192 protein-coding genes, 3 tRNA genes and 1 pseudogene (1 of these 196 only partly in view) are annotated in these 201,381 nt (G+C 67.9%); 69 read left to right on the forward strand and 127 right to left on the reverse strand.

Annotated features, from left to right (window positions below):
• Positions 1–1,006, forward strand: the 3' portion of a protein-coding gene (gene dctP, locus JFC09_RS09950) for a TRAP transporter substrate-binding protein DctP (protein WP_198393856.1). The gene continues 275 nt to the left of window position 1, outside the view; only the last 1,006 of its 1,281 coding nucleotides appear in the window; the start codon falls outside the window, past its left edge; the stop codon is at positions 1,004–1,006.
• Between the two features lie 96 nt (positions 1,007–1,102).
• Positions 1,103–1,816 (forward strand): sulfite exporter TauE/SafE family protein, encoded by a 714-nt coding sequence (locus JFC09_RS09955; protein WP_198393857.1) that lies wholly within the window; start codon positions 1,103–1,105, stop codon positions 1,814–1,816.
• A 90-nt stretch (positions 1,817–1,906) separates the two neighbouring features.
• Here the strand turns inward: JFC09_RS09955 and JFC09_RS09960 are convergent, their stop codons facing one another.
• The 5 genes from JFC09_RS09960 to JFC09_RS09980 all read right to left on the reverse strand — a co-directional run bounded on the left by JFC09_RS09960 (position 1,907) and on the right by JFC09_RS09980 (position 7,080).
• Positions 1,907–2,515: a TetR/AcrR family transcriptional regulator gene (locus JFC09_RS09960; RefSeq protein ID WP_198393858.1), complete on the reverse strand. Its 609-nt coding sequence runs from the start codon at positions 2,513–2,515 to the stop codon at positions 1,907–1,909.
• 396 nt (positions 2,516–2,911) lie between these two features.
• On the reverse strand, positions 2,912–3,595 hold the full coding sequence (locus JFC09_RS09965) for a YczE/YyaS/YitT family protein (protein ID WP_198393859.1): 684 nt from the start codon (positions 3,593–3,595) through the stop codon (positions 2,912–2,914).
• 136 nt (positions 3,596–3,731) lie between these two features.
• Positions 3,732–5,162: an MFS transporter gene (locus JFC09_RS09970; RefSeq protein WP_198393860.1), complete on the reverse strand. Its 1,431-nt coding sequence runs from the start codon at positions 5,160–5,162 to the stop codon at positions 3,732–3,734.
• 233 nt (positions 5,163–5,395) lie between these two features.
• Positions 5,396–5,824, reverse strand: coding sequence for a hypothetical protein (locus tag JFC09_RS09975; protein WP_198393861.1), 429 nt, complete (start codon positions 5,822–5,824; stop codon positions 5,396–5,398).
• 41 nt (positions 5,825–5,865) lie between these two features.
• The gene (locus JFC09_RS09980; RefSeq protein ID WP_332839727.1) at positions 5,866–7,080 is read right to left on the reverse strand and encodes a benzoate/H(+) symporter BenE family transporter; all 1,215 of its coding nucleotides are present in this window, start codon (positions 7,078–7,080) and stop codon (positions 5,866–5,868) included.
• A 95-nt stretch (positions 7,081–7,175) separates the two neighbouring features.
• On the opposite strand from JFC09_RS09980, the gene JFC09_RS09985 reads away from it, so the two are divergent.
• The 3 genes from JFC09_RS09985 to JFC09_RS17080 all read left to right on the forward strand — a co-directional run bounded on the left by JFC09_RS09985 (position 7,176) and on the right by JFC09_RS17080 (position 9,591).
• Positions 7,176–8,501 (forward strand): NAD(P)/FAD-dependent oxidoreductase, encoded by a 1,326-nt coding sequence (locus JFC09_RS09985; RefSeq protein WP_198393863.1) that lies wholly within the window; start codon positions 7,176–7,178, stop codon positions 8,499–8,501.
• 99 nt (positions 8,502–8,600) lie between these two features.
• The gene (locus JFC09_RS09990; RefSeq protein ID WP_198393864.1) at positions 8,601–9,191 is read left to right on the forward strand and encodes a type IV toxin-antitoxin system AbiEi family antitoxin domain-containing protein; all 591 of its coding nucleotides are present in this window, start codon (positions 8,601–8,603) and stop codon (positions 9,189–9,191) included.
• Positions 9,192–9,360: 169 nt separating this feature from the next.
• The gene (locus tag JFC09_RS17080) at positions 9,361–9,591 is read left to right on the forward strand and encodes a hypothetical protein (RefSeq protein ID WP_408610965.1); all 231 of its coding nucleotides are present in this window, start codon (positions 9,361–9,363) and stop codon (positions 9,589–9,591) included.
• Here the strand turns inward: JFC09_RS17080 and JFC09_RS10000 are convergent.
• Positions 9,485–10,873: an FAD-binding oxidoreductase gene (locus tag JFC09_RS10000; RefSeq protein ID WP_198393866.1), complete on the reverse strand. Its 1,389-nt coding sequence runs from the start codon at positions 10,871–10,873 to the stop codon at positions 9,485–9,487. The genes JFC09_RS17080 and JFC09_RS10000 overlap by 107 nt on opposite strands.
• Before the next feature lie 311 nt (positions 10,874–11,184).
• Between JFC09_RS10000 and JFC09_RS10005 the strand changes: the two genes are divergently transcribed.
• Positions 11,185–11,613 (forward strand): Ltp family lipoprotein, encoded by a 429-nt coding sequence (locus JFC09_RS10005; protein ID WP_332839728.1) that lies wholly within the window; start codon positions 11,185–11,187, stop codon positions 11,611–11,613.
• Between the two features lie 89 nt (positions 11,614–11,702).
• Here the strand turns inward: JFC09_RS10005 and cutA are convergent, their stop codons facing one another.
• The 4 genes from cutA to JFC09_RS10025 form a co-directional block, all read right to left on the reverse strand.
• Entirely contained in the window at positions 11,703–12,119 is a 417-nt protein-coding gene (cutA, locus tag JFC09_RS10010) for a divalent-cation tolerance protein CutA (protein WP_198393867.1), read from the reverse strand.
• A gap of 176 nt (positions 12,120–12,295) precedes the next feature.
• On the reverse strand, positions 12,296–13,897 hold the full coding sequence (locus JFC09_RS10015) for an acyl-CoA synthetase (protein ID WP_232483394.1): 1,602 nt from the start codon (positions 13,895–13,897) through the stop codon (positions 12,296–12,298).
• A 75-nt stretch (positions 13,898–13,972) separates the two neighbouring features.
• Positions 13,973–15,724 carry a class I adenylate-forming enzyme family protein gene (locus JFC09_RS10020; protein WP_198393868.1) on the reverse strand — a complete coding sequence of 584 codons (1,752 nt, stop codon included), beginning with the start codon at positions 15,722–15,724 and terminating at the stop codon, positions 13,973–13,975.
• Positions 15,725–15,749: 25 nt separating this feature from the next.
• Entirely contained in the window at positions 15,750–16,895 is a 1,146-nt protein-coding gene (locus JFC09_RS10025; RefSeq protein WP_198393869.1) for an acyl-CoA dehydrogenase family protein, read from the reverse strand.
• A gap of 228 nt (positions 16,896–17,123) precedes the next feature.
• Between JFC09_RS10025 and JFC09_RS10030 the strand changes: the two genes are divergently transcribed.
• The 11 genes from JFC09_RS10030 to JFC09_RS10080 all read left to right on the forward strand — a co-directional run bounded on the left by JFC09_RS10030 (position 17,124) and on the right by JFC09_RS10080 (position 30,727).
• Positions 17,124–17,918: a TIGR03084 family metal-binding protein gene (locus JFC09_RS10030; RefSeq protein ID WP_332839729.1), complete on the forward strand. Its 795-nt coding sequence runs from the start codon at positions 17,124–17,126 to the stop codon at positions 17,916–17,918.
• On the forward strand, positions 17,908–19,866 hold the full coding sequence (locus tag JFC09_RS10035; protein WP_198393870.1) for an acyclic terpene utilization AtuA family protein: 1,959 nt from the start codon (positions 17,908–17,910) through the stop codon (positions 19,864–19,866). The genes JFC09_RS10030 and JFC09_RS10035 overlap by 11 nt, the downstream gene beginning before the upstream one ends.
• On the forward strand, positions 19,863–21,047 hold the full coding sequence (locus JFC09_RS10040) for an acyl-CoA dehydrogenase family protein (RefSeq protein WP_198393871.1): 1,185 nt from the start codon (positions 19,863–19,865) through the stop codon (positions 21,045–21,047). Before JFC09_RS10035 ends, JFC09_RS10040 begins: the two co-directional genes overlap by 4 nt.
• Entirely contained in the window at positions 21,044–22,639 is a 1,596-nt protein-coding gene (locus JFC09_RS10045) for an acyl-CoA carboxylase subunit beta (RefSeq protein WP_198393872.1), read from the forward strand. Before JFC09_RS10040 ends, JFC09_RS10045 begins: the two co-directional genes overlap by 4 nt.
• A gap of 5 nt (positions 22,640–22,644) precedes the next feature.
• On the forward strand, positions 22,645–24,768 hold the full coding sequence (locus tag JFC09_RS10050; RefSeq protein WP_198393873.1) for an ATP-binding protein: 2,124 nt from the start codon (positions 22,645–22,647) through the stop codon (positions 24,766–24,768).
• A complete protein-coding gene (locus JFC09_RS10055; protein ID WP_198393874.1) occupies positions 24,765–25,637 on the forward strand; it encodes an enoyl-CoA hydratase-related protein in 873 nt (290 codons plus the stop codon). Before JFC09_RS10050 ends, JFC09_RS10055 begins: the two co-directional genes overlap by 4 nt.
• 101 nt (positions 25,638–25,738) lie before the next feature.
• Positions 25,739–26,344: a TetR/AcrR family transcriptional regulator gene (locus JFC09_RS10060; protein ID WP_198393875.1), complete on the forward strand. Its 606-nt coding sequence runs from the start codon at positions 25,739–25,741 to the stop codon at positions 26,342–26,344.
• 127 nt (positions 26,345–26,471) lie between these two features.
• The gene (gene dctP, locus JFC09_RS10065; RefSeq protein ID WP_198393876.1) at positions 26,472–27,743 is read left to right on the forward strand and encodes a TRAP transporter substrate-binding protein DctP; all 1,272 of its coding nucleotides are present in this window, start codon (positions 26,472–26,474) and stop codon (positions 27,741–27,743) included.
• 354 nt (positions 27,744–28,097) lie between these two features.
• Positions 28,098–29,234: a carboxylate-amine ligase gene (locus JFC09_RS10070; RefSeq protein WP_332839730.1), complete on the forward strand. Its 1,137-nt coding sequence runs from the start codon at positions 28,098–28,100 to the stop codon at positions 29,232–29,234.
• A gap of 213 nt (positions 29,235–29,447) precedes the next feature.
• A complete protein-coding gene (locus JFC09_RS10075) occupies positions 29,448–30,011 on the forward strand; it encodes a TetR/AcrR family transcriptional regulator (RefSeq protein WP_198393877.1) in 564 nt (187 codons plus the stop codon).
• A 26-nt stretch (positions 30,012–30,037) separates the two neighbouring features.
• Positions 30,038–30,727 carry a hypothetical protein gene (locus tag JFC09_RS10080; RefSeq protein ID WP_198393878.1) on the forward strand — a complete coding sequence of 230 codons (690 nt, stop codon included), beginning with the start codon at positions 30,038–30,040 and terminating at the stop codon, positions 30,725–30,727.
• A gap of 79 nt (positions 30,728–30,806) precedes the next feature.
• Here JFC09_RS10080 and JFC09_RS10085 read toward each other — a convergent pair whose 3' ends face one another.
• From JFC09_RS10085 to JFC09_RS10095, 3 genes are all read right to left on the reverse strand, one after another.
• Positions 30,807–33,734, reverse strand: a complete 2,928-nt coding sequence (locus tag JFC09_RS10085; RefSeq protein WP_198393879.1) for a penicillin acylase family protein — start codon at positions 33,732–33,734, stop codon at positions 30,807–30,809.
• Between the two features lie 208 nt (positions 33,735–33,942).
• On the reverse strand, positions 33,943–35,328 hold the full coding sequence (locus tag JFC09_RS10090; RefSeq protein ID WP_332839731.1) for an MFS transporter: 1,386 nt from the start codon (positions 35,326–35,328) through the stop codon (positions 33,943–33,945).
• Between the two features lie 125 nt (positions 35,329–35,453).
• Positions 35,454–37,169, reverse strand: a complete 1,716-nt coding sequence (locus JFC09_RS10095) for an AMP-dependent synthetase/ligase (RefSeq protein ID WP_198393880.1) — start codon at positions 37,167–37,169, stop codon at positions 35,454–35,456.
• Positions 37,170–37,376: 207 nt separating this feature from the next.
• On the opposite strand from JFC09_RS10095, the gene JFC09_RS10100 reads away from it, so the two are divergent.
• A complete protein-coding gene (locus tag JFC09_RS10100) occupies positions 37,377–38,129 on the forward strand; it encodes a PAS domain S-box protein (protein WP_198393881.1) in 753 nt (250 codons plus the stop codon).
• 100 nt (positions 38,130–38,229) lie between these two features.
• On the opposite strand, the gene JFC09_RS10105 is transcribed toward JFC09_RS10100, so the two are convergent.
• The 3 genes from JFC09_RS10105 to JFC09_RS10115 form a co-directional block, all read right to left on the reverse strand.
• A complete protein-coding gene (locus JFC09_RS10105) occupies positions 38,230–41,616 on the reverse strand; it encodes a molybdopterin-dependent oxidoreductase (RefSeq protein WP_198393882.1) in 3,387 nt (1,128 codons plus the stop codon).
• 48 nt (positions 41,617–41,664) lie between these two features.
• Positions 41,665–43,098, reverse strand: coding sequence for a short-chain fatty acid transporter (locus tag JFC09_RS10110; protein ID WP_198393883.1), 1,434 nt, complete (start codon positions 43,096–43,098; stop codon positions 41,665–41,667).
• Positions 43,099–43,162: 64 nt separating this feature from the next.
• Complete coding sequence (locus tag JFC09_RS10115; protein ID WP_198393884.1) at positions 43,163–44,089, reverse strand: ornithine cyclodeaminase family protein; 927 nt, start codon at positions 44,087–44,089, stop codon at positions 43,163–43,165.
• Positions 44,090–44,349: 260 nt separating this feature from the next.
• On the opposite strand from JFC09_RS10115, the gene JFC09_RS10120 reads away from it, so the two are divergent.
• The 3 genes from JFC09_RS10120 (at position 44,350) to JFC09_RS10130 (ending at position 45,923) form a co-directional block, all read left to right on the forward strand.
• On the forward strand, positions 44,350–45,009 hold the full coding sequence (locus tag JFC09_RS10120) for a GntR family transcriptional regulator (RefSeq protein ID WP_198393885.1): 660 nt from the start codon (positions 44,350–44,352) through the stop codon (positions 45,007–45,009).
• Positions 45,010–45,225: 216 nt separating this feature from the next.
• Complete coding sequence (locus tag JFC09_RS10125; RefSeq protein WP_198393886.1) at positions 45,226–45,366, forward strand: hypothetical protein; 141 nt, start codon at positions 45,226–45,228, stop codon at positions 45,364–45,366.
• A 56-nt stretch (positions 45,367–45,422) separates the two neighbouring features.
• Positions 45,423–45,923 (forward strand): mycothiol transferase, encoded by a 501-nt coding sequence (locus tag JFC09_RS10130; protein WP_198393887.1) that lies wholly within the window; start codon positions 45,423–45,425, stop codon positions 45,921–45,923.
• A 13-nt stretch (positions 45,924–45,936) separates the two neighbouring features.
• Here JFC09_RS10130 and JFC09_RS10135 read toward each other — a convergent pair whose 3' ends face one another.
• The 5 genes from JFC09_RS10135 to JFC09_RS10155 all read right to left on the reverse strand — a co-directional run bounded on the left by JFC09_RS10135 (position 45,937) and on the right by JFC09_RS10155 (position 49,821).
• The gene (locus tag JFC09_RS10135) at positions 45,937–47,442 is read right to left on the reverse strand and encodes a sodium:solute symporter family protein (protein ID WP_198393888.1); all 1,506 of its coding nucleotides are present in this window, start codon (positions 47,440–47,442) and stop codon (positions 45,937–45,939) included.
• Positions 47,439–47,717: a hypothetical protein gene (locus JFC09_RS10140; RefSeq protein ID WP_198393889.1), complete on the reverse strand. Its 279-nt coding sequence runs from the start codon at positions 47,715–47,717 to the stop codon at positions 47,439–47,441. Before JFC09_RS10140 ends, JFC09_RS10135 begins: the two co-directional genes overlap by 4 nt.
• Positions 47,718–47,935: 218 nt before the next feature.
• A complete protein-coding gene (locus JFC09_RS10145; protein WP_198393890.1) occupies positions 47,936–48,229 on the reverse strand; it encodes a hypothetical protein in 294 nt (97 codons plus the stop codon).
• A gap of 71 nt (positions 48,230–48,300) precedes the next feature.
• Complete coding sequence (locus JFC09_RS16910; protein ID WP_198393891.1) at positions 48,301–48,741, reverse strand: class I adenylate-forming enzyme family protein; 441 nt, start codon at positions 48,739–48,741, stop codon at positions 48,301–48,303.
• A 33-nt stretch (positions 48,742–48,774) separates the two neighbouring features.
• Positions 48,775–49,821 carry a class I adenylate-forming enzyme family protein gene (locus JFC09_RS10155; protein ID WP_198393892.1) on the reverse strand — a complete coding sequence of 349 codons (1,047 nt, stop codon included), beginning with the start codon at positions 49,819–49,821 and terminating at the stop codon, positions 48,775–48,777.
• Positions 49,822–49,891: 70 nt separating this feature from the next.
• On the opposite strand from JFC09_RS10155, the gene JFC09_RS10160 reads away from it, so the two are divergent.
• From JFC09_RS10160 to JFC09_RS10190, 7 genes are all read left to right on the forward strand, one after another.
• A complete protein-coding gene (locus JFC09_RS10160; protein WP_198393893.1) occupies positions 49,892–50,542 on the forward strand; it encodes a TetR/AcrR family transcriptional regulator in 651 nt (216 codons plus the stop codon).
• A gap of 56 nt (positions 50,543–50,598) precedes the next feature.
• Positions 50,599–52,299, forward strand: coding sequence for an acyl-CoA dehydrogenase family protein (locus JFC09_RS10165; protein ID WP_198393894.1), 1,701 nt, complete (start codon positions 50,599–50,601; stop codon positions 52,297–52,299).
• 97 nt (positions 52,300–52,396) lie between these two features.
• On the forward strand, positions 52,397–53,383 hold the full coding sequence (locus JFC09_RS10170; RefSeq protein ID WP_198393895.1) for a hypothetical protein: 987 nt from the start codon (positions 52,397–52,399) through the stop codon (positions 53,381–53,383).
• 198 nt (positions 53,384–53,581) lie between these two features.
• The gene (locus tag JFC09_RS10175; RefSeq protein WP_332839732.1) at positions 53,582–54,790 is read left to right on the forward strand and encodes an MFS transporter; all 1,209 of its coding nucleotides are present in this window, start codon (positions 53,582–53,584) and stop codon (positions 54,788–54,790) included.
• Positions 54,791–55,027: 237 nt separating this feature from the next.
• Positions 55,028–56,320 (forward strand): TRAP transporter substrate-binding protein DctP, encoded by a 1,293-nt coding sequence (dctP, locus tag JFC09_RS10180; RefSeq protein WP_198393896.1) that lies wholly within the window; start codon positions 55,028–55,030, stop codon positions 56,318–56,320.
• A 181-nt stretch (positions 56,321–56,501) separates the two neighbouring features.
• Entirely contained in the window at positions 56,502–57,893 is a 1,392-nt protein-coding gene (locus JFC09_RS10185) for an amidase (RefSeq protein WP_198393897.1), read from the forward strand.
• Between the two features lie 170 nt (positions 57,894–58,063).
• The gene (locus JFC09_RS10190; RefSeq protein WP_198393898.1) at positions 58,064–58,525 is read left to right on the forward strand and encodes a hypothetical protein; all 462 of its coding nucleotides are present in this window, start codon (positions 58,064–58,066) and stop codon (positions 58,523–58,525) included.
• Between the two features lie 210 nt (positions 58,526–58,735).
• Here JFC09_RS10190 and JFC09_RS10195 read toward each other — a convergent pair whose 3' ends face one another.
• The 4 genes from JFC09_RS10195 to JFC09_RS10210 are packed head-to-tail and all read right to left on the reverse strand — an operon-like array spanning position 58,736 to position 63,258.
• Entirely contained in the window at positions 58,736–59,890 is a 1,155-nt protein-coding gene (locus JFC09_RS10195) for an NAD(P)/FAD-dependent oxidoreductase (protein WP_198393899.1), read from the reverse strand.
• Positions 59,887–61,368, reverse strand: coding sequence for a sodium:solute symporter family protein (locus JFC09_RS10200; protein ID WP_198393900.1), 1,482 nt, complete (start codon positions 61,366–61,368; stop codon positions 59,887–59,889). Before JFC09_RS10200 ends, JFC09_RS10195 begins: the two co-directional genes overlap by 4 nt.
• Entirely contained in the window at positions 61,365–62,561 is a 1,197-nt protein-coding gene (gene solA / locus JFC09_RS10205) for an N-methyl-L-tryptophan oxidase (protein WP_198394072.1), read from the reverse strand. The genes JFC09_RS10200 and solA overlap by 4 nt, the downstream gene beginning before the upstream one ends.
• Entirely contained in the window at positions 62,551–63,258 is a 708-nt protein-coding gene (locus JFC09_RS10210; RefSeq protein WP_198393901.1) for a GntR family transcriptional regulator, read from the reverse strand. The genes solA and JFC09_RS10210 overlap by 11 nt, the downstream gene beginning before the upstream one ends.
• Positions 63,259–63,482: 224 nt before the next feature.
• On the opposite strand from JFC09_RS10210, the gene JFC09_RS10215 reads away from it, so the two are divergent.
• Complete coding sequence (locus tag JFC09_RS10215) at positions 63,483–64,406, forward strand: CPBP family intramembrane glutamic endopeptidase (RefSeq protein ID WP_332839733.1); 924 nt, start codon at positions 63,483–63,485, stop codon at positions 64,404–64,406.
• Here JFC09_RS10215 and JFC09_RS10220 read toward each other — a convergent pair.
• From JFC09_RS10220 to arsB, 6 genes and pseudogenes are all read right to left on the reverse strand, one after another.
• Positions 64,396–65,013, reverse strand: coding sequence for a class I SAM-dependent methyltransferase (locus tag JFC09_RS10220; RefSeq protein ID WP_332839734.1), 618 nt, complete (start codon positions 65,011–65,013; stop codon positions 64,396–64,398). The two genes, JFC09_RS10215 and JFC09_RS10220, sit on opposite strands and share 11 nt — an antisense overlap.
• Positions 65,010–65,552 (reverse strand): hypothetical protein, encoded by a 543-nt coding sequence (locus JFC09_RS10225; RefSeq protein WP_198393903.1) that lies wholly within the window; start codon positions 65,550–65,552, stop codon positions 65,010–65,012. The genes JFC09_RS10220 and JFC09_RS10225 overlap by 4 nt, the downstream gene beginning before the upstream one ends.
• A gap of 115 nt (positions 65,553–65,667) precedes the next feature.
• Positions 65,668–66,069 (reverse strand): VOC family protein, encoded by a 402-nt coding sequence (locus tag JFC09_RS10230; protein WP_198393904.1) that lies wholly within the window; start codon positions 66,067–66,069, stop codon positions 65,668–65,670.
• Between the two features lie 76 nt (positions 66,070–66,145).
• Positions 66,146–67,444 (reverse strand): NAD(P)-binding domain-containing protein, encoded by a 1,299-nt coding sequence (locus JFC09_RS10235; RefSeq protein ID WP_232483469.1) that lies wholly within the window; start codon positions 67,442–67,444, stop codon positions 66,146–66,148.
• 21 nt (positions 67,445–67,465) lie between these two features.
• Positions 67,466–67,834, reverse strand: a pseudogene (locus tag JFC09_RS16455) (arsenate reductase ArsC); the annotation flags it as partial.
• Entirely contained in the window at positions 67,831–68,946 is a 1,116-nt protein-coding gene (arsB, locus tag JFC09_RS10240; RefSeq protein WP_198393905.1) for an ACR3 family arsenite efflux transporter, read from the reverse strand. The gene arsB and the pseudogene JFC09_RS16455, both read right to left, overlap by 4 nt.
• An 83-nt stretch (positions 68,947–69,029) precedes the next feature.
• Between arsB and JFC09_RS10245 the strand changes: the two genes are divergently transcribed.
• Complete coding sequence (locus tag JFC09_RS10245; protein WP_198393906.1) at positions 69,030–69,386, forward strand: ArsR/SmtB family transcription factor; 357 nt, start codon at positions 69,030–69,032, stop codon at positions 69,384–69,386.
• A gap of 5 nt (positions 69,387–69,391) precedes the next feature.
• Here the strand turns inward: JFC09_RS10245 and JFC09_RS10250 are convergent, their stop codons facing one another.
• Complete coding sequence (locus JFC09_RS10250) at positions 69,392–71,185, reverse strand: glycoside hydrolase family 15 protein (RefSeq protein ID WP_408610960.1); 1,794 nt, start codon at positions 71,183–71,185, stop codon at positions 69,392–69,394.
• 183 nt (positions 71,186–71,368) lie between these two features.
• Between JFC09_RS10250 and JFC09_RS10255 the strand changes: the two genes are divergently transcribed.
• Positions 71,369–72,724 (forward strand): glucose-6-phosphate dehydrogenase, encoded by a 1,356-nt coding sequence (locus JFC09_RS10255; RefSeq protein ID WP_198393907.1) that lies wholly within the window; start codon positions 71,369–71,371, stop codon positions 72,722–72,724.
• A gap of 14 nt (positions 72,725–72,738) precedes the next feature.
• Here the strand turns inward: JFC09_RS10255 and JFC09_RS10260 are convergent, their stop codons facing one another.
• Positions 72,739–73,581: a PhzF family phenazine biosynthesis protein gene (locus JFC09_RS10260; protein ID WP_198393908.1), complete on the reverse strand. Its 843-nt coding sequence runs from the start codon at positions 73,579–73,581 to the stop codon at positions 72,739–72,741.
• Between the two features lie 68 nt (positions 73,582–73,649).
• Positions 73,650–74,024, reverse strand: a complete 375-nt coding sequence (locus JFC09_RS10265; RefSeq protein ID WP_232483396.1) for a VOC family protein — start codon at positions 74,022–74,024, stop codon at positions 73,650–73,652.
• Between the two features lie 18 nt (positions 74,025–74,042).
• On the opposite strand from JFC09_RS10265, the gene JFC09_RS10270 reads away from it, so the two are divergent.
• Positions 74,043–74,927, forward strand: coding sequence for a helix-turn-helix domain-containing protein (locus JFC09_RS10270; RefSeq protein ID WP_198393910.1), 885 nt, complete (start codon positions 74,043–74,045; stop codon positions 74,925–74,927).
• Between the two features lie 26 nt (positions 74,928–74,953).
• On the opposite strand, the gene JFC09_RS10275 is transcribed toward JFC09_RS10270, so the two are convergent.
• The 5 genes from JFC09_RS10275 to JFC09_RS10295 all read right to left on the reverse strand — a co-directional run bounded on the left by JFC09_RS10275 (position 74,954) and on the right by JFC09_RS10295 (position 80,600).
• On the reverse strand, positions 74,954–75,499 hold the full coding sequence (locus tag JFC09_RS10275) for a CPBP family intramembrane glutamic endopeptidase (RefSeq protein WP_198393911.1): 546 nt from the start codon (positions 75,497–75,499) through the stop codon (positions 74,954–74,956).
• A 17-nt stretch (positions 75,500–75,516) separates the two neighbouring features.
• Positions 75,517–77,178, reverse strand: a complete 1,662-nt coding sequence (gene ggt, locus JFC09_RS10280; RefSeq protein WP_198393912.1) for a gamma-glutamyltransferase — start codon at positions 77,176–77,178, stop codon at positions 75,517–75,519.
• A gap of 59 nt (positions 77,179–77,237) precedes the next feature.
• Positions 77,238–77,492, reverse strand: a complete 255-nt coding sequence (locus JFC09_RS10285; protein WP_198393913.1) for a hypothetical protein — start codon at positions 77,490–77,492, stop codon at positions 77,238–77,240.
• Positions 77,493–77,516: 24 nt separating this feature from the next.
• Entirely contained in the window at positions 77,517–79,151 is a 1,635-nt protein-coding gene (locus JFC09_RS10290; RefSeq protein WP_198393914.1) for an L-lactate permease, read from the reverse strand.
• 162 nt (positions 79,152–79,313) lie between these two features.
• Positions 79,314–80,600 (reverse strand): dipeptidase, encoded by a 1,287-nt coding sequence (locus tag JFC09_RS10295; protein WP_198393915.1) that lies wholly within the window; start codon positions 80,598–80,600, stop codon positions 79,314–79,316.
• 139 nt (positions 80,601–80,739) lie between these two features.
• Between JFC09_RS10295 and JFC09_RS10300 the strand changes: the two genes are divergently transcribed.
• On the forward strand, positions 80,740–81,795 hold the full coding sequence (locus JFC09_RS10300; protein WP_198393916.1) for an alcohol dehydrogenase: 1,056 nt from the start codon (positions 80,740–80,742) through the stop codon (positions 81,793–81,795).
• A 60-nt stretch (positions 81,796–81,855) separates the two neighbouring features.
• Here JFC09_RS10300 and JFC09_RS10305 read toward each other — a convergent pair whose 3' ends face one another.
• Positions 81,856–83,019, reverse strand: coding sequence for a hypothetical protein (locus JFC09_RS10305; RefSeq protein WP_198393917.1), 1,164 nt, complete (start codon positions 83,017–83,019; stop codon positions 81,856–81,858).
• A gap of 97 nt (positions 83,020–83,116) precedes the next feature.
• Positions 83,117–84,040, reverse strand: coding sequence for a VOC family protein (locus tag JFC09_RS10310; protein WP_198393918.1), 924 nt, complete (start codon positions 84,038–84,040; stop codon positions 83,117–83,119).
• A 131-nt stretch (positions 84,041–84,171) separates the two neighbouring features.
• On the opposite strand from JFC09_RS10310, the gene JFC09_RS10315 reads away from it, so the two are divergent.
• Positions 84,172–85,230, forward strand: coding sequence for an ATP-binding cassette domain-containing protein (locus JFC09_RS10315; RefSeq protein WP_198393919.1), 1,059 nt, complete (start codon positions 84,172–84,174; stop codon positions 85,228–85,230).
• Positions 85,231–85,352: 122 nt separating this feature from the next.
• Here the strand turns inward: JFC09_RS10315 and JFC09_RS10320 are convergent, their stop codons facing one another.
• Together JFC09_RS10320 and JFC09_RS10325 are read right to left on the reverse strand one after the other, a co-directional pair.
• Complete coding sequence (locus tag JFC09_RS10320) at positions 85,353–86,021, reverse strand: response regulator transcription factor (RefSeq protein WP_198393920.1); 669 nt, start codon at positions 86,019–86,021, stop codon at positions 85,353–85,355.
• Between the two features lie 32 nt (positions 86,022–86,053).
• Positions 86,054–87,406: a sensor histidine kinase gene (locus JFC09_RS10325; RefSeq protein ID WP_332839735.1), complete on the reverse strand. Its 1,353-nt coding sequence runs from the start codon at positions 87,404–87,406 to the stop codon at positions 86,054–86,056.
• A gap of 189 nt (positions 87,407–87,595) precedes the next feature.
• On the opposite strand from JFC09_RS10325, the gene JFC09_RS10330 reads away from it, so the two are divergent.
• Positions 87,596–88,480, forward strand: a complete 885-nt coding sequence (locus JFC09_RS10330; RefSeq protein WP_232483398.1) for a DUF4352 domain-containing protein — start codon at positions 87,596–87,598, stop codon at positions 88,478–88,480.
• A 227-nt stretch (positions 88,481–88,707) separates the two neighbouring features.
• Here the strand turns inward: JFC09_RS10330 and gatB are convergent, their stop codons facing one another.
• The 3 genes from gatB to gatC are packed head-to-tail and all read right to left on the reverse strand — an operon-like array spanning position 88,708 to position 92,060.
• Entirely contained in the window at positions 88,708–90,189 is a 1,482-nt protein-coding gene (gatB, locus tag JFC09_RS10335; protein ID WP_198393921.1) for an Asp-tRNA(Asn)/Glu-tRNA(Gln) amidotransferase subunit GatB, read from the reverse strand.
• Positions 90,190–90,208: 19 nt separating this feature from the next.
• The gene (gene gatA, locus JFC09_RS10340; RefSeq protein ID WP_198393922.1) at positions 90,209–91,753 is read right to left on the reverse strand and encodes an Asp-tRNA(Asn)/Glu-tRNA(Gln) amidotransferase subunit GatA; all 1,545 of its coding nucleotides are present in this window, start codon (positions 91,751–91,753) and stop codon (positions 90,209–90,211) included.
• Position 91,754: 1 nt separating this feature from the next.
• Positions 91,755–92,060: an Asp-tRNA(Asn)/Glu-tRNA(Gln) amidotransferase subunit GatC gene (gene gatC, locus JFC09_RS10345; RefSeq protein WP_198393923.1), complete on the reverse strand. Its 306-nt coding sequence runs from the start codon at positions 92,058–92,060 to the stop codon at positions 91,755–91,757.
• 324 nt (positions 92,061–92,384) lie between these two features.
• On the opposite strand from gatC, the gene JFC09_RS10350 reads away from it, so the two are divergent.
• Together JFC09_RS10350 and JFC09_RS10355 are read left to right on the forward strand one after the other, a co-directional pair.
• Positions 92,385–92,762 (forward strand): DUF485 domain-containing protein, encoded by a 378-nt coding sequence (locus JFC09_RS10350; RefSeq protein WP_198393924.1) that lies wholly within the window; start codon positions 92,385–92,387, stop codon positions 92,760–92,762.
• On the forward strand, positions 92,759–94,384 hold the full coding sequence (locus JFC09_RS10355) for a solute symporter family protein (protein WP_198393925.1): 1,626 nt from the start codon (positions 92,759–92,761) through the stop codon (positions 94,382–94,384). Before JFC09_RS10350 ends, JFC09_RS10355 begins: the two co-directional genes overlap by 4 nt.
• Positions 94,385–94,500: 116 nt before the next feature.
• Here the strand turns inward: JFC09_RS10355 and JFC09_RS10360 are convergent, their stop codons facing one another.
• From JFC09_RS10360 to JFC09_RS10385, 6 genes are all read right to left on the reverse strand, one after another.
• Positions 94,501–94,947, reverse strand: a complete 447-nt coding sequence (locus JFC09_RS10360; protein WP_198393926.1) for a hypothetical protein — start codon at positions 94,945–94,947, stop codon at positions 94,501–94,503.
• Positions 94,948–95,023: 76 nt separating this feature from the next.
• Positions 95,024–97,429: an NAD-dependent DNA ligase LigA gene (gene ligA, locus JFC09_RS10365; RefSeq protein ID WP_198393927.1), complete on the reverse strand. Its 2,406-nt coding sequence runs from the start codon at positions 97,427–97,429 to the stop codon at positions 95,024–95,026.
• 21 nt (positions 97,430–97,450) lie between these two features.
• A complete protein-coding gene (locus JFC09_RS10370; protein ID WP_198393928.1) occupies positions 97,451–98,659 on the reverse strand; it encodes a uroporphyrinogen decarboxylase/cobalamine-independent methonine synthase family protein in 1,209 nt (402 codons plus the stop codon).
• Positions 98,660–98,762: 103 nt separating this feature from the next.
• Positions 98,763–101,171: a prolyl oligopeptidase family serine peptidase gene (locus JFC09_RS10375; RefSeq protein ID WP_198393929.1), complete on the reverse strand. Its 2,409-nt coding sequence runs from the start codon at positions 101,169–101,171 to the stop codon at positions 98,763–98,765.
• A gap of 37 nt (positions 101,172–101,208) precedes the next feature.
• The gene (gene mnmA, locus JFC09_RS10380; protein WP_198393930.1) at positions 101,209–102,393 is read right to left on the reverse strand and encodes a tRNA 2-thiouridine(34) synthase MnmA; all 1,185 of its coding nucleotides are present in this window, start codon (positions 102,391–102,393) and stop codon (positions 101,209–101,211) included.
• Positions 102,390–103,766, reverse strand: coding sequence for a cysteine desulfurase family protein (locus JFC09_RS10385; RefSeq protein ID WP_198393931.1), 1,377 nt, complete (start codon positions 103,764–103,766; stop codon positions 102,390–102,392). Before JFC09_RS10385 ends, mnmA begins: the two co-directional genes overlap by 4 nt.
• 121 nt (positions 103,767–103,887) lie before the next feature.
• Here JFC09_RS10385 and JFC09_RS10390 point away from each other — a divergent pair, with 121 nt between their 5' ends.
• Both JFC09_RS10390 and JFC09_RS10395 read left to right on the forward strand, forming a co-directional pair.
• Positions 103,888–104,238 (forward strand): hypothetical protein, encoded by a 351-nt coding sequence (locus tag JFC09_RS10390; protein WP_198393932.1) that lies wholly within the window; start codon positions 103,888–103,890, stop codon positions 104,236–104,238.
• Positions 104,239–104,333: 95 nt separating this feature from the next.
• Positions 104,334–104,861 carry a hypothetical protein gene (locus JFC09_RS10395; protein ID WP_332839736.1) on the forward strand — a complete coding sequence of 176 codons (528 nt, stop codon included), beginning with the start codon at positions 104,334–104,336 and terminating at the stop codon, positions 104,859–104,861.
• A gap of 22 nt (positions 104,862–104,883) precedes the next feature.
• On the opposite strand, the gene JFC09_RS10400 is transcribed toward JFC09_RS10395, so the two are convergent.
• The 5 genes from JFC09_RS10400 to JFC09_RS10420 form a co-directional block, all read right to left on the reverse strand.
• The gene (locus JFC09_RS10400; RefSeq protein WP_198393933.1) at positions 104,884–105,903 is read right to left on the reverse strand and encodes a hypothetical protein; all 1,020 of its coding nucleotides are present in this window, start codon (positions 105,901–105,903) and stop codon (positions 104,884–104,886) included.
• Entirely contained in the window at positions 105,900–106,571 is a 672-nt protein-coding gene (locus tag JFC09_RS10405) for a hypothetical protein (RefSeq protein ID WP_198393934.1), read from the reverse strand. The genes JFC09_RS10400 and JFC09_RS10405 overlap by 4 nt, the downstream gene beginning before the upstream one ends.
• A 10-nt stretch (positions 106,572–106,581) precedes the next feature.
• Entirely contained in the window at positions 106,582–107,607 is a 1,026-nt protein-coding gene (locus tag JFC09_RS10410; RefSeq protein WP_198393935.1) for a tetratricopeptide repeat protein, read from the reverse strand.
• A gap of 102 nt (positions 107,608–107,709) precedes the next feature.
• Positions 107,710–109,485, reverse strand: coding sequence for a hypothetical protein (locus JFC09_RS10415; protein ID WP_198393936.1), 1,776 nt, complete (start codon positions 109,483–109,485; stop codon positions 107,710–107,712).
• Between the two features lie 92 nt (positions 109,486–109,577).
• Positions 109,578–111,983, reverse strand: coding sequence for an MMPL family transporter (locus JFC09_RS10420; RefSeq protein WP_198393937.1), 2,406 nt, complete (start codon positions 111,981–111,983; stop codon positions 109,578–109,580).
• 100 nt (positions 111,984–112,083) lie between these two features.
• Here JFC09_RS10420 and orn point away from each other — a divergent pair, with 100 nt between their 5' ends.
• Positions 112,084–112,698 (forward strand): oligoribonuclease, encoded by a 615-nt coding sequence (orn, locus tag JFC09_RS10425; protein ID WP_198393938.1) that lies wholly within the window; start codon positions 112,084–112,086, stop codon positions 112,696–112,698.
• A gap of 105 nt (positions 112,699–112,803) precedes the next feature.
• Here orn and JFC09_RS10430 read toward each other — a convergent pair whose 3' ends face one another.
• On the reverse strand, positions 112,804–113,730 hold the full coding sequence (locus tag JFC09_RS10430) for an SCO6745 family protein (RefSeq protein ID WP_198393939.1): 927 nt from the start codon (positions 113,728–113,730) through the stop codon (positions 112,804–112,806).
• A gap of 150 nt (positions 113,731–113,880) precedes the next feature.
• On the opposite strand from JFC09_RS10430, the gene JFC09_RS10435 reads away from it, so the two are divergent.
• On the forward strand, positions 113,881–115,629 hold the full coding sequence (locus JFC09_RS10435; protein WP_198393940.1) for a hypothetical protein: 1,749 nt from the start codon (positions 113,881–113,883) through the stop codon (positions 115,627–115,629).
• A 93-nt stretch (positions 115,630–115,722) separates the two neighbouring features.
• On the forward strand, positions 115,723–116,397 hold the full coding sequence (locus JFC09_RS10440) for a hypothetical protein (protein WP_198393941.1): 675 nt from the start codon (positions 115,723–115,725) through the stop codon (positions 116,395–116,397).
• 132 nt (positions 116,398–116,529) lie between these two features.
• On the opposite strand, the gene JFC09_RS10445 is transcribed toward JFC09_RS10440, so the two are convergent.
• Positions 116,530–116,605 (reverse strand) — tRNA-His (locus JFC09_RS10445).
• 313 nt (positions 116,606–116,918) lie between these two features.
• On the opposite strand from JFC09_RS10445, the gene JFC09_RS10450 reads away from it, so the two are divergent.
• The 4 genes from JFC09_RS10450 to JFC09_RS10465 all read left to right on the forward strand — a co-directional run bounded on the left by JFC09_RS10450 (position 116,919) and on the right by JFC09_RS10465 (position 121,039).
• On the forward strand, positions 116,919–118,733 hold the full coding sequence (locus tag JFC09_RS10450) for a hypothetical protein (RefSeq protein ID WP_198393942.1): 1,815 nt from the start codon (positions 116,919–116,921) through the stop codon (positions 118,731–118,733).
• A gap of 167 nt (positions 118,734–118,900) precedes the next feature.
• Positions 118,901–120,034: a hypothetical protein gene (locus JFC09_RS10455; RefSeq protein ID WP_198393943.1), complete on the forward strand. Its 1,134-nt coding sequence runs from the start codon at positions 118,901–118,903 to the stop codon at positions 120,032–120,034.
• Between the two features lie 103 nt (positions 120,035–120,137).
• Entirely contained in the window at positions 120,138–120,473 is a 336-nt protein-coding gene (locus JFC09_RS10460) for a hypothetical protein (protein ID WP_198393944.1), read from the forward strand.
• Entirely contained in the window at positions 120,470–121,039 is a 570-nt protein-coding gene (locus JFC09_RS10465) for an isochorismatase family protein (protein ID WP_198393945.1), read from the forward strand. Before JFC09_RS10460 ends, JFC09_RS10465 begins: the two co-directional genes overlap by 4 nt.
• A 177-nt stretch (positions 121,040–121,216) precedes the next feature.
• Here the strand turns inward: JFC09_RS10465 and JFC09_RS10470 are convergent, their stop codons facing one another.
• Together JFC09_RS10470 and JFC09_RS10475 are read right to left on the reverse strand one after the other, a co-directional pair.
• Entirely contained in the window at positions 121,217–121,354 is a 138-nt protein-coding gene (locus JFC09_RS10470) for a putative transporter small subunit (RefSeq protein WP_198393946.1), read from the reverse strand.
• Positions 121,351–123,039 (reverse strand): sodium:solute symporter family transporter, encoded by a 1,689-nt coding sequence (locus tag JFC09_RS10475; protein ID WP_198393947.1) that lies wholly within the window; start codon positions 123,037–123,039, stop codon positions 121,351–121,353. Before JFC09_RS10475 ends, JFC09_RS10470 begins: the two co-directional genes overlap by 4 nt.
• A gap of 523 nt (positions 123,040–123,562) precedes the next feature.
• Between JFC09_RS10475 and JFC09_RS10480 the strand changes: the two genes are divergently transcribed.
• A tRNA-Lys gene (locus JFC09_RS10480) sits at positions 123,563–123,635 on the forward strand.
• A 213-nt stretch (positions 123,636–123,848) separates the two neighbouring features.
• Here the strand turns inward: JFC09_RS10480 and JFC09_RS10485 are convergent.
• Together JFC09_RS10485 and JFC09_RS10490 are read right to left on the reverse strand one after the other, a co-directional pair.
• Positions 123,849–124,142, reverse strand: coding sequence for a GroES family chaperonin (locus JFC09_RS10485; protein WP_198394067.1), 294 nt, complete (start codon positions 124,140–124,142; stop codon positions 123,849–123,851).
• Between the two features lie 61 nt (positions 124,143–124,203).
• Positions 124,204–124,491, reverse strand: coding sequence for a DUF3618 domain-containing protein (locus JFC09_RS10490; RefSeq protein WP_198393948.1), 288 nt, complete (start codon positions 124,489–124,491; stop codon positions 124,204–124,206).
• Between the two features lie 132 nt (positions 124,492–124,623).
• Between JFC09_RS10490 and bcp the strand changes: the two genes are divergently transcribed.
• Both bcp and JFC09_RS10500 read left to right on the forward strand, forming a co-directional pair.
• Entirely contained in the window at positions 124,624–125,097 is a 474-nt protein-coding gene (gene bcp / locus JFC09_RS10495; protein WP_198393949.1) for a thioredoxin-dependent thiol peroxidase, read from the forward strand.
• Positions 125,098–125,130: 33 nt separating this feature from the next.
• A tRNA-Leu gene (locus tag JFC09_RS10500) sits at positions 125,131–125,215 on the forward strand.
• A gap of 25 nt (positions 125,216–125,240) precedes the next feature.
• Here the strand turns inward: JFC09_RS10500 and JFC09_RS10505 are convergent.
• Positions 125,241–126,614, reverse strand: a complete 1,374-nt coding sequence (locus JFC09_RS10505; protein ID WP_198393950.1) for a class I SAM-dependent methyltransferase — start codon at positions 126,612–126,614, stop codon at positions 125,241–125,243.
• A 67-nt stretch (positions 126,615–126,681) separates the two neighbouring features.
• On the opposite strand from JFC09_RS10505, the gene JFC09_RS10510 reads away from it, so the two are divergent.
• Positions 126,682–127,077, forward strand: coding sequence for a universal stress protein (locus tag JFC09_RS10510; RefSeq protein ID WP_198393951.1), 396 nt, complete (start codon positions 126,682–126,684; stop codon positions 127,075–127,077).
• Between the two features lie 92 nt (positions 127,078–127,169).
• Here the strand turns inward: JFC09_RS10510 and sucD are convergent, their stop codons facing one another.
• Positions 127,170–128,069, reverse strand: coding sequence for a succinate--CoA ligase subunit alpha (gene sucD, locus JFC09_RS10515; RefSeq protein ID WP_198393952.1), 900 nt, complete (start codon positions 128,067–128,069; stop codon positions 127,170–127,172).
• Between the two features lie 25 nt (positions 128,070–128,094).
• Positions 128,095–129,264, reverse strand: coding sequence for an ADP-forming succinate--CoA ligase subunit beta (gene sucC / locus JFC09_RS10520; protein WP_198393953.1), 1,170 nt, complete (start codon positions 129,262–129,264; stop codon positions 128,095–128,097).
• 241 nt (positions 129,265–129,505) lie between these two features.
• Here sucC and JFC09_RS16915 point away from each other — a divergent pair, with 241 nt between their 5' ends.
• Both JFC09_RS16915 and JFC09_RS10530 read left to right on the forward strand, forming a co-directional pair.
• The gene (locus tag JFC09_RS16915) at positions 129,506–130,156 is read left to right on the forward strand and encodes a MarR family winged helix-turn-helix transcriptional regulator (protein WP_198393954.1); all 651 of its coding nucleotides are present in this window, start codon (positions 129,506–129,508) and stop codon (positions 130,154–130,156) included.
• A 116-nt stretch (positions 130,157–130,272) separates the two neighbouring features.
• A complete protein-coding gene (locus JFC09_RS10530; protein WP_198393955.1) occupies positions 130,273–131,157 on the forward strand; it encodes a hypothetical protein in 885 nt (294 codons plus the stop codon).
• 91 nt (positions 131,158–131,248) lie between these two features.
• Here the strand turns inward: JFC09_RS10530 and JFC09_RS10535 are convergent, their stop codons facing one another.
• From JFC09_RS10535 to JFC09_RS10555, 5 genes are all read right to left on the reverse strand, one after another.
• Positions 131,249–131,809: a hypothetical protein gene (locus tag JFC09_RS10535; protein WP_198393956.1), complete on the reverse strand. Its 561-nt coding sequence runs from the start codon at positions 131,807–131,809 to the stop codon at positions 131,249–131,251.
• A gap of 16 nt (positions 131,810–131,825) precedes the next feature.
• Positions 131,826–132,986, reverse strand: coding sequence for an adenosine deaminase (locus JFC09_RS10540; RefSeq protein ID WP_198393957.1), 1,161 nt, complete (start codon positions 132,984–132,986; stop codon positions 131,826–131,828).
• 32 nt (positions 132,987–133,018) lie between these two features.
• Positions 133,019–134,338 carry a BMP family ABC transporter substrate-binding protein gene (locus tag JFC09_RS10545; RefSeq protein ID WP_198393958.1) on the reverse strand — a complete coding sequence of 440 codons (1,320 nt, stop codon included), beginning with the start codon at positions 134,336–134,338 and terminating at the stop codon, positions 133,019–133,021.
• Between the two features lie 3 nt (positions 134,339–134,341).
• Positions 134,342–135,640, reverse strand: a complete 1,299-nt coding sequence (locus JFC09_RS10550) for an amidohydrolase (RefSeq protein WP_198393959.1) — start codon at positions 135,638–135,640, stop codon at positions 134,342–134,344.
• A 141-nt stretch (positions 135,641–135,781) separates the two neighbouring features.
• Entirely contained in the window at positions 135,782–136,894 is a 1,113-nt protein-coding gene (locus JFC09_RS10555; protein WP_198393960.1) for a mannose-1-phosphate guanylyltransferase, read from the reverse strand.
• A gap of 276 nt (positions 136,895–137,170) precedes the next feature.
• Between JFC09_RS10555 and sdhC the strand changes: the two genes are divergently transcribed.
• The 6 genes from sdhC (at position 137,171) to JFC09_RS10585 (ending at position 142,982) form a co-directional block, all read left to right on the forward strand.
• Positions 137,171–137,554: a succinate dehydrogenase, cytochrome b556 subunit gene (gene sdhC / locus JFC09_RS10560; protein WP_198393961.1), complete on the forward strand. Its 384-nt coding sequence runs from the start codon at positions 137,171–137,173 to the stop codon at positions 137,552–137,554.
• Complete coding sequence (locus tag JFC09_RS10565) at positions 137,554–138,006, forward strand: succinate dehydrogenase hydrophobic membrane anchor subunit (RefSeq protein WP_198393962.1); 453 nt, start codon at positions 137,554–137,556, stop codon at positions 138,004–138,006. Before sdhC ends, JFC09_RS10565 begins: the two co-directional genes overlap by 1 nt.
• Positions 138,007–138,031: 25 nt before the next feature.
• On the forward strand, positions 138,032–139,792 hold the full coding sequence (sdhA, locus tag JFC09_RS10570; RefSeq protein ID WP_198393963.1) for a succinate dehydrogenase flavoprotein subunit: 1,761 nt from the start codon (positions 138,032–138,034) through the stop codon (positions 139,790–139,792).
• Complete coding sequence (locus JFC09_RS10575) at positions 139,792–140,586, forward strand: succinate dehydrogenase iron-sulfur subunit (protein WP_198393964.1); 795 nt, start codon at positions 139,792–139,794, stop codon at positions 140,584–140,586. Before sdhA ends, JFC09_RS10575 begins: the two co-directional genes overlap by 1 nt.
• A 210-nt stretch (positions 140,587–140,796) precedes the next feature.
• Positions 140,797–141,702: a hypothetical protein gene (locus tag JFC09_RS10580; RefSeq protein ID WP_198393965.1), complete on the forward strand. Its 906-nt coding sequence runs from the start codon at positions 140,797–140,799 to the stop codon at positions 141,700–141,702.
• A gap of 35 nt (positions 141,703–141,737) precedes the next feature.
• On the forward strand, positions 141,738–142,982 hold the full coding sequence (locus JFC09_RS10585; protein WP_198393966.1) for a D-alanyl-D-alanine carboxypeptidase family protein: 1,245 nt from the start codon (positions 141,738–141,740) through the stop codon (positions 142,980–142,982).
• Here JFC09_RS10585 and JFC09_RS10590 read toward each other — a convergent pair.
• Complete coding sequence (locus JFC09_RS10590; protein ID WP_332839737.1) at positions 142,951–144,006, reverse strand: App1 family protein; 1,056 nt, start codon at positions 144,004–144,006, stop codon at positions 142,951–142,953. The genes JFC09_RS10585 and JFC09_RS10590 overlap by 32 nt on opposite strands.
• A 59-nt stretch (positions 144,007–144,065) precedes the next feature.
• Positions 144,066–145,085 (reverse strand): tryptophan--tRNA ligase, encoded by a 1,020-nt coding sequence (gene trpS, locus JFC09_RS10595; RefSeq protein WP_198393967.1) that lies wholly within the window; start codon positions 145,083–145,085, stop codon positions 144,066–144,068.
• Positions 145,086–145,320: 235 nt separating this feature from the next.
• On the opposite strand from trpS, the gene JFC09_RS10600 reads away from it, so the two are divergent.
• On the forward strand, positions 145,321–147,570 hold the full coding sequence (locus JFC09_RS10600) for a carbon starvation CstA family protein (RefSeq protein ID WP_198393968.1): 2,250 nt from the start codon (positions 145,321–145,323) through the stop codon (positions 147,568–147,570).
• The gene (locus JFC09_RS10605) at positions 147,570–147,857 is read left to right on the forward strand and encodes a CstA-like transporter-associated (seleno)protein (RefSeq protein WP_198393969.1); all 288 of its coding nucleotides are present in this window, start codon (positions 147,570–147,572) and stop codon (positions 147,855–147,857) included. The genes JFC09_RS10600 and JFC09_RS10605 overlap by 1 nt, the downstream gene beginning before the upstream one ends.
• Positions 147,858–148,017: 160 nt before the next feature.
• Here JFC09_RS10605 and JFC09_RS10610 read toward each other — a convergent pair whose 3' ends face one another.
• The gene (locus tag JFC09_RS10610; RefSeq protein ID WP_198393970.1) at positions 148,018–148,842 is read right to left on the reverse strand and encodes an exodeoxyribonuclease III; all 825 of its coding nucleotides are present in this window, start codon (positions 148,840–148,842) and stop codon (positions 148,018–148,020) included.
• Between the two features lie 185 nt (positions 148,843–149,027).
• Between JFC09_RS10610 and JFC09_RS10615 the strand changes: the two genes are divergently transcribed.
• Entirely contained in the window at positions 149,028–149,516 is a 489-nt protein-coding gene (locus JFC09_RS10615; RefSeq protein ID WP_198393971.1) for a GNAT family N-acetyltransferase, read from the forward strand.
• 72 nt (positions 149,517–149,588) lie between these two features.
• On the opposite strand, the gene JFC09_RS10620 is transcribed toward JFC09_RS10615, so the two are convergent.
• The 6 genes from JFC09_RS10620 to JFC09_RS10645 form a co-directional block, all read right to left on the reverse strand.
• The gene (locus tag JFC09_RS10620) at positions 149,589–150,317 is read right to left on the reverse strand and encodes an IclR family transcriptional regulator (RefSeq protein ID WP_198393972.1); all 729 of its coding nucleotides are present in this window, start codon (positions 150,315–150,317) and stop codon (positions 149,589–149,591) included.
• Between the two features lie 9 nt (positions 150,318–150,326).
• Entirely contained in the window at positions 150,327–151,532 is a 1,206-nt protein-coding gene (locus tag JFC09_RS10625) for a CaiB/BaiF CoA transferase family protein (protein WP_198393973.1), read from the reverse strand.
• The gene (locus JFC09_RS10630) at positions 151,529–152,812 is read right to left on the reverse strand and encodes a TRAP transporter large permease (protein ID WP_198393974.1); all 1,284 of its coding nucleotides are present in this window, start codon (positions 152,810–152,812) and stop codon (positions 151,529–151,531) included. The genes JFC09_RS10625 and JFC09_RS10630 overlap by 4 nt, the downstream gene beginning before the upstream one ends.
• Positions 152,809–153,438, reverse strand: a complete 630-nt coding sequence (locus JFC09_RS10635; protein ID WP_198393975.1) for a TRAP transporter small permease — start codon at positions 153,436–153,438, stop codon at positions 152,809–152,811. Before JFC09_RS10635 ends, JFC09_RS10630 begins: the two co-directional genes overlap by 4 nt.
• Before the next feature lie 4 nt (positions 153,439–153,442).
• Entirely contained in the window at positions 153,443–154,573 is a 1,131-nt protein-coding gene (locus tag JFC09_RS10640; RefSeq protein ID WP_232483400.1) for a TRAP transporter substrate-binding protein, read from the reverse strand.
• 95 nt (positions 154,574–154,668) lie between these two features.
• Positions 154,669–155,349, reverse strand: coding sequence for a FadR/GntR family transcriptional regulator (locus JFC09_RS10645; RefSeq protein ID WP_198393976.1), 681 nt, complete (start codon positions 155,347–155,349; stop codon positions 154,669–154,671).
• An 88-nt stretch (positions 155,350–155,437) separates the two neighbouring features.
• Between JFC09_RS10645 and JFC09_RS10650 the strand changes: the two genes are divergently transcribed.
• Positions 155,438–156,604 (forward strand): acyl-CoA dehydrogenase family protein, encoded by a 1,167-nt coding sequence (locus JFC09_RS10650; protein WP_198393977.1) that lies wholly within the window; start codon positions 155,438–155,440, stop codon positions 156,602–156,604.
• Between the two features lie 139 nt (positions 156,605–156,743).
• On the opposite strand, the gene JFC09_RS10655 is transcribed toward JFC09_RS10650, so the two are convergent.
• The 10 genes from JFC09_RS10655 to JFC09_RS10700 all read right to left on the reverse strand — a co-directional run bounded on the left by JFC09_RS10655 (position 156,744) and on the right by JFC09_RS10700 (position 168,391).
• Positions 156,744–157,670: a bifunctional methylenetetrahydrofolate dehydrogenase/methenyltetrahydrofolate cyclohydrolase gene (locus tag JFC09_RS10655; RefSeq protein ID WP_198393978.1), complete on the reverse strand. Its 927-nt coding sequence runs from the start codon at positions 157,668–157,670 to the stop codon at positions 156,744–156,746.
• Positions 157,667–158,953 carry a serine hydroxymethyltransferase gene (gene glyA / locus JFC09_RS10660; protein ID WP_232483401.1) on the reverse strand — a complete coding sequence of 429 codons (1,287 nt, stop codon included), beginning with the start codon at positions 158,951–158,953 and terminating at the stop codon, positions 157,667–157,669. The genes JFC09_RS10655 and glyA overlap by 4 nt, the downstream gene beginning before the upstream one ends.
• 130 nt (positions 158,954–159,083) lie before the next feature.
• On the reverse strand, positions 159,084–160,028 hold the full coding sequence (locus tag JFC09_RS10665; protein ID WP_198393979.1) for a CPBP family intramembrane glutamic endopeptidase: 945 nt from the start codon (positions 160,026–160,028) through the stop codon (positions 159,084–159,086).
• 156 nt (positions 160,029–160,184) lie between these two features.
• Positions 160,185–161,363, reverse strand: coding sequence for a phenylacetate--CoA ligase family protein (locus JFC09_RS10670; protein WP_198393980.1), 1,179 nt, complete (start codon positions 161,361–161,363; stop codon positions 160,185–160,187).
• A 12-nt stretch (positions 161,364–161,375) separates the two neighbouring features.
• A complete protein-coding gene (locus tag JFC09_RS10675; protein ID WP_198393981.1) occupies positions 161,376–162,218 on the reverse strand; it encodes an ABC transporter ATP-binding protein in 843 nt (280 codons plus the stop codon).
• On the reverse strand, positions 162,215–163,411 hold the full coding sequence (locus tag JFC09_RS10680) for an ABC transporter substrate-binding protein (protein WP_198393982.1): 1,197 nt from the start codon (positions 163,409–163,411) through the stop codon (positions 162,215–162,217). Before JFC09_RS10680 ends, JFC09_RS10675 begins: the two co-directional genes overlap by 4 nt.
• Before the next feature lie 122 nt (positions 163,412–163,533).
• Entirely contained in the window at positions 163,534–164,595 is a 1,062-nt protein-coding gene (locus tag JFC09_RS10685; RefSeq protein WP_198393983.1) for a branched-chain amino acid ABC transporter permease, read from the reverse strand.
• A 3-nt stretch (positions 164,596–164,598) separates the two neighbouring features.
• Positions 164,599–165,471: a branched-chain amino acid ABC transporter permease gene (locus JFC09_RS10690; protein WP_198393984.1), complete on the reverse strand. Its 873-nt coding sequence runs from the start codon at positions 165,469–165,471 to the stop codon at positions 164,599–164,601.
• Entirely contained in the window at positions 165,468–167,519 is a 2,052-nt protein-coding gene (locus JFC09_RS10695) for an AMP-binding protein (protein WP_198393985.1), read from the reverse strand. Before JFC09_RS10695 ends, JFC09_RS10690 begins: the two co-directional genes overlap by 4 nt.
• Positions 167,516–168,391, reverse strand: coding sequence for an ABC transporter ATP-binding protein (locus tag JFC09_RS10700; RefSeq protein ID WP_198393986.1), 876 nt, complete (start codon positions 168,389–168,391; stop codon positions 167,516–167,518). The genes JFC09_RS10695 and JFC09_RS10700 overlap by 4 nt, the downstream gene beginning before the upstream one ends.
• Before the next feature lie 283 nt (positions 168,392–168,674).
• Between JFC09_RS10700 and JFC09_RS10705 the strand changes: the two genes are divergently transcribed.
• Both JFC09_RS10705 and JFC09_RS10710 read left to right on the forward strand, forming a co-directional pair.
• Positions 168,675–169,457, forward strand: a complete 783-nt coding sequence (locus JFC09_RS10705) for an IclR family transcriptional regulator (RefSeq protein ID WP_198393987.1) — start codon at positions 168,675–168,677, stop codon at positions 169,455–169,457.
• Positions 169,450–171,333 carry an AMP-binding protein gene (locus JFC09_RS10710; protein ID WP_198393988.1) on the forward strand — a complete coding sequence of 628 codons (1,884 nt, stop codon included), beginning with the start codon at positions 169,450–169,452 and terminating at the stop codon, positions 171,331–171,333. The genes JFC09_RS10705 and JFC09_RS10710 overlap by 8 nt, the downstream gene beginning before the upstream one ends.
• A 141-nt stretch (positions 171,334–171,474) precedes the next feature.
• Here the strand turns inward: JFC09_RS10710 and JFC09_RS10715 are convergent, their stop codons facing one another.
• On the reverse strand, positions 171,475–172,257 hold the full coding sequence (locus JFC09_RS10715; protein ID WP_332839738.1) for a LysE family translocator: 783 nt from the start codon (positions 172,255–172,257) through the stop codon (positions 171,475–171,477).
• Between JFC09_RS10715 and JFC09_RS10720 the strand changes: the two genes are divergently transcribed.
• On the forward strand, positions 172,247–172,420 hold the full coding sequence (locus JFC09_RS10720; RefSeq protein ID WP_198394073.1) for a hypothetical protein: 174 nt from the start codon (positions 172,247–172,249) through the stop codon (positions 172,418–172,420). The two genes, JFC09_RS10715 and JFC09_RS10720, sit on opposite strands and share 11 nt — an antisense overlap.
• 49 nt (positions 172,421–172,469) lie before the next feature.
• Positions 172,470–173,396, forward strand: a complete 927-nt coding sequence (locus JFC09_RS10725; protein ID WP_198393990.1) for a LysR family transcriptional regulator — start codon at positions 172,470–172,472, stop codon at positions 173,394–173,396.
• 167 nt (positions 173,397–173,563) lie between these two features.
• On the opposite strand, the gene rplQ is transcribed toward JFC09_RS10725, so the two are convergent.
• The 6 genes from rplQ to infA form a co-directional block, all read right to left on the reverse strand.
• Positions 173,564–174,154: a 50S ribosomal protein L17 gene (gene rplQ, locus JFC09_RS10730; RefSeq protein WP_198393991.1), complete on the reverse strand. Its 591-nt coding sequence runs from the start codon at positions 174,152–174,154 to the stop codon at positions 173,564–173,566.
• Between the two features lie 42 nt (positions 174,155–174,196).
• Positions 174,197–175,195 (reverse strand): DNA-directed RNA polymerase subunit alpha, encoded by a 999-nt coding sequence (locus tag JFC09_RS10735; RefSeq protein ID WP_198393992.1) that lies wholly within the window; start codon positions 175,193–175,195, stop codon positions 174,197–174,199.
• 170 nt (positions 175,196–175,365) lie between these two features.
• On the reverse strand, positions 175,366–175,773 hold the full coding sequence (gene rpsK, locus JFC09_RS10740; RefSeq protein ID WP_198393993.1) for a 30S ribosomal protein S11: 408 nt from the start codon (positions 175,771–175,773) through the stop codon (positions 175,366–175,368).
• A gap of 33 nt (positions 175,774–175,806) precedes the next feature.
• Complete coding sequence (rpsM, locus tag JFC09_RS10745; protein WP_198393994.1) at positions 175,807–176,175, reverse strand: 30S ribosomal protein S13; 369 nt, start codon at positions 176,173–176,175, stop codon at positions 175,807–175,809.
• A gap of 207 nt (positions 176,176–176,382) precedes the next feature.
• A complete protein-coding gene (gene rpmJ / locus JFC09_RS10750; RefSeq protein WP_198393995.1) occupies positions 176,383–176,496 on the reverse strand; it encodes a 50S ribosomal protein L36 in 114 nt (37 codons plus the stop codon).
• A gap of 79 nt (positions 176,497–176,575) precedes the next feature.
• A complete protein-coding gene (infA, locus tag JFC09_RS10755) occupies positions 176,576–176,797 on the reverse strand; it encodes a translation initiation factor IF-1 (protein WP_019159374.1) in 222 nt (73 codons plus the stop codon).
• A 268-nt stretch (positions 176,798–177,065) separates the two neighbouring features.
• Between infA and JFC09_RS10760 the strand changes: the two genes are divergently transcribed.
• Positions 177,066–178,253, forward strand: a complete 1,188-nt coding sequence (locus JFC09_RS10760) for a hypothetical protein (RefSeq protein WP_198393996.1) — start codon at positions 177,066–177,068, stop codon at positions 178,251–178,253.
• Here the strand turns inward: JFC09_RS10760 and JFC09_RS10765 are convergent.
• The 30 genes from JFC09_RS10765 to rpsL all read right to left on the reverse strand — a co-directional run bounded on the left by JFC09_RS10765 (position 178,222) and on the right by rpsL (position 199,043).
• The gene (locus JFC09_RS10765) at positions 178,222–179,166 is read right to left on the reverse strand and encodes a hypothetical protein (protein WP_198393997.1); all 945 of its coding nucleotides are present in this window, start codon (positions 179,164–179,166) and stop codon (positions 178,222–178,224) included. The genes JFC09_RS10760 and JFC09_RS10765 overlap by 32 nt on opposite strands.
• 100 nt (positions 179,167–179,266) lie before the next feature.
• Complete coding sequence (locus JFC09_RS10770; protein ID WP_198393998.1) at positions 179,267–179,617, reverse strand: META domain-containing protein; 351 nt, start codon at positions 179,615–179,617, stop codon at positions 179,267–179,269.
• A gap of 222 nt (positions 179,618–179,839) precedes the next feature.
• Positions 179,840–181,558 (reverse strand): S1 family peptidase, encoded by a 1,719-nt coding sequence (locus JFC09_RS10775; protein ID WP_198393999.1) that lies wholly within the window; start codon positions 181,556–181,558, stop codon positions 179,840–179,842.
• 155 nt (positions 181,559–181,713) lie between these two features.
• Positions 181,714–182,538: a type I methionyl aminopeptidase gene (map, locus tag JFC09_RS10780; RefSeq protein WP_198394000.1), complete on the reverse strand. Its 825-nt coding sequence runs from the start codon at positions 182,536–182,538 to the stop codon at positions 181,714–181,716.
• Complete coding sequence (locus JFC09_RS10785) at positions 182,538–183,107, reverse strand: adenylate kinase (protein ID WP_198394001.1); 570 nt, start codon at positions 183,105–183,107, stop codon at positions 182,538–182,540. The genes map and JFC09_RS10785 overlap by 1 nt, the downstream gene beginning before the upstream one ends.
• 119 nt (positions 183,108–183,226) lie before the next feature.
• Positions 183,227–184,528, reverse strand: a complete 1,302-nt coding sequence (gene secY / locus JFC09_RS10790; protein ID WP_198394002.1) for a preprotein translocase subunit SecY — start codon at positions 184,526–184,528, stop codon at positions 183,227–183,229.
• Between the two features lie 268 nt (positions 184,529–184,796).
• A complete protein-coding gene (gene rplO / locus JFC09_RS10795; RefSeq protein ID WP_198394003.1) occupies positions 184,797–185,252 on the reverse strand; it encodes a 50S ribosomal protein L15 in 456 nt (151 codons plus the stop codon).
• A 1-nt stretch (position 185,253) separates the two neighbouring features.
• On the reverse strand, positions 185,254–185,436 hold the full coding sequence (rpmD, locus tag JFC09_RS10800) for a 50S ribosomal protein L30 (RefSeq protein WP_198394004.1): 183 nt from the start codon (positions 185,434–185,436) through the stop codon (positions 185,254–185,256).
• A complete protein-coding gene (gene rpsE, locus JFC09_RS10805; RefSeq protein ID WP_332839739.1) occupies positions 185,436–186,104 on the reverse strand; it encodes a 30S ribosomal protein S5 in 669 nt (222 codons plus the stop codon). The genes rpmD and rpsE overlap by 1 nt, the downstream gene beginning before the upstream one ends.
• Positions 186,101–186,481, reverse strand: a complete 381-nt coding sequence (rplR, locus tag JFC09_RS10810) for a 50S ribosomal protein L18 (protein ID WP_198394005.1) — start codon at positions 186,479–186,481, stop codon at positions 186,101–186,103. The genes rpsE and rplR overlap by 4 nt, the downstream gene beginning before the upstream one ends.
• 2 nt (positions 186,482–186,483) lie before the next feature.
• A complete protein-coding gene (rplF, locus tag JFC09_RS10815; RefSeq protein WP_198394006.1) occupies positions 186,484–187,020 on the reverse strand; it encodes a 50S ribosomal protein L6 in 537 nt (178 codons plus the stop codon).
• Between the two features lie 19 nt (positions 187,021–187,039).
• Positions 187,040–187,438, reverse strand: coding sequence for a 30S ribosomal protein S8 (rpsH, locus tag JFC09_RS10820; RefSeq protein ID WP_198394007.1), 399 nt, complete (start codon positions 187,436–187,438; stop codon positions 187,040–187,042).
• A gap of 64 nt (positions 187,439–187,502) precedes the next feature.
• Positions 187,503–188,072: a 50S ribosomal protein L5 gene (gene rplE, locus JFC09_RS10825; RefSeq protein WP_198394008.1), complete on the reverse strand. Its 570-nt coding sequence runs from the start codon at positions 188,070–188,072 to the stop codon at positions 187,503–187,505.
• On the reverse strand, positions 188,072–188,437 hold the full coding sequence (gene rplX, locus JFC09_RS10830) for a 50S ribosomal protein L24 (protein WP_198394009.1): 366 nt from the start codon (positions 188,435–188,437) through the stop codon (positions 188,072–188,074). Before rplX ends, rplE begins: the two co-directional genes overlap by 1 nt.
• A 2-nt stretch (positions 188,438–188,439) precedes the next feature.
• Positions 188,440–188,808: a 50S ribosomal protein L14 gene (rplN, locus tag JFC09_RS10835; RefSeq protein WP_198394010.1), complete on the reverse strand. Its 369-nt coding sequence runs from the start codon at positions 188,806–188,808 to the stop codon at positions 188,440–188,442.
• Positions 188,809–188,950: 142 nt separating this feature from the next.
• Positions 188,951–189,229 (reverse strand): 30S ribosomal protein S17, encoded by a 279-nt coding sequence (rpsQ, locus tag JFC09_RS10840; protein ID WP_198394011.1) that lies wholly within the window; start codon positions 189,227–189,229, stop codon positions 188,951–188,953.
• Positions 189,229–189,480 carry a 50S ribosomal protein L29 gene (rpmC, locus tag JFC09_RS10845; protein ID WP_269770497.1) on the reverse strand — a complete coding sequence of 84 codons (252 nt, stop codon included), beginning with the start codon at positions 189,478–189,480 and terminating at the stop codon, positions 189,229–189,231. Before rpmC ends, rpsQ begins: the two co-directional genes overlap by 1 nt.
• A gap of 2 nt (positions 189,481–189,482) precedes the next feature.
• Positions 189,483–189,899 carry a 50S ribosomal protein L16 gene (rplP, locus tag JFC09_RS10850; protein WP_198394013.1) on the reverse strand — a complete coding sequence of 139 codons (417 nt, stop codon included), beginning with the start codon at positions 189,897–189,899 and terminating at the stop codon, positions 189,483–189,485.
• 3 nt (positions 189,900–189,902) lie between these two features.
• Positions 189,903–190,727, reverse strand: coding sequence for a 30S ribosomal protein S3 (rpsC, locus tag JFC09_RS10855; RefSeq protein ID WP_198394014.1), 825 nt, complete (start codon positions 190,725–190,727; stop codon positions 189,903–189,905).
• Positions 190,727–191,107 carry a 50S ribosomal protein L22 gene (gene rplV, locus JFC09_RS10860; RefSeq protein WP_198394015.1) on the reverse strand — a complete coding sequence of 127 codons (381 nt, stop codon included), beginning with the start codon at positions 191,105–191,107 and terminating at the stop codon, positions 190,727–190,729. The genes rpsC and rplV overlap by 1 nt, the downstream gene beginning before the upstream one ends.
• A gap of 44 nt (positions 191,108–191,151) precedes the next feature.
• Positions 191,152–191,433, reverse strand: coding sequence for a 30S ribosomal protein S19 (gene rpsS / locus JFC09_RS10865; RefSeq protein WP_198394016.1), 282 nt, complete (start codon positions 191,431–191,433; stop codon positions 191,152–191,154).
• Between the two features lie 15 nt (positions 191,434–191,448).
• Positions 191,449–192,285, reverse strand: a complete 837-nt coding sequence (gene rplB, locus JFC09_RS10870) for a 50S ribosomal protein L2 (protein ID WP_198394017.1) — start codon at positions 192,283–192,285, stop codon at positions 191,449–191,451.
• A 31-nt stretch (positions 192,286–192,316) separates the two neighbouring features.
• The gene (gene rplW, locus JFC09_RS10875; protein ID WP_198394018.1) at positions 192,317–192,619 is read right to left on the reverse strand and encodes a 50S ribosomal protein L23; all 303 of its coding nucleotides are present in this window, start codon (positions 192,617–192,619) and stop codon (positions 192,317–192,319) included.
• The gene (rplD, locus tag JFC09_RS10880) at positions 192,616–193,290 is read right to left on the reverse strand and encodes a 50S ribosomal protein L4 (RefSeq protein ID WP_198394019.1); all 675 of its coding nucleotides are present in this window, start codon (positions 193,288–193,290) and stop codon (positions 192,616–192,618) included. The genes rplW and rplD overlap by 4 nt, the downstream gene beginning before the upstream one ends.
• Positions 193,291–193,293: 3 nt before the next feature.
• A complete protein-coding gene (gene rplC, locus JFC09_RS10885; protein ID WP_198394020.1) occupies positions 193,294–193,968 on the reverse strand; it encodes a 50S ribosomal protein L3 in 675 nt (224 codons plus the stop codon).
• A gap of 10 nt (positions 193,969–193,978) precedes the next feature.
• Positions 193,979–194,287, reverse strand: coding sequence for a 30S ribosomal protein S10 (rpsJ, locus tag JFC09_RS10890; RefSeq protein WP_009379191.1), 309 nt, complete (start codon positions 194,285–194,287; stop codon positions 193,979–193,981).
• A gap of 399 nt (positions 194,288–194,686) precedes the next feature.
• A complete protein-coding gene (tuf, locus tag JFC09_RS10895) occupies positions 194,687–195,880 on the reverse strand; it encodes an elongation factor Tu (RefSeq protein ID WP_198394021.1) in 1,194 nt (397 codons plus the stop codon).
• A 124-nt stretch (positions 195,881–196,004) separates the two neighbouring features.
• Positions 196,005–198,110: an elongation factor G gene (fusA, locus tag JFC09_RS10900; protein ID WP_198394022.1), complete on the reverse strand. Its 2,106-nt coding sequence runs from the start codon at positions 198,108–198,110 to the stop codon at positions 196,005–196,007.
• Between the two features lie 85 nt (positions 198,111–198,195).
• Positions 198,196–198,669, reverse strand: coding sequence for a 30S ribosomal protein S7 (rpsG, locus tag JFC09_RS10905; RefSeq protein ID WP_198394023.1), 474 nt, complete (start codon positions 198,667–198,669; stop codon positions 198,196–198,198).
• On the reverse strand, positions 198,669–199,043 hold the full coding sequence (gene rpsL, locus JFC09_RS10910; RefSeq protein ID WP_198394024.1) for a 30S ribosomal protein S12: 375 nt from the start codon (positions 199,041–199,043) through the stop codon (positions 198,669–198,671). Before rpsL ends, rpsG begins: the two co-directional genes overlap by 1 nt.
• A 400-nt stretch (positions 199,044–199,443) precedes the next feature.
• Here rpsL and JFC09_RS10915 point away from each other — a divergent pair, with 400 nt between their 5' ends.
• Complete coding sequence (locus JFC09_RS10915) at positions 199,444–200,169, forward strand: DUF1707 SHOCT-like domain-containing protein (protein WP_198394025.1); 726 nt, start codon at positions 199,444–199,446, stop codon at positions 200,167–200,169.
• A gap of 55 nt (positions 200,170–200,224) precedes the next feature.
• Positions 200,225–201,250 carry a 6-phosphofructokinase gene (locus tag JFC09_RS10920; RefSeq protein ID WP_198394026.1) on the forward strand — a complete coding sequence of 342 codons (1,026 nt, stop codon included), beginning with the start codon at positions 200,225–200,227 and terminating at the stop codon, positions 201,248–201,250.
• Positions 201,251–201,381 lie beyond the last annotated feature (131 nt).

The following is a 201,381-nucleotide window of genomic DNA, read 5'->3' on the forward strand; positions in this document are numbered from 1 at the left end:
GATCGAGGTCGAGATCGTCTACGGGCAGGCCATCGCCTCATACACGGAGGTGATCGACGCACTATCTGATGGGCGGGTCGACATCGCCCACACGGTGCCGGCCTATCTCCCTTCCGAGTTCCCGGCCTACAACGAGCTCATGAGCTTCTCACAGCTGGCCCCGACATCGCCTCTCGTCGGGGAGATGGCCACGAACGCCATGCTCAGCCAGTTGGCGTGGGAGAACGACGCGGTGCTCCAGGAGTTCGAGGACAAGGGGCTCGTACCACTCACACCTCAGGTGAACAGCGGCGACTTCTTCTTCGTCTGCAATCCTCAGAACGCAGAGAACTCCACGGCGGACGACTGGCAGTCGCGACAGATCCGGATCGGCACGCAGGACAGCGAAGCCGCAGTGCGCGACATGGGAGCGAACCCCGTCTCCCTCGAGTACGTCGAAGCGTTCGAAGCGCTGCAGCGGAACACAATCGACTGCACGATGACACAGCTCGGCTCGGCGGCGGTCTTCGGTGTCACAACCGTCGCGCCCAACATCAGCTACCTCACCGAAGGATCGTTCGCCGGCCGCGCTGCCGCCGCCCACCTGGGAGGCACCGGGTTTTCCAACCTTCCGTTGGCGTATCAGCAGATCGTCTTCGACGCGCAACCCGACTACTTCGCCCTGTGGAACCAGCACCTCGCGGATTCGAATGTTATGGCGGTAGAGCAGGCGAACGAGAACGGCGGGACGATCACCGCGCTCCCGGACGAGGTACAGAACACGATCCGGGACTCACAGGCCGGTGCGATCGTCGACACCGGTGATTCGGAAACGATCACTCAAGCGATCGCCAGCGACCCAGAGGCGATCGGAGAATCGTGGATGTCCGTCGCTGATGAGATGGGATACGCCGACGGTGGGGACCTGCAGTCGATCGGCGACTGGTACTCACCGGACGACTATGACTTCCTCCCCTACGCGACCAAGATCTACGAAGACGTCTTCCTGCCACACCGCCCTGAGTGAGCAGCCTGCCGGGGTGAGCAGTCACCCGACTGACGCGTATCGTGTGGTCATCCATCCGGTGCGCGTCAGTCGTGTGCCATGCAAGGAGCACACACTGTGATCGAGTTCGTCGTCATCGGGCTCGTCGTGCTCTGCGCTTCCTGCCTGCAGGGGTCCATCGGGTTCGGGCTGGGCATGATCGCCGCTCCCCTGCTCGTCCTGGTCCGGCCAGATCTCATCCCTACGACGATCATCCTGTTGGCGATCAACATCTCCGTCTTCGCATTCTTGAGGGAGCGCCACAACGTCGACTGGTCGATGGTGCTCTGGGGATCCATCGGCCGGATCCCAGGAATCATCGCCGGCACGATCGCGGTGGCCACGTTCTCCCAGACCGGCCTGTCACTGACACTCGCCTCGATCGTCCTCATCGGTGTCGCGTTCAGCCTCATCGGCTGGAAGCCTGCTCCGCACCGCCGGAACGTGGTCGTCGCGGGATTGTTCTCCGGACTGTTCGGCACGTCGACAGGCATCGGCGGTCCACCCATCGCCCTCGTCATGCGATCCGTGGAAGCCTCCGCCGCGCGGGCGACCATCAGCGCGTACTTCGTCGTTGGCAGCCTCATGTCGCTCACCGGCCTGGCGATCGGCCGTCAGCTCACCCTCACCCACGTGGCATACGCCGCGGCCTGGGCTCCGTTCATGATCGTGGGCATCGCCCTGTCGTCGATCGTCATCAAGAGGGCGAGCACCCGCGCCCTGCACGCACTCGCCGCAGGCGTCGCCGTCCTGGGTGCACTGTTCGTCATCGGACAGGCGCTCGTGAGCTAAGGAGCGTTGTTGGGCGGGGTTCAGGTGAGGTGCAGCTTCAGCTGAGCGGGAGGCTCAGCGGGCTCCGAGGCTTACGACAACTCCGAGCTCTCAGTCAGGCCTACGCATCTCCACGATGAGCTTCGGGGTGGACGAGGGCCTCTGGCTGGGCGGCAACGTGTCGATCACCTGGTCGACCATCGGCTGGACGAACAGCGTCCCCAGCTGCCGCACCATCGCCGCGACGATCTGATCCGTGCGATCACGGTCCGAATAAGCCAGGCCGTGAGCCCGCATGTCGTCCACGCTGTCGGACACGAGCTCCGTGAGCTGACGCAGCAGCGTGCCACCGGGGTACGGGTGGAGGAATTCCCGCCGCATGTAGTCCTGGATGTGGGGCGTCTGCTCCAGCATCGCGACGACCTCCACCTGGCGGTCGTGCGCAGTAGCGCCCTTCTCCCCCGCGTTGTCCTTCGCACGCTCGATCGCGTCAGCGAACTGGCGGACGATCCACCGCTCCAGGTCGTCCCGCAGCCCGTTCTTGGACCCGAAATGGTGGGGAATGAGACCGACGGTGACCCGGGCCTCGGCGGCAACGGCGCGCAGCGGGGTCGCAGCGACCCCCTGGGTCGCGAACAGGCGCAGAGCAGCGGAGCGGATACGCTCCACGCTGGCCAGGTCGCCGGTCTGCGGCGCCTCGTCCTGCGTCTTCCCGACCACAGCCGTCCCTCCATCCGTCACACGATGCTCCGAGAGATTCTGCCACGAGTCGCGCGGCCGGTGAGCCGGGGCTGCACGGATGTTCAAGAGCCTGTGACGCACGTCGCTGCGATCGGGTGACACGCGTGTCGCTGGTTCACCGCGTCCGCCGTGAGCACACTGCCCACGGCGGACGCAGCACCTGGGTCAGGTCAGCATGGCGATGATCGCCACGATGATGATCAGTCCGATGATCCCGCCGGGAATCCAGATCTTCATGGTTACCTCCTTCATAGAACGCGCCCACAGAAGTGGCCACTGCTCCCCAGCGTAACGAAGATCAAGGATCCTTGTGGATATTCAGTTGCAGATCGGCGCGTGGAATCCTACGGGGTTCCACGCTCACCCGACGCGAGCTCACGCCTCGCTGGTGGCGACCAGGCGGGCGTTCGCCTTCTCCACGGAGCTGACGGGCTCGAGCAGCCGGATGGTCAGCTGCACGACGAAGCCCACGCCGATCGCGGCGGCCACGGTGCCCTCTCGCACTCCGGCGAGCCCGTGGGTGAAGATCAGGGCGATCGCGACGGAGACGAGGACCAGCGTCGTGTCGAACTGCACCTTCATCGCGCCGAACAGCAGAGGCCGCTTCACTCCGAACCGTCGGATGAGCGTGTCGCTGAGCGCGAGGATCAGCCCTTCGCCCGCCAGTGGAACAGCCTGTGCCTTCACCTGGAAGGCCACGCCGACGCCCACGACCACGATGCCGATCGCCACCAGCAGCCACTGCTGCCAGTACGTGGAGTAGGTGACGTCCCGCAGGAGCCACAGCGCGGCGTCATTGAGGAGGCCGAACACCACCACCACGGGGATCTGCAGCAGCTGCACCGGCTTGAACCGCCTGCGGAGGACGAGGATCTGCAGGGCGACGAAGACGAGGTTCATGAGGATCATGAGCGTACCGACGCTCAGGGGCGTCAGCTCGCTCACCACGTACGGCAGGCTGGAGATCGGCGTGGTGCCGAGGTCACTGCGGATCGAGAAGGCGATGCCGATCGACATGAGACTCAGACCGAGCCCCAGGACGACGTAGCGCAGCGTCATGTCGACGACTCGATTCCTGCAGAACACACAACCTCCGAAAGATAGACACCCGCCAGTGGGCGGCGGCAACAAAAAATCGCCGATCGATGTCGGCGAGAACCCGGGTGTATTTCAACCCTCAACTACATCGACTGTATCAAGGCGCGTTTTGCAGACGGCGGGTGGGGCCCGTGGACAGCCACACGAGCACTACGCACACCAGCGCAGCGACGGCACCGGCCGCGAAGGTGGTGAGGAAGGCGGAGAGGACCGGAACCTCGGCGCCGTCGACGTTCACGACCTGGGAGGCGAGCACCATCCCGGTGACCGTCGCACCGGAACTGGTGCCGATGCTGCGCATGAGCGCGTTCACCCCCACCGCGGAACCGGTAGCCTCCCGCGGGACCTCCGCGATGATGAGCGTGGGGATCGCCGCATACGCCACCGCCACCCCCACGCAGGACACGGTGCTGGCGAGGATGAAGTGCCACACCTGGTCGTGCCAGACGAACGCGACGCCGTAGCCGGCCGCACCCACGAACGCACCCACGCACGTGGAAACGCGCGCCCCGTACCGATTGGTGATCCGCGCCCCCACGGGAGCGGCGGCCATCATCGCGAGCGACGCCGGCACCAGTGCCATGCTCGCGTCGAACATCGTGAGCCCCAGCCCCGCCTCCGTGTGCGCGGGCAGCTCGAGGATCTGCAGGTAGGCGACCTCCATGACGAAGAAGGAGAAGCCCAGCGCGACGGCACCCAGGTTGGTGAGCAGGACGGGGCGGCGGGAGAACTGGCGCAGGTCGACGATCGGTTCGTCGATGCGCATCTCGAAGACGACCCACAGCGCGAGGACGACGATGCCAGCTGCGACGACGCCCACGGTGAAAGGTGAGGTCCAGCCCCAGACGGGGCCCTGTGAGATCGCGATGAGGATGCCGGACAGACCGACGCCGAGGCCGAACGCACCGATGAGGTCGACCCTGCGGCCCGTGCCCGGTGAGTGCGGGACGGTGAGCCACACGATGGCGAGGTTGAGGACGCCGAGAGCGGCGGTGGACCAGAAGAGCGTCTTCCAGTCCCCCACCTGGACGATCCACGCGCTGAGCGGCAGGCCGAGCGCTCCGCCGAAGCCCAGGCTGGCGCTCACGAACGCGATGCCGGTGACGCTGAGCTTGCGGTCCGGCAGGTCGCCCAGGATGGAGATGCCCACGGCGATGACGCCCATGCTGATGCCCTGGAGGGCTCGGCCGACGAGCAGCCACCACAAGCCTTGCGACAGTGCGGCGATGAGGGAGCCGAGGATGAGGAGGGCGACGAGGGCGAGGAGGATCCGGCGTTTGCCCCAGAGGTCGGCGAGGCGTCCGGAGATCGGCGTCGTGACCGCGGCGGCGACAAGGGAGACGGTCAGCACCCAGGCGGTGGCGCTGCGGGTGGAGTCGAGCAGCTCCGGCAGGTGGTTCTGGATGGGGACGACGAGCGTCTGCATGAACGACACGCTGGTCGCGGCGATGGAGAGGGCGACGACGACGGCCCACGGGGTGGTGGGGAGCGGGGCGTCCGGTGTCGAGGGGGCTTTGGGGTCACGCACGCGGCATCATCATCCGAATGCAGAGGGTTCCCATGACGCGAGCATATCCATGCTGGTGATCTGGGTGAAGAAGTGTCTCGTGGGTGGGGTGGCTGGGTGGAAGCCGATCACAACAGCCGCACCTCGCGCCGGATGTCATCGTTAGCGCGAGGCGTCAGACTGCCGTGGCGCGCTTCTCCCTCGCCGTCGACCAGTGGCATGCGGGAACCATGGGGCCCTGGACGACAGTGGGGTCAATCCTCGCAGTTGGAACAGCCTCTTGTCTCCGGGACCTCGGTGAAGCAGGTGTCGCAGATGCGTCGCTGACGCTCGACGGTGCGGGTCTCATGGGAGTGGCTCTTGTACCCGCTGCTGACGGGGTGTGTGATCCCCCAGAGGCCGATCCGGCTCTCGCTCTGCCACGGCGGAGCGTCCTCCGATGCGAGATCGCCCAGCGCCGAACGTGCTTCGTCCTCATCGGTGAAGCCGTTCGTCCACCCGTAAGCAATGTGCAGGTCAGGGCCGTCACCCGCCCTTTCCGCCGTGATGAAGGTCCGGGCTGGCCGGTACGCGGCGATACCCACGTGCGTCGTCACCTCACGGATCACCGCATCGTTCTCGTGGGGGATGGCGAACTCTTGCGTCGCGTCAGCAAGTGAGGCGAACTGGTATGCGGTGTCCATCTCCTCAGACTACGGTGCGCCCAGCCCTCCGCCGACCACTCTCAGCTGTTCGCCCGACGCCCCACCCGCAGCACACCCCGCACCACCAGGCCCGCGACCAGTGCCCAGAACGCGGAACTCACTCCCCCGATCGCGATGCCGGACGCGACGACCGCGAAGGTGACGACGGCCGGCAGGAGGTCTGCGGTGTCCTCCAGCGAGGCCTTCAGCGACGACGCGAACGTCCCCAGCAGCGCGAGGCCCGCGACGGCGATGATGACACCCTCGGGTGCAAGAGTGACGAGTGTCCCGAACGCCGCCGCCCCGATTCCGATGAGGATCGCGAGGAACCCCGAGGTCACGCTCGCGATCCAGCGACGGGCGCGGTGCGGCCCCGCCTCGGGCCCTGCTGTCAGTGCTGCGCTGATCGCGGCGAGGTTGATGCCGTGCCCACCTGCTGGCGCGGCAACGACCGACCCCACACCGGTGAGCACGATCGCGCGGCCCCACGGCACGTCATAGCCCAGCCCCTTCATGACAGCCATCCCGGGGACGTTCTGGGACGCCATGGTCACGAGGTACAGCGGCAGCGCCAGGCCGATGACAGCCTGCACGGTGAACTCGGGAGCGACGAATTCGAGGCGGGGAACGACGGAGGCGACATCGAGCTCGGCGTCTGTTGTGACGACGTGGAGCACGACGACGGCGGCCGCCACGAGGAACGCAGCCGGCACCGCCCAGCGCGGGAAGAACCGCACGCCCACCAACCAGACGAGCACGACGGGAACGACACCGGCAGGGTTGGCGACCGCTCCCGTGATCGGTCCCAGGCACAGCTGCAGGAGCACGCCCGCGAGCATCGCCTGCGCGACCGAGGTGGGGATCCGCGCGATGAGCGCACCCAACGGCGGCACCAGCCCCGTGAGGACGATGAGCACGCCGGCCACCAGGAACGCCCCCACAGCGGCGGGCCAGCCGCCTTCGACGGCCCCCGTCGTCACGAGCAGCGCGGCGCCGGGCGTCGACCACGCGACGGTGATCGGCATCTTCGTCCACCACGCGAGGATGACCGTCCCCACCCCCATGAGGACGGTGACGGACATGAGTCCGCTGGACGCCTGCGCCGGGGACGCACCGACCGCCGTGAGTCCTGCGAGGACGACGACGAACGAACTGGTGAACGCGACGAGTGCGGAGACGATCCCCGCACTGATCGGCTGGGCGAGGGACGGTGATTCCCGTGGCTGTGGGGCCTCGTGGGCTAGCTGGCTCGACACGAGCCGAGTCTCCCACAGCCGTGATCGTACGATGAGGGCGTACTCCCGCATCGCCGGCGTCGTCGATGCTTCGGACAGTCAGGAGGGCCGCATCCATGGACACCGGAACCACGCACCACTCCCCTGCTGGGGCGCAGCGGACGGGTGAGAGCGCGCGACGGACGGGAGGACGCGCACGGCAGGTGGACCGGCGTCACGTCGCGGTGATCGGCGGTGGCGTCATCGGGCTGGCGAGTGCCTACCGCTTGGCGCAGGCCGGCTTGGACGTGACGGTGCTGGAGCGCGATGCGATCGGCCAGGGCGCCTCGTGGGGGAACGCAGGCTGGATCGTGCCGACCCTCGTCCAGCCGTTCAACGCGCCCGGTGTCGCCACGGACGCGGTGAAGACGTTCTTCAAGCGCGACGGATACGCGGCGCTCAGCCAGGTCCCCACGCCCCGTCTGGCGCTGTGGGGACTGTCGTTCCTGCGGCACAGCAGTGCGGCACGGAGCGATCGGTCCCTGCGGGCACTGGCCGCGATGGCGCACGACACCGCCGAGGCCACCGGCACCTTGGCAGAGGAACTGGGCTTCGAGATCCACCGGACCGGTCTCCTCATCCCCTTCGCGTCGCAGGAGGGCCTCGACCAGCAGGCCGTGACGCAGACGCAGCTCGAGGAGCTGGGCTACAAGGGACGCACCGAATGGCTGGATACCGGACAGCTCGCTGCGCGCGAACCGTCGCTGAGCAGTGGTTTGGCGGGTGGGCTGCACCTGCTGGACGAGCTCACGGTGCGACCGGATTCGATGACCGCGGGCCTGGCGCGCGGGTTCGTCGCAGCCGGCGGCGAGCTGCGCGAACAGACGCGTGTGAGCGGTCTCCACGCGGAGGCGGGAGGGCACTGGAAGGTGAGGACGGCTTCAGGCGCGGACTTGCTGGTCGACGCGGTGGTGGTCGCGGCGGGCGAGCACTCGGACGTGCTGCTGAGGCGAGCCGGTGCGCGTGTCCTCCTGCAGTCGGGCCGCGGGTGCAGCGTGACGCTACCGGGGACCATCAGCCTCAATCAGGCGGTGAAGCTCGCCGAGGTGATGGTCGCCTGCTCACCGTTCGACAACGGCAAGGTGCGGATCTCCGGGACGTTCGACCTGGTGGGCAGGGACGCGTCCACGAACCGTGCGCGCATGCAGCACGTCCTCGACGCGGCGACCCCGTACCTGCCCGGCCTGGCCGACGTCGACCTGGAAACGACCGAGGTGTGGAGCGGCCCCCGGCCCGCCACACCGGACAGCGTGCCCGTCGTGGGACCGGTGGGGAAGAAGCCGGGGCTGTACGCGGCGACCGGACACGGGACGTTGGGGATGACGCTGGCCGCGGGGACGGCGGCGACGATCGCGATGCACGTAGGGCGGCTGATGCGGAGCCGGGGTGTGCGGGTGGGGTGAGGTTTTCCTGACATCAACCATGTGCCACGACACTGGCGACACCACCCCGCAGGGATATAATCCCTACACAGGCGCCGATAGCGTGTAAGGATTATATCCATGAGGGCTGTAGACGAGACTTTGCCGTCAACTTTCACGACGAAAGCGGCGCGTGCACTGGGGGTACATCCGCGCGACCTGTACGCCTGGCGAGATTCAGGAGAGATTGTGGAGCTCTCGCGCGGTGTCTTCCGTCGCGCCGACGCACCACCAGCGTCGCACCCGGATGTGCTGGCGATCGCACACCGCACGCCGCAGGCCATCGTGTGCTGTATTTCGGCGGCAGCGATTCATGAGTTGACCGACGAGATGCCACCCGAGGTACAGATCGCAGTACCGAAACGCTCACACACCCCCGTGATCGACTATCCACCGGTCACCGTATTCCGCTTCGACGAGTCTGCATTCGAGCTGGGGTTGTCGTCGTTCGAAGCGGGACCAGGCGAGGAAGTAAGAATCTACGATCCGGCACGCACCGTCGTCGACCTCATGCGCCTCCGCCACCGGTTCGGCGAGCCCACCGCGCATGCCGCTCTTAACCGGTATCTGGCCTCCTCCGAAGCGCGACCGTCATTGCTCCTGGACTATGCAGAGCCGCTTGGGACGTTTGGTTCAGTGCGTCTTGCCCTCGACATAGCGAGTGCTCGATGAGCCGGCCGACGCGCGATACGGCGGCAGGACGTGCGTACCTAGATCTACAAAACCGTGCTCGCCAGGAAAGCGCGGTACACAGGAACTCCTGACGATGTACATCGTGGAACGGTGGCTCGCACGCTTGTCCACATCGCCCTACGCGGATGACTTCATTCTCAAAGGTGGAATGTTGCTTGCGTCCTTTGGAAGCCGCCGTCCCACTGTCGACGCTGACGCGCTCGCGAGGAATATGGCTTCCGACCAGACATCCGTATCCCAGCGAGTCGCCCGAACGCCCTTGAGACCCCACGTCAGATCTCTGCGAGCATCTTCCCCGGGTTCAGGATGCCTCGCGGGTCCAGAGCTTCCTTCACTGCGCGCTGCGCCCAGCGGGAACCCTCGTCCAGCTCCTTCGTGAGCCACCCCTTCTTGAGGTAGCCCACGCCGTGCTCGCCGGTGATCGTGCCGCCCAGATCCAGCCCGATCTGCATGATCTCCTCGAACGCGGCTTCTGCCGTCGCCGTCTCCTGCGCATTGCTCGCGTCGAAGAAGACGGACGGGTGCGTGTTCCCGTCCCCCGCGTGCGCGACCAACGCGATCGTGAGACCTGTCGACCTCCGCAGCGCGTCCAGCCGATCACAGAACTCCGGCATCGCCGCCCTGGGGATGCACACGTCATCCAGCAGCTGGCCCCCACCGTGCGCGTGCGCATAGTGCTCGTACGCAGGCTGGATCGACCTGCGAGTGGCGACCAGAGCTGCGGAGTCCGCCGGATCGTCGGAGACGGCGACGTCCAGGGCGCCTGCGGCCTCGGCGACGGTTTCGAAGGACGCGAGCATGTCCGCAGCCTCCGCAGGCGACTGATCGAACTGGACCAGCAGCATCGACCCCGCGTTCTCGTCCAGGCCGAAGTCGCCGTAGGAGTTGAGCATGTCGAGGCTCGCGCGGTCCAGGAACTCGAAGAGGCTGGGCTGACCGCCAGCGGCCATGAAGTCCGCGACCGCCTGCAGGCCGGAACGCTCGTCCGGGAACACCGCGACAGCCGTGACGGGATCCGGCATGAGCGGGATGAGGCGCAGGGTGGCCTCGACGACGATGCCCAGCGTGCCCTCGGACCCGATGAACAGCCCGCGCATGTCCAGACCGGCGACGCCCTTCGCGGTCTTCGGGCCGAACGTCGTGAGCGTCCCGTCGGCCAGCACCACATCGATGCTGCGCACGAAATCACGAGTGACCCCGTATTTCACGCAGCACAGACCACCGGCGTTGGTCGCGATGTTGCCACCGATCGACGAGATCCCCACAGACCCCGGATCCGGTGGATACGACAGATTGAACGGACGCAGATGATCTTTGAGGTCCTGATTGATGATCCCCGGCTGCACACGGACGGTGCGCTCCGAGGTGTTCACCTCCAGCACGTCCTTCATCCCGGAAACACTCAGCAGGATCGCACCGGGAATCGCGTTCGCTCCGCCGGAGATCCCACTGCGCGCGCCCTGCGGGACGATCGGGATCCGGCGCTCGTGGGCGAACCGGATCGTGACCTGCACGTCGTCGACAGTCTTCGCCCGCACCAGCGCGATCGCACCGTCATGAGGACAGAAGAGCGCCTCGTCCTTCGAGTGCGCGGCGACCACATCCGGGTCGGTCGTGAGCGCGCCGTCAGTCAGTCGAGCCGCGAGTGGCTGCAGGTCCATGAGTCTCCTTCACGTGGGGCTCGTCCCATTGTCCACCCTGGCCTGCGAGCACTCGGCGGGTGTCACGGGCTCCGCTCTGTGCCTCCCTCACAACACACAATCAGGAAATTGAACTTTCTACCGTATACTCGTATCACTCTTCCGAGAATAGGCGGTGTGGTCCGATTCTCGTTTCGATTCTCTTGGACAGGAATCCCCCATTGACTATGAAAACCCTGATCGGTCTGGGTTCCCTCTCTCTTCTCGCACTGGCAGGCTGCGCCGGGACTGACGCTGCGTCACAGATGCCCGCCCCCGTTGAAACAGTCACGGTGACAGTAGAAGCAGAGCCCGCCCCCACTGTCACGGTGACGGTGGCACCACCGGAACCAGCAGCGGACAATGAGTCTGAGAATGTCGCTGCGGAAAGCGCGAAGTCTTCTAGTGGCGAAAAGGCGACGTCGGATAGGGACGAATCGTCCGGGCAGCGGAATGCGCGCAAATCTGCCGAGTCCTATTTGGAGTACAGCGCCTTCTCACGTCAGGGCCTCATCGAGCAGCTCGAGTACGAGGAGTTCAGCCGTGCGGATGCCGAATACGCCGTCGATTCCCTCGACGTCGACTGGTCCGAGCAGGCCGTGAAATCCGCAGAGTCCTACCTCGAATACAGCTCCTTCTCCTTGAGCGGCCTCATCGACCAGTTGGTCTATGAGGGATTCACTCAGTCACAGGCCGAACACGGAGCCAACCAGGCCTACTGACCGCCCGGCCTGGTTCGCGTCGCGACGCCTCGACACTTCCCTCCCTCAGCGCGAGTATTCGCAAGAAGAGAGACGTTGACTCCTGCCCCTCACTCAGCCGGTTGCACGCTCTCCTGGATCCAGGCCAGGTACGACTCGCTGCCGTCCGTGATCGGCTGGACGATGTATTCGGGCTCGTCGTACGCGTGCGTCTTGTCGATGTGAGCACGCAGCGGGCCGGCGGCGGCCTCGGCGGTCGTCTTGAAGGTGAGCAGGAACTCCGGATCACTGTGCACCTTCCCCTCCCACCGGTAGAAGCTACGCACAGCAGAGACCTGCACACACGCGGCAAGACCCTGATCGACAGCGGAAGACGCCAGCGTCTCCGCTTCGTCCCGCGACCCCACGGTCGTCTGCGCGGTGACGCACGCGGGGCGGTACTGCGTCGACGAATCGAGCGGGCTCCGGTCAGCAGGATGTGGCACGTTCTGCTCGGAAGGTGTCGTGGAGGGCATCGGCGTCGTCATGGTCTGCTCCCATCAATCACGGAATCGGCGGTTCGCACCACTCCCATTGTCCCAGCCCCGCTCGCACAGCGGGAGAGCCTCACGGCCACCAACACGCAGTCCGTGGCTTCTGAGCCGCGGACCGCACCGTCTGAACTGCGGTCCGCAACGTCTGGGCCGCGGACCGCACCTACGCCTCAGCGATGGACCTGCCCGGACGACCCAGCATACGAATCGCGCAGCACGTTCTTCTGCACCTTGCCGGTCGCCGTGCGAGGCAGTTCAGCGCGGAACCGGTAGGACTTGGGGACCTTGAAACCCGCGAGCTCGCGTCTCGCCCGCTCATCGAGGGCACTCGCCAGCTCATCACCGGGTTCATCCGTGCCGTCCACGACGACGATCGCGGTGACCGCCTCACCCCAGTGCGAATGCGGCACCCCGATGACGGACACATCCAGCACCCCGGGATGACGGATGAGCACCTGCTCGACCTCGACCGGGTAGACGTTCTCCCCACCGCTGATGATCATGTCCTTCTTCCGGTCGACCAGCGTGTAGAACCCGTCTTCGTCGACCCGCGCCATGTCACCGCTGTAGAACCAGCCATCACGGAACGCTTCCGCAGTGGCCTCCGGCTTGTTCCAGTAACCGGCGAACACCTGAGGGCCGCTCATGATGAGCTCTCCCACTTCCCCCTGTGGCACGTCCCTCCCGTCCGGGTCGACGATGCGGAAGCTCATGTGCATGGCGGGCCTGCCGATCGACCCGGAGTGCTCTTCCGCGTCCTCCGGTGTCATCCCGGAGGCGATGGGTGCCGTCTCCGTCATCCCGAAGCCCTCGGAGAACCGCAGTCCCGCCTCCCTCAGCTCATCGAGAACCGGCAGCGGGCAGGGCGCACCACCGGACTTCGCCTCGTTGACGGAGCTCAGGCGGAACTGCTGCGGGACGCCCGCGCGCACGATCGCCGACCACATCGTCGGCACAGCGAACGCCTTCGTCACCTGGTGCTCCTCCACGAGCCTGCCCCACTGCACAGGGTCGAACCGCTCCGTGATGATGTTCGTCCCACCCCAGTACAGGAGGGGCAGCGTGTACACGCCCAACGCTCCGATGTGGAACAGCGGGGCCACCGCGAGGCTCACGTCCGACTGGCTGAGGCCCACACCGCTCGCGTTGTGCTGGATCGCGTTCCACAGCGTGTTGCCGTGGGTGAGCATCGCACCCTTGGGCCGGCCCGTCGTCCCGGACGTGTACATGATCATCGCGACGTCGCCCAGGTCGTTGACGGCTTCGACCGCGTCCTCTGACTCCGCCGCCACCGCGTCTCTGTAGTCGTTGGCCACGCCCCGCGCCCGCTCATCGGCCGTCGCCACGACGACGACTTGTTCGACGGCGGTGTCCCGGGCCGCTTCCTGTGCGACAGGCAACAGGTCCGTCGAGGCGAACAGCAGGGTCGCCCCGCTGTCGGAGAGGATGTAGGCGAGTTCTGGAGCGGCGAGCCGCGTGTTCATCGGCACGCTCACCGCACCCGCCTTCGCGATGCCGACGAGGATCTCGAGCATCTGCGGCGAGTTGAGGGTGAGCAGCGCGACGCGGTCGCCCGGTCGCACGCCCTGCGCCCGCAGGTGGCGCGCAGCCGCGTTGGTCCTGCGCTCCAGTTCGCCGAACGTCGTCTGCTCCCCCGTGTCGCCGTCGATGAGCGCGATGCGATCCCGCGACCGGAGGGCGTGGATCCCAGTCCACATGTCGAATGTGAATGAGTGATTGGCACTCACATGGTGCATGGCTTCGTTGCCCATGGAACTCCTTCGTCCCGTGTCCATCAGTGGTGTCACAGCGGTGTTTTCGATCAGCAGTGGTGTCGATCAGTGGTGTCAGAGCTGCCCGCGCAGCTGGGCCTTCCGGATCTTGCCCGTCGTGGTCTTCGGCATCGCGTCGACGAAGAGGACCCTCTTCGGAGTCTCGAAGCCGGCCAGGTGGGCGCGCGCGTGGGCGAGGATGTCCGCCTCGAGTTGTGCCTTCGCAGAGTCCGACCCGGCACCGGAAGCCCCGTCTTCAGGAGCCCCCTCACCGGCAGCTCCCTCACCAGCAGCCCCTTCATCCCCTTCTCCTGGGAGCCGGTCGGTCACGACGACTGCCGTGACCGCCTCGCCCCACCGATCGTCAGGGACGCCGATGACGGTGCACTCGAGGACCCCCGGCGCGGAGGCGACGACGCGCTCCACCTTCACCGACGACACGTTCTCCCCACCGGATTTGATGATGTCCTTGAGCCTGTCGACGAACCAGACGACACCCTCCTCGTCCTGGTGGCCCAGGTCGCCGCTGTGGAACCATCCGCCGGAGAACGCATCCACGTTCGCGTCGGGACGGTTCCAGTAGCCACTCATGACGTGCGGTCCCCGGTAGACGATCTCCCCGACCTCACCGTGGGGCAGCAGGTTGCCATCGGCACCCATGATCGCCGTTTCCACGGTGGGCAGCGGAGGCCCCCACGATTCCGGCTTCGTGTGCTGGTGGACCCTCCACTGGCGGACCGTCGCCGGCACCACCTCGGTCTGTCCTGATCCCATGAGGATCGCCGCGCGCGGCATCATCGCGGACAGGTCATCGAGCAGGTCCTGCGGCATGGGCGCCATCGCGTACGACGCGGTCGTGATGCTCGTGAGGTCTCGCTCGTGCGCCTTCTGCGCCTGCTGCAGCGCCCGCCACATCATCGGCAGCCCGACCATGGTCGTCGCCCTGTGCCGTTCGATCTGCTCGAGGACGCGTACCGGGTCGAATGGGGTGACGAGCACGATCGTGCCGCCGGCGAACAGCGTCGTGAGGCACAGCGCGTTGAGCGCCGTCACGTGGAACATCGGCAGCACGTTGAGCAGGACCGCGTGGTCCTCTCCCCACCGGTGCGGTGACAGGAGCGCATTCGACAGGCACGCGATGACAACGGCGCTGTGCCTGGTGAGGACGCCTTTCGGCTTCGACGTCGTGCCGGACGTGTAGAGACACTGCGCGGTGTCCGCGTCGTCGATGAGCACCTGCACCCGGCCGCCGGGCACACGCACCGGAGTCGCAGCGAGGCCCGCGAAGTCGACGACCTCGGTCGCGGCGAAATCCGTCGCCGAGGCCCCCTCCGGTCCCACTGCCGACTCCCCTCCCGATCCTGCCGGGCCCGGCGTGTATCCGTCCCTCACGATGACGGTCTCAAGGCGCACGCCCTGGATCGTCGTGGTGCGCCGCAGGAGCGGCAGGAACGCCGCGTCGGCGACGACGGCGTCGCTGCCGGAATCCTCGAGCAGCCACGCGAGGTCCTCCGGTGTGACGGCGAGGTTCACCGGCATGGCGACGAGACCGGCTTTCACGATGCCGAAGTAAGCGACGAGGAAATCCGCCGAATTGCCCATGAGGATCGTGATCGGGGCACCGCGTCGGTGCCCCTGGTCCAGCAGGGCCTGGGCGAACGCTTCCGAGTGCGCATCCAACGTCGCGTAGTCGACACGGTGCTCGCCGTCGATGACCGCGGCCCGCGCCGGGTGCAGCCGTGCGACCCGATGAAGCGCGTCGCCCAGGGTGTTGCGCGTCGCGAGGTTGAGCTCGAGCGCATCGACGTCGTCTGTGGGTGCTCTCATGCCAGTCCTTCCCTCTCGATGTCCTTCACACCCGGAACCCGTCCTGGCGTGCGAGCACCTGGAGCATCACCTCGTCAGCGCCTCCGCCGATCGACGTGAGACGGGTGTCGCGGAAGAACCGCGCCGTCCAGTTCTCCTCCATGTAGCCCATGCCGCCGTGCACCTGGACGGCGAAATCGGCGACCTTCCGCAGCAGCCTTCCCGCCGTGAGCTTGCCGACGGTGACGTCGCGGACGACGTCCTCGCCCGCGGCGATCTTCTCGACCACCTGACGGTTCAGCGCGCGCAGCAGCTCGACCTCCGCCGCCAGCTCCGTGAGCGTGAAGACGAGGTACTGACGGTCGGCCAGGGGCGAGCCGAACACCTCCCGCGTGTGCATGTACTCCCGTGTGCGCTCCAGCGCACGCGTGCACGCCCCGACGCTCCCGGCGCACGCAGAGAACCTCTCGACGACGAACTGCGACATCTGCTGCTGGAACCCGCGACCGATCTCCCCGATCGTGTTCGCGACCGGCACCCGGACGTTCTCCAGCCGCAGCTCCGCGGTGTCGGAGGACCGGTTGCCCAGCTTGTCGAGCTTCCGCACCACCTCGAACCCCGGGCTCGGGCGAGGCACGATGATCTGGCTCATCCCGCGGTGCCCGCCCTCGTCACTGGTGCGCACCAGCATGCAGTACCAGTCGGCCTGCGTGCCGTTCGTGATGAATGTCTTCTCACCGGAGATCACCCAGTCGTCCCCGTCGCGGACGGCCGAGGTGGCGAGCTTCGCGACGTCCGATCCCGTCCCGGGCTCCGTCACCGCGATCGCCGCGACCGCCTCCCCTGCCAGCGCGGGCACGAGGAACTGCTGCTTCTGCTCGTGGGTGCCCAGGTCGTGCAGCGACGGGGTCGCCATGTGGTTCTGCACAGCGATCGCCATGTTCACCCCGGCGATGCCCCCGCGGCTCAGCTCTTCGGAGGCGATGAGGGTGTAGGTGAGGTCCGCGCCCTGCCCGCCGTACTCCGGGTCGTAGTTGAGGCCCAGCAGACCCTGTTCCGCAAGCTTGGGGAACAGCTCGTGCGCGTCGAAGAAGCCCGCGTCCTCCCACTCCTGCGCGTGCGGGGCCATCTCCGTCTCCACGAACCGGCGCGCACTCGCCCGGAAGACGTCCTTGTCCTTCTGGTCGCTCATGGGGCTCCTCTCCCCGGGACACAGCTGCGCCCCGTCCGATGCCGTGATCCGAGCCACATCGCCCGGCTGCACTCTCGAAGCCTAGAGCGACGAAAGAACAAAAGCAATCACGCTTGATTCTTTTTCCTCGGTGTGGAAACCTGAAGTTCCTCGCCGCGGTCGGTGCGTCGCGAACACGACTCGTCCACCGGCTCGCCGCAGTCAGCTCACCGCAGTCAAGGAGGACATGTGGACGTCGCAACCGCGCTGGACCTGCTGGAACAGGAGACCGCTGGTCTCGATGCCGTCGTCGCAGCCACGGACGACGACGCGTGGGCCCTGCCCACCCCCTCCCCCGGATGGACCGTCGGCCACCAGATCGGACACCTGCACTGGACGGACTCCGTCGCTCTGCTCGCCGTGACGGACCCGGATGCCTTCGACCGTGCGGCGCAGGCCATGCGACCCGGCGCGGTGGACGACCTGGCGGCGGAACAGGCGAAGCGCCCTCGCGCGCAGCTCCTGGCGGACTGGCGACGCGACCGCGACGGGCTGCACCGCGCGCTCAGCGCCGCGGACCCGGCGGTCAAGCTGCCGTGGTTCGGTCCACCCATGCGCCCGATCACGATGACGACCGCACGCATCATGGAGACGTGGGCCCACGGACTGGACGTGTGCGACGGGCTGGGCGTCCGGAAGGAGCCCACCCCGGCGCTGGCCGCCGTCGCGCGGATCGGATACCGGACGCGTGCCTTCGCCTACACGATCAACGGGCGCGAGGTCCCGGAGACGGACGTCCACGTGCGACTCGACATGCCGGACGGATCCGTCCTGGAGTTCGGGGAGCCCGATTCGCCGCAGCGGATCACGGGCACCGCGGACGCGTTCTGCCGTGTCGTCACGCAGCGCCGCAACATCGCGGACGTCGCCCTCGACATCACGGGTGAGGACGCCGCCGCCTGGATGGACATCGCGCAGGCGTTCGCGGGCGGGCCGTCTGCCGGCCCCCGACCAGGAGAAAGGGTCCAGCCCCATGACCAGTGAGACCACGACCGCAGGCCGTCACCCGGAAGGCGGCACGCGCAGCGTCCGGATCGGCAACGCCTCCGGCTTCTACGGCGACCGGCTGTCCGCGATGCGCGAGATGCTCACGGGCGGGCCGCTCGACGTGCTCACCGGGGACTACCTGGCGGAGCTCACGATGCTCATCCTCGCCCGCCAGAAGGCGAAGGACCCGGACGCAGGATATGCGCGCACGTTCCTCAGCCAGCTGCGGGAGAACCTCGGTCTGGCCCTGGAGAAGGGCGTCCGCCTGGTCGCCAATGCGGGCGGCATGAATCCGGAGGGGCTCGCCCGCGCGATCGAGGCAGTCGCCGCGGAGCAGGGTCTCAGTGCCACGGTCGCGTGGGTCGACGGCGACGACCTCACGGAGGATGCGGATCGCCACGGGTGGGGCAGCCCGCTCGCGGCGAACGCCTACCTGGGCGGCTTCGGGATCGCACGAGCACTGGCGGAGGGTGCGGACGTCGTCGTGACGGGCCGCGTCACCGACGCCGCGGTCATCTCCGGCTCCGCCACCTGGTTCCACGGGTGGGGTCGGGACGACCTCGACGCGCTGGCGGGCGCGACCGTCGCGGGGCACATCATCGAGTGCGGGGCCCAGGCCACCGGTGGCAACTTCGCGTTCTTCACGGAGATCCCCCGCATGACCCGGCCCGGCTTCCCCCTTGCGGAGGTCGCCTCGGACGGCAGCTGCGTCATCACGAAGCACCCCGGCACGGACGGTGCCGTCACCCGCGAGACGGTGACCGCCCAGCTGCTCTACGAGATCCAGGGAGCCCGGTACGCCGGCCCCGACGTCACGACGCGGCTCGACACCATCACTCTCCGTGACGACGGCCCCGACCGGGTGCTCGTGTCCGGTGTCCGCGGTGAAGCGCCGCCACCGGATCTCAAGGTGTCGATCAACGACATCGGCGGGTACATCAACACCCTCACCTACCTGCTCACCGGCCTGGACATCGAAAAGAAGGCGGCGATCGCCCGCGAGCAGTTCGAGGACGCACTCACCGTCGACCCCGAATCCATCACCTGGAACCTCGTCCGGACCGACCACACGGATCCCGCCGTACAGGCCATGGGCGTGGCCCGTCTGGAGGTCGTCGCCCGGGACCCCGACCGCCGGAAGGTCGGACGGGCCTTCAGCAACGCCGCCGTCCAGACGGCGCTGTCCGCCTACCCGGGACTGCACACCGGCACGCCTCCCAGCGAGGGCCAGGTCTACGGGCGCTTCACCGCGGGGTACGTCCCCCAGGACGCGGTGCCCCACCAGGTCCACCTGCCCGACGGCCGTGTCCTCGACATCCCGCCACCCACCCGCACCCAGCCGCTCGCCCCCGTCGAGGGGGCAGAGCACGTCTCCCCCGCCTCGGCGGCGGAGACCGGTGGGTCACGGGCCGCAGCGGCGGAGACAAAGGGGGCGGACACCTCGGCGACCGCGACCGAGGCGGCCCAGACCACGGCGGCGAACACGGCCCGCGAGGACAGCGGGGCTGGGGCCGGGACGGTCCGGGTTCCGCTCGGCCGGGTGCTGGGCGCGCGCAGCGGCGACAAGGGCGGGAACGCGAACCTGGGCGTGTGGGCGCGCGACGACGCGGGCTGGGAGTGGCTGTCCACGTTCTTCACGGCGGATCGCCTGCGCGCGCTGCTGCCGGAACTCGCCGGCTGCGACATGACGGTCCTGCACCTGCCGGCGCTGCGGTCGATCAACGTGGTCGTCCACGGCCTGCTGGGCGAGGGCGTCGCCTCGAAGGCGCGCTTCGACCCGCAGGCGAAGGCGCTGGGCGAATGGCTGCGCAGCCGGTGGGCGGAGGTGCCGATCGCCCTCGTGCCCCCGGAGCACCTGCCCCCGGCCCACCTGCCCACAGAGCACCTGCCCCACGACGCCGCGAACACTCACTCGACCGACACCGACCAGGAGACACACTCATGACGGCCACCACCACGGACCACGCCTCGACGGTCTGGGAGAGCGACGAGCTCACCGCACTGCGGGAGACGACCACCCGGTTCGTGCGCACGGAGATCCTCCCCCACCAGGACGACTGGGAGCGGAAGGGGATGCTGCCGCGCTCCCTGCACCGCACCGCCGGCGACCTGGGACTCCTGGGTGCCTCCTTCCCCGAAGAGGTCGGCGGAGGCGGGGGCGGGCCCCTCGCCGCTGTGACGATGGCGGAGTCGATGTTCGAAGCGGGCGCCTCCGGCGGCACGCACGCCTCCCTCTTCACCTCCGGCATCGCGCTGCCCCACATCATCGCGGGCGGCGACCAGGACCAGATCGACCGCTGGGTGAAGCCCACGCTGGCTGGTGAGCTCATCGGGTCGCTCGGCATCACCGAACCCAGCGGCGGGTCCGACGTGGGCCGCCTGCGGACCCGCGCCGTCGTCGACCCGGACGATGACACTCACTACCGCGTCACCGGCGAGAAGACGTACATCACCTCCGGGGTGCGCGCGGACTTCGTCACGACCGCGGTGCGCACCGGCGGGCCCGGATCCGCAGGGATCTCCCTGCTCGTCGTGGAGAAGGGCACCCCCGGCTTCGAGGTGGCGAAGAAGCTGGAGAAGCTGGGCTGGCACGCGTCCGACACGGCCGAGCTGGTGTACGACGACGTGCGGGTGCCGCGCAGCAACCTCGTGGGTGTCGAAGGCGGCGGCTTCGCCCTCATCTCGCAGGCGTTCGTCTCCGAACGGCTGGGGCTGGCAGTCAACGCCTACTCCTCCGCGCAGCGGGCGCTCGACCTGGCGCTGCAGTGGTGCCGCGACCGCGAGACGTTCGGCAAGCCCCTCATCGCCCGCGACACCATCCAGCAGACCCTCACGACGATGGCGATGCGCATCGACGTCGCCCGCACCTACACCCGCCGCCTGGCGGAACGCTGCGCGAACGGCGAGACGGACGTCGTCGCCCACGCCTGCTTCGCGAAGAACACCGCGGTGGAGACCGCCAGCTGGGTCGTCGACCAGTCCCTCCAGCTGTTCGGGGGGCTGGGCTACATGCACGAAACGGAGATCTCCCGGCTCTACCGGGACGTCCGCATCATGGGGATCGGCGGCGGCACCGTCGAGATCCTCAACCGACTGGCCGCCAAGCACCTGGGGTACCTCTCATGACTGTTCTCACCAGCACACTCAGCACCACCGACGACGGCTTCACCGCTGCGCGCGCCGCGATGGACGCGAAGCTCGAGGAACTGGGGCGCGAATTCGACACCCTCCGACAGGGTGGGGGCGAGAAGGCCCTCGCCCGCCACCGCAAGCGCGGCAAGATGCCCCCGCGGGAACGCATCGAGAAGCTCGTCGACCGGGACACGCCGTTCCTCGAGCTGTGCCCCTTCGCCGGCTGGGGCACCCGCTTCCAGGTGGGGGCGAGCATCGTCGGCGGCATCGGCACGATCAGCGGTGTCGAGTGCATGATCGTCGCGAACGACCCCACCGTGCGTGGTGGGACCTCGAACCCGTGGACGATGCGCAAGACCCTCCGGCTCAAGGAGATCGCATACGAGAACCGGCTGCCTCTGGTGTCGCTCGTGGAGTCCGGCGGTGCCGACCTGCCCACCCAGAAGGAGGTGTTCATCCCGGGTGGTGCGAACTTCCGGGGGCTCGCCGAATTCTCGAAGGCGGGCATCCCGACGGTCGCCGTCGTGTTCGGCAACGCCACCGCGGGCGGTGCGTACGGACCGGGCATGAGCGACCACATCGTGATGATCGACCAGCGGTCCAAGGTGTTCCTCGGCGGTCCCCCGCTCGTCAAGGCCGCCACGGGTGAGATCTCCGACGACGAATCGCTGGGCGGTGCACAGATGCACGCCCGCGTGAGCGGTTTGGCGGATCATTTCGCCCAGGACGAGGACGACGCGATCCGGCTCTGCCGCGACGTCGTCGCCCGCCTCAACGTGGCGAAGGCAGGACCGCGGCCGGACGGCGTCGTCGAACCCCGCTACGCGGAGGAGGAGCTCCTGGGCATCGTCCCGGAAGACCTCAAGGTCCCCTTCGATCCGCGGGAGATCATCGCCCGCGTCGTCGACGACTCCGACTTCGACGAGTTCAAACCGCTGTACGGCTCCTCGCTGGTGACCGGCTGGGCGCGCATCCACGGCTATCCCGTGGGGATCCTCGCGAACGCGCAGGGAGTCCTCTTCAGCGAGGAGGCGCAGAAGGCCACGCAGTTCATCCAGATCGCGAACCGCCAGAACACGCCGCTGCTCTTCGTCCACAACACGACCGGCTACATGGTGGGTGCCGAGTACGAGCAGGGCGGCATCATCAAGCACGGCTCGATGATGATCCACGCGGTGTCGTCGTCGACGGTCCCCCACCTGTCGCTGCTGGTGGGGGCGTCCTACGGCGCCGGCCACTACGGGATGTGCGGGCGCGCGTTCAACCCGCGCTTCCTCTACGCGTGGCCGTCCGCGAAGTCCGCCGTCATGGGGGCGGAGCAGTTGGCCGACGTCGTCACGAGCGTCGCGAAGGCGTCCGCAGCAGACCGGGGCATCCCGTTCGACGACGAGGCGAACGACGCCCGCAGGCTCGCGATCGAGGAGCAGATCGACGCGGAGTCCATGCCGCTGTTCCTGTCCGGGCAGATCTACGACGACGGGGTCATCGACCCGCGCGACACCCGCACGGTGCTGGGCCTCTCCCTGTCCGCGATCGCGACGACCGCGATCGAATCGGACAGGTCCTACGGAATCTTCAGGATGTGACACAGATGGTTGCGACAGACACGACCAGCAACACCGGCCGGCGCACACCCGCCGCGCCTCGACCGATCCGCTCCGTCCTCATCGCGAACCGCGGTGAGATCGCCCGGCGCATCATCGCGACCTGCCGTGCGCAGGGCATCGCGACCGTCGCGGTGTGCTCCGATGCCGATGCCCGGGCACCGCACGTGCGGGAGGCCGATTCCGTTGTCCGACTGCCCGGCGACACCCCCACGGAGACGTATCTGCGGGCGGACCTCGTCATCGCCGCCGCCCGGCGGTCGGGGGCCGATGCCGTGCACCCCGGCTACGGGTTCCTGTCGGAGAACGCGGAGTTCGCCCGCGCCGTCCAGGACGCGGGGCTCACCTGGATCGGCCCGTCCCCGGAGTCGATCGAGGTCATGGGGTCGAAGGCTCGGTCGAAGGAGCTCATGCACGACGCCGAGGTCCCGGTCCTGGAAGCGCTGCGGCCCGAGGACGTGACTGCCGACCACCTGCCGGTGCTCGTCAAGGCGTCCGCGGGTGGCGGCGGCAGAGGCATGCGGGTCGTCGAGGATCTCGACCTGCTGGAGGAGACCATCGAATCCGCCGCCCGTGAGGCCGCTTCCGCGTTCGGCGACCCGACGATCCTCTGTGAGCGCTACCTGCCGCGCGGTCACCACGTGGAAGTCCAGGTGTTCGGCGATCATCACGGCACGGTGTGGGCGATCGGCGAGCGCGAATGCTCCCTGCAGCGCCGCCACCAGAAGGTCGTCGAAGAGGCACCCTCGCCGCTGGTCGAGCGGGTGGGCGGGGACATGCGCGAACGGCTCTTCACCGCGGCCCGCAACGCCGCGGCCGCGGTCGACTACGTGGGCGCGGGCACCGTCGAGTTCCTCGCGGACGAGAACGGCGAGTTCTACTTCCTCGAGATGAACACGCGCCTGCAGGTCGAGCATCCGGTGACGGAGTGCACGACGGGGCTGGACCTCGTCGACCTGCAGCTGCGAGTGGCGTCCGGTGAACCCCTTCCGGAGGCGCCACCAGCCTCCCACGGGCACGCGATCGAGGTCCGTCTCTACGCGGAGGACCCGGATGCGGGCTGGCAGCCGCAGAGCGGACCCGTCCACACCTTCGACGTGCCCCGCGTCCGTGCCCGCTTCGAGCCGCTCACCGCACCGGGGATCCGGGTGGATGCCGGGGTCGAGGCCGGATCCGTCATCGGCACGGACTACGACCCGATGATCGCGAAGGTCATCGGAGTGGCACCGGACCGTCGGCGCGCATCCGCGCTGCTGGCCGCAGCACTGGCGGACACGCGTTTCGACGGGCCCACGACGAACCGGGATCTGCTGGTGCGGACCCTGCGGGACGAGGAGTTCCTCACGGGGGTGACGGACACACAGTACTTCGGTGACCACCCGGAGGTGTTCGCTCCCCTGGCCGACGACAGCGCGGTCGCGCTGAGTGCCCTTGCCGCTGCACTCGCCCAGGCGGAGGCCGTGCTGGACGGTGCAGGTGAGCACCGGGAGCCGGGGCGGCAGGCGCTGCACGACGCGACGCTGGCTGCGAATCCCCGACCGCGCATCCGCGGGTGGCGGCTGTTCCAGGACCAGTGGCGCATCCGCGAGTTCACGCACGGCGAGCAGACGATCACCGCGTCGTACCGGTGGGAGCGCACCGGCTACACCGTGGACCCCACGTGCCTGCCGGTCGGGATCGAGACGGTCAGCGTGGGCGATGCGGGGCCGGATGTGGTGGTTCTCGAGGTCGACGGGGTCGCCCAGCGGTTCACGGTGACGCGGGGCGGGGAGGACGTGTTCGTCGGTTCGCCCCGGGGCCATGTCGCTCTGCGGGAGGAGCCGCGGTTCGTCGAGCCCGGCGCGGCGAAGGCACCCGGCAGTCTGCTGTCCCCCATGCCCGGCACGGTGCTGCGGGTGGCCGCGACCGTCGGGGCAGAGGTCGCGGAGGGCGATCCGCTGGTGTGGATCGAGGCGATGAAGATGGAGCACACCATCCGCGCCGACCGCGACGGGGTCGTCACGGAATGCCCTGTCACGGCCGGTGAGCGGATCGATGCGGGCGTGACACTCGTCGTCATCGAAGCAAACGGTGACGGGGAGACCGACGAGGCGCAGGAGGCCGTGGCATGACGGACAATCCGGTCCTCACAGACCTCGACGAGCGGGGGCGCCTCACCCTCACCCTCGACTCCCCGTCCAACCGCAACGCGCTGTCGCCCGAACTGATCGGCGGTCTGCGCGACGGGTTGGCCCGCGCGGACCAGGATTCGGACGTCCGCGTCGTCGTCCTCACCCACACCGGCACGACGTTCTGCGCGGGCGCCGACCTCAAGCGCAAAGGTGCGAAGGCACCGGCGGGTGGCGGAGATGCCTCCACATCCGAGGGAACCTCGGGAACGGGGACCTCGGGAACTCCGTCCGGTGGGGGCTCGAACACCACCTCCGGTGGGGCGGCGAAAGCCGGCTCCGGTGGGGACGCGATGGTGGGCCTGCTACGGGCGATCCTCACGTGCCGAGTGCCCGTCATCTGTGCGGTCGACGGGCACGTGCGGGCCGGTGGCATGGGGCTGGTGGCGGCGTGTGACTTCGTCGTCGCCTCGACCTCGGCGTCATTCGGGCTCAGTGAGGTGCGGATCGGGGTGGTGGCCGCCATCGTGTCGTCCGTGGTGTGCGAGCGCATCGGCACGCGCACCGCGGCGGACTGGATGCTCACCGGACGGACCGTGAGCGCTGAGGACGCCGGGGCGGCGGGCTTCGTCACGGTCGTCTCCGATCCGACAGCAACAGTGGTCGACGACCTGTGTGACCAGCTGTCCCGTGGTGGACCGGACGCGCTCGCAGGGACGAAGACGATCACGTCCGCGCCCCTGCTGCGACGGTTGGACGCGGAGGCGGAGGCGATGAGTGCGCTGTCTGCACGGCACTTCGCCTCTGCCGAGGCGGCAGCGGGCATCCGTGCTTTCGCAGCGAAGGAGCCACCACCATGGCATCCGCAGTGAGAGGCGCGGGGCGCGGCACGGGTGCGGAAGACCTCGGCGTGAGTGCTGAGGACCTTGGGCCACAAGGCCCTGGCCCGGAGGCCGAGGCTTACGATGGTCGGATGACCACATCCAGGCGGGAGCCCAAGCAGGATCGATCGCGCGAGACCCGCCGCAAGATCCTCGAATCGGCCGTCCACTGCCTCGCGACGTACGGCTGGCAGGGTGCGACGATGGCCGTCGTCGCCGACCACGTCGACATCAGCCGTGGCGCGCTGCAGCACCATTTCCCCACGCGTGAAGACCTCATGCTCGCGGCCATCGACCACGTGGCCGAGCAGCGGGACAAGGACCGCCTCCAGTACGACAGCACGACCCCGGAGGGCAACGACCGGATCGACTACGTCGTCGACATGCTCATCAACTACTACTCGACCGACGCGTTCAAGGCAGCACTGCAAGTGTGGGTCGCCGCCGCAACCGACCCTGCGCTCCGGGAGCGGGTCATCCCCCTGGAGACCCGTTTTGCCCGCGCAGCGTACCGGCATGCGGTCGAATTCCTCCGGGCGGACGTGTCCGACGAGAGGACGCACCGCCTCATCCAGTCGACGATGGACCTGGCCCGTGGACTGGGGCTCGCGGACGTCATCACGGACGATTCCGCGCGCCGCAACAAGATCGCGCAGTTCTGGAAGAGCGAACTGGCGACGATCAAGACGCTCGACTAGGCGGACGAGGACCGGCTGAGCTCGAAAGCCACCTCCCTCCCGCACGTCGACCCAAGCTTCCCCACCGTGGGGCGGCATCGAGATACAGCGGACAACGATGTCCGCGCACCACCTCGAAAGGATCACAATGAAGAGATTCCTGACCGCGGGAGCAACGGCTCTCACCCTGTCGCTCGTCACCGGATGCGCCGGCGGAGTGCTCCCTTCAGGCGGAGACGACGGAGCCAGCGGCGGTGGGGACGGCCTACCCTACGGCGCGTCGAAAGAGGAGTTCCAAGAAGCGCTCAGCGACATGGACCCCGTGACGCTCACGTTCCAGGCGAGCAACTCCCCCACGACCCCCACCGCCGACAAGGAACGGGCGTGGGCGGAGGCCATCGAGGAGTGGTCGGACGGGAAGATCACGATGGATGTCGTCCACGGCCAGCCCATCGCTTCCTACGGGGAGGTCACCACAGCCGTCGCGGATGGTCGTATCGACATCGGCCTCGAGATCCCGATCTATGAACCAGCCGAATACCCCGCGATCAACGATCTGGTGAGGCTCTCCTCGACAGGTGGATCCGGCGCGACTCTGCCGGAGATGGTGAACGTGGCAGCCAATCAGGACGTCGCGTGGAACACTCCCGAAATAATCGAGGATTACGAGAGCAAGGGTGTTTCGGTCCTCGTCCCGGTCGAGTTCGAGTACGCGAACACCCTCATGTGCAGCAGTCCCGTCCGCACGATGCCGGAGCTGAAGGGCAAATCGATCCGAGCCGGTTCTTCGTCGGACGTGACCATCACGGAGTCCCTCGGCGCGACCCCGGTGTCGATGGATTACACGGAGGTCTACGAGGGACTGCAGCGCAGTGTCGTCGACTGCGTGATGGGCGGCCTCAAGATCGGCACCCAGTTCGGATACTTCGAAGTCGCACCCGAAGTGACCAACCCGCAGTCCGGAGCATTCGGGCGCAACCCGACGTCCGTCATCGCCGGAGGCACATGGGACACGCTCCCGCTGGCGGCCCAGCAGCTCATCTTCGACCGGCTCGACATCTACCTGCACGGCCACTACACGACCAGCACGGACTTCAATGTGAATGCTGTGGACGCGATCAACGAGCAGGGTGGTGGCTTCCACACGCTCGACGACGCATCGCAGTCGGCCCTGGAGGAGGCGAAGGGTGAGCTGCGGGATGAGGTCGCAGAATCCAGCGCACTGGACGGGGCTGAACTCACGACGGACCTGGACGCCGCGTTGGAGAAGTGGCGCTCGGTGGCACTGGACCTCGGCATGGAGGAGTTCGACGACTGGGCTGAAGTCCACAGCTACATCGAGGAGAACGGCGACATCGATCCGCAGGAGTTCGTCGACGAAGTGTCGTCGCAGCTGTACAGCCAACACCGACCCGAGTGAGGGGACATGCGTGAGTGAGGTGGCTCCGAGCTGAGTGAGTCGACTCTGACGTGAGCCGGTCGGCACCGACCCGAGCGGACCGATACCGACCTGAGTGAGTCGAGTCTTCACAGGAGACGAGGACTCTGCGGCGTGGACGATGGCATTCCATCGTGCACGCCGCAGTCGTCGTTGCAGTCGTCGTTGCAACCGTCGCCGCAGCTGTCGTTGCAGCCCCCCTGCTATCTGCACGACGCGCGGACCTGATGCGCGACCACCACGGCAACCCAGCCGCAGTTTCAACAAGATACGTTGCCTAGCTTGGTAGCTTTTCGCATAAGATCGAGTCACTGGTCGTATTCATCGTGCGCCTGAGTGGCGCGGCAGGAGGGCACGCCCCATGATCCACCGCGACACATCGGCCGTGAGGTGAGCGCGTTCGGCATCGAGGAGGAGTTCTTCCTCTACGACCGCCGCACCGGCCTGCCCGCAGCACCGTCGCACGACCACGTCTCAGCATTCACTGAGATCACCGCTGGTGGTGGTTGCACGTCGACGGAATGGCTGGCCTGCCAGATCGAGACGTCCACGCCGGTCCTCCACGACGGCACTGCGGCGCTGGAGTCGCTGCGAAGCTTCCGCAGCGCTCTCACCGCAACCGCCGACGGGTTCGACATGGACGCCGTCGGCATCGGCACTGCACCTCGCATTCCACGCGAGCGAGCCACGGTGACTGCGAACGAGCGCTATGACCGCTTCGTCGCGCTGGCCCCCGGCTTCGCGGCGGATCAGTACATCAACGGCATGCACGTCCACGTGAGCATCCCCGACCGTGACACCGGAGTGCGTGCCCTCAACGGCCTGCGCCCCTGGCTGCCCGTCCTGACAGCCCTGGGAGCGAACTCGCCACTGTGGCGCGGACAGGACAGCGGCTTCGCCAGCTGGCGAGCCATCCACTACAGCCGATGGATGGCCAGCGGGCCACCCCCGCACTTCGAGGACGCACGCGACTATGAGGCCCGGGTTTCCGCGCTCCTCGAATCCGATGTCGTCTTCGACCGCGGCTGCCTCAACTGGCTGGCCCGTCTGCCCGAGCATCTACCCACACTCGAGGTTCGCGCCAGCGACGTGCAGCTCCAGGCGGACGACACCGTCACCCTGGCGCTGCTCACTCGCGCTCTCGTCGAGGCGGCGATGGACGCGCCTCCGGTGACGCACCCGATTCCCGCGGAACGACTCGACATCGCCCAGTGGCAGGCGGCGCGGTACGGGCTGGACGGCCGGCTCTTCGACCCGGCTCGCTGCGCATCACTCCCGGCAGCGGACGTCGTCTGGAGCCTCTTCACTTACGTGCGGCCCTACTTCGCAGATGCCGACGAGGAGTCGCTCGTGCGAGCCGGCCTGGATCGCTTCCTCTCCCACGGAACGGGCGCTGCCCGACAACGCGCCGCGTTCAGCTCCGAAGGCATCGACGGCGCCCTCCGCTCTGCGGCTGCCGCGTTGACCTCCTGACACGGTGGCCTGACCGGCAGGCGGAGGCCTCCGACTGTCTTGTCTAGTCAGTCGTCTCAGCCCACCCCTGCACGCGGCTCACGCGCACTCTCGCAGCGAAGATGAAAGCTCGCCCCCTTGCACTTTCGAGGCTAACGGGATTAGCCTTTGCGCTATGGGCATGAACAAACGGGTGCAGTGCAAAGCGATCACTCGTGCGAGGACTCAATTCTGATGGCTCGCGCAGGTCTCACCCGCGACGCAGTCGTCGACATCGGCCTGTCGATCGTCGATTCCTCCGGGCCGGAAGCTCTCACTCTCACAGCCGTGGCCGACCGCGCCGGCGTCGCGCCCCCGTCGCTCTACAAGCACGTGGCAGGTCTGCCCGTCCTGCGATCACTCCTGGCGGTCCGGGTCCTTGACGAGATCACTGCAGCTCTCACAGCGGCCACCATCGGGCGCAGCGGAGCTGACGCGGTCGCATCCCTCATGCACGCCTACCGCGACTATGCGGCGGGACACCCCCACCGCTACGCGTCCGTTCCCGCCGACCCGCTGCACGATCCCGCTCTCCGCGAGGTGGCCGGCCAGCAGCTCACCGTTGTCCGGACAGTCCTGGATGCCTGCGGAGTAGCCGATTCCGACGCAGTCCACACCATCCGTGCACTGCGCGCCACCGTGCACGGCTTCGCTCACATCGAGGCCGCGGGCGGGTTCGGTCTCGAGGAGGACGTGGACATCAGCTTCCGCCGCATGGTCGATGTATTCGTGAGGGCGATCCCCGGCCTCACCACCTGATCCACCCCACACGCCGAGGAGCAGTGATGGCCACATCCACTTCCACCCGCCGCACTACCGCAGTCCTGCTCATCACCGCTGGACTCCTCTTCGCGGCATTTCCCCTGTTGCGCCCGTGGGCGGACAAGGGTGGCACCTTCCCAGGTCTACTCGACGCGATGGCGTCGCCCCTGTGGGTCGCGGCGCACCTGGGAGGGGCATTCGCATTCGTCGCTCTCCTCCTTGCCGGTCACGGGATCAGGGCACTCCACCCGGACACCCGGGGTTCGCGGGCCGCGAGATTGGGCGTCGCCGCGCTGACGGTGGGGACCGGAGCGACGCTGCTGTTCTACGGCGCGGAGACCTTCGCGCTCCATGCCATCGCAACGTCCCCGCCGCTACAGGCAGATACGCTCATCTCCGCCGTCCGTGAAGGACCGGTACAGCTCACTGTGTTCGGCCTCGGGCTGCTGCTGGTCGCGGCAGGAGGGGTGCTCCTGGCGGTCGCAGTGTGGCGCGGCGGGCGTCTGCCTCGGTGGAGCGCTGTCCCACTCGCCGTCGCGGTGGGGCTCTGCTTGCCGCAGTTCTTCGCGCCGCCTGAAGTCCGCATCGCGCACGGAATCCTCACCGCAGTCGCCGCGATCTGGCTTGCGAGCATCCTCCTCCGCCGGGTCCCCGCGTCGCCCCCGCCGCCACCTACACAAAACTTCGCCAGCTACAGGGATATAACACTGTAGGTGGCGAGCGCGGTTGCAGCTGGCGAACAAAGGCGCAGGTAGCGCGGCAGGCACCCGCACGCCAGCGGCCGCGCCAACCTCACGGTGTGAGTGTCAGCCGGTCCTCCATCGCCTGGTCGACCGCGTCGACGGAGTACGCCCACCGGTACTGCTCGCCCCGCGTCCACCCGTCTGCCTGGTCCGTGTAGTGGTCGTGGAACGCGTGGCCGCTCTGCCCCGTGAGGTTCTGCCATGTCGAGGCGTCCCAGTCGGAGACGTCCACGACCATGCGCAGTGACGGCACGGTCGTCGTCGCGTACCCCTCGTCCAAGTCCCACCCTGTCGCGTTCACCACGCCGGATCCGCCGCCGGTCTCATACGGTCCGCGGTTGAACAGCGCTTCCAGGGGCTTGATGCCGCTGGTGCCGAACGTCCCGTGCGTGAGCGGCAGCGCGTGCAGCTCTCCCCAGTTCCAGTCCCCCGGGTCCTTCCCCTGCAGATCCACAAGCTCCTCGTGGGCATCCAGCGCCGCCGTGCGCAGCAGCTCCTCGCGATCCCCGCCCCACCACGGGCTGGAGTCGTCCTCCAGCTGCTGGGCGAGGAACACTGCGAACCGCGACTGGTCGTCCCGCGCAATGGTCGGTTCCTGCGGCGGCTCGTACGCCTCTGCGGTCGCGGGGTCCCCCAGGTCCTCGTCCTCCGCATCAGGGTCCACGACCGTGCCCTGTGTCTCGATCATCGCCGCAGTCACCCGGTCCCACAGCACGTTCGCGTAGGCCGCAGCCGCCGAATCCTCATCGTTCTGCCCATTCCAGTTCGCCAGGAGGTCGAGTGCCTTCCGCGTCCCCTCGTCGCCAGCGTCCATACCTTCGTACGCGCTCTGCAGGGATTCCGCCGCCGGGAACTGGTTGTCCATCTGGATCGTCGCCAGGTCCGAAGCCGTCACGGGGCCGGTCTCGATCTGCTTATCCAGCAGTTCCACGATCCGCGCCGCGCGGTACCCGTAGTCCCAGTCGCGGCTGAGGAAGTGCTCGTAGTCGTCGGTCACGATCGCGTTGTTCGCGGTGACGATGTACCCGGAGTCCGGGTTGTACACGACGGGCTGCTCCTCGAACGGGATGAAGCCCTGCCAGTCGTAGGCGCTGTCCCAGCCCGGCTGCGGCAGCCAGCCGTCTCCCTCACCGCGGATGGGCAGCCGTCCGGGCGCTTGGTAGCCGATGTTGCCGTCGGTGTCCGCGTAGATGAGGTTCTGCGCCGGCACGTCGAATTGGGATGCCGCGTGCCGGAAGTCGGAGAAGTCTTCTGCCAGGTTGAGGGAGAAGATCGCCTGTGCGGTCGTCCCGGCGTCCAGCGCGGTCCACCGCAGGCTCAGCGCATACTCGCCGTCCGTGAGCGTCGGATCCGTGTCCGTCCCGTTGTCCATCGGGACGGGGTCGTCGCCCGAGGCCGGATCCAGCGGCCGCTCCTCCGCCCCCTCCGTGACCCCCACCCGGGGGGCGAGGGCGATCTTCGTGAACTCGGGTGTGAGGCCGGAGATGATCGGCCCGTGGCCCGTCGATCGGACCTCGAGGTCGATGTCGTCTCCTCCTGCGACGGTGATCGTCTCCTGGCGGGTCTCGAACGGGACGGTCTCACCGTCACGCAGGTAGCCGTCGTCGCTCACCCGTTCGACGTAGAGGTCCGCGACGTCCGTCGTGAGGTTCGTGAAGCCCCAAGCCACCTGCTGGTTGTGGCCGATGACGATGCCGGGCAGTCCGGAGAAGCTGTACCCCGCCACGTCGAAGGGGCATTCGTCGTTCACCTCTGCACACCGCAGCTGCATCTGCGTCCACACCGATGGCAGTGAGGCGCCCAGATGCGGGTCGTTCGCCAGCAGCGGCTCACCCGTGTCCGTGTGCTCACCGCCGACCACCCACGAGTTCGAGCCGATCCCCTCCCCCGCGCCGCCCACCAGAGCATCGACCTGTGTGAGCAGCTCGGTGAGCGCTGAGGTGTCGACGTCGAGTGCCGACAGGGCCTGGAGGTCAGCCGTAGTCTCGTCGTCAGACTCGGAGCTCGCGTTCTCGGAGTCCGGTGCGTCCTCGGAACCGGCAGTGTCGTCAGTGGTGGCGTCGTCGTCCGAAATGGCGTCGCCCTCCGCGCCGGCCTCGCCCTCCGCGCCGGCTTCGTCTTCGGAGCCGGCCGGGGCCTCGGCGGCGGTGTCGTTCGTAGGGGCAGGCAGGTCGGCCTCCGCGATCCCGGAGCCGTCCGGGTCGTCGGCCATGATGACCGGGTGGTCGTCGAAGGGGTACGCGGGGTAGAGCTCGGCGAGCCGGTCTGTGTCGAGGTTCTGGCCCAGCAGCGCGCGGGCGGTCTCGTCCTCGATGTTGGTGCGCAGGTCCCAGGCCATCGCCTTCAGCCAGGCGACGGAATCGGCCGGCGTCCACGGCTCCGGTTCATACCCGCGGTTCTGCAGGCCCAGCACGGTGTACTCGAAGGCGAGCGCCCCGCCCTTCCGCTCCTCGAGGTAGGCGTTCACCCCGGCGGCGTACGCGCCGTAGTAGCCGCGCACGTCGTCCGGCAGTGCGTCGACCTCTTCCTGCGCGGTGCGGTGCCAGCCCAGGGTGCGGAGGAAGGAGTCGGTGCCGACCTGCGCCTCGCCGAACAGCTCGGACAGGCGGCCGCTCGTCATGTGCCGGCGGAAGTCCATCTCCCAGAAGCGGTCCTGCGCGTGGACGAAGCCCTGGGCGCGGAAGAGGTCGTCCGTGGATTCGGCGGTGACCGTGGGGATGCCGTGGTCATCGCGCTGGACGGTCACGTCGCTCTGGAGACCCGCGACCGTGATCTGCCCGTCGGTCTGCGGGAAGGCACGCATGACGGACCAGGTGACGAAGCCAGTGACCACGAGGGCGACGACGACCAGCGCCGCGAGGGTGCCGAGGAGGATCCGCTTGAGACGGGAGCCTCGGGAGCGTGCACGCGGTGGGGCTGTGGAACCGGTGGGCGGCTGACTGCTCGACGTGTCCTCCGACGTGCGACGCTGCGCCATACCGCGTTCCTCCACTGTGAGTTCCTGCGCTGAAAGGTCCCGCGCTGGGGAGTGGTCGACATCACAGCGCGTCCTGTCACTGTAGCGGCTGGTGAGCCGCCTTACGTGCAGTGGTCGGTGTCTGTGTGCGCAGTGGAGCCGGGCAGAGGCTCAGAGGAGGCGCAGCGCGGGAGCCCTGATCAGACCGGGGCCCGCGCGGGGCCGGGGCTCAGGCGGTGATCGTCTTGTCAGTGCGGTTGAGCACCAGCGTGATGACGCCGGCGATCGCCATCGCCGCACCCACAGCCCACATGCCGGCGTTCGATGTCCCGGTCCAGTCCGTGAGGATGCCCGTGACGTACGGCGCGAGGAAGCCCGCGGAGTTGCCGATCGTGTTGATGAGAGCGATCCCCGCGGCCGCGGCGGCGCCGGTGAGGAACGCCTGCGGCAGCGGCCAGAAGCACGGCAGCGCACAGCAGATCGCCATGCACGCGATGGTCACCGCAATCATCGTGGTGAACGGCGACGTGAGGTACAGCGCCACCGCGATGGCGACCGCACCGACGAACAGCGGTGCCGCGACGTGCCACACACGCTCCCCCGTCGTGTCACCGTGCTTCGCCCACAGGAACATCGCCACAGCACCGAACGCATAAGGGATGGCGGTGATGAGCCCGACCTGCACGAAGGAGTAGTCGGTGCCGAACCGCTCCGAGAACCCGTCGATGATCGTCGGGAGGAAGAAGCTCAGGGAATACAGGCCGTAGACCGCCCCGAAGTACACGAAGCCCAGCGCCCACACGCGCGGCTGGGTGAGCGACTTGGCCACGGAATGGGTCTGGGTCGTGCTGGCGGTCTGGGCGGCCTCGGCGTCCATGGTGTCCTGCAGCCACTGCCGCTCATCGGCCTGCAGCCACTTCGCGTCCTTGGGACGCTCCGTGAGGTAGAAGAGGCACATTATGCCGAGGATGACGGCGGGGATGCCCTCGATGAAGAGCATGAACCGCCAGCCCGCGAAGTCCGCGAAGAAGTCGTTGCCGAACTGCACGAGCCACGTGGACACGGGTGCGCCCACCACACTCGACAGCGGGATCGCCAGGAGGAAGAGGGCCGTCGCCCGCGCCCGCACCGTCAGCGGGAACCAGAAGGTGAGGTAGAGGATGACGCCGGGGAAGAACCCGGCCTCCGCCACACCCAGCAGGAACCTCACGACGTACAGCCAGAACGGGCTGGGCACGAACGCCATGAGCGACGCGAGCAGACCCCAGCTGATGAGGATCCGGGCCAGCCAGAGGCGAGCACCGAACCGGTTGAGCGCCAGGTTCGACGGCACCTCCAGGAGGAGGTACCCGAAGAAGAAGATGCCCGCCGCGAACCCGAACTGCGTGGCGGTGAGCCCCAGCTCCTCGTTCATCCCGCCGGGACCGGCGATGCCGATGTTCGTGCGGTCCAGGTAGTTGATGAAGTACATCGCGACGATGAACGGGATGAGGCGCAGGGTGACCTTGCGCATCACCCGCTTCTCCATCGCCCTGTCCGTGCCCGCGTGTGCGGCGGACTGCGGGGACGAGGCGCCGTGCGCCTGCGGGGAATCAGCGGACGGGCTCGCTGCCACGGGGTTTCCTCTCGATCACTGACGGTCCCGACTGGGCTCCGAACGAGCGAGTATAGCGTCAGTGACCGCCCCCACAGCAGGGCGTCTTGACGGGCGTCAGGTCAGGCGTCAGCTCGGGCGCCGGGTCAGGCGTAGAGCTCCTCGATCTGTGCCGCGTAGAGGTCGTCCACGACGTGGCGGCGCACCTTCATGGTGGGGGTCAGTTCGTGCCCCGGCCGCCATGGCTGCGGCAGGATCGTGAACTTCTTGATCTGCTCCACCCGTGCGAGCGTCGCGTTCGCCCGGTCGACCTGCTCCTGGACCCGCCGCTGCAGCTCCGCCTCGTCGAGCTCCGCCGCCTGCGCGGGGTCCGCCACGATCAGTGCGACGTTGTAGCGGCGGCCGTCACCGATCACCGCGATCTGCTCCACCAGGTTCCCGGCGGAGCGGACTGCCATCTCGATGGCGGTCGGCGCCATGTTCTTGCCGGCCGCGTTGATGATGATCTCCTTCTTGCGGTCGATGATCCAGAGGAACCCGTCCTCGTCGACCCGACCGATGTCGCCGGTGTGCAGCCAACCTGCGTCGTCGATCGCCTCCGCGGTCTTCTCCGGTGCACCGCGGTAGCCCTTCATCACCTGGGGGCCACCGATGAGGACCTCGCCGTCGTCGGCGAGCGCGACCTCGACCGTGTCGAGCGGACGCCCGACGCTGCCGGGGCGCAGCGCGTCCGGCGTGTTGACCGCGACGCCGCAGGAGACCTCGGACATGCCCAGCATCTCGCACAGCGGCAGTCCGAGTGTCCTGAAGAATTCGATGACCGCCGGTGGGGTCGGGGCCGCACCGGTGACGACCCACGCGGCCCCGTCGAGACCGAGCTTGGCACGCACCGCCTCCCCGACCGCGGGATTCGCCCGGGCGTCTGCCTGCAGATCGCCGTCGTACCCCGCTTCGAGTGCCGCCTTGAACTTCTCCCACACACGGGGAACGGCACCGAACAGGGTGGGGCGCGTCTGGGCGACCGCCGGGGCGACGGCAGCCATGTCCGCCACACTGGTGAGGGTGTTCGCATACGTCATGAACGCCGAGTAGTGGGAGGTCCACCGGTCCGCGACATGCGCCGCCGGCAGGAAGGAGACCTGCCGGCCCAGCCCCGGCAGCGGCATCGCCGTGTGCACGCCCTGCAGCTGGACCAGCATGCCCCGGTGCGTGAGCTCCACACCCTTGGGCGCCCCCGTGGTCCCCGAGGTGTAGATGAGTGTCAGCACGTCGTCGGGTGCGATCTGCTCGATGGTGGAGAAGTCGAAGTCGGTGCCCGTGGCCGCGAGTTCGGTGACGAGGCTGCCGGTCACGAGCTCGCCGCCATCCTGGTCGATCAGCAGCAGCTTTCCGACCGACGGGACGCCTGTGAGGGCCTCCTGCAGGGAGGGGAGGAAGACCGATTCGGCGACGACGACCTCGGCGCCGGAATCCGTGAGGAGGAAGGCGATCTGTTCGGGAGCCGAGGTGTTGTAGATACTGAACGGCACCGCCCCGAGCATCATGGCTGCTGCATCCACGACGTGGAACTCCGGGCGATTGCGGAGCATGAGCGCAACCGGCTGACCTCGACGGACGCCCAGCTCGCGCAGCTTCTGCACCACCGCACCGATGCGCGTAAGGGTCTCCCCGTACGTCCACTCCTGGCCCGTTTCGTGCGAGCGGAGGGCCACGTGATCCGGGACCGTGCGTGCTGTCGCGACGAGGACCTCGGCCATGGTGGATGCCTGGCGCAGCCCGTCAGCGATCGCCACGACGGTGAAGCGATCAGACGCTGCGGCGGAGCTGGGCGAATCAGAGGGGGTCACAGAGGGGTGGGTCACAGAAGTTACTCGCTTCCTCGAGAGTACGGTCGTCACCCCATCTTCCAGTGCGCCTGCGCGCAGCGGCCACCCCCGGAGGTCGCCGGGTGACACCCGAAGGGGTGGCAGTGCGCACGAGGCAACCAAAGCGGGAGTGGTTCGACGAGTGGGCGGCTCGTCGAACAGTGACCACAGAGGCCCCGATCCCCGATCGAGTAAGTTGACGGTGTGACTGCCTCCGACCGCCCAGCCCTGGATTTCCGTGATCTCCTGGCCCGGCTGGCCGATGTCGTCTACGCCGTCGACATCGAAGGCCGCTTCACGTATGTGAACCCGGCAGGAGCGCGCGTGTTCGGACGCAACGCCGACGACATCGTGGGACAGCACTTCTCCCTCGTCGTGGAACCCGACTCCCTCAGCGACACCGCAGAGCATTTCCGACGTGGCATCGAGGGGCCGGACACGAACCCCTTCTTCGAGACGCTGATTCTGCGCCCGGACGGCGACACCCGCGAGCTCGAGATCCACGCCGGCAGTCTCTACCACGACGGGACGCTGATCGGGCGCCAGGGTGTCGGCCGCGACATCACCGAACTGCGACGCCTCCAGGAGGAACTCGCGGAGAAGACGAGCCGGCTCGCGATGCTCGAGGACCAGCAGCGGGCGGCGATGGACGCCTACCGCCGCCTCAACCTCATGGCGGGCCAAGTGGCGAGCGACCCGGCACGGGCGGAGCGCGCACTCGACGCGGTGGAGGCCTCACTCCGCGTGGAGGCTGCCCGCTGCCTGGGACTGCAGGACGATCTGGAGATCATCCGCCTTGTCGCCGACGGCCACTCCAACCAGGAGATCTCCGAGCAGGTACACCTGAGCGTCCACACCGTCAAGGACCGGGTGAGCCGCATCGTCACCGCGCTCCGGGCACGCAGCCGCGCCGGCGTTGCCTCCCGCGCGGCGGAAGCCGGCCTGCTGCGACTCTGAGAGTTTTAAACGGCTCTCAGGGCCCACGGGGAATCTCTAGCCCCGGCCCAGAAATGACCCTCCCCGCACTGAGTACCGACGGTTCCACCGCGCACTTCGCTTACACGTCGAGCGTCACATCGCCGATCGGCACGGCAATGCACGTGAGACAAACGTCGTCCGCAGGTGCTTCACCCATGTGTGCCACCGAACCCTTCAGAACACGGACCGCACAGCTCTCACACTGTCCCACCCGACAGCCGCTGGGAAGCCGGTGACCATGCCGTTCGGCAGAATTGAGGATCGTCCCGTCGGCTGGCTCCCAAATCATGGCTGAACCATCGCGAAGCCGCACCTCCGCGGGCTCAAGATGGGGCGGCACCTCCACGGTTGACTGGAAGTCCTCGCGGAACACGTCGAACCGCGGAATGCCCCGCGCCACCGCGGCTTCCGTCGTCTGATCCATCATCCCGCTCGCCCCACACAGGTAGACCAGTGGCCGGTCCTGTGCATCCAGCGCTGCCGCGGAACCATCGGTGTCGCTCCACGTCGGGCGACCGGGAATGTCGTACTCGACGCCCTGAATGTCGTTGGCGAGCGGCTGCGAATACCAGGTGGTGGTCGACAACTCAGGCAGCGAGTCCTTGAGCGCTTCAACTTCCTCCCGGAACGGATGCTCACTGGAGTTCCGGAACACTTGCAGCAGCTTCACCGCCGGTGGCCGGTCCACCACCTCCCGAAGCGTTCGCAGATAACCGATGAAGGGAGTGATACCCACTCCCCCGGCGACAAGTACGACCGGCCGGTCTCCGGTGAGCGGCGGCGTGAAGGTCCCCTGTGGCTTCTCCAACCAGAGCCGGTCTCCTACTCGGACATCGTCATGGATGAAGCCGGAGACCACACCGTCAGGAACTCGTCGCACCGCTATATCGAAAGAGTCCTCTCGGCTCCCACCACGCGTCACGGAATACGCCCGCGCGGGGGCATCCTCATTCGGTGCCAGAAGCACATGCTGTCCGGGCCGGAACCCTTGTTCGAGAGCCCCACTCACAGGCACTATCGTCAGTCCCCGCACGGACTTTGATTCCGTCCATGCTCGAGCGACCTCCACCTCTTGCTGCCCGAACCAGTTCCCCTTGCTCCGTGGCTCATCCTTGCGCAGCTCGCAGGCGACTGCCCGCAGCGGAACGGAACCACTCGTGGGGTCGTGTTCGTCATCGCTCAGCACTGCATTGATATTGAGCGTCCCCTCGCCTGAAACGGGGGTCCGGGGAAGACCCAGCGGAGGACAGTCCTCCCACCATCCGAAGTCAGCAAGCACGACTGTGGGGTGTAGGTCGTCGTCCACCCGCACCCGAGCACTCGTTGTACCAGTCTCCGTCTCCAAGATCGCCCAGTCGCCCTCGACCAGGCCACGCTCCTGCGCCAGCTGCGGACTTACGTCGAAGTGCGGGTCCGGCGCGCGCCGCCTCAAGGAGGCCACGTGCCGATGTGACGTATGAACGTATACACCATTCTTGTGAGTGGACAGCACCAGAGGAAGAGGCCCCCCGGTCACGCCGCCGGAGCGGCCGGTCGCAAGGGGTTCGATGAAGCTGGGCAACGGACGATATCCATGCTCCAACAGCTGCTCCGAGTAGAGCTCGACGCGCCGGGTGGGAGTTGCGAACCCCTCAACCGACCCGTCCTCCCGTCGTGCAGCATACTTCTCCCGGGACGTCTCCTGCGGCAGACGCGCGAAGCGCTTCCCCTCCGCAAGCCCCTCCACCGTCAGCCCCGTAGGTTCGAGATGCCAGTTCCACCCCGCCCACACATCACCGTCGAAGAATTCGTCCGCCAGCCCGAGCTTCTCCGCCAGCGCGATTGCGATCTCGTAGTCAGGCTTCGTATCACCCAGTGACGGCAACATCTGCGGGCGGAACTGTACGTACTCCACCGCTTCCTGTGTGATCTCGAAACCAACTCGCAGCGCGTCTCGCTCCCACGGGGTATTCGCCGGCAGCACATAGTCGGCCATTTCCGCAGTCGGGTTGAGGAACATGTCGACATGCACATAGAGCTCCAGAGCCTCGAGCGCCTTCCGCGTCCGGTCGCCATCAGCCTGAGAGACCATCATGTTGTTCCCGAAACTCATGAGGGCTCGCACGCGGTAAGGAACAGCTTCCAGGACCGCTCTGCAGAAATGACGAGCCGTCACCCACCCCAGTCGCGGAGGCCCAAGCGGAAGCTCGTTCAGCCCCAGAGCCTTCACCTGCTGTTCATGCGGAAGATCCGAGTACGGCGACAACAGGTTCACCGGCGGTGGCTGGAGCCACAGGTTCCCACCACGCCGGTCACACGCACCCAGGAGTGCATATAGCGTCGCAATACTCCTCTCCGTCTGTGTCGCGTTGGAATGCTGCCCTACCCCCGTCCATGAGTGGTAGGCGACCTTGCGCTCATTGCTCAGCAGTTCGTAAAACTTGCGCAGCGAAGACTCATCGATCGTGGTTGCACTCGCAACAGCTTCAACAGTCCACGGGGAGCAGTGAGCCTCCAGCAGAGCCAACGCCGGTCGGGCCGTAACCACAGCTCCTTCACGGTTCGTGAGCGTGACGGAACCCGTGAGATGCACCTCACGGGAGCGGGGCAGCACCTCTGTCGGATCGTACGGCCTCGCTCCCTCACTGTCGGACACGACGAACGCTCCGGAAGGTGCGTCCTCCCAGACATCCTCCGCGCGTAGGAAGAGACCGGTTGCGTCATCCACCAGCATTGGAGCGTTCGTCCACGACCGAACGAAGCCCGAGTCGTAGCGCTCTGTCTCCAGCAGGTGACGGATCGCACCCAGTGCGAGGGCGGCATCGGTCCCGGGCCGCACTCTCAACCACAGATCTGACTGCTGGCCGCTACCTGCCTTCTTGGGGTCGATGACCACGACTTTCGCACCCCGTGCCCGAGCCTCCGCGATCCGACTGGCCTGGGCGAGCCAGGTGCGGGCAGGGTTGTGGCCCCAGAGGATGATCGTCTCCGCCTCGTCATAGTCGGGAGCGCCTGCACCCCGACCAAAGGTGAGAGCGTGTGCGTAATCCTTGTGCCACCCGCAGATCTCCACCGCATAGACGAGATTGGGGCTGCCGAAACGGCGGACCAGTCGCTCGATCCACTCGACACTGTCCACGATCGGGGTGCCGGACGGAGTGGTGGACGCGAAGGCGACCGATTCCGCGCCCGACTCCAGCTTGATTCGCTGGAGTCGACCGGCAATGTCCGTGAGTGCTTCGTCCCAACTGACCTCTTCCCACCCCGGATCCTCGCTGCCGCGCGGCTGTGTTCTGCGTAGTGGGGTGGTGAGGCGTCTAGGACTGCCCACGATCTCCGGGGCGGCCCGCCCCTTTGCGCACAACGCACCTCCGGATGGGTGCTCCGGCAGCGGCTGCACGTCCACCAGCCGTCCGTCCTCAACTGTGTTGAGAGAGCCGCACCGAGACCGGCACAGCGTGCAGTAACCGGCGAACTGTTGCGTCATCACGTCACCCTAACGTCGCGTCATGAACAGACTCAGAGAAGAACAGCATCAGAAGAACAGCGGTGCCACGAGGAACGCAGCCGAACCTATGGCAGCCGTCACCAGGAAGAAGATGATGAGGAAACCCATGATGTGACGGAACGACAATCCGCACAGTGCCAGTAGGGGCAGCGCCCAGAACGGTTGTAGCGCATTCGTCGACATGTCGCCCCAGATGTAGGCGATCGCGGTGAGATCCAGCGGCACATTCAGCGCCTGCGCCGCCTCTCCCAGATACGGCGCTTCCAGCGCGAACTTGGATCCCCCAGAGGGGACGAAGAAGTTGAGGATGCCCGAATACCAGTAGACAAAGATCGGATAGGTGAACTCGTTCGCGATCGCCGCGAAGAAATTCGCTATCCGCTCGCTCAGACCGGACGCCACGATCATGCCCAAGATGCCTGCGTAGAACGGGAACTGCAGCAGAATGCCCCAGACGAAGGTCCCTCCGGTACGCGCTGCGGTCAGCAGCGCCTTGGGAGTTCCGTGCATAAGGACGCCCACGAAGATGAAGATGAAGTTCACGGAGTTCAGCGTCAGCCCGTTGAGAATACCGTCCTCCAGTGAACTGAAATAGAGCACGCAATACACGAGACCCAGAATGCCGACCAGCATGTTCACCCAGCGGGAGTTCTCGATGATCTCCACCGGGCTGCGACCCGCCTTCACCGCGTCGGACTTTGTCTTGCGGGCGGCTTCGTCCTCTGCGAACTCCGCAGCAAGCGTCTCCCGCAGTTCTCTGGGCGCGCTCACGGTCTCACTCGGGGACGGCTGCAGGCGGACAGCGGTGATTGTCCACGCGATGATCGTCGCGGCGACCAGAATGAGGCTGAACGGGGAGAATACCGTCTGACTCATGGGGATGAGACCGAAGTAGTCCTCCGCGAAGTGACCGGGCGTGGCGAGCAGCAAACCGACCGAGGACGACATACCCGCATGAAACGTACCTGCCATGCCCAGGTACGCGGCGGCAACCAGCAACCGGTAGTCGGCCTTCGTGTTCCGCGCTGCGTAGTAGCGCACCAGGATTCCGGCAGCGATGAGACCGATCCCCCAGTGGATCCACATGAGGATCATGCTGGTCAGTGCCACTGTGGCAACGGTCCGGAGCGGGCCAGCCTCCCGATCTGCAACCCAGATGAGGAGTCGGCGCAGCGGCGGCGAACTCGCCACCACGTACCCGCTCAGCAGCATGAGAGCCATCTGCATGCCGAACTCCAGGAGGTCCCAGAAACCGTCCCCCCATCCACGAATGATCGTGTCCGCCTTTTCGAGGCCAAAGCCGCCGGGGGTAAGGAAGAACGACAACAGTCCCGCGACCAGTGTGAGGAGGACGACGATGACCCACGGATCCGGGATCCACCGGGTGCATACGTCACTCAAGAAGGTGGAGAACCGGTCCAACGGCTTCTTGGGATACTTCTCTTTCGCTGCTGTCTTCATGAAGAGTCCTTACGTCATTGTGAGGTGAAGCAATGGTCCTGATCAGGTGAGGTGTCGGTCGTCCTCAGCCTGCAACCGCATTGCTGGCAGAGCGTTCGAGGATCCCAAGTGCCTTCGCGGCTTCGACGGCGACCGCGACATCGGCCCACGCTTCTCCCACGCCCTTGAACAGTCGGGGGCGGCTTGTCTGAAGGAACCCGCCGTCGAGTATGTCTGCTAGCTCGCCGTCGATCGCTTCGTCATGCGGTACTCCGTCCCGGTACGCCAGGATCACGTCACCGGCCTCTGCGAACGCAGAGGCTCTCGTTTCAACGATCACCGAGGCTCGTCGCACCAGTGCAGTGTCGACCTCGCGCGCTTCCGGAGAGTGCGATCCCATGGCGACGACGGTGGCACTGTTTCCTACTAGAGAGGAGTCGAACAGCGGAGTGCTCGTGGAGGTGCAGCAAGCGATGACGTCAGCGTCGGCCACGCGGCTCGCCGCACCAAGCTCTGCGCTGAGCCCCGATGCTCGGATTCGTTCCACCAGCGCCTGCCCGGGCTCTAGTGACCGCGCCACCACCGTCACCTTCGTGAGAGGTCGTACCGCACGGATCGCTTCGACGTGCCCACGTGCTTGTGGTCCTGAACCGAAGACAACGAGATGGGATGCATCCTCGGGTGTCAGATGACGCACGGCGAGCGCGGACAGAGCGGCGGTCCGCAGCACGGTGAGACCCTCTGCGTCGAGGATCGCGCGCGGCTCGTGCGTCGCACCGTCGTAAAGCATCATTAGTCCCTGGATCCGCGGCATTCCCCGCGCAGGATTCCCCGGGGAGACGGAGGCAAGCTTCACCCCCAGATAGTCGTCCACCAGCGACGGCATATAGAGCAAGTGGCCGTCGGGCAGTTCAGTGTGGGTGCGCAGAGGAGTGTGCGCCGTCGCGGTGCCGGTCAGCAGCGCCGATTCGAGAGTCTCGACAGCGGTGCGGTACGACACTGCATCATGCACTTCAACGGCGGTGACAAAGGGAAGTACGGACAGATCACGCATTGCTCGAAGTACCTCTCTGATGCTTCTACTCGACAGGGGTAATGTGTTACCGGTTACCGGCCATCGAACACGCGGGTGTGACGTGAGTCAACCAGTGCGCGGATATTCTCATCATGTGGAGAACACCCACTCCGCCTCGGACAAGCTCGTGATAGAGCGAGCAGCAGCGGCATAAATGCTAAGAACGCCAGACGAGAAGGACGGCCCGAATGATCCCTATGGCAGCGATCGAACGCGACGACAGCTTGCGAGACAAGGCGTTGCGGGTGCTGCGGCAAGGAATCGTCTCCGGTGAAATCCGGACCGGCGAGCTCTATTCGGCAACTGCGGTGGCCCGCCGCTTGGGGGTCTCAGTGAGTCCGGTCCGCGAAGCGATGCTGACGCTCGTAAATGCAGGGATCATGGAAGCCGTGCGCAACCGCGGGTTCCGGGTTGCAGAGCTCAGCCAAGAGGACCTCGACGAGATCTTCGAGATCCGCCTGCTCCTCGAAGTACCAGCCGTATGCGCACTGACGAACTGCGACCTCTCTGAGGAACAGGAGCACCTGGACGAACTCGTGCGTGCAACGGAGACCTCTGCAGAAGCTCAGGACGTCAACACTTTCCTAGCAGCAGATCGCGAATTCCATCTGACGCTCATCCGGTTGCACGGCAACAAGCGCCTCGTGGCGACGATCGCCGACCTCAGGGATCAGACCCGACTCTACGGGCTAATGGAAACAGCAGAGCATTCCTTGATCGAAGCGGCGAAAGAACATCGCACGATCCTGGAGGCCCTGCTGGCCCGCGACGCGCCGCTCGCGCAGCGCCTCCTCACCACACACCTGGGCCACGTGCGCAACGAGTGGGCCAGCCCAGCGGAGATCAGACACGGCTGACTAGAGTCGGCGCCCTGGCCCCGCACCCGCAGGATCCCCCGTGGGGCGGTTTCGATGCGACAGAGCGGCCCTGCAACTACTCGCAGCACCTGCACCCTCCACCTCGCCTTCGCCAGGTGACGAGCGAGAAGATAAGCTTGGCCCGACTGCGGATCTCGCGTTTCTCCACCACCGCGCGCCGCCCGTGCCGCGCATCTGACCGAAAGGGGAGTCCCCATGGACACCAGCATCCACGTCATCATCTCCGTCCTTGGCCTCACCGCCATCATGTTCGCGCCGGTCGTCGCCATCCTCCTGCTTCCGAACATTGAGAAGTCGTACCCGCGCAACCGCCACGACGGTTCACTCAAGGAGTGATCGGCCCCGGCCGCAGGGGGTAGCGATCACCCCGGTCAGAGGCGCACACTGTCCGCATGGACTCACGCGACCTTCTGACCGACCTCGCACAGCGCCCCCTCCAGGAGCTCGACCACTTCTGGGACTCCCTGGACGCCTCCCGGCTCAACGAGCACCCGGCAGGGCACCCGAACTCGATCGCCTGGCTCGTCTGGCACACCGGACGGGAGATCGACGTGCAGGTGGCCGACGCCTCGGGCAGCGACCAGGTGTGGACCCGGGGATGGTCGGACCGGTTCGATCTGGGCGTCGGTGACGACGACCTGGGCCTCGGTCACACGGAGGAACAGGCGCGCGCGATCATCGTCGACAGCAAGGATCTGCTGCGCCGCTACCTCGCTGCGGTGACCGACGAATCCGTCGACTACCTGGGCGGCCTCACCCCCGACGACCTGAGCGAGGTCATCGACGACAACTGGGACCCGCCCGTCACTCGCGGGGTGCGGCTCATCAGCGTCTACGCGGACGCACTCCAGCACATCGGCCAAGCCGCCTACGTCGCCGGCACGAAGGGCTGAGCCGACTGCCCGATCAGGCCTTGTGCTCCGGGTCCGGGTCGTCCCACCGCTCGCGGGCGAAATCGTGATGACGACGGCGGATCTTCACCAGCAGTGACGTGTTCCGGGGCTTGGTGAAGGGGCTGACCACGCAGAAGACCACGATGTTGAGCAGCAGCGCCAACAGCTCCACACCACCCACCGCGAATGGTCCCGGCGCCCACTGCGGGACGGCCGTGAACAGAGCCAGCGCGGCCAGACCCACAATCAGACCCGACGTGGCACCGACAACGCTCGCCCGCTTCCAGAACAGCGCCCCGACAGTGGGGACGATGACCTGAGCAAGACCGCCGAATGCCACCAGCCCGATCGTCACGAGCAGGCCCGGGATGTACAGCGTCATCACGTAGGCGATCGCGGAGAACACCAGGATCGCCCACCGACCCACCCAGACCTTCTTCCTTTCGGGAAGGTCCTTCTGGATGTATCGATTGTGGAAATCCATCGTGTAGCTGGCGCCCATGGCGTGGACCTGCGAGTTCGCCGTCGACATCGCGGCACCCGCCCCGGCCGCGATTACGATCAGTGCCAGGAGCATCGGCGCGTACTCGAACAGCAGCAGCGGAAGCACCTGGTCCGCGTTCTCGATGTCCGGCATGAGGATGGTGCCGGAGTTCCCCACGAGCATCGATCCCATGTACGCGATCGCCATGAGTCCCACGAGGAACGGCATGAGGTCGAACAGCCGCGGGCTCTTCGTCGCATACATGCGCGTCCACATCTGCGGTCCCATGAGCGCCCCCAGCGGCGTGATGAGGAACATCGTGATCCACGTCATCCACACGCCGTCGCCCAGGATGAGATTGTCCGGCTGCACCTGCTGGATCTCGTCGAACATGGTGCCCATGCCGCCCACGTGCCCCACCACGACGATGCCTGCGGCGATGAGGCCCAGGAAGATCGTCACACCGTAGAAGATGTCCGTCCAGGCGACCGCCCGCACACCGCCGGCCCAGACGTAGATGATGATGACGAGGTAGAAGAGCAGGCCTCCCAGCCAGAACGGGATCAGGTCACCTGACGCCACTTCCAGCAGGTAGGCGCCACCGGTGAGCTGGATCTGCAGGTGCGGGAGAGTGAAGACGAGGATGATGATCGCGATGAACGTTGCGAGCTTCGGTGAGCCGAAGAGGTCTGCGAAGAAGTCACGGGCGGTGATGTAGTCCCCCCGCTTGCCGTGGAACCAGACGCGCTTGCCTATCCAGTAGTACATGACGCCGAAGAAGATGTTCCAGACCAGCGCGGTCCAGAACAGCGGGCCGTCCAGGTAGAAGCTCGCGTTGGAGCCCAGGAACGCGAAGGCGCTCCACCAGGTGGCGGTCACCGTGAAGAACACGGCGATCGACCCCATCGCCCGGCCCTGGACGAAGTAGTCGTCGGTGGTGGACTTCGCGAACCGTGAGGCGACACCGCCGATGACCAGGGGGATGACGAGGAAGAACCCGATGACCACGGCGCCGAGGATCTGTTCGGTGCTCATGCCGTGTCCTCCCGCTCGTCAGCTTCGTCTTCGAAGGTGTCGTCGAGCTCCTCCGGTCGAGGTCTGCCCCACCGGGTCCGGTAGGCGATCAGCAGCACCACACAGAGGAAGCCCCAGATGAGGACGTTGAAGCCGTAGATGAACGGCATGCCGAAGATCCGGGGTTCTGCCACGTCGTGGTAGAAGAGGATGCCGGGGAACTGCACGGCGGCCAGGCCCACGATGATGAGGGTCCACAGCGTGATGGTGAGTGGTGTCGGAGTCTTTCTGCTCATCTCAGTGAATCCTTCGCTGAGGTGCGACGCAGTGGACACCGCTGCGGTCCTCCAGCCGGGGCGCCCTACCCGAGCAGTGGCACTGCGCCGTGCACGCGGACGGGTTGCCACCCACCCTAGGCTCAGCGTCAAGAGGCAAGCAGACCTGCGCTCATCGGGCAGGGCGGGGCGGGCCCCGTGGTCGCGCGGGCGAAGCCTTCTCAGCGCCCGAGGCTCACTCAGTAGTCATGACCTCGCGCGGCGTACTCGTCGATCGCACGCTTCGCTTCGACGAGACCGGCACCGGTCACCTTCCGGTACTCCTTGATGGCGTGGATGAGCTGGCTCTCCCCCACGAGCCGACGGACTTCGGGCGTCAACCCCGGATCCGCCGTGTCACGGATCGCCTCCACCTCGTGCGGGGACAGGCCTGCCTGCACAGCCAGACGCTCGACGAGCGCCTCGAGCGTCCCCACCCGACGGATGAGCTCCTCGATGCGGTCGTGGGCGTCGGAATCACGGAAGAACGACATGGCTCCAGGATTTCACACCGGCTTGCCCACGGGCCCGCAGCGCCTCCACTCCACGCACCACGACCTCTCGCTCACTCCCCCGCGGCGACCTCCCGCAGCTTGTGCTTGAGCAGCTTGCCGGACGGGTTGCGGGGCAGTGCTTCTTCGAGGACCACCGTGCGCGGCACCTTGTAGCGGGCGAGTTTCGTGCCGACGAACTCCTGCAGTCCCTCCGTTGTGAGCGCCTCGCCTTCCGCACCGTCGGCCGGTGTCACGAACGCGACGACCTGCTCGCCCCACTCCGGGTCGGGTTTGCCCACGACCGCCACGTCGGCCACACCCGGGTGGGTGGCGATCGCCTCTTCGACCTCCAGCGAGAACACGTTCTCCCCGCCCACGATGATGACGTCCTTGAGGCGGTCGACGACGTAGTAGTACCCGTCCTCGTCGACGCGGGCGATGTCGCCCGTCTTGTACCAGCGGCCTTCGAACGCCGCTGCGGTGGCGTCCGGATTGCCCAGGTACTCCTTCATGGTCGTGTCGGACAGGAACCAGATCTCGCCGGACTACCCCGGTTCCGCATCCGTCCCGTCGGTGGTCACGACCCGCATCTGCACGCCGATCATGCCGGCCCTGCCGATGCTGCCGGGTTTCACCAGCTGTTCGTGGGGGCGCAGCACGCTGCCGCTGGGGCCGGTCTCCGACATCCCGAACAGCTGGAAGTGCTCACCAGGCTGGTACGACTCGATGATCTTCCGTGTGCCCGCCGCGTCGATGGGTGCACCGCCGAACGTCCAGCGCCGCATGGTGGAGAAGTCGAAGTCCGCGAAGTCCAGCCCGTGGGCGGCCGCAGCCCGCAGGGGTGCGAGGTAGGCGACGGTGGGCCCGAAGAACGTCGTGATCCTCTCAGCACCGATGAGCGTGAGTGTGTCGATCGGGTGGTACTCCTTCTGCAGGACGACCGTGCCGCCCATGAGCAGGACGGGCAGCAGGCAGACGTTGAGCGGTGCGGAATGCCAGATGGGCATCGCGATGAGGATCCGCTCGTCCGTTTCGTAGCCCAGGTTGAGGGAGATCTGGGTCGCCAGCCGCACCAGCGAGTCATGCGTGTGCACGCAGCCCTTGGGCGCGCTCGTGGTGCCCGATGTGTAGAGCACCTCTGCCGCCGCACGGTCGTCGTCGTGGGTCTCCCCCCACGGATCCGCAGCCGCCAGCAGCGCGTCGAACTCCCCGTCCGGCACGGTCCTCACCCAGTCGACATCCGGCGCGCCGGCCCGGGCTGTCTCCGCCAGTTCCCCGCTCACCACGCCCACCGTCGCCCCGCTGTGGCCCACGGTGTACTCGACTTCCGGGACCTGCAGCTTGTGGTTGACCGGCACGAACGCGGCACCCAGCATCCACGCGCCGAAAGCGGTGAAGACGAACTCCGGTTCGTTGTACGTCATCGCGGCGACGGTGTCGCCGGACTTCACGCCCCGGTCCGCCAGCAGGCCCGCCGCCTTCTCCGACGCGGCGACCAGCTCCTCGTACGACCAGCGATTCTCCCCGCTCACCAGCGCTTCCGCCTGCGGTGCTCGTGTCGCCGTGGTGCGCAGCATCGTGCTGAGCTTCATTGCTCTCCCCCTGTATCCGGTGTCACACTGTTGTCATTGAACCACGATTCAAAGCTTGGCGGAGAATCTGATGGCAAGGGGGCCTTCGAGCATCATGTACCGGCAGACGGACGCGACCCGGCAGAACGCCGTCCAGCGTGAACGCGCTATCGCAGAAGCCGCCCGCGCCCTCGTGACGGAATCCGGCTTCGCCAGTGCCACGATCAAGTCCGTCGCCGCCCGCGCCGGCTGTTCGGCGGGCCTCATCTACTCGTACTTCCCGGATCGCGACGCCCTGCTGCGCAGCGCGTTCACCCACGCCTCCGGCCACGAACTCGCCGCCGTCACCCGCGCGCTGGAAGACGCACCCACCACCGCCGAGGCCGTCGCCGCCCTCGTCGACACCTTCCTCACCCGCGCATTCGCCGGTGCGCGGCTGGCCGACGCCCTCCTCTTCGAGGCGCTGCCGCCGGCCGTCGAAGCGGAACGGCTGCATTTCCGTGCCGGATACGCCGCCGCCATCGCCCGCCGCCTGCGCCGGGAGGAGGCGCCGCCGCTGCCCGCGCAGGACACGTCGCTCACCGCCCGCGCCCTGGTGGGTGCGCTGTCCGGGTGCCTGCAGGAGCCGATCCACGATTCCGGGCGCACCCGCTTCGACCCCGCGGAGGTACAGGCCCTCGTCCACCGGATGACCGGCTTCTGCTTGGCAGCGGTGGGCTTCGCGTCCCTCCACTCACCCTGACCCACCAGCCCGCCCGCATTCTTTCCGTCATGCTGACCCACCCGAAAGGACCCCCGATGACCACGCACACAGTCCTCAACCAGTCCGCTCCCCGCACCGATGTCGACGAGTACGCGACGAACACCGCACTCGTCGAAGCCGTCACCGCGCTCGCCCCCGACGCGGACACCGACGAGCTGCGCCGCATCGGTCGTCTGGTCGGCAGCGCCTCCTTCCAGCACGACGCCGCGGTCGTCCACAAGGTCACGCCCCAGCACTCCAGCCACGACCGGTGGGGACACCGGGTGGACGACGTGGAGTTCCACCCCGGCTACCACCGCATCATCGATGACGCGCTGACCGCCGGCGCGCACTCCCACGCGTGGGCGCATCCCGGGCCGGGGGCGAACGTCGAACGGGCCGCCCGGTTCATGCTGTTCAGCCAGATCGAGCCCGGGCATGCCTGCCCCGTGTCGATGACCCATTCCGCCGTCGCCGCACTCAAGGACACGCCCCATGCGGAATTCTGGCTGCCCCGACTGCTCGACACCTCCTACGATCCCCGCCTCGTCGACGCCCACGACAAGCAGGCGGTGACGTTCGGGATGGCGATGACGGAGAAGCAGGGCGGCTCCGACGTGCGCGCCAACACGACGTGGGCAGTGCCGGTGACCGGGACCTCGGCGGCGGGGGCACCGATGGGCTTCGGAGGGGTCACCGACGGCCACCACCTGCTCACGGGGCACAAGTGGTTCTGCTCCGCGCCGCAGTCGGATGCGTTCCTCGTGCTCGCGCAGCGCGAGGAAGGGGTCAGCTGCTTCCTGGTGCCCCGCATCCTGCCCGGGGGCGAGCGCAACGCGATCCGCATCCAGCGGCTCAAGGACAAGCTGGGCAACAAGTCGAACGCGTCCAGCGAGATCGAGCTGGACGAGGCGCACGGCTGGCTGGTGGGCGACCCCGGCCGGGGTGTGCGCACCATCATCGAGATGGTGAATCGGACGCGGCTGGACTGCATCCTCGGGTCCGCTGCGGGGATGCGGCAGGCCGTCGCCGAGGCCGTCTGGCACGCCCAGCACCGGTCCGCCTTCGGTGCGACGCTGGTGGATCAGCCGCTCATGCGGTCCGTGCTCGCGGACCTGCAGCTGGAAGCGGAGGCCGCCGCGTGGACCGCGGTGCACCTGGCTCGCGCGCACGACGACACAAGCAAGGATGATGCGGACTTCCGCAGGATCGCCACGGCGGTCGCGAAGTACTGGATCTGCAAGCGGGGGCCGGAGCACGCGTACGAGGCACTCGAGTGCCTGGGCGGCAACGGGTACACGGAGGACTTCCCGCTGGCCATGCGGTACCGGGAGCAGCCGGTCATGGCGGTGTGGGAAGGGTCCGGCAACGTCATCGTGCTGGACGTCATCCGGGCGATGGCGAAGGACCCGGCGAGCGCGAAGGCGTTCCTCGCCTACCTGGAGACGGGGCGCGGGCGGGTGCGCGCCTACGACCAGGCGTTCGAGCGGCTGGCGGCGGAGCTGACGGACGCGTCGCAGGTGGTGGCCAGCGGCGACGCGGCCGCAATGGCCCGGCTGCAGGGCGGAGGTCGGGTGCTCGTGGAGCGGATGGCGCTGCTGCTGAAGTCGGCGGTGCTGCTCGATCATGCGCCGGCGGAGGTGGCGGAGTCGTTCGTGCTGGCGAGGCTGGGTGAGGACCGGGGCCGAGAGTACGGCGCGCTGCCCTCCGGTGTGGCGGTCGACGTACTGGTGGAGCGCGCGATCGGGGCGGCGTGAGGCTGGCAATCCACTGACAACGAGCGGTTTCGCACCACCACGCAGCCCACAACGCTCCATGCTGGGGAGAAGGCCGATAACTTCAAGGGAGGCTGTCATGGATCAAACGTTGATCTGGATCATCGTCGCGATCGTGGTGCTGTTGGCCATCATTGTGGTGCTGTCGGTGGTGTTCAGGAAGCGCGACAAGAAGGTCAACCGCGTCAAGGCGCAGGAGATGCGCGAGGCCGCGCTCGCCCGCGACGAGCAGCTCAAACGCGAAGAGGCGAAGGCGTCCGAAGCGGATGCGGCGGCTCGCAAGGCACGCGCGGAGGCGGACGAGAAGTCCGCACGCGCGCAGCGACTCGAGATGGACGCGCAGGACAGCGGCCACGAGGCGGAGCATCTTCGCCATGAGCAGGACGAGAAGCTGCGCCACGCCGACAAGATCGACCCCGACATCAACACCAACAAGCACGGCGAGCGCGTGAGCGGTGCACCCGCTCCCGGAGCGCCGGGTGCAGGCGTGGGCGCCGGTGCGGCTGGTGCGGGTACAGCTGGTGCAGGCGTGGCTGGTGCCGATCACCATCGGGGAGACGGAGTCCCTCCGACGGGCGAGCCTCATGCCGGGGATGCCCCGAGGCAGCACGCACCGGGTCGGCACGCGGGACCGGCTGCGGACCCGCAGGGCGACCAGCCGTACGTCGCTCAGCAGCCGCAGGGACACCAGCCCGTCCCGGCGCAGCAGCCTGTGCAGGGGCAGCCGCCCGCGCAGGGCCAGCCGCCTGAGCAGGGGCGGCCCGTTCAGGGTCAGCCAGCGCAGGGTCAGGCGTACCCGGCCGAACCGGCACCGCAGGACCAGTCGTACGTCGACCAGGTGCCGCCGGAGGGTCAGCAGGTGCAGGGGCAGCAGCCCCCGCAGGCGCAGCCGATGCACGGGCAAGAGCCACAGCGAGCGCCGATCGATGATCCGTCGGGTGACCGGCTGGAGCGCGGTCATACCCCGCCGCAGGAGGGTCAGCCCGGCCACGGCTCAACGGTGCGACCTGACGATGTCGATCCCACCGCTCCTCCGCAGGATCCGAACCTGCCACCCCAGCGGTGACAGCAGACCGCTGACGGCACAGCACACCGGCGCCGCCGCTCCGACCGGAGCGGCGGCGTCGGTTACTGCTGCGGACGTCTCTGCGGCCTCGGCGGGTGTCTCCCCCGGTGACACGGCCACGCGAGTGCTGACGGGGTCGTGATAGGAAGAAACTGCCGGGTGTGATCTCAGCGGAGAGATCGTGGCATCCTGAGGCCCGTGAGCACGAAGGACCTCGGTCCCGGCGTCCTCCAACACACAAGTGAGCTGACCGTGGACCCCCACCGCCTGTCGGGACTGCGCCTGGGCACCCTCGCCTTCGCGCTGTTCGTCGTCGGCACGAACGCGTTCGTCGTGGCCGGGGTGCTGCCGGCGATCGGCGATTCGTTGAGCGTCACGCCCACGCTCGTGAGCTACGCGATCAGCGCCTACGCGATCCTCGTGGCGGTGCTGGCACCCGCGTTCTCCATGCTCCTCGCCCACATCCCTCCGGAGCGGGTCATGGCCGCCGGCATGCTCACCTTCGCGGTGGGCACCGGCGTGTCCGCGATCGCCCCCACGTACCTCGTCTTCTTCATCGCCCGCGCTCTCGCCGGCGTCGGTGCCGCCGCCCTCGTCCCCCTCGCCACAGCACTCGCGCCACGCCTGGCGGAACCGGGCAGGCAGGGCCGGGCGATGGCGGTCGTCGCGTTGGGCTTCACGCTCGCGGTGGCCCTGGGCTCCCCCGTCGGCACGGGGCTGGCCGAGATCACGAATTGGCGGGTCGCGATCGGAGGCCTTGCAGTCCTCGGCGCCGTCCTGGGTCTGACCATGGCCACGCTGCTGCGGGGCGTTCCGACGAACCCGAAGGTGTCGCTCGCCGCACGCATGAGGGTCCTCGCCGACCCCCGCGTCGTCATGGGAGTCATCGCCATCATGATGATGATCATGTCGTTCAACCTCATCTACGTCTTCAGCAGTGAGGTGACCTCCGCGGTGACCGGCGGGGACGGTGCGATCCTCGCGCTCCTGCTGCTGGTCTTCGGGCTGGCCGGGGCGGTGGGGAACCAGCTGGGCGGCTGGCTCATCGACACGTGGGGTGACCTGAGGACGATGCGGATCGCGCTCGTCGCCGAGATCGCCGCGTTCCTCCTCATGCTCCTCACCCTCGAATCGCTCGCCGGAACCGCCCTCGTCTTCGCGCTGTGGGGCGTGTCCGGGTTCGCCTCCGTCGTCGCGCTGCAGCACCGTCTCGCGTCACTCCGCCCCGAGCACTCCGCCATCGTCCTGTCCTGGTACTCGACGGGGATGTATGTGGGCATCTCCCTGGCTCCTGTCATCGGAGCCGCTGTCCTCCTGAGCCACGGACCGCTGGGACTGGCCGTGAGCGCCGCTCTCGCCGCCGCGGTCGCGCTCGTCATGACCGTTCCGGTTCGCTCACGCAGCTGACCGGAGCCGAGGCCGACTGGAGCCAGGGTCCAAACCGCGCCTCGAAGCCCATGCGCCGAGGTTCCCCAACAGTCCCCGCCCCTCGTCCCATAACGGCCGAACGACTCTTGACGAACCCTTATCGAGCGTTCAAACTTTTACCTACACGGCCAGGAATGGGCCGCGAGTGTTGCCTGCCCGTCATAGATGACGAGCGACAACACCTCACGAACGCAGACAGGACAGGAATCAGAGGCGATGAAGCACTCAACGGTTTCCCGGCGCGGAATACGCGCACTGGCAGGTGCCGCAGCAATCGCGGTCGTGGTCTCAGGATGCGCGGGCGGTGCCGGCGGCGGTTCCTCCGCCGGCGGTGACGGCGGTTCGGGCGAAGGGTACGAGTACGGAGCGACCCCGGAGGAGATCCAGGCGGTCTTCGAAGACATCGACCCGCTCACCATCCGGTACCAGCCGTCGGCGCAGTCGTCGCAGGGCATCGACGCCTACCGTTCGGAGGCGTTCATCGAGAACCTCGAGACGCTGTCCGGTGGCAAGATCACAGTCGACACGACGTACGGGCAGGGCATCGCCGGCTACACGGAGCTGCCGGACGCCCTGGTCGACGGACGCGTGGACATCGCCTACATGCTCCCCATCTACCAGCCGGACCAGTTCCCCGTCTTCCACGCGTGGGTGACCGGCACGACCCTCACGGGCGCCTCCCCGCTGGTCGACGAGCTCGCGGCCAACGCGGCGATCGGCGAGCTGACCTGGAACGACGACCAGCTGCTCGATGAGTTCCGCGACACCGGCATCGAGCCTCTCAACGTCTTCAACTCCGCAGGTGCCGTCGTCGCCATGTGCAGCAGCGAGCACGTGAGCGCGGACGACTGGGACGGCAACCAGGTGCGGGCCTCGTCCCAGGCACAGATCTCGCAGCTCAACGCTCTGTCGGCATCACCGGTGTCACTCCAGTACACGGAGACCTTCGAAGCGCTGCAGCGCGGGACGGTCGACTGCACCCTGTCGACGACGCTCGCAGCAGAGGCGGCAGGCTTCCTCGAGGTCGCACCCCACATCGCCTACACGACGGACGTGACCTTCGCGCGCGGCCCCGGCGGCGTCTTCGCCGGCAGCGCGTGGGACTCGTGGCCGCTTGCGGTCCAGCAGCTGGTCTTCGACTCCATGCAGGACGAGTTCATCCAGTCCCGTCGCGGTGACCTCGATGCGAACTCCGTCGCAGCCGAGGTGGTCCGCGAGCAGGGCGGCTCCTTCGAGGAGATGGACGACGACATGCAGGAGGAGCTCAAGGAGGCCTCGCAGGGCCTCGTCGAGGACGACGTCGCGGACGGCCTCCTGCCCGACGGCTCTGCCGACGCGATCCCCGAATCCGTCGACAAGTGGCGGGGCATCGCAGAGGAGCTGGACTACGAGGACGCCGGCACCTTCGCGGACTACGACGAGTGGTACCCGATGGACGATCTGGACTACCTGGTCCCGTTCGGCGAGCGCTACTTCGAAGAGGTCATGCTGCCTCACCGCCCCAGCTGACACCCGGTGTCTCCCCGCCCCCTTCCGTGTCGCACGTCACTGCTAGCATCGGCTCCACAGGCTGTTCCAGCACCGACTATTCCGGCAAGGGGACTCGTTGCAGCGGACGCGTGTGCGCCACGGTGGATCTGGGGCACACACGCACGACAGCGCGGGTGCCCAACGTCGATGAAAGGGCATCGTGGACAACGACGTCGCATACCTGGAGATCTCCGGACTGTCCGAACTCATCCGCTCGCGTCAGCTCACGTCGACGGAGGTGACGGCGGCGCTGCTGGAGCGGATCGACTCCCTCGATCCTCGCCTGCTGTCCTATGCGGTCGTCACCGCGGAGCGGGCACTGTCCGACGCCGCAGCCGCGGACGCGGAGATCGCGCGCGGCCACTGGCGGGGGCCCCTGCACGGCGTTCCGATCGCGCTCAAGGACCTCGTCCACACAGAGGGGATCACGACGAGCGCCGGCACCACGGTCCACAAGGATGTCGTTCCGGAGAAGGACGGAACCGTCGCCGCGGGTCTGCGTGCGGCAGGGTCCGTGCTGCTGGGCAAGGTGCGGATGACGGAGGGCGCGTTCTCCGCCCACCACCCGGACCTCCCCACCCCTGTGAACCCGTGGGCAGAGGACACGTGGTCAGGGGTCTCCTCGAGTGGCTCCGGCGTGTCCGTCGCCGCGGGGCTGAGCTTCGGCACACTCGGCTCGGACACCGGCGGGTCGATCCGCCTGCCGTCAGGCGCGAACGGCGTCACGGGGCTCAAGCCCACGTGGGGGCGGGTGAGCCGCGCGGGGATCTTCGACCTCGCGCCGAGCATGGACCACATCGGCCCCATGACCCGCAGCGCGCAGGACGCTGCACTCATGATGACGGCCATCGCCGGGTGGGACCCCGCCGACCCCACGTCGTCCACGCGTCCCGTCCCTGACTACGCAGCGCACCTCCGGCTCGACCGCTCCCCCGTCGTGGGAATCGACCGGGAGCTCAACTCGCTGTTCGATCCGGAGACGCAGTCGATGCTCGTGTCCGTCGAATACGAGCTGCGCGATCTGGGCTGGCGCATCGTCGAGGTCGATACCCCTGACTTCGTCCCCGTCGCCGCGGACTGGTCCGCCCTGTGCGGCGTGGAGACCGCACTGGTCCACGACGAGACCTACCCCTCGCGCAAGGACGAGTACGGCCCGGTCCTCGCCGGACTGATCGAACTGGGACGGTCGCTGTCCGCCATGGACCTGGAGCGCATGTCGCAGCGGCGCCGCCGGTTCACGGGCGCGATGAACCGTCTCATGGACGACATCGACATCCTCCTGCTGCCGTCGATCGGCAAGGCCTCACCCAAGATCGCGGATCTGGAGAACCTCGCCGCGGGCACAGAGCTGTTCGAACAGGTGACCGTGCCCACCGCGCCGATCGACATGTGCGGCCTGCCCTCCTTGACTCTGCCGTCGGGGTACACGGTCCGAGACACACCGCTGGGCGTCCAGTTCGTGGGCCCCGCCTTCGCCGAGGCCGCCCTCCTCGCAGCGGGCACCGCCTACCAGCAGGCCACCGACCACCACCTCCGCCGACCGCCAGTCTGATCAGGCCTGACCTGTCCTGTACCGGACTGTTCTGATCGCAGCGGAGGCACACGTAAGGCGGGGCGTCAGGTATACATATGATTATGGGACTATCAGCCGCTCGCCCGTCACGCTGGAGCGTGCCGCATCCCAGCGATCCGACGATCACGTGCAACATCCATCGTCGGGTCATGGACGGAAGCCTCGACGATGCTGCTGCGCTGCTCGCGCAGATCGGCACGGCGGATGACACGGTCTGGCCGACGTGGCGGTGGCCTGCCCTGCTGCTGGACAACGGTCTGACCGTCGACAGTCTGGGCGGCCACGGTTCGGTGCGCTACCGGGTCGCGGAGGTCGAATCCCACCGCGTGCGATTCGTCTTGACGAGCGCCGGCCCCTTCGAGGGCGAGCACACGTTCGCGCTGGCACAGCCGCAGCCGGGGAAGGTGGCGTGGATGCACCACCTGGACGTCAGCTCGTCCCTGCCGGACTGGGCCCTCCGTGTGGTCGTGAGGCTGCACGACGGGCTGATCGAGGATCTCTTCGACAACGTCCAGGCCCAGCTTTCCGGGAAGCCACTGCGTCCTCGCCCCTTCACGCCCCAGTACGCGCTGCTCCAGCGGCTGTACCGGACCTTCGACAAAGAGCGGTGACAGAGCCGCACGAACGATCACGTAAACGGGTGCGCCTCAGCTCCTGCACCGGGCGTGGACTCGCCCTCCCTCTCTCACCCCTCAACAAAGCACCTACGTCCGCGTACAGGACACCCTCAACACCTACGTCCGCGTTCGGGACCGTTCTGAACGTGAAAGCAGGTCCAGTACGCGGACGTAGATGAAGGTGTCAGTGCCGGAGCTTGCGCGTCACTGCCTGCCGATGAAGTAGTCGAAGTCCGCGGACTCCACCGCGCCACCGGAGAAACGCGACGGTCGGAAGTCCGCGAGCAGTGCGGATTCGCGCCCCTCGAGCTCCTCCACCGTGAGGCGTCCGAACAGCGGCCCCAGAGTCATCCCGGAGTGCGTCACGACGGCATACACCTTCCGTGCCTCGTCGAGGAATCCGACGATCGAGTGCCCGTCCTCCGGGAAGCTGCGCCCGGAGTAGATGACCTTCTCCATAGCGACTGGCCTTCCGAAGAGGCTTTCGAGCTCCTGCTCCATGACGGCGGCGACCTCCGCGAGCATCTGCGGGTCCTCGCCTTCTGCAACACGCTCCTCGATGCGCGCCACCTGCACCCACATCCGGCCGTCGTGACGGGGCCGGACATTCACGCGGTCGGAGATGATGATCCGCTGCAGGGGAATGTCCACGGGCTTGGTGAGACCCAACAGGCTGTGGGTGCGCGTCGACTGTTCCGCCAGGTCCGCGACGGGGATGAACATCCCCGAGGCCGCCGCCAGCTCCCGCGACCACGAACCGGTGGCGACGACGACCGAATCCGCTGCGATACGGCTCCCGTCGGAGAGTTCCACTCGAGCACCGGACTCGTCCGAGTCGATGCGGACGACTTCCGCGATCCGCGGTTCGACTCCACGGTCGGCGAGGACTCGCAGCAGCTCCTCCCCCAGCACGTCGTTGTCCAGCCACGACTCCTCCGGGTAGAAGAGTGCTTCATCCAGCTCGTCCGGCCACTGGACCGTGGGTTCGAGCTCACGGAGGCGAGCGCGGTCGACGGTCTCGACGGGGTAGCCCATTCCGTCCGCATCACGGACGCGCTTCGCGTACGTGTCCGGGCGCGTCTCACCGAAGTCCACCAGCAGGTTGCCGGAGGGATGCAACCAGGTCCGGTCGGACGGCAGATGCGCCTGCAGATGCTTGTGCTCCTCCAGGCCCTCGCGGTTGATCCGGTAATAGGACTCGGGGAACTTGTTGTTCGCGTTGAGCCAGGCGAACGACCGATGGCTCGCGCCGGCGAAGGGAGCTTCCTTCTCCAGCAGCACCACTTCGTGTCCGCGTTCCGTGAGGGAGTATGCGGCGGTCAGCCCGAGGATGCCTGCCCCGATGACGATGGTCTTCATGCCTGCTCACCTTCCTGAGCGCTGAGGCGCTCCGTCGACTGCTGAGGTGTCCCGTCGGGAGCGATGCCGCCCTCGATGCGCACGGGCTTCCAGATCGCCAGCGCGATGAAGTAGGCGACGGCACTCGCCACGATGCCGAACACCGCGTACGGCACAGTCGTGTCCAGGATGTGGGCGACACCGCAGCCCACAAGGCCCACGCCCATCGACGCGAACGACACCTGCACCGGGATGCGGAAGCGCTTCGCCACGATGATGCCGACCAGCATCGGCACCGCCAGGATCGATGCCGAATAGGCGTACGTGGCCACCAGCCATTCGAGCGCCTTGGGGTAGACGATCGCGAGGATCGCCGCAACGGCTGTGACACCGACGGTGCACCAGCGCGACACTGCGATCGTCTGCTTCTGCGTCGACTTCTCCTTGAGGAACGCACCGCGGAGATCGTTGATGAGGTTGGCGACCACGGACTGCAGCGCCGAACCCGTCGTGGAGACGATCGTGGCCATGAGGAACGCGCCGTAGAGGGCGAGCAGCCACGTCGGAACCTGTGTGAGGAACCATCCGGCGGCCAGTTCGCGCCCGTCCTCGCCCAGCGTCGGGTTCATCGCGCGGACGGAGACACCGATGAAGAAGGCGTACACACCTGCGATCGTCACCATGACAGCACCCAGGTACAGCGACGACCGTGCGTCCTTGCCCGACTTCGAGGCGAACACGCGCTGGTAGTAGAGCTGGTTGGTGAGCGTTCCGGGAACGATCGCGAAGAACCACAGGACGATCGTTCCAGCGCCGGCCAGTGTGAGGCCCTGCGGCATGGTGAAGAAGTCGTCCGGTACGCGCTCAACGACTTGCCCCCAGCCTCCGGCGCTGATGACGGCGTAGACGGCGATAACGATGGAGGTGCCGACCATGAAGACGCCGAAGAAGAAGTCCGACCAGGCCACCGATGTGAGTCCGCCCGGCAGGACGAACAGCAGGCTGACGATCGCCATCGCGACGATGAGCGGTGTGAAGGCGATGCCCGTCACTTCGCTGAACAGGCTCGCGAAGGCGACGAACTGGGTGGCGAGCCATCCGAACGGCACGAGGATGACGGCGATCGCGACGATCGACAGGAGCATCTTGTTCTGCCCGTAGAGGCGGGTGAAGACCTCGGGGATCGTCGAGAACCTGCCCTTGCGGAGCCAGTTCGCGAACATCGCGATGATGAGCATGCCGGCGACGACGAACAGTTCGTACCAGAAGACCGACAGGCCCCACGCGTAACCGATGCCCACGTGTGCGACGAGGACACCACCACCCACGGCGGTGGCGTACTGGGTGAAGGCGACGACGTACATGGGGAGGCTGCGCCCACCCACCAGCCAGTCTTCTTCCGTGTTGTTCTTCTTGCCGACGTAGAAGGAGATCCAGGCGCCGATGCCCAGAACGATGAAAGCGGTGGTCGTGATGAGTGCGATGGTGCCCAGGTTCATGTTGCAGCTCCTGTGCTGAAGCGGGACGGGTCCATGATGGCGAGTGCATCAGGGGACGTACCGGTGGCGACGAGGTCGGCGACGACGGAGCCGACCATGGGTGAGAATTTGAAGCCCTGGCCGGACATGCCCACTGCCAGTACGATCCGGTCATCGACGGGGCTGGTGCCCACGATGGGGGCACCGTCGGGGGTGAAGCCCTCCGTCCAGGTGGAGACACGGATGGCGGTGGGGTCCAGGTGCGGCATGAGGCGTGCGACGGCGGCCTCGGCGGAACGGATGGAGTCCGGCTCGATGAAGCGCGGCAGCTCGTCCACGGAGCTCAGATGCGGCCACCGGAGGTGGTGGGGCAGGATCTTCACGCTCGCGCCGTCAAGGCATGGGAAGCAGGAATAGCCTCCCTCCGGGTGTCGGCGGATGGCGATCGGCATGTTCGTCGGCTGGTGCATGTCGAGGTCGCGGACGGGATACCATCCGGCGACCAGTTGCGTGGGGCGGATCAGTGAGGCGTCGAACCCTGACAGTTCTTCTGCCCAGGGCCCCGTCGCCACGACGACCGAGTCGAAGAGCGAGGCGCCCTCTGCCGTGTCGACCGCGACGGTTCCTGCCAGCGGCCGGATGTTGAGGACTCGCGTGTACGTCCGGTACTGCGCGCCGTGGCGGATGCCCTCGTCACGGGCGGCGAGGACAGCGAGCTCGGGGCGGAAGACTCCGGCGCCGGGGTCGAACACCCCCACTTCGTCGTCGTCGACCCCGTACTGCGGGAACTCCTTCCGCATGGCGGCGGCGTCGAGCACGCGGTGCTCCAGGTCCTGCTCACGGGCACGGTCTGCGACGGCCGCGACATCCGGGTGATCCGGGTGTCCGATCGTGAGGCCGCCGCACCATTCGAGGACCCGGGTGTCCTGTTCCGATTCGAGCTCGAGCCACATCTGGCCCGACTTGCGGAGGAACTCGACGTATTCGGGGCCCTCCTTGTAGATGGTGCGGAAGATGCGTGATTCGCCAGCGGAGGCCCCGCGATCGTTGGGGGTGTTCCACTGGTCGAAGACGGTGACGTCGTGACCGCGCTTCGCGAGCTGCCAGGCCGCCATCGTGCCGATGATTCCGGCTCCGATCACGGCGACGCGCTTGGACGAGGCAGCGCTCGACGACTGCGAACCGGTGTGTGATGACTGAGTGTCAGTGCTCAATCTGGGTGACCTCCAGTGTGAGTTTGGTGGGGTGGAAGAGCATCTCGAGACGCTCGATCGGCAGGCCGTTGCCGGTGTGGAGCGTTCGCATCTGCCGCACGACGGGTGTCGTCGTGTCCAGGCCCAGATGTTCCGCATCCTCTGTCGACAGGTGGGTCGCGGAGAGGACGCTCGAGGCGTGGAGCTGCTCGATCCCGATGGATGTGTAGTAGGCCGCGGTGGTGAGCGCGGCGAGGTCCTCGTTGAGGATGTTCGGGGCGAGCGCCAGGTTGAGGACGCAGCGTTCCACGACGATCCCGGCGGAGAAGCTGTCGAGTTTGATCCGGACGAGCTCCGCGATGGGAGTTCCCGCGGGGAACAGGTCTGCGGAGAGAGGGTGATTCTCCGCTGCGACCACCCTCGTGCTGACGACCCGGTGGAGACCTTCGACCTCCGGGCCGTCGGTGGACGCGCGGAGCAGGCGCAGCAGACTGCTGCGCAGTCCCGTGGACGCGACAACGGTGCCGGAACCCCGGCGCCGTTGCACCAGGCCCGTCTCGACGAGCTTCGACATGGCGGTCTGCACCGGGTTGCGGCTGACCGCGAAGCGCTCCATGAGTTCACGTTCGGTCGGCAGGCGGTCGCCTACCTGCAGCCGACCGCTGTGGATCTCACCTTCGATCCACTCGCGGATCTCGACATGCTTCGCCTTGGACATGAGTGTGAGCGTAGACACACACTGTCATCATGGCAACATTCAAGTTGACATGTCATTTAGGTGCAGCCTCTCATGGGACTGTGATCAGGGGCGTGCCGGTGGGAGCTCACTAGGCTGCAGGGCCGCTACGCGTCCGCACCCGCGTGACCGCTACGCTGGACGTTTCGTGTGCCTCGACGTCGGATGAGAGTGGCTCTTTGGAGTGTGAAGATCGACCGGATCGCGTGAGAACCACCCCCTGGCGGGCCCTCGCGGTCTTCGTCCTCGTGTCCTTCGGGCTGGCCTGGCTCACCATCCTCCCTTTGTGGCTCACGGAGACCGACGGCCCGACGTTCAACGCTCTGGCCGCCGTGCTGCCCTCCGTCATGATGTTCGCCCCGCTCGTCGCGACGCTCGCGGTGGTCTTCCTCGTACGGGTGCCGCGCAGTGAGCGACTGCGATTCCTCGGCATCTGGCCGCTGCGCCCCGCGAAACGCGTGGTGTGGTTCATGGCCGCCGCGGCCGTCGCGCCTCTCCTGCTCGTGGCCGCAAGCATCAGTGTCTCGTCACTGTTCGGCTGGATCCAGATCGACCTCCTCCAACTTTCGGGAGTGCAGTCGCTGCTCGATACCCCAATGGACGAATCAGAGCTGCGACAAGTGCTCCTCCTGCAGATCACAGTGGTCCCGTTCGCGGCGGTCTTCAACGCCTTCCTCGCCTTCGGAGAAGAGATCGGGTGGCGAGGGTGGCTGGTACCAGCACTTCGCCCTCTGGGCCTCTGGCCCGCACTGCTGCTCAGCGGCGTCGTCTGGGGGCTCTGGCACGCACCGATGACACTGCTGGGCCACAACTTCGATCAGCCCAACCTTCTGGGCGTGACGCTGATGACCATCGGCAGCATGACATGGGGCGTCCTCTTCGGCTGGCTGCGCCTGCGCTCCGGCTCGGTGTGGCCGGCAGTCCTCGCACACAGCGCACTCAACTCGTCGGGCGTGCTCGTGCTCATGCTGGCGACCGCAGGTGTCCCGCTGAACATGGCGCTCGTGAATCCCTTCGGACTGTCCGGCTGGATCGTCGCCGGGGTGGTTGTCATAGCCCTGGCTCTCGCCGGCCAGTTCAGGCATGAGCCACAACTCAGGCCAGAGCGACTCGCTGCAACTACGGACTGACCGACCCGAGAACCCCTGAATTGCGGCGCGCGATGACCGCACCATGAGGGCGGTAACCCGAGCCCGTGCGGGTGTGTGCCTCACTGACGGTGAAACCAACTGCCTCGAGTTCGGCAACCAGGGAGGTCATCGGCCAGTAGTACGCCGTCGTCACCGCGTGGTCGAATGCCTCGAGAGAGGAACCGACGAAGAATCCGATGATCAAGCTTCCGTTCGGCCGCAGCACCCGAGCGAATTCTTTGAGCGGAACCCGTATGGAAGTCGACTCATGATGAATGAGGGAGTACCACGCAAGCACGCCTCCCACACTCCCCGCCGTCACTTCGAGACTGTCGAGCGATCCGACATGGAAGGAAAGGCGAGGATACGCAGTCCTCGCATGGTGGATGAAGGCGGAGACCTGGTCAACGCCGTGAACGGTGCAGCCGCGTTGGGCGAGATGAGCGGTCCAATGGCCGGGGCCGCAACCGACGTCGAGTATCGTCCCGTCGATCTGGTCGGCCCACGTGTCGACGAGGTGCCGATCAGCTGAGTGGACGCTTTCCATCGAACCCAGAAGTGACGTGTACTCACGTGCGCGGTCTGCGTACGCCTGCTGAACGGTCACTTCTGCACATCCAGTCTTCGGGCGCTCTCGCTCACGACCTGCCACCACGTGAGCGCACCCACCACGCAGCCCATCATGACGCGCGGCAGTGGAACCTTGAGCTTCCGAAGACCACGTTCGGCCTTCTCATCGACCCAGAACCCCACCGCCATCGCCCCTGAGCTCAGAGTCCCGACTGCGGCACCACCTGTCGCAAAAACGATCGCTCTCGCACGAGGACTCAGGGACGAGAGTCCACTACCGGTCTTCGGCGGCCCCTGGGCATCCGGCTCAGCGACCTCGTCGCTCTCCGTATTCTCCTCCGTCGCGCCTTCCACACTCTTGCGCTCCTCGCCGACCTGCGGGAGAGACTCCGGATTGGCGGCGACGTATCCGAATCCGATCGCGCCGACCACCGGTGGTCCCCAGATGAGCGTGCGCCGCAGCCACAGGGGATACGTGCGTGCAGGAATCAGCGTGAGTGCCCCCACGAGGGCGGACTGCCCCCATGGACCGCTGAGCAGGCGACTCGCCTCGCCTGGAAGGCCGCGGTGGGTCATACCGGCCACACTACAGAAGCACTGGAGAATTCGGCCGACCCCGAGTGAGCCGAGCTCCACGTCTGCTGGTCTCCGAATGAGATGCGCAGAGTGCACCTCGCCCCGTCGTACTCGACTACTGGGGTCGAGGCGCGAAGACCCGGAACGGGTTGCCGTCCGGATCGCGCATCGCAATCCACCGGACGCCACTCTCCTCATGCTCGGACACTCGCACTGCCCCTAGATCCTGGGCGCGGTCCGCGACGGTCGCCCACAGCTCTTCGTCAGCGAGAGAGAGGTCCAGGCCCACCCGCCCGTGAGAGGAGTCGTCCAGCCGGTCTGCCTGTTCGAACATCCACGTGACCGCCCCGCGCTCATGGTGGAAGTCCAACATGGCGAACTCGTCCGATGCCCCTTCCGCGAGCGGAAGGCCCATGAGCTGCCCCCAGAATGTGGCGAGCGCTATCGGGTCCGTCGTCTGGAACGAGTACATGCCGACGACTGGCCACTTCACGCTTCCGGGGCCTGCCTCAATCATGTGCGCCTCCTGGTTCCGTTCGTGGTCGTTCGCGCTCCATGCGACGACGGTACGGCACATCGGCTGTTCGACGACCTCACTCACACCCCGGAGCGCACGACGCCACGGGATCAACGCTGCACACACCAGTCTCCGGAAGACTCAGCTGCACCGCGTCTGCGGCCTCACGGTCCCCCGCCAGCGCAGCAGCGATCGACCGCACCTGTTCGTAGCCGGTCGCCATGAGGAACGTCGGAGCCCTCCCGTAGCTCTTCATCCCCACGATGTAGAAGCCCTGCTCGGGGTGCGACAGGACACGCTCCCCATGAGGTTCAACGCTTCCGCAGGAATGGAGTTCGGGATCGATGAGCGGCCCCAGCCGTCGTGGCGCCTCCACCGCAGGATCGAGTTCGAGCCGCAGTTCAGACACCATCGACAGGTCGGGACGGAACCCGGTGGCGGGAACGACCCGGTCCACCGTCAGAGACTCAGAACCGTCCGCGCCGTCTGCGATGACGCGAAGCCGGTCACCTGCAGATTCGAAACCGGTGATGACGAACTCTGTGCGGATGTCCACGATGCCGGATTCCACGAGTGTGCGAAGGCGTGCACCCAGTGCACCGCGGGCGGCGAGCTCGTCGCGCTCCTCCCCGCCGTACACGGACGTGACATCTGCGGTCCGGAGTGCCCACGTGATCCGCGTGCCCGGTTCCTCCTGCGCCAGCGCAGCGAGGTCCAGCAGCGTGTTCGCCGCCGAATGTCCTGCGCCGACCACCAGCACGTGACGGCCGGCGACTACGCTCCGGTCCTTGCCTCTGACATCCGGCAGCGGCTGCGTGATGAGGCCGCGCGCCACTGCCTCCGCCTCTCCCTGCGCGGGCAGGCCGGAACGCCCCAGCGGATTCGGCCGCTCCCACGTGCCGGAAGCATCGAGGACGCTGCGCGCCCGCACGTCATCGATGGAACCGTCGGGACGCACCGTGCGCACGAGGAAGGGCGCCGCCTCACGGTCCGCACTGCGCGTCTTGTCGATGCCGTCCCGTGAGACCGCGACGACACGTGTCCCGGTGCTCACAGCCTCACCCAACGCTGTCGCGAGTGGATCCAGATAGTGCTCCGCCAGCTCCTGGCCCGTCGGCAGCACGTCCAGATCCGGCTCCTCCCAGCCATGCGCGCCCAGCAGTCGCCGGGCGGCGTCATCGATGTTGTAGCGCCAGGGAGAGAACAGCTGGACATGGCCCCACGCACGCACGGAGGCCGCCGCAGTGTCGCCCGCTTCGACGACAAGAGGAACGAGACCGCGTTCCCGGACGTGCGCTGCGGCCGCCAGCCCCACGGGCCCCGCGCCGATGATCAGGACAGGCAGCTCGTCCGAGTCCGTCGTGTTCGGGAGCAGCTCTGAGACCAGCTGTTGGACACGGGACTTGATGTCGTCGCGCACCCGGCGGACGTCTTCGATGCCCTTGCCCGCCGGATCGGCCAGCTCCCAGTCCTCGTATCGGGTGCCGGGGAAGATCGGGCAGGCATCGCCGCAGCCCATGGTGACGACGACATCGGAAGCCCGGACGGCCTCGGCGGTCAGGATCCTGGGAGCAGCGGTGGTGAGGTCGATGCCCTCCTCCGCCATCGCCTCCACAGCGACCGGATTGATCTTGTCGGCGGGTTCAGAGCCCGCAGAGCGGACCTCGATGCGATCACCGACGAGCGCGCGCAGGTAGCCCGCCGCCATCTGGGAACGGCCCGCGTTGTGGACGCAGACGAAGAGGACACTGGGCGCAGCGGTCATGATCGGACTTCCTGGGTGGAACGGTGCGGGACGGTCGGGTCGTTGCGGAAGAGCTTCGGTCCCAGCCACAGCGCGACGTACACGAGCCCCACGAGCACGGGGACTTCGATGAGCGGGCCCACCACACCGGCGAGCGCCTGGCCGGACGTGATGCCGAAGGCACCGATCGACACGGCGATCGCCAGTTCGAAGTTGTTGCCGGACGCGGTGAACGCCACGCTGGTCGACTTCGCGTAGTTCAACCCCACCGCCCTGGCGATGAGCAGGCTGATACCGAACATGAGGACGAAGTACAGCAGCAGCGGCACCGCCATCCGCGCCACATCGAGCGGCTGCGAGGTGATCGCCTCCCCCTGCATCGCGAACAGCAGCACGATGGTGAACAGCAGTCCGTAGAGCGCCCACGGGCCGATCCGCGGCAGGAACGTCTCTTCGTACCAGCGCCTGCCCTTGGCCCGCTCCCCCAGCACCCGGGTGAGGAAGCCTGCCAGCAGCGGGATGCCGAGGAAGACGAGCACCGATGCCACGATCGCCCACACGGAGAATTCCGCCGAGGTCGTCTCCAGTCCCAGCCACGACGGCAGCACCTGCAGGTAGAACCAGCCCAGAGCACCGAACGCGACGACCTGGAAGACGGAGTTGAGGGCCACGAGCACCGCGGCGGCCTCCCGGTCACCGCAGGCGAGGTCGTTCCAGATGAACACCATGGCGATGCACCGAGCGAGGCCGACGATGATGAGGCCGGTGCGGAACTCCGGAAGGTCCGGGAGAAACACCCAGGCGAGCGTGAACATGAAGGCGGGGCCGACGACCCAGTTGAGTGTCAGCGACAGGATCATGAGGGTCCGGTCCCCTGTCACCCGGTGCGTCTCGTCGTATCGCACCTTCGCGAGCACCGGATACATCATGACGAGCAGACCGATCGCGATCGGCACGGAGATGCCGCCGACCTTCACGGCGTCCAGGGCCGCATCGAGTCCGGGCACGAACCGCCCCAGCAGCAGTCCCACTGCCATCGCGGCGAGGATCCAGACGGCCAGCCACCTGTCCAGGAACGACATCTCCTGGGCGACCGGCCCCGCGGATCGAGCAGTCGTCGCTGCATTGCTCATCGGATCGAAGCCCCTTATATCGATGAATGTCTATGGATCAGAGTAGAACCATACATCGATGAGCGTCAATGTATGATGCGGGCATGAGCACATCGGTGGAGAGCAGACGACCCGGCGTCGGGACAGCACCCGAATGCTGCGCGATCGACGGAGAGCCGCTGGATGCCCCGGACGCGGAGCGGATCGCAGGTCTATTCAAGGCGCTGGCAGATCCCACACGACTGCGAGTGATGTCGCACGTGGCAGCCCAAGGCTGTGATTCCGTGTGCGCCTGCGATCTGATCGATGTCCTCGATATCAGCCAGCCCACCATCAGCCACCATCTCAAGAAGCTTGTCGAAGCGGGCCTTCTGACACGGGAGCAGCGCGGCCGGTGGGCTCACTACACCGTGGTGCGCGAAGCGTTCGCGGAACTGTGCACGTTCCTCTCGCTGGACTGACGCGCTCAGCCACCCGACTCGGGGTGGATTCCTTCGATCGCGTCGACGGCGCGGATGAACCCCAGGTGGCTGAATGCCTGCGGGAAGTTCCCCGCCAGTCGGCCGCTCGCGGAATCGTACTCCTCGGCGAACAGCCCCAGGTCCGTCGCATAGCCGGCCAGCCGATCCAGCAGGGCCTCCGCCTCGTCCCCGCGTCCCGTCAGTGCGTACTGCTCCACCAGCCAGAACGAGCACATGAGGAACGAGAACTCGTGCCCCGGCAGTCCGTCGAGGCCGGATTCCGTGCGATAGCGCCGCACCATCCCGCCGTCGTCCAGCAGGTCCCGCTCGATGGCGGCGACCGTCCCCAGGAAGCGCGGGTCGTCGTGACGGACCAGCCCGGTGTTGGGCAGTCGCAGGAGGGAGGCATCGACTTCCGTGTTCGAGTACGTCTGCGTGAACGTGTTCGCGTCCTCGTCGTATCCGTGCTCGAAGATCTCGTCGCGCAGCCGGTCCCGCAGACCCTTCCATCGTTCGATCGGACCGTCCAGACCGTGTTCCTCCACTGCTCTGAGGCCCTGATCGAACGCGGCGAACATCATCGCGCGACCGTGCGTGTAGAGATCGGCCTTCCCGCGCATCTCCCAGATGCCGTGGCCCTTGCGGTCGAGGTTGCGCTCGACGAAGCTCAGGAGGTTCCTCTGCAGAGCCCACGAGTACTCGTCCTCCTCGACCCCCGCGTCGCGCAGCGCTGCCAACGCCATCATGACCTCACCGACGACGTCCGCCTGGTACTGGTCGTAGGCCCCGTTGCCGATCCGCACGGGGCGGGAACCCTCGTAGCCCGAGAGGTGCGGCAGCTCCGACTCCGCAAGGTCGCGCTCCCCGGCGATGCCGTACATGATCTGGATGTCGTCCGGGTCGCCCGCGACTGCCCGCAGCAGCCAGTCCCGCCAGTGCAGCGCGCCCTCGGTGAAGTCGTGGGTCACCAGCGTGTCGATGGTGAGCGATGCGTCGCGCAACCACGTGAAGCGGTAGTCCCAGTTGCGCTGTCCCCCGAACTGCTCCGGCAGCGAGGTCGTCGGTGCCGCCACGATGCCGCCGGTGGCTTGGTCAGTCAGGGCTCGCAGCACCAGGAGGGAACGCAGCACCAGTCGATCGTGCCGCGTGCGGACCTTCACCTGCGACGACCAGTCCTGCCAGTAGGCCACCGTCCGGTCGAGGGCCTCCTGCGGATCAGGCGGCTGCGGCGGATCGCGGTGAGAGCGGTGCCAGGTGAGCACCCAGTCCTTCGTGTCTCCCGCGTCCAGGTGGAAGACGCCGGTCAACCGGTCGGACACCGCACCCCGGTAGTCGTCGGGCTGGCTCTGGCCGCTGGTCTCGTTGCCGCGCTCCCGGTCCCGCGCCCGCCGCTCCTGCCATGCGCTGTCGGGGTGCAACTCCGGACCGGTGAGCAGCAGCGCGTCGGGTCCCGCGACGGACAGCAGCCCCGTCGCCCCCTCGCCGGTCGCCACTTTCCGCGTCCAGGGCTTGGCCCGGTTGTAGTCGAAGCGGATCCGCAGATCGTGCTCGATCTCGACGTGTCCTTCTGTGCAGCTCACGCGACGGATCAGCTCCGCGTGCTCGTCGCTGGGCGGTAGGAAGTCCGTCACCACCGCTGTCCCGGTGGGTGTCCGCCACGTCGTCTCGACGACCATGGTTCGCGGCAGGTATCGGCGGGATACCACCTCCCCGTCGGGTGCGCAGATCTGCCAGCGCCCGTCGTCGGGGGTCCCCAGCAGCGCAGAGAACACCGCCGGCGAATCGAAGCGGGGAAGCACAGCCAGTCGATGCTGCCGTGGCGCGACAGCAGCGGACCGGTCCGCAGGTCGGACAGCAGCGCGTAGTCCTCCAGCGGCACCGATCCGGGTTCACTCGTCTGCTGTCCCATCAGTACATTGAAACAGGCTCCGCCGGAGTTCGAAAGGGTTCACATCCGCGGAAGACCGCAGTAGGGTGCCGGAGTGGACAGCTTAAGGAACCTTGTCATCCTCGGAGCCACCGGCGATCTGGCGTCGCGGTTGCTGCTGCCCGGCCTGGGCACCTTGCTGGCGTCTGATCCCGATCGTCGCATCACGGTGATCGGCGCGTCCCAGCAGCCCTGTGACGACTGGTCGGACATCGTCCGGAACGCGTTCGCTTCCGCCGAGGCCGCCGGACCGGCCGTCGACCACGCCCAGGAGACCACCCGGTTCGTCCACTGCGATGTCACGGATGCAGAAGACCTCGCCTCGCTCGTCGCGGGCCTGGAGACTCCTGCGTGCTTGTACTTCGCACTCCCTCCTCGAGTGACGATGAAGGCTCTGGACGTGATGGCCGGCATCGACCTGCCGGACTCCTTGAGTCTGGCGCTGGAGAAGCCCATCGGGTACGACCGCGCGTCTGCGGAAGAGCTCAACCGGCTGGCCGCGCGTCTCGTGACCGAAGACCGCACCTTCCGCGCCGACCACTTCCTCGGCCTTCCCGCCGTGCTCAACTTCGTCGGGCTGCGCTTCGCCAACCGGATCGTCGAACCGCTCATGAACCGCGAACACGTCGAGTCGATCGAGATCGTGTTCGACGAGACACTCGGCCTGGAGGGCCGCGCGGGCTACTACGACAGGAACGGTGCGTTCCGGGACATGATCCAGTCCCACCTGCTGCAGGTGATGGCACTCGTCATGATGGATCCGCCGTCCACGTTCGACCACGTCGAACTGCCCGCTCTGGCCGCTCACGTCCTGCGCTCGACCTCGATCTGGGGCAACGACCCCGCACGTTCCGTGGTGCGCGGTCGCTACACCGCCGGTCGTGTGGGCGGGAGGGAGCTCCCGGACTACGTGTCCGAGGACGGCGTCGACCCGGCACGCGAAACGGAGACGTTCGCGCAGGTCACCCTCGAGGTCGACACGTGGCGGTGGAGTGGAGTCCCGGTCACGCTGCGATCCGGCAAGGCGATCGGAGCGCCGCGCCAGGAGATCATGGTCCGGTTCCGCCCTCCCCCGCACGAGTACGCGCAGTTCCCCCACGACGGCCGTGTCCCGGAGAACGTGCTGCGCATGCAGTTCGACGACGAGCAGCTGACCTTCGAGGTCAACATGGGCGGGCCGTTCGATTCGCGCGGCATGACCCGGGCGACCCTGCAGTCGGACATGGGGAGACCAGGGCGGTCGGCCTACGGCAGTGTGCTGCGCGGGGTCCTCGACGCAGACCCGACGTTCAGCGTGCGCGGCGACGGCGCGGAGCAGGGGTGGCGGATCGTCGAGGAGATCCTCGCGCACATCGAGGACGGGGTCGTTCCCCTCCAGGAGTATGAAGCCGGCGGTCCAGGCCCGGTCTGACCGTCATCCGGCTGTCAGAGGTCTGCCGTTCCGGAGAGCACCACGTCGGCGTGCCCTCCGACCCACAGGGTCCCGCCCTCACTGCTGATGTGCACGCGCCCTCGTCGTCCCATCGCAGTTCCCTGTGCGGCTCGATACGGCGCGTGAGCTCGTCCGGACGCGATGAGCCATTCCGCGGCTGCGGCATTGAGGCTGCCGGTCACCGGGTCCTCCCGCATCGGGCCGTTCCCGTCGGTGAAGAACGCCCGCAGCTCGAACTGTGCGTCCGACTCCGCGTCGTGCGGGCCGATGACGCCGATGTCCCAGGCGCCGGCGTGGGCGGATGCATCTGGCCTCAGCTCGAGGACGGTGCGCGCACTGTCGAGGAGGACCCCCACCCAGCCGGGCCCGTTGTCCAGCCATTCGGCGTCGACCACGCGTTCCCGGTCGACCCCGAGGACGTCGATCACACGGTCGAGCAGGTCCGCGTCCACGTGTCCTGAACGGATGCGCGGCGGTGCGCCGAAAGCGAGGACGTCGTCGTCGATCCGCACGGAGATGAGGCCCGCGTCGCACTCCTGGACGACGACACCGGGAGCGATGGGAGCGCCTCCGGCATCCAGCCACGCGCGTGCGGTTCCCAGAGTGGGGTGCCCGGCGAACGGGAGTTCCCGGTTCAGCGCGAAGATGCGGACACAGTAATCGGCTCCGGGGGCTGAGGGCGGGAGGACGAAGGTGCACTCCGACAGGTTCGACCAGACGGAGAAGCGCCGCATCGTCTCCTCGTCGATCCCCTCCGCATCGAGGACGACCGCCACCGGGTTGCCGGTGCAGGCTCCCGTACCGAACACATCGACCTGTCTGAACGCACGTTCCATGAGCTCAGCCTACTGGCCGCCGCCAGGCACCCGTCGCCCGTGGATGCTCACCGGTCGGCGGCCGCCCCTCACCGCCACGCGGAGGCGTTCGTGAGGCAGAAGGGATGCCCCGCCGGGTCGAGGAGGACGATCCATGTCTCTCCCGGCTGCTGCGCCGGTCGTTCCGCTCCCAGTTCCATGAAGCGGGCTGCCGCTGCCTCGAGGTCGTCGACGGCCAGGTCGAAATGGAATTGCTTGCGGCCCGCGTCCGGCCATGCTGGCCGCTGATAGTCGGGGATCCTTCCGATGCCCAGTGCGTGAGAGGGCCCGGTGAGCATCGCGTAGTCGTCGTCGAGGTGGGCGACCGGCCAACCGAGCACTGCGGACCAGAAGTCCGCCATCGGCTTCGTCGCCGGAGCGTCCAGGGTGATCATGGCGAGTTCCGCCGTCTGTGTGTCCGTCATGCCTGCCATACTTCCGGCATGCCCACCGGCGAGGATTGGACGAACGCGACACCGTCGCAGATGTTCGGCCGCGTCCTGCGGCCCGACGAACTGCTCACCCGCACGACCTACGGGCAGGCTGCACCGGACCAGCGGCTGCGCCGATGGGTCGAGCGCTACTGGTCCGTGCGCTGGGAACTTGCGGACGACGAAGTCTTCCACGCCTCCACCCTCGACGAACCGGCCGTCAACATCACCGTCGAACGCGGCGGAGTGCACCGTGCAGGCACGTGCGGGAGCGATGCGCACCCGACCGCGGGGTGCGGGGCCGGCGTCTGGGTGACGGGGCCCGTCAGTGCTGGGCGCTTCGACGTGAGCCTCACTGCCACAGGTGGCGTCGTGGGCGTGAAGTTCCGAGTGGGAGGGATCGCAGCGTTCCGCGACCACGACCTCGGCGGCATCCGGGACCGGACGGTTCCCGCGTCCGCGTGGTTCGGCGTCCGGGCTCCCGACCCGCAGCTGCCGCTCGACGCGGAGAAGGCCGCGCCGTATCTGGACTCGTGGTTGCTGGAGTGGGGACCGGGCGACCCTCCGGGCTTCGACCGATTCCTCCGCGTGCTCGATCTGCTCGCCTCACCGGAGATCACGACGCTGTCCGTACTGGCGGAGCGTACGGGTCAGAGTGTCCGCACCCTCCAGCGGCTCATCGGCAGGTTCACCGGGATGGGTGCGAAGAGGATGCTCGTGCGGGCCCGCGTCATGGATGCGGTGGCGGCGATCGACCGGGACGATCCCCGCGACATCGTCGACCTGGCGATGGACCTGGGGTGGTTCGACCAGCCCCACTTCATCCGCGACTTCCGCACCATCACGGGCGAGACACCCGGGCGGTATGCGCAGCGCACGCGCTTCCGGGAACAGTGAGCAGACACGTCTTCAGCTCGCCCGCGTCACGCCACCAGGAGACCGACCACGATATTCACCACGGCGTGCACGGCGACGCCCGGGAGGATCGAGCCGCTCGTCCAGCGCAGCCATCCCAGCAGCCACCCGGTGACGAACTGGAGGACGAGCAGCGGCCACAGGCTCCCGTCGAGGGCGAGCAGCACGGTGTGCGGCAGGAGGAACACCACCGCCTGCAAGAGGTTGCCCCACCCGAAGCCCAGCCGGCGCATGAGCACGCCTCCCACCAGCCCCCGGAAGAACACCTCCTCACCGGCCGCCCGCAGGACCGCCCCGATGAGGGCGAGCCCCGAGGCGGCGGTCGCGATCGTGACCGCGGGGTCCGACAGCACGTCTGCCGGCACAGTGCGGACGACCACGACCGCCGCGCCCAGAAGGGGAACGGCGACCAGCGCCGCACGCCCGTAGTCCCTGCCCGTCCCGGTTGTCGCACCGACCCGTGACAGCGCTTCGGCCAACGGGAGCTGCCACCTCCGCACGCAGATGAGGAGGTAGAGCACCGCCGGCATGCAGAACAGCAGGAGTTCGAGCATGCTCGAAGGCTATCGGCTCAGTGCCCGACCGCCTGCCCGTCGCCGCGCGGGTCCGCTCCGCCCTCGTACATGCCTGTCGCCGGGTACCGCCGGATCGCCGCCGCATGCCCCAGCGTCCCGTCCCACTCCGGGGTGATCGCGACCGGCTGCCCGCGCAGCGTGAGTTCACGGACCACCTCCGGAGCGATCCGCGCCTCCAGCTTGAGGTTCGAATCGGAGACGCCCCACGTGCGGCCGTACAGCCAGCGCGGCGCCTCGATCGCCTGCTGCACGTCGAAGCCGTAGTCGATGATCCGCGTGAGGACCGCCGCCTGCGTCTGCGGCTGTCCTTCACCGCCCATCGTGCCGTAGGCCAGCACGGGCTGCCCGTCCTCCAGCACCATCGCGGGGATGATCGTGTGGAACGTCTTCTTGCCCGGCTCCAGCGTGTTCGGGTGCGTCGCGTCCAGGGAGAAGAACGAACCGCGGTTCTGCGGGATCACCCCGGTCTCTCCCGCGATGATCCCGGAACCGAAGTCGTGGTACGGCGACTGGATGATCGACACCATCATGCCGTCGGAGTCCGCCGCCGCGAAGTAGACGGTGTCACCGGTGGGTGCCGTCCTCTCTGCTTCGTCCCCGTAGCGCAGGCCCGGTTCCACGGACGCTCCGTCGAGTGCCCGCTCCAGGCTGATGAGCTCACGCCGCTGGTCCGCGTACTCCTTCGACAGGAGCGTCTCCAGCGGGATGTCGACGAAGCCGGGATCCGCGAGCCATTCGTCGCGGTCCGCGAACGCCACCTTCACGGCCTCGACGATGAGGTGGTAGTAGTCGGCGCCCCCTTCCGGGATCGTCGACAGGTCGAAGCCCTCGAGCAGGTTGAGGATCTGCAGCGCGGACATCCCCTGTGTCGCCGGCGGCAGCTGGTAGACGCTCCGGCCCCGGTACGTCGTGGAGATCGGGTCGACCCACTGCGCGCGGTAGCCCGCGAAGTCGTCAGCGCACAGCGGGGACCCCTGCTCCTGGAGCGCGGTCGAGAAGGCGTGTGCGAACTCCCCTTCGTAGAAGTAGCCGCGCGCACCGCCCTCGGCCAGGCCCCGCAGTGTGGCGGCGAGCGCGGGCTGCTGCAGGATCTCCCCTTCGCGCACCGGGGTCTCCCCGCTGGCGAACACCCCTGCGATCTGCGGATCGTCCTTCAGCAGCTGCCAGTCGGCGGCGATCCAGTCCGCCAGCGACCGGGTGACGGCGACGCCGTCCTCCGCGAGCACGATCGCGTCGTCGAACAGGTCCCGCCACGGCAGCCTGCCGTAGCGTTCGTGGGCTTCCCGCCACCCGTCGACGGCGCCGGGGACCGTGAGCGCGGCGTAGGCACCGCGCATCGGGATGCGGTCGACGTGTCCGGCCTGCCCGTAGAAGTCACGGGTCGCGGCCGCCGCAGACGGACCGTTCGCCTCGAGCGCTTCCACTCCGTCGACGGGTCCACCGGCGAGCAGCATGAAGCAGTCGCCTCCCAGCCCCGCCATGTGCGGGTAGGCGACCGCGAGCACCGTGTTCGCCACGATCGCCGCATCGACCGCAGACCCGCCCCGTCGCAGCGCCGCGTTCCCCGCCTCCGAGGCGAGGTGGTGGGGACTCGTCACGAGCCCCCGCTTCGCGAGGACCGGCGGTCGTCCGGTGCGGGGTCCTGCATGGTGTGCCATCGAATGCTCCTTCTCTCTGCCGTCTGTTCTCAGTCTTCTGGTCTCAGTCGTAGTCTGGCTCAGTCGTCGTCGGGTGAGTCGGGGTCCTCGTCGTCGGTGCCCGTCAGCAGCCGCTGGATCGGCAGCAGGACGATGCCCACGGCCAGGCATACCAGCCCGGCCCACAGCAGGCCGGCACCCGGGCCCGAGGCCCCGGCCGGGACCTCGGCGGAGGCACCTGCCGTGGTCCCCGCGCTGATGAGGGGCAGCGACACGAGCAGGAGCACGAAGGAGACTCCCAGGTACATCGTCTTGTTCAGCACGAGCGCGCGCACGGTGGGTCCTTTCGTCCGGGGCGATCAGAGGTAGGCGAGGGCGACGGTGACGGCCCCGGTGACGGCGAAGGCCGCAGCCGTCCACGGCAGCGTCTTGCGCATGATGATGCCCTCCTTGCCGTTGATCCCCGCGGTCGATGCGCCCATGACGATGTTGGCAGGTGCGATCGCGTTGCCCAGCGCACCCCCCGCGGACTGTGCGGCGAGGATCGTGGAGACCGGCAGCCCCTTGATCTGCGCGACGTTCACCTGCAGGTCGGAGAAGAGGACGTTCGACGAGGTCGACGAGGAGGTCGCGAACGCACCGACCGCGCCGATGCCGTTCGCCAGGAACGCGTACACCGCAGCGGGTGCCACCGCGGACAGGCCCAGGGCGAGCGTCTGCGTCTGACCCGCATGATTCATCATCGACGCCATGACGAGGAAGGTGACGATCGGGACGGACGCTGGGATTGCGGTGATGAGGAGGCTCACCAGCGTGCTCCTGTCCTTCACCGCAAGCCCGGCCTGCCAGGTCCGCTCGTAGCCGCGCCGGACGAAGAGCACCCACGTGACGACGGCTGTCACCAGCAGTCCCGCACCGGGATGCGCCAGTGGGGCGAGCGCGGAATAGGTGTCCTGAGCCTCTGTGACGACGCCGAAACCGGTCGCGGTCCCCGGGAACGGGAACCCCACCGTGAACCGCCCCAGGACGTCCGCCACCGGGCCGATGAGCGACGTGGCCGTCGCGATGGCACTCAGCAGGATGTAGGGGAAGAACGCCGTGAGCGTGCTCATCGGCGGCACACTCCGCGCGGTGTCCGCACTGAGTCCGGTGTGGGAGACGGACATCGCGGGGCGACGCACGATCGACTCCGCCGGCTCCGCGTACCGCCTCCACCGGGACAGCGGGAACAGCGCGATGAGCGCCGCCGTCGCCGGCAGGAACGCGCCCAGCGCCGGATCCACGAGCACCGCGGGGAACTGACCCAGCGCCTGGATCCCACCGATGATGAGGACCAGGGGCCACCCGTGCTTGACCGCCTCCCAGCGGCCGTACATCCACACGACGGTGAACCCGCCCATGAGCGCCTGGAACGACAGCATGAGGGACGATTCGAGAGCCGTCGCGAGGATCGTCGACTCGTCCAGCTGGACGACCTGCAGGGTCGCGAGCCAGCCGACGCCCAGGGTGCCGAAGAACTTGGCCCAGATGTGGGCGATGATCGGGATCGCGACGGCGTAGATCGGCTTCACGCCGAAAGCCACGAGCAGCGGGGCGACGATCGCGATCGGGGTGCCGAACCCGTCGACCGCCTGCAGGAACGAGGTGAACACCCAGCCCAGCGCCACGATGATGAACAGCTCGTTGCGGCTCATCGCGGTGATGCCGCGCCGCATCGACTCATAGCCGCCGGCGCGCTTCATGACGTGGAACAGCAGGAGTGCCGGCCAGATGACGAAGAGGATGGACACCGCGTCCCAGACACCCTTCGCACCGGCGACCCCCAGCGTCTCGAGCGGTGCGCGGAAGAACAGCAGCGCGATGCCGGTGACGACGATGACACCCATGGCGCCCGCCTGCTGCGCGCCCCAGCGCAGCTGGATCATGAAGAAGGCGAGGGCGGCGATCGGCAGTGCGGACAGCACCCAGTGGAAGAGATCGACGGGCAGCTGCACGGCGTGACCACTCTCCGTTCGGGGGCTGGACTCTGAGGCGTCTCAGAGTCCTGAGGACGCGCACAGTCAGCAGGCTGTACGGACGACAGCCCCATTCGAGCAGATATGAGAACCATTCGTGGGAGAGTCCGGACCGTGGACCTCACGGACCCTGAGGCACCCTCACACGTCCGAGGCGCCGTCCTCCACCGCGCGCATGACCCGCAGGACGTTGCCGTGGGCCAGAGCCTCGAGGTCGTTCCGCGACCATCCGCGATCGGACAGCTCATGCAGCAGGTCCTGGTAGCAGGACACGCTCTCGAGCCCCACCGGCAGCGACGCCGTCCCGTCGTAGTCGCCGCCCAGTCCGATCCGGGTGATGCCCACGGCCTCGCGCGCGGCCTCCAGGTGGGCGACGACCTCGTGCAGCGTCGCCTGCGGCTCGGGGTGAGCCTCCTCCCAGGCCGCCAGCCGGGCGGCGGCAGCGGGTGGGACCTCGGCGTCCGTGTCGCCGTAGGCATAGTCGACGTGGTTCGCGGCGTTGTCGGCCCTCACCTCGTCGCACGTCTGACCGGGGCGCGGTGCGCGTGGCATGTGGTACGGACGAGTGACGCTGATCGGACGGTCCGGATCATCGATGCCCAGGCCGATGCGGACCTGTGCCCGTTCGCGTGTCCACTCCAGCAGCGCCGGCGACACGAACGCCGGCACGAAGGTGAGGCCGAGGACGGAGTCGGTCGCAGCGATCCGCTCCAGCACGCGGTCGGTCACGTTGCGCGGGTGCGGGTTCACCGCCTGGACCGACGAGTGGGTGAAGAGGGTCGGTACGCGGGACGCTTCGAGGGCATCCAGCTGTGTGCGCTCGTTCGTGTGCGACAGGTCGACCATCATGCCCAGACGATTCATCTCCGCGACGACCGCGACGCCCTCCTCCGTGAGACCACGCGGCGACCTCCCGCCCGGCGCGCCCGGCAGCCCGTCGACCTCCGCCTGCGTCTCGTAGCCGCCGGTCGCCGCGGTCGCCCAATCGAGGTCGTCGTTGTGGGTGAGCGTCATGTACCGGGCCCCCAGGTGGAACATCTGCCGCAGCACCGCGAGCGATTCGGCGATCGACTGCCCGCCCTCCAGCCCGATGAGGCTCGCGATGCGACCCGTGGCGAAAGCCGCTTCGACATCGGCGGCGGTGTGCGCTGCCTGCAGGAACTGCGGGTAGGCGTCCGTGAGCCGGTGGACCGCGTCGATCTGCTGCAGAGTCGCGACGACCGCGTCCTCCTGCGGGATGGACGACGGCACCCACGCGGACCAGAACTGCGCGCCCACTCCGCCGCGCCGCAGCCGCACGAGGTCGGTGTGGAATTCCTCCCGCTCCCTGTCCAGCCCGCTGACGTCATAGCCGGCCCGCTCCCGCAGCGCGAACGGCAGGTCGTTGTGGCAGTCGAGGATCGGGATCGGAGCAGTCGTGTCGAGCATGCTTCGAGTGTAGATCTCCGCCGCACATCAATACCGGTCAAGGCAATAATGAACGAGGCCACCATGGCAACTTCTGCATGAAAGTCGTGCACAATGGCATCAACCATCCACGAGGTTCTCGACGACGAGGAGTCGCTTGATGAAGGTGTTCGCCGCCACAGGCCCCGATGCCCCGCTGCAGGAGCAGGAGGTCAACTCACCCATCCCCACCGGTCGTGAAGTACTCGTCCGCGTGACCCGCAGCGGTGTCTGCCACACGGACACGCACAGCCACGCTGGCGGCTACGACCTGGGCGGGGGCGGCTGGCTGTCCATCGCGGACCGAGGCCTGAAGTACCCCGCTGTGTTCGGCCACGAGATCGTCGGTGAGGTCATCGCGGTGGGCCCGGACGCCACTGATGTGCGCCCGGGTGACAGCCGGATCGTCTTCCCGTGGATCGGCTGCGGAACCTGCAGCCGGTGCGTGAGCGGGAGCACGAACCTCTGTGCGACCAGCCAGGCGATCGGCGTGTTCCGCTGGGGCGGTTTCGCGACGGAAGTGCTGGTCCCTGATTCCGACTACCTGGTCGACCATGAGGGGCTCGACCCCAGCTGGGCTGCGACGCTCGCCTGCAGCGGGCTCACGTCGTTCGCCTCGGTCCGCCGCGTCCTGCCGCTCACGGACGACGAAACGGTCGCGGTCATCGGCACCGGCGGGGTGGGGCTCGCCGCCATCGCTCTCCTCTCACGCATGACGCGGGCACGGATCGTCGCCGTGGACGTCTCCGACGCGAACCTGGAGAACGCCGCACGGCTGGGCGCGCACGTGACAGTGAACTCGAGGAACCTGGACGGTGCAGGTCTGGCCGAGCACCTGGGTGGGCCGGTCCAGGCGATCGTCGACTTCGTGAACACGGGCGACACCTTCTCCTTCGCGCTGGCGTCCGTCGCGAAGGGCGGCACGATCGTCCCCGTCGGCCTGTTCGGCGGCAGCACTCCCCTGTCGACGGCGCTGCTGCCGCTCAAGGCCGTGTCGATCATCGGGAACTACGTGGGCAGTCTCGAGGACCTGCGCGCGCTCGTGGAGATGGCGAAGGCGGAGGATCTGCCGCGCGTCCCCATCACGGAGAAGCCGCTCTCCCTCGAGAACACCGTCGACAGCCTCGCGGCACTCAACAGCGGAACGGCGACGGGGCGGACAGTCCTCGTGGGCTGATCGGCTCCGCCCCGTCACGCAGCGCTCAGTCACACAGCGCTCAGTCACGCAGCAGTGTGCTCAGCTGCCGTCGTCCCTGCGGTGCTTCTCCCGCTTACCATCGCGCGTGCGGTCGAAGTACGCGTCGACGCGGGTCGCGGGGTCAGCCTCTGCGGTGAGCGCGGCGGCCCCTCCATACTGCGCCGAATCCGCCGCGCCCGCAGCGGATGCCTTCTGGATCTGGGCGTCGAGATCGTCGAACTCCTCCGCCGTCTCGTCCAGCTCCGCCAGGAGGCGGGCGATCGATTCCGCGTGGGACTCCGCTTCCATGTTGAGGTCCCGGAACTGCGCCCCGAGCGTGTCATCACCGGCGGTGCGGGACACGATGTCGAGGACGCGCTCGCCGATCTCCCGGGTGCGCTCCGAGTGGTCCAGTGCGATGAGCTGGGCGTCGAGTGCCCGCAGGTGTTCGAGGTATTCGTGCATCGCCATCACGCGGTCCGCGATCGATTCGAAGGCCTCAGCCAACCGCCCCAGATAGGCCTGGACACGGTTGGCCTCCGTCCCGTCGCGCATCGCGTCGAGCTCCGTGCGGACCTGGACGAGCTCCGCCAGTCGCACGCCGATGCCTGCGACCATGTCGTCCAGGTCGACGCGGGCCACGTGGTCGGTGAGGATCGGGTGCGTCCACGCGCGGGTGGACGCGATGCGGGTCGCGAGCATGACGGAGAGGTGGAAGAGTCGCTGCTCGTCCGTGTCCTGACCGTGCTTCACTCCCGCGACGAAGCCCAGGGTCTGCGGGGTGATCCACCGTGCGGCGCGGGCGCTCTCGCGGTCCTTCCGCGACAGCCGCTTGGGGTCGCGCATGTACTTGGTGCCCGTCACCGCACCGGTCACACCCGTCCCTGCTGCGAACAGACCCGTCGTGATGACACCGCCGGTCGCGACGTCCCCCGTCAGCCAGGAGATCCCGAACGTGCTGAGCCCGAAGATACCGGTGGTCGCCGCCCCCGCACCCGTGAGGACACGGAAGACGACGTTCGATCGGATGAGATTGCGTGCCTCGCCCGGCGTGTGCAGGAGGCGGGAGTACGTCGCCTGCCGGGATGCCGGCAGTTCGTAGCCGCGCGCCTCCCACGTCCGGATGACGGAGTCCGTGACGGAATCGGGCACGAGGATGCGGTACACGGGCAGACGACCCGCGCACAGCTGCCGCCACAGTCCCTTCCACGGGTGACGTGCCATCGGTGCACTCCTCTGATATCGGTGACACACAGCGTAGTGAGTCAGGCTGGATGAACGATTGGAGCGTGCGGGCCGAGCCCGCGCCGCCAAGCGCCTCCTACCCTCCCCGCAGCTCCGCGATGTCGATCTTCTTCATGCCCATGAGCCGCTGGTACGCACCGGGGGCTGCCAGCAGGTCGTCGAGGTCCGCCGGGACGATCTGCCAGCTCACCCCGTAGGCGTCGCGGCACCAGCCGCACTGCTCCCGCTCCGGGTCCGTGGACAGCACCGCCCAGAGCCGGTCGATCTCGTCCTGGTCGTCTGCCCTCACCATGAGGGAGAAGCCCTCCGTGAACGTGAACGGCTGGTCCACCCCGGAATCCATCGCGGTGATCCACGGATCCTTCCGAGGCCCACCGGAACCGCGCCCGAGGCGGAACTCGGAGAACATGTACGCCCCCTCCACAGCCGGTCCGGTCTGCGTCGGATAGGTCGCGACCGTCCCGACCTCCGACCCCGGGAAGAGGGAGGTGTAGGTGGCGACGGCCTCGGCGGCGGAGTTCTGAGCAGGACCGCAGAACAGCAGCGAGGGGACGAGGGACGGCCGCGGAGCGGAATCCGGCGGGGTGAGGAAGAGCTGCCAGCTCACCCCGTACCGGTCCTCGACCCACGCGTAGCGGGCGGAGAACGGGTACTCGTCCAGCGGCATGAGCGTGGTGCCGCCCTCGACCAGCCGATCGTGCAGCCCATCGAGGTACCCACGGGGGTCTTCGGCGACCGCGTCGTCCACGTGCACCATGAACCCCGCGGCCGGGTTGGGGCGGAACGTGTCGTCCGCGTTGATGAAGGCGACGCGGCAGCCGTGGATCTCCAGCTCGATGCCGAGTACGGCACCGGCGAACGACGCCTGGAAATCGGCCGGCCCCTCCGTCGGATAGTGGGAGCGGGAGACTTCGCGCACGTCGCGGAAGGCCTCCGTGTAGAAGTCCGCAGCCTCTGCCGCCGTGCGGTCATGCCAGATGTGCGGGGTGATCGCGTGCATGCCTCAAGTGTGCGCCTCCGCGCGGACTGCGGGAAGGGGGATAACCCTCCATCACGCATCGTTCGCTTTTCGTATACCCTGGCAGGAGTACCCCCCCCACCAGCACTCGACCGATGTCCACTCTCCCTCGAGTGCCTGCTGACCCTCACCCGCGGAAGGGACCGACTGTGCGCAGCGCGATCATCGTCGACCGGCTCACCAAGACATACCCGGGACAGACAGCCCTGGATCCGGCGTTCTACGCCCTGGGAGCCGTGTCGTTCGTCGTGCCGGAACGCACCACGTTCGCGCTGCTCGGCAGGCCGGGAACAGGGAAGACCACGGTGATCGGCTGTCTGTCCACCCGCATCACCCCCACGTCCGGAACCGTGCAGGTGGGCCGTCACGTGGTGAGTGTCGACGACCGCCGCATCCGCAGGGAGGTCGGGGTCGTGGCGCAGGAATCGCAGTTCGACCCCGCGCGCACGGTGTGGGAGAACCTGCTGCTGTCTGCGGAGCGGCAGGGGTATTCGGGCCGCAGCGTCCAGCGACGGATCGAGCAGCTGTGCGGTGTCCTCGAGATCATGAGCGTCCTCGACCGGCGCTTCGGGAACCTGCCGGTCGGGTTCAGACGGCGCGCGGACATCGTCGGCGCACTCGTCCATGACCCATCCATCGTCCTGCTGGACGAACCCACCGCGGGTCTGGACTCCGACGCTCACGACGGCATGTGGGACGCGCTGCGTCGCCTCACCGTCGACCTGGGGCTCACGACCGTTCTCACGACCCGCGACGAGACGGATGCGGACCGCGCGGACGTCACCTTCGACCTCTCCGCGGATCCGGCGGCGGCAGCCCGTAACGCCGCGGCAGCGCAGGACATCGCCCACCCGGTGACGCCGGAGAGGGAGCAGGCAGCGGTGCAGCAGGTGGGCGAAGCCGAGCACACCGGTGATGAACTGCGGCTGCTCCTGCACGACCCCACCGCTCTGTCACTCATCGCGTCGTACGACATCACCGCCCGCGGCGACATCTGGGTGCTGCCGGTGCGCGACTGGGCTGAGGCCCGTGACGTGCTGCGCATGCTGGACGGGGCGATCACCGACTTCGACTTCGTCCCCGGCACCACGCAGGTCCCCACCGGATCGCGGGAGCGCGCCGCGTCCGGGTCCGTGGGCAGGCACTCGCACCTGCGCGCCGTCACGGCCTGACACGCTGACCGAAGCCCACCCTCCGGGCAACCCAGTCTTTCGGCAGATCCCATCCTTCCGGGCGACCCACCCTTTCGGTGGATCCCACCCTCGGGACGGCCCTGCTCAGTCGAGCAGTCCCGTCAGTCGAGCAGTCCCGCAAGCGCCACCAGCACGGCCACTCCCACGCGATTCGGTGCGTCGGTGCGCGTCATGATCCGTCCGAGGTGGGTCTTCACCGTCGCCTCACTGGCGTACGTGGCCTCCGCGATGTCGCGGGTGCTCATGCCCTGCGCGACCAGGATCGCCATCTCCCGTTCGCGCGCCGTCAGGAGAGACAGCCGCTCCACCGCGTCGAACCGACGCGTGCTCGTCTGCGCCACGCGGTGGGCACGGATGAGGCCCGTCGTCGCACGGGGCGAGACGAACCCGTCCCCGCCGTGGATGGTCCGGACCGCTTCCTTCAGATCGTCCGGAGCGATGTCCTTGAGGATGTAGCCCGCGGCACCCGCCTCCAGTGCGCGGAACACATAGTCTTCCGCGTCGAAGCTCGTGAGGGCGACGACCTGGGGCGGGCGCGGCATGTTCGTGATCCTGCGGGTCGCTTCGATCCCGTCCATCACCGGCATCTGGATATCCATGAGGACGACGTCCGGGAAGTGCCGCATCACGCTCTCCAGCGCTTCCGCCCCGTTCGCCGCACTGCCGACCACTGCGATGTCGTCCGCAGTGGACAGGATGTGCGTGAGCCCCGTGCAGACCAGATGGTCGTCATCGACGACGAGGACACGGATCGACTGATCGGATGGCATGACCCCACAGTAGGACAGCCCACGGACACGGTTCAGACGTGTCCAGCACGCTCCGTGAACGGAGGCAGCCGCACGTCGACGACGAAGGAGTCACCGCGCGGGCCGATGGACACCTCGCCGCTGACCATCCGGACCCGCTCCTCGATGCCGATGAGCCCCATCCCGCCGCCCGATCCGGTCAGGTCGCCCAGAGCCTCCTGCTCCGGGACGGACGGGTTGCTCACGAAGATCCGTGCGCCGTGCTCCGCGCTCACCCTCAGGTCCACCGTGATCGGGCGGCCGGGAGCGTGCTTCATCGCGTTCGTGAGCGATTCCTGGACGATCCGGTAGACGGTTCGGCTCAGCAGTGCAGGGGCCCGATCGACGTCTTCGAGCACGATGATCGCGGTGACATCCGGCCCGGTGGACCGCACCGACGCGATGAGGTCGGGCACCGTCCGCAGCGTCGCGAGTGCCGGCGTGGTGTCGGTCAGCACTGTTCGTGTTGCGCCCGCTGTCCCATCACGGACTCCGCTCACCAGGTCCCGCAGATCCTCGAGTGAGGCCTTCGCCTCCTTCCGCACCGCCGCAGCCGCCTCTGCCGCCCGCGCGTCGTCACGGGAGACTTCGAGCGCCCCGCTCTGCAGAGAGATGACGGACAGGCGGTGCGACAGCGTGTCGTGCAGTTCCCGCGCGAGCATCTGGCGCTCCGACTGGCGTGCGAGCTGCACCGTGAGTGCTTCGCTGCGCTCCGTCTGGTGGGCCGCGACTGCTTCCACGGACCTCATCCTGCGGGTGCGCCGCACCAGATACCCCACGCCCACCGCAATCCCCAGTGCGACGGCACCGCTCACGATCGTGAGCACGTCGATCGCCAGCGCAGTCTGGGGCGAGAACACATGGGCATCCGGGCCGGTCAGCGCCACTCCTTCCGGAGCGACCAGGAACGCGAACGGGTTGTACCCGGGTTCGCGCACGCATGCCCGGACGACAGCCCAGACCACGACGGCCGCCCCGGTCGCGGTCGCCGCCGTCGCGGGGCGACGCGGCAGCCTCACGACCGCGTGGAACACTCCCACGAGCAGGAGGAGGACGTCCCCACCCATCAGTCCGCACACCGCGCCCGCGATGAGTGGCACCAGCGGCCAGCGGGTGCGGACGAACACGGTGAGCCACAGCATCCAGACGAGGAGGAAGACGATCGCGCCGACCCCCGACAGCTCACCGGACTCGTCCATCGCGCCGGGCACGCCGATCAGGGACAGGGATCCGACGAGGACACCCGACACGTACACGAGCAGCCCGATCACGATGTCGAGGGCGATGCGCAGCGCCCTGCGGCGGTCGTGGCCGCGCATCCGCTGCCCCACCGCCGTGAGTGCTGTCGCTGGAGTCTCTGAGTTCACGCTCTCACCGTAGCGGGGCGCACAGACACGCACGTCAGCCGAACAGGTGGGGCCGTGAGGCTCCTGTTCATCCTTTCGGCGTGACCGGTCCACCCGTTCGGACGACGCGGGGGCACGCTCCTTCGACGGAGGCTTGTGGTGTCACGACGAGAACGTCGTCGTATCCACCCTTCACTCCCGAGGAGCATCATGACGCAGCCCCATCCGCACACCCCGCAGCCCGGCCAGCCGCACCAGCAGGGCCACCCTCAGCAGCACCCACAGCCCGGGCGCCCGTACCCGGGAGATCCGTCGAGCCAGCCGCAGCAGTCCGGCCAGTACCAGTACGCGCAGGCACAGCAATACGGCCAGCCCGGGCACCCCGGACTGTACGGCCAGGCCGGACACCCCGGGCACCCCGGTCAGCCCCAGCAGTACGGCCAGCCGGGTCAGCCGGGCCAGTCCGCACCCACTCCCCCTGCCGGGAAGCCTCGGAAGCCGCTGTGGAAGCGCTGGTGGTTCTGGGTCCTCGCGATCATCGCGCTCATCGTCGTCGTGAACATCGGAGGCGGCGGTGACGAATCGCCGGCCCAGGACTCCGCAGACTCCGCCGGAGCCGCCTCGGACGCCGACGAAGCCGACGATTCCGGCGACGGCGAGGCGGCAGCGGACGATGCGGACGCCTCGGGCGCGGACTACGGGCTCGGCGACGCCGTCGCCACCGGCGACTGGGAGATCACCGTCTCCGACGTGCAGGACGGTGTGAGCGAGGTGGGGGATGAATATCTCGGCACCACCGCGCAGGGTCAGTTCGTCCTCGTGGACATCTCCGTGAAGAACACGGGCAGCGAACCCAGCTACTTCTTCGACGGCGACGTGAAGCTCAAGGACGACGACGGCAACAGCTACTCATCGGACTCCGAAGCGGGCATCTACGCGGCATCGGACAACGACGTGGTGCTGATCGAGGAGATCAACCCGGGCAACACCGCCTCCGGACTCATCGTCTTCGACGTGCCGGCGGACGCATCGCCCAACGTGCTCGAGTTCCAGGGCGGGATCTTCGACACGCCGGCAGCCGTCGCGCTGGACTGATCCGGCACCGCACCGGACCGCCGCGCCGGTGAGGGAACAACCGGCCGGATGGCTGTCGTACCGCTGAGTAGTGGTTTACGCTCAGCGAACCCACCCGGAACAGTGCCGCTGAATCACCGGGCGGACCACGGATCGAGGCCGGGGTGAGGAGCTTCCAGGAAGCTGCTCCTCACCCCGGCCTCCTCGCGTGCGCCGTGATGCCGGCGAGCTCAGCGGTGCCGGCGCACTCAGCCGTTGATGCGCGCCATGATGAGCTCGCGGGCCTTGCCCGCGTCGGCCTGACCGCGGGTGGCCTTCATGATCGGCCCCATGAGAGCACCGATCGCCTGCATCTTCCCGCCCTTGATCTTCTCGACCACGTCCGGGTTCTGCGCGATCGCGTCGTCGACCGCCGCTTCGAGAGCACCCGTGTCCTCGACGATCTGCAGGCCGTCGGCCTCCATGACCTGCGCGGGAGTCCCGCGGCCCTCGAGCACACCGGCCAGCACCTTGCGCGCCAGCTTGTCGTTCAGCTTCCCGTCGTCGATCAGCTTCTGCAGCTCCGCGACGCTCTCCGGGGTCGTGAGGCCCGCCGCGTCGACGTCCTGCTGCTTGGCGAGGCGTGCGATCTCACCCATCCACCACTTGCGGGCGGCGTCGGGTGTGGCACCGGCGACGACCGTCGCCTCGACGGGGTCCAGCAGACCGGCGTTGATGATGTCGCGCATCTCCAGGTCGCTGATACCCCACTCGCCCAGCAGACGACGACGGCGTGCGGCCGGCAGCTCCGGCAGTCCGGCCCGGATCTCCTCCACCCACTCGCGGGACGGGGCGACAGGCACCAGGTCCGGCTCCGGGAAGTAGCGGTAGTCGTCCGCGTCGGACTTCGGCCGGCCCGACGACGTCGACCCGTCCGCCTCGTGGAAGTGGCGGGTCTCCTGCAGGACCGAACCGCCGGCGTCCAGGATGTCCGCCTGACGGGCGATCTCGTAGCGGACGGCACGCTCGATCGACCGGAACGAGTTCACGTTCTTCGTCTCCGTGCGGGTGCCCAGCGGGGCGTCTGCGTCCGGCCGCAGCGACACGTTGATGTCCGCGCGGACGTTGCCCTGCTCCATGCGGGCCTCGGACACGTCGAGCGCCCGGAAGATGTCCCGCAGCGTGCGCACATAGGCGGCTGCGACCTCGGGCGCGCGATCGCCCACCCCCAGGATCGGGTGGGTGACGATCTCGACGAGCGGCACACCCGCACGGTTGTAGTCGACCAGCGAGTGGTCCGCGCCGTGGATACGACCCGACGTCCCGCCCACGTGGGTGTTCTTGCCCGCGTCCTCCTCCATGTGGGCTCGCTCGATCTCGACGGGGACGATCGTGCCGTCCTCCAGTTCGACGTCGATGCGGCCGTCGAAGGCGATGGGTTCGTCCGCCTGCGAGGTCTGGAAGTTCTTCGCGAGGTCCGGGTAGAAGTAGTTCTTCCGCGCGAACCTGCACTCCTGGGCGATCTCGCATCCCAGTGCCAGGCCGATCCGGATGGCGTACTCGACCGCCGTCCGGTTCACGACCGGCAGTGCACCGGGAAGCCCCAGCGACGACGGCGTCGTGTTCTCGTTCGCACCCCCGCCGAACGTGTTCGGCGCGGCGTCGAACATCTTCGTCGCGGTCCCCAGCTCGACGTGCACCTCGATGCCCAGAGCCGGATCGTACTTCGCGACTGCTTCTTCGTACTTCATGTCAGTCTCCTCCCCGGCCTCAGGCGCTCGTCGTCGTGGGTGATCCGGCTGCCGCGTACTCCGTCGGCACGCCCGCCCACACGGGCGTGCCTGCAGCGTCGGTGACCAGCGCCTCGATCGCGGATCCCACCTCGTAGAGGCGGGCGTCCTCGCGCGCCGGGGCCAGCAGCTGGAAACCCACGGGCATCCCGTTCGCCAGGCCGGCCGGCAGGCTCATGGCGGGGATTCCGGCGAGGTTCGCCGGGATCGTCGCCGCATCTCCCAGGTACAGGGCCATGGGGTCGGAGGCGTCCTCCGACCCGAACGGCAGCGCCGTCGTGGGAGCGGTGGGCGTGACGAGCACGTCCACCTGCTCGAACGCTGCGGCGAAGTCCCGCTGCACCAGGGTGCGGACCTTCTGCGCGGAGCCGTAGTAGGCGTCGTAGTAGCCGGCGGACAGCGCGTAGGTGCCCAGCAGGATGCGGCGCTTGACCTCCGAGCCGAATCCGGCTGCGCGGGTCGCGCTCATGACGGTCTCCGCGGTGACGGGGCCGGTCTCCGGCTCCACCCTCAGGCCGAACCGCATCCCGTCGTAGCGGGCGAGGTTCGAGGACGCCTCCGACGGCATGATGAGGTAGTACGCGTCCAGGGCGTACGCGAGCGACGGCATGTCGACCTCGACGATCTGGGCGCCCGCGGATTCCGCGAGGGCCAGCGCCGCGTGGAACGCGTCCCGCACGTCCGCGGCGTAGTCGTCCGCGGACAGCTGGCGGACGGTGCCCAGGCGCTTGCCCTTGAGAGATCCGTCGCGGACCCCCGCTTCGACGGCGGCGAGGAGGTCCGGCACCGGGTCGGTGAGCGACGTCGAATCCTGGGCGTCGTGCCCGGCCAGCAGCTGGTGCAGTGCCGCCGCGTCCGCGACGGTGCGGCCCATCGGGCCCACCTGGTCGAGGCTGGACGCCATCGCGACGACGCCGTAGCGCGACACGGAGCCGTACGTGGGCTTCACACCCACCGTGCCGGTGAAGGCGGCAGGCTGGCGGATTGATCCGCCCGTGTCCGTGCCGACGGCCAGCGGGGCCTGGAATGCTGCCGCCGAGGCCGCAGCACCTCCCGAGGACCCGCCCGGGACCGTGGTCGTGTCCCACGGGTTGTGGGTCGGGCCGAACGCCGAATGCTCGGTCGTCGAACCCATCGCGAACTCGTCGAGGTTCGTCTTGCCGAGCACAGGCAGGCCGGCGTCCTTGATCTTCGTGTAGACCGTCGCGTCGTAGGGCGGCACCCAGTCCTCGAGCATCTTCGACCCCGCGGTCGTGCGGATGCCGGCGGTGACGACGACGTCCTTGACGCTCACGGGGACCCCCGCGTACGGGTGGAGTGCCTCACCTGCGGCACGCTTGCGGTCGACCTCCGCGGCCGTGGCGAGCGCCGTGTCCGGGGTGACGGTGAGGAAGGAGCCCAGTGCTGCGTCCGTGGCGTCGATGCGGTCCAGATGGGAGCGGGTGACGTCGGTGGCCGAATAGTCGCCGGCACGCAGTCCGGCGGCCAGCTGGGCTGCGGTGAGTCGTGTGAGATCTTCCGTCATGTCAGTCCTCCCCCAGGATCTGCGGGACGAGGAACTTCCCGTCCTCGGACGCGGGGGCGCCGGACAGCGCCTGCTCCGCGGTGAGGGGGGTGCCCACGACGTCGTCGCGGAGCACGTTCTTCAGCGGCATGGGGTGGCTGGTCGCAGGCACGTCGTCCGTGGCCACCTCCGCCACCCGTGCGACGCTGGCGAGGATCCGGTCCAGGTCCCCTGCCGTCTTCTCCAACTCTTCGCTGGTCATGGCGATCCTGGCGAGTTCCGCCAGGTGCTCGACCTGTCCAGCGGTGATCGCGGCCGTGTCAGCCATCCCCACCCTCTCTCCTACGATTTCGTACCGCCTGCCAGTCTACGACGGGGGCGGCCAGGCTCCTGCACTGCCGGACGAACCCCGTGGTCACACCGGCCGCTTCCCCTCCCCGTCGGTAACTTATGTCCTATTCCGACATTCTCTGATCCCACGAGCGCATAAAGAGACTCCCGTCACTTACGATGGTCCGGACCGGTGCACCTCGCACCGGGCCTCTGAGGCCCCGACAGCCCTGTCATCAGCGGTGACACCCTGCGTCCGCAGGGAGTCCCGCACGACGGGCTGCGAGACCCGGGAGGTTTCCGCCGATCGCACGGAGGGGAAATGACTCACGACGGTCCCGCGCAGAGCAGCGCGCCGCATGAGGATGAACCACAGGAACCACAGGGCATCGACTATGTCGCTGTGAACGAATCCGCGGCATTCGTCTCGCTGAAGAAGACGCAGAGGAGCTTCGTCTTCCCGATGGCCGCCTTCTTCATCATCTGGTACGCCGCCTATGTCCTGCTGGGCGCCTACGCCCATGAGTTCATGGCCAAGCCCGTGTTCGGGTCCGTGAACATGGGGATCGTGCTCGGCCTGCTCCAGTTCGTCACGACGTTCGCCATCACGAGCATCTACGTCGTCTTCGCGAACAGGCGCCTGGATCCTGCGGCCCAGGCGATCCGCACCGAACTCGAAGGGCAGGAGGCCACCTCATGAACACCCCCCTGATCTGGGCCGCCGACGCCCAGGAGACACCGGTGAACAACCCGGTCCTCAACATCTCGATCTTCCTGGCGTTCGTCGTGGTGACGCTCGTCATCGTGTTCCGGGCCAGCCGCAACAACAAGTCCGCTGCGGACTACTATGCGGCCGGACGCTCCTTCACCGGGCCGCAGAACGGCTTCGCGATCGCCGGTGACTATCTGTCCGCCGCATCGTTCCTGGGCATCGTCGGGGCGATCGCGGTCAACGGATACGACGGCTTCCTGTATTCGGTCGGGTTCCTCGTCGCCTGGCTGGTCGCCCTCCTGCTCGTCGCGGAACTCATGCGCAACACCGCGAAGTTCACGATGGCGGACGTGCTGGCGTTCCGCCTCAAGCAGCGGCCCGTCCGCATGGCGGCCGCACTCACGACGCTCGCCGTGTGCTTCTTCTACCTGCTGGCACAGATGGCCGGAGCCGGAGGCCTCGTGTCGCTGCTCCTGGGCATCGATTCGAAGGTGGGCCAGTCGCTGGTCATCGCGGTCGTGGGCGTCGTCATGATCATCTACGTGCTGGTGGGTGGCATGAAGGGCACCACCTGGGTGCAGATCATCAAGGCGTTCCTGCTGATCAGCGGCGTCTTCATCATGACGATCTGGGTGCTGTGGCTCAACGACTTCAATTTCTCCTCCGTGCTGGACGACGCTGTCGCGAACTCCATCGCGGATCCGCCGGAGGCACTCCTGGCACCCGGCCTGCAGTACGGCGCGCTGCCCATCGACTTCGTGTCGCTCGCAATCGCACTGGTCCTCGGCACCGCCGGGCTTCCGCACGTGCTCATGCGCTTCTACACGGTGCCCACGGCCAAGGAAGCGCGTCGCTCCGTCGTGTGGGCCATCTGGCTCATCGGCATCTTCTACCTCTTCACCCTGGTGCTGGGCTTCGGTGCCGCCGCCATGGTGGGGTCGGAGACGATCGTCAACGCCCCGGGCGGCGTGAATTCGGCCGCGCCGCTGCTCGCTGCAGTGCTCGGCGGTCCGGTACTGCTCGGCATCATCTCCGCGGTCGCGTTCGCCACGATCCTCGCGGTCGTCGCGGGTCTCACGATCACGGCCGCCGCGTCGTTCGCGCATGACATCTACTCGAACGTCATCCGCAAGGGCGTCATCGATTCGAAGTCGGAGGTGAAGGTCGCCCGTCGCACGGTGCTCGTCATCGGCGCCGTGTCGATCATCGGCGGCATCGGGGTGCAGGGCCAGAACATCGCGTTCCTCGTGGCCCTCGCGTTCGCCGTGGCGGCGAGCGCGAACCTGCCGACGATCCTGTACTCGCTCTACTGGCGCCGCTTCACGACCCGCGGGGCGGTGTGGAGCATGTACGGCGGACTCATCTCGTGCATCCTCCTCATCACCTTCTCCCCCGTCGTGTCCGGTTCCGAGACCGCGATGCTGGGCGCGAACATCGACTTCGTGATCTTCCCGCTGAAGAACCCGGGGATCGTGTCGATCCCGCTGGGCTTCCTGCTGGGCTGGATCGGCTCGCTCACCGACAAGGGTGTGGAGAGCAAGAAGCTGGCTGCGGAGATGGAGGTGCGCTCCCTCACCGGTCACGGTGCCGAAGCGGCCGTCGAGCACTGACGGTCCGCTGACGCGGGCGGCAGCGCCCGCCTGACAGGCGAAAGAACAGAGCTGCGGTCCCTCCGGAATCATCGGAGGGACCGCAGCTCTGTTCTCGAGTCGCGGAGCTCTCTGCGTCAGACGACGTCGGCGCGGCGCTCGCCGCGGATGTAGGCGCCGAGGTCCTCGCTTACGCGTTCGGCTGCCGCCCACGAGATCTCGCCGGCTTCCGCCGCCGAGAGGAGCTCGGCACGGACCCCGTCCGCCCGCGCCCCCGCATCGAGGGGCGCTGCATCGATAGCCGCAGCGTCGGCGGATGCAGCGTGGGCGATCGTCGTGTCGGCGGCACCTGCGGTCGCCGTGTGGAGGCGTTCGGCGTCGGTCAGTCCCGGGTAGGAGCCGAATTCGTCCGTGGTCCCGGCAGTCGCGGCGCGCGCGTCCGGGGTGGCACGATCACCTTCCGCGGTGGGCGGTGCGACGTCCGCCGGCGAGTCCCGGAGGGACGTCTGGCCCAGTGCTGCAGCGCCGATCGTCGAACCGACCGCCAGCGCAGCGGAGAGGATCAAGCGGGTCCCGATGTTCATGACCCCTACTCTTCCACTCGAATCTGAACCTCCGACGACGTGGACCTGTGCGCAGCCTGTGTGGTTCAGGTCACCGTCAGGTGTCGTCGGCTTCCGACGCCTTGTCAGCGGCCTCGGAGGCCTCGTCACCGGCTTCCGCACCCGTGTCGCCTTCCCCCGGGCCGTCCCGCAGCAGCGTGACGAACGACTCCTCGTCCAGCACGGCCACGCCCAGCGCTTCGGCCCTCGTGAGCTTCGATCCCGCGTTCGCTCCGGCCACCAGGAAGTCCGTCTTCTTCGAGACGGAGCCCGACGATCTGCCGCCTGCCGCACGGATCGTCTCCGCGATGCCGTCGCGGGTGAAGTGCTCGAGCGATCCGGTCGCGACGATCGTGAGCCCGGCGAGCGTCTGTGCCTGCGCGGCATCGACGGCCTCGTCCGCGACGGCGTCCTCGACACCCTCCGCCGAGGCCGCAGCGGCTCCCACGCCCCCCGCCCCTCCTGCTGCAGCGGCCGGGCCGGTGACGTCGTCGTCCATGACGACTCCGGCCGCCTCCCAGCGGTCGACGATCTCCCGGTGCCAGTCGACCTCGAACCAGTCGACGAGGCTCTGGGCGATCACCTCACCCACCCCTTCGACGACGGCGAGCTCACCCAGCTCCGCCGCACGGATCGCCTCCATCGACCGGTACGCAGCGGCGAGTTCGCGAGCGGCGGCCGGCCCCACGTGGCGGATCGACAGGGCGACGAGGATGCGCCACAGCGGTGCTCCCTTCGCCCGCTCCAGCTCCGCGAAGAGCGTCTCCGTGTTCTTCCGGGGCCGCGACGGCGCCTTGAGCTCCCCCATCCGCGCCTTCGTCGTGTAATGCTCGGGCCGCGTCCAGAAGTAGGGGACGAGCTCCGTGCGCTCCTCGCCGTCCTTCCGCACGGTCTGGAACGTGCGGACCCCGGCCACGCCCTCGGGCGTGAGGTCGAAGAGGAACGCTTCGGAGGTCAGCGGGGCGGCCGTCGTGTCGGCGAGCTTCCGCGCGGTCTCCGTCTCCGCGTCCCAGTCGGTGTTCTGGACACCGTCGAATTCGTCGGGGGCGGTGAGGGCGTAGGCGGCCTTCTCCCCCAGCGCTTCGATGTCCAGCGCGGATCGGGACGCCAGGTAGATGACGCGGTTGACGAGCTGCTCGGGGCACGAGCGGGCGTTGGGGCACCGCAGGTCCTTGTCACCCGCTTTCTGCTCGTAGAGCTCCGAACCGCAGGCGGGGCACGTCGTCGGCATGACGAACGCCCGCTCCGACCCGTCGCGCTGGTCCGCGACCGGGCCCAGCACCTCCGGGATGACGTCGCCGGCCTTCCGGATGACGACGCGGTCGCCGATGAGCACGCCCTTGCGCTCCACCTCGTGCGCATTGTGCAGGGTCGCACGCTCCACGGTGGAGCCCGCCACCAGGACAGGCTCCATGACGGCGAACGGCGTCACCCGGCCGGTGCGACCCACCTTCACCTGGATGTCGAGCAGCCGGGTCGTCACCTCCTCCGGCGGGTACTTGTACGCGATCGCCCAGCGGGGTGCGCGCGACGTGTATCCCAGCGCCGCCTGAGTCGCGAGGTCGTCGACCTTGATGACGACCCCGTCGATCTCGTGCGACACGGAGTGGCGGTTGGTCCCGTAGTGCTCGATGAACTCCTCGACCTGCTGCGCAGATTCGCACACCCGGTAGTACTCGCTGATGGGCAGTCCCCAGGACCGCAGCTGCTCGTACACCTCGGACTGCGCGGACGGTTCCGGGTGGGTGTCGTCCGCAGGAGTCCACGCGGCGATGCCGTGGACCAGCATCCGCAGCGGTCTGCGCGCTGTCACCTGCGGGTTCTTCTGCCGCAGCGATCCGGCGGCCGCGTTGCGCGGGTTCGCGAACGGCTTCTGCCCGGACTCCACGAGGCCCGCGTTGAGCTCCGCGAACCGTTCGACGGGGAAGAACACCTCACCGCGGATCTCCACCTCCTTCGGTGGTGCGTCCGTGTCGAGGTGGACCGGCACGTCGTCGAGGGTCCGGACGTTCGGAGTGATGTCTTCACCGGTCGTCCCGTCGCCGCGGGTCGCCGCGCGGACCAGTTCGCCGTCGCGGTAGAGCAGGTTGACCGCCAGTCCGTCGATCTTGAGTTCCGTGAGCCATCGCGTGCCGTCTGGCACGGCGTGGCGCTCACGGGAGAACCAGGTCCGCAGCTCGTCGAGGGAGAACACGTTGTCGAGCGAGTACATGCGCACCAGGTGGTCGACCGCGTCGAACGTCGTCGTGTCGACCGCGCCGCCCACGTGCTGCGTGGGCGAGTCCGTCTTCGCGAGCTCCGGGTGTGCCTGCTCGATCTCCTCGAGCTCGACCACCAGCGCGTCGTAGTCCGCGTCCGGGACCGTCGACGCGTTCTCCTGGTAGTACTGCTCGCGCAGCTCCTCGATGCGGGCCGTCAGCTCGTGGACCCGCTGCGCCAGGCCTTCGGTCTCCGTGGTGGTCATCGGTTCGTCTCCTCGCCGTTCTCAGCCCGCCTGGTCCGCGAATGCCCTGGCGAGAGCGCCGGCCATCCGCACGTGTGCGCGGCTGCTCGCTCCTGAAGCGGTCTCCGGAAGCAGGGGATCGCTGCCGGTGGGCAGTTCCTCCCCCGTGAGGATACCGAAGCCGGCCAGCCCCGACCGAGCCATCCCGACCCCGGTCCACGGCTGCGCGACCGCCTCCACCCAGCTCGCGACGGACTCCGGCGCCGAGGCGGCAGTCGCCGGCACCCGCAGCCACAGTCCCCGTCGCTCCTCCGTCCAGGCCGCGATCCGCTCCCACTGACGGATCCGCGCGGCGGTCACCTCCGACGAGGAGCTCACGGGCACCGCCAGCTGCGTGAGGTCCGCGTCTGCAGCGAGGTCCGTGTGGGCGACGTCCTTCCCGGAGATCCGGACGGTGCCCACGGTGGGCAGCGACAGGATCGTGTGCGGGCCGGTCCTCTGTGCGACGGAGCGCAGCGCGGCGACGACGTGGGTGTCCGGGATCGCCGGCAGCGCGCGGAAGCCGGACACCGTCGGCACCGTCCCCGTGAGGATCTGGTCGAGGTCGTCCTCGACAAGGCGGATGCGCGCCTTCTCGAGCGGGTCCTCGGACCAGGCGGGGACCACACCGCCGGTGGCAGCCCCGTTACCGGTGGAGGCCTCGCGGCCGGCGAGGGCCTCGGAAAGCGAGGGGGCACCGGCACTGAAGGGGGCCTCGGCGACGGTCTTCGCGATCTTCTCCCGCAGCTCCAGCAGGCCGTGGGTGTAGGACTGGATGACGTCGCGGCGGGCGCCTGAGTCGCGCAGCACCGGGGAGCCGTCGGGCAGCCCCAGGCGGCGCACCAGCGTCCACGGTCCGGGGACGGACAGCAGCACCGGCAGGTCGGAGGACTCCGCGTACTCGCCCAGCGCGTCGAGGGCGCGGCCCAGGCGGGACTGCTCGCGCCGTGCGTCCAGCGTGCGGGCGGCCGTCGCTGCGCGGGACCCCAGCAGGCGCCAGCCGGCCGGTCCGATGTCCGCGGGCAGTCCCGGCAGCAACTGGGTCGCCAGGCCGAGGCTGTCGCACGCCCACCGGGTGCCGCCGGCCGCCGGTCCGCTCATGAGGGGGAACGGCAGGAGACCCTGTTCGTCAGCCGCGAGCGTCGCGCCGCGGGACGCCGCTTCGCGCGGGTCCTCCCCCGCCCAGACACCCGTCGTCGATGCACGTGTCATCTCGTCCTCCTCGTCATCCGAACGTCGAACCTCACCGGAGCGCCCAACCTCACTCGGGCGCCGATCCCCAACAGAGCACCGCCCGTCACCGGCGCACCGATCCTCACCGGAACATCGACGGCCCGTACCCACCGCGTCCGCGTCCCTGCAGCCGCACCGGCGGCACGTCGTGCGGGAGGAAGCCCATGATCTTCGCGTAGAACCCGAATTCGGCGGTGAGCACGTCCCCCTCCACCTCCGCGGAGGTGAAGCCGTGGCCCTCGTCCGCGTAGAACCGGCACACGTAGGGGGTGCCGTTGCGCTCCAGTGCGTCGATGACCCGCCGCGTCTGGACGGGGTGGACGACCGTGTCGTGCTCCCCCTGGAACAGGGCCACCGGCACCGTCATCCTCTCCGCACGGCTGAGCGGCGACCGCTCCCAGTGGAGCGCCTCCGTCCCCGGCGTGGGTGCGACAAGGCTGTGGCTGTAGTGCGATTCGAAGCGTGCGGTGTCCCGCGCGAAGTCCAGCAGGTCCGCGACCCCGTACTTGCTGGCGCCGCACACGAACACGTCGGACAGGGTGAGCGCGCACAGCACCGTCCACCCGCCGGCGGAGCCGCCGCTCACGGCGAGCCGCGCGGGGTCCGCGAGCTCCGCCGCCGCCAGTCCGTTCGCGACCGTGACGACGTCCTCGACATCGGCGACACCCCACTGGCCGTTGAGCGCCACCCGGTAGGGGCGGCCGAACCCGGTCGACCCGCTGTAGTTCACGGCGGCCACACCGACGCCCCGGGACGTGTAGAACGCGGCGAGCGCGCTGGCCGCCGGCATCACCTGGTCCGTGGGACCGCCGTGGACGAACACGACGTACGGAGGCCGCTCGTTCGGGGGCCCCTGCACCTCCGGGTTGAACGGCGGATAGACGATCGTGTGGACACCGTCGAACGACCACAGCTCCGGTGTGGGGTACCAGGGGCTGATGTCGGTGGTGTCCTCCTCGAGGGCCATCGCACGGAGCTCACCGGAGGGGACGTGGTAGGTGTACAGCCCGCTCACCCGGTGCCCCGCCCCGCCCACCACCAGCGCCGTCGACGTGGCGGTGTCGAAGTCCTGCAGGCGGATCCAGTCCAGCGGGCACGCCAGGTCGCGCACGTCACCGGTCCGCGGATCCGCCCACAGCAGGGTCGAGCGCACGGACCGGTTCTCCGCGAGGATCCGCGACCCGTTCGACACCGGCAGGTACCAGCGCGAGCCGAGCTTCCACAGCGGCCCGCCGATCTCCCCCGTGAGCGCCGTCGAGGTCTGCACGACGGTCGACGGCAGTTCGGCGTCGCTCGCAGTCGTCGCGAACGCCTGGTTCTCCGTGTGCTCGCGGGAGCGAGGACGGACGCAGACGGTGGTCTCCGGCGGCGGCACCCCGGGCTCCCCGCACGCGCGGCGGTACGCGGAGGGCGCGTCGAGGGTGACGATCGTCCACCGCCCCGACGAATCCTCGGTGAAGGACAGGGTCCTGCCCGACAGCCACTCCGGCTGCAGCGACGACACGTCCGCACGGTGCCAGATCCGGTGGACCGGGCCCGAAGGGTAGAGCGTCTGCCGCAGCGGCGGCACTGCGGGACCGGCCGCAGCGGCCTGGGTCGCGGAGGCCCGAGTTCCGGAGGCAGGGGTACCGGAGGCCTGGGCCGCGGAGGCGGGGGTCGCCGGGGAACCGGTGGGCGCCTCGGCGGCGGGTCCCACGCGGACCGCGAACAGGTCTTCGGTGGTGACCGGCACGTAGGGCTGCGGGTTGACGGCGACGGCGTAGAGACCGGTCTCGTCCCACGGCATGTGGGGGCGGTCCCAGCCGACGCAGACCAGCAGCGTCCGATCCGGCGACAGCCGCGGCCAGGCGACGAAATCCGCGGGCGCCTCCATGAGGATCCGGGGTTCGACGGGCGCCTCGATGCTCCACTCGTCGACCTCCCCGTCCAGGTCGACCTCGACGATCGACTGGGTGACGCGGGTCCGGGCACCGCTGTGGTCGTGCTCCTCACGGACCGCCAGCAGGACACCCTGCGACACCGTGAGGTCGCCGTACCGCACATCCCCGTCCGTGTCCGGGGTGATCCGCCGCCGCTCGGAGACGAGGCGCCGGCCGTCGTCTGCCGTGAAGCGCTTGCCTCCCACCCCGCTCGAGGCCACGATGAGAGCCACCTGCTCCCCCGTGAGGGTGAAGATGCTCTGGCTGTCGTTCTCGACGAACACCAGCTGACCCGTGTCCGGGACGACCGTCCACGAACCGCCCCCGTACTCGTTGACGCGGGACGTGACACTCAGACCCAGACTCGTGATCTGCACCCGCTCCGCCGGGTCGTGGAGTGGTGCCCAGAACAGCACGAGCGCGCCGCCCTGCTCCGACACCAGCTGCGAGTACCAGACGCCGGGAACCCCGTCGACGGAACCGAACCTGCCGCGGGCGATCGGCTTGCCCCCCACCGCTGCGGCGACATCGACGGGAGACTCCCACGTGCCGTACGGTGCGGTCCGCTTCATGCCCCCGTCTCACTCACACAGCGCGGTCCCCGCCCGGTCATGCCCTGGCCCGATTGCGCGCACGGTCGATCGTCGCCTGGCCCAGGACGCGCGTCCCGCGGTAGACGACCATCGTCTGACCCGGCGCGACACCGTGCAAGGGCTCCTCCACGCGGACGCGCAGCACCTGCCCCGCAGGCCTCGGTCGCGGCACGACGGGCCCCAGCGGGTCGGTCTCCGCCTCCGGGACGTCCGTGCGGACCTCGCCCAGCCAGACGCGTGCCGGCACAGGATCGGCGTGCGCGCGGATCTGCACCTCGCAGTCGATGCCGGAGTCCTCGGTCTCGCCCATGTCCGCGGGTGCGGGACCCGCCCACGAGGTGCGGATGCCTTCCAGCTCATCGACCGCGAGCGCTTCCTGCGGGCCGACCGTCACGGTGTTCTCGACCGGGTCCACTCCCAGCACGTACCGCGGCTTCCCGTCCGCGGAGGGACGCTCGATGCCGAGCCCCTTGCGCTGGCCGACGGTGTACGTCGTCGCCCCGTCGTGCTCGCCCAGTGTCTGGCCCTCTTCGTCCCGGATGAGGCCGGGCCGCATCGGGATCTTGTCCGTGAGCCAGGCCTTCGTGTCCCCGTCCGGGATGAAGCAGATGTCGTAGGAGTCAGGCTTGTTCGCCACCGGGAACCCGCGCTCCGTCGCCTCCGCCCGCACGTCCGCCTTCGACGCGGATGCGCCGATGGGGAACAGGCAGTGCGCCAGCTGCTCCGGCGTGAGGACGCCCAGGACGTAGCTCTGGTCCTTGTTGAGATCCGCGCCCCGGTGCAGCTCCGGTGTGCCGTCCTCCGACGGGAGGATCTCCGCATAGTGCCCCGTCGCGACCGCGTCGAAGCCCAGGGCGATCGCCCGGTCCAGGAGCGCGGCGAATTTGATCCGCTCGTTGCAGCGCATGCACGGGTTGGGGGTGCGACCGTTCGCGTACTCCGCGATGAAGTCGTCGACCACGTCCTCCTTGAAGCGCTCGGAGAAGTCCCACACGTAGAACGGGATCTCCAGCATGCCTGCGACGACGTGGGCATCGCGCGAATCCTCGATCGTGCAGCAGCCGCGCGAACCGGTCCGCAGAGTGCCCGGCATCCGTGAGAGCGCGAGGTGGACCCCCACCACGTCATGCCCCGCGTCGACGGCGCGTGCGGCCGCGATCGCGGAATCCACACCCCCGGACATGGCGGCGAGAACCTTCATCCTGCACCTCCCGGCGCTGTGTTCGTGTCTGCGGCGGATGGCCTCATCCCCGACTGCGGTCTGCGTGTCTCCGCACGCTCGCCGGAGTGCCCTGGCACTGCCGGGGCGGCGGCATCGGGCGTCTCCGCCCAGCGCGGCGATGCGGATACCATACCCGCCCTCCGTGAACGGGTCACAATGTCGGGCAGGACGTCCAGCAGCGCGTCGATCTGCTCGACCGTCGTGTCCGGCCCCAGCGAGAAGCGCTGTGTGGAGCGCGCCTGGTCCTCGTCGAAGCCGCACGCCAGGAGCACGTGGGACGGGCGCGACACCCCCGCCTGGCAGGCGGAGCCCGTCGACGTCGCGAATCCCGAGGCGTCCAGGAGGAAGAGGAGCGAGTCGCCTTCGCAGCCGGGGAACACCACGTGGAGGTTCCCCGGCAGCCTGCCCGCGCGGTCCGTGCCCGTGTGCTCAGTGCCCGTGTGCTCGCCGTCGGGATCGTCCGTTTCCGTTCCTCCTGCTCCCGTGAGGATCGCGTCGGGGATGCGGCTGCGGATGCCCCCGGCCAGCCTGTCCCGCAGGTCGGCCATGCGGGCCGCGGTCCCGTCGGTGATGTGTGAGGCGGCGAGTTCCGCGGCCGCGGCGAAGGCGGTCGCCCCGGCGACGTCGAGCGTCCCGGAGCGCACGCTGCGCTCCTGTCCCCCGCCGTGCAGGATCGGGACCGGCGCGAGGTGTCGTCCGAGCACCAGCGCTCCCACCCCCACCGGGCCGCCCACCTTGTGCGCCGACAGGCTCATCGCGTCGACCCCGAGCGCCCGGAAGTCCAGCGGGATCTGGCCGAGCGCCTGCACGGCGTCCGTGTGGACCGGGATCCCGTGAGCCCGTGCATGGGCGACCACGTCCTCCAGCGGCTGCACCGTGCCGATCTCGTTGTTCGCGAGCATGACGGAGATGACACTCACTGCTGAGGGGTCCTCATCGACGGCGTCCCGGAACGCCTGCACGTCGAGCTTCCCCTGCCGGTCGACGGGCAGCCAGACGACGTCGACACCCAGGGACTCGAGGTGCTCAGCAGGTTCGAGGACCGCGTGGTGCTCGATGGTGGAGACCAGGACGCGGGGGCGGCTGACCCCCTGCGCGTTGCGCGCGGCGTGGATGCCCTTGAGGGCCAGGTTGTCCGCCTCCGTCCCGCCGGAGGTGAGGACGACCTCCGCGGGTTCGGCACCCACCGCGCGGGCGATCCGACCGCGGGCGGCTTCCATCCGCATCCGGGCAGACTGGCCTTCTGCGTGCAGGGACGACGCGTTGCCCACCCTGCGCAGTTCGTCTGTGTACGCGGCGAGGACCTCGTCGTGCAGGGGCGAGGTGGCCGCGTAGTCGAAATAGGTGCGCACTGCAGAGGATTCTATCGAAGCGGCACGGATGTCGTTCTCAGGGCGCACGCCGGCGGCTCAGGGCGCGCACCGGCGGCAGGGGCGCAGCCGCCTGTCAGGAGCGCCCACGTAGAATGTTCGCGTGATTCCGGAACTCACGTACGCGCTCATCGGCTACTCGGTGCTGCTCGCCGTCGTCTCGCTGATCCTCGCCCTGCGCAATCGAGCTGCGGGGCGGTGGACACTCGTCGGGACGGCGCTGCTGCTCGTCCTGCTGCTCGTGCAGACAGTCGTGTCGATCGTCCTGTGGGGCCAGTCGCCGGACACGGACGGGATCCTGTTCTTCGGCTACCTCCTCACCGCGCTGCTGCTGGTGCCGCTCGCCGGAGCGTGGGCGTACGCGGAACTCACGCGCTGGGGCCCGGCCGTGCTCGCCGCAGCGGGCGCGACGGTCGCGGTCATGCTCGAACGGATGGATCAGATCTGGATGTGAGGCGCGAGCCCGCTCTCACCTCTTCGCACACGACGGGTTCGCACATGACGGGCTCACACCGGACGGCAGGCCCGTTCAGGACGGAAAGGCAGGACGTGGCACACGATCACGACTCAGCGCACCAGCCCTCGAGCCCTCCCCGGTCGACGCGTGAAGCCCGCGCGGCAGTGCGGGCGGAGCGTCAGGCGGCGCGTGCCGCACGGTCACCCTACTCCGCGATCCACACCGGCCCCGGCCGTACGCTCACCGCCGTCTACGGGCTGCTCGCGTTCGCGGCGATCGGACGCGCCACCTACCAGCTGCTGCTGAAGTTCGACGAAGCGCCGTTCGCGTACTCGCTGTCCGCGATCTCCGCCGCCGTCTACATCCTCGCGACGGTGTGCCTGGTGATCGGCACGCGGGTGTCCCACCACCTCGCCGTGGCCGCGTGCGTCTTCGAGGCCGTGGGCGTGCTGGTGGTCGGGACGCTCAGCTTCACGCACCCGGAGTACTTCGCGCACGACAGCGTCTGGTCGACGTTCGGCCTGGGCTACGGATTCGTGCCTCTGGTCCTCCCGTTCATCGGCCTCTGGTGGCTGGTGCGAGTGCACCGGCGCGTGGCAGCCTCGGCCACCGCGGCCTGAGGCCCGCGGCGGCCGCGAGCGGTCAGCCGTCGCCGGCTTCTTCGGCCTCGCCGCCATCGGACTCGTCGCCGTCTCCATCGGCCGTCGAGGACGACAGCATGAACCAGCCCGGTGAGAACACGGACACGTCCGTGTCCTCGGTCGTGATGAGCATCGGCTGGGCCACTTCGATGGAGATGACACTCCCGTCCGCGTCCGTCGTCATGACGGCCTCGATCTCATCGCCCAGATCGACGAAATAGGATTCCGGCACGTCCACGGTGACCGTGCAGCGGATCTCCGCGAGGCTCACCCCGCCGCCCTCCGTCGCCAGCGCGTGGTCGCCCAGCGCCATCCCGTCGTAGGGGGCGCACTCGACTCCCAGGTCAGAGAACCCCGTGTCGTCGGCTCCCAGCTCTCCCACATAGTCGCGGAAGTCCTTGAAGCCCGCGTCCTCGAAGTCCGGGGCGCCGTCCGGGACGTCCCCGGACGACAGGTACTGGACCGCCTGCACCACCACGTCGTCCGCGGCGCTGGTGTGCGCTTCGGGAGCAGGTGCGACGGCACCGGACTCGTCCGCGAGGATCGTCGGCTGGGCAGAGGACGGGACGAAGAGCGCGTTCGCGACCTTCCAGTCCTCGGATGCGGATTCGCGGCGGACCAGCAGCGCCTGCACGTCGTCCGATTCGTCGTCGTCCGCAGGAGTCGCGAACGCCATGAACCACAGCGGGTACTCCTTGAAGACGGGACCTCCCGCGACGACGTCCGTGTAGTTCGATGCCCCCAGCGTCGTGTCCGTCTTCTCTGCGATGAGCATCTCCGCACGTGTGCGCTCCAGCAGGGGGCCGGTCTGCAGCGCTTCCAGCTCTTCCGGGGAGTCGCGCAGCGCTTCGTCGAGTTCCTCCGCGTACGTCGTGAGGAATGCCCCGGCGTCGCCTTCGCGCACGGCGGGGCGTTCGTAGGGGGTGAGCTCCGGCCGCGACGGCTGCGGGATCTCCGCGCAGCCGCTCAGTGCCAGCCCGCATGCCAGCCCGCCCGCCACGAGTGCTCTCATCCTCGTCATACCGCGACCTCCCGTCCCGCACCACGGGCGGCGCTCTTCGTCCTGCGGCCCTTGGGCATCGGACGGAAGCGGCCGAACCACCAGCGCAGCAGATAGAACGCGCCCATGCCCAGCAGAGCGACGGCCCCTGCGAATCCGGCCAGTGCGAGCCCCAGCACTTCGCGGACGTCCATCGAGAGCGTCACCTGCGCACCGTCGAGTGTTCCGTCCTCCTCCGCCGGTGACACGACGATGATCTGGGGGTCCGCGTCGAGGTCGAAGGTGTGGCTCACCGAGGTCCCGGTGTCCGTGTGCGTCCACCAGTCACGGGTGGGTGCCGGACTGACGGGTGCGGGATCCCCGGCGACGGCCCGGTGGATCGCCGTGCGCGGGAAGTCGACGTCCGTGATCTCCTCGTGGGCGACACCCGTGAGGAAGTCGTCGACGTCCACGCCGTTCGCCGTCCCGAGGAACAGCTCCTGGTCCGATTCGACGGTGAGTGTCGCCTCCGTCTTCTCGAAGGGGACGATCGCCTCGTCGAGCACGATGGCGTACGCGCCGTCACCCACGGAGAAGGGTTCGGTGCTCGTCACCTCGCCGGTGCCGACGACGGACAGCGCGGAGGCGGACAGCGCCGCCAGGACGATTCCCGCCGCGCTGCAGAGCGCGCCGATGGCCACACGGATCATCGCGGATCCCTCAGAACAGTGCTCGCATCAATCGGCCACGGGCCTTCACGACCCGGGGGTCCTCCCCGCCGACCACCTCGAACAGGTCCAGCAGGCGCAGCCGCAGCCGCTCCTTGTCATCGGGTGCCGCGCCGGGCAGGAGCCCCAGGAGGCGGCTGAAGGCGGCGTCCGCCTCCCCCTTCGACAGCTCGACGTCCGCGGCCTGCAGTGCCGTGTCGATGTCCTTCGGATCGTCGACTGCCGCGGCGAGCACGGCTTCCGGGTCGAGATCCGCGGTCCGCTTGAGCATGTCGACGCGCACGAGTCCCAGCTTCGCATCCGCGTCCGCGGGGGCCTCCGCGAGCGCTGCGCGATAGAGGGCGGCGGCACCATCCAGGTCGCCGGCCTCCAGTGCCGCGAGGGCCTCCGGGTGGGCCGGAGCCGGTTCGGGTGCTTCCGCACCGCCCGCAGGGACTGCGGTCTTGGTCATGCCCTGCTGCGCGGCGACCTGAACGACCTGGTCGAGGACCTGACGGATCTGCTGCTCCGGCTGCGCCCCCTGGAAGAGGGGTGCGGGCTGTCCCTTGAGCAGGGCGACGATCGTCGGGATCGACTGGACGCCGAACGCCTCCTGGATGCGGGGGTTCGCGTCGACGTCGATCTTCGCGAGCACGAGCTTGCCGCCATAGGACTCCACGACGCGTTCCAGCACGGGGCTCAGCTGCTTGCAGGGCCCGCACCATTCAGCCCACAGGTCGATGACGACGGGCACCTCGTTCGACAGGGCGACGAGGTCCTCGAACTGTGCTTCGCCGATGTCGAACACGAGCCCGGGGACACCGATCGCGTCGGGCGGGAGGGTGCCGCCCGCGGGCGCTCCGGTGCCTCCCCGCCCGTCGGACTGCGCTGCTGCCGGGGCGCTGCGGGATCGGACGGCGGACAGGTCGAGCCCCTGCTGGGCGCCGGAGGGCGCCTGGCCCTGCTGATCGAACGCACCGGGCTGGCCACCGCCGGCGGGGCCCGGCTGAGCGGCGGGATCATGTGGTGACTGTGTCACGGATGCCTCTCCTCTTCGTGGAACGGAATGGGCTGTTCGTGCGATGGATTCTGTGCGGGTGGGGAACCGGTCCGTGCGGACGAGTCCGGGCGCGCGGCCCTGTCACCCGTCGACCAGTTCCGCGCCGGTGAAGACCTCGTTGACCCCCACCATCCTGATGGGGTCGTCCTCCCCGGACGGGACCACCCACGTCACGACGACCGTACTGGTCTGTCGCAGATCGTCGGACGTCGAGGATTCCCCGATCACATCCGACGCGGGTTCCGGGATCGTGAGCGATCCGGTGGTCGATTCGGTGCTGTCGGGAGTGATCGTCGATTCTGCTTCGATGACGCCGGTGACGATCGCGCTTCCGTCTGCGGCGGCCATCGCGGTGAGCTGCGAGTCGTCGCCCTTGTACGCGAACGACACCTCCGCACCCCCGGATGAGAGCGCTTCACGCTGTTCGGACTGGTTGGAGCGCACCTGGGTCGCGAAGGCGTCCTCCTCGAACGCGTCCGCGCTGTCGGAGTCCTCCCCCTTCTTCAGCACGTCCGCGTAGGCCTTCGCGATCTCGTTCGGCGCCAGCCGGTAGCCCTCCGCCTCCGGTTCGATCAGCTCGGAGCCCTCACGCGGATCCGCGACCTCGGGGATCTCAGCACCGGGCTGGAGCACGGTCTGCGACCACACGGTGTAGTCGGAGCGGGCGTCGGACTGGGCGAGGATCAGCAGCTGTGCGTTCTCCGACTCCTCGTCCTGGACGATGACGGAGGTCGCACGCGGCCACATGTCCGTCGCCGCCGTGTGGTTGACGAGGACGTCTCCGGCAGCGACCGCGGGTGGCAGGGTGAAGTCCTCCGCGGCCTCCTTCACGTCGTAGGCGGCGGTCCGCTGCGCGAGGAAGGGACCGGATCCGCGCGCTTCGAGGGCGTCCGCGTCGAGTTCTTCGTCCGCCGTGCTCACGGTGTCGCGGATGCGGTCGAGGATCGTGCCCATCTGGTCGTCGGTGACCGCCGGCCCGGCTTCCGTGGGTGCCGGTTCGGGGTCCGGCTCCGGCAGTTCGGGTGCCGCACAGCCGGCGAGCGCGATGATCGGGACGATCGCGAAGGCCGCCCCGGTCTCCGCCAGCTTGCGGCGCCGCTCCTGACGTGCGCGGCGACGGTCCGCTTCGCGCTTGGCGCCGCGGTAGGAGAGGACTCCCACACCTGCACCCACCAGAACGATCACACCGCCGGCGATGAGGAGCGGCAGGGCCCACGGGGTCGACGAGTCGTTCGGCCATGTGACCGAGATGTCCGCAGCGGCCGGCATCTCACCGTCCGTGCCGATGACGAACGCGGTGCGGCCCGCGTCCTCGTCGAACTCCCAGGTGACAGTGCCCTCGCCGGTTTCCGTGGTCTCCCACAGATCCGCGTCGCCGGGAGTGGGGACGGTCGCGAGCTCCGCCGGGTCGACGTCAGCGTCCGCGTCCTCCTCAGCCTCCGCGTCATCAGCGGCTTCGTCCGCGTCGGCCGGCGCGTCGGTCGCGTCGTCGGCCGGCGCCTCGGCGTCCTGTGCGCCTTCCCCACCGGTCGTCGTCCGGGCTTCGAGCGCGGTCTCGTCCGCGAGTCCCACGATCCGGGTGACGTCCGATGAGCCGACCCAGGCGTCCGCGTCCTCCTTCGTCGTCCGGGAGATCGTGATCTCCTGGTCCGTCTCCGGGGCCGTCGCGGTGAGGGTGGCGGGAGTGTCGTAGAGGTTGAGCACACCCGGTTCGATGACGACGACGGGCCCCGGGTCGTCCAGCTGCACGCTGGCCGTGCGGGTGTCGTCCGGCGCCCACACGGTCTTCTGCAGGACACCGAACATCCCCGTGATCAGTCCGATCACGATGATCACGGCTGGCAGCACGTAGCGCACGCGGGTCCCTTCGTCGACTGCGGGAGGATCGGATCCCCTCGAAACACACCGAGTCTAGCGAACAGCGCCGGCTTCCCGCTCGGAGTGGCCGGTCAGGAAGTCTTCGCGGTCCGGTCAGGTCGTCCCGGCCACCACACGCGGGGCCCGACGTCGTACACGAGTGCGGGCACCAGCAGCGTGCGCACGACGAAGGTGTCCAGCAGCACGCCGAACGCGACGATGAATGCCAGCTGGGCGAGGAACAGGATCGGGATGACGCTGAGCGCCGCGAAGGTCGCCGCGAGGACGACGCCCGCAGACGTGATCACTCCCCCCGTGACGACGAGCCCCCTCAGCACGCCGTCTCGGGTGCCGTGGTGGAGGGTCTCCTCCCGCACCCGCGTCATGAGGAAGATGTTGTAGTCGATGCCCAGTGCGACGAGGAACACGAAGCCGTACAGGGGAACCGCCGGATCCGCCCCCGGGAAGTCGAAGACGTGGTTGAACACCAGCGCGGACACACCCATCGCCGTCCCGAACGACAGGACTGTCGTGAGGATGAGCAGCACCGGAGCGAGCACGGCCCGCAGCAGCAGCATGAGGATGACGAGGATCACGACGAGGATGACCGGGATGATGAGGTTCCGGTCGTGCACCGCGGTGTCGTTCGTGTCGACGGCGGTGGCGGTCACACCTCCCACCATCGCGGATCCGGCGGAGTCGTGCAGGTCGGCCCGCACGTCACGGACGACCTGTTCCGCCGAGGTCGAATCCGGTGCCACCGTGAGCGTCGCCTCGAGCAGGACCTGACCGTCCGAGACGGTCGGCTCGAGCGGTGCCTCCATCGCGCCCTCCGGGGCACCGTCCGGGGCGCCGTCCGGGGTACCGTCCGACTCGTCTCCCGCGGCCCCGCCTGGGCCACCCGCCGGTTGCTCGACGTCGCCGTCCGCCGTGATCGGGAGCGTCCCGGCCGGCGCATCAGCCGAGGCCACGGACACCGAATCGATGTCGTCCTCGTCGTGCAGAGCACGCGCGGCGGTGGCGGCATCGGATTCGTCGACGAGCACGTAGAGCGGGGAGCCCGCGCCGGCCGGGAAGTGCTCGCCCAGCCGGTTCTGGCCCTCACGTGCGTCCGATGCGCCCAGCACCAGGTCGGACTGCGGGACGCCGTCGGCCTTGAGCTGTGGTACGAACGCCGCTCCGATGATGAGGACGACGGTCGTGGCGATCCAGACCGTCCGCGACCGTCTGCTGACCAGCCGCGCCGAGGCCGCCCAGACCCCGTGCCCCAGATCCACCGCCGGTCGGTGGCTGTGTCGGGTCTCTCTCGCCGCACTTCTGTCGCCTGCGTCCGCGTACAGGACGCGGATACGGCTTGCCGCACGCCCGGTACGCGGACGCAGGCGGCCGGAGTGGTCGGTGGTGGAGTGGTCGGTGTCGGACTGGTCGGTGGTGGACTGCGCAGCCGACTCAGTCGCATCGACGAAGCGCGGGACCCGCGGCCAGAAGGCGGCGCGCCCCATGAGCGTGAGCACCGCCGGCAGGAAGGTGAGGGCGGAGGCCATCGCGAAGAGGATGCCGATCGCGGCGACGGGTCCCAGCGAGCTGTTCGACTTGAGGTCCGACAGCAGCAGGCACAGCAGGCCCGCGATGACGGTGCCGCCGGAGGCCAGGATCGGTTCGACGGACCCACGGACCGCCTCACGCACCGCGTCCCACACGGACAGCGTCCGGGTGAGCGCTTCGCGTGCGCGCGCCGTCACGAGCAGCGCGTAGTCGGTCGCGGCACCGATCACCAGGATGAAGAGGATCCCCTGCGTCTGCCCGGACAGCAGGAGCACACCGGCCTTCGCCAGCCACCAGACGGTCAGCAGCGCGACGCACAGGGCGAACATCGACGTGCCGAGCACCGCGAACGGCAGCAGCGCCGACCGGTAGACCAGGAGGAGGATGACGAACACCGCGGACAGCGCGACGATCAGCAGGAGCCCGTCGATGCCCGCGAACCCGGCGGCCAGGTCCGCGGAGAATCCGGCCGGTCCGGTGACGAGCACGTCGATGCCGGCCGGGACCTCGGCGGTCAGTGCCTCGTCCAGTGCGGTGACGGCCTCGCCCGTGTCCGCGTCCGCGTCGAGGGGGATGAACGCCTGCGCGGCGACCCCGTCCTCGGAGGGGATCGGGGGCGACGCTCCGTCGATGACGGACGGGACGGCGTCCACAGCGGTGTCGACGGCCTCGGCGATGGCAGCCAGGTCCTCGTCGTCCAGCGTGTCCTCGGAGACGAACACGACGACCGCGGGCAGTGCGTCGTCCTCCGTGAAGTCCCCCTGCCGGTTCTGCACGACCGTCGCCTCGGACGATTCGGGCAGGTACGCGGTGCGGTCGTTGGACGACACCTCGTCGACCTTGCCGAAGTAGGGTCCGCCCACGCCGGCGCCGGCCAGCCAGACGAGGACGAGCAGGGCCGGCAGCAGCACGCGCAGCCATCCGGGTACGCGCGTGGAGCGAAGGAAAGACATAGACCTCACACTATGCCCAGGTGCCCTGTCAGCGGTGTCGTCGTGGCCGTCGGACGGCACGGGTCGGGACCGCGCGATCGTCACCGCATAGGATCGCCCCATGGCTTCCAACAGAATCGTGTGGATCGACTGCGAGATGACCGGACTCGACCTGGAGGTCGACGAGCTCGTCGAAGTGGCGGCGATCGTCACCGACTTCGATCTCACCCCCCTGGACGACGGCATCGACATCGTCATCCGCCCCTCGGACCGCGCACGCGACAACATGGGCGACTTCGTCACGAAGATGCACACGGACTCCGGCCTCATCACGGAGCTCGATTCCGGCACGACCGTGGAGGACGCGCAGGAGAAGGTGCTCGCCTACCTCCGCACGCACGTCCCGGAAGCCGGGAAGGCACCGCTGGGAGGAAACTCCGTGGGGACGGACAAGGCGTTCCTCGCGAAGCAGATGCCGCAGATCGTCGAGCACCTGCACTACCGGATCCTGGACGTGTCGACCATCAAGGAACTGTCCCGCCGCTGGTTCCCCCGCGCCTACTACCAGTCGCCGGAGAAGACCGGCGGTCACCGCGCGCTGGGCGACATCCAGGACTCGATCCGCGAACTCGCCTACTACCGCCGGGCTGCGTTCCGCCCGAAGGAGCCGACGTCGGAGGAGGCCCGCACCATCGCCGCCGAGGTCGCGGCCGCCTACGCGCCCGCGCAGGACTGAGCGGGACGGTCGGGTGACACCGGCCGGGTGACCAGGCCCGTCGGGGACGGTGCCGGTCAGGTGGCTGTCCCCGACAGGGGGCCAGGCCCGTGCCGGGCCCCCGCCTCAGCGCTTCGCGTCGCTCCCGTGGCCGAACAGGCGGGACGGCAGCGCACCGGATCCCAGCACGAGCTTCGCGACGACCTTCGCGTCGTTCGCCAGTGCGGCGAGCGCGTCATCGTCCAGGTGCGCCCACGCTGCGGCGACTGCCGCGTCCGTGCGCGTCTCCGCCTCCTCCTTGAGGGCGACGCCCGCATCCGTGAGGTGGGCGGCGTCGTCGGGTTCGGTGAGCAGACCCCGTTCGGTGAGGGCTTCGGCCGCCACCCGCCATTCCGCTTCCGTCCACCCGCGTGTCTTCCGCATCGACCAGGGGTAGAAGGAGCGACCCGTCGCGCTGTCGAGCACGATCGCCTCGAGCCCGTCGAGCCCCATCGTCACGAGCGCGGCGATGTGCGCATCGCCGCGGCACTCCCGCAGCAGGGTGGTCGACGTCCACAGGTCGAGCATCGGCTGCAGAGCGGCATCCGCTGCGCGGACCGACTGCAGCGCGTTCACGTGCGCGGCGTACAGCGGTCGACCGCTCAGCGGCTGGGCGTCGTGGACGGGCCTCAGTCGTTCGACGATCCGGGTCGCGAGCTCGTCGATCTGCGTCCGATCCATGCCGGTGCCGGCGAGCCCGTCCGATGCGAGGATCTGCCCGCTCATCGCCTCCACACCGGCCATCCGGGCGGCTGTGGCCTGGTCGGGTCGGACGTAGTCCCAGCACGCCGGGACGTGGGAGGCGACGTAGGCGGGCGCGTAGTTGAAGAACGTGGCGACGACGAGCTCCGCGGACGCCGTCCCCAGGGGTGCGGACCGCTGGACCAGGTAGTGCGCGTCCTGGGGGATCCCCGCCCCGGAGAGCGCTTCCGCCATCGCCGGGGCGAAGTACGACGCGGAGTGGAAGGTGTCCAGGCGTTTCGTCACGGAGCGGACGAGGGAGTCTCGAGTCATGTGTCGACCCTATCCGTCGCGGTGAGGCCCGTCACATCCCCGCGCGGCCCTACACTGTCCGATGGACCCTTCATACGATATTCCAATGATGCGGTCGCCGTGCCCACACCCGCAGCCCATGACCCCGCAGCCGATGAGGTGCCGAACAGCATGCAGAAAGCGACGATCACCGTCTCTGAAGGACGGTTCCCCGAAGCTCACTTCGACGGTCGCCGCACCCCGGAACCCACGATCGGCTATGCGCTCACCCGGCTCGCAGAGGAGGCCCGGACCCGGAACACGCGGATCCGCGTGGAGGTCGAGGACGGGCTCACCCGCCTCCTCCTGCTCATCGAGGCGGACGGACGCCTGCACGTGCAGACGCCCGTGCCTCCGCGGCCCGCGTTCCCGCCGCCGCCCGGTCACGCTCCGCCACGACCACGGACCTCCGACTCCGCCTCCGCTGCGACGGAGCGGCTGCCGCTCACGGAGATCCCGTCACCCCTGCGGGACCCGGAGGCCTTCCCGTCGACCCGCGACCGGACGTTCAGTCCCGACGGATCCCTCTCCCCCGCTCTCACCCCACCGCGGCCGCTCACCCCGCCGCTGTCGAAGATCCCTGAGATCCCGGATGCCCGCCACGCCTACCCGGACGTGTCGCTCGCAGCACCGATCCGGTCCTCGCTCACAGAACCATCGGAGCCTTCCGAGTCGCTCCCTGAGACGGGAGGCAGCATGGCGACGGCCCTGCGGGGAGGCAGGCGCCGGTGGCCACTCATCGCCGCGATGACGGCCGCTGCGCTCCTCGCCGGCAGTGCGGTGCTGCTGCTCACCCGCCCGGACGCGGCTCAGCGGGATGCGCCGGCGGACGACACGGTCGCCGACCGGGGGCCTTCAGTGGTCCTCTCGCTCGCCCCCTCGGTCACCGAAGGGGATCCGGCGGAAGGCCCCTCGGGAATCCCCGGACTCGACACCGAGCAGTGGACGCGGCCCCTCCCAGCGGGCGCCTCCGTCACCCCGACCGCAGAAGGACTGCTCGTCCTCGACCGCGGGGACCTCACGGTGGTCGACAGCGCGACCGGGGACGCGCGCTACACCGCACGCGTGGAGGATCCCGTCAGCTTCGTCGCCGACGCCTTGGTGGACGACACTCCCGCACTCGTCTGGAGGGCATCCGACACGGTGTGGGCACTGCAGGACGGCGCGGACGACCCCCTCGAGTACACGATCGCCGAGGACGCGGCGATCTCCGCAGCCGGGACCGCCGTGCTCGTCCGCGACGGCGAGGAGCTCAGCACGCTGGGCGCGGACGGGCTCGTCGACCTGCCCGCACCGCCGGAGGGCCACACCCCCATCGCGGTCGACGGCACCACCCTCACGAGCGGCTCCCTCGACGGGTCGGCCGTCCTCGCCGAACCCGGCCAGGACGATACGACACACCTGCAGCTGTCCCCACCGGGGAAGGACTTCGTCCTCGACGAGTGGAAGGCGGCCGGCCACGGGCTGGCCGTCACACTGTGGTCCAGGTCCGGCACGGAGGACCCCCGCATCGCCGTCCACAGCCTCGTGGACGGTTCGCTGTCGGCCGCTGCCGCCGCGCCCGCAGAGCTCGTGTCCGACGCGGACTGGGTCGTGGGGCAGGGAGATGCACTGGGCACGCTCGGCCCCTACGTCTTCGATCTGGACACGGGCGAGCTGCTCATCGACGGCTCCGCGGACGCCCTCACGTTCAGCACCGCACATGACGACCTGGTGATCGGCACGGGAGACGACGAGACGATCGTCGTGACGGGAGCACTCACCGGCTCTCCGGTCTCCCACGCCACGGGCGCGGACCTCGTCACGGTCTTCGGAGAGCCGGGGACTGCAGTCGTCCGCACGGCAGACGCCCTCGAGGGGTACACGGACGAGGAGGGATGACGCCCTGACCGTTCGGTACGATAGTCGGCGGGTGCGGTTGCGCCCCGTTCACCGCACGGTGTCAGTCCAGGTCATCTGAGGAGGCAGTTCGTCATGGCACGTCGCCGCAGCTCCCGACGCGGGGTGAGCCTCGTCGTCCCGCTCGCCGTCCTGCTGCTGGCACCCACCGTCCCCGCTGCCGCCCACCCGGTGGTCCCCGCCCCGCAGACGGAGGCGCTCTCGGTCGACCTGGGCGGGTCCGACCAGAACCCGGGGCGCGATGCGGACGATCGCGTGGAACTGGGCGGAAGCGACCGGAACGACCGAAACGATCCGCCCGACAGCCGACCGGATCCACCACCGGCGCCTCAGCCGGCTCCGCCCCCGCAGCCACAGCCGCAGGAACCGGAACCCGTCTTCACGGCCCACCCGGATCTGCCGGAGGGCAACGCCGGGTCGGCGGAAGCGGTTCCGTCCGTCGATGGCGACGGGTGGCTGCCCACCGAGGCCCCACCACAGGCCGCCGCGGTCGACACGACGCAGAGCCCTGCAGGATCGACCTCTGCACCGACGGCGTCGGCGGCGGCTTCGCCACCGGACGGGAAGTCAGGTGACAACCCGATCGGCACAGCTGCGGACGCGGACGATCCCACCGCCTCGGGCTCCGCCACCGAGGCCTCGGCGGCCTCTGTCCTCCTGCGCTGGGGCGGTGCAGTGGCAGCAGCCGTCGTCGCGGCGCTGGGGGTCCTGGGGCTCGCGCTGCTGCGCGCGCGGCGCAGCGCTGACTGAGAGCCGCTCGTGGGCGATGGAGAGTCCTGCCGCTGAATGAGGGCCCCGCGGCTGAACGACGGCTCCGCGGCTGAATGCGAAACGCCCCGAACCGGCAGTTCGGGGCGCCTCCGATGTCCTGAGACATCGCAATGGGGTGGCTAACGGGACTTGAACCCGCGGCCCCCGCGACCACAACGCGGTGCTCTACCAACTGAGCTATAGCCACCATCGTGCCTGCGCGCAGGCAACAGAGAAGAGTCTAGACCCTCTCGACGCAGTTCGCCAATCCGAAGTCGGTCGTGTCCACCGGCTGTTCCGGACGGCGTCGGAACGGGACCTCACGGCCATCACGACCACCGCCTCGTGCGTCCTGTAACTTTTCGGACTCAGTGCACCCGCGAGTGCGGCTCCGCCCGATCCGTGCTCCTAGACTGGACCCCGCTGACGACAGGGACACTGACACGCCCGGTCGTCCAGCCCGCGCGGCTCACGACCGGAGCGCGCCACTACCCCTTTGGAGTCAGAAGGTTCCGACTGTCATGCATCACGCGAGCATCACCGTGGCGCCCGATCGAAGCGCCCAGGTGACTGTCGCCGGCCAGAGCACGGATCATCCCGATCTGGGGTCGGCGATCGCACAGCTGACCCGCTTGGCCCGAACCTCCTCCACCGAGGTCTCCGTCGCTATCGCAGACGGATCCGCACTGCGCGCTCTCACCGTCACCTCCGACGGCGCCGTCACGTCGACAGGACCGCAGCCCGTCGTGAGCGATGCACAGGAACCGACCACCCCGGCAGCACCGGAGAAGCCCCCCGAAGCCGATCCGGGGACCGCACGGGAGGCGGAACCGGAGACCCAGCCGGACACGGACACCCCCACACAGCCGCTCGCCGCACCCGACGCGCAGGCATCAGACGCCGCCGGTGTCGACGAGAACGGGACGGACCCCACGGACGATTCCGGTCCCAGCTACCCGATCGGCACTCCCTATTCCGGGCCCGTCCCCCCGCATGCGCCTTCTCCGTCCTGGCAGGTCGACAGGTCCGAGCCCACGGGAGCGGACGCGGCACGGCCGAACGGTCGCGACCCCTCACCGGCGGCCAGCACACCCACGAGTGCAGGCGGGCGCCCGGCACCTGCGAAGCAGCCCGGCACGCCGGCGGCAGGGCGCAGCACGCCTCGACGGCGAGCGAAGAAGGCCACCGCACGCCTCACAGTGCCCAGCATCGTCCTCATCGCGCTCCTCGTCCTCGCAGGAATCCTCTTCTTCCTGCCGAACTTCATCGGCACCCCGTCCTCGGACACCTCCAACCCCACACAGAACTCGCAGGCCCCCACCCGGGCGCCGCTCACCCTCGCCGACTCCCCCACCCCGGTGCCCGGATACGTGTCCCAACCGGCGTGGGAAGCCGGCGTCCCGCAGAGCGCATCGGTGACTGCGACCTCGCGCGGGGTGCTCGTCGTCGACGGAGAGGAGCTCACCGTCATCGACACGACCGACGGGTCCGTGCGGTACAGCGGTGAGTACGACGAATCGATCACGTTCGCGGCGGACACCCTCATCGACGGGAAGAAGGCACTCGTCTGGCAGTACGACAGGACGGTGCAGGCACTCTTCGACGGCGAGTCCCGACCGGTCGAGTACGACCTCCCCGCAGACGCCCGCCTGTCCTCTGCGGGAACGTCGGTGCTGATCCGCGAAGGCAACGCCCTCAGCACTCTGGGCGAGGACGAACTCATCCCCGTCCCCACACCCACCCCCGGCTCCACCCCGATGGCCCTGGACGGCAACGACCTCATCAGTGCCCCGTTCGACGGGCCCATCGTCCGCACGAACATCGTGAGCGGTGACGAGACGGAGGTCGAACTGGAGAGCCCGGGCGACGGGCTCGAGATCAAACTGTGGAAGTCGGCGGGACACGGGCTCGCGATCAGCGTGTGGGGCGACCCGGGCGCAAGCGCCAACAGCGGGCACCGTCTCCAGCTGGTCGTCCACAGCTTGGAGGACGGCGCGGTCACGTCGATCAACGAGGTCTCCAGCGCAGACATCGGGGAGGCATCGTGGACCCGCGGTCAGGGCTACGCCCTCGCATCGATCGGCCCCTACCTGTACGACATCTCCACCGGCCTCCTCGTCATGGACGGGACGGATTCGGGGATGCAGTTCGGAGAGCCGCGGGGCGACCTGGTCCCCGGCACACTCGAGGGGAAGCCGGTCATCGCATCGGGTCTGCTCTCCGACGCGCCGACCGCGTTCTCGACCAACGTCGACCTGCTCGCGGTGACCGACGATGCACGGTTCGCGATCACGCGCACCGGCGCAGACCGCATCACCGCGTATCCTGCGGGGTGAGCGAAATCATCCGGTCGGCCAGCGAGCAGCCGCTGAAGAGGAGGCCCGTCCGGTGTCGCACTCCCCCTGATTTGTACGAATTGTCCACTCGCTGATCGCGCAGACATGCACCGCCTGGATAGGATGGCGTCGTCGCATCGGCTCAGCCGCCACAGAAGGTCCTCGCATTGCCCACACCCCTCTTCGCACGCACGGCGATCGCCGCTGCCGTGACGGTCGCGCTCATCGGCGCACCGGTGGCAATCGGCGCACCCGCTTTCGGCGCGACCACGGAGGCCGCCCCGATGCAGCCCGCCCCTGCGGCGTCAACCGACTCCACGGCATCGACCGACCCCGCGGACGCCCCTTCGACACTCCCGGCCGGACCGTTCTCGGTCCGCAAGGCGACAGCAGAGGACACGTTCGCACTGTTCGACGGTGAAACCCGCTTCAGCCCGGACGATCCTGACTTCGACCACGACGACATCGTCATCACGCTTCCGGAGATCGACGGCGAGGACCGTGACTTCGTGCTCGTGCCCGGGAGCGCACTCCACCTCGTCACCGACGGTGGGCACGAGCCCTATGCCCCCGGGGCCCACGGGAACGGCGACCGCACATTCGCGTTCGACGTCGCAGAGGACGGCACCATCGGCGAGGTGACGGAAAAGTCCCCCGGCCCCGGCGAGGACGGGGACGACGATGAGAACGGCGACGGCGGATCACCGCCCCCTTCGCCCCAGCCGACTGACCCCGGTCCCAGCCCGGAGCCCACACCCACCGGCACGCCTGACCCGACGCCCGACCCCACACGGAGCCCTTCCCCCACTCCGACTGACGATCCCGGCGACGACGGCGACGACGACGGCGATGATGGAGACCAGGGCGACAGCGGAGACGACGATTCCGGGTCCGACGACGACGGCTCCGGCGACTCCGGGTCCGACGACGATTCCGGGTCCGGCGATGACCTGACGGACGACCCGTCGACGGGGAACGGCTCTGACGGCAGCGGCGGCTCGTCCGATCCCGGCCCCACCGGTGCTCAGGACTGGGTGCCCACCGCACCCAGGCGCCCCGACTACACGGATCCCGTCCCCCAGCCGCCCGGGGCTGACGGCGATGATTCGATCACGCCCGACAACGACGGACCCGTCCCGCAGCCGGGCGACGACGACGGGACGGACGACATCGCGACCGATTCCGCTGCGGACGACGACAGCGGCGCGGCGATCCCGTGGCAGATCGCCGTCGTCGTGGGCATCGGCGCCGCCGCGATCGGCTTCATCCTCCTCGTCGCCGGACGCCGTCGGGCCGACTGATCCGACGAAGTTCCCGTACCGTGTGAGGTGTGGGAGGCTCCGTGAGCTCCCGTCGTCCATGACGGTGCCGCACTGTCGGCACCACCGAACGGAAGGGAACACCATGACCGCTAAAGGCACGTTCGTCTACGGCCTCGACAAGGAGAACTCCCTCGCGCTGAGCTTTCCGGCGCAGGAGGCGAAGTCCCTCGAGGAAGTGCTCTTCGAGGAGTTCGATGCCGGCCGTGGGGTGCGCGTGACGTTCCATGTCATCATCGGGAAGGCGTCCGGGTACCGCACGTTCTACCTCACGGCGGCATCGCCCCTCCATTTCGCATACGCCGACCAGGACGAAGTCGAAGCCGACGGGACGCTGCTGGCCCGCTTCCGCACTGCGATCACGGAGAAGCGCGCACTGCACTTCCCAGTGGAGCGGATGCCGGAAGAGGAGCCCGCATGACCACGGGGGCTGCTCTGCTCATCGTCGACGTGCAGAACGATTTCACTGAAGGCGGCGCCCTGGGTGTCGACGGAGGGAAAGCGGTCGCCGCCGGGATCTCCCAGCACCTCGCGCAGCACGCCGCGGACTACGACATGATCATCGCGTCCCGCGACTGGCATGACGCGGACAACGACAACGACGGTCACTTCGCCCCGGGCGAACCGGACTTCGTGACGAATTGGCCCGTGCACTGCGTCGCCGATACTGCAGGAGCGGAGTTCGACCCGGGACTCGACACCACGCCGATCACTCACCATGTGAAGAAGGGCCAGGGCGCTCACGGGTATTCCGCTTTCGAAGGGGTCACGGATGACGGCGCGACACTGGCGGAGCTGCTGACCGACGTCCGGCGCGTGGACATCGTCGGCATCGCCACAGACCACTGCGTCCGCGCGTCCGGACTCGACGCCCTCGGCGACGTCGCTGACGTGCGGATCCTCACCGCTCTCGTCGCCGGGGTCGCCGCGGAGCCGTCGCAGGCCGCGCTGGCGGAACTCGCCGCCAAGGGCGCGACGATCGTCTGAGCGCGTCACGGTCGGGCGCCGACGACATGGTCGAGCGCAGATATCTCGTTCGACGGAGCGCTCTCCCGTCGACGCATACCTGATCGTCGCTGATTGCTGTAGAAGACATGAAGGGCGGGGCCACGGATTCTGTGGCCCCGCCCTTCATGGTGTGCCCGGGCGCTCAGGAGAGGGCACTCAGACGAGTGTCTCCCCCGCGTCCCTGGCTTCCTTCCAGTCCTTGAAGAACCCGCGGGCCAGGACCACGCCCGTGGCCGCCACGAGGGCGGGCCAGACGAGTGCGTAGGCCGTGAGTGCGATCGTCGTGGTTGTCATGCCTTGTCCCCCTGGTCTGCGGTTTCGCTGATGATGTGGGCGTCCTCGTCCGATTCGTCGAAATCACCCGTGCGCTTGCGGATGAGCGCGAAGTCGAAGTCCTCCTTCTGCCGGTACGACATGAAGAAGCAGACGAGGGTGCTCACTGCGTACGCGACGAGTGATGCGCTGAGCGTCGCGTAGTCGTGCAGGAACCCGATGACGAACGGGGCGGACAGCAGGAAGGCGGCTCCCGCGACGATCTTCGCGACCCGCAGGCCGAAGAATCCGAACGACATGAGGCCGAGCACCACTGCGATGCCGACTGCGGACAGCACATCGACGAGGATCCCGATCGGGCCCACGAGCGGGATGAGCTCGAACCGCACGGGGATGAATGCCACGAGTGCCGCGATGACGGCCACCGTGAACGCCTTGTTGGTGACCTTGCCCCAGTAGAAGCTCGCCAGCACAGGGAAGACCAGTGCTCCCCACAGCGCGCCGACGAACACCAGCAGGTCGAGGATGTTCAGCTGCAGACTGGCGAACGCGACAGCGATGGCTGATGCTGCGACCATCGTCCCGCGCCCCACGAACAGCATGGTCTTCGGGCTCGCCTTATCCTTTCCGGCGACGTTCTGGCCGTAGACGTCGGCCATCATGATCGACGAGAGGGCGGAGAGATCGGAGTCGGCTGTCGACGACAGGGCACCGATGATCATGACGAAGAACAGTGCGAGGAGACCGGCCGGCAGATAGCTCGCCGCCATCTCCGGGATGATGTTGTTGACGTCGCCACCGGTCGGCTCGAAGCCCAGGTAGAGGGCGAGGACTCCCAGCATCCCCACGCCGATCACCATCGCCCCGTAACCCACGGTCGCAGTGATGAATGTGGGCTTGATGAGGTCCTCACGGACTGCGAAGAGTCGCTGCGCGATGGTCTGGTTGCCGATCGCGTAGGCGAGGACGGCCGCGATGTACGGCGCGCCCTGGCCCAGGAACGCCTCGCTGGAGAAGAAGTTGCCCTGCTGCGGCGTGAGGTTGTGGGCACCGGTCTCGAACGCCGCCGGGAAGTCCGCGGCGAAGAAGATGAACGGCACGATGACCGCGACTGCTGCGAACATCGCCATCACCTGGACGAAGTCGGTGAGCACCGAGGCGCGGAAGCCGGACCACAGCGTGTAGAGCAGGACTCCGCCGGCCACGGCGATGACACCCTGGATGAAGGTGAACGGCGACAGCATGGAGATCAGCACGCCACCGGCGATGAAGTTGGACATGAGGCTGATGACGCTGCCGACCACGTTCGATCCCGCGAGCATGAGCTGACTCGAGCGGCCGTGGCGGGCGTACATGACTTCAGCGATGCTGTGCGCCTTGGGAGCGACGCTGCGGATCCGCCTGCCGAAGGGGTAGATGAAGAGGATCATGAGGGCTCCCCAGAGCCCGTAGTGGATCGGCCCGGAGATTCCGTACTCGTAGCCGGATGCGGCCGACGCGTACATCGACGAGGCCCAGATCCAGGTCGCAGTCATGCTTGCCGCAGAGACGCCGAAGCCGATCCGGTTGCCGGCGGTCATGTATTCGTCAGCGTTCTCCTGCTTCTTCCGGATCGATCGCGAGATCAGGTATGTCCCGCCGTAGAAGAGCACGAGCAGAAGTAGAACAGTGAGGGCGCCGAACTGCACCGAAGTGGAATCGTTCACGCGCCACCTCCTTCATAGACGTCGGGTGAGAATCGTGCGCTGACCGGACATCCGGCAGCGCTCAGTCCTGCACGTCCCGTCCCGCGGGGGCGTCATCCGCGGAAGGATTCATATGACGCGCAACAGAGCCCCTCTGTCGATCAACCACGTCCTCTCGTTCTCCCCCGCGTCACGCGGACCGTCCACCCCCGGGCAGGTGATTGCAGCAGGAGTGTGCGGGCACACTCCCGTCCCGGTCTTCTGTAGTGCTGATCGGCGCCTGCCATGGGCGTGGCTCTACAGGCGATGAGGCCTGGAGCTCTCCGATACAGGTCGCTGCGACCGTGCCGATCACAGCTGACCCTCATACAAACTGTGAGCCGACTGAGAAATGGCTCACAAGCGAGCACCGTATCACGCCTGGTGAGAGGGGGCGACGCGGAAGCCCGCGCATCTCTCACCGTGAGACGCACCACTCTTCGCAGAGACAATCGGATTCGAGTTGGCACTTGGCCAGGGGGTGGGTATAGTTATCTCTCGTTGCGCACCTCTAGCTCAATCGGTAGAGCAACTGACTCTTAATCAGTGGGTTCCGGGTTCGATTCCCGGGGGGTGTACAAAACAGCCGCCGTCCGACACAGTCGGGCGGCGGCTTTCTCGTTCTTCCGCTGCGGCTCCCCGCTCTTCCAGCGGAGAGGGGACATGCGGAAAGGGACTCGCCACCAGGTTCGATTCCTGGTGGCGAGCCCCTTCAGCTGTCATCCGGCTGACGCCTCACCGGCCTGTTGTCTCATCAGCCCCGCACGATCCGGCCAGCGTCCTTCACCATGTCAGAGGTACATCCCGGTCGACTCGTCCGTCGTGGGCTCTGCGATCGCGTGCACGTCCCGTTCCCGCAGCAGCAGGAACGCCGCGCCCTCCAGCTCCACCTCCGCCAGCTCTTCCGGGTCGAAGAGGATCGAGTCGCCGATCTCCACCTGGCGCACAAGAGGGCCTGCTGCCGCAACGATCCCCCATGCGAGCCGCTTGCCCACTGCTGCAGTGGCGGGGATGACGATGCCGGCTGAGGACTTCCGCTCCCCCGTCTCCTTGTCCGGCTGGACGAGGAGACGGTCATGGAGCATGCGGATGCGCACATCCGGCGCGCCCGCGGATGCTGCTGTCTCCGATCCCTGTGAGCTCAGGTCAGGCACGCTTGCCCCGGGTCGAGACGAGCCCGATAGCCGCCACCGCCACGAGGAGGCATCCGCCTGCCAGCGCCAGACGCTCCGTCTTCGGCTGCCCCTCTTCGTCGATGACGAGGGACTTCGCGGAATCTGCTGCACGCGCCGTGAGCGCCTTGGGGTGCAGCCGCCCGACCAGTTCATCGATCCCGGCAGCGAGCCTCTGCTCACGCAGTCGGATCGATTCGACGAGCTGGTCGCGCGAGGCGTTGTCGACCGTCACTTCCGAGGTGTACACGTTCGTGGACATGCGCTCACTTCCTCACAGGCAATGATGTTCACGGCGCACTGTGCGCCTCCCACACCGAGCCTACCGCGTCCCCGCCTCGCAGTAGGGTGGGAGCCGAACAGACACGCCTGCACACATGAGGAGAAGAGATCCATGACGCGCTTCGAAACCGGCGATGCCGCACCCGACTTCACACTGCCGGATGCGCAGGGCAACGAGGTGAGCCTGTCGGACTTCCGCGGATCCCGTGTCGTCGTGTACTTCTACCCTGCCGCGATGACGCCTGGATGCACGACCCAGGCGTGCGATTTCCGCGATTCGCTCGATGCGCTGAGTGCGGAAGGCATCACGGTCCTCGGCATCTCACCGGACAAGCCGGAGAAGCTCGCCACGTTCGCGGAGCGCGACGGTCTCACGTTCCCCCTCCTGTCCGACGCGGACAAGTCGGTCATGACGGCGTGGGGCGCGTTCGGTGAGAAGAAGAACTACGGCCGCATCGTGCAGGGGGTCATCCGCTCGACGATCGTCGTGGACCCTGAGGGCACGGTCGAGATCGCGCAGTACAACGTGCGGGCGAAGGGTCACGTCGCACGCCTGCGGAAGCTCCTGGGCATCGACGACGCCTGAACGCTGAGGCCACTGTAGAATCATCGCCGGAGCGCGCGTGTGGCGGAATTGGTAGACGCGCTGGATTTAGGTTCCAGTGTCTGAGGACGTGGGAGTTCGAGTCTCCCCACGCGCACCACAGCGATGTCGAGTGGCCGGAGATGTCAGGCCGCCGGAGCGGTCCCGGTGAGGACTGTGAACCGTCGATCACGGGCCCATTGCTCCACGTCGATCAGACGGTGCTGCAGGTGCGACCGGTAGCGAAGGTGCGAGTTGTGCACCACGACCAGTCGACCGCCCGGCGCCACGAGTTCCGCCGCATTGCGGATGAGCGCGTGCGCCGTCTCCGTCGTCACGGTCGCCCCCTCGTGGAACGGCGGATTCAGCGTAACGAGGTCGAAGGAACCCGCGACGAAGTCCCTCGGGGCTGTCCCCCTGCTCCCTCCCGATGAAGTCCTCCACGGCAGAGGCGTCGTCCCATCGAGCTGCGCCAGGGCCGCCGGGTCCTCGCCGGGGCGGACTGACGCCACCGTGAGAGCAGTCGAATCGACGGCCGCCTGCGAATCATCGACTCCGTGCAGATTGGCTTTCGGCAGCAGCGCCCCGAGTGCCGCGAGCAGCCATCCGTTGCCGCAGCCGAGGTCGAGCACACGCATTCCTTCGCCTGCGTGCCCGGCGTACCGATGGGCGACTGCCCGCACGAGCAGCCGCGCACCCGGATCGACACTCGCTCCGCCGAACGTCCCCGCGAAGGCACTCACCCGGATCTCCGGCACCGCCTCCGCAGGCGAGGTCGCAGTCGCCTGCGCGGGCACCTGGGGGCTGCGGCCCGCGGACCCCGCAGAGGAGTCCGCTGCGCGCTTCTTCAGACCACTCGCGACGAGGATGCGGGACTTCGCGCGACCGGGAGACACATGCACGTCGGCATGAGTCTCTCCGAGCAGTCGGTTCATCCGCGGGCTCATGTGCTTCTCCCGCCCCACGACGACGACTTCGGAGGCCTGCCTCCCCACGACCCGCAGGTACTCCCGCAGAACGGCGAACTGCTTGGGCGAATCGATGATGACGCGGAGCCCGGGAGCCTCACCGCCCTCACCGACCGTCCGCGACGGGGCCTCTGCAAGAGCTGCGACGGCCTCGGCCGGGCTGTCACAGAAGCGCACGGCGTCCCGCAGCGTCGCGGGGAGCACCTCGACCGCTTCCCTGCACGCCGCGGTCGCCGCGGCGGAATCCCCGGCCACCGCCACGCTGGGCGCACCGGTCAGCACCGCGGCGAGGACCAGCCCGCCCTCAGGATCGCCCAGCACTGCGGTGGGCGGGGACACGGGAGCGGGAGCTCCGCTCGCGGGACCGGCGACGACCGGCCGTCCTGAGACATCGAGCAGCCCCATTGCCCGTCCCAGCAGGTATTCCTCCACGATCCGGGCGTTCGCGTGACCGCGCGGCCAGTCGGATGACCACCGGGTGAGCACCGTGTCGGCTTCCGCCCACGGACCTTCGAGAACCGATGAGTATTCCGACAACAGAGACGAAAGCATGAAACGGAGTCTACGTGCTTATAGGCTGGGGCAGATCGACCGATTCACGCACTCATAGGAGAACAGCATGACCATCCTCGTCGGATTCACCCCCACTCCCGCCGGCCGGGCCGCGGTCGATTTCGCCATCGAGGAGGCCCAGCTCCGCGGGACCAGCCTCATGGTGGTCAACGCGGGCATCGGCGAACAGCGCGAGGAAGCGGGTGTCGCGGGCAAGAAGCAGCTCGACCAGGTGCAGTTCACGTTGGAGAACTCCGGTGTCGACTTCGAGCTCGTCCAGCATCTGCGCGGCAACGATGCCGCGGAGGAGCTCCTCGCGATCGAAGCGGACAATCCGGACATCAGCCTCATCGTCATCGGGTCGCGCAAGCGCTCCCCCGTCGGGAAGCTCATCATGGGCTCCACCGGGCAGCGCGTCATCCTGGGCGCAGGCGTTCCCGTCGTCGCAGTCAAGGCGCCGTGACGGGCAGACCGGTTCCGTGACAGACGGAGGCCCGCGGAACGCTCTGCGTTCCGCGGGCCTCTCGCGTCCCTCCTGGGGGACGCGACCGTGCGTCAGGCTCCCAGGAGCTCACGCAGCAGCTGAGCGGTCTCCGTGGGTGTCTTGCCCACCTTGACGCCAGCGGCTTCGAGCGCTTCCTTCTTCGCCTGCGCGGTGCCGGACGAGCCGGACACGATCGCGCCGGCGTGGCCCATCGTCTTGCCTTCCGGAGCGGTGAAGCCCGCGACGTAGCCTGCGACCGGCTTCGTCACGCTCTCCTTGATGAAGTCCGCAGCGCGCTCTTCCGCGTCGCCGCCGATCTCACCGATCATGACGATCGCTTCGGTCTCCGGATCCGCCTCGAACGCTTCGAGCGCGTCGATGTGCGTCGTCCCGATGACGGGGTCGCCGCCGATGCCGATCGCGGTGGAGAAGCCCAGATCCCGCAGCTCGTACATCATCTGGTAGGTGAGTGTTCCGGACTTCGACACGAGGCCGATCTTGCCGGCCTTGGTGATGTTCGCCGGGATGATGCCCGCCAGGGACTGTCCGGGGCTGACGATGCCCGGGCAGTTGGGACCGATGATCCGGGTCTTGTTGCCCAGCTCCTGAGCGTGGGCCCACAGAGCTGCGGAGTCCTGGACCGGGATGCCTTCGGTGATGATGACGAGCATGCCGATGCCCGCGTCGATCGCTTCGAATGCCGCGTCCTTCGAGAACGCGGGCGGCACGAACGCGACGGACACGTCCGCACCGGTCTTCTCCATCGCCTCTGCGACGGAGGCGAACACCGGGAGTTCGACATCCGCACCGTTCGCGTCCTTGTGCGCGACGGTCGTTCCCGCCTTGCGCGCGTTCACGCCGCCGACCACGTTCGATCCAGCGGCGAGCATGCGGGCCGTATGCTTCGTGCCCTCACCGCCCGTGATGCCCTGGACGATGATCTTGGATTCCTTCGTGAGGAAAATCGCCATTGTTCTAGTCAGTCCTTTCGAAGGCTCAGCGGCTGGCCGCGAGCTCAGCGGCCTTGTCTGCGCCGCCGTCCATGGTGTCGATCTGGGTGACGAGCGGGTGGTTCGCCTCATCGAGGATGCGGCGCCCCTCTTCGACGTTGTTGCCGTCGAGCCGGACGACGAGCGGCTTCGAAGCGGAATCGCCCAGGATCTGCAGGGCCTTGACGATGCCGTCGGCCACTGCGTCGCAGGCTGTGATGCCACCGAACACGTTGACGAAGACGCTCTTGACCTGGTCGTCCCCCAGGATGACGTCGAGGCCGTTCGCCATGACTTCGGCAGAGGCACCGCCGCCGATGTCCAGGAAGTTCGCCGGCTTCACGCCGCCGTGGCCCTCACCGGCGTAGGCGACGACATCCAGCGTGGACATGACGAGTCCCGCGCCGTTGCCGATGATGCCGACTTCCCCGTCGAGCTTCACGTAGTTGAGGTCGAGCTGCTTCGCCTTGAGCTCCAGCGGATCCTCTGCATCGATGTCGCGCAGTCCCGCATGGTCCTCGTGGCGGAATTCCGCGTTCTCGTCGATCGACACCTTGCCGTCGAGTGCGACGATGTCGCCCGCCCCGGTCTTCACGAGCGGGTTCACCTCGACGAGGGTCGCGTCCTCGCCCTGGAAGACGTCCCAGAGCTTCACGAGCACGGGGATGAGCTTGTCGGTCGTCTCCGCATCGAAGCCGGCCGTCTCCGCGATCTCGCGTGCCTTCGCGTCGTCGATGCCCGTCAGTGCGTTGACGGCGACCTTCGCGAGTGCCTCAGGGCGCTCGACGGCGAGTTCCTCGATGTCCATGCCCCCTTCCTTGGAGCACATGGCGAGGTAGGTGCGGTTCGCGCGGTCGAGCAGGATCGAGAAGTAGTACTCCTCCGCGATGTCCGCGCCTTCGGCGATCATGACGCGCTTGGTGACGTGGCCCTTGATGTCGAGGCCCAGGATCTCGTCCGCGCGCTGTGCGGCTTCATCCGGGCTGTGGGCGAGCTTGACGCCACCTGCCTTGCCACGGCCGCCGATCTTGACCTGGGACTTCACGACGACTGTTCCGCCGCCCAGTTCTTCAGCGCCCTTCTTCGCGTCTTCGGGGGTGTCTGCGACCTTCGCCCGGAGCACGGGCACTCCATGCTCCTCGAAGAGGTCACGGGCCTGATACTCGAAAAGATCCACGTATCTTCCTTCGTGTGTTGTGGCACCGACGGCCGTCGCGTTCCCGCGACTGCGCCGGGGTTCCGTCTGCGGTTTGAAATCCAGGGGTCTCAACCACAGGCCAGTCTAAACCTCTTGTGAGTCCTCTGAGTGTGGGAAGGGCGACAACCGGACGACAACCGGCGGGTAACCGACGCCAGCGACACGGCCGGGGAGGATCGCTTTCACACAAAGAATCTTGACTTCAAGCTATCCTTGAAGCATGGAAGAGGAAATGGACGAGGTCGACCGGATCGTCGCGGCGTGGCGCGACGTGCGACCGGACATCGACGTCACGCCCATGCAGATCCTCTCCCGGGTGACGCGCCTGTCCCGCCAGCTCGACCGCAAGCGGAAGGCGGTCTTCGCCTCCCATGGGCTCGAGACCTGGGCCTTCGACGTCCTCTCCTCACTGCGCAGGGCCGGCGACCCCTACCAGATGTCGCCCTCCGCGCTGACCGTCGAACTGCTCGTCACCTCCGGCACGATGACCAACCGGATCGATCGCCTCGCAAGCGCCGGCTGGGTGTCCCGGCAGCGGGATCCCGGCGACCGGCGGGGCGTGCTCGTCCAGCTGACGGCGGAGGGCCGCCGCAAGGTGGACGACGCACTGTCGGATTTCCTCGATCTCGAGGCACAGATGCTCAAGGCACTGGACGACACGGAATGTGCGTCGCTTGCGGACTCGCTCCGCCATCTCGTGGCGAGCGTCGAAGCAGTCGACACCTTCTCCCGAGAGGACGCAGGCGAGGGCGTTGCGGACGCACGGTCGGACGCTTCCCCACTCGCAGGTCCGCCCGTCGTGGACCCCGCTGCCGTGGCGGCCAGCCGCGTGCAGCGGAGCGCTTCGGCACGCTACAGGGACTCCGCCTGAGCCGAAGCCGCGACACTCCGGCCTCGCCGACACCGGCGGCCTCCGGCCCGTTCGCGGGAGCGCGCCGTAAACTGGCGACGACAGTCCTCCTCTTCCCCGACCCGAGGATCCACGCCATGCCCTCTGTCCTGCTGCCGCTCCCCCGCCGTCGCCCCACCCTGCTCGGCACCGCCGTGTGCACAGCCCTCAGCGCGGTCGTCCTCACCACCGGCTGCCAGGTGGTCGACGGCGAACGACCGGTGGAGACGCCATCCGTGTCCCCCGAGGACGTCACGGCGGTCCCCACCCCCTCAGACCTGGACGTCGCCCCCGTCATCGACGTGAGCCCGGGTGGCCCACAGGAGACGGACCACGTGTGGCGCGGGCTGTCGGAGGCGGCGGAGGCCGGGACGCACGCATACGTCCACGCGTGGGTCCACACGTACCAGGACGTGCCGGACGACGGCGAGGCGACCCTCACCCCCGACACACCGGACAGCGTGAGCATCACCGTCGACGACGCCTCCGCCATCACCGAGGGCCAGTCTGGCTTCTACCTGTTGGACGCGACCGTCGAGGTCGAGCAGTTGGGCGCTTCAGCTTTCAGCCTCACGGTCCTCGACACGGACACGCGCTCGGAACTGCTGCCCAAGGGCCCGGATGACAAGGGTCGCTGCCAGTCGAACGACGCGAACGAGCGCATCCAGGCAGCCTCCCAGACACTGGCCGATGTCATCCGGGAGGACGATGCCGAACAGCGGGAGCAGCTGCGTCTTCAGTGGGGTGCCTCGCCGGCGGTGTGGTGGGGCATCCAGCGCACCGCGCTGACACTGGCGGATTCCGACGGGGACGCCGCGGGCGATTTCCTCTTCGAGGCGTGCGAGCCCTACCTCAGTGACGAGGACGACACCTCGGAGGATGGCTCCGCAGACGACAGCTCTGACACGGACGCGACAGACGACGGATCCACGGACGACGAGGACGGCAGCGGAGACGAGCAGGGCTCACTCACCGACGGCTGACGAGGGCTCCCCTCCGAGGCCGGATCCCTTCTTGGGCCGGCTCCGCTGCCGGGTGCGGACGCCACCATCTCCTGTCGGACGGCGCCGCCCCTCACCACCTCTTGGGCGGTGGTGCGGGTGCCGACGGGTGCGCCGCGTGGTAGGCGATACCGGTCTCGAATGCCTCGATGAACGACGGGCGGAAGATCGCGTAGGCGAAGACGATCCCCGGCACGATGGTGGCGAGCCCCAGGAGCGGTCCCGATTCGAACGTGGAGAACCCGAACAGGGCCTGCAGCACCTGCCACGCGACCGCGGCGGGCCGCGACCACCGGTGCATCATCCACAGGGACCGGGCGACGGCGAGCATGCCGGCCCCCAGGATCGCGAACATCACACACAGTGCGATGAGCGACGTGCCGAGTTCACCGCCGGTCCGGGACATGAGCATGAACGCGACTGCGCAGCCCAGCAGCGCGAGAGCTTCGAGCAGGACGACGCCCACTGCGGCGAAGAGCGCGACGGGGCGGCGCGGCAGCGAGTCCGGTGGCGCGGACGCATCCGCGCCTGCGGCCGCCGCGGGGCCGGAGTCGGGCTCTTCCGCGCCCGCGCGCCCGTCCCCTTCCGCGCCGGTTGCCTCGATCGGCTCCTCTGGTTCTTCCGGCCTGGTCACGGGTGTGCTCGGCCTCTCACAGGTGTGCCCGGGCGAATCCCGGCACCAGCTGTTCGTCGATGATCGCCTCGCGGATCCCGTACGGGAGGAACGCGGAGCCCAGCGCGGTGACGGTCACCCATTCCAGGTCGTCGAGCGTCCATCCCGCCTGGTCGACGAGCAGCCGCATCTCACGTGTCACGCTCGTCGCGGACATGAGGCGGTTGTCAGGGTTGACGGTGACCGCGTAGCCCAGCTCCTTGAGTCGGGTCACGGGGTGGTCGGCGATCGATGTCGCGGCGGCGGTCTGCAGGTTCGACGACGGGCACAGTTCGAGGGGGACCTGCTGATCGAGGATCCAGGCGGCGACGAATCCGAGGTCCGGCGCCGTCTCCACCCCGTCGCCGTCGACGTCGCCCATGACCCCGTCGACGGCTGCTGCGGCGGCCCACCCCGCGATGTCCTCCGTGATCCGCACGCCGTGGCCGATCCGCTGCGTGTGGCACACGTGCAGCGCTTCGTGGATCGAGGCGATGCCGTCGGCCTCGCCCGCGTGGATGGTGACGGGGAAGCTCGCACGGTGCAGGAGGTCGAACGCCTCCAGGTGTGCTGCGGGCGGGAAGCCTGCTTCCGGTCCGGCGATGTCGAAGCCGACCACGCCCGCGTCGCGGTGACGCAGCGCGAGCTGGGCGATCTCCACGGACCGGTCCGCCTGCCGCATCGCGGTGACGATCTGCCCGGCCTGGATCGACTTGCCGGCCTCTGCCGCGAGCCGGACCCCGTCGTCGATGCCGGCCTGCACCGCCTCGACCGCGCCGTCGAGCGTCAGCCCGCTGCGCAGGTGCTGTTCGGGGGCCCACCGGGCTTCCGCGACGACAACGCCGTCCGCCACCTGGTCGAGCACCCACTCGCGTGCGACGCGCTCCAGCGCGCCTGCGGTCTGCATGACCGCGAGCGTCTGGTCGAAGGTCTCGAGGTAGCGCGGCAGGTCACCGGAATCCGCGGATTCGGAGAACCATGCGCGCAGCTCCTCCGGGTCCGTCGAGGGCGGTGTGTGTCCGACCTCTGCGGCGAGTTCGATGATCGTCGCGGGGCGCAGGCCGCCGTCCAGGTGGTCGTGCAGCGACACCTTGGGCAGGTTGAGGATGGGGTCATCGGCGTCGACTCCCGCAGGAGTCGGAAAGAGTTCAGGATCCACAGTCCCAGCCTACCGGAGCGGTGGCCGTCGGCTCAGCCGTCGTCCTCGTCACCCGCGTCGTCGAGCAGTTCCTTCCCGTCCGCGATCGTGCGCCCCAGCCCCGTGATGGAGCCCAGCACCCCGTCACTCGCGACGACGTCGACGCCGCCGTTGTCGAGGTCGCCCACGGCGGCCCGCGCCCGCACCTCGAGGCCCCCCACGAGTTCCGGCACCGCGTCCTCGCCGCCGTCCCCGTCCGCGTCGGCCCACTGCACGAGCTCTTCGGGGTCCCCGCCGTCGCCCGGCCAGCCCGTCAGCACCGCGCGCATGCCGAGGCCCACGTCGGGGTCGATGGAGGCGATCACCTGGTGGCGGACCGGTCGGGGAAGCGTCTTCGACCCGTCGGACCCGTACCAGATGAGGACGGGCAGCTCGGATTCCTCCGCCGAGGCCCCCTCCGGTTCCCCGTCCGCCGCACCTCCGTCCGCCGCACCTCCGTCCGCGGGACCGCTCAGATCCTCCGCTCCACCGTGCGCTGCGCCGTCCGTGTCGTCGGCCGCGTCCTTCGCACCGCCGACGTCATCCGTTGCGTCCTCGTCGTCTGCTTCCTCCTCCTCCGCGAGCGTGCCGATGCGGTCGGCCACCCCCTGCGGTGAGGCCGACCCGAAGGGCACCAGCACGTCCGCATCCGCTGCGATCGCGGCGTCCGCCCAGTCCTGGCCGGCCGCCACCGTGTCCTCGAGTGTGCGCGGGGCGGTCGCGCCCGCTTCGACGACGGCCACCTCGCCGTCCAGCTGGTCGGCCCGGGCGCGCACGCCTTCGTCGAAGGCGGTGAGCAGCTCCTCCCCCGCATACTGGCCGGCGGCGACGGAGACCGCCACGGTGCCCGTGCGTGTAGCGCTGGCCGCAGTGAAGCCGGCGAGGAACGCAGCCTCGCGCAGGTCGAAGTCGACCGTCAGGACGTTGTCCGGCAGCTCGATGTCCACCCCGGCGCCCACCGCGAGGAAGGCCCGGTCGGGGTTGTCCGCGGCCACCTGTGCGAGCGCCCCGGAGCCGCCGGGGCCGATGAGTGCCGTGAGTGTGCAGGCTTCCGCCGCGTAGCGTTCGAGCGCTGCCTGCGTCTGCGCCGCGGTGCTCACCCGCTGGGCACTGGTCGTGTCGACGCCCCCCTGCCCCGCCGCGTCCCGGATCTGGCCGAGGACTGCCGCGCCGACGCCCGCGTCCTGGAACCCGGCAGGAGCGGACACCGCGCACGCGGAGGTCCGGACGATGCCGGGCGGTTCAGCCTCCGCGTCGCCGCAGCCGGCGAGCGCCGCGACGAGTGCGACGACGGTGCCCGTCGCGCTCCAGCGGATCCCGGTCTGCGACAGCACGACTCAGGCCAGGTCCGCGGACTGCAGCGGCACGTGCCCGGGCGCGGGAGCCGGCGCGGCCGGGGTGGAGACCCCCGCCTCGGCGTCGGTCTCCGTCGGGGCGGCGCCGTCGTCGGCGATCGCACGCAGCGCGACCCCGCAGAACACCTTCGCGCCCGTGAGGATCGCACGCTCGTCGACCACCAGGTCCCCCTGGTGCAGGTCGTACGTCCGCCCACCCGGCGTCCGTGTGCCCAGGCGGATGAGGGCTCCCGGGGTGTGGGCGAGGTACCACGCGAAGTCCTCCCCGCCCATCGACTGCGGGGTGAGCTGGACGGTATCCGGACCCAGCACGTCCCGGACGGCGGCCTCGGCGAGCGACACCTCCGCCTCCGTGTTCACGACGGGAGGGACACCGCGGCGGTGATCCAGGTCGACGTCGACGCCGTACGGCCCGGCGATCCGGTCGACCAGGTCGGGCAGCACCTCGGCGACCTGGTTCCAGCCGTCCACGTCCAGACAGCGCAGGGTGCCCGCGAGCAGCCCCGTGCTGGGGATCGCGTTCGGCGCGTGGCCGGACTCGATGTGGCCCCAGACCAGCGAGATGGCGTGACGGGGGTCGATGAGCCGCGACAGCGTCGCCGGCAGGTCGGACGCCAGCCGGCTCAGCGCATAGACGAGGTCCTCCGTGAGATGCGGCCGCGACGTGTGGCCGCCGTGACCCGTGAGGCGGATCGTGACCGTGTCGCCCGCGGCGGTGATGGGGCCGATCCGCGACCCCACACTCCCCACGTCGACGTTCGGGTCGCAGTGCAGGGCGTAAGAGCGACGCACCCCATCGAGCACGCCCTGTCCGATCATCGTGAGCGCCCCGCCCGGCGTCACCTCCTCCGCCGGCTGGAAGATCAGCCGGACCGTCCCGCCCAGCCCACCGGGCGCCTCCCGGTGCAGCCGCTCCAGCGCGAGCGCCGCCCCCAGCAGGGCGGAGAGGTGGACGTCGTGGCCGCAGGCGTGCGCGACCTCGGGAACGGTGGACGCCCACGGCAGGCCGGTGCGGTCCTCCAGCGGCAGCGCATCGATGTCGGCACGCAGGACCGCGGCGATCGGACCCGTGCCGATGTCACAGATGAGGCCGGTGGGGGTGACCGACAGCGGCGACAGCCCTGCGGCCCGGAGACGGTCCCCGATGACACGCGTCGTCCGGTGCTCCTCGAAGGACAGCTCCGGATGCGCATGGACGTCGCGTCGGAACGCGATCAGCTCGTCCTCGAACTCCGCGAGGAGCTGACCGATGCCTGGGGTTGCCGGCTCACCGACCGTCACGTACGCCTTCTTCCCACACCTGCGCCGGGCACGTCCTGCACGGCGGTGCACTCACGATCCCCCGGACGGGGACGCACCCCGCGTGGGAACGCATCCGCCACGGGGACGAAACCTTCGATTGGGCCACGAGTCTACTGGCGCTCACAGGAGCTCGCCGCGACCCGCCTCCGCGACACGCGCCACGGCCTTCTTCACCTGCTGCGCGTGCGCCCGCGACGTCACGAGCAGCGCGTCCTCCGTGTCGACGACCACGAGGTCCTCGACGCCCACCAGCGCGACGAGCCGCCCCGTCTCGGACAGGACGACGCCGCGCGAATCCACATCGATCACGTCGATGTCCTCACCGATTGCGGACACCCCCGTCTGCTCCCCCGGGACCGGCTGGCGCAGCTTCGCGACGGAGTCGAAGTCACCGACGTCGTCCCAGCCGAAGTCGCCCGGGATGACGATGACCCGTCCCGCCGCCGCCGCGGGCTCCGCGACGACATAGTCGATGGCCACCTTCTCCAGCGTGGGCCAGACCTCGCCCAGGACCGCGCCCCGATCCGCCGTGTGCCACGCGTCCGCGATCCGGGTGAGTCCCGCATGGAGGTCCGGCGCCCGCTCCGCGAGGAAGTCGACCAGCACTGCCGCCTTCATGATGAACATGCCGGCGTTCCAGCGGTAGCCGCCCGAATAGGCATACGTGCGCGCGGTGACAGCGTCGGGCTTCTCCACGAACGCGGCGGCACGGCGCGCGGTGGGCGCCCCCTCCAGCCGGAGCAGCTCGCCGGTCTCGATGTAGCCGTAGGCGGTCGCCGGATACGTGGGGGTGATCCCGACCGTCACGATGTCGCCGGTCTGCGCGGCGGCGGCCACGGCCTGCTGCACGACGGACAGGAACTCCTCCGTGTTGGTGATGGAGTGGTCTGCGGAGAACGACCCGATGACCGCCTCCGGGTCCTCCCGCTGCACCAGCAGCGCGGCCAGACCGATCGCAGCTGCGGAGTCCTTGGGCTCCGGCTCCGCCACGACCCGGTCCGGCAGGAGGTCGGGCAGCTGCTCCCTCACCGCGTCCACGTGCGCCCGCCCCGTCACCACCCACGTGTGCGCAGGGTCCACCAGACCCGCAGTGCGCTCCCACGTTGCCTGCAGCAGCGTGCTGCCGGTGCCCAGGATGTCGTGGAGGAACTTGGGACGTGCGACCCGGGAGACCGGCCACAGCCGCGTGCCCGATCCACCTGCGGGGATGACTGCGTGGAAGTTCGTCTTCATCCGGCCCATTCTTGCCGATATCCGTCCTGATCGCCCGCAGCGCGGCTGTGTACTGGCCCACTGCACACCGCCCCGCCTGCGCATTCAGACACGAGGATGTTCCCTAAACCGATGGTGAAACCAATCCTCTCGCACCGCGGGACGGCGACACCACCCATTCACAGGGAAAATGGAGACTGTGAGAAGCTGAGTGGGCTTGCGATTGGCGCAGTCCGCCGTCGCGGCGTACTTTTCACAGGTACACAACAGTCCGCAATCCACACTGGAGGATGCCCCGTGGCCAAGGCCTCAACTGGCACTCTGTATCGCGGAAGAGAAGGCATGTGGTCGTGGGTCGCGCACCGAGTGACCGGCGTCGGAATCTTCTTCTTCCTGCTGGTGCACGTGCTCGACACAGCACTCGTTCGCGTATCCCCGGGGGCCTACAACGCAGTCATCGACACGTACAAGTCCCCCCTCATGGCGTTCGGTGAGGTCGTCCTCGTGGGGGCCATCGCCTTCCACGCGTTCAACGGCCTCCGCGTCGTCGCCGTCGACTTCTTCAAGGGCGGAACGAAGCACCACAAGACCCTCTTCTGGGTTGCGATGGGCCTGTGGCTCGTCGTGATGGTCGGCTTCCTCTGGCGCCACATCCCGAACTCGCTGGGAGGAATGTTCTGATGAGTGCCCCCACCATCCCCGCACCCCGCGCGGGCTACCAGCGGTCGAAGGCCAAGGGCTCCAACTTCGAAATGGGCGCGTGGCTCTTCATGCGCCTGTCCGGCATCATCCTGGTCGTCCTCATCTTCGGCCACCTCATCGTCAATCTGTGGCTGGGCGACGGAGTCCACCAGCTGGACTTCGGCTTCGTCGCCGGCAAGTGGGCGAGCCCCTTCTGGCAGATCTGGGACCTCACCATGCTGTGGCTCGCGATGATCCACGGCACCAACGGAGTCCGCACGATCATCCTCGACTACGCGGAGCGTCCTGCCACGCGCATGACGCTGCAGATCGTCCTCTACGTGGCGTCGGCCGTCGTCATCGTGCTCGGCACCCTCGTCATCTTCACGTTCGAGCCGTGCCCCGCTGGTGCCGACCCGAGCCTCCTCCCCTCGATCTGCGAAGCCCTCTGAGGCGCCCTAAGGAGTTCTGACACCTATGCAGGTACATGAGTACGACGTCGTGATCGTCGGCGCAGGCGGCGCCGGCATGCGCGCGGCCATCGAATCCGGCCAGCGCGCACGCACGGCGGTCCTGACGAAGATCTACCCCACCCGGTCCCACACCGGCGCGGCGCAGGGCGGCATGTGCGCGGCCCTCGCGAACGTCGAAGAGGACAACTGGGAGTGGCACACCTTCGACACCGTCAAGGGCGGCGACTACCTCGTCGACCAGGACGCGGCAGAGGTCATGGCCAAGGAAGCCATCGACGCGGTGCTCGACCTGGAGAAGATGGGCCTGCCGTTCAACCGCACGCCCGAAGGCAAGATCGACCAGCGTCGGTTCGGCGGCCACACGCGCGACCACGGCAAGGCTCCGGTGCGCCGCGCCTGCTACGCCGCGGACCGCACCGGCCACATGATCCTCCAGACGCTCTACCAGAACTGCGTCAAGCACGGCGTCGAGTTCTACAACGAGTTCTACGTCCTCGACCTCATCATGACCGAGGTCGACGGGGTGAAGACCGCTGCGGGCGTCGTGTCCTACGAACTCGCCACCGGGGAGATCCACATCTTCCGGGGGAAGTCGGTCGTGTTCGCCACCGGCGGCTTCGGCAAGATCTTCAAGACGACGTCGAACGCCCACACCCTCACGGGTGACGGCGTCGCAGTCACCTACCGTCGCGGGCTGCCGCTCGAGGACATGGAGTTCTTCCAGTTCCACCCGACGGGCCTCGCCGGCCTGGGCATCCTCCTGTCGGAGGCTGCGCGCGGTGAGGGCGGTGTCCTCCGCAACGTGGACGGCGAACGCTTCATGGAGCGCTACGCCCCCACGATCAAGGACCTCGCACCCCGTGACATCGTCGCCCGCTCGATGGCGAACGAAGTCCGTGAAGGCCGCGGCTGCGGGCCCAACAAGGACTACGTCCTGCTGGACCTCACACACCTCGAGCCCAGCCACATCGACGAGAAGCTGCCCGACATCACGGAGTTCGCCCGCACCTACCTGGGTGTGGAGCCGTACACGGAGCCCGTCCCGGTGTTCCCCACGGCCCACTACGGCATGGGCGGCATCCCGACGAACGTCGAGTCGGAGGTCCTGTGGAACAACACGGACATCGTGCCGGGCCTGTACGCCGCCGGAGAGACGGCGTGCGTCTCCGTGCACGGCTCGAACCGCCTGGGCACGAACTCGCTGCTCGACATCAACGTGTTCGGCAAGCGCGCCGGCATCGCCGCGGCGAAGTACGCGGAGACCGCGGACCTGCCGGAGCTGCCGGAGAACTCCGAATCGTTCGTCGTCGACATGATCGAGAGCCTGCGGACGTCCGACGGGCCGGAGCGCATCGCGGACATCCGTCGCGATCTGCAGGAGACGATGGACGCGAACGTCCAGGTGTTCCGCACCGATGACACGATGCGCGAAGCCCTGGACATCATCGAGGGGCTTCGCGAGCGCTACAAGAACATCGGAATCCAGGACCGCGGCAAGCGCTTCAACCTGGACCTCCTCGAAGCGGTCGAACTGGGCTTCCTGCTCGAGATCGCAGAGGTCGTCACGGTTGCGGCGATCCACCGCAAGGAGTCCCGCGGCGGACACTTCCGCGAGGACTTCCCGGACCGGGATGACGAGAACTTCATGCAGCACACGATGACGTACAAGGACGCGGACTCCGAGGCGGAGGGGATTCCCGGTATGCGCCTCGAATGGAAGCCCGTCGTCATCACCCGTTACCAGCCGATGGAGCGTAAGTACTGATGTCAGACACCACGCAGACCGCAGAGCCGGCTTCCAAGGTCGACCTCCCCGCACACCTGGGGGGCGGCGGCGGAGAGATCCCTTCGTTCGACTGCACCTTCCGCATCGCGCGGTTCGATCCGGAGAAGGATCAGGAGGCGCACTGGGAGGAGTACACGGTCACGATGCACGGCACCGACCGTGTGCTCGACGCCCTCCACAAGATCAAGTGGGACATCGACGGCTCCCTGAGCTTCCGTCGTTCGTGCGCCCACGGCGTGTGCGGCTCGGATGCCATGCGCATCAACGGCCGCAACCGCCTGGCGTGCAAGACGCTGCTCAAGGACCTCGACACGTCGAAGACCATCACGGTCGAGGCGATCAAGGGCCTTCCGCTGGAGAAGGACCTCATCGTCGATATGGAGCCGTTCTTCCAGTCGTACCGCGAGATCATGCCGTTCCTCATCCCGTCCGGCAACGAGCCCACGCGGGAACGGCTGCAGTCGCAGCACGACAGGGCGATCTTCGACGACACGACCAAGTGCATCCTGTGCGCGTCGTGCACGACGTCCTGCCCCGTGTACTGGACCGATGGCCAGTACTTCGGGCCGGCGTCGATCGTGAACGCCCACCGCTTCATCTTCGACAGCCGTGACGACGGCGGTGACATGCGACTCGAGGTCCTCAACGACCGCGAAGGCGTGTGGCGCTGCCGGACGACGTTCAACTGCACCGACGCGTGCCCCCGTGGCATCCAGGTGACGAAGGCGATCGCAGAGGTGAAGCAGGCGCTGCTCAGCCGCACCCTCGGCTGACAGACGATTCGCCCCGGCGTCGCGCACGATGCCGGACAGCGTTGAGGAGGGGCGGTTCCACTGCGGTGGAACCGCCCCTCCTCTCGTGTCTCCGCATGACGGTCCCGCCTCCGGATGACGGCCAGATTCCCGCACTGCCGTGCGGTTCCGGGATATCCTGCTCGTATCCGTGGCCGCCACCACGCGGCCGCTCTGCCCCGGGAGGCGACCATGTCGCGCGGTCTCACTCATCTCATCGGCGGTCTCGTCGCGGTCATCAGCGGCCTGGGCAGCTTCGCTCTCCTGGCGATCGGAGGGCAGCGCCTGCTGCAGGCCTACATGCGCCTCGACCTGGGATCGACCGTCGCAGCCACAGGTGTGGGCTTACAGATCGCGGGGACCGCACTCCTCGTCCTCGCCGTGCTGACCGCCCGTTGGACACCGGTCGGACTCCTCTGTCTGGGCACTCTCGGCCTCGCCACGCTCGCCGCCTCCGCATTCCCCCTGGCCCTCTACTCGGCCGCCGCGAATCTGCCCGCGATCGCGTCCTCACCCCTCAATCTCACCCTCGTCGGCGTCCCCCAAGTGCTGGGTGCTGTCATGGGCGGGACGGGGCTCGCCATCCTCCTCCAGGGGCACGGGCGACACTCACTCCGCACCGGCCCCGCAGGTTCCCGCCCCTCCCAGTCGGGAGCCGGCACGCACGTCATCACCGCCGTCGCAGCCCCGATCCTCTTCGTGGCGGGTCTCCTGCTGCTGCTCCGTGGCGTCTCCGGGGCGATGCGCTCCGTGCAGATGCTCATGGAGTCCAGTCCTCTCTGGCTGCTCGCGATCGCAGGCGGGCTCGTCCTCCTCCTCGCAGCCTGCTTCACGGTCCGCTGGTCGCCCTTCTCACTCATCCTGCCCGCCCTCATCGTCGCGATCTTCACAGTGGTGTCGTTCCTGCCCCGCGCATTCGGGTACGTCCTGGAGGTCGCCGTGCAGGGACTCGGCACGTTCCTCGTCCTGGGCGGGATCCCGACAGTCGTCGTCCTCGCAGCCTGCTCCTTCGTCGCGATCTCCCACTGGACGCGGGGCCGACGCACCGCTCGCAGCGCCACACCCGTCTTCCAGCCGACTCCCGGGACCGGGCGATAGGACCGCCGGACCCTGTCGGCCGTATCCTGTTCCCCATGACAGTGCGCGACAGACTTCGAGCAGCCGTGCCCGCAGGGCTGCTGACCCTGCTGATGGTCGTGGGCCTCGGACTCGCTCCGGTCCAGCCTGCCACCGCGCACGAGGCCGCCGCACCGACCGCGGTCACGCCGCTCGCCGACACACAGCAGGTCGCCACGCAGCCGGTCGTCGCGCAGCCGGAACCGTCCGAATCGGCCGTCTATGACCCCGGTCCCCTGACGGACGGCTCCCCGGCACCGGAGCCAGCGGCCCTGTCCTGGATCCTCGCGGACCTCGACACCGGGGAGGTGCTCGCCGCGCACGAACCAGAGCTCGAGCACGCCCCCGCGTCCACGATCAAGCTGCTGAGCGGCCTCGCGCTGGTCGACGTCCTCGACGACCCGGACGCGACACACGAGGCGACCTATGAGGACATGACCGTCGATGGCACGAAGGTCGGGCTGCTCCAGAAGAACGAGTACACGGTCGACGAACTCTTCCACGCGATGCTCATGAGCAGCGCCAACGATGCCGCGCACGCGCTGGCGGATGCGGCGGGCGGCCAGGACGAGGCGGTCGCGCTCATGAACGAGAAGGCGGCGGACCTCCAGCTCACCGGGACGACCGCGGGCAACACGTCCGGCCTGGACGTCGACGATCAGGTGACCACGGTGGCAGACCTGCTGAGGATCGGCCGGGCCGTCCTCGAGGACGAGTACCTCATGGACGTCCTCTCGACGACCGAATACGACTTCCCGGGCGCCGTGAATCCGGACACGGACGAGAAGCTGCCGGGCTACCCCATCCAGAACCACACGCGCATCGTCGGCGAGGTCGACGGCGGGCTGGGGCTCAAGAACGGGTACACGAGCACCGCGGGCGGATCATTCGTCGCGGTCGTCGAACGCGACGGCCGCAGGCTCGCCTCCGCGGTCCTGGGCGGGGAGACGATGACGCGGGCCGGCGCTGTCGACCTCATCGAGTGGGGCTTCGCGCAGTCGGAGCCGGACCCCATCGGCGAGGTGTCGTTCGAGACCGCCGCCGAGGCCGCGGAGACAGCCGCTGCACGCGACGCGCAGGCGCAGGAGGAGACGACCGCGGCCTCGGGCGAGGATGTGGAGGCTGCGGCGGAGGACAGCAGCGCCGGGGCGGACTCCTCGCTGCCCTACCTCCTGCTGGCCGCCGGCCTCCTGCTGGGGGCCGTGACCGCACTGCTCACATGGCGCAGGATCAGAAGCCGGAGAGGATCCCGCGCTCCGTGAGCTTCGAGGCGAGCCCGGCACCGTCGGAGGCGTAGATCCACGGAACGCCCTGGCCGCGTCCGGTGCGCCGCGAGCGGCCGCCCGCCCACACGGCCTCACCGGAGGTGAGCTGCCGGATCGCGACGGCGGCGACGTTGTCCGGGTGGTTCTCGACGAACTCGCCGTAGACCTCCTCGTCGTGCTGCCCGTCGTCGCCGATGAGCAGCCACTTCATGTGCGGCAGCTCCCGCGCAAGGCGCTCCAGGGAGTTGCGCTTGTGCTCGACGCCGCTGCGGAACGCACGCGTGGTCGTGGGGCCCCAGTCCGTGAGGAGGAGCGGACCGTCGGGGTAGAGGTTGCGCGACAGGAACCGCTTGAGAGTGGGCGCCACATTCCAGGCGCCCGTCGACAGGTAGATGATCGGTGAGTCGGGGCGCAGATAGGTGAGGCGATCGTAGAGGACCGCCATGCCGGACACCGGGCTGCGGGCGTGCTCATCCAGCACGAACGTGTTCCACGCGGCCAGGAACGGCCGCGGCAGCGCGGTCACCATGACCGTGTCATCGATGTCGGAGAGGATGCCGAACCGCTGCTCACGGCCGATGATCGTCACCTTCGCACGGTCGACCAGCGAATCGGAGGTCCACATCTCGATCTCCACGGTGCCCGGCTCGTACTCGCCCGGGATGACCATGTCGATGATGCCGCCGCGGTCGCATTCGACCATGTGCTCCTGATCGCCGATCCGCACCCACGCGGTGTCGTCCTTGAGCGGCACGGCACCGAAGGAGCGGAACCCGCGGATGCTCGCGTGCATGTCCGCGGCGAGCTTCCCGGTCTTCGTCAGCACCATGCGGCCCAGGACCCGCACGCTGTTCTCCGTGCCGTACGAGTCGTAGCAGACGGCGGTCCGTCGCCACTCGCGCTTCCGGACGCGCTGGCGGGCCCACTCGTGGAATCGGTCCTCGACGCGCGCAGCGGTGTGCAGCACCTCCGGTGACAGATTCAGCGGCTTCGTGTTGCGGTTCCTCGGGGGGAAGATCACCCGGGTGCCCACCTTCCTCTTGCGTGAGACGGCTCAGACGCCAGCCGTGTCGTCCTGCCTCAGCGGGTCAGGAAGCCCACCCGGTCGTACACGTCCGCGATCGTGGCCTCCGCGATCGCACCCGCTGCCTCCGCACCCGCATCGAGCATGCGGGACAGCTCTGCCGGGTCGTCGAGGAGTTCGAGGGTCCGCTCACGGAGGGGACGCAGGGTCTCGACCACGACCTCGGCCAGTGCCACCTTCAGGTGACCGTACATCTTCCCCTCGAATTCCGCGACGATCGCGTCGATCGGGCGACCGGACAGGGCGGAGAAGATCGTGAGGAGGTTCGACACCCCCGGCTTGCCCTCCGGATCGAACGTCACGTCCGTGCCGTCGTCCGTGACCGCGGACTTGATCTTCTTCGTGAGGGTCTTCTCGTCGTCCAGGATCTCGATGAGTCCCGCCGGCGTCTTCGCCGACTTCGACATCTTCGCGGTGGGGTCCTGCAGGTCGTAGACCTTCGCGGTGGACTTGAGGATGTGCGCGTCCGGCACCGTGAACGTCTCGCCGTATCGGTGATTGAACCGTTCCGCGAGGTTGCGGGTGAGCTCGAGGTGCTGACGCTGGTCCTCCCCCACCGGCACGACGTCGGCCTGGTACAGCAGGATGTCTGCGGCCATGAGCGCGGGGTACGTCAGCAGGCCCAGGGACACGTGCTCGTTCTTCCCCGACTTGTCCTTGAACTGGGTCATGCGCATCGCCTCACCCAGGCCCGTCGTGCATTCCAGCACCCAGCCCAGCTGCGTGTGCGCAGGGATGTGGGACTGGACGTACAGCGTCGAACGCTCCGGGTCGAGCCCCGCACCGATGAACTGCGCCGCTGTCCGCAGCGTGCGCTCGCGCAGCAGGGTCGGGTCCTGATCGACCGTGATCGCGTGCAGGTTCGCGATGAAGAAGAACGCGTCGTGCGTCTCCTGCTGCTCGACGAACTGCTGCAGCGCCCCGATGTAGTTGCCCAGGTGGAGCGAATCCGATGTCGCTTGGATTCCGGACAGGGAACGAGGACGGACGGGGGCCGGGGCAGCAGTAGCGGTCATGAGCCTCATTCTGCCACCGCGTGCAGACGGAGTTGTGACGGGTTCGGATTGATAACGATCCGATCACCAATATAATCGGCGACGTGTGAGACAGTGCACAGGGTGACCGCGCGAGAGAAAATATCCTGCTGTCAAGCGGATTGATCGATCGCTCATGCGATTGTCAGCACAGATGCAGACCGACCCGGACAGGCCTGTGGGCCAGTGGCCCGCACAACAGCGCAGAGGAGCAGCAATGACGGTGGAATACGTGCGCACAGACGAGGATGCGCCACCCGTCGGGGTGATAGAGAAACCCCGATGGACCCCCGCACGCATCGTGGTGTGGGCCGCGATCGGCGTCGTCGCGGGTCTCGGCTGGGTCATGATCGCGTTCGTCCGCGGCGAGGAGACGAGCGCCAGCTGGTTCGTCGCCGCAGCGGTCGGCAGCTACCTGCTCGCCTATCGCTTCTACGCGAAGTTCATCCAGTGGAAGATCTGCAAGCCGGACGTCACCCGCGCCACACCGGCGGAGATCAACGACAACGGCCGTGACTTCACCCCCACGGACCGCCGCGTCCTCTTCGGCCACCACTTCGCCGCGATCTCCGGTGCGGGTCCGCTGGTGGGCCCCGTCCTCGCGGCGCAGATGGGCTACCTGCCCGGCACGCTCTGGATCGTGTTCGGCGTCATCCTCGCCGGCGGCGTGCAGGACTACATGGTCCTCTACTTCTCCACCCGCCGGAACGGCCGCTCGCTGGGTCAGATGGCCCGTGACGAACTCGGCACCGTCGGCGGCATCATCGCCTCGATCGGCATCATCCTCATCATGGTGATCCTCATCGCCGTGCTGGGCGTCGTCATCATCAACGCGCTCGCCGAATCGCCGTGGGGCGTCTTCTCCATCGCGATGACCATCCCGATCGCCCTCTTCATGGGCGTCTACATGCGGTTCCTGCGTCCCGGTGCGGTCGTCGAGACGTCCGTGATCGGCGTCGTCCTGCTCATCCTCGCGATCGTCGCGGGCGGCTGGGTCAACTACGACCCGGTCTGGTCGGAGTTCTTCCACCTCGATCGCTCGACGCTCGCGTGGTGCCTCATGATCTACGGCTTCCTCGCAGCGGTCCTGCCGGTGTGGGTCCTGCTCGCTCCGCGCGACTACCTCTCCACCTTCATGAAGATCGGCACGATCCTCCTCCTGGCTGTGGGCATCGTGGTCGTCAACCCCACCGTGCAGATGCCTGCGGTCACCGAATTCGCGTTCAACTCCGACGGACCCGCCTTCGCAGGCTCGCTGTTCCCGTTCCTCTTCATCACGATCGCCTGCGGTGCCCTGTCCGGCTTCCACGCGCTCATCTCCTCCGGCACGACGCCCAAGCTCGTGGAGAAGGAATCGCAGATCCGGATGATCGGCTACGGCGGCATGATCATGGAGTCGTTCGTCGCGATCATGGCGCTCGTCGCCGCGGTGAGCCTCGACAAGGGCATCTACTTCGCGATGAACGCCGCGGAGCCGCTGACCGGCGGCACCGCTCAGGGCGCTGCGGACTTCATCAACAACTCCCTGGGCATGTCCGGGGTGGAGACGAACGCCGCGGAGCTCGAGCAGGCGGCGAAGGACGTCGGTGAGGAATCGATCATCTCCCGCACCGGTGGTGCGCCCACCCTCGCGCTGGGGATGGCCCACATCCTCCACCAGCTGCCGGGCTTCGGCGGCCAGGCCGCGATGAGCTTCTGGTACCACTTCGCGGTCATGTTCGAGGCGCTCTTCATCCTCACGACGATCGACGCGGGAACCCGCGTGGCCCGCTTCATGCTGTCGGACCTGCTGGGCAACTTCGTCAAGCGGTTCCGCGATCCGTCGTGGACCGTGGGTGCGTGGATGACCACGTTCATCATGGTCGCGGCGTGGGGCTCCATCCTGCTCATGGGTGTGACGGACCCGCTGGGCGGCATCAACACGCTGTTCCCGCTGTTCGGCATCTCCAACCAGCTGTTGGCGGCGATTGCGCTGGCCGTCGTCTTCGCGATCGTCTGCAAGTCCGGGTACGCGAAGTACGCGTGGATCCCGGGCATCCCGCTCGCGGCGGACCTCGCAGTGACGATGACCGCCTCGTGGCAGAAGATCTTCTCCTCCGACCCGAAGCTCGGCTACTGGGCCCAGCACTTCGCCTACCGGGATGCGGTCAACGCCGGGGAGACCTCACTGGGCAACACGGAGGGTGCCGAGGCGATGAACGCCGTCGTCCGCAACACCTTCGTCCAGGGGACGCTTTCAATAGTGTTCGCGGTCGTCGTCGTCCTCGTCGTCGTCATGGCGCTGTGGGTGTCGTACAAGGCGGTCGCCGGCAGCACCGTCACATCGTCCGAAGAGCCCCACACCCCCACGACGTACTTCGCCCCGGCCAGCTTCATCGCCACGAAGGCTGAGAAGGAGGTCGAGGCCCAGTGGGACGAGTACCGCCGGGAGAAGGGCCTCACGAAGCCAGGAGTGGGAGGGCACTGATGTCCACCACGGCATCGCGACGAACGGACCCAGCTGTGCCGACCGGGGCCGTGGGGGCCGACGGCGGTGTCACGGGGGCTCTGCGCCTCGTGCTCCGTGCCGTCCTCCGCACCCTCCGGGGACTCCACTGGTATCTCAAGGAGGTCATGGGGGAGAACGCCTACCTCCACTACCTCGAGTCATACCGGCGGCGCCACGGCACGGACGAGGGCGCGATGGGCGCCCGCGAATTCTGGAAGGACCTCACGGACGAACAGGACCGCAACCCGAAGGCGCGCTGCTGCTGAGGCGGACGCTCCGGACACAGAAGCGCCGCAGGGCGCGGACGAGGAAGCCTCGTCCGCGCCCTGCGGCGCTTCGCTGTTCCTTCGCGATCCTGCGGTGTCAGCAGCCTGCGCCACCCTGTGTCAGCGAGGGCCAGGGGGCGTCATGCAGAGACAGGCCCACTCAGGCGGAGTCGGCCTGCTGCAGCCCGGGAATGTCGTAATCGATGACCAGCGGCGCGTGGTCGGACCAGCGCTCGCCCCAGCTCGCGGCCCGATCCACGCGTGCTGCCGAGGCCGTCTCCGCGAGCCCGGGCGTCGCAGCCTGGTAGTCGATCCGCCATCCTGCGTCGTTGTCGAACGCCTTCCCGCGCATGGACCACCACGTGTAGGGGCCGGGCACTTCCCCGGACAGGCGACGGTGGACGTCGACGTAGCCGATGTCGGAGAAGAACCGGTCGAAGTACGCGCGCTCCTCGAGGAGGAAGCCCGCCTTCTTCCTGTTCGCCTTCCAGTTCTTGAGGTCGAGCTCTGTGTGGCAGACATTGAGGTCCCCGGTGACGACCGCATGATCCGCGTGCTCTGCGAGTTCGGGCAGGCGGACGAGCATCGCGTCGAGGAAGCGGTACTTGTCGACCTGCTTGGGGGTGTCGACCTCACCGGAGTGGACGTAGGCGCTCACCACGGTGAGGAGCGATCCGTCGTCCAGGCGGAAGTCGGATTCGATCCACCGTCCGGCGGTGTCGAAGTAGTCGTCGCCGATCCCCGTCCGTGTGGCGACGGGCTCCGTGCGGGACAGGACGGCGACACCGGCACGGCCCTTCGCCTCCGCGTCGGCGCTCTGCACGTGGTAGCCGCAGTCGTCCAGGACGTCGAAGACGATGTCGTTGGCCGCACGCACCTCCTGCAGAGTGATGATCTGGGATCCTGCGGACTCCATCCACTCCCCCATGCCCTTCCTCAGGGCGGCGCGGATGCCGTTGACGTTGACCGTGGTGATGCGCAACATGACCCCTATCCTGCCACGCGGGTGCGCAGCCTCGCCCGGCCGCCTCGACGGCTCTCACCGAGGCCCGAGATCTGGGCCCACACGCCCGTTACCAGCCGGTTCACGAAGAACTGTGACCGACCTGCGACACATTCACTCTTGCCGTCCACGTATGCTGGACGTTCAGTCCTATGTGAGGAGAGGCCATGACCGAGAACACGACGTTCGACCCCGACAAGCTGATCATCAGCCCGCTCGACGAACTCGATCCGCTGGAACTCCGCGAGGAAATCGTCAACGGCCAGGAGCGGTTCTGGGGCAAGCGCGACCTGAGCGGCGACCACGAACCGCACTGGTTCCGCCAGTTCGCCGCCGGTGGCCTCGTGGCCCGCTATCAGAACGAGATCGTGGGGTATCTGCTGGGCGCTTTCCCGAAGGAGGGGCCGTCCTACATCCACCTCGTCGCAGCGCGGCAGGACTATCGCCACCTCGGCATCGGACGGCGCCTCTATGAAGCGTTCATCGCCCGGGCGCGGGCCAATGCGGAAGAGCTTGTGCAGGCGACTGCCCTGCCGGACAACGCGAGCGCGATCGCGTTCCATTCGTCGTTGGGTTTCGAGGGCAGCCGGATCGAGGACTACGCCGGGCCGGATCAGGACCGCGTCTTCTTCTCGCTCCGCCTCACCGACAGCTGAGCATGATCGCTACTGCGCGGGGTCGCCTCACCGGCCCCGCGCAGTCGCGTGCCGACTCAGCCGCACGCAGGCTCAGCGCCGCGCAGGCGCCCTGCGGCCGAAGCCGTCCGCGCTGAGCACGTCCTGTGCGAGTCGGCCGAAGTACTCGAGCCTGTCGGCCACTCGTGAATGCGGACCGGCGATGGTGATTGCCGCAGTGAGGTGCTCGCCCTCGTAGACGCCGACGGCGACCGCACCCACGTCCTCTACGGTCTCCTCCCGGTTGAAGGCCATTCCCGACTCCCGGATACCATCGAGTTCCCCGAGGAAGTGCGTCCGCACTGCTTCCTGCGTTTGCGCCAGGGTGGCCTCACGGTCCTCATCGTCCGTCTGGGCGAGGAGCAGCTTCCCGGCACTGGTCGGCAGGATCCGGCGGCGCTGCCGCAACCGCGGCCGGTAGCAGACCTCGAAGGCCGACGGCTCCGCATGCACGTAGACGACCGAATCCGCACCGACGCGGACAGCGATCGTCACTGTCTCCCCCGTGCGCAGCGCGATCTCTGCGCACGACTCCCCCAGCAGCAGCGGCAGCGATGTGCCCGCTGGAGGCAGCAGTGCGTGTGCGCCCGCGCCCAAGCGGTATCCGCCCGGACCCTCGACGAGGTACCCGCGCTGCAGGAGCCCGCCCGTCAGCCCGTGCAGGCTGCTCTTCGGTGCGTCGAGGTCGCGCGCGAGCGTCGTGAGGCTCACCGGCCCGCGTGCACGCGCGACGACCTCGAGGATCCCCAGGACGCGGGTGACGGTGCGATGCTCTGCGGCCATGGTCGAAGGCTACCGTCCGCCGCCGGGCGGCGCTGTGTGCGGCGGGCCGTCCAGGTCGAGCATCGCGAGGATCGCCGCACGGTCGCCGTCGAGCATCGCGCTGTCCGCCGGGCCCGGCCGGTCGTGCCCGTGGAACACCGCAGGGCCCGACACGTGGACGTAGTCCCCCTCGTCCGTGTGCCGCGCGTGCGTGAGCACGGGCCGGCCGCCGAGGTAGGGGCCGTCGACGAGGTCGTCCACCCGCGTCACGCGGTGGGCGGGGATCCCCCGCGCTGCGCACTCCTCCTCGATACGGGCGCAGGTCCGCGTCGCCGCGTACTCCGCGAGGATCTGCTCGTAGAGCGTTGGATCCGCGCTGCGGTCGCGGTTCGTCGCCACCTGCGGATGCGTGAGGTAGTCGGGCCGGTCGATGAGCTCGCAGAACCGCCTCCAGTTCGCGTCCGTGTAGGGCATGACGCAGACCCATCCGTCCCGGGTGGGGTGGGGCCGGTGCTCCGGTGCGAGGACCCGCGACCATCCGACGGGGCCGTCCGGCGGTGCGAACGTCGAACCGCCCATGTGCTCGACGAGTGTGAAGGCAGCCATCGTGTCGACCATCGGGACATCGACCCAGCACCCCTCACCGTCGAGAGCACGTCGGTGCAGCGCGGCGAGCGCGGACTGCGCCATCGTCATGCCGCACACCTTGTCCGCGACCACGTAGGGAGAGTAGCAGGGTTCGCCGTCTCGCAGTCGGTAGGTGTCCGCGAGGCCGGAGGCCGCCTGGATGATGTCGTCGTATGCGGGTGTGTCCGCGTGCGCCGAGTCACTGGCGAAGCCCTGCCCCGTGACGAGGATGGCCTGCGGGTTCGCGGCCCGCACCTGCTCCCAGTCGAGACCGAACCGCCGACGCCTGGCGGGCAGCGTATTGGTGAGGACGATGTCCGCCCACCCGATGAGTGCCTCCATCTCGTGCCGGCCCTCGGGCGATTGCGCATCGACGACGATGCTCCGCTTGCCCGCGTTGAGGTTCATCGCGAGCACGCTCGTCCCCTGTGGGCCGAGGATGCCTATCCTCCTCCCGATGTCCCCGCCGGGAGGCTCCGCCTTGATGACGTCGGCGCCGAGGTCCCTCAGCACCTTCCCGGCGTAGGGCGCCATGATGACCGTCCCCACCTCGAGGACCTTCACACCTTCCAGCGGGGCGCCTCCGCGACTGTCCACTCCGTTCGTCATCCGCCCATCATCTCCGGAACGAACAGCGCGAGCTGGGGGAACACGAACACGAGTCCGACGATGACGAGCATGCCGATGATGAACGGCACAGCCCCGAGGAAGACCGTCTCGAGCGGCACCCTGCTGGCGCGTGCGGTCACGAACGCGTTGAGGCCGAGTGGTGGAGTGACCAGGCCGATCTCCGCGACGAGGATGACGACGATCCCGAACCAGATGGGGTCGTAGCCCAGCGCCTCGACGAGGGGAAGCGTCACCGGGACGGTGAGCGCGATGATGGCCATCTGGTCCATGAAGAAGCCCAGCACCAGGTAGACGAGCACGACGCCGAGCATGATGCCGACCGCGGGGACCTCCCACGCGCCCACCGCCGCGACGACAGCCGGAGTCACACGGCTCTCTGCGAGGAAATGGCCGAAGACGTGCGCGGCGACGATGATGACCATGATCATCGCGCTGCTCGTGACGGTGCCCACGATCGACTCGCGAATGTTCTTCCAGCTCGCCTTGCCATAGGCGACCATGAGTCCCAGCGCGCCGAGCGCACCGACTGCCGCGGCTTCCGTCGCGGTCGTGATCCCGAAGAAGACTGCACCGACGACCAGGAGGAAGAGGACGCCGATCGGCAGGAGGCCCACGACTGCACGCCCCTTCTCCCGCAGCGTGCTGCCGACGGCTTCCGGAGCCTGCCCACGCAGCGCCTGGATGTAGACGACCGCGCAGAGTGCCGCGGCCATGAGGAGTCCGGGGACCAGACCCGCGAGGAGGGTCTGGCCCACGCTCGTCTCCGCCGTGATCGCGTAGAAGATCAAGAGGATCGACGGAGGGATCATGGCTGCGAGGGTGCCCGCACTCGCCACGGCACCGGTCGCCAGTCGCGGTGAGTAGCCCTGTCGGACCATCTCCCCCGTCGACGTGTGGGCGAGGGTGGCCGCGGAAGCGGTCGACGATCCTGAGACGGAGGCGAACCCGGCTCCCGCGAGCACTGCCGCGATCCCCGTGCCCCCGCGGACACGGCCCACGAGCACCCGTGCGCTCTCGAAGAGGGAGTTGAGTGCACCGCTGGCCAGGACGAAGTGCGCCATGAGGATGAACAGCGGGATGGCGGACAGAGAGAACTTCCCCGCCGCACTCACCGGGATCACCTGGACGACGGCGAACGCGGCGGCGAATCCGTCGATGGCGACCATCCCGACCAGTCCGGCGGTGAGGATCGCAAACGCGATCGGCACCCGCAGGAGGATGAGGACGAGCAGCAGAGCCGTGATGACGAGGACGATCATGGCGTGTGTCCTTCCGCGTCGTCCTCGATCTCGCCGTCGCGCAGGAAGCGCGGCGCATCGATGAGGGCGACGACGAGCAGTCCGAGGGCCCCGAGGGGCTGGAGGGCGAGCCAGGTCCACGTGGGGATGGAGACCTCGGCGGAACTGGGCGGCGGGGCGTCACCGAGGACCCACGCGCCGACGGCACCGTTGAGCCCGGCGGCGAACAGCAGCGCGGCGCCCCCGACGACGCACACGAAGGCGACGATGCGGGCCGCAGCACGCAGCGCCGGGGACAGTCGGGAGTACACCATTCCGGCACTCACGTGGCCGGCGCACACGTACATCCACGGCAGGGCGAGGAAGACCATGCCCGGCATCATGAGGCGCTCGACAGCGCTCACATTCCACCCCAGCGGTTCGGAGAGCAGGTAGCGCGCCCCCGCCTCCGCCAGCATGACGGCGAACAGTGCGACGACCGCGACGCCGGCCACCGCAGCGCTCACGCGGCCGATCCCGCGCACCACGGGGTGCATGCGGACCGCAGCCGCCGGCATCGCAGTCGCGCCGTCCTCCGCGACGATGAGACGCTCGCCGTCGCCGTGCGCCGGTTCGAGACCGGGGTTCTGTGCTGATCCGGTTTCCATGCCCTCAGCCCTCCTCGGCGGCGGTCTCATGACGGGCCACCGCCTCTTCGTACGCCTCGAGCACGGCCGTGCCCGGACGGCCCGCTGTGTCGAACTCCTCCGCCCACGCACGCCGAAGCGGCTCGAGATGCACGGCGAAGTCGTCGATCTGCTCATCCGTCAGTTCTGTGAACTCGACACCCGCGTCCCGCATGAGCTGCTCCGACGCCGGGTTCTCCTCCGTGATCCCGTCGCACAGACGCTGCGACGCTTCGTCCGCGGCAGTCTGGATCCGATCCTGCTGTGCGGGAGTGAGATCCTGCCACGCCTCCTCCGCGATGACGTAGGGCATCGCGAACGACCCGAGGTTGAGCCCCTTGGTCGAGTAGCGGAGGACCTCCTCGAGGCGGTAGGGGGTGACGCTCGCGTACGGGAACGAGATTCCGTCGACGGTGTGCCGCGACAGGGCTTCGTACGCGTCCGCAGCGGTCATGCTGACGGGTGCTGCCCCGAGCGATTCGATGTTCGTGTCCATCGCCCCTCCGGACGACCGGATCGTGAGCCCGGGAACGTCCTCCGGGGTCTCGATCTTCCGGGAAGCCGTCATGAGCTCGTAGCCGGGGATGACAGCGACCCAGAGCGGGCGGAGCCCTCGCGGCGCGTATTCCTCCTGGTAGAGCACCCCGTCCTCGTCGAGCAGATCGCGGAATGCTGCGGAGGCGACACACGAATCCTCCGCCAGTCCCGGCAGGTCCGTGACACTGGACAGCGGCAGCTGATCCGACAGGTACGACGGCGCGGCCGGAGTGACCTCCAGGGACCCTGCCTGCGCGAGGTTGACGATGTCCCGCGCGCTGCCCAGCTGGCCGGCCGGGTAGTACTCGATCTCCACACCGCCCTCGCCCGGCTCCGTGACGTCCTCGATGAAGCCTTCGACGCCGTAGCGGGCGAACATGTGGGTCGTGGCGTAGCTGTCCGCGAGCTTGAGCACCGTCATGTCATCGGTGTCCCCCGCGCAGGCGCTCAGGAGCCCCACTGCGGACACGAGCACTGCGGCGCTGAGCGCACGGACGGCGCGTCGCGGAGACCGCGCGCGGTCGCGCCACCCTGAGCGGCGGGGCGCAGTGCGTCTGCGGTGGAGGTCGTCGTCGACCATGGGCTCATACCTCCGTTGGTATATGCGAACTGGCGTTCGTGCACACGAACTACGCTACGGCTCCGGCACCCGTGCGTCAAAACCCGTCGGCAGCTTCAGACGGGACGTGCACCGCAGAGCACGTCGACGTGCGCCTGCAGGTGGCCGCGCATGAGTGATTCAGCGCCGGATGCGTCCTCCTGCACGAGGGCCGCCAGCAGCAGCTCGTGCACACGGACCGTCTCGCGCATCTCCGCATCGCGGATGCGGGCGGGGTCGTCGGTGATGTCACGGATCGGCGCGATGAGCCCGCGGATGATCGCCGCGAGGACCTCGTTGCCACTGCCCTCCGCGATGAGCACGTGGAAGCGGGCGTTCGCCTCGAAGAACTCCCCTCGCGACTGCGCGCGGGCCATGACGGACTGGAGGGCGCGCAGGTCAGAGAGTTGCTCACTCGTCATCCGCGTCGCCGCAAGCGCCGCGCACCGCGGCTCGATCGCCATGCGCGCCTCTGCAAGGTCCACGGCCGGGAATCCGGCCATCCCGACGCCGCGCTGCAGGGCGGCCGTCACCTGACGAGCCCCTGGCTCCGCCACGAACGTGCCCCCGCCCCGGCCCACCCTCCGGTCGACGAGCCCCTCCGCCGCGAGCTGGGCGAGAGCTCCGCGCACGGTCGTCCGGCTCACACCCACCTGCGCCCCGAGCTCGCGCTCCGGCGGCAGCGGACTGCCGACAGACAGGTCACCGCTCAGTATGCGGTCGCGCAGATCCGCCGCCACCGTCTCGACCCCGCTCATGCCGCGCCCCTTTCGCTCATCCACCTAATGGTAGTACCTTTGGGGGGATCAGCAGCAGCGACAGCAGAGTTCAGTTCCAGGAGGAGCCATGGAGTTCGGTCTCACAGACGACCAGGTCGAGGTGCGCACCGCAGCGCGGGAGATCGTTGCCCCTTTCGACGACGAGTACTGGGCGGAGAAGGACCTCGCCGGGGAGTTCCCGCAGGAGTTCTACGATCACCTGGCGTCCCACGGCTGGTTGGGCCTCACGACGCCGGAGGAGTACGGCGGCGGCGGGCTGGGGATCACGGAGGCCACCCTCCTCCTCGAGGCGATCGCCGCGGGCGGCGGGGCGATGAACGCTGCGAGCTCCGTGCACATGACGCTCTTCGGCATGCACCCCGTCATCGTGCACGGATCCGACGCGATGAAGCAGGAGAACCTGCCCCGCGTGGCCTCCGGTGACCTGCACGTCTGCTTCGGGGTGACAGAGCCGGACGCAGGCCTGGACACCACCCGGATCACGACGTTCGCCACGCGGCGAGGATCCGATTACGTCGTCCGCGGCCGCAAGGTATGGATCTCCAAGGCCCTCGAATCGGAGAAGATCCTCCTGCTCACCCGCACCACGCCTCGCAGCGAGGTCGAGAAGCCCACGGACGGCCTCACCCTGTTCTTCACGGACCTCGACCGGGACCGGGTATCGATCAGCCCCATCCGGAAGATCGGCCGCAACGCGGTCTCCTCGAACGAACTCGTGATCGACGACCTCGTCATCCCGGAGGCGCACCGGGTGGGTGAGGAAGGCAAGGGCTTCACCTACATCCTCGACGGCCTCAATCCCGAACGCATGCTCATCGCGTCCGAAGCACTCGGCATCGGCCGCGCCGCTCTGGCGAAGGCGACGGCCTATGCGAAGGAGCGCGTCGTCTTCGACCGTCCCATCGGCATGAACCAGGGGATCCAGTTCCCGCTCGCGGACGCCCTCGCCAAGCTCGACGCCGCGGAACTCGCGCTCCGTCACGCGACCTGGACGTACGACAACGGGCTGCCCAGCGGTCGCGCCGCCAACACCGCGAAGTACCTCTGCGCGGAAGCCGGGTACGAGGCCGCGGACCGTGCACTGCAGGTCCACGGCGGCATGGGGTACTCCGAGGAGTACCACGTGGGCCGCTACCTGCGGGAGGTCCGCCTCATGCGCATCGCGCCCGTGAGCCAGGAGATGGTGCTCAACTACCTGGGCACGAAGGTGCTGGGCCTCCCCCGGTCGTACTGACGCGGCCGCGGGGCGTACTGACGCCGCCGCTGCTCACGCTGACGCCGCCGCAACTCATGCCGGCGCCGCGTGAATCGCTGCGGGCACCTCACCAGATCGGTGTGGTGCCCGCAGCGTCGATCCGCGTCTACGGGGCCGTTCAGGCGCCGGCCGCACGGCGCTCCGCGATCTCCACGACGTTGACGAGCAGCATCGCGCGGGTCATCGGCCCCACGCCGCCCGGGTTGGGGGTGTAGGCGGATGCCCGCTCCCGCGCCGCGCGTTCGATGTCGCCGACGACCTTCGACTTGCCCGTCTCCGGATCCTCCGACCGGGAGACGCCCACGTCGATGAGGACAGCCCCGTCCTTCACCATGTCCGCGGTCACCATCCCCGCCTGCCCGGCGGCCGCGACGATGACGTCCGCCTGCGCGACGAGCGCCGGCAGGTCCCGGGTCCCCGTGTGCGTGAGGGTGACCGTGGCGTTGACGGCCTTCCGGGTGAGCAGCAGGCCGATCGGGCGGCCCACGGTCACACCGCGGCCCAGGACGACGACGTGCTTGCTGTTCAGGTCGATGTCGTGCCGCGTGAGCAGTTCGACGATTCCGGCCGGCGTGCAGGGCAGAGGAGTGTCGATGTCCTCCTTCACCCGCAGCACGAGGTTGCCCAGATTCTGCGGGTGCAGACCGTCCGCGTCCTTCGCCGGGTCGATGAGTCCGATCACGCGGTTCTCGTCGATCCCGTCCGGCAGCGGCAGCTGCACGATGTAGCCGGTGCACTCCGGGTTCTCGTTGAGGCGACGGACCGCGTCCTCGATCTCCTCCTGCGTCGCCGTGGCGGGCAGATCCTCGCGGATCGACGCGATGCCGATCTCAGCACAGTCCCGGTGCTTCCCCGCCACATACCACTGCGAACCGGGGTCATCGCCAACCAGCAGGGTGCCCAGTCCCGCGGTCACGCCGCGGGCCCGCAGGGCTTCCACCCGCTCAATCAGCTCTCCCTTAATGGCGGCGGCGGTCGCCGTGCCGTCGAGCTTGCGCGGTTCCGCCGCGAGCTTCGCAGCCGCTGCTTCCGTTCCCGCTGTCATGAGTACTGCTCCAGGCCTTCGTAGAGGGAGAACCCGTCCGCGAGCTTGCGCACGCGCGCCCGCAGTCCGTCGACGTCCGCCCCGGGCTTGAGCGCCTGCGCGATGATGTCGGACACCTCGGTGAACTCCGTGTCACCGAAGCCGCGCGCGGCGAGTGCCGGCGTCCCGATCCGCAGACCGGAGGTGGTCATCGGCGGAAGCGGATCGAACGGCACCGCATTGCGGTTGACGGTGATGCCGACCTCGTGGAGGAGGTCCTCCCCCTCCTTGCCGTTGAGGTGGGAGTTGCGCAGGTCGACGATGACCAGGTGGACGTCGGTCCCACCCGTGAGCACCTGGACGCCGGCGTCTGCGACATCCGCCTCCTGGAGGCGGTCCGCGAGGATCCGCGCACCGCGCAGCGTCCTCTCCTGCTTCTCCTTGAACTCCGCCTGCGCCGCGAGCTTGAAGGCGACGGCCTTCGCCGCGATGACGTGCATGAGCGGGCCGCCCTGCTGACCGGGGAACACCGCGGAGTTGATCTTCTTCGCGTTCGCTTCGTCCTTCGACAGGATGAAGCCGGAGCGGGGCCCGCCGATCGTCTTGTGGACCGTCGACGACACGACGTCCGCGATCGGCACCGGGTTCGGGTGCAGGTCCGCCGCGACGAGGCCCGCGAAATGCGCCATGTCGACCCAGAGGGTGGCACCCACTTCGTCCGCGATCGAGCGGAACGCGTCGAAGTCGAGCTGGCGGGGGTACGCCGACCAGCCGGCCACGATCACGTCCGGGCGGTTCTCGAGTGCGCGCTGCCGGACGACGTCCATGTCGACCCGATAGGTCTGCGGATCCACTTCGTAGGAGGAGATGTCGTAGAGACGGCCGGAGAAGTTGATCTTCATCCCGTGCGTGAGGTGCCCGCCGTGCGCCAGATCCATACCGAGCAGCTTGTGGCCGGCGCGCGCGAACGCGTGGAGGACGGCGGCGTTGGCCTGCGCCCCGGAGTGCGGCTGGACGTTGGCGTAGGCAGCGCCGAACAGCGACTTCGCCCGGTCGATCGCGAGATCCTCTGCGACGTCGACGAATTCGCAGCCGCCGTAGTAGCGGCGACCCGGGTAGCCTTCCGCGTACTTGTTCGTGAGGACGGAACCCTGCGCTTCGAGGACGGCCCGGGGAACGAAGTTCTCCGACGCGATCATCTCGAGTGTGCTGCGCTGCCGGGACAGTTCCTGGTCCAACACCTGTGCGATCTCAGGATCCACGGTCGCAAGTCCTGCGTTCATCGCGGAAGGGGCTTCGGTCATCTGGGGTACTCCTCACCGGAAATGAGACAGCCGCGTACGCGGTCCTCGCCTAGCGTAACAGCGGGTCTGACGCTCGTCCCCGCTGGCCCACGATCCCACAGAACGGCCGTGCCGGAAAGAATTCCCTCCGTCAGTCCGGCATGCGGACTGGGGCGCTCGCCCCGGCTGTGGTGCTCACCCAGACAGGGGGATGCACCGGAGCGACCGCCATGGCTGCGCTGAGGAAGAGGGCGCTGCTGATGCCGGTGATGGTCCACATCGCCTCCGGTGCGATCGCCGCGGAGTCCATCGCGAGGCCCACCGCAGAGAACGGGACGGCATGGGCGAACACCGCCGGCCAGACACTACCCTGACGTGCGGCGAGCGCGCTGAGGAAGAGGCTCAAGGGGAGGATCCCGGAGGTGGCAGCGGCGGCGTGGGAGAGGGGCATGGCCCCCTGGAGGACGTATGTGACGTGCAGCGGCATGTGGAATGCCGTCCATGCGACTGCGACGATGAGCGCCGACCGCCAGAAGCCGCCGCCCAGCAGGCGCGGCAGATGCGCCCTCCAGACGACCTCCTCGCCCAGAGTGCTGCACGCGAAGACGACAGCGAGCGGCAGCATCAGGAGGACCCCCGGGACCAGCACTTGCGCCGGCTGCAGCGTCATCGCACCGACCGTGGCCGACAGCAGCGCCGTGACGATCGCGATGACGGCCACCGCTGCTGCGCCTGCCGCACAGGTGAGGACGAAGCGGCCGCGTGTGCCCACCCCCCGACGCAGGCCCCATGCGGAGACGAGCCCGGCACGTCCGTCGCCGTGGTCGGCGAGCACCCTCCGCAGCACTGCCCATGACACGAGCGCCGGGATCCAGCGGCCCACGAGGACCGCCCACGACGGAACCGGCACGCCCGCGACGAGGAAGGCCCCGCACACCGCGGTGAGGACGACGAGCGGCCCGCCTGCGAGCAGGACGACTGCCCGGCGCGTGGAGGCGAGGGCCGCGGCGTCACTCCCGTGCAGACGGGCCGCAGGGAGGGTGGGGCGCCCGGGAGGGGCGGAGGGCACGTGCTGCGGGGCGGGAGGTGCTGTCATACCCACCACACTAGGAACGAACACTCAGGCTTCTCACTGGTGGCGACCGGAGTCCCCACGGGGGTTTTCCCCACCATCCGCGGAGGGCCCGACCGCACAGCCGAGCCCTCCGCGGACCGCGCCGCCCGCCCTCCGCAGACGACGGGGCGGGACAAATCAGTCCCAGGTGCGGGTGTCGACGATGACAGCGTCGTCGTCGAACCCGTCGGCGGTCCGCACGTCCGCGCGGAACCGCAGCTCCGAACGGATCCGGTCCGCGGCCTCGGCGACGACGGTGTCCGCGTCCGCACCGGCGGTGACGACGACCTCGGCGACGACGGAGTCCCTGTGGTCCTCCCGCCCGATGACGAACCGCAGCGCGTCCGCACCCTCGAGCTTCGCCGCGACCCCCTTCACCTGGGTGGGGTGCAGGAACATCCCGCGGACCTTGACGGCCTGCCCGGTGCGCCCCAGCACCCCCGCGAGCCGGCGCCGCCCGTCCGTCTGCACGGGCTGCCCGCCGTCCGTCACCCAGGCGGACAGATCGCCGGTCCCGAACCGGATCAGCGGCGCGGTCTCACGGAGGATCGACACGACGACCTCGCCGGGCCCCTCCGTGAGGGGGGTGCCGTCAGCGATGTCGCAGACGTCGACCGTGATCCCGCTCGCCGTCACCATCCCGTCAGCACGGCCGTCCTCGTAGGAGATGAGACCGGCCTCGGCGGACCCGTAGGCCATCCGCACCTGCGGGACCCACACCTGCAGGGTCTCCCGCAGACTGTCCGGCAGGGGCTCCGCGGTGACGACCGCGTACTGCAGGGGCATGTCCTCGGGCGTCCCCCCGTCGGCCTCGAAGAGGTCGATGAGTGCTTTGAGGTAGCTGGGCAGCCCGACGTACCCGCGGATCCCCAGATCCCGGATCGCCTGCACCTGCAGCTGTTGGTTCCCGATCCCGGCGGGCAGGACCGTCCCGCCGGCCGCCACGATGCCCTCGTCGAACATCGCACCCGCCGGAGACAGGTGATAGCCGAAGCAGTTGAGGACGATGTCCCCCGGCCTCAGCCCCGCCGCTTCCAGCGCCTCCCGCCACCGCCACGGGTCCTCCCCCGCCGGCTGGGCCTCGTAGATGGGGCCCGGTGACTGGAAGATCCGCTTGGGCACACCGTCGCCGAGGACGTGGTCACGTGCCGCGACCATCTCGTCCTTGCTCTGGACGGGGACTGCGAGGAGGTCCTCCGCGGATCCGATCGCCGCCGGGTCCAGTCCCGCCGCGTCGAGGCGCTGCCGCAGGACCGGGTCGCGGTCCGCCGCAGCGGTGACGATGGCCGGCACGTCCGTGCCGCTCGTTGCGTTCATGGTGGTCTCCCCTCACAACCAGCGCTTGCGGCGCCGATAGTGCTTGACGTCCCGATAGCTGCGCTTGCCCGCATCTCCCCCGACACCCAGGTAGAACTCCTTCACGTCGGGGTTGTTCGCGAGAGCGTCCGCCTCACCCTCGAGCATGATCCGGCCCTGCTCCATGATGTAGCCGTGGTGCGCCACAGAAAGCGCGGTGCGGGCGTTCTGCTCGATGACGAGCACGGTGAGTCCCGTGTCCGCGTTGAGCCGGGCGATCGTCTCGAAGATCTCCTCGACCAGCAGCGGGGCGAGTCCCAGCGACGGCTCGTCGAGCATGAGGAGGGTCGGCTTGGCCATGAGTGCCCGCCCGATCGCGAGCATCTGCTGCTCGCCCCCGGACAGGAAACCGGCGGTCCGGGCACGCATGTCCGCGAGCTTCGGGAAGAACTCGTAGACGAAGTCGAGCGTCTCCGCCGCCTCTCCCGCCTTCGTGTACCCGCCCGCCAGCAGATTGTCCGCGACGGTGAGGTGCGGGAAGACGTGACGGCCCTCCATGCAGAGGCTCAGACCGCGCTTCACCCGTTCCGGTGCGTCCATCTTCGTGATGTCCTCACCTCCGAAGGTGATGTGCCCGCTCGTCACCTCCCCCTGCTCACTGGGCAGCAGACCCGACGCCGCTTTGAGCGTCGTCGACTTCCCCGCCCCGTTGGAGCCCAGCAGGGCGACGATCTGCCCTTCCGGCACCTCGAGCGACAGGCCGCGCAGCACGAGGATGACCTCGTCGTAGATGACTTCGATGTTGTTGATCGACAGGAGCGCGGGCGGTGCGACCGGAGGCCCGGCCCCCCGCGCCGTGTCCGGAGCCGCGGTCACGGGGCCACCGCCTCCTCGATCACGGTGAGCTCGCCGTCCTTCACCTCGTAGAGGCCCGAGGTCGTCGAACCGCGGTGCGAGTCCGCACTGAACTCGACCGGACCGTCACCGATCACGCCGCCCGTGTCGATGGGGCCCATCGTCTCGAGCGATTCGCGGATCGCCGCACCGGTGAGGTCCTCACCGGCCTCCAGCGTGTGGCGGATGCCCTCGGCCATGATGTGCATCGCGTACCAGCCCTGCACGTAGCTGACCTGGATATCGGCGGCATCGCCGCCCTGCTCCTCGACGTACGACAGCAGGTCCTCATGGCCGGGCCGCTCCGTGGAGACGGGTGCGATGGGCTGGACCATGACGTGGCCCTCCGCGGCGTCGCCCGCGGACGTGACGAACAGTTCGTTGCCGCACCAGTTGAGGCACACGATCTTCTGGTCGCCGCCCTGGGCCGCGAGGTCACGGGCCAGCTGAGCGGCGGGGCTTGCAACGTTCTGGATGATGATGTACTCCGCACCGGCGGAGTCGACCTGGCTGAGCACACCCGCGAAGTTCGTGGTGCCCGCGGGCATCGCGTGCGAGCTGTAGTCGATGTCCAGCCCCTGCTCCTCGATCCACGCCTCGCCGTCCGCGACCGGCGACGTGCCGAACGGGGAGTCGTGGTGGAGCGCCGCGACACCCACTTCACCGTCGGACTGCTCCGCGATCCAGTTGAGTGCCGCGCGCATCTGATCCGAGTACGTCGCAGCGACGAGGAAGTTGAACGGCGAGTCCTCCGGGTCGGTGAGCTCTTCGGAGAACGATCCGGACATGAACGGGAGCTCATCGTTCGCGACGCGGGTGCGCAGGGCCTCCGTGTCACCGGTGCCCCAGCCCTGGATCGCGACGACCTCGTCGTTCACGTAGCGGCGGTACAGCTCCTCCGCCTGTGGCACCTCGTAGGCGTAGTCGTTGGAGATCGCGTCGATCTCCCGCCCCTCGATGCCGCCGTTGTCGTTGAGGTGCTCGACGTACGCGAGCATGCCCTCGTTGTAGGGGGTGCCCACGTCGCCCGTCGCGCCGGACAGGTCCGCGATGATGCCGATCGGGATCGGCTCGTCGGAGTCCGCGCTGGCGGAGCCGCCCCCGCCGCAGGCGCTGAGGGTCAGGGCGGTGACGGCGGCGAGCGCCGCTGCTGAGAGGAAACGAGACTGCTTCATTGCGTTCTCCTTGGGTGAGTGCCGTGGACTGGTCCTCCGGCTGCGGTGGGTGGGTGACGTGGTGGGTGGGTGACGTGGTGGGTGGGTGAGGAGCCTGGTGGGTGGGAGGGCGGGAGGCTGAGTCAGTAGCGGAACGGCCAGAAGCCGAACCAGTCCTTGACGCGCTCCCATATCCGGTTGAGTCCGCGTGGTTCGAAGATGAGGAACACGATGATGGTGAGGCCGAACACACCGTGCTCCACGGCGGGCAGCTGGTTCTTGATGATCGGGACCGCCCCGCCCACCACGTCCGCGGCTTCGCGGACGAGGACCGGCAGGATCGTCATGAAGACCGCCCCGTACACGGCTCCGGCGATCGACCCCATGCCGCCGACGATGATCATCGCGAGGTAGAGGATCGACACGTCGATCGTGAACTTCTCCCACGACAGGATCTCCGTGTAGTGGGCCATGAGCGCACCGGCCAGGCCCACGTACCCGTTCGACACGGCGAACGCCGTGAGCTTCGCACGAGTGAGGTTCACACCCATCGCGGACGCGGCGATGTCCTGGTCGCGGACCGCCATGAAGGATCGGCCCACGCCCGTGCGGAACAGGTTCGTCGCGGTGAACGCGGCGAGGATCGCGAGCACGAGGAGTATCAGGTACCACTGCTGCTCGAAGTTCGCCCGGTCCAGGCGGAACCCGAACACCTCGAGCCGGGAGACGTCGAGGAACCCCTGGCCCTCCGTGAGGAACCCCCACCGCCGCACGATGAAGAGGATGACCATCTGGGAGGCGAGCGTCGCGATCGCCAGGTAGAGACCTTTGAGCCGCAGGGCGGGCAGTCCGACGATCACACCGACCGCAGCGGTGAGCACGACCGCTCCGATGATCGAGAAGGGTGCGGGAATCCCCACGCGGTCCGTGAGGATCGCGGACGTGAACGCCCCGACCGCCAGGAATCCGCCCTGACCCAGCGAGATCTGTCCCGTGTAGCCCACGAGGATGTTGAGTCCGATCGCACCGATCGTGGCGATCAGCGCCGTGTTCGCGAGCGACAGCCAGTAGTTGTCGAGGACGAACGGGAGGACGGCCACGACGACGGCGAGCACCGCCATCCTCACGATCTGCGGGCGTGTGTGCCACAGACGGAGCTCGGACCGATAGCTCGTGTGGTGACGGCCTGTTTCCACTGCTGCCATGATTCAGACCCTTTCGATGCGCTTCTCGCCGAACACGCCGTACGGGCGGACGAGCAGCACGAGCACGAGGACGATGTAGGGAACGATCTCTGCCAGGCCCGGATCCATGTAGCCGGAGACGAACTGGGAGACGAGGCCGATCGTGAGGCCGCCGACGATGGTGCCGGGCACCGAATCGAGACCGCCCATGATGACGACGGGGAACACGAGGAGACCGAAGTTCACGATGTTCATCTCCACCGCCGTCACGTCGGCGAGTGTCACACCGGCGATGAGCGCGGAGATCGCGGCGAGCGCCCACGACAGGGCGAACACGCGGCGCACAGAGATGCCGACCGTCATCGCGGCCTGCTGGTCGTCCGCGACGGCACGCATCGCGACGCCGTGGCGGGACTTCTGGAAGAACCAGGTGAGCAGGCCCAGGACGACGGCGCAGATGACGATCGCCCACAGGCGGTTCACCGGGACGCTGCCGCCCAGGATGGAGACGGAGCCGCGCGGCAGGATGGGCGGCATCGCCCGCGGCTGGGTGCCGTAGAACATCTGGACGATCGCGCTCAGCACGCTTGCCAGGCCGATGGTGACCATGATGATCGAGATGTGGCTCTGCCCCACCATGGGTCTGAGGATGAACCGTTCGACGACGACGCCGACGATCACTGCGACGAGCACGCCCACCAGCAGCGCCAGGACGATCGGCAGCTGCATGATGACGAACGCCGTGTAGAACGAGTAGGCGCCGATGAGGAGGAACTCGCCCTGCGCGAAGTTGATGACCCCGGTCGCCTTGAAGATGAGGACGAAGCCCAGTGCGGCGAGCGCCAGGATCGCCCCTTCGGACAGTCCGATGACCAGAAGAGTGACGAATGTGCTCACTTGCGACCACTCCAAACCTGTCTGCGCGTGCGGCCCGCGGGGAGCGTGTAGCCGGTGAGGTCGAAGATCGTGAGCGGCAGCTTCCGCTCTGCGACCGTGCCGTCCTGGTAGGTGATCGTCGAGGTGATGGTGAGTTCCTCTTCGCCGGCCGCCAGTGCGGAGATGATCGGGGCGTACCGCTCCCCGATGACGTTCCGCCGCACCTTGCGGGTTCGTGTGATCTCGTCGTCGTCCGGGTCGAACTGCTTGTGCAGCAGGACGAACCGGTGGATGCGGATGCGTTCCATGAGGTCTTCGTTGGCGGTTGCGATCTCCTCTGCGACGAGGTCGTAGACCTCCGGCTTGGACGCCAGGTCCGTGTACGTCGTGAAGGAGAGTCGGTGGTGCTCCGCCCATGCGCCCACAGTTGCCGGGTCGATCGTGATGATCGCGCACATGGGATGCTCCGCGTCCGCGGCTTCGGGCACTTCGACCCCGGTGCCGGAGAAGACGACCGCCTCTTCGACGTACGGCGAGAACTTCAGCTTGTTCTCGATGAACGCGTGCGAGTACATCGTGCCGTCGTCCGCGAAGACGACGTCCTTGAGCCGGTCGACGACGATGAGCTGGCCGTCCTCGTCGAGGTAGCCGGCGTCGCCGGTGTGCAGCCACCCCTGTCGGGTGACCGCCTCCGCGGTGGCACCGTGGTTGCGGTGGTAGCCGCGGAAGACGGCGGACGACCGGAGCATGATCTCCTGCTTGTCGCCGAACTGGAGCTCCGTCCCCGGCAGCGGCTCCCCCACCGAATCGAAGGAGACCGCGCCGTCGCGGTGGAGGACCGAGATGCCGCAGATCTCCGTCTGCCCGTAGATCTGCTTGAGGTTCACACCGATCGCGTGGAAGAACTGGAACACGTCGGGGCCCAGGGGCGCGCCGCCGGTGTAGCAGCGCTTGATCCGGGTGAGGCCCAGCTGCTCGCGGATGGGTCGCGTGGCGACGAGGTCCGCGACGACAGCTGCCAGGCGAAGGCCCCCGCCGGGGGCCTTCCCCTCACTGCGTGCGCGTGCCACCCGGTCCATGATCGAGTAGCCCCAGCCGAAGACCGCCCGCTTGAGGGGGCCGGCCTCGTCGATCCGCACCTGGACCTCGGTGAGCAGCGACTCCCAGATCCGCGGGGGTGCGAACATGACGTCCGGACCGATCTCGCGCAGGTCCGACCGCTGGGTCGAGGCGTCCTCGGGGAACGACACCGTGAAGCCCGCGTGGAGTCCGCACGCCACCGCGAGCATCTGCTCACCGATCCATGCGAACGGCAGCGTCGACACGTAGCGGAACGACGGGTCGATGGGGTCGATCTCCGTGAGGCGGTCCGCCATCGACAGCAGGTTCGCGTGCGACAGCTCCGCGAGCTTGGGCTTCGACGTGGTGCCCGAGGTCGTGCAGATGACGGCGAGGTCGTCGGGGGTGCACTGCGCCGTCTGCTCCGCGAGCCACGCCCCGCGTTCCGCGAGGGCGCCCCTGCCCGCGTCCTCCACGGTCGTGAATTCACGGAGCATCGGGTGGTCGTACTGCTCGAGGCCGTGCGGGTCGTAGTAGACGACGTGTTCGACGACGACACCGTCCGCCGTGGTCGGATCGATCGCGAGCAGCTTGTCGACCTGCTCCTGGTCCTCGGCGACGACGACCCGGGCCCGCGCCATGGCGAGGACGTGGGTGAGCTCGGTGCCGATCGAGGTCGGGTAGATCCCGACGACGGCGGCGCCCAGCGACTGGGCGGCGAGTTCCGCGATGAGCCATTCGGGCCGGTTGTCCCCCAGGACGGCGACGATGTCGCCGCGGGAGACGCCCAGGTCTGCGAGGCCTAGCGCGAAGTCCCTGACCCTGTCCCTGTAGGCGGCCCATGTCGTGGGCATCCAGATGCCGTAGCGCTTCTCCTGCATCGCGACGCGGTCCGGCTGCTGCTCCGCCAGCCGCTGCAGCAGCTGCGGCATCGTGTGCGTGATGCCGTGGGCCGGACGGTCTGCGACGAACACGGAGGATGCCTGGTCCGCCGGCTGCGGGGCGGTCATGCTGCCGCCCCCGCTCCCAGGTAGGCCTCGATGACGCGGGGGTTGTCCATGACCTCACGGGGTGTGCCGTCGCCGATCACCCTGCCGAAGTCCAGGACCGTCACCCGGTTCGAGATGTCCATGACGACGTTCATGTCGTGCTCGATGAGGACGATGGAGACTCCTGCGAGTTCGTGGACGTCGAGGATGTAGCGGGCCATGTCCTCCTTCTCCTCCGCGTTCATGCCGGCCATCGGCTCGTCGAGCAGCAGGAGCGAGGGCTGGAGGGCGAGCGCGCGTCCCAGTTCGACGCGCTTCTGGATGCCGTACGCCAGGGTGCCGACGGGCTTCTGGCGGAAGGCCTGCAGCTTGAGGAGGTCGATGACCTCTTCGACGATCTCGCGGTGAGCGATCTCCTGCCGGCGGGCCGGGCCGAACCAGAGCATCGAGGTGAAGACGTTCTGGTTCATGTGGATGTGACGGCCGAGCATCATGTTCTCCAGCACGGTGAGGTGCTCGAAGAGTTCGATGTTCTGGAAGCTGCGTGCCACGCCCAGCCGCGCCACCCTGTTGGGCGGCAGGCTGGTGAGTGCACGCTCCCGGATGTCCAGGGAGTCGGCTTCCGCGGGGGCCGGGCTGCCTTCCGCCGGTGCGGCGGAGCCCCGTCCTCGGCCCACGTCGTCCGCGACGTAGCGCAGCACGACAGAGCCCGAAGTGGGCTTGTAGAGGCCCGATATGCAGTTGAGCAGGGACGACTTGCCCGCTCCGTTGGGGCCGATGATCGCGTGGATTCGTCCTGACTCCACGGACATGTTCACGTCGGCCAGCGCGGTGACGCCTCCGAACTTCAACGTGAGGTCGGAGACCTGGAGCAGAGGCTGCCCCGGGGGCATCGTGCTCCCGTTGAGTGAGTGTCGATATGCGCGTGTTCGCAAGTGAGTGCTCCTCGCAGATCCCAGCGAGGAGCGCTGCGTGCGCCCTCGCTTCCGAACGTGACTGGTGTCACCCGGCAATCTCACAATAGGTTTCCACTATGCTGAATGCAATACCTGAATGAGCAGTCGATCATTTCATTGCGATAACGGATGTCGAGTCGTAGAGTGACGGTGCCTCTCGCACGCACGACTCATGTCGGCGTGCTTCACCAGGACCACGGACAGGAACGGACGGTTGCGCATGGCGGGCGACGGCGGTGCACCGAAGGGCGGACTCGGGACGATCCGCAATGCGACGCTGCTCATGGATCTGCTGGCACGCAGCCCGTACCTCCACCAGCTCACGGACCTCGCACAGCAGTCCGGGATGACGGTCCCCACGGTGCACCGGCTGCTCCGCTCCCTCGTGCACGCGGAGTACGCGGTCCAGGACCCGGCCACGTCCCGGTACGGCCTGGGGCGGGCGATGACACGGCTCGCGGTCCACCAGCTGTCCACCAGCCCGATCCTCACGGCCCTCAACCCGTTCATGATCGGACTGCGCGACCAGCTGGCGGCGACGATCGGCGTGCACGTCCTCATCTCCGGAGAAGCAGTGAGCATCGATCAGGTCGAGGCGCAGGACCGCGGTCCGTTCCGCCGTCCCCTTCGCGCCGTCCCCGCCTTGGAATCCGCATCCGGCAGGATCCTCGCTGCCCACGCGTCCGACGAGGAGTGGGAGAGAGCGGTGGCGATCTCGCGCGAAGGCTCCCGGGGGCTCGGCGACGCTTCCCCCGGGGACGACCCCGACGGTGGCCTCCCCTGCGCCGAACACCGGGAGGAGTGGCGGGCCGCGGACCACGTCGTGTTCGAATCGTCGGACCCCACCGCGCCGAACGAAGTGGCGGTCGCGGTGCGCGCCGCGGACGGCACTGTCGTCGCCGCGCTGTCCGCCGACCTCCAACCCTCATCCGACGCGCGCGCCGTCGCAGCCGTCCTGCTGCGCACAGCGGTGTCCTGCGGAAGGAGCATCGCCCATGGCTGAGCAGACGCCCACCTGGCTGCGCGACCTGCAGTCCGACGTCCAGGCCGAGTGGGAGGACGCACTGACGCTCGTCGACTGGTCCACCCCGCCCACCGCGGTGTGGGAGCCGCCCGCAGCGCCGGGCTCCGCCGGCACATGGTTCCCCGGCGGATCGGTTGATGTTGCGTGGAACCTCGTGCACCGGCACGTCGCGGACCACGGCGATCGTGTCGCCGTGCACTGGGAGGGCGAGCCGGGCGACCGCGCGTCCTTCACCTACGCGGACCTGTCCCACGAGGTCGTGCGGGCCACCCGCGCATTCCGGGCACTGGGGGTCGGCCCGGACGACGTCGTCGCACTGCACACCGGCTGGCTGCCGGAGACGGTCGTCACGATGCTCGCGTGCATGAGCATCGGCGCGTCGTGGTCGATGCTGCCCGTCTCCCTGCCCCTGGAGGCCCTCGGTACCCGGATCGACGAACTCGCACCGACCGTCCTCCTCACCCAGGACGGCGCATGGAGGCGGGGCTCCGTCCTGCCCCTCAAGAGCCGCGCCGACGAAGCACTCGCGGGCACCGCCGGGGTGGAGGCGACCGTCGTCGTCCGCCGCACCGGCATGGATGTCCAGTGGTTCCACGGGGATCACTGGTTCGCAGACCTGCTCGCGGCTGCGGATACGGATGCAGACACCGCCGCCGAGTCAGCCACGGGCCCCGCCGCCGGGTCCGCTGCCGAGGCCGCAGTCGGGTCCGCTGCGCCCCCGCGCTCCGCAGGACTGTCACCCGACCACATCCTGTGCACCCGCCAGCAGGCCTCCGGCGCACCGACGACACGGCTCACCGAGCACACGGTCGCGGGCGTGCTCATGACGGCCGGGGCGTTCCACTCCGCCGTCCGCACGGGGCCCGTGTTCTGGTGCGCTGCGGACGTCTCCTGGGCAGTGTCGACGTGGCACGGGCTCATCGGCCCGCTGCTCTTCGGCGACACGGTCGTCGTGTACGAGGGGACGCTCGACGTCCCGGACCAGCTGCGGACCCTCGACGTCGTCGACCGCTACGGCGTGTCGACGCTCGTGACGTCCCCTTCCGTCATGCGGACGCTGCGGTCGTGGCACATCGAGGAGGCGCTGGGGACCCGGGGAGGCACGCTGCGGCGCCTCGTCACCGCCGGTGAACCGGTTGAACCCAGCTTGGGTGAATGGATGCAGGCCTCGTTCGGCGAAGCCGGGTGCGAGGTGTCCGACGGGTGGGGGCAGGTCGAGCTCACGGGGATCGTCTACGTGAACGGCACCACTCCCCTGCTCGACTCCGCGCGCGTCGCCGCACGGAATGCCGAGCGGCAGCAGATCCAGCCGGGCGAGTCCGGGCAGCTCGTCCTCCGTCTGCCCACGCCGGGCTCACTGGTGCTCGCGGAGGCTCTGGAGCGCGGGTGGTCCGACGGCACTGCGGACACGCTCGCCATCACGGAGGACGTGATCACCGCCGCGGATGACGGGAGTCTGCACTTCCGGGGGCGGCTGGACGGGGTCGTCTCCGTCTCCGGTCAGCTCATCTCGCTGCAGGCGGTGTCCCAGGCCCTGCAGGAACACCCTTTCGTGACAGCTGCGACAGCGTTGCGTGCGCACAGGGAGAACTCCGGCAGCACGATCATCGCGTGCGTCGTCGCGGACGGCACGCCCAGTGCTGAGTCCGCTCACGAGCTCATCGCGACGGTGAACACGGAGCTGGGTGGGCTGGCCCGCCCGCGCATGATCGTGTTCGTCGACAGGATGACACCCGAGGTCGACCGGACAGTGCTCGCGGACGCACTCATGTCACTGGTGCCCTCACGCACCGCATGGGCAGTGCGCTCATGGGACGAGGTGCTCGAGGCGGCGCAGTCCCCGCGCTCTGTGTGAGACGACTCCACTGACCGGCGCGGCCCGGCCGGTCCGCGACCCGACCGGTCCGCGACCCGACCGGTGAGGGACACCGCGGAATAACCCGCAGGGACGGGCTCAGACGCCGGGAGCGGCTCTCACACTCACCCCGCGCCCCGTTCAGAGGACGATGAGGGAGAGCCCGATGATCACGAGGACCGCCCCGGCGACCCCATCGACCACGAGAGGGCCGGAACCGCGCGTGAGGAGCCGACCGATCCGACGGGCCACGACGGACAGCCCCATCCCGTAGGCGATCATGACCACGACGACCGTGGCAACGAGGATCACGTGGTCCGCCGCGCTGGGAGCAGCGGGCAGGAAAGGTGGCAGGAGTGCGAGGAAGAACAGCCCTGTCTTCGGATTGGTGAGCGAGCTGATCATGCCCGTCCGGAACACCGACGCGTGCGATCGCGCGCGGATCCGCGGTTCGTCGGAGTCGAACTCGGTGGGGAGCTCCCACTCCGCGGCGACCTCGGCAGGAGACTCCGGCTGGTCAGACAGGACAGACGACCCGCCTGACGACTCCGCTGCGGTCGACGCACTCGCGGTACCGGTGCCGACCGACAGCTCTGAACCGCCCACACCGGCACCCACACTCACGGGCGCCGGGACGGGGGCCCTGCGCTGACGCGCCCGGTGCACCTGCACGAGCGCACTGAGGCCGAGGAACACGAGGTACGACCCGCCGATCCACGTGAGTCCCGCCCGGACCTCGGGGAAGCGCTGCAGCAGCGCGGCCACCCCGGTGAGCGCGAGGACCGCCCACACGAGGACACCCAGCGCCACCGCCACGGAGTACACGAAGCCTGCTCGCACGCTGTGCGCAGCGAAGCGAAGGGTGAGGAACGTGTCCGGTCCCGGTGTCACCGCAAGGATCACGCACGCTCCGATGAATGCCACATACTCCGCGCCCGTCATCGGCACCCACCCCACACGTCCATCGCACTCCGTTCACCCGATCACACCGGCAGGACACGGTTCCGTCCCGCTGTGCGGCCCCACACTGCTCGACCGCACACGTGCAGGCGACCTCACCCAGGATGCCTCGTGCGACTCTGCATGAAAAGCAGAGGTTTCCTCATGATCATCAGGCAGCGCCGTATGATCGGAGCATGTGGGATCTCAACAGGCTGAGGATGTGGCGGGCCGTCGTGAGCGCAGGGTCCGTCACCGCCGCCGCGCGAAATCTCCAGTACTCCCCAGCGAGCGTCAGCCAGCAGGTCATCGCCCTGCAGCAGACGGTCGGGTTCCCGTTGTACAGGCGGGTGGGGCGCGGCATCGAGGTGACAGAGGCCGGCCGCAGGTTCGCGGAGGAGACTGATCCGCTCTTCGCAGAATCCACACGGCTCACCCGTATTGTCGACGCCATCCGCTCCGGTCCCCGTGCTCGGATCACGATCGGCTGTCCGTCCTCCATCGCGAAGGAGTGGATCCCGGCCGTGCTGCGGGAGGCGGTCGCCCACCACCCGGACCTGCAGTTCGACATCCTCACGAACGAACCGTTCAGCGGCGCCGATCAGCGCCGGCCGGACATCGAGATCAGCAGCGAGCCGGGCCACGCTGATCCGCAACCCGTTGCACGCTACCGTTCCGAGCACCTGCTCGACGACGCGTACGTGCTCGTGCTCCCGCAGGCGCACCCCGTCGCCGAGCATCCGACCGTGCCCGTCGCGCAGCTGCAGGACCTTCCGCTCCTCGACCTCGACGTCCAGGGCAGCGCGACCGGCGACGTCATCGACGAGGTGATGCGCGCTGCAGGAATCACACCGCTGTACGTCGCTCGTGCCGACGACCACTACGGGGTGCGCGCCATGGTGGCCGCGGGGATCGGGGTGGCGCCGCTCCCTCGCCTGGCGGTCCGCGACCTGCCCGACGGGCTCACGACCCGACCGCTCGTAGACCCCGTGCCTCACAGGAGGATGGTGCTCCGCATCGACGAGCGGATCGCGCACCTGGCACACATCAGCAGCATCCGTGACGCCTTCGTCCGGGTCGCCGACGAGACAGCCGCCGACGCCGAGGCGGCAGGGAGTTCGTGAGGCGGCAGAAACTCCACGAGACGACAGTGAGCCCGTGACACGACGAAGCCGCCACGATCCCGAAGGATCGTGACGGCTTCACTCAGTGGGGCGTGCTCACGGTCTGAGCGACGTCCCACCGCTGCGCGAGGGGTGATCCCCGCGGACACTGCCCGCGGGGATCGACCTCACTTGTCGGTGTCGTCAGCCGGTGCGGAATCCGCGTCGGCTTCCGCTGCCGCCTGCGCTTCGTCTTCCTGCGCACCCGAGGTGACGTCTGCTTCGGCAGCCGGAGCGGCCTCGGCGTCGGTCGACTCCGCGTCCACGACGTCGGCCTCGACGACCTCTGTCTCAGCCGGTGCCTCGGCAGCGGCTGCGGTGGCCTGCTCGGCCTCCTTCACCGTCGCCTCCTTGGGCGAATACGGCTCCAGGACGAGCTCGATGACGGCCATCGGCGCGTTGTCGCCCTTGCGGGGGCCGATCTTCGTGATGCGGGTGTAGCCGCCGGGGCGCTCAGCGACCGCAGGTGCGATCGAGGTGAAGAGCTCGTGCACGATTCCCTTGTCGGAGATCGAACCGAGGACGCGACGGCGTGCTGCCAGGTCACCCTTCTTGGCGAAGGTGACGAGTCGTTCCGCGACCGGGCGCAGGCGCTTGGCCTTCGTCACGGTCGTGGTGATGGACTTGTGCTCGAAGAGCTGCGCAGCCAGGTTGTTGAGCATGATGCGCTCGTGCGCCGGCGAGCCTCCGAGGCGGTTTCCCTTGGTGGGAGTGGGCATTGTTCTGTCTCCTTGGAATTCTTACGTACCGCGGGCTACCGCTCAGTACTGCTCGTCCTCGACGAACGCGTCTTCATCGGTCTCGCCGGCTTCGCCGAAGCCGACCGCGCTGTCCTTGAGGCTGAGGCCCAGCTCACCGAGCTTCTGGCGGACCTCGTCGATGGACTTCTGGCCGAAGTTCCGGATGTCCATGAGATCCGCTTCGCTGCGCGACACGAGTTCACCCACGGAGTGGATGCCTTCGCGCTTGAGGCAGTTGTAGGAGCGGACCGTCAGCTCGAGGTCTTCGATCGCCAGAGCGAGGTCTGCGGCCATCGCGGCGTCCACCGGCGACGGTCCGATCTCGATGCCTTCGGCTTCGACGTTGAGCTCGCGAGCGAGCCCGAAGAGTTCGACCAGGGTCGTACCCGCAGATGCGAGTGCGTCACGGGGCACGATGGACGGCTTGGTCTCGACGTCGATGATGAGGCGATCGAAGTCCGTGCGCTGTTCGACACGCGTGGCTTCGACCTTGTACGACACCTTGAGCACGGGCGAGTAGATCGAGTCGACCGGTATCCGGCCGATCTCTGCGTCCGCGTTCTTGTTCTGCGCGGCGGACACGTAGCCGCGTCCGCGCTCGACGGTCAGCTCGATGTCGAGCCGACCGGTGTCGTTGAGGGTGGCGATGTACAGCTCGGGGTTGTGGATCTCGACGCCGGCGGGCGCAGAGATGTCCTCAGCGGTGACGGCACCGGGTCCCTGCTTGCGCAGGTAGGCGACGACAGGCTCGTCGAACTCCGAGGACACGACCAGCGACTTCAGGTTGAGGAGGAACTCTGTGACGTCCTCCTTCACCCCCGGAACCGTCGAGAACTCGTGCAGGACTCCGTCGATCCGGACGCTCGTGACCGAGGCGCCCGGGATGGACGAGAGGAGTGTGCGGCGCATCGAGTTGCCGAGGGTGTAGCCGAATCCGGGCTCGAGCGGTTCAATGGTGAACCGCGATCGGCGATCGGAGACGACCTCTTCCGTGAGCGTGGGGCGCTGTGCAATGAGCACGTGGGCTTCCTTTCAGCGAACATCCGCTATATGACGTTCGCGGGCATTCAAGAGCACGCGGCGGGTACGTGCTCGAAACGCTGGCGGTAGACGATCCGGACGCGGCCCGGGTGTGCCGTTCGAACGCCCTGTGGACCTTCGTCGACGTACCGAACCGCGACCGGGACGGATCAGCCGCGCCGACGCTTGGGCGGACGGCAGCCGTTGTGCGGCGTGGGCGTGACGTCCTGGATCGTGCCCAGCTCCAGCCCTGCGGCCTGGAGCGAGCGGATCGCGGTCTCACGTCCGGAGCCCGGGCCCTTCACGAAGACGTCGACCTTCTTGAGTCCGTGCTCCTGCGCACGACGCGCGGCGGACTCGGCGGCCATCTGAGCGGCGTACGGGGTCGACTTGCGCGAGCCCTTGAAGCCGACCTCACCGGAGGACGCCCATGAGATGACGCCGCCGGACGGGTCCGTGATGGACACGATCGTGTTGTTGAATGTGGACTTGATGTGCGCCTGACCGGCGACGATGTTCTTCTTCTGACCGCGACGCGTCTTACGCGCTGCAGCTGCTGTGCGTGTCTTGGGGGGCATATTCGTCGAAACTCCTGATCGATCCTGAGCGGATTACTTCTTCTTACCGGCCACGGTGCGCTTGGGTCCCTTGCGGGTGCGCGCGTTCGTCTTCGTGCGCTGACCGCGCACAGGCAGGCCGCGGCGGTGGCGGAGGCCCTCGTAGGAACCGATCTCGACCTTGCGGCGGATGTCGGCGGAGACCTCACGGCGGAGGTCACCCTCTACCTTGAAGGTGCCTTCGAGGTAATCGCGGAGCTGGACGAGCTCCTCATCGGTCAGGTCTTTCACGCGAGTCGACGGGTCGATCCCCGTCTCCGTCAGGGTCTGGCGCGCACGCGTGCGGCCCACACCATAGATGTATGTCAGGGCGACTTCCACCCGCTTCTCGCGGGGGATGTCAACTCCGGCAAGACGTGCCATCTGTTCTTCCTTCTCATTGGTTCGGAGGTGCTGGTGCAGTCCTTGTCCCACGGATCATCCGTGAGTCCCCGGCCTCCGACCGGGGGTATCGTCCCGCACACTGCCGATCACCTGGATCGTGCGGTGCGGGGGGCGAGGCCTGCGTGGGTGTGCGGCTCGCTCCCGCTCATGCGGAAGCGACACCAGATCTGCCCGAAGTGAGGGCGATCAGCCCTGACGCTGCTTGTGGCGCGGGTTGTCGCAGATCACCATGACACGGCTGTGGCGCCGGATGACCTTGCACTTCTCACAGATCGGCTTGACGCTGGGCTTCACCTTCATAGCTGTTCCTTCTTTCACCGCGAATGCCCCGAGATGACCCCGGGGCTGCGCCTGCGAAATCGTCGAAGCGATCTTCTGCTTACTTGTACCGGTAGACGATGCGGCCGCGCGACAGGTCGTATGGAGACAGCTCCACGACGACCCGGTCCTCAGGCAGGATGCGGATGTAGTGCTGACGCATCTTGCCGGAGATGTGAGCGAGAACTTTGTGGCCGTTGGTCAGCTCAACCCGGAACGAGGCGTTCGGAAGTGCCTCCACCACGGTTCCCTCGATCTCGATGACCCCTTCTTTTTTGGCCATGTGTGTTCTCACCCTCAATTTCCCGCGGGTTGCACCGCGTGTCGTTCGTCTTGTGGGGCATTCACCCCTCGTCGACCGGCAGCCTGCCAGACTGGACGTCCGCCCGGCGTCACGAGCGGATCGTCGTGGATATACTCTCCACGGATCGATCCGCGAGCGGCGCGCACAGGCGTCCTGTGGTCACAGGCCAAGAGACTACTCTACAGCAAGACATTCGCATACGCCACATCGAGGCGTCCGCGCAAGGCGGACACGCCGGAGGACAATCATGCCCGTCGTCAGCACCCGCGCCGGCCGTGGACGACGTCTGGCAGACCGTGTCCTGCCCGTCCTCCTCGCCCCCGACGAGTGGCCGGCGGACCGTCTGGCCGCGGCCCGCATCCTCGACCGCGCGCAATCCACCTCACTCACCGGGCTCCCTGCTCACGCCGCCATATTCCGTGCCGCCCGACGCGCCCTCGACCCGGCACCCGGCGTTCGCGTGCTGGAGATCCTCGGACAGACGGCTTCCGCCACGGAGACCATCGACGCGCTGCGGTGGGCGCCCGGACTCGAGCCCCTCCCCCGGGGGCCACGGCGGTTCGTCTCCGTGCACCCTCGAGCGTTCCGTCACCAGACGCGGGGCTCGCGTGGGGCGGGGGATTCCCGTCCGACCGCACCGGCCTCTGCGAAGAGCAGGGGCGCCCGTCAGCCACGCGCCGCCGTGCGCCAGGGCCGGCTGGGCGACTGCTGGCTCGTCGCGGTCATGGCCGCCTGCGAACTCACGCGCCCCGGACACCTGCGCTCGCTCATGCGGACGGTCCGTCACCCCGGTTCGGAACCCTCCGGTCGGGAGGCCGAATCGCTGCTCACGGTCGCCCTGTTCGCACCCGCCGCCGCAGCGCCTCTGGTCCGCCGTATCCCGTTCCTGCCCGTCGTCGGCCGTCGCATCCTCATCAGCGCCCGTGTCCCCGCACGCCATCGTGCAGGTGATGCCGGGCTACGACCGTCGGCCGCGTCGCTGATCGAGAAGGCTGCTTCGGTCGTCTGGGCGCGCGGTTCCTACCTCCGGCTGCAGCACGACTTCGCCGGCATCGGGTTCCTCCTCCTCACCGGACGCTGGTGTCCTGCTCGGCCGGTGCCGCGGACGATGTCGAAGGTCGCGGAGTGGCTGGGGTCGGGGCGTCCTGTCGTGCTGTCGACGCTCAAGCGCCCCGGCGGCTCGTTCACCCTGCCGCGGGAGGACGGGAAGGAACGGAAGCCCGCGTTCATGGATGCCCACGTCTACGTCGCTGTGCGCGTCCTCCGCTGCGACGAGGACGGCAGACCCGGCGCCGACCACCCCCTGCGCCTGCATGTGAGGAACCCCGTGGGCGGCGCGGAAGGACGAGCACACCGACTGACGAACCTCTACCTGTCGTCGGCACAGCTGCGCCGCGCATTCATCAGTGCCAACGTGGGCCCGCCGATGACGTGACCGCCGCACGTGGAGCGGCGCCGAAGAGCGGTGCCACCGTCGAGCCGGTGCGCGGCAGCTCCTCGCCACCGTCACCGTCCTGGCCGCCTTCAGGATCAGACGCCTCTGCCACGACGGAGAACTTGCCGTCCAGCGTCTTCTCCTCGAGCGTGGCGACGACACGGTAGTCACCGATGTACGCCTCGAGCGCAGCGCTGGTCTGTCCCCAGATGCGGGACGAGGCCACACCGTTGTCATCCGCTACGGCGGTGATCGACTTCGCAGGAGTCTCCGCATCCTGCGTCGACGTCGTCAGTGCCTCGCTGCCTGCGTTCGCACTCTCAGCGCTGACGGACACGTACGTGTCGAAGACGACCTCCGTGCCGGGCTCCACGTCGTTCACCGTGTAGGTGACGCCGCGGTTCTCCTCTTCGGCCTGCTCGGCACCGTCTGCGACGAAGCGCTCCGCTGCGATCTCACCCGGATCGACAGCGAGCTGCTGGTCAGCATCCTCGTCGTCACCGTCAGTGGGAGTCGGAGTCGAAGTCGTGGGATCCGTGGTGGGGTCTTCCGTCGGCTCGGCTGTGGGATCGTCCGTCGGAGTGGGGGACGGTGACTCCTCCGCACCCTCCGTGGTGAGGATCTCGTACGACCCCGGCAGGTGCTTGAGGCCCTCGGTCAGCTCAACGGTCCACAGCATCGCGGGCACGTCGCCCTTCGCGACGGAGCCGCCGGACACCACGCCCACGGCCTTGTCGCCGAGCATGACGGCTCCACCGGTGTCGCCACCGGACACGGGTGTCTCCGACGCGTACCCGTAGACCATGTATCCGTTGCAGGCGTCATCGGTGATGGGGGCGCAGCCGTCGACGATGCCGGCGATCGAGGCCGAGCCCTTCGACTCGTCCCAGCAGATGTCGCCCTTTGTGGTCACGATAAGAGAACAAGACTGTCACGATCGCGTGACGGTCACGGCCTCGGCCGGCCGACGGCAGACGGCAGACGGCAGACGGCAGACGGCAGACGGCTGAGCGTCACTCATCGGCACGTCGGAGCGTGCCGATCTCCTCCCCCGCCCTGTTGAATACGTGCAGGACATCGCCGTCCGCTCGCACGGATGAGGTCGACGCCAGCCAGGTGTCCACTCCGATGCACGCCTTCAGTGTGCTGAAGCCGCGTCGGATCGTCGCAGTGTCGCCATCCGGGGTGTACCAGCCGCCGACGCCGTTGCATCCGTCAGTGCCTTTCAGGATGCCCTCTCCCACTTCGCCGCCCAGGATGCCTTGCTCTTCGGTGGCGATGCGTCCGAACTCCAGGAATGCGTTGGCGGGATTCGAGGCCACCCACCGTCCCTGGACCGGGTGCTGGTGTGCGCTGTTCGTCATGACAGGACTCCTCGTCGTGGTCGTCCACCGCGGGGGGTGGTTCGCGGTCCACGGTACCGACCGAACCTCCTCTGGAGCGGACCGGCGTCTGTGCACTTGAGTCGCTGCACGGGGTTGACGGCGGATCCGTTCGGGGACGACGAAGGGGCGCAGGGATGTTCCCTGCGCCCCTTCGTCTGGTTCAACGGGTTGTCACCGTGTCACCGTCGTGCGTGCTGCGTCTCAAGCCTGACGGCGGCGTGCGACGTAGACCAGTGCACCACCGAGAGCGACCAGTCCGGCTGCGCCTGCTGCGAGCGGTCCGACCGTCGAACCGGTGCGCGGGAGGTCTTCTCCACCCTCGCCACCGTCGTCCTCGCCTGCGACGACGGAGAACGAGCCCTCGAGGGTCTCGTCCTCGGTCGTGGCGACGACGTCGTAGTCACCGATGTAGGCCTCGGCATCAGCCGACGTGAGGCCCCAGATGCGGGACGACGCGACGCCGTCCTCATCCGCGGCCACCGTGATCGACTTGGACGCCTCGTCGTCACCTGCGGCGAACGTGTCGAAGACGACCTCGGAGCCGGGCTCTGCGCCTTCCACCGTGTAGGTGACGCCGCGGTCCTCCGCGTCGGCCTGCTCCTCGTCGGCCGCGACGAAGCGCTCTGCCGTGATCTCCTGCGGGTCGACCGCGAGCTCAGCGTCGACGACCGGGTCTTCCGTCTCCGTGGGAGTCGGAGCCGGCGTCGTCGGGTCAGCGGTCTCCGTCGCGGTGGGCGACGGATCAGAGCCTTCCGATGTCTTGATCTCGTAGTCGCCCGGGAGGTGCGTAAGGCCTTCGGCCAGCTCCGCTGTCCAGAGCAGTGCCGGCAGATCGCCTTCAGCATCGATACCGCCGGAGACGACGCCCACGGCCTTGTCCCCCAACATGACGGTTCCACCGGAGTCACCGCCACCCACAGGGGTCTCAGAAGCGAAGCCGTACACCATGTAGTCGTTTCCGGCGTCGTCAGCGACAGGTGCGTATCCGTCGACGATTCCGCCGATCACCATGTCGCTGTACGCCTCGTCCAGACCGATGTTGCCCGACGTCTTACCCGTGGTACGTCCCGAGTGGAAGACCTCCTTGCCGATGTCGTCCGTCGTCACATCGTGCACACCCGTGATCGGAGTGGTGTCCGCCGCGAGGTTGTCCTCGCCGCCTGACTCCTCACTCCACGTCGCGGCCTCGCCGATCAGGTTGAAGCCCGAGGACTCATCGACCGTGATGACGGCGAAGTCCTGCATGGTCTTCGGATCCAGGTCGGATTCGTTATTCACGTCTTCGAAGACGTCCGGACCGTACTGGGAGTGTGTGAAAGTACCGAGCTTGCGCGTCTCGTCCCATTCGGCGGTCTCGTACGTATCGGTGAACGCGTTCGCCGTCGAGGGACGCTCGACGTAGACCTCGCCACCGACGTCGCTGCAGTGGCCGGCGGTGATGATCGCGTCATTGCCGTCCGCGTCAGTCGCGGGGAAGCCGATGGAACAGTGCCCGCCCTGGTCTCCATTGAAGACAACGTAGCCGGCGCCGGCGACGACGTCGTCGTGCGCTTCGTAGTCCTCGGCATCGGCAGCGTTGCCTGCAGCGCTGACCGGGTCGCTCGAGTAGTTGGACGCGACTTCCTGGACGACTAGCTCTTCGCCGGTCGTCTCCTCCGCGAAGGCACTGACCGGTTCGAGAGCGGTTTCGACGTCAGCCGAATCCTTCTCTTCCGCTACGACCTGCGCGACGATCGTGCCGTCCTCACCGTGGCCGATCGCGGCGATGTTATCGCTCGTCGTGAAGGCTTCCGCTGCGACCGCCTTCAGGTCGGTCGTCGGCTCCGCGGATGCGGGACCGGCGATGAGTGCTCCGCCGAAGCCCAGCGCAACAGCCGCGCTCAGAGCGACGAAGCGCTTACCCGTGGTGGGGTGTGCCATTCGTTCATCCTTAAAGATCGAGGTACTTCTTAGACTGCGCGCACGACAACTACCGTGCGGTTCGCTTCCCTGACTCTGCCAGTCCCGTGACCTATCTGAAACTTGTGGTCATTATGGTCACGAAACGGACACGGGAGCAGGCAGGAGCGGGTTCCTCAGTCGAGGGGGACGGGTACCACGCCGTACGGCGCGAGCCGCTCCGCTCCCCCGTCAGGGGACGTCAGCACCCAGATTCCGCCGGCGTGGCGTGCGACCGCGTGCTCCCAGTGGCTGGCGCGCGAACCGTCGACCGTCACGACAGTCCAGTCGTCGTCGAGCGTCTTCGTGTCAATGTCCCCGGCGACGAGCATCGGCTCGATGCAGAGGCACATCCCGGGCTTCAGCTTGGGGCCCATCTTCTTCGCCCGGTAATTGAGGACCTCCGGATCCATGTGCATCTGTGTGCCGATGCCGTGACCGGTGAAATCCTCGATGAGGCCCAGGTCCGGAGCGAGCTCCACGGCCCGGTCCTCGATGGCTGCACCGATGTCGCCCACGCGCTTGCCGGTGGCCATCGCTGCGATGCCCGCCCACATGATCTCCTCCGTCGTACGGGAGAGCCTCACATGCGCCGGGTCCGCGGCTTCTTCCCCACCGACGAAGACGGTCAGCGCGGAATCGCCGTGCAGGCCGTCGACGATGGCACCGCCATCGATCGACACCATGTCACCGACCCCGAGGACGCGGTCATCAGGGATCCCGTGGACGACGACCTCGTTGACGGAGACGCAGAGCGTCGCGGGATACCCGTGGTAGCCCTTGAAGTTCGACGTCGCACCCGCCTCTTCGATGACCCGCGCGCCGGCAGCATCGACGTCAGCCGTCGTCGCACCGGGCACGCACGCCGCACGGGCAGCCTCGAGGGCTGCCCGTGTGACGAGACCCGCACGACGCATCGTGCGGATCTGATCGTCGGTCTTCAGTTCGACCGCGTGGAACATCAGCGTCCGATCGCGGCGCGGATGCGATCGGTGACTGCTTCGACCTCGCCCAGACCGTCGACCTGGCGGAGCAGTCCGCGCTCCGCGTAGATCGCCGTGAGGGGCTGCGTCTGCTCCGCATACACGTCGAGGCGGTGACGGATCACGTCCTCCGTGTCGTCAGACCGCCCCTGCAGAGACGCCCTCGCGAGCAGACGGCCGACAACCTCGTCGACATCCGCGGTGAGTTCGACGACGTGATCAAGGGACTGGCCCTTCGTCTCGAGCATGCCGTCGAGCTCCTCGACCTGCGCCTGCGTGCGCGGGTAGCCGTCCAGCAGGAAGCCGTCCTTGGCGTCGTCCTGCGCAAGACGGTCCGCGACCATCGAGTTCGTCACTTCGTCCGGCACGTATTCGCCGGCGTCCATGTACCGCTTGGCAGTCTTGCCCAACTCCGTCTCACCCTTGACGTTGGCCCGGAAGATGTCGCCCGTGGAGATCGCGGGGACGCCCAGTGCCTCGCTGAGACGGGCAGCCTGCGTGCCCTTCCCCGCCCCAGGGGGGCCGATCAGGATAATGCGAGTGCTCATGAGGTTCCTTTCCTCTGTGTGGCAAGGCCGAGGTCGCAGTCCGACCACCGGCCGCGGTGCGGCTCCCGACTCCCGGGGCATGACGCCTCGAGGTACGGATCACCGCGTGCCGGTTCGGCTCAGCGGAGCAGGCCCTCGTAGTGGCGCTGCTGCATCTGGGAGTTGATCTGCTTGACCGTCTCCAGGCCGACTCCGACGATGATCAGCAGCGAGGTGCCGCCGAACGGGAAGTCCTGGTTCGCATTGATGAGGACGAGCGCGACGAGCGGGATGAGCGCGACGCAGCCCAGGTAGAGGGATCCCGGAAGGGTGATGCGGGTGAGGACGTAGCTGAGGTACTGCTCCGTCGGCCTGCCCGCTCGAATACCCGGGATGAAGCCGCCGTAGCGCTTCATGTTGTCCGCGACCTCTTCCGGGTTGAAGGTGATCGCGACGTAGAAGAACGTGAAGAAGATCGTCAGCAGGAAATACGTCACCATGTAGATGGGGTGGTCGCCCTGTGTGAAATACGTCGCGATCCACTGCACCCACTGGTCCTCCGGATCCCCGAACTGGGAGACGAGGCTGGGGAGGTACAGCACGGACGAGGAGAAGATCACCGGGATCACGCCGGCCTGGTTCACCTTGATCGGGATGTACGTCGAGGTGCCGCCGAACATCCGACGGCCGACCATCCGCTTCGCGTACTGGACCGGGATCCGCCTCTGCGACTGCTCGACGAACACCACGAGGCTCACGATCACGAGTCCCACGAGGATGACGAGCAGGAAGACGTCGATGCCCTGGGAGTTCAGGATGTTGCCGAACGAGGAGGGGAAGCCGGCCGCGATCGACGTGAAGATCAGCAGCGACATGCCGTTGCCGACACCGCGTTCCGTGATCTGCTCACCCAACCACATGATGAGGCCCGTGCCGGCCGTCATCGTCACGACGATGATGCCGATGCCCCACCAGGTGTCGTTGACGATGAGGTCCTGGCAGCCTGCGACATCGCCGAACAGTGCACCCGTGCGCACGGTCGAGACGAGCGTCGTCGCGTTCAGCACAGCGAGGCCCAGAGTCATGTACCGCGTGTACTGGGTCATCTTCGCCTGCCCCGAAGCGCCTTCCTTGTGGAGGGCCTCGAAACGAGGGATGACGACGCGCAGCAGCTGCGTGATGATGCTCGCCGTGATGTACGGCATGATGCCCAGCGCGAAGATCGACAGCTGGAGCAGCGCACCCCCTGAGAACAGGTTGATCATCCCGAACGCGCCCTGCGTCAGCTGGGGCGACGCGACGCACTCCTGCACCTGCGCGTAATCGATGCCCGGCGACGGAATGAAGGAGCCCAGCCGGAACAGCACGATGATCCCGAGGGTGAAGAGCAGCTTGTTGCGAAGATCAGGCGTCCTGAAAGCGCGCCCTACAGCTCCGAGCACTCGTCCTCCTCATGTGTGTACGCCGGTCCTGGAGGCGGTCCGGCGGACGCACGCCGAGCGGGGCCAGCTGCAAAAGGGGCACTCACGCTCGTACCTACGGCCGACAGGGGCCAAGACGAGGAACGACGACAAAACGACAATATTCCTCGTGCACTCTACCAGGGCGCAGGTAGCGCACCGAATCGCCGGACGGAACGCGAGAACGCCTGTGGGGAACAGCCGGATCGGCTGTTCCCCACAGGCGTTGTGCAGTGAAAGTTCGCGGACGTCAGGCGGTCGTGACCGACCCGCCGGCTGCGACGATCTTCTGCTCCGCTGATCCGGAGATCTTCTCCGCCGTGATGTTGATCGCGACGGTGACCTCTCCGGTCCCCAGCACCTTGACGGGCTGGTTCGCACGGACGGCGCCCTTCTCGACGAGGTCGGCGACGGTGACGTCGCCACCCTCCGGGAAGAGTGCCGACAGCTTGTCCAGATTGATGACCTGGTAGGTCACCTTGTTCGGGTTCTTGAAGCCGCGCAGCTTCGGCAGACGCATGTGAAGCGGCGTCTGCCCACCTTCGAACCCGTGCGGCACCTGGTAACGGGCCTTCGTGCCCTTGGTTCCGCGGCCTGCGGTCTTGCCGCCCTTGCCGGCTTCACCGCGACCCACACGGGTCTTCGCGGTGTTCGAGCCGGGAGCAGGACGCAGGTGGTGCAGCTTGAGTGGATTCTCTTCTGCCATGTCAGTCCACCTCTTCCCAGGTGACGAGGTGGCTCACGACATTGATCATGCCGCGGATCTCAGGACGATCGTCCTTCACCACCACGTCGTTGATCCGCTTGAGTCCCAGCGAACGCAGGGTCTCGCGCTGATTCTGCTTGCCACCGATCTCAGACTTGCGCTGAGTGATCTTCAGTTTTGCCATCAGGAGCTCGCCCCTTCAGATGCACGCAGGAGAGCCGCCGGAGCGACCTCGTCGACGGGCAGGCCACGACGTGCCGCGACCTCTTCCGGACGCTCGAGTCCCTTGAGCGCAGTGATCGTGGCGTGCACGATGTTGATCGCGTTCGAGGATCCCAGCGACTTCGACAGGATGTCGTGCACTCCGGCCGCATCCAGCACGGCGCGCACAGGACCGCCGGCGATCACACCGGTGCCCGGTGCGGCCGGACGCAGCAGGACGATTCCCGCAGCCTCCTCGCCCGTGATCGGGTGAGGGATCGTCTTCTGGATGCGGGGGACGCGGAAGAAGTTCTTCTTCGCCTCCTCGACACCCTTCGCGATGGCCGCGGGAACTTCCTTGGCCTTGCCGTAGCCCATGCCGACCATGCCGTCACCGTCGCCCACGACGACGAGTGCAGTGAAGGAGAACCGACGTCCGCCCTTCACCACCTTCGACACGCGGTTGATGGTGATGACGTGCTCGATGAACTGATTCTTGTCTTCGCGATCCTGACGGTTCCCGCGACGGTTGCCGCCGTCCCCGCGACCCCGGCCACGGCCTCGGCCGCGGTCACCGGAATCGTTGGTGGGCTGCTGCGACTCGCCCTGGCCGGCGACGGCCTGGGGTGCCTTGTTCTCTTCGGTGCTCACAGTGCGAGTCCTCCTTCACGGGCTCCGTCGGCGACAGCGGCCACACGGCCGTGGTACGCGTTGCCACCACGGTCGAACACCACTGTCTCTACACCGGCCGCCTTGGCGCGTTCGGCGACGATCTCGCCGACGCGATGCGCCTTGGCCGTCTTGTCGTCCCCGCTCACGCGGACGTCCGACTCCATCGACGATGCCGATGCCAGCGTGCGGCCGGCGGCGTCGTCGATGACCTGAACGAACACGTGACGCGACGAACGCGACACCACGAGGCGCGGCCGTTCGGCAGTTCCGTTGATGTGCTTGCGCAGACGGGCGTGGCGACGGACGCGTGCAGCGGCCTTGCTCTTGCCGAAGCTCTGCTTCTTTCCAAAGGCCATGGTCACTTACCAGCCTTTCCGACCTTGCGACGGACGTTCTCGCCGGCGTAGCGGACACCCTTGCCCTTGTAGGGCTCAGGCTTCCGGAGCTTCCGGATGTTAGCGGCGACTTCTCCGACCTGCTGCTTGTCGATGCCGGACACAGTCACCTTGTTCTGGCCCTCGACTGCGAAGGTGATCCCTTCCGGGGGCTCCACAGTGATCGAGTGGCTGAAGCCCAGGGCGAACTCGAGGTTCGATCCCTTGGCCTGCACGCGGTAGCCCGTGCCGACGATCTCGAGCGATTTCGAATAGCCCTCCGAGACACCGACGATGAGGTTCTCGATGAGGGTCCGCGTCAGACCGTGGAGGGAGCGCGATTCGCGCTCCTCGTCCGGCCGGACCACGGTGAGAGTGCCGTCCTCGATGGACGCAGAGATCGGGGCCGGGATGACGAGCGACAGCTCACCCTTGGGGCCCTTCACGCGTACATCCTGGCCATCGACGCTGACGTCGACGCCGGAGGGAACGGAGATGGGTTTCTTGCCAATGCGTGACATACGAGTCTCCTCCTTCCCGTTACCAGACGTACGCGAGGACTTCGCCGCCCACGCCCTGCTTGGCTGCTTGCTTGTCCGTGAGCAGTCCCGACGAGGTCGAGATGATCGCGATGCCGAGGCCGCCGAGCACCCTGGGGAGGCTGTTCGACTTGGCGTACACGCGCAGACCCGGCTTCGACACACGGCGGATGCCGGCGATCGAACGCTCACGGTTGGGTCCGAACTTCAGGTCGAGTTCGAGCTTCTTCCCCACTTCGGCGTCTGCGACGCGCCAGTCGGCGATGTAGCCCTCGCTCTTGAGGATCACGGCGATGCTGGACTTGAGCTTGCTGTAAGGCATGCTCACGTCCTCGTGGTACGCCGAGTTCGCGTTGCGCAGACGCGTAAGCATGTCTGCGACAGGATCGGTCATAGTCATGTGGGCTCGTGCCCTTCCTCGTCACGGTTTCCCCGCCGGAGCGTGGGACCTGCGACGTAGAGGTTCAGTTTTTCTTGAACGGGAAGCCGAGGTGACGCAGAAGTGCACGCCCCTCATCGTCCGTCTTGGCAGTGGTCACGATCGTGATGTCCATACCGCGGACACGGTCGATCTTGTCCTGATCGATCTCGTGGAACATCGACTGCTCCGTGAGCCCGAACGTGTAGTTGCCGTGGCCGTCGAACTGACGATCCGACAGCCCGCGGAAGTCACGGATACGGGGCAGTGCGAGCGACACGACGCGGTCGACGAACTCCCACATCCGGGCACCGCGCATCGTCACATGCGCGCCGATCGGCTGACCCTCACGCAGCTTGAACTGCGCGATGGACTTCCGGGCACGGGTGACGATGGGCTTCTGACCCGTGATCAGAGTGAGATCCTGGATCGCACCCTCGATCAGCTTCGAATCGCGGGCGGCGTCTCCGACGCCCATGTTCACGACGACCTTGACGAGACCCGGAACCTGCATGGGATTCGCGTACGCGAACTCCTCCTGCAGCTTGCTGACGATCTCGTCCCGGTAGACCTGCTTGAGGCGCGGTGCCGGGCGGGCGTGAGTTGTCTCAGTCATCAGATGTCCTCCCCGGTGCGGCGCGAGACGCGCACACGGACAGTGCGGGAACGTCCGTCGCGTTCGACGGTCTCCTCGCGGTAGCCCACACGCGTCGGCTTGTTGTCCTTCGGATCAACCAGCATCACGTTCGAGACGTGGACGGGTGCTTCGTGGATCTCGATACCACCAGCGGTGACGCCGGATGCGGTCTGCGACGGCTTCCGGTGCTTCGAGACGCGATTGACGCCTTCGACGAGCACACGGTTGCGATCGGGGTAGACCTCGAGGACCTTCCCCTGCTTGCCGCGGTCGCCGCCGCGCTCCTGGCGTGCACCAGCGATGACCTGCACGAGGTCACCCTTCTTGATCTTGAGCTTCGCCATGGTCAGAGCACCTCCGGAGCCAGCGACACGATCTTCATGAACTTCTTGTCACGCAGTTCACGGCCCACAGGACCGAAGATGCGCGTGCCGCGCGGTTCACCGTCGGTCTTGAGGATGACGGCAGCGTTCTCATCGAAGCGGATGTATGAGCCATCCGGACGACGACGCTCCTTGATGGTACGGACGATGACCGCTTTCACGATGTCGCCCTTCTTGACGTTTCCGCCAGGGATTGCATCCTTGACGGAGGCGACGATCGTGTCGCCGATACCGGCATAGCGCCGGCCGGAACCGCCGAGCACACGGATGGCGAGGATTTCCTTCGCACCCGTGTTGTCGGCGACCTTGAGTCGCGACTCCTGCTGAATCACTTGTTCTCTCCTGTCGTCTCGCCGGTTCTCACTGAGAAGTGAGCCTGGCGGAACGGATATGGGGCAACCGTCCGTTCACCCCCGATTCCCGGTAGCCGCCGCGGAAGAGGCGGGACCGGGAGGGACGGGGGTGACGGCGACGTCACTTGGCGCGCTCTGCGATCTCCACGAGCCGCCAGCGCTTCGACGCCGACATCGGACGGGTTTCGGCCACAACGACGAGGTCACCGATACCTGCGGTGTTCTCCTCATCATGAACCTTGATCTTGCTGGTCGTGCGCAGCACCTTGCCGTACAGGCGGTGCTTCTTGCGGTCCTCGACCTCGACGACGATGGTCTTGTCCATCTTGTCGGAGACGACGTATCCGCGAGCGGTCTTGCGCGCGTTGCGCTCGACTGCGGTCTGTGTCTGCTCGGACATCAGTTATCCTCTTCCTTCGCTGCGGACGGACCGGTCCGGATTGCAAGCTTGCGCTCGTTGAGCACCGTGTAGATCCGTGCGATGTCGCGGCGGACGGCCTTGAGCCGACCATGGCTCTCCAGCTGGCCGGTGGCCGTCTGGAAGCGGAGGTTGAAGAGTTCCGCCTTGGCCTTCTTCAGCTCCTCGGCAAGACGCTCGTTGTCGAAACCATCGAGCGCGTCCATGGAGAGATCCTTGGAACCAATAGCCATTCTCATTCACCACCTTCGCGCCGCACGATGCGGGCCTTGAGCGGAAGCTTGTGGATCGCCAGGCGCAGAGCCTCGCGAGCGACTTCCTCGGACACACCGGCGAGCTCGAACATCACTCGACCGGGCTTCACGTTCGCGACCCACCATTCGGGCGAGCCCTTACCGGAACCCATGCGGGTTTCGGCAGGCTTCTTCGTCAGCGGGCGGTCCGGGTAGATGTTGATCCACACCTTCCCTCCGCGCTTGATGTGACGGGTCATCGCGATACGCGCAGCCTCGATCTGGCGGTTCGTCACGTATGCCGGTTCGATGGCCTGGATGCCCCAGTCACCGAACGTGACGGCGTTGCCGCCCTTCGACATTCCGCGGCGGCCCGGGTGGTGCTGCTTGCGGTACCTGACACGGCGTGGGATGAGCATCTGTCAGCCCTCCGATCCGGCCTCGGCCGCCGGGGCGGCCTCAGCAGTGTTCTCTGTCTTCTTCTGCTGGGCGTCCGCACTGCGACCACGGCCGCGTCCGCCGCGCTGGCGTCCGCCCCGTCCTGCAGGTGCGCCGCCCCGAGGGCCACGGCCGGACGGCTGCGCGGCTTCCTGCGCCGCGAGCTCCTTGTCCGTGAGGTCTCCCTTGTAGATCCACACCTTCACGCCGATCCGGCCGAAGGTCGTGTGCGCCTCGAAGAAGCCGTAGTCGATGTTCGCGCGGAGGGTGTGCAGCGGCACGCGTCCCTCGCGGTAGAACTCGGAACGGCTCATCTCAGCGCCGCCCAGGCGGCCGCCGCACTGCACGCGGATGCCCTTGGCACCCGCACGCTGCGCGGTCTGGATCGCCTTGCGCATCGCACGGCGGAACGCCACACGGCTGGCGAGCTGTTCAGCAACGCCCTGCGCGACCAGCTGAGCGTCGACCTCGGGGTTCTTGACCTCGAGGATGTTCAGCTGGATCTGCTTGCCCGTGAGCTTCTCGAGGTCACCGCGGATACGATCCGCTTCTGCGCCCCGACGACCGATCACGATGCCCGGACGTGCCGTGCGGATGTCCACACGGACGCGGTCACGCGTGCGCTCGATATTCACGCGGGAGATGCCCGCGCGCTCGAGTCCGGTGCTCAGCAGCTTCCGGATCTTGATGTCCTCGCCGAGGTAGTCGGCGTAGCGCTGACCGGCCTTCGTCGAGTCCGCGAACCACTTCGAGCGGTGGTCCGTGGTGATTCCGAGTCGGAATCCGTTGGGATTGATCTTCTGACCCATCAGCGGTTCCCCTTCCGGTCAGCCGGGATGTCGTCGCCGGACGCGAGAACCACGGTGATGTGGCTCGTGCGCTTGTCGATCCGGCCTGCACGACCCTGCGCGCGGGGACGGAACCGACGCATGGTCGGTCCTTCGTCCACGAACGCCTGGGTGATGACGAGCTCGTCCTCTTCGAACGACTCGCCCAGCTTGTCAGCCGTCTGGCGCGCATTCGCAATGCCCGACGCGACCAGCTTGTACACCGGATCAGACGCGGACTGCTCAGCGAACTTGAGCACCGCGAGGGCTTCCGTCGCCTGCTGACCACGAATGAGGTCGACGACGCGGCGAGCCTTCTGGGGCGTGACGCGCAGGTAGCGCACCTTCGCCTTGGCTTCCATCGTTTCCTTCTTCCTTCAGTCTCAGAGACCGTGGGCGTGCCGCCTCAGCGGCGACGGCCCTTCCGGTCGTCCTTGTCGTGGCCGCGGAACATCCGCGTCGGTGCGAACTCGCCGAGCTTGTGCCCGACCATGGCTTCGGTGATGAACACCGGAACGTGCTTGCGACCGTCGTGCACGGCGATCGTGTGTCCCAGGAAATCCGGGATGATCATCGAGCGGCGGGACCAGGTCTTGATGAGATTCTTGGTGCCCTTTTCGTTCTGAGCAGCAACCTTCTTGAAGAGGTGCTCGTCGACGAAGGGGCCCTTTTTCAGACTGCGAGGCATGTGTGAGGCTCCCTATCAGCGCTTCTTGCCGGTACGACGGCGGCGCACAATGTACTTGTCGCTTTCCTTGTTCGGGCGACGGGTCCGGCCTTCAAGCTGGCCCCACGGGCTGACCGGGTGGCGTCCACCCGACGTCTTGCCCTCGCCACCGCCGTGCGGGTGATCGACCGGGTTCATGACGACACCGCGGACGGACGGGCGCTTGCCCTTCCACCGCATGCGGCCGGCCTTGCCCCAGCTGATGTTCGCCTGCTCAGCGTTGCCCACTTCGCCCACGGTAGCGCGGCAGCGCGCGTCGACGTTGCGGATCTCACCGGACGGCATGCGCAGCTGCGCATACGGTCCTTCCTTGGCGACGAGCTGCACCGACGAACCGGCTGAGCGAGCGATCTTGGCCCCGCCACCCGGACGCATCTCCACGGCGTGCACCACGGTGCCGACCGGGACGTTGCGCAGCTGCAGGCTGTTGCCGGGCTTGATGTCCGCATCCGGACCAGCCTCGACGACGTCTCCCTGCTTCAGCTTGGTGGGTGCCAGGATGTAGCGCTTCGCGCCGTCCACGTAGTGCAGCAGCGCGATGCGAGCCGTCCGGTTCGGGTCGTACTCGATGTGCGCGACACGAGCCTCGACGCCGTCCTTGTCGTAACGACGGAAGTCGACGACGCGGTACTGGCGCTTGTGCCCCCCACCCTGGTGGCGGGTGGTCACACGGCCGTTGCTGTTGCGTCCACCTTTTTTCGGGAGGGGACGGAGAAGCGACTTCTCCGGCGTGGACCGGGTCACTTCGACGAAGTCGGCGACGGAGCTGCCACGGCGGCCCGGCGTCGTCGGCTTGTACTTACGGATTCCCATTGTCTTCTAATCCTTGTCTGTCAGCCGGCGCTCAGAGCGCGCCGCCGAAGATGTCGATGTCGCCGTCCTTGAGGCTGACGATCGCACGCTTCGTGTCGTTGCGCTTGCCCATGCCGAACCGCGTCCGGCGGACCTTGCCCTGTCGGTTGAGCGTGTTCACCTTCGCGACCTTCACACCGAAGATCGATTCGATGGCGTACTTGATCTCCGACTTGTTCGAGCGCGGGTCGACGAGGAAGGTGTACTTCCCCTCGTCCATGAGCGCGTATGTCTTCTCGGACACGACCGGCGCGATGATGATGTCGCGCGGATCCTTGATGGTCACGGAGCTCACTGTGCGTCCTCCTCAGTGCTCGCCGCTGCGACCGTGCCGGTCGTGCGTGCGAGGAAGGCGTCGAGCGCAGCCTGCGTGAACACCACATCGTCGGACATCAGCACGTCGTACGTGTTGAGCTGATCGACCGGGAGGACGTGGACGCGGGGCAGGTTGCGCACGCTCAGGTAGGTGAGATCGTCGCCGCGTTCGACGACGACGAGCTTGTTCTTGCGGTCCGAGATCTTCTCGAGCGCCACGCGTGCGGCCTTGGTCGACGGCGCCTCGCCCGTCACCAGAGCGGTGACGACGTGGACACGGTCGAGCCGCGCGCGGTCCGAGAGAGCGCCGCGCAGAGCTGCGGCCTTCATCTTCTTCGGGGTGCGCTGCGAGTAGTCCCGCGGTACCGGGCCGTGAACGATGCCGCCGCCCGCGTACTGCGGAGCGCGGATCGAACCCTGACGAGCGTTGCCGGTGCCCTTCTGGCGGTACGGCTTGCGCCCGCCGCCACGGACCTCGGAACGGGTCTTCGTCTTGTGGGTGCCCTGACGTGCAGCGGCAAGCTGGGCGATGACGACCTGGTGGATGAGCGGAACGTTCGTCGGGACAGCGAACACCGAACCCGGGAGTTCGGCGGTGCCGGCCTTCGCGCCCTCCGCGTCGATGACGTCGATGGTCAACGTATCAGTCATCTCTTATGCCTCCTTCGCGGCGGAGCGGACGAGAACGACTCCGCCCTTCGGACCGGGGACTGCGCCCTTGATGAGCAGCAGACCGGCCTCGGCGTCAACGGAGTGGACAGTGAGGTTCTGCGTGGTGTGCTTGACAGCACCCATGCGGCCGGCCATCTTCATACCCTTGAAGACGCGTCCCGGGGTGGCTGCGCCACCGATCGAGCCCGGCTTGCGGTGGTTGCGGTGCTCGCCGTGCGAAGCGCCAGCGCCACCGAAGTTGTGCCGCTTCATGACACCAGCGGTTCCCTTGCCCTTGGTGGTCGCGGTGACGTCGATCTTCGTCCCGGCCTCGAACACCTCGGCGGTGATCTCCTGGCCGAGCTCGTAGTCGCTCGCGTCAGCGGTGCGGAGTTCGACGAGGTGACGACGGGGGGCGACCCCGGCCTTCTCGAAATGACCCGCATCAGGCTTGTTGACCTTGCGCGGATCGATCTCGCCGAAGCCGATCTGTACGGCGGTGTAGCCGTCGACGTCTTCGCTGCGCACCTGGGTGATGACGTTCGGCGACGCCTGCACGACGGTGACGGGGACGAACGTGTTGTTCTCGTCCCACACCTGGGTCATGCCGAGCTTGGTGCCCATGATGCCCTTGACGGCGCGAGTGGTGGGGAGTGCTGTGGAACGTGTGTTGGCCATGTCCTCCCCCTCAGAGCTTGATCTCGATGTTGACGTCGTCGGCCAGGTCGAGACGCATGAGCGAATCGACGGCCTTCGGCGTCGGGTCCACGATGTCGATGAGGCGCTTGTGAGTGCGCATCTCGAAGTGCTCGCGGCTGTCCTTGTACTTGTGCGGCGAACGGATGACGCAGTAGACGTTCTTCTCCGTGGGCAGCGGCACCGGGCCGACGACCGTTGCACCTGCGCGCGTGACCGTGTCGACGATCTTGCGAGCAGCACTGTCGATGACAGCGTGGTCGTACGACTTGAGCCGGATGCGGATCTTCTGTCCCGCCATGGCGAAAGTCTCTTCCTTTCGAATTCCCCGGCCATCAACGCCCTCCCTGCGGAAGGGCATCTGTGCCGGCTTGACGTGACCGACCCCCGAGGTCGGGCGTGTCGTCCTCGCCCTTCGGGCGGAGTGCGACACTCGTGCAATGGCTGCTCGGCTCGAACCCGCGCAATCGCAGATTCACTGGCCGAATCGACCGGGACCGTTTGCGGCTGTGAGGCCGCGGTGCAGGGGTCGGTGGTCCCGGTACACAACCCCACTATCTTGGCATGCCGGGCGTGTCGCCGCAAATCCAGGAGCAGTCCACGGTAGTGACGACTGCGACACAGAAGGGCCCCGGGGAGATCCCCGGGGCCCTTCCGCTGTAGATTCGCAGGTCACAGCCCTGCGGCGTGAGGTATCAGATCAGCTGGTGATCTTCACGACACGGCCGGCGCCGACCGTACGGCCGCCCTCGCGGATCGCGAAGCGGAGGCCTTCCTCCATGGCGATCGGCTGGATGAGCTCGACCGTCATGTCGGTGTTGTCGCCGGGCATGACCATCTCGGTGCCCTCGGGCAGCGTGATGACACCGGTGACGTCCGTCGTACGGAAGTAGAACTGCGGGCGGTAGTTCGAGTAGAACGGGTTGTGACGGCCGCCCTCGTCCTTCGAGAGGATGTAGACCTGTCCCTCGAAGTTCTTGTGCGGGGTGATCGAACCCGGCTTCACGATGACCTGGCCGCGCTCGACGTCCTCGCGCTTCGTGCCGCGGAGCAGGAGTCCGACGTTCTCTCCCGCGCGAGCGTCCGGGAGGGTCTTGCGGAACATCTCGATCGCGGTGACCGTGGTCTTGGAGGAGTGCTCCTTGATGCCGACGATCTCGATGTCCTCGTTGGGGAGGAGCACGCCGCGCTCGACACGACCGGTGACGACGGTGCCGCGACCGGTGATCGTGAAGACGTCCTCGACGGGCATGAGGAACGGCTTGTCGATCTCACGCTCCGGCTCCGGAACGTTCGCGTCGACGGCTTCCATCAGGTCCTCGACGGACTTGACCCACTTCTCGTCGCCCTCGAGGGCCTTGAGAGCGGAGACCTGCACGACGGGAGCGTTGTCGCCGTCGAAGTCCTGCGAGGACAGGAGGTCGCGGACCTCGAACTCGACGAGCTCGAGGAGCTCCTCGTCGTCCACCATGTCCGACTTGTTGAGTGCGACGACGATGTACGGCACGCCGACCTGGCGGGCGAGCAGCACGTGCTCACGCGTCTGGGGCATCGGGCCGTCCGTCGCTGCGACGACGAGGATCGCGCCGTCCATCTGCGCCGCACCGGTGATCATGTTCTTGATGTAGTCGGCGTGACCAGGCGCATCGACGTGCGCGTAGTGGCGGACGTCCGTCTGGTACTCAACGTGCGAGACGTTGATGGTGATGCCGCGCTGCTTCTCTTCAGGTGCGTTGTCCACCTGATCGAATGCCCGTGCTTCGTTGAGCTCCGGGTACTTGTCAGCCAGCACCTTCGTGATCGCCGCGGTGAGCGTCGTCTTGCCATGGTCGACGTGACCGATGGTGCCGATGTTGACGTGGGGCTTCGTCCTGTCGAAAGAGGCCTTTGCCACTGGGTTCCTCCTGGTGTTTGGTGCAGGATATGCGGTTCATATCCTAGAACCGGTTTGTGGGTTGTGAGTCGACACTATGCTGTCAGCCCTGGGGCTCCAGCACAATGTCACGGGTGGGAGAGGATCACTCCCCGCCGCGGACCTTCTGGATGATCTCTTCCGCGACGTTCTTCGGCACTTCGCCGTAGCTGTGGAACAGCATCGTGTACACGGCACGCCCCTGCGTCTTCGAACGCAGGTCGCCGATGTATCCGAACATCTCCGACAGCGGGACCAGAGCCTTGACGACCTTGACGCCGGAAGCGTCTTCCATCGACTGGATCTGGCCGCGACGCGAGTTCAGGTCACCGATGACTTCGCCCATGTACTCCTCGGGAGTACGGACTTCGACATCCATGACCGGCTCGAGCAGCACCGGGTTCGCACGCGGCACCGCTTCCTTGAGCGCCATCGAGCCGGCGATCTTGAACGCCATCTCCGAGGAGTCGACGTCGTGGTACGCGCCGTCGATGAGCGTCGCCTTGATGCCGACGAGCGGGTAGCCCGCCAGCACACCGAGCTGCATCGCGTCTTCGATGCCCCGGCTCACGCTCGGGATGTATTCACGGGGCACACGGCCACCGGTGATCGAATCGACGAACTCGTAGACCTTGTCGCCTTCGACCTCCATCGGCTCGATGGAGACCTGGATCTTCGCGAACTGGCCTGAGCCACCGGTCTGCTTCTTGTGCGTGTAGTCGACCTTCTCCACCGCACGGCGGATGGTCTCCCGGTACGCCACCTGCGGCTTGCCGATGTTCGCCTCGACCTTGAACTCGCGCTTCATGCGATCCACGAAGACGTCGAGGTGCAGCTCGCCCATGCCGCCGATCTCCGTCTGCCCGGTCTCCTCATTGAGGTTGACCGTGAAGGTGGGATCCTCCTTCACGAGCTTCTGGATCGCCGTGCCCAGCTTCTCCTGGTCGCTCTTCGTCTTCGGCTCGATCGAGACGAAGATGACGGGCTCCGGGAACGACATGGACTCGAGCACGATCGGATTCGCCGTATCGCAGAGCGTATCGCCGGTCGTGGTCTCCTTGAGACCGATGAACGCGTAGATGTGCCCCGCGAAGGCATGCTCGACGGGGTTCTCCTTGTTGGAGTGCATCTGGAAGAGCTTCCCGACGCGCTCCTTCTTCCCGTTGGTCGTGTTGATGACCTGGTCGCCGGTCTTCACCGTGCCCGAGTAGACGCGCACGTAGGTGAGCGAACCGAAGAACGGGTGGGTCGCGACCTTGAACGCAAGCGCGGAGAACGGTCCGTCCTTGCGGGGCTCACGCGTGATGACCTCGTCCTCGTTGCCGACGGGGTGACCCTCGATCGCCGGAACGTCCAGGGGGGAGGGAAGGTAGTCGGTCACTGCGTTGAGGACCGGCTGGATGCCCTTGTTCTTGAAGGCGGAGCCGCACATGACGGGGTAGGCCTGCGAGCTGATCGTGAGGATGCGGATACCGGCCTTGATCTCATCGATCGTCAGTTCGCCCTCTTCGAGGTACTTCTCCATCAGCTCGTCATTCGCCTCTGCAGCGTCTTCGACGAGCTGTGCGCGGTATTCCTCGGCACGCTCCTGGAGATCAGCCGGAATGGCGATCTCCGTCATGTCCTGGCCCTTCGCTCCCTCATCCGGCCATTCGTAGGCCTTCATCTCGAGGAGGTCGACCACGCCGCGGAAATCGTTCTCCGCGCCGATGGGCAGCTGGATGACGAGCGGCTTCGCGCCCAGACGATCCTTGATCGTGCTGACGGTGAAGTAGAAGTCGGCGCCCAGCTTGTCCATCTTGTTGACGAAGCAGACGCGCGGGACATTGTACTTGTCCGCCTGGCGCCACACCGTCTCCGACTGGGGCTCGACGCCCTCCTTGCCGTCGAACACTGCGACGGCACCGTCGAGGACGCGCAGCGAACGCTCGACCTCGACCGTGAAGTCGACGTGACCGGGGGTGTCGATGATGTTGAACTGGTTGTCCTGCCAGTAGCAGGTCGTCGCGGCCGACGTGATGGTGATGCCGCGCTCCTGCTCCTGCTCCATCCAGTCCATCGTCGAGGCGCCGTCGTGCGTCTCGCCGAGCTTGTAGTTCACGCCGGTGTAGAAGAGGATGCGTTCCGTCGTCGTCGTCTTGCCAGCATCGATGTGGGCCATGATGCCGATGTTGCGGACCTTGCTGAGGTCGCTGAGCACGTCAAGTGCCACGGTTTCTCTCTCTCATATCGATGACTCCCCCCGTTCCGGGCGCCGGATCGCGATCCGACGCCCGGAACGGGGCGCGTCGTCCCTATTACCAGCGGTAGTGGGCGAACGCCTTGTTGGACTCCGCCATCTTGTGCGTGTCCTCGCGACGCTTCACAGCGGCGCCGAGACCGTTCGCCGCATCCATGATCTCGTTCATGAGGCGGTCGGTCATCGTCTTCTCACGACGCTGGCGGGCATAGCCCACGAGCCAGCGCAGCGCGAGCGTCGTCGAGCGGCTTGCGCGGACCTCGATCGGGACCTGGTAGGTCGCACCGCCGACGCGGCGGGAGCGGACCTCGAGCGACGGGCGGATGTTGTCGAGCGCCTTCTTGAGCGTCGTGACGGGATCCTGCCCGTTGAGCTTGTCGCGGGTTCCCTCGAGAGCGCCGTAGACGATGCGCTCTGCAGTGGAGCGCTTCCCGTCGAGCAGCACCTTGTTGATGAGCTGAGTGACGACTGGTGAGCTGAAGACCGGATCGACGACGACCGGTCGCTTGGGTGCGGGGCCCTTACGCGGCATTACTTCTTCTCCCTCTTCGCTCCGTAGCGGCTGCGGGCCTGCTGACGGCCCTTGACTCCCTGGGTGTCGAGGGAGCCGCGGACGATCTTGTAACGGACGCCCGGGAGGTCCTTCACTCGACCACCGCGCACGAGCACGATCGAGTGCTCCTGGAGGTTGTGACCCTCACCGGGGATGTATGCCGTGACCTCGATCTGGCTCGACAGCTTCACGCGCGCGACCTTGCGGAGCGCGGAGTTCGGCTTCTTCGGGGTGGTCGTGTACACACGGGTGCACACCCCACGCCGCTGCGGGCCGCCCTTGAGGGCAGGCGTCGCGTTCTTCGCGGCCTTGTCCTGTCGTCCCTTGCGGACGAGTTGCGAAATTGTGGGCACTGAGTTGTTCTCCGATGCTTCTCGATGTTCCTAATCCCGGGCGCTCTCCGTCGGAGAGCCTGCACTGCCCGAGCGTGTCCTTCTGGCAAACAGGTGAAGCTACCCGCCTGATGCCAGTTCCCACAAGGCCTCTCCACACCCGCGCTCGGGTGTGTCGGACCGGCAAGCACCTATGAAACCGTCTACGACGGCGATGCACTGCAGTGAGCTGCGCGACCTGGCTCCCCATCCCCCGCAGAAGGTTCCGGGCAGGTGCGCGCCGCACGTGGGCGCGACTGCCCTCAGGACAGCCACGTTCCAGGTTATCGCGCTCCTTCGCCAGCGGTCAAAGTCTGGGGCGAACAGCAAGCAGGATCACACTCTCGACGCTGCCCCGTGGTGAATCGGTAGTGTTGTCGACATGACGCCTTCGCATGCGCCCGACCCCGACGGGGCGGCTGACGACGACCGCTCCTCCCCCGCGGCACCGCGGCTGCGTGCAGGCGACGAGGAGCGGGATGCCGTCCTCGACATCCTCGCACAGGCACACGGAGCCGGGCGGCTCGATCCCGACGAGGTCGATGAGCGTCAGAGGGCGACGCTGCATTCACGATTCGTCGACGAGTTGCCGGCGCTCATCGAGGACCTGCCGGAAGGGCGTTCGCTGGCAGAGCGATTCGCTCTGGCGACCGGCTCACCTGAACCGCACCCACGACGTGGGCCCGGCACGTCCCTCGCACACACCTCGCGGGGCGAGATCGTTCCCGTCGCCCCGGGGAGCGGGCCACCCGAGCAGTCGATCGCCATCATGAGCGGGCGGGAGGTGCACGTGGTCCCGGGAACGGCCACCGTCCGCAGCTACGCGCTCATGGGCAGCGACGAGGTCTACCTGACGGATGTCATGGGCCCCGGGGTCGAGGTGACACTGGAGTCCTACGCGATGTGGGCCGGCAACGAAGTGTACGTGCCTGCGGGCGTCAAGGTCATCGACAGGACCGTCAACATCATGGCAGGCAACTCGATCGCGAAGAACGCTCGGGGCGACGGCTCCAACGGTGTTCTCATCCTCACCGGATTCAGCCTCATGGCGGGCCACGACGTGAAGCTCGACCCGAACTGGACTCCGCGCGGCCACCTCGAGCGCTGACCTCGACCGACGCTCAGACCGTTCCCCGACCACGTCGCGGCAGTAGGCTGACGCCATGAGGATCGGGATCTTGACATCGGGTGGGGACGGACCAGGGCTCAACGCGGTCATTCGCGGGGCGGTGCGCAACGGCATCCGCACGCACGGTGCGGCCTTCAGCGGCGTACGGGACGGATGGCGGGGGCTGCTGGAGGACGACATCACTCCACTCACCACATACGACGTCCGCGGTCTGTCGGGCCGTGGCGGGACGATCCTCGGCACGTCGCGCACCCACCCCTACTCCGGGGGCGGCCCCGCACGGATGCGAGAGGTCCTCACCGCCCATGGCATCGACGCTGTCGTGGCGATCGGGGGTGAGGGAACGCTCGCCGGGGCGGCACGGCTCGCCGACGACGAAGGCCTACCGGTGGTCGGTGTGCCGAAGACGATCGACAACGACCTCGACGGCACGGACTACACCTTCGGGTTCGACACCGCCGCCGCGATCGCGACAGAGTCGATCGACCGGCTGCGCACGACTGCCGAATCGCACCACCGCTGCATGGTCATCGAGGTGATGGGTCGCCACGTCGGATGGATCGCCCTGCACTCCGGGATGGCGGCAGGTGCGCACGCCGTGCTCATCCCCGAGTTCCCGGTCTCCTACGAGCAGATCTTCACGTGGGTGCGGTCGGCCCGCGACCGCGGACGGGCACCGATCGTCGTGGTCGCGGAGGGCTTCGTGCCGGAGGGCCGTGACGAGGCCGTGTCGACCAAGGGCGAGGCGCGGGACGGTCGACCCCGGCTGGGTGGCATCGCCGACGAGCTCGCACCACTCATCGAGGAGTCGACGGGGATCGAAACGCGATCCACGGTCCTGGGCCACCTGCAGCGCGGCGGCTCTCCCACCGCCTATGACCGGGTCCTCTCCACGCGCTTGGGCATGGCAGCCGCGGACATGGCCGTCGAACGCGTGTGGGGTCAGATGGCGTCGCTGGAGGGAACGGACATCGTAAGGGTGCGCATGGCGGACGCCGTCGACAAGCTCAAGCGCGTACCGGCTCAGCGCTGGGACGAGATGCGCGTCCTCCTGGGCTGACGAGGAGGACTGAGGGCGCCCCGGGCACCGGGCCCCGGACTGCGCCCGCCGCTAGTTCTTTCGGACCGGACACGGCCCTCAGGGCCTCAGGGCCTCAGGGCCTCAGGGCCTCAGGGCCTCAGGGCCTCAGG

It is taken from the genome of Brevibacterium yomogidense, from assembly GCF_016107685.1.
In the GTDB taxonomy this organism is placed as follows: Bacteria; Actinomycetota; Actinomycetes; order Actinomycetales; family Brevibacteriaceae; genus Brevibacterium; species Brevibacterium yomogidense.

What these genes read in the sequence shown, in the direction of transcription:
- JFC09_RS10165 (WP_198393894.1), top strand. Translation starts at nt 50,599, where the DNA reads ATGACCACGCACACAGTCCTCAACCAGTCCGCTCCCCGCACCGATGTC.
- rplV (WP_198394015.1), bottom strand. Translation starts at nt 191,107, where the DNA reads ATGGAAGCCAAGGCGAAGGTGCGCTACCTGCGCGTCACGCCCCAGAAG.
- rpsJ (WP_009379191.1), bottom strand. Translation starts at nt 194,287, where the DNA reads ATGGCGGGACAGAAGATCCGCATCCGGCTCAAGTCGTACGACCACGCT.
- JFC09_RS10000 (WP_198393866.1), bottom strand. Translation starts at nt 10,873, where the DNA reads ATGGACCTGCAGCCACTCGCGGCTCGACTGACTGACGGCGCGCTCACG.
- JFC09_RS10465 (WP_198393945.1), top strand. Translation starts at nt 120,470, where the DNA reads ATGACCACGGGGGCTGCTCTGCTCATCGTCGACGTGCAGAACGATTTC.
- JFC09_RS16915 (WP_198393954.1), top strand. Translation starts at nt 129,506, where the DNA reads ATGGAAGAGGAAATGGACGAGGTCGACCGGATCGTCGCGGCGTGGCGC.
- map (WP_198394000.1), bottom strand. Translation starts at nt 182,538, where the DNA reads ATGTTCCACGCGGTCGAACTGAAGACCGACGATCAGATCCGCACGATG.
- JFC09_RS10260 (WP_198393908.1), bottom strand. Translation starts at nt 73,581, where the DNA reads ATGGAACGTGCGTTCAGACAGGTCGATGTGTTCGGTACGGGAGCCTGC.
- dctP (WP_198393896.1), top strand. Translation starts at nt 55,028, where the DNA reads ATGAAGCACTCAACGGTTTCCCGGCGCGGAATACGCGCACTGGCAGGT.
- JFC09_RS10915 (WP_198394025.1), top strand. Translation starts at nt 199,444, where the DNA reads ATGACGCCTTCGCATGCGCCCGACCCCGACGGGGCGGCTGACGACGAC.
- JFC09_RS09985 (WP_198393863.1), top strand. Translation starts at nt 7,176, where the DNA reads ATGGACACCGGAACCACGCACCACTCCCCTGCTGGGGCGCAGCGGACG.
- rpsC (WP_198394014.1), bottom strand. Translation starts at nt 190,727, where the DNA reads ATGGGTCAGAAGATCAATCCCAACGGATTCCGACTCGGAATCACCACG.
- JFC09_RS10770 (WP_198393998.1), bottom strand. Translation starts at nt 179,617, where the DNA reads ATGACGAACAGCGCACACCAGCACCCGGTCCAGGGACGGTGGGTGGCC.
- JFC09_RS10665 (WP_198393979.1), bottom strand. Translation starts at nt 160,028, where the DNA reads ATGACAGCACCTCCCGCCCCGCAGCACGTGCCCTCCGCCCCTCCCGGG.
- JFC09_RS10635 (WP_198393975.1), bottom strand. Translation starts at nt 153,438, where the DNA reads ATGGAAACCGGATCAGCACAGAACCCCGGTCTCGAACCGGCGCACGGC.
- JFC09_RS10035 (WP_198393870.1), top strand. Translation starts at nt 17,908, where the DNA reads ATGACCAGTGAGACCACGACCGCAGGCCGTCACCCGGAAGGCGGCACG.
- JFC09_RS10370 (WP_198393928.1), bottom strand. Translation starts at nt 98,659, where the DNA reads ATGACACGTGCATCGACGACGGGTGTCTGGGCGGGGGAGGACCCGCGC.
- JFC09_RS10130 (WP_198393887.1), top strand. Translation starts at nt 45,423, where the DNA reads ATGGACTCACGCGACCTTCTGACCGACCTCGCACAGCGCCCCCTCCAG.
- JFC09_RS10305 (WP_198393917.1), bottom strand. Translation starts at nt 83,019, where the DNA reads ATGGCACGTCACCCGTGGAAGGGACTGTGGCGGCAGCTGTGCGCGGGT.
- JFC09_RS10685 (WP_198393983.1), bottom strand. Translation starts at nt 164,595, where the DNA reads ATGGCAGCAGTGGAAACAGGCCGTCACCACACGAGCTATCGGTCCGAG.
- rplQ (WP_198393991.1), bottom strand. Translation starts at nt 174,154, where the DNA reads ATGCCCACTCCCACCAAGGGAAACCGCCTCGGAGGCTCGCCGGCGCAC.
- JFC09_RS10120 (WP_198393885.1), top strand. Translation starts at nt 44,350, where the DNA reads ATGGCAGCGATCGAACGCGACGACAGCTTGCGAGACAAGGCGTTGCGG.
- JFC09_RS10785 (WP_198394001.1), bottom strand. Translation starts at nt 183,107, where the DNA reads ATGAGCACTCGCATTATCCTGATCGGCCCCCCTGGGGCGGGGAAGGGC.
- rplB (WP_198394017.1), bottom strand. Translation starts at nt 192,285, where the DNA reads ATGGGAATCCGTAAGTACAAGCCGACGACGCCGGGCCGCCGTGGCAGC.
- JFC09_RS10450 (WP_198393942.1), top strand. Translation starts at nt 116,919, where the DNA reads ATGCATCACGCGAGCATCACCGTGGCGCCCGATCGAAGCGCCCAGGTG.
- JFC09_RS10080 (WP_198393878.1), top strand. Translation starts at nt 30,038, where the DNA reads ATGGCCACATCCACTTCCACCCGCCGCACTACCGCAGTCCTGCTCATC.
- JFC09_RS10310 (WP_198393918.1), bottom strand. Translation starts at nt 84,040, where the DNA reads ATGCACGCGATCACCCCGCACATCTGGCATGACCGCACGGCGGCAGAG.
- JFC09_RS10275 (WP_198393911.1), bottom strand. Translation starts at nt 75,499, where the DNA reads ATGCTCGAACTCCTGCTGTTCTGCATGCCGGCGGTGCTCTACCTCCTC.
- JFC09_RS10015 (WP_232483394.1), bottom strand. Translation starts at nt 13,897, where the DNA reads ATGGGCAACGAAGCCATGCACCATGTGAGTGCCAATCACTCATTCACA.
- JFC09_RS09975 (WP_198393861.1), bottom strand. Translation starts at nt 5,824, where the DNA reads ATGGACACCGCATACCAGTTCGCCTCACTTGCTGACGCGACGCAAGAG.
- JFC09_RS10050 (WP_198393873.1), top strand. Translation starts at nt 22,645, where the DNA reads ATGGTTGCGACAGACACGACCAGCAACACCGGCCGGCGCACACCCGCC.
- JFC09_RS10530 (WP_198393955.1), top strand. Translation starts at nt 130,273, where the DNA reads ATGCCCTCTGTCCTGCTGCCGCTCCCCCGCCGTCGCCCCACCCTGCTC.
- rplF (WP_198394006.1), bottom strand. Translation starts at nt 187,020, where the DNA reads ATGTCACGCATTGGCAAGAAACCCATCTCCGTTCCCTCCGGCGTCGAC.
- glyA (WP_232483401.1), bottom strand. Translation starts at nt 158,953, where the DNA reads ATGACCGAAGCCCCTTCCGCGATGAACGCAGGACTTGCGACCGTGGAT.
- JFC09_RS09965 (WP_198393859.1), bottom strand. Translation starts at nt 3,595, where the DNA reads ATGACGCTGCGCTACGTCGTCCTGGGGCTCGGTCTGAGTCTCATGTCG.
- JFC09_RS10075 (WP_198393877.1), top strand. Translation starts at nt 29,448, where the DNA reads ATGGCTCGCGCAGGTCTCACCCGCGACGCAGTCGTCGACATCGGCCTG.
- JFC09_RS10225 (WP_198393903.1), bottom strand. Translation starts at nt 65,552, where the DNA reads ATGACCCACCGCGGCCTTCCAGGCGAGGCGAGTCGCCTGCTCAGCGGT.
- JFC09_RS10110 (WP_198393883.1), bottom strand. Translation starts at nt 43,098, where the DNA reads ATGAAGACAGCAGCGAAAGAGAAGTATCCCAAGAAGCCGTTGGACCGG.
- JFC09_RS10320 (WP_198393920.1), bottom strand. Translation starts at nt 86,021, where the DNA reads ATGCCATCCGATCAGTCGATCCGTGTCCTCGTCGTCGATGACGACCAT.
- rpsQ (WP_198394011.1), bottom strand. Translation starts at nt 189,229, where the DNA reads ATGTCCGAGCAGACACAGACCGCAGTCGAGCGCAACGCGCGCAAGACC.
- JFC09_RS10140 (WP_198393889.1), bottom strand. Translation starts at nt 47,717, where the DNA reads ATGAGCAGAAAGACTCCGACACCACTCACCATCACGCTGTGGACCCTC.
- JFC09_RS10245 (WP_198393906.1), top strand. Translation starts at nt 69,030, where the DNA reads ATGAGCACATCGGTGGAGAGCAGACGACCCGGCGTCGGGACAGCACCC.
- cutA (WP_198393867.1), bottom strand. Translation starts at nt 12,119, where the DNA reads ATGACGACGCCGATGCCCTCCACGACACCTTCCGAGCAGAACGTGCCA.
- JFC09_RS10295 (WP_198393915.1), bottom strand. Translation starts at nt 80,600, where the DNA reads ATGCTCGACACGACTGCTCCGATCCCGATCCTCGACTGCCACAACGAC.
- JFC09_RS10145 (WP_198393890.1), bottom strand. Translation starts at nt 48,229, where the DNA reads ATGTCGTTCTTCCGTGATTCCGACGCCCACGACCGCATCGAGGAGCTC.
- JFC09_RS10510 (WP_198393951.1), top strand. Translation starts at nt 126,682, where the DNA reads ATGACCATCCTCGTCGGATTCACCCCCACTCCCGCCGGCCGGGCCGCG.
- JFC09_RS10160 (WP_198393893.1), top strand. Translation starts at nt 49,892, where the DNA reads ATGGCAAGGGGGCCTTCGAGCATCATGTACCGGCAGACGGACGCGACC.
- JFC09_RS10375 (WP_198393929.1), bottom strand. Translation starts at nt 101,171, where the DNA reads ATGAAGCGGACCGCACCGTACGGCACGTGGGAGTCTCCCGTCGATGTC.
- JFC09_RS10265 (WP_232483396.1), bottom strand. Translation starts at nt 74,024, where the DNA reads ATGACGGACACACAGACGGCGGAACTCGCCATGATCACCCTGGACGCT.
- JFC09_RS10670 (WP_198393980.1), bottom strand. Translation starts at nt 161,363, where the DNA reads ATGAACGCAACGAGCGGCACGGACGTGCCGGCCATCGTCACCGCTGCG.
- JFC09_RS10200 (WP_198393900.1), bottom strand. Translation starts at nt 61,368, where the DNA reads ATGAACCTGGGCACCATCGCACTCATCACGACCACCGCTTTCATCGTT.
- rplO (WP_198394003.1), bottom strand. Translation starts at nt 185,252, where the DNA reads ATGGCAGAAGAGAATCCACTCAAGCTGCACCACCTGCGTCCTGCTCCC.
- rplX (WP_198394009.1), bottom strand. Translation starts at nt 188,437, where the DNA reads ATGGCGAAGCTCAAGATCAAGAAGGGTGACCTCGTGCAGGTCATCGCT.
- JFC09_RS10405 (WP_198393934.1), bottom strand. Translation starts at nt 106,571, where the DNA reads ATGATCCGTGTGGCCATCGGCGCGCTCTGCAGCGCGGCGGGAATCGTC.
- JFC09_RS10400 (WP_198393933.1), bottom strand. Translation starts at nt 105,903, where the DNA reads ATGACGAGGATGAGAGCACTCGTGGCGGGCGGGCTGGCATGCGGGCTG.
- JFC09_RS10575 (WP_198393964.1), top strand. Translation starts at nt 139,792, where the DNA reads ATGTCAGACACCACGCAGACCGCAGAGCCGGCTTCCAAGGTCGACCTC.
- gatC (WP_198393923.1), bottom strand. Translation starts at nt 92,060, where the DNA reads ATGGCTGACACGGCCGCGATCACCGCTGGACAGGTCGAGCACCTGGCG.
- sucD (WP_198393952.1), bottom strand. Translation starts at nt 128,069, where the DNA reads ATGGCGATTTTCCTCACGAAGGAATCCAAGATCATCGTCCAGGGCATC.
- JFC09_RS10645 (WP_198393976.1), bottom strand. Translation starts at nt 155,349, where the DNA reads ATGAGCGGGGTCGAGACGGTGGCGGCGGATCTGCGCGACCGCATACTG.
- JFC09_RS10045 (WP_198393872.1), top strand. Translation starts at nt 21,044, where the DNA reads ATGACTGTTCTCACCAGCACACTCAGCACCACCGACGACGGCTTCACC.
- JFC09_RS10610 (WP_198393970.1), bottom strand. Translation starts at nt 148,842, where the DNA reads ATGTTGCGCATCACCACGGTCAACGTCAACGGCATCCGCGCCGCCCTG.
- JFC09_RS10710 (WP_198393988.1), top strand. Translation starts at nt 169,450, where the DNA reads ATGGCTGAGCAGACGCCCACCTGGCTGCGCGACCTGCAGTCCGACGTC.
- JFC09_RS10615 (WP_198393971.1), top strand. Translation starts at nt 149,028, where the DNA reads ATGACCGAGAACACGACGTTCGACCCCGACAAGCTGATCATCAGCCCG.
- JFC09_RS10650 (WP_198393977.1), top strand. Translation starts at nt 155,438, where the DNA reads ATGGAGTTCGGTCTCACAGACGACCAGGTCGAGGTGCGCACCGCAGCG.
- JFC09_RS10655 (WP_198393978.1), bottom strand. Translation starts at nt 157,670, where the DNA reads ATGACAGCGGGAACGGAAGCAGCGGCTGCGAAGCTCGCGGCGGAACCG.
- JFC09_RS10620 (WP_198393972.1), bottom strand. Translation starts at nt 150,317, where the DNA reads ATGGCCGCAGAGCATCGCACCGTCACCCGCGTCCTGGGGATCCTCGAG.
- JFC09_RS10105 (WP_198393882.1), bottom strand. Translation starts at nt 41,616, where the DNA reads ATGACGCAACAGTTCGCCGGTTACTGCACGCTGTGCCGGTCTCGGTGC.
- JFC09_RS10355 (WP_198393925.1), top strand. Translation starts at nt 92,759, where the DNA reads ATGAACACCCCCCTGATCTGGGCCGCCGACGCCCAGGAGACACCGGTG.
- rpsK (WP_198393993.1), bottom strand. Translation starts at nt 175,773, where the DNA reads ATGCCCCCCAAGACACGCACAGCAGCTGCAGCGCGTAAGACGCGTCGC.
- JFC09_RS10600 (WP_198393968.1), top strand. Translation starts at nt 145,321, where the DNA reads ATGACGGTGGAATACGTGCGCACAGACGAGGATGCGCCACCCGTCGGG.
- JFC09_RS10505 (WP_198393950.1), bottom strand. Translation starts at nt 126,614, where the DNA reads ATGCTTTCGTCTCTGTTGTCGGAATACTCATCGGTTCTCGAAGGTCCG.
- JFC09_RS10025 (WP_198393869.1), bottom strand. Translation starts at nt 16,895, where the DNA reads ATGAGCGACCAGAAGGACAAGGACGTCTTCCGGGCGAGTGCGCGCCGG.
- JFC09_RS10605 (WP_198393969.1), top strand. Translation starts at nt 147,570, where the DNA reads ATGTCCACCACGGCATCGCGACGAACGGACCCAGCTGTGCCGACCGGG.
- JFC09_RS10470 (WP_198393946.1), bottom strand. Translation starts at nt 121,354, where the DNA reads ATGACAACCACGACGATCGCACTCACGGCCTACGCACTCGTCTGGCCC.
- rplD (WP_198394019.1), bottom strand. Translation starts at nt 193,290, where the DNA reads ATGACTGATACGTTGACCATCGACGTCATCGACGCGGAGGGCGCGAAG.
- rplR (WP_198394005.1), bottom strand. Translation starts at nt 186,481, where the DNA reads ATGGCCTTTGGAAAGAAGCAGAGCTTCGGCAAGAGCAAGGCCGCTGCA.
- JFC09_RS16910 (WP_198393891.1), bottom strand. Translation starts at nt 48,741, where the DNA reads ATGAAGGAGTACCTGGGCAATCCGGACGCCACCGCAGCGGCGTTCGAA.
- JFC09_RS10020 (WP_198393868.1), bottom strand. Translation starts at nt 15,724, where the DNA reads ATGAGAGCACCCACAGACGACGTCGATGCGCTCGAGCTCAACCTCGCG.
- JFC09_RS10485 (WP_198394067.1), bottom strand. Translation starts at nt 124,142, where the DNA reads ATGCTCCATGACCGTCTCCTCGTCCAGCCGGACAAGGAGACGGGGGAG.
- JFC09_RS10230 (WP_198393904.1), bottom strand. Translation starts at nt 66,069, where the DNA reads ATGATTGAGGCAGGCCCCGGAAGCGTGAAGTGGCCAGTCGTCGGCATG.
- JFC09_RS10155 (WP_198393892.1), bottom strand. Translation starts at nt 49,821, where the DNA reads ATGAAGCTCAGCACGATGCTGCGCACCACGGCGACACGAGCACCGCAG.
- JFC09_RS09990 (WP_198393864.1), top strand. Translation starts at nt 8,601, where the DNA reads ATGAGGGCTGTAGACGAGACTTTGCCGTCAACTTTCACGACGAAAGCG.
- JFC09_RS10680 (WP_198393982.1), bottom strand. Translation starts at nt 163,411, where the DNA reads ATGAAGCAGTCTCGTTTCCTCTCAGCAGCGGCGCTCGCCGCCGTCACC.
- orn (WP_198393938.1), top strand. Translation starts at nt 112,084, where the DNA reads ATGGCTTCCAACAGAATCGTGTGGATCGACTGCGAGATGACCGGACTC.
- JFC09_RS10490 (WP_198393948.1), bottom strand. Translation starts at nt 124,491, where the DNA reads ATGTCCACGAACGTGTACACCTCGGAAGTGACGGTCGACAACGCCTCG.
- JFC09_RS10300 (WP_198393916.1), top strand. Translation starts at nt 80,740, where the DNA reads ATGAAGGTGTTCGCCGCCACAGGCCCCGATGCCCCGCTGCAGGAGCAG.
- JFC09_RS10085 (WP_198393879.1), bottom strand. Translation starts at nt 33,734, where the DNA reads ATGGCGCAGCGTCGCACGTCGGAGGACACGTCGAGCAGTCAGCCGCCC.
- JFC09_RS10580 (WP_198393965.1), top strand. Translation starts at nt 140,797, where the DNA reads ATGTCGCGCGGTCTCACTCATCTCATCGGCGGTCTCGTCGCGGTCATC.
- arsB (WP_198393905.1), bottom strand. Translation starts at nt 68,946, where the DNA reads ATGAGCAATGCAGCGACGACTGCTCGATCCGCGGGGCCGGTCGCCCAG.
- ligA (WP_198393927.1), bottom strand. Translation starts at nt 97,429, where the DNA reads ATGACCACCACGGAGACCGAAGGCCTGGCGCAGCGGGTCCACGAGCTG.
- JFC09_RS10430 (WP_198393939.1), bottom strand. Translation starts at nt 113,730, where the DNA reads ATGACTCGAGACTCCCTCGTCCGCTCCGTGACGAAACGCCTGGACACC.
- JFC09_RS10040 (WP_198393871.1), top strand. Translation starts at nt 19,863, where the DNA reads ATGACGGCCACCACCACGGACCACGCCTCGACGGTCTGGGAGAGCGAC.
- JFC09_RS10195 (WP_198393899.1), bottom strand. Translation starts at nt 59,890, where the DNA reads ATGAAGACCATCGTCATCGGGGCAGGCATCCTCGGGCTGACCGCCGCA.
- infA (WP_019159374.1), bottom strand. Translation starts at nt 176,797, where the DNA reads ATGGCCAAAAAAGAAGGGGTCATCGAGATCGAGGGAACCGTGGTGGAG.
- gatB (WP_198393921.1), bottom strand. Translation starts at nt 90,189, where the DNA reads ATGAAGTACGAAGAAGCAGTCGCGAAGTACGATCCGGCTCTGGGCATC.
- JFC09_RS17080 (WP_408610965.1), top strand. Translation starts at nt 9,361, where the DNA reads ATGTTGCTTGCGTCCTTTGGAAGCCGCCGTCCCACTGTCGACGCTGAC.
- JFC09_RS10190 (WP_198393898.1), top strand. Translation starts at nt 58,064, where the DNA reads ATGGACGGAAGCCTCGACGATGCTGCTGCGCTGCTCGCGCAGATCGGC.
- JFC09_RS10700 (WP_198393986.1), bottom strand. Translation starts at nt 168,391, where the DNA reads ATGCCCCCGGGGCAGCCTCTGCTCCAGGTCTCCGACCTCACGTTGAAG.
- rpsM (WP_198393994.1), bottom strand. Translation starts at nt 176,175, where the DNA reads ATGGCACGTCTTGCCGGAGTTGACATCCCCCGCGAGAAGCGGGTGGAA.
- rpmC (WP_269770497.1), bottom strand. Translation starts at nt 189,480, where the DNA reads ATGGCTATTGGTTCCAAGGATCTCTCCATGGACGCGCTCGATGGTTTC.
- mnmA (WP_198393930.1), bottom strand. Translation starts at nt 102,393, where the DNA reads ATGAAGGTTCTCGCCGCCATGTCCGGGGGTGTGGATTCCGCGATCGCG.
- rpsG (WP_198394023.1), bottom strand. Translation starts at nt 198,669, where the DNA reads ATGCCGCGTAAGGGCCCCGCACCCAAGCGACCGGTCGTCGTCGATCCG.
- JFC09_RS10640 (WP_232483400.1), bottom strand. Translation starts at nt 154,573, where the DNA reads ATGGTCGACGACGACCTCCACCGCAGACGCACTGCGCCCCGCCGCTCA.
- JFC09_RS10725 (WP_198393990.1), top strand. Translation starts at nt 172,470, where the DNA reads ATGTGGGATCTCAACAGGCTGAGGATGTGGCGGGCCGTCGTGAGCGCA.
- ggt (WP_198393912.1), bottom strand. Translation starts at nt 77,178, where the DNA reads ATGGCACACCATGCAGGACCCCGCACCGGACGACCGCCGGTCCTCGCG.
- rpmD (WP_198394004.1), bottom strand. Translation starts at nt 185,436, where the DNA reads ATGGCAAAACTGAAGATCACTCAGCGCAAGTCTGAGATCGGTGGCAAG.
- JFC09_RS10720 (WP_198394073.1), top strand. Translation starts at nt 172,247, where the DNA reads ATGAATGCCACATACTCCGCGCCCGTCATCGGCACCCACCCCACACGT.
- JFC09_RS10440 (WP_198393941.1), top strand. Translation starts at nt 115,723, where the DNA reads ATGGCACGTCGCCGCAGCTCCCGACGCGGGGTGAGCCTCGTCGTCCCG.
- rplC (WP_198394020.1), bottom strand. Translation starts at nt 193,968, where the DNA reads ATGGCCAACACACGTTCCACAGCACTCCCCACCACTCGCGCCGTCAAG.
- JFC09_RS10170 (WP_198393895.1), top strand. Translation starts at nt 52,397, where the DNA reads ATGGATCAAACGTTGATCTGGATCATCGTCGCGATCGTGGTGCTGTTG.
- JFC09_RS10775 (WP_198393999.1), bottom strand. Translation starts at nt 181,558, where the DNA reads ATGGCACACCCCACCACGGGTAAGCGCTTCGTCGCTCTGAGCGCGGCT.
- dctP (WP_198393876.1), top strand. Translation starts at nt 26,472, where the DNA reads ATGAAGAGATTCCTGACCGCGGGAGCAACGGCTCTCACCCTGTCGCTC.
- rpmJ (WP_198393995.1), bottom strand. Translation starts at nt 176,496, where the DNA reads ATGAAGGTGAAGCCCAGCGTCAAGCCGATCTGTGAGAAGTGCAAGGTC.
- trpS (WP_198393967.1), bottom strand. Translation starts at nt 145,085, where the DNA reads ATGACCGCTACTGCTGCCCCGGCCCCCGTCCGTCCTCGTTCCCTGTCC.
- JFC09_RS10135 (WP_198393888.1), bottom strand. Translation starts at nt 47,442, where the DNA reads ATGAGCACCGAACAGATCCTCGGCGCCGTGGTCATCGGGTTCTTCCTC.
- JFC09_RS10330 (WP_232483398.1), top strand. Translation starts at nt 87,596, where the DNA reads ATGACGCAGCCCCATCCGCACACCCCGCAGCCCGGCCAGCCGCACCAG.
- JFC09_RS10435 (WP_198393940.1), top strand. Translation starts at nt 113,881, where the DNA reads ATGCAGAAAGCGACGATCACCGTCTCTGAAGGACGGTTCCCCGAAGCT.
- JFC09_RS10360 (WP_198393926.1), bottom strand. Translation starts at nt 94,947, where the DNA reads ATGAACATCGGGACCCGCTTGATCCTCTCCGCTGCGCTGGCGGTCGGT.
- JFC09_RS10555 (WP_198393960.1), bottom strand. Translation starts at nt 136,894, where the DNA reads ATGAAGACGAACTTCCACGCAGTCATCCCCGCAGGTGGATCGGGCACG.
- JFC09_RS10420 (WP_198393937.1), bottom strand. Translation starts at nt 111,983, where the DNA reads ATGTCTTTCCTTCGCTCCACGCGCGTACCCGGATGGCTGCGCGTGCTG.
- rplE (WP_198394008.1), bottom strand. Translation starts at nt 188,072, where the DNA reads ATGACTGAGACAACTCACGCCCGCCCGGCACCGCGCCTCAAGCAGGTC.
- rpsS (WP_198394016.1), bottom strand. Translation starts at nt 191,433, where the DNA reads ATGCCTCGCAGTCTGAAAAAGGGCCCCTTCGTCGACGAGCACCTCTTC.
- JFC09_RS10125 (WP_198393886.1), top strand. Translation starts at nt 45,226, where the DNA reads ATGGACACCAGCATCCACGTCATCATCTCCGTCCTTGGCCTCACCGCC.
- JFC09_RS10625 (WP_198393973.1), bottom strand. Translation starts at nt 151,532, where the DNA reads ATGACGAACGGAGTGGACAGTCGCGGAGGCGCCCCGCTGGAAGGTGTG.
- JFC09_RS10460 (WP_198393944.1), top strand. Translation starts at nt 120,138, where the DNA reads ATGACCGCTAAAGGCACGTTCGTCTACGGCCTCGACAAGGAGAACTCC.
- JFC09_RS10585 (WP_198393966.1), top strand. Translation starts at nt 141,738, where the DNA reads ATGACAGTGCGCGACAGACTTCGAGCAGCCGTGCCCGCAGGGCTGCTG.
- JFC09_RS10565 (WP_198393962.1), top strand. Translation starts at nt 137,554, where the DNA reads ATGAGTGCCCCCACCATCCCCGCACCCCGCGCGGGCTACCAGCGGTCG.
- sdhA (WP_198393963.1), top strand. Translation starts at nt 138,032, where the DNA reads ATGCAGGTACATGAGTACGACGTCGTGATCGTCGGCGCAGGCGGCGCC.
- JFC09_RS10630 (WP_198393974.1), bottom strand. Translation starts at nt 152,812, where the DNA reads ATGATCGTCCTCGTCATCACGGCTCTGCTGCTCGTCCTCATCCTCCTG.
- gatA (WP_198393922.1), bottom strand. Translation starts at nt 91,753, where the DNA reads ATGACGGAAGATCTCACACGACTCACCGCAGCCCAGCTGGCCGCCGGA.
- JFC09_RS10705 (WP_198393987.1), top strand. Translation starts at nt 168,675, where the DNA reads ATGGCGGGCGACGGCGGTGCACCGAAGGGCGGACTCGGGACGATCCGC.
- JFC09_RS10695 (WP_198393985.1), bottom strand. Translation starts at nt 167,519, where the DNA reads ATGACCGCCCCGCAGCCGGCGGACCAGGCATCCTCCGTGTTCGTCGCA.
- rplP (WP_198394013.1), bottom strand. Translation starts at nt 189,899, where the DNA reads ATGCTCATCCCACGCCGTGTCAGGTACCGCAAGCAGCACCACCCGGGC.
- JFC09_RS10270 (WP_198393910.1), top strand. Translation starts at nt 74,043, where the DNA reads ATGCCCACCGGCGAGGATTGGACGAACGCGACACCGTCGCAGATGTTC.
- rpsH (WP_198394007.1), bottom strand. Translation starts at nt 187,438, where the DNA reads ATGACTATGACCGATCCTGTCGCAGACATGCTTACGCGTCTGCGCAAC.
- JFC09_RS10060 (WP_198393875.1), top strand. Translation starts at nt 25,739, where the DNA reads ATGACCACATCCAGGCGGGAGCCCAAGCAGGATCGATCGCGCGAGACC.
- JFC09_RS10760 (WP_198393996.1), top strand. Translation starts at nt 177,066, where the DNA reads ATGCCCGTCGTCAGCACCCGCGCCGGCCGTGGACGACGTCTGGCAGAC.
- JFC09_RS10350 (WP_198393924.1), top strand. Translation starts at nt 92,385, where the DNA reads ATGACTCACGACGGTCCCGCGCAGAGCAGCGCGCCGCATGAGGATGAA.
- bcp (WP_198393949.1), top strand. Translation starts at nt 124,624, where the DNA reads ATGACGCGCTTCGAAACCGGCGATGCCGCACCCGACTTCACACTGCCG.
- JFC09_RS10210 (WP_198393901.1), bottom strand. Translation starts at nt 63,258, where the DNA reads ATGTCCAAGGCGAAGCATGTCGAGATCCGCGAGTGGATCGAAGGTGAG.
- JFC09_RS10055 (WP_198393874.1), top strand. Translation starts at nt 24,765, where the DNA reads ATGACGGACAATCCGGTCCTCACAGACCTCGACGAGCGGGGGCGCCTC.
- JFC09_RS10920 (WP_198394026.1), top strand. Translation starts at nt 200,225, where the DNA reads ATGAGGATCGGGATCTTGACATCGGGTGGGGACGGACCAGGGCTCAAC.